This window comes from Rhizobium sp. P40RR-XXII (assembly GCF_012641405.1).
Taxonomy (GTDB): Bacteria; Pseudomonadota; Alphaproteobacteria; order Rhizobiales; family Rhizobiaceae; genus Rhizobium.
This window is the reverse complement of the sequence record NZ_JABAII010000003.1, coordinates 1-229,061: the sequence shown is the minus strand read 5'-3', so window position 1 is coordinate 229,061 and position 229,061 is coordinate 1. Positions and strand designations below refer to the sequence as shown.

Here is a 229,061-nt window from a genome sequence, read left to right as displayed (position 1 = left end):
ATCGGCCTTGGCCGAGAAATAAGCCGCGATCTCCTCGTCACCGAGAAGGCCTGACAGAAAGGGATGATCGAAGGGAGAAACGCTCATGGCCTATATATCGAGGAAAACCGTTTCTTTGTCGCCCTGCAAATGGATATCGAAGGTGTAGACGGAGCCCTCCTTTGCGGCAATCAGCGTTGCGAGGCGATCCCTGTGCTCGATACGCGCAAGCAAGGGGTCCTCGGCGTTGGCCTCGGTCTCTTCCGGAAAATACATACGCGTGTGCAGGCCGATATTGATGCCCCGCGCCACGATCCAGAAAGTAACGTGCGGCGCCATCTTGCGGCCGTCCTTGAAGGGAACGCGGCCCGGCTTGATCGTCCCGAAACGGAAAACACCGTCGGTCGAGCTGGTCGGGCAACGCCCCCAGCCGGTGAAATTCGGATCGGCCGCACCGCGCAGTTCCGACGGGCTGTTGTAAAGCCCAGCGCTATCGGCCTGCCAGATCTCGAGCACCGCATCCTTGACCGGCGCTCCTGCCCCATCGAGAACCCTGCCCGTCAGCGTGATGCGCTCGCCGAGCGTCTTGTCGTTGATCATCACGGAGCCGAGATCTGTTTCATAGACGCCGCCGATCTCGCTGTAGTTCGGCGTCAGGCCGATATGCACGTAAGGGCCTGCCGTCTGCGACGGCGTTTCCTTCAGGTAGCCGAGATCCTGTACCATCAATTGCCCTCCGGCCGGTTTTCGAACAGAGTCGAACGGCGACCGCGCAGCACGATATCGAATTTATAGGCGCGGGCATCCATCGGGATCGTGTTGCCCCAGTCGAGCGGCGCAATCAGCTGTTCGATCGCCTGTTTGTCGGGGATCGTGCCGACGATCGGACATTTCCAGATCATCGGGTCGCCCTCGAAATACATTTGCGTGATCAGCCGCTGCGCAAAGCCGTGGCCAAAGACGGAAAAGTGAATATGCGCCGGACGCCAGTCGTTGACGCCGTTCGGCCAGGGATAGGCGCCGGGACGAATAGTCCGGAAAGCGTAGTGTCCTTCATCATCCGTGATCGCGCGGCCGCAGCCGCCGAAATTCGGGTCGATGGCGGCGAGATAGGTTTCCTTCTTGTGGCGATAACGCCCGCCGGCATTGGCCTGCCAGAATTCGAGCAGCACGCTCGGTACCGGCCGGCCGCGCTCATCGAGCACGCGGCCATGGACAATGATCCGCTCGCCGATAGCGCTCTCGCCCGGCCTGGCGAAATTATGGATGAGATCGTTGTCCAGCTCGTTCAATATGGAGTGGCCAAAGACCGGCCCGGTGATCTCGGAGATCGTGCCATCGAGCGAAAGCAATGCGCGCTGCGGCGACCGCAGCACGGAGGTCTTGTATCCCGGCGCAAAGGCCGGCGGATGCCAGGCGCGGTCTCTTGCGAAAAAGGCGCCCGTCTCGGGCTTGCTGTTGCTTCTATCGGACATGTCTGCCTCGCTTCATGCCGCCTGCTCGGCGTCCATCTGTTCGAAAACCTGCTTGGCGATCTTGATCGCGTGGTTGGCGGCCGGCACGCCGGCATAGATCGCCACATGCAAAAGCGCCTCGCAAATGTCATCGCGCGTCGCGCCTGTGTTGCGCGTGGCGCGCACATGCATGGCCACCTCGTCATCCTGACCGAGCGCGGCGAGCAGGGCAATGGTCACGATGGACCGTTCGCGCAGGCTCAGCGTCGGGCGCGACCAGACATGTCCCCAGGCCGCTTCGGTGATCAGCTCCTGGAAGGGTTGATCGAACTCGGTCGACCCCTGCTGGGCGCGATCGACATGGCTATCGCCGAGCACGGCGCGGCGTGTCGCCATGCCCTGCAGATAGCGCTCGGACGGCGCGGTCAGGTCATTCATCAGGCTTGTTCTCCACGCAGGACGACGTCGATGAAGGCACGGATGACTTCGGTCAACGCCTCGGGTTGTTCGACGCAGGGGATATGGCCGGCGTCCTTGATCACTTCATAGCGCGCATTCGGAATGAGCTTTGCCGTCGAAAGCACCAGCTCCGGCGGAGTGGAGCCATCCTGATCGCCGACGATGCAGATGGTGGGCACGGCGATCTTGGCCGCAGCTTCGGTCAGGTCGGCATCGCGAAGCGCGGCACAGGTGGCAACATATCCTGCGACCGGCTGGCGGATCAGCATGTTGCAATAGCCGGCAAACGCGATGTTTTCCGGACGGCGGAAGGCGGGCGTGAACCAGCGTTCCATGATGGCATCGACGATGGATTCGATGCCGTCAGCCTCGACCTGCGCGATGCGGGTATTCCAGCTCTCGGCCGTGCCGATCTTGTGGGCGGTGTCGCAGAGGACCAGCGCCCGCACCAGATCCGGGCGACGCTGATAGAGCGACTGCGCGACCAGCCCGCCGACCGACAGGCCGCAGATAATGGCATTCTTGACCGAAAGGAAATCGAGCAGGCCGGCTAGATCGGTCGCATGATCCTCAATGGAATAGGGCATCTGGCCAAGATCGGAGAGACCATGGCCCCGCTTGTCGTAAAGTACGATGCCGAAATCGCCGGCCAGCCGCACGATCACATCACGCCAGATCCGGAAATCGGTGCCGAGCGAATTGGCAAAGACAAGCACCGGCTTGTCGGCGGGGCCGCCGATGATCTGATAGTGGATCGTAACGTCGTTGATGCGGGCAAACTGCACTGGAAATCTCCTCGGCCGCGAGATTGGATGTATAATCTGGTTAGGTAAAATGATATTTCTTTGCTCTACGATAACTCCGGGGTTATGAATGAGCATGCTCGACGCAGGCATCAAGTTCCGCCATCTGCAGACCTTTGTCGAGGTTGCACGCCAGAAAAGCGTGATCAAGGCGGCCGGACTGCTGAATATCAGCCAGCCGGCGGTGACGAAAACCATCCGCGAGCTGGAAGAGGCGCTTGGGGTCGCCGTCTTCGAGCGCGATGGGCGCGGCATCCGCATCACCCGCTACGGCGAAGTCTTTCTCCGCCATGCCGGCGCGGCACTCACAGCCCTCAGGCAGGGGCTGGATTCCGTCTCGCAGGAGCGTTCCGGGGAGGCGCCACCGATCCGTGTCGGCGCGCTGCCGACGGTTTCCACACGGATCATGCCGCGGGCGATGGACTTATTTCTCAAGGAAGAGACCTGGAGCCGCATCAAGATCGTGACCGGCGAAAACGCCGTGCTTCTGGAGCAATTGCGCATCGGCGATCTCGATCTCGTCGTCGGCCGATTGGCAAGCCCCGACAAGATGACCGGCTTTTCCTTCGAGCATCTCTATTCCGAACAGGTCGTCTTCGCCGTCCGAGCCGGCCATCCGTTGCTGTCCGACAGGCAATCACTGTTTGCCGATCTCAGCCGCTACACAATCCTGATGCCGACTCGCGGTTCGATCATTCGCCCCTTCGTCGAGAGCTTCCTGATCGCTAACGGCGCCGGCGGACTGCCCAACCAGATCGAAACCGTTTCCGATTCCTTCGGCCGCGCCTTCGTGCGATCGAGCGACGCCATCTGGATTATCTCGGCCGGCGTCGTTGCCGGCGATGTCGATGACGGGCTGTTAGCCCTGCTACCGATCGACACCAGCGAGACGAAGGGACCGGTGGGATTGACCGTTCGCACCGACGCCATTCCCACCCTCCCCTTGTCGATCCTGATGCAGACGATCCGGGAGTCAGCAAGCGAGGTCACCAAGAAGTTTTTAGGCGGCTTAGAAAACTGAAAATGCCCCTCACCCCAGCCCTCTCCCCGTTTTGACGGGCAGAGGGGGCGACAGTGCCAAACCCCTTCGCCCCGCGTGCGGGGAGAAGGTGGACTCGAACAGTTGAGCGAAGCGAACTGTGAGAGGACGGATGAGGGGCTTACCTATCCATAGGCGATTGCCCCGCTTCAGAACGGCAGGCCCACATAATTCTCAGCGAGCGCCGTCGAGGCTGCACGCGAATGGATGAGATAATCGAGCTCGGCTTCCTGGATCTTCTGGTCGAAATCGCTGGTATCGGGAAAGCGATGCATCATCGTCGTCATCCACCAGGAGAAGCGCACCGCCTTCCAGACCCGTGCGAGTGCGCGGGCGGAGTAGACTTCCAGTCCGGCGTTCGAGCGATCCTGATAATGCTCGGCAAGCCCCGAAAACAGGTAATGCACGTCGCTCGCCGCCAGATTGAGCCCCTTGGCACCGGTTGGCGGCACGATATGCGCGGCATCGCCGACGAGGAAGAGACGGCCGAAACGCATGGGTTCGGCCACGAAGGAGCGCAGCGGCGCGATCGATTTCTCGAAGGACGATGCCGTGACCAGGGCCTCTGCATGATGAGCCGGCAACCGGCGCCGCAGCTCATCCCAGAACCGATCGTCGCTCCAATCCTCGACCTTCTCGTCGAGCGGACACTGGATGTAATAGCGGCTGCGCGTCATCGATCGCATGGAGCATAGAGCGAAACCGCGGGGATGGTTGGCATAGATCAGCTCGTGATTGACCGGCACCACCTCGGCCAGAACCCCAAGCCAGCCGAAGGGATAGACCTTCTCGAAGCTGCGAACCGCCTTTTTCGGAACCGACTTGCGGCTGACGCCATGAAAGCCGTCACAACCGGCGATGAAATCGCAATCGATGCGATGCGAAATGCCGTCTTTCTCATAGGTCAAATAAGGCGTATCGCTATTGAAACCGTGAGGCTGCACATTGTTCGCGCCATATATGGTCGGAGCACCGCATTCCTCGCGGCGTTCCATCAGGTCGCGTGTCATCTCCGTCTGGCCGTAGATCACGACCCGCTTGCCGCCTGTCAGACCATGAAGATCGATACGATGATCGCGGCCGTCAAAGGCGAGCGAGAAGCCGTCATGCGGCAAGCCCTCGGCATGCAGGCGCGTACTGGATTTCGCCTCGTCCAGCAAGCGGACGGTGCCTTCCTCCAGAACGCCGGCGCGCACGCGGCCGAGAATGTAATCCTTGCCGACGCGATCGAGAATGACGTTGTCGATGCCGGCCTCCGTCAGCAGCTGGCCGAGCAGCAGCCCCGACGGCCCCGAACCGATAATGGCGACTTGAGTGCGCATCGTCTCCTCCCATGCGTATTTCTTGCTTCAAGTCTCTTCGGCGCATGGCCGATCCGCAATGGACATTTCGGTCATGAAATTGCACAAATCAAACATGGCAAGGGAGGAGAGCCGTGACGAAGACTGTGCCGACCTATGAGCTCTATGGCGAAAATACCGGCCGAAAGCCGGATTTCTGGCTGCATTGCGAGACAATTCCCTCCCGCAGCAGCCTTCATCATTGGGAGATCCGCCCGCACCGGCATGAGAACTTTTTTCAGATCTTGTACATAGATGCCGGATCCGGCGACGCAATCTTTGGCGAAATTCCCCACGCCATTACGCCGCCCGCCGTCATTACCGTGCCGCCAAAAATCAAACACGGCTTCCGGTTTTCGCGCGATATTGACGGCTTCGTTATCACCGTGCTGATCTCGCACCTCAAGGCGGCGCCGGGCGATCGCAGCCGGCTGGGTGCATGGCTTGCCGATCCGCATTTGACCTTGCTGGATACCCGTAATGAAGATGCCGCCCATATTGCCAGCACACTGAAACGCCTGGGCGAGGAGTTCGCAAGCCACCGAAACGGCCGCAACGATCTGCTCGATGCGTATCTGACCTCGGCCCTGCTGCTGACGGCGCGGATCGCCCATAAAGCCGATGAAGGATCAAGTGCGGGCGATGAGGGCGAGCGCCGGATGGAGATGCTCCAGGGCCTGATCCAGCGACACTTCCGCTCGCACAAGCCAGCCGCCTTCTATGCCGAAAGCCTCGGCATCTCGCCGGCGCATCTCAGCCGCATCGTGCGCAGCCGGACAGGGCACGGCACGCACGAATTGATCACGCGCAAGCTGTTGGACGAGGCCAAGCGCGAACTGGTCTTCACCTTCGCGACGGTGCAGGAAATCAGCTATCGCCTCGGCTTTGCCGACCCCGCCTATTTCTCCCGCTTCTTCGTCAAGCAGACGAGCCAAACACCGCGCGCCTGGCGGATCGAGGAGCGGGAGAGGCTTGGGATGTGACGGTTACGGTTACGGCAGCACCAGCCTCAGCGCCTTCTGCGTCTCCTTCAGCAATGGCAGAAAACGCTCCGCCATATCGGAAGCTGCGACATAGGCGGCCGGTGCGCCGATATTGATCGCCGCCACGGTCTGGCCGCGATCGTTTTCGACCGGCACGGCGATCGAGCAGAGGCCTATTTCCAGCTCTTGGTCGATGACGGCATAGCCCTGGTCTCTTACGCGGCGGAATTCCGCCATCAGCTCCTCCGGATCAGTCTTGGTATTCGGCGTGTTCGCCTTGAGGTCGGTTCGCCCGAGTACAGAACGTGCTTCGCCTTCCGGCAAAGCGGCGAGCAAAACGCGGCCCATCGAGGCACAGAAGGCCGGAAGGCGGCTGCCTGGTGTCAGGTTGATCGACATCACCCGACGCTGCGAGGCGCGGGCGATATAGACGACCTCGGTTCCATCCAGCACCGAAGCCGACGCATTCTGCCCGGCGCGCTCGGCAAGCTGATCGAGATGCGGCTGGATGATGATCGGCAGCGGTGTCGCGGCCAGATAGGCGTGGCCGAGCCTGAGGATCTTCGGCGTCAGCGTGAAGAATTTTCCGTCATAGACGGCATAGCCAAGCTCGGAGAGCGTCAGCAACGAACGGCGCACGGTGGCACGATCAAGCCCGGTCAGCTTCGACGCTTCGGCAATCGTCAGGCGCTGCCGCGTCTCGCCGAAGGCTTCGATGACTTTCAATCCCTTGGCAAAGCCGCTGACGAAATCCGTTTCGCGCATAGTGCCCTCCAAACTTCCTATAGTTTGTGCGATATATGAACAAAAATCAAATAACGCACAAAACAATTGCCGTCCAACCCATGCTGATCTATTCGAACGAGAAGGACGGATCGTCTTAATCCGCCGGCAATGGCAAATGGGAGAATCCGCATGGATAAGACAATTGCGAGTACGGCAGCCGCCGTCTCGGACATCGGCGATGGTGCAACCGTCATGATCGGCGGTTTTGGTGGCTCCGGCGCGCCGATCGAACTCATCCATGCGCTGATCGACAAAGGCCCAAAGAACCTGACCGTCATCAACAATAATGCCGGCAATGGACGTATCGGCATCGCTGCGATGATCGATGCCGGCATGGTCAGGAAGATGATCTGTTCTTTCCCGCGCTCATCCGATCCACGCGCTTTCACGGACCGCTATCTGGCCGGCGAAATCGAGCTGGAATTGGTGCCTCAGGGGACTCTCGCGGAACGCATCCGTGCCGGCGGTGCCGGCATTCCGGCTTTCTACACCCCAACCGCCTATGGCACCGAACTCGCCAACGGCAAAGTCATCGCAGAATTCGATGGGCGCCACTATGTTCAGGAGCGTTGGCTCAAGGCCGATTTCGCTATTGTCAAAGCTGAAGTCGGCGACGTGCAGGGCAATCTCATTTACAACAAAGCCGGCCGCAACTTTAATCCACTGATGTGCATGGCCGCGACCAGGACGATCGCGCAGGTCTCTAAAATCGTCGCCGCCGGCGAGCTCGATCCCGAGCACATCGTCACCCCCGGAATCTTCGTCAACGCCGTGGTGGAAGTCGCCGATCCACAACAGGAAGAAAATCTCATTCGAGCCGGAGTGGAATACGCATGACCGTCGACACACGCGAAGACATCAAACTCTCCAACGCCCAGATCGCCTGGCGCGCGGCTCAGGACATCCAGGATGGCGCCTATGTGAATCTCGGTATCGGCTTTCCGGAAATGGTCGCCCGGTACCAACCTCCGGGCCGTCAGGCGATCTTCCACACCGAAAACGGCATTCTGAATTTCGGCGAGCCGCCGGCGGAAGGACAGGAAGATTGGGATCTGATCAACGCAGGTAAGAAAGCAGTCACGCTGAAGCCGGGCGCGTCCTTCTTCCATCACGCCGATAGCTTCGCCATGGTGCGCGGCGGCCATCTGGATGTCGCAATCCTCGGCGCCTATCAGGTGGCGCAGAATGGCGACCTCGCCAACTGGCGCGTTGGCTCCAAGGGCGTGCCTGCGGTTGGCGGGGCCATGGACCTGGTGCATGGCGCCAAGCAGGTTTTCGTCATCACCGAACATGTAACGAAGGACGGCAAGCCGAAACTGGTGGAGGCCTGCACCTTCCCTCTGACCGGCGTCGGCTGCATTACCCGCATCTATACGAGCCATGCGGTCATCGACATTGCCAAAGAAGGCTTCGTCGTGCGTGAAAAGCTTGCCGCCATGACGATGGACGAGCTGCAGGCGATGACCGGCGCTCCACTCCATGCCGACCGTCCCGTTGCCGACCTCGTCGTGCCGACGCTCTAAAGCACGTTGCGATCTTTCAGATTCGCGCGATACGCTTTAAGCTTATAATATTTCGCATGTCGTTATCGCAAAACCGCCGCACTTTTTTGCGCGACATGCCGTAGGGAGAAGACCATGATCGACGCATTTATCTGTGACTATATCCGCACCCCGATCGGGCGTTTCGGTGGGTCGCTTTCTTCCGTCCGCGCCGACGATCTCGGCGCCGTGCCGCTGAAGGCGCTGATCGAGCGCAACGGCTCGGTCGACTGGGAAGCCATCGACGATGTGATCTACGGCTGCGCCAACCAGGCCGGCGAAGACAATCGCAACGTCGCGCGCATGGCAAGCCTGCTGGCCGGCCTGCCTGTTACAGTGCCCGGCACGACGATCAACCGGCTTTGCGGCTCGGGCATGGACGCCATCATCGCAGCCGCCCGCGCCATCCGCGCCGGCGAAGCCGATATGATGATCGCTGGCGGCGTCGAAAGCATGTCGCGCGCGCCCTTCGTCATTCCCAAGGCCGAAAGCGCCTTTTCGCGCAACGCCGAAATCTACGACACGACAATCGGCTGGCGCTTCATCAATCCTGTCATGAAGAAGCAATATGGCGTCGACTCCATGCCAGAGACCGGCGAGAACGTCGCTGAGGACTACAGGGTCAGCCGCGAGGATCAGGACGCCTTTGCCGTTCGCTCGCAGGCGAAGGCTGCGGCAGCGCAGGAGAACGGCCGGCTTGCCAAGGAAATCACCGCAGTCACGATCCCGCAGCGCAAGGGCGATCCGGTTGTTGTCGGCAAGGACGAGCATCCGCGCGCAACCTCGATCGAAGCGGTTTCCAAGCTTGGCACGCCCTTCAAGAAGGAAGGCGGCACCGTGACGGCCGGCAACGCCTCGGGCGTCAATGACGGCGCGGCCGCGCTCATCATTGCGTCTGAAGCAGCAGCTAAAAAATATGGCCTTACACCGATTGCCCGCATCCTTGGCGGGGCGGCCGCCGGTGTCCCTCCGCGTATCATGGGCATCGGCCCCGTACCGGCTTCGCGTAAGCTCATGGCCCGCCTCGGCATGCGCCAAGAGCAGTTCGACGTCATCGAACTCAACGAAGCGTTCGCCTCGCAGGGACTTGCGGTATTGCGCGAACTCGGCATTGCCGATGGCGACGCGCGCGTCAATCGCAATGGCGGCGCCATCGCGCTCGGTCATCCACTTGGCATGTCGGGTGCGCGCATCACCGGCACGGCTGCCCTGGAACTGAAGGAAACGGGCCGGCGCTATTCGCTGTCAACCATGTGCATCGGCGTCGGCCAGGGAATTGCCATCGCGCTGGAACGCGTCTGATTTCCAATCGGTTTTGGTCCGTCGCTCCAAAGGCGGCGGACCGGCTTACAACCGCAAATGCTGTGCAAACCAAGATGGCAATTACCGATGCCATCTGGAACGGCGAAGGCTCTGATGCGTTTTCCTGCTGCTCAGTGGGATCGATCCATGCCGTCACGCCAGAAATTCTCAAAATTATTTCCTTCAAGCGCCCTGACCCTTCCCATTGCCCTCATCCTGTCGCTGTCGGTTGCGCAAATCGCCTTCGCAGCCGAAGGGCAAAAGGCCAGCCACGCCTCCGAAGGGCTGTTTCTGGTGCAGATCGTTCTGCTTGTCGTCTCGGGCAGGTTGCTCGGCGAATGGATGGTGCGCATCGGCCAGCCGTCGATCATGGGCCAGATCATCGCCGGCATCATCCTTGGCCCCTCCCTTTTCGGCCTGGCTTTTCCACATGTGCAGGCAAGCCTCTTTCCTTCGGACGCAGGCCAGAAAAGCATGACCGACGCGATCGGTCAGCTCGGCATTCTCTTCCTTCTGCTGCTAGCTGGCATGGAAACCGATCTCGGCTTGGCAAAGCGCCTGCGCAAATCCGCCGCCGGTGTCTCGCTGGCGGGTATCGTTATTCCCTTCGTTGCCGGTTTCGCGCTTGGCGAGTTCATTCCGGACGCCTTGGTTCCCGATCCCGAAAAGCGGCTGGTCACATCTCTCTTTCTGGGCACCGCGCTTTCCATTTCTTCGGTGAAGATCGTCGCTTCCGTGGTGCGCGAGATGGACTTCATGCGCCGGAATATCGGTCAATTGATCGTCGCCTCCGCCATCATCGACGATACGATCGGCTGGGTAATCATCGCCATCACATTCGGCCTTGCCGAAAAGGGTACGGTCGATCTTACGACCCTGGCAACCAGCGCGATCGGCACATTGGCCTTCATGGCCGTCAGCTTCACCATCGGCAGACGGATCGTCTTCGAAATCATCCGCTGGACCAACGACAATTTTCGCAGTGACCTGCCCGTGCTCAGCGCCATCGTCGCGATCATGGGCACGATGGCGATCATCACCAATCTTATCGGCGTCCATACCGTGCTTGGCGCCTTCGTCGCGGGTGTCCTCGTCGGTGAATCGCCAATCCTTACCCGTCAGATCGACGTGCAGCTTCGCGCATTGACGACGGCGCTTTTCATGCCCGTCTTCTTCGGGCTGACCGGCCTGCAGACAGACCTCACCGTCCTCGCCGATCCCTCCATCCTGTTGCTGACCGCCGCCGTCGTCGTCATCGCCAGCATCGGCAAGTTCGGCGGAGCCTTCGCAGCCGCCAAGACCAGTGGATATTCGGTTTCGGAAGCCCTTGCGCTCGGCTGCGGCATGAATGCCAGGGGATCGACGGAGGTGATCGTCGCGACCATAGGCCTGTCCGTCGGCGTTCTGGACGAGAAGCTGTTCTCCGTCATCGTCGCCATGGCCGTCATCACGACGATGGCTATGCCGCCCACGCTTCGTTGGGCACTGGCGCGCCTGCCGCTGCGCGAAGAGGAGCGCAACCGGCTCGAGCGCGAACAGTTCGAGAGCGAAAGCTTCGTGGCCAATTTCGAACGCATCCTTCTCACCGTCGACGGCTCGCAAAGCAGCCGCCTTGCAACCTGGATCGCCGCCTTCTTCGCGGTGACGCGCAAGATGCCGGTCACCGTCCTCGACGTGCGCGAGCCGAAGGACGCCGAGAGAGAGGCGGAAATGGCGACGGCCGCAGGATCACCGTCGCAAGCCCGAGCCGTCGCCGAGGATCTGCGCCAATGCGCAACCGATCTGTTGTCGTCGGCGCCGCCTGACAAGAACATGGCCGCCGAAAGCGACATCCACGTCACGGTTCGCGAAAGGGACGGCAAGCTCGAAACCATGCTCGGCGACATCTCGAGCACCGGCCACGACCTTCTCTTCACCGGCATCGAACCGTCGATGGGAGAGGACGGTCGCTTCAGTGAAGCCCTGCAGGTCATGACGTCGGCCTTCAAGGGAGCCTCCGTCATCGTTACGGCACGGGGCGCGCTGCCGGAGCGGCCTCGGGACCTGCGAATCCTACTCCCCGTCAGCGGCACGGAGCGCTCCGTCAGGGCCGCGGAATTCGGGCTTGCCGTTGCCAAGGCGACGAACGCCCACTGTGCCCTGCTGCTGATCGTAGAGCCGCGGCAAGCCAAAGCCATTCCGCGCATCAGCGACCGCGGCCCCGATAATTGGGACGTTATAAAGACGGTTGGCGCGATTGCCGATTACTATGGCGTCAAAATCGAAAAAGTCGTTCAACAGGGACCTTCACCCGAACTTTCGATCCTGCGCCATGCCCGCAGCGGAAAATACAATCTGATCGTGCTCGGCGTGAGCAAGCGGGCGAGCGGCAGCCTTTCCTACGGCGGTGTCGCCGACACATTGCTGCAAACGGCCGATAGGTCATGCATTTTCATCGAAACCGATCTCGCAAATGCCCCGATCGGGACGAATTAGGAAAAACCGATTTCCACGCCAACCGCTTTTTCGGGTCAGGCGACTGCGCCTGGGTTCTGCATCATAGCTGGGCTGCAATGGCAGCCTTGTCGATGATCGACCAGACGGTCCGGATTCGGCCGTCCAGGAACTCATAGAAGACGTTTTCCGAAAACTGAACCCTCCTGCCGTTCACCGGCATGCCGAACAGCAGCCCCTTTGGCGTACAATCGAACAGCAGGCGGCTGGCGACATGTGGCGGCGCGCAAATCAGCAGGCGGATGTCGAAATGAAGGTCGGGGATTGCCAGAAAATTGCCCTCGAGCATGTTGCGATAGCCGGATAATCCGACGGGGGCGCCATTGTAGTGAACGTCCTTATCGACGAAGCTGCCAAGGTTCGGCCAGTCCTGCCGGTTCAGGCAGGCGATATAGTTTCGGTGGATGTCGGAGAGGTTGACGCTCATCGCGCTGCTGCCTTTGCGGTGACGCTGAGACCGGCACCGGCGCTCAGGCCGATGCCTGCCAGCGTCGATGTCCCGCATGCCTGACCGCAATCGGATGCTTGAGCGGCGGCGCGGGCCGGCCGATATGGTATCCTTGAACGGCATCGATTCCAAAGGATTTGACCAGATCGAGCTGCTCTTCATTCTCGATCCCTTCGACAAGAATGCGATGCCCGCGATTGCGCACGAGGCCGATGATATCTTCAAGAAGGATCTTGGCACCCTCGTTATTCGCGGCGTCGTGAAGAAATGATTTGTCGATCTTCACGGTTTCAAAATCCATCAGGCGAAGCCAGGACAGACCGGCAAAGCCCGTGCCGAAATCGTCCAGCCAGAATTTGATGCCGAGCCTCTTGAGATCCTGAACGCTGTCGAGCACGTCGGGGCGTATTTCCATGTCGACGCCCTCGGTGATCTCGAACGCGATCCTGTGCCCGGAAACGCCGGTTTCGGCCAGTATGGCGGCCACCTGCGCCGCAAAGCCGGGAGCGCGCAATTGGATCGGAGAGACGTTGACGCTGACCGTTTCGACGATGTCGCGGGATAGCAGTTCGCAGCACGCCCGCCTGATCGCCCAGTAGCCCAATTCGATGATGGCTCCCGTTCGCTCCGCTATCGGAATAAAGATCGCGGGGGAAGAGCTCGAACCATCGAGCAATTGCAGGCGCATCAAGGCCTCATAGGCGCCTATTTCTCCCGTATCGAGATACTGGATCGGCTGATAGACCAAAGAGACAAGGTTCTGCTGGATGGCGATCTTCAATATGGCCGCGATGGTCTCGCTCGCGTCCCCACCCGGAAGCTCGTTCGGATCGAATATCCTGGCGCAGTTGCGGCCGCTCGCCTTTGCGGAATAGAGGGCGCGGTCGGCTTCATTGATGACGTTTTCCAGCTTCGTGCCGGCCGCGTCCCGCGTCACCGTCGCCCCTACGCTGACAGTGACGTGCCTGAAGCCATCGAGCCGCTGGGCATGAACGATATCGAGCGCCTCGATCCCCTGGCAAATGGCTTCCGCCAGGGCCAGTGCGTCTGATCCGCGCTCCAGATCGAGTATGACGATGAACTCTTCGCCGCCGTATCGTCCGACGGTCGCTCCCAAGGGGGCCACAATATCCGACAGGGCATTGGCCACGGTGACGAGGCAATGGTCGCCTTCCTGGTGGCCATAATAGTCATTGAACTTCTTGAAGAAATCGACGTCGACCAACAGGACAGCAAATGCCACGCCATCCTCGCGCCAGCGCTCCCAGAACTGTTTCAGCCTTATATCGGCCGCCCGCCGGTTTTCCATTCCGGTCAGGGAGTCCGTAATGGACAGGCGCAGCAGCGCCTCCCCGCGTTCCGTCGCCTGGCGCTGCTGCAGTTCGGCTTCTCTGGCATTGAGGAAGACGTTGAAACGCTCCTTGTTCAATTTCCAGTTCACATAGGAGGTGAAAACGAAACAGCAGAGATAAAAGGTCGTAAAAGCCAGGCAATAGGCCGGGCTGTAGTGAAACTCCGCAAGCGACAGCAGAAAGATGACGAAGATCAGCCCCGACGATGCCAGCGCCAGAGCGAATTCGAGGCTGAAGAAGAGGTTGACGCCCATCATGAAAATGGCGCCGAAGGCAGCATAATAGGAAAAGGCCTCGGCATTGGCGGTCTGCAGCGTCGGCACGAGCCACACGACATATCCGAAGACCACGGCGCCGGCACATGTAGCCTCAAGCTCTCCCGCGCGACGCTGGCGCGCAAACTGGATCTCCAGAATAAGGAGCGAAGTGCCGCCGATGAAAAAACGCGCCGGAATCGTCACGTGGGAGACGTCGGGAGTGAATATCAGGTCGGTTACCAGGAAAAGAAGATAAACGGGCACCGCAAGCCACAGGCCGCTGCGAGCCAGAGCACGACGCGCCTCGTTGCCGTAGTCCTTGTAGAGCGCACGAAGCTCGCCAGGATTGCTCATCAAGCGAGCCTCTCCCCAGCCAAAACCGCTTTCTCCCCACAATCGACGCATACTCATCATCACCCGAGTTAGCCGAGACTTCATGTCCACCGCTTTTACCTTTGCGTCGCTCGACTGAACCAATCACTCGCTTCACCAAGGCGGCTAATTTGATCCGTTTGATAACGACAGCGTTGCCGCAGCGACATTAACAAAACCATAGCGCTCAATTTTTATCTGAGATATGGTTTGCGGAGTGTTCACGGACTCGTTTAAAATTGAAACAATTTCAAACTGCTCTTGATGGCTATAGCCTTGTTACCGCGCAATCTATCTCGGAACATACGAGATCATCGGGTAACGATCTTACAACCGAACAAATTAAAGAGGGCGAGGCTGAACTCGCCCTTATTCTGTCATTGACACAGCAGGGATTTGAAGCGAATGCGCCGGTTCAGGGCATCATGAAAGCCTTGACGGAGCGCTTGCAGGCGTTGAAGAACAAGACGGCGCCGCTGACTTGGGCGCATCTCGCCGCGATTGCGCAGACGCATCCAGTTTCATCCTTCCTGCTTCAGGACCCTCTGACCCGATGGTCCTTCGAAAAGCCGCGCGGCTATAGCGGCGATGCCTATCTGCTCGACTTCATTTATGAACACCCATCTGTTGCCGCACAGGTGGAAGAGGCCTCGGCGCTCGGCGCCGAAGTTTACGATTTCACCCGGCAAGCCGCCTCCGCCGTTGCCGTGCGGGAAAGGCGCGATCTTCTGGCGGCGCATGTCGATGCGGTGGCCGAGAAGAACGACGGGGCTGAAATCCTGGCGATTGCGGCTGGGCACCTTCGCGAAGCTGAGCGTTCCCAGGCTCTGCAAAGCGGCAGGCTCAAACGCTGGATCGCGCTCGATCAGGATCCCGTCAGCGTCGGCACCGTAAGTTCGGCCTTCCATGGCAGTTGCATCGAAGCCATCAACGGCTCCGTTCGCACCATCCTGGGGCGTGCGCAAAAGCTCGGCACGTTCGATTTCATCTACGCAGCCGGTCTTTACGACTATCTTGCCGAAAGCGTCGCCGTTCGCTTGACGGAGCGCTGCCTGCAGATGCTGAAGCCAGGCGGCAAGTTCCTTCTCGCGAATTTTGCGAAGGATATCGGCGTCGAAGGCTACATGGAAACTTTCATGAATTGGCCGTTGATCTGGCGAACGGACGAAGATGTCCAGTCGATCATCGACAAGGTCAAGCATCCGGTCACGGATGTTTCGGTCACGCGTGGTGAAAACGGCGGCGTCATCTATGCGGTCCTGACCGTGTAGCCCGCGAAAGCAGTGCGATCGGCTAAGCCGCGTTGCGGCTTAGCCGGCGAAGACGGAACAAAGCAAAGAGCAGAAGATAGACCAGGATGGCGGCGAAAGCGGCAGACGTCGCTGTATCCTGCGCGAAGACCTGCTTGCGCAGCATATAACCCGACGCCAGAAACGGCGCGTTCCAAACAGCTGCACCGACGAATGTCGCGATGGCAAATCCAGGTACAGGTATGGCAAGCACGCCCACAGGAAATGCCATATAGGCTCTGATCACCGGAATAAGCTGACCGACAAACGCCACCGATGTCCGATGGCGATGACAATGGCTCTTCAGTCGCCAATACCACTCATCGCTGATATCCAGCCGCCTGCCCATCCTCATCACGAAGGCATCTCCACGTTCAGCCCCCAACCATCGGCCCATTCCATACCAGACCAACGAGCCTGCCGTTGAACCTGCAGCCGTGATGATGATTGCGAAGGGCAGATCGCCGGGGCTGGTAATGCTCAGCATGCCAAGCATGATGAACATGCCGACGGATGGTATGATGGGTAGAAGTTTCTCGATCGTCGAACACAGCGCAAGGCCAAGCAACCCCCATGAGGCCAGGTCCGGCATGATACCCAACAGATCGGACAAATCACTCATCTGCCGATCACCGCGCAATGAAGCGGCTTGCGCCGGACAATCTTGTAGACCCTGGCGGGCGGGAAATTGCGCAGCACTCGGCCATGCAGCGTTGCCTTGAAACCGAACCGGTCGAGCAGCCGATACGGCACGGGACAGCGCATGCCATAGGTGAACTGGTAAAGTGCGCCGCCTTCGCGTAGCCTCGACGAGACACCGGTCAGAATGGCAATGACCGTCTTCGGCGACATGTTCAATAACGGCAACCCGCTGATCGCACAGCCGAACGGCGCCTCTTCCGGCAGGCCGTGAGCCCTGAGCCTGGCCGCATCAGCGCAGACGACGCGAGCGGTGGGAAACCGCCGTCGAAGCATGCTGGCAAAGCTGTCGGCGTACTCGACCAGCGTCAGATCCTTTTCGCATACGCCACGCGCAAGCAGAGCTTCCGTAAAGGCGCCCGTTCCCGGACCGAGCTCCAGAACGGGTCCAGCCGAAGGATCAACTTCGCTGGTCATCAGCTCGGCGAGCATGGTGCCGGAGGGCGCTATCGCACCAACCATCCGCGGATTTGTCAGCAGAGTTCGCAGAAATAAAGACATGTTCGACATGCATTCCCACCTAAAGCCCGAGAGATTCGCCTGCGCGGCAGGCTTTTCCTACGAGAAGCCAATTGCGGGAACATTGCACCGGAATGGCGCGACATCATCGATCCGCCACGGGGAAGCTCAGCCGGAAAGCCGCGCCGCCAGTCGGTCCCTCCAGGACGACAACCCGCCCACCGTGAAGTCTGGCAATTTCCTGGACGAGGTTGAGCCCGAGACCGAACCCCTTGCCGTGTCCCTGAAGACGATAAAACGGCTCGAAGATGCGGTTTCGTTCCTCCGGCGGAATGCCGCGACCTTCATCGGCAACCGTAATGCCGGTAGAACGACCGACATGGACTGTTATCCGGCCGTTGCGGCCGCCATACTGGATCGCATTCTGCACGAGGTTGGCAACCGCGCGCTCAAGCGCCGCCCGATCGCCGAGAATTTCAACCACGTCCTCATCCTTGATGAAACATGGCTCGTAGTTGGCGGCAATGGCGAGCGGCGCCAGCTCGGAAACCACGTGCTGCGCGACTTCGACGAGATTGATCGCAGCCGGCTCGAAGCGGTGATTGAGGCGCTGAAGATCGAGGAACTGTTCGGCCAAGGTCGCAAGGCGCACCGTATCTTCGAAGATCCGTTCCTTTAGCGGGCCGGACGGCAACCCATCAAGGCGCGTCTGCAGGATCGCGACAGGGGTCCGCCATTCATGCGCGAGATGAGCGAAAAGGCGCTTCTGCCGTTCATAGCCTTCATCCAACCGGCCGAGAGCATCGTTGACGGCTTCGACAAGCGGCAGGATCTCTCGCGGGACATCGTCCACCGGCAGCCGCGTGCCCTGACGATTGATGTCGATCTGCCCGGCGCGGGAAACGGCAGAGTCGAGCGAGGAAAAGGCGCGGCGAACGACCAACGGCGCAGCGACCATCGTTGCGATCGCCGTTACGATGAGAAGCGGCAGGAGAGCGCTGAAGAACACGATGCTAACGGCCGTAAGCACACGAACCGTCGATACGCTGCCGTCGACGCCCGTGAGCACCTGCACCTCGCCTGCCGGGGATCCTACCCATTGCAGACGTGCGGCAGGCGCGATACTTTCGCCGAGATTGCTGCCGAAACGGGCCTGCCCGATGCCATCAAGCGCCCCGCCGACATTCGCATAGGCCAGCGGTACGCTCCCATCTGTTATCGAGGCGCCACCGCGATCCCGCACGACGAACCAGAGCCCCGGCAAATCGACGCGGCGCGCTGCAAGGGCCGGCGTATTCTTCAGCATCAGTGTGCCGTCTTGATCCCGGGCGATCGACTGCGCAATGGCGTCGATGGTTTCGTCTTCCGGCTGAAGCGAGATGAAGCTGCCGGTCATCCAGAGAGCGGCAATGATGAGGAGCGCGAGAACAGTCAGAAAAATCGCCTGCAAGACGGACAGGCGCAAGACGAGGCGCCATCGCAAGGAAGGCTGGCTGGCGCTCATGACGTCTTTCTCATGAGATAGCCGACGCCGCGAACCGGATGAATTTCCAGGCCGGATTCCAGGGAGGCGAGCTTGCGGCGCAACCGGGAGACATGGGCGTCCAGCGTGTTGGACTGGATATCATCCGCGAAGCCATAGACGGCCTCCTCCAATGCGTGGCGCGGCACGGTGCGCCCCATGCGACGCGCAAGCGCTTCGAAGACAAGCAATTCCCGGCGGGGCAATTCGAGCCGTTCGCCGTCGATCAGCACATCATGGCAATCGAAATCATAAGATAGCCTGCCGAAACTCACCACCTCGCTTCGCACGTCACCCGGACGGCGCATGATGGCACGCAATCGCGCCAGCAGCTCCTCCACAGCAAAAGGTTTGACGAGATAGTCGTCGGCGCCGGTATCGAGACCACCGATGCGGTCTTCGAGGTCGCCTCGCGCCGTCAGCACGATCACCGGCGTCCCGACACCGGCAGCACGCAGCCTCGGAACGATCGAGAGACCGTCGCCGTCCGGAACCTGGCGGTCGAGAAGAATGACATCATAGGGGATACTTCTCGCGGCCTCCTCGGCATCGGCCAGCATCGATACATGATCGACGATGGCGTCGCGGGCTTGCAAGGCAGCACTCAGTGCCGACGCCATTTCCGGCTCGTCCTCAAGCAATAAAATCCGCAATGGCCAACCCCTGTCATCAGACAATTACATGGCATAGGCGGATTGCGAGAACATTGCGACCCAATCTTGCACGACAGCATCGCGGCTGCAGAAGTCGCACTCCGACAGCCGTCGAGCGGATCGATATGGCCGACGATCATCATTCGCGACACGGCAAGGGAGAGCATCGATTGCCCTTCCCTGCACGGAACGCGACGGAAACAGTTTCATTGGTAACCGGCGGCGCACGGAATCGCTCGATTCCGTGCGCCGATCACGCTCTCCATTCTTTGGCGCCAGCGGCCAAAGGATATTTCCGAACCAGTTTCGATCGGCGAAATACGATGAAGCGTCATGCCCATCGTTCCAACCTAACCGAAGCGGCGCAGCTGCAGCGCCAGGAAATTGGGATGACCCAGAATTTCCTCCCGCTCCGGCAGACCGATATCGCGAAGCTGGTAGTTCGACAGTTCGCATACCTGCTTACGCGTTTGCCGCTGCCTCCAGATGACAAGCAGCAGGGCGCGTGCGGTCCTCCAAGCACCGAATTTCTGGTACAGTTCATTGATCGTCGCCGTCAAACTATCGGCAACTAAAAATTGTGAATGCGTCATTGTCCTTCCTGGCGCGATTACGCAGCCAGGTCCTCTTGAAGCTTGACCGGCTTCAGGAGCAAGCGCGCAAAACATGCGCGCATTCATTCCCTCGGCAAGTCATAGTATGGTTATGGGAAAAGTGCCTAAACGGCGGTAGATAAAGCTTTTATCAGCTTTAAATAAAAGCTCGTCGTGTGGTTGGCATGGTGCATACCAATCCAGTAACGAGCACTCCGCCGGAGACGTATGTAAACATTTGTGTATGATGCATGTCACGCCTCCTCTGTTTGATTTGCGGATGAGCGTATAATACGCAAGATCGGAGAATCGGCAACCCCACAATTTCGAATTGCAGGAATCTCGATTCTGGTGTTGCGCCGGCGCAACAACAAAACAGGCTCATTTGCAACGAAGCTCTTCGCCGTAGCGTCGCTAGAACGAGTTGACGATGCCGCCGCCGCTGTGCATCTGCTGGACCATAATGTGGGCGTGATAGTGCATGGCACACTTGATCGCGTAGATTTGCAAGATGATCGGGGAGCGGCGATGCCGCAGGAGATTTAGAAGCCGTCGGCGATAGACGGCGCGCAGATCCTCCTCCTTCACGCGTCGCATCAAGCGAACGAAAATTCCGGCCGCCTCCATCGCCCATGTCGCGTTGAGTGCCAGTAAACGTAAGGGATGGCGGCGAAGATGCCGTAAGCGGGTGCTTTCCGGTTCGATGCGTGCATCGATATAGAGCGCATCCAGCCGGTCGAAATAGGCCGTCGGCTGATGCAGATCGCTGAGGACGGAGAGATATCCGTCCCGCAGCGTTTCCCGCGAGAGCTTGAGCGGAATGACGTTGGTGCCGAAGGCGGGCGGATCATCATGATCGAGCCGCCCTTCCTTGGCGAGACGCGTATAGAGCGGTGTCTTCGGAATAGCCGCGAGCATGCCGATCATCGCGTTGACGATGCGCGCATCCTTGATGAAGACACGCTGCGCATCGAAGATGGTCGCATCGTCGCTGTCGAAGCCGAGGATCATGCCGCACCAGACTTCCATCCCCGTCTGCTGGATCGTGTGGATCTTTTCCAGCATCGTGCCGCCCTTGCGCAGGTTCTGCAGCTTCTTGGTTTCGCGCAGCGCCTCCTCGTTCGGCGTTTCGATGCCGATGAAGACGACACGGATATTGGCGTCGACCATCAGCTGCATCAGCTCCGCATCGTCAGCCAGGTCGATCGACGCCTCGGTCAGAAACGTCATCGGATAATGACGTCTTTCCTGCCAAGCGACGACATCGCGCAAGACCTCCTTGATCGCCTTTTTATTGCCGATCAGATTGTCGTCGACGATGAAGGCCGTATCCATTCCCGCGGCCAGCAGCGCCTCCATCTCGGCGATGACCTGCGCGCTGGCCTTGATGCGCGGCTTGCGGCCGAAGACCACGATGATATCGCAGAAATCGCAGGTGAAGGGACAGCCGCGCGAGAACTGGATGCTGCCGACCGCATATTCATCCATCTTCAGGAGGTCGAAGCGCGGCACCGGCACCTTGCTCATATCCGTCTTGTCTGACTGTTCGTAGCGCCGCACATGGTTGCCCTGCTGCCATTCAGCCAAGAATTTCGGCCAGGTTTCTTCCGCCTCGCCGATGAAGGAGACATCGACGAGATTGCCGAAATAATCCTCCTTGACCGTAACCCAGGGTCCGCCGACGACGGTGAAACAATTGCGTCGTTTGAGCTCGGTCAGAATCTCCGTCATCCGGAAGCGCTGGACGATCATGCCCGTCAGCGCGACGATGTCGGCCCTCTCGCAAAGGTCGTAGTCTATCGGTTGGATATTTTCGTCCACGAGGGTAACGGTGTGCTCCGCGGGCGTCAGCGCCGCAAGCAGCGGCAGACAGGCGACCGGAAGATTGGCCTTCACATCGAACAGCGGCAGCGCATGCTCCATGCCCCAGTAGGAGGTTTCGAAGCGCGGATTGATGATGACGATATGAGCCATTGAATATGCCGCTCCACGACTTTGAAGATCTGGTTCGGTATTGCGCTGAGCTTGTATTTCATTCGCATCTGCCTGCGCCCGCCCTTCGGGGGCGAGGCCGGTCTTGGCATCGAGGCCGCTGTCTTAGCAGCCGTATATGAGCTCAGGATTAAATTTCGCCCGGCCCGTCGGCGGGAGGTTGGACTCCCGCATCTTCCCTGTGCCACCAAAGTACCGGAAATTTTTTCCGAGGGCGATGTCGAAATCAACGCCAGACGATCGTCTTTATTGCAGGCGCGTCGTGTGAGATGAATTCCTGGTCTTTCTCCGCGCTGATCGAGCTGGCTGAAAGGAGCTGCGAAATGATTTCGTCCTACCGTTGGGTGATCGTCGGTGCCGGTGCGCTGATGACTTGCGTCGCACTCGGCGCGATGTTTTCCTTGGCGATCTTTCAGGTGCCCATTGCCACAGAGACGGGCTGGTCGCATGCCGGTATCGCCGCCGCCATGACGCTGAACTTCCTGACGATGGGCTTGGGCGCCTTTGCCTGGGGTGCCGCAAGCGACCGTTTCGGCATCCGCATCGTGGTGATGATCGGGGCGCTGCTGCTCGGGCTTGCGCTGGTCCTGGCGAGCCGAGCCGGCTCGCTTCTGCAATTCCAGCTGACCTACGGCATTCTCGTCGGCCTTGCCGCCAGCGCCTTTTTCGCGCCGATGATCGCGGCGACAACCGCATGGTTCGACAAGGGAAGAGGCTCGGCGGTGTCGCTGGTGTCGGCCGGCATGGGCGTCGCGCCGATGACGGTATCGCCTTTCGCCCGTTACCTTATTTCCGCCTATGACTGGCGCTTCGCCATGCTTCTCATCGGTATCATGGCGTGGGTCCTTCTAATCCCGGCGGCACTGCTGGTGCGGCGCGCGCCCGTTCCGGCAGAGACCTCCAGCTGGGGTGGGCAGGCGGACGAGACGAGCCTGCCGCTCGGCCATATCTTCCGCTCGCCGCAATTCATCGTCCTTGGCGCCACCTTCTTTGCCTGCTGCGCGGCCCATTCCGGGCCGATCTTCCATATGGTCAGCTACGCCACGATCTGCGGCGTAGGCCCGATGGCTGCGGTCAGCATCTACAGCGTCGAGGGACTTGCCGGCCTCGGCGGCCGCCTGCTCTACGGCACGCTTGCCGACAGGCTCGGCGTCAAACCCGTGCTGATCGCCGGGCTGCTGGTACAGGCGGCAGCACTTGCCACCTACCTGCTGGTCAGCAAACTCAGCGAGTTCTACGCGCTGGCGGTCGTCTTCGGCAGCGCCTATGGCGGCGTCATGCCGCTTTATGCGGTGCTTGCGCGAGAATATTTCGGGCCGCGCGTCATCGGCACCGTCTTCGGCGCGGTATCGATGCTGTCGAGCATCGGCATGGCGGCCGGGCCGCTGATCGGCGGCTGGATCTTCGATAGTTTCGCCAATTACTCGTGGCTGTTCATTGGCTCTTCCATGGTCGGGCTGGGGGCTGCCGGCATCGCCCTCGCCTTTCCGCCGATGCGGCGCCGGCGACTGCAGCCGGCATGAGATAGGCCTAGAGCAGCGCAGACATGGGGCTGCGATCTCCGGCACGCGCGGCGCATTTCAAATAGGCTGACGCCAATCTTCCTGGCGCCAGCCTCCTGACATGGGTCCGCCACGATGGCGACGGCCAGCGACATATTCGTATTTCTTGATGCTTTACGCACAGTTTTCCATAAGCGACAGCGGTTGCAGGCATTGCAATTTTCAATTTTTAGCCAACACTCGCAAATGCATCAGGTGCGTGATCTCCCGGAGGAGGAAATCGGGAGAGCACCCACTGGCGCGACTTTCCGCGCCCATCGGCAGGAAAGTCCTGCGTAATGTCATCATGGGGGACATGACACCGGTCTTTTGACCATGTCCCTGGTGCAATTGGGAGGATTGATTCATGGCAACCACGTCCGCGGCCGAGACGAACGGTCGAGGCATGACCAGGGAAGAGAAGAAGGTCATCTTCGCCTCTTCGCTCGGCACAGTGTTCGAATGGTACGACTTCTATCTCTATGGGTCGCTGGCCGCTTTCATCGGCGCGGCGTTCTTCAGCGACTATCCGGAAGCGACCCGTAATATCTTCGCCTTGCTGGCCTTCGCCGCGGGCTTTCTCGTCCGGCCATTCGGCGCCCTGGTCTTCGGACGCATCGGCGACCTCGTGGGGCGCAAATATACCTTCCTCGTCACGATCCTGATCATGGGCCTTTCGACCTTCCTGGTCGGCGTTCTGCCCGGCGCGGCAAGCTGGGGTATCGCCGCACCCGTTACCCTGATCATCCTGCGCCTGTTGCAGGGCCTGGCGCTTGGCGGTGAATATGGCGGTGCCGCTACCTATGTCGCCGAGCATGCGCCCGACAACAGGCGTGGTTACTATACGTCCTGGATTCAGACGACGGCGACACTCGGCCTGTTCCTGTCGTTGATCGTCATCCTGATCGTGCAGAACGCCCTCGGCAAGGAGGCCTTTGCCGCCTGGGGCTGGCGCATTCCCTTCCTGCTGTCCTGCCTGCTGCTCGCCATCTCCGTCTGGATCCGGCTGTCGCTCAGTGAATCGCCGGCCTTCAAGAAGATGAAGGAAGAAGGCAAGGGCTCCAAGGCGCCGCTCTCCGAAGCCTTCGGCCAATGGAAGAATGCAAAGATCGCCCTTATCGCCCTGCTCGGCCTTACCGCCGGTCAGGCGGTCGTCTGGTACGCCGGCCAGTTCTACTCGCTGTTCTTCCTGCAAAACGTGCTGAAGGTCGACGGCCAATCGGTCAACATCATGATCGCCATCGCGCTGTTGATCGGCAGTGGCTTCTTCGTGTTCTTCGGCTGGCTTTCCGACAAGATCGGCCGCAAGCCGATCATCATGGCGGGTCTCGCTCTGGCGATCCTCACCTATTTCCCTCTGTTCAAGGCGTTGACCCACGCGGCAAATCCGGCGCTTGCCCAGGCGGAGCAGAGCATCCGCGCCACTGTCACGGCAGCTCCCGGCGACTGCACGTTCCAGTTCAACCCTGTGGGAACGGCGAAGTTCAACAATTCCTGCGATATCGCGACGTCGTTCCTGTCGAAATCATCCGTACCCTATACGATCGCCGAAGGTCCTGCCGGGCAGCCGGCAACCATCAAGGTCGGTGACGCAACCGTGACGTCCTATGAGGCCACGGCCGCCGGTGCGGGCGCTGCGGCCAAGAGCGCCGCCTTCACGCATGACATGAGCCTCGCCTTGCAAAAGGCAGGCTTCCCGCTCGCCCGCGATCCTGCCAAGGTTCCGGACGCCAAGCTGGATGCCTTCGTCGCCGCCAACCCGGAGCTTGGGCTGAATGCTGCAACCGTGCGCGCTGGCGACAAGACGGTGACGCCCGTTGCCGATCTCGTGAAGGCAAAACTGCTGACGGCGGATCAGGCCGGCGGCGCAACCGAGATGCCGGTCTATACCATCGCCAATGGCGGCGCCTTCAAGATGGTTGCCGATCCCTCGGCAATCAATTGGCCTTTAACCATCCTGATCCTGACGATCCTCGTCATCTATGTGACGATGGTCTATGGCCCGATTGCCGCGATCCTGGTGGAGATGTTCCCGACCCGCATCCGCTATACCGGCATGTCGCTGCCCTATCATATCGGCAACGGCTGGTTCGGCGGCCTGCTGCCGGCAACGGTCTTTGCGATGAGTGCCGCCACAGGCGATATCTATTATGGACTCTGGTACCCGATCGCGATCGCTGCGATGACGCTGGTCATCGGCCTTATCTTCGTTCGCGAAACCAAGGGTGTCGATCTCAACGCCATCAAGTAACCGCATGAGAGGCCCGTCCTGCGACCTCGCATGGCGGGCCTTTCTTCGCCTGTCTTCAGGCACCGCAAAGAGCGTGCAATAATAATAAGAAGGAAAAGAGCACCATGAGGGCGGCCAGGACGTGTTGCAGCATCGGCCAGATGCGTCGGCTTGCAGCGAGGCTCGGTCGGGTTGCAAGGGATGCAAGGTAAAGTACTGTGTCCATAAAGGCTCCTGGCGCATATAACCGAACAGGCGAAACGAATGTCGTCACGATTACGGAAATCCGCGATATCGTAGCTTTTATATTGTCTATAAAATTAGTAGACTAAAGAAAGGGTTTTTCAGCACGCTTGGCATTTCGGACAAAATTAAACTCACGCGCTGCAGGGCGACATATTGTTTGATCGACCTCATGCCAGCCAACGGAGATCACCAGTAGAGCTAAACAAAAACCGAATGAAAATTTATTCTATAGAATAAATCGACAAAGCAAGGCCGATCCTTGTGATTGAGCGGCGATGGATTAGGTCTGTCGCAGACAATCATCGAGCCTGCACGCATGACTTTGCTGGATATCCAAAATCTCTCGCTTGCCTTCGGCTCGACACAGGCCTTGGCAGGTGCGTCGCTGACCATCGACCGCGGCGAAGTCGTCGCGCTGATGGGAGCCAACGGCGCGGGAAAATCGACTTTGGTGAAGATCCTGTCGGGCATTCACCGTGCCGATTCAGGCAGGATCCTGTGGAACGGCGATGATTATCACGCCGATAGCCCCGCCGAGGCCGTAGCCCAGGGTATCGTCACTGTGCACCAATCCACTGACGTTGTCGGCGTGGCGGGCCTTTCGGTGGCGGATGCCCTTCTGCTCAATCGATTCGTCGATGGGCGCCAGCCCTTCTTCCTGTCGAAGCGCTCGGTGCGGCGAAAAGCTGAGGCCATCCTCTCGGAAGCCGGTTTCAACCTACGGCTCGATCGGGATTTCGGCGACCTCGGCACGGCGGACCGGCAGATGGTTGCCATCGCCCGCGCCCTGTCGAACAAGGCGCAGCTGCTGATCCTAGACGAGCCGACGGCAAGCCTTTCCGCACGCGAGACAGGCCGTCTCTACGACATCGTCCGTCAGCTGAAAGCGCGCGGGCTGGGTATCCTCTATATTTCGCATCGAACCGCGGATCTCGACGCACTCGCCGACCGTGTCGATATCCTGCGGGGCGGCCGCAATGTCGGTGCCCTTACACGCCCCATCGATTTTGACGCCGCCATCGAAACCATGATCGGACGATCGATGACGGCGGCCCGCCCGCATCGCCGTGAACAGTTCGACCGGACGGTGCTGGAACTTCAGCGCGTGCAGCTGCTTGCCGACAGCCCGCCGATCGATCTCAAGCTCCATGCCGGCGAAGTCGTGGCGATTACCGGCGTTCTCGGCGCAGGCAAGAGCCGGCTTCTCTCGGCCCTTTTCGGCCTCGAACGCTTCGCCGTGGGCAGCGCTCTTCTCGACGGCACCGCATTTCGGCCCGCCTCGCCGGCGGATGCAATCGCGCACGGCGTCGTCATGGCCGCCGCCGACCGGCATCGCTCCTCGCTCATGCCGCTGGACTGGCCGGGCGAAAGCATCGCCGCCACGATCAGCCTGCCGCACCTGAAGCAATGGTATCCGTCGGGCTTCCTGTTTTCCGGACGAGAGACCCGCGAAGGCGAAAAAGCCATTCGCCGCCTTGGCATCAAGGCGCCTGGCCCGGAGGCGTCCGTCTGGTCGCTGTCGGGCGGCAACCAGCAAAAGGTCGTGCTCGCGCGCTGGGAGGCGGAGCCGAGCCGCCTGCTGCTGCTCGACGAGCCCTTCCAGGGTGTCGATGTCGGCGCTCGCCAGGATATTATCGCCGCCATACGCGCCCATGCGGATCGCGCCACGCTGATCGCGACATCCGATCCGGAAGAGGCGCTCGAAGTCGCCGACCGGGTGCTGCTGATGGAGCACCATACCCTGAAGGAAATCGCTCATGCGACCGCCGGCGACCGGCAGAACGAGGAATATGCCTGATGAGTGAAGGAACCGTCCAAATCCCCGAGCAGAAGGCAGCAAGCAGCACGATGTCGCCGCAGGAGTTCGTGCGGCGGGGGGCGGTATTTTTCCTCCTCCTTGCCCTCGTCATCATCTTCAGCGTCGCCCAGCCGGCCTTCATCAACATCAACAATCTGATGAGCATCCTGCAGGCGGTTTCGGTCGTCGCCATCATCGGCGCGGGCGTTACCGTGACGCTTGCCATCGGCGGCTTCGATCTTTCCGTCGGCGCGGTCGCCACCTCGAGCGTCATGGTGGCGAGCTATGCCATGATCGTCCTCAATCTCGACGCTTATGAGACCGTGCCGCTGGTGCTCGGCTTCGGCACGATCGTCGGGCTCGTCAATGCCCTGCTGATCGTCCGGCTGAAAGTGCCGGATCTGCTCGCCACGCTCGCGACCATGTTTCTTTTGACGGGGCTGCAGCTGATCCCGACGGCGGGGCGCTCGATCTCGGTGGGCCTCATCCTCTCCGATGGCACGACAGCAACGGGCAAGGTCGATCCAGCCTTCCTGACGATCGGACGATCGAGCCTGTTCGGCACCATCCCCTTCCCCGTCATTCTCATGCTGATCGTCGCCTTCGTGCTTTACGTCCTCACCGAGCGCACGCGTCTGGGCCGCCTTCTCTATGCGACCGGCGGCAATGAAGCCGCGACCAGGCTTGCCGGTGCCAACATCGCCCGCCTGAAGACCTTTGCCTATGTGCTATCAGGCGTTCTCGCCTCGCTTGGCGGCATCATCGTCGCTGCGCGTGTCGGCCGTGGCGACGTCTCCTCCGGCGCCTCGCTGCTGATGGATTCCGTGGCCGCCTCGCTCATCGGTTTTGCCGTGCTTGGACTGCGCCGTCCCAACGTTCTCGGCACGACGATCGGTGCCGTCTTCGTCGGCGTGCTTCTGAACGGGCTGACGATGTTGAACGCACCTTATTACACGCAGGACTTCATCAAGGGTGCCGTTCTCGTCGGTGCGCTTGCACTTACCTATGGGATCAGCCGCGGCAAGTCGTGATTTACACGACGGCTCCTGCCCGGGCACTCGATCGGCCGCTCGCCTAAATGGTCGCCCGTTACGGCGGTTGCACCTCGGGCATCGTCAAGCTTCAGCTCGAATATCCGGTAGAACGCTGAGCCGGCCGGTCGCCGGCTCAGTGAAGATCGAGGCACGTCGATACGGCTCGAACCAAACCGCTCTACAGCAGCTTTTCCAAGGTGATCGGCAGGTCGCGAACGCGCTTGCCCGTGGCATGGAATACGGCATTGGCAATCGCCGGCGCTACGCCGACGATGCCGACTTCGCCGACGCCCTTGCCGCCGAGCGCCGAAGCATTGAAATCCGGCACACCGACGGAGATCACCTGGATATCCGGAATGTCGGAATTCGTCGGCACGAGATAGTCGCCGGCATTGTTGTTGACGGTGCGCCCGTTGCGCACATCAACCAGCCCTTCTTCGAGAAGCGCCTGGCCGATACCCATGATGATGCCGCCGCGCCACTGGCTTTCGACCAGCCTGGGATTGTAGAGGCGGCCGCAATCGAAGGCGGAAACCATGCGGGAGACCCGCACCGTGCCGAAGTCCTCGTCGACCCGCACTTCGGCGAAATGGGCGCACCAGCTGTGCATGGAATAATCGCCCATGGTCGGCCCCTGGACTCTAGCCATCGTCGTCCAGGCCTGGAGCTGCTCCTGGGCATTCGCGCCGTCGGGCAAGGTATTGCGCCGGACTTCGATCTCCTCGCGCTTGAGCGCGGACATCAGCTCCGCCAGCGTCAGCGAGGGTGTTTCACCGCGGGGTGCCGCGATGCGACCCCCAGCAAAATTCAGCGTATTCGCCCCCGTATCGCGGAACGGCGAATTGGCATCGCTGAGCGCAAGGCCGATGAGCTCGTCGCGCGCGGCGACCGCAGCCTTGTGGACAGCACCCATGATCGATCCGGCCAGCATCGAGCCGCCGGCGATCGCCGAACCCGGCAGACGAGAGTCGCCGAGATGCACTTCGACCTGATCCACCGGAATGCCGAAGACCTCAGCGGCACTCTGGGCAAGGATCGTATAGGTCCCCTGCCCCATGTCGATGGCGCCGCTAACGACCTCGACCCGGCCGTTCCCGAGAATACGGATCATCGCCTCGCTTGGCGCCCGGATGACGGGGAAAGTGCCGCAGCCGATGCCCCAGCCGATCAGGGTCTTGCCGTCCCGCATCGAGCGCGGCGCGTGGCTGCGCCGCGACCAGCCGAACGCTTCCGCACCCTCGGTCAGCGCTTCGCGCAGCCGGCGCGTCGACCATGGCTTGCCGGACTGATAGTCGTGATCGGCATAGTTCTTCAGCCTGAGTTCGAGCGGATCCATACCAAGCTTATAGGCAAGCTCCTCGATCGCGCATTCGATGCCGTAGGCGCTCGGGTTCTTGCCTGGGCCACGCAGGGCACCGGGCGTCACGCTGTTGACCGGCACGACGCGATGCCGCGAGGAGAAATTCTCGACCTTGTAGAGGATCGACGTTGCCGCCCCGGTCTGTTCCGGCCAATCGGCATAGATCGAGGTCTCGCTGGCGCCACGATGAACGATCGCCTGCAGAATCCCATCCTCGGTTGCGCCGAGCGCGATCTTCTGTCTGGTCCCGGCGCGGCCGCCATAACTGGTGAAATTCTGCGGCCGGGTAACCGCGAGCTTTACCGGCCGACCGAGCTTTCTTGCGGCGGCGATCGCGACGGCGCCATAGGCGAGCGGCTGGCCCTTCGATCCGAAACCGCCACCGATAAAGGGCGAGATGATCCGGACATTGTCGTAGGGCATGTCGAACCATTCGGAATACATGCGCGCCATGCCGTGCGACCACTGGCTCGGCTCCCAGATCGTCAGCTGGTCGCCGTCCCATTTCGCCGTCAGTCCATGCGGCTCCATCGCCACATGATATTCGCGCGGCGTCGAATATTCGGCCTCGATACGGACGGGGGATGCGGCAAGCGCCGCCTCGGCGTCGCCCCAGGCAACCGAGAGCGGCTCCATGAGCTTGCCTTCGCCGGCATTCGGGTCGTTGAGATCGGCGACATGCTTGCTCGCTTCATAGGTGACGCGCACCAGCCTGGCCGCTTCCGTCGCCTGTTCGCGGCTTTCGGCCACGACAGCGGCAATCGACTGGCCGTTGAACTGCACCTCGCGCGGCAGGGGATAGTAGGGTCCCTCGGCGGGCTTGTTGCCGCCCCAGTCGGCACCGAGCTTGAGACCGAGATCGTCCTCCGGCGTCAGCACCAGAAGCACGCCCGGCATGGCGACCGCTGCCGATATGTCGACATTGACGACACGTCCGGCAGGGATCGTGCTCTGGACGAGGACGGCGTAGGCAAGGTTTTCGACCGGGTATTCCAGCGCATAGGTCGCCGTGCCCGTCACCTTCATATTGCCTTCGAAGCGCGACTGACGGCCGCCGACCGTACCGTCGGAAGCATCGCCGTGCTTGCGGGGTTCCATCATGGTCATGCAAGGCCTCCCATTTTCAGAATGGCGCGGGCGACGACGCGCGGCGCAAGTTCGATCTTGTAGTGGTTGCCGCCATGCGCGACGGCGCCTTCCATGGCGAGCCGACTGGCTTTATCCACCAGTTCGGCGTCGAGTGCCTTGCCGACAAGCGCCTGCTCGACAGCCCGTGCCCGCCAAGGCCTGGTGGCGACGCCGCCGATTGCGACGCGAATATCGCGCACAGTCCTGCCATCGGCTTCAAGCTCCAGGCCAACGGCGCCGCTTGCGGCGGCGAATTCATAGGACTGCCGATCGCGGACCTTGATGTAGGTTGAGTTGCGAGCCGCGGCGGAAGCAGGAACGGTGATCGCTGTAATCATTTCGCCGCGCTGCAGGACCGTTTCCTTGTCCGGCGTATCGCTGGGCGCTAGGAAGAAATCGTCGACGGAGACCTTCCGGCCATCCGTCTCCACCACGGCATCGAACGCGACCAAAGCGACCGCCAGGTCGCCGGGATAGGAGGCGATGCACGATCCGCTCGTTCCAAGCACGGCGTGGTTGCGCGTGACGCCGCCGATTGCCGCGCAGCCGGAACCGGGATTGCGCTTGTTGCAGGCCGAAAAGGCACCGGGATCGCGGAAGTAGGGACAGCGCGTCCGTTGCAGGAGATTGCCGCCGATCGTCGCCATGTTGCGAAGCTGGGCGGAAGCGGCCAATGCCAGCGATTCCGAAACCGCCGGGAAGGCTGCACGGATATCCTTATGATCGGCCACCTCGCTCATCCTGGCGAGCGCGCCGACCCTGGCACCGGCCGCATCGACCGCGATGCCGCTCATGCCGGAAAGATGGGTGATATCGATGACCGTCTCAGGTTCGCTCACCCCGCATTTGGCGAGATCGAGCAGCGTCGTGCCGCCGGCAAGGATCATCACGCCGGCCTGTTGCGCCGCCTGACCGGCTTCGGCTGCGGATGTGGCGCGCAGATAGGAAAAGTTTCGCATCATGCCACCTCCGCTGCCTGGCGCACCGCCGCGACGATGCTGTTATAGGCCCCGCACCGACAGAGATTGCCGGACATATATTCGCGGATCTCCGCATCGGAGCCGGCATGGCCCTCGCGAATACAGGCGACTGCCGACATGATCTGGCCAGGCGTGCAATAGCCGCATTGGAAGGCGTCATGTTCGATGAAGGCGGCCTGCACGGGATGCAGATCGCCGGCTTCGCTGGTGATGCCTTCGATCGTCGTAATCTCGCGGCCCTCGACCTGCGCTGCCAGCGTCAGGCAGGAGAGCACGCGCTTGCCGTCGACGTGACAGGTGCAGGCGCCGCACTGGCCCTGATCGCAGCCCTTTTTGGTGCCCGTCAGGGAAAGATGCTCGCGCAGCGCATCGAGCAGGGTCACGCGCGGCTCGAGATCGAGTTCGCGGCGCTGGCCATTGACGTCGAGTGCGATATGGATGGTTCGTGTCATGATAAGCTCCTGCTATCGTCACGAAAATGAGACCTACGAAATCTAGTAGAGTCTATTCGTCGGTCCATCGGTTGCTGGATGATTTTATTAGGAAGACGAACCGCCCGCATTTCCTCACAGTAGCCGGCTCATCGGAATTGGAAGTGAGACACACACCGATAAACGGAGGCGCCTCCGTTTAAATTACTGCCTCGTTTGTTTTCGTCAAGCCCTGACGCTGAAATGAGAATGAGAGGCGGGATCGGCCTTCGGGAGATCGGGCCTGAATGTGCTTGGCCTGCACGACTTCGAACCGACAGGCAGCCTGTCCGCAGTCAGATGAGGCAGCTGCGGGACTGTGGCAAGTTTTTGCGACGAACGCGAGGCACGGTTTTCCCCGGCTCTTGCCATGTAGGCGACCAAACCGAAGGCGGCATTAGGCGAGGATGAAGCGAAACTGATATTGCGACCTCCGCTGCGACGATCCCGCCCGGATCTGACGCACGACAGCCGTCAAGCCGTCACATCCGCCTAATAGGCCTATGCTAAGCCCTCCGAAATCTGGAGGAATGCCGAATTGATTGAACCAGGAAAATTTCGCGCCATGATATTCTCTCACTGCGTTACGGCTCTTGCCGTGTCCTTTCTTCCCTTCCTTGCCGCCCCGGCCTTTGCGGACTCCGACGTGCTGTGGAAAATCGTGCATGACAAATGCGTCGCGCAGACCGCGCCCTGCCTTTCGGTGAACACGGCCGAGCATTATGCGATGCTGAAGGATCTGCGGGGCGTTGCGCAATTTCTCCTGATCCCGACCGACAAGATCACCGGAATCGAAAGTGCGGCACTTCTCGATCCGGCGACGCATAACTTCTTTGCCGATGCCTGGGCCGAACACGGCGATGTCGATTCTCGTCTGCCGCGCCCCGTCCCGCGCGACGGCATGAGCCTCGCCGTCAACGCGCAGCAGGCCCGCACGCAAAACCAGCTGCATATCCATGTCGACTGCTTGAGCGCCGATGCGCGGGCCGCCCTGAAGACTGATGCCGACAAGATCGGAGCGGACTGGGCACCCCTTCCCGATACCATTGCCGGCCACAAATTCGCGGCTGTCCGCGTCAAGGGCGAGACACTGGGCGATTTCAATCCGTTCCTGGCTCTCGCCAAAACATTGAAGGACCCGGCAAAGGAAATGGGCGATCACAATCTCGTGGTGACCGGCGCCAATTTCGCCGATGGCCCCGGCTTCATCGTGTTGACGGATGTGGCTTTGCCCGGCATGGGGGGGGGAAGACGTGCAGGATCATAGCTGCGCGATCATGTATTAAAAACAAAGAGATGCCGCAGATTTGGACTCGCCGTTCGGATACCGTTCTATTGGCGATCGGGGAGCCGACGGCTGATTTATGAACCCAGCCTCTAACAGCTATCACGATTCACATACTAATCTTTTAGGGGAAATGAATTCAGTGTTATAGTCCCGGGTTGTGAGCCTGAGTCATGCGTTATCCGCCTGTTGTGCATTCAGATCGTCGCACGGCGCCTGGCATTGAAGGCTCGCGATCAAAAGCCTCAGGAGGCGCCTCATGAATCTTCAGATCAATAGCCAGTCCTACCAGGTCAATTCGGACGGAGACACGCCGCTCCTTTGGATCCTCCGTGACGAGTTGGGCATGACCGGCACCAAATATGGCTGCGGGCTGGCGCAATGCGGCGCCTGTTCGGTCCTTGTCGATGGAGAGGTGGTTCGCTCGTGCGTGACGCCGCTCGATAGCGTCGCCGGCCGCCAGATCACGACGATCGAGGCGCTCGAGGCAGATCCGATCGGCAAGCGAGTGGTCGCAGCCTGGGTCAAGCATCAGGTTCCGCAATGTGGCTACTGTCAATCGGGGCAGGTCGTCGCGGCGACCGCGCTCCTTAAACAGACACCCAATCCTTCCGATGACGAGATCGCCGCGGCGATGATCAACCTCTGTCGATGCGGAACCTACAACGCGATCAAGACGGCGGTCAAAGACCTCTCCTCCAAAGAAGGAGAAACGCTATGACCGAAACCAGTCGCAATCTCGTCCCGGAAGATGCGTTCCCGACCGGATCTCCGGTCAACATCTCGCGCCGGCACTTTCTCCTGACCTCCGCCGGCGCCGCAGCGGGTGCCTTCGTGCTCGGCTTCGGCGTTCCGGTCGGCCGCGCACGCGCCCAGCAGGCCGCAACCGCCGTGCCGCCCGGCACGCGCGTTCCCGCATTTCTTGAAATCCGCCCAGATAGCACCATCCGGTTCATGAGCCCCTTCGTCGAAGGCGGACAAGGCGTCTTCACCGCGATGGCACAGATCGTCGGCGAGGAACTCGATGCCGATCCGAAAACCTTCGTCGTCGAAAATGCGCCGACGGGCAGCGACTATCTTGTTGTATACGGCAAGATGCGCATCACCGGCGGCAGCATGTCGGTGCGCACGAGCTATGAGACCATGCGCAAGCTTGGCGCCCTGGCGCGCAACATGATCCTGCAGGCCGCCGCCAAGCGTCTGGATGCACCGATTGCCGAGCTGACGACGGAGCCGGGCCGCGTGATCCATGCCGCATCGGGACGCAGCCTTGCCTATGGCGACGTCGCTGCCGAGGCACTGGACCTGCCGGTTCCCGCCCCCGAGAGCGTGGCGCTCAGGGATCCGAGCAAATTCCGCTGGATCGGCAAACCGGTCGAGCGGCTGGATATGCACGACAAGTCGACCGGCAAGGCAATTTACGCAATAGACTGCAAGGTCGACGGCATGCTGCATGCCGCCGTCCAGCATGCCCCGCGCCTCGGCCTGGCCATCGGCAAGATCCGCAACGAAGACCAGCTCAACGCGATGCCGGGCGTTCATTCCGTCCACAGCCTGCCCGGCGCCGTCGCCGTCGTCGCCGAACGCTGGTGGAATGCCAAGCGCGCGGCCGAGGCAGCCCAGGTCGATTGGCGCGAACCCGGCCCGGACGCCAATCCCGCCTTCCGTTACATGCCCGCCGATTTTTCGACCGCGGCCTTCAACGATAGGCTCGCCAGCGAGCCCGGCAACGGCAAAGAGGCGGAGAATGTCGGCGATATCGCCAAAGCGTTCGACGGTGCCAAGACCGTCGTTTCCGCCACCTACAAGAGCCAGTATCTGCATCATGCGCAGCTGGAGCCACCATCCACCCTGGCGCGATTCAATCCGGATGGCAGTCTCGAAGTCTGGATGCCCAATCAGGCACCCGAACAGTTCCAGGCCGATATCGCCAAGCTGACGGGGCTCGAACCATCGAAGGTGACGGTTCACAGCCCCATCCTCGGCGGCTTCTTCGGACGGCACTTCCTGTATCCGTCCGCCAATCCCTATCCGCAGGCCATCCAGCTTGCAAAAGAGGTCGGGCGGCCGGTGAAGCTCATCTGGAGCCGCGAGGAGGAGTTTCTGCGCGATCCGATGCGCCCGATGGCAGCCGTGCGCTTCCGCGGCGCACTCGACGCCAACGGCATGCCGGTCGCACTCGAGGCCATCAGCGCCTGCGAAGGGCCGACGGAAGGCGTCTTCGGTCATAAGGAGGACTCGCTGGACCCGACAGCCCTCGAAGGCCTGACCGGAAAATCCTACGCCATCCCGAACTACCGCATAGCCCAGATCTATGTGAAAAACCCGACGATGCTCGCCTACTGGCGATCGGTCGGCAATTCCATGAACGACTTCTTCTATGAGACATTCCTGGACGAGCTGGCCGACAAGGGCGGGCAGGATCCCTATGAGATGCGCCTCAAACTGCTGCAGAAGAACGAGCGGCTGAGCAATCTGCTGAAGGCCGCCGGCGATCTCTCCGGCGGCTGGAAGCGAGGGCCTTTCACGGCGGAAGATGGCTCGCGGCGGGCGCGAGGCGTGGCCATGGCCTCTCCCTTCGGCAGCCATACGGCGGCGATCACCGAGGTCTCCATCCGCAGCGGGCAGGTCGTCGTGCACGATGTCTGGGAAGCCATCGATCCCGGCAGCATCGTCAACCCGGCGATCATCGAAGCGCAGATCAATTCGGCGACGGCGCTCGGAATGTCGCAGGTACTGATGGAGGAAGCCGTCTACAAGAACGGCGAGCCGGTGGCGCGCAACTACGACCTCTATCCGATCCTGCCGCCGGATCGCATGGCCCGGGTCCATGTCCGTATCGTCGAAAGCGGAGCCGAGATGGGCGGCATCGGCGAGCCGGGGCTGCCGGCCATCCCGCCGGCGGTCGCCAATGCGGTTTCGACGCTGACCGGCAAGCGGATACGCAGCATGCCTCTTTCCAACTACACCTTTGAAAGCTGAGGCGCGGCAAGCCGCGCCAGGCACAATTCCGGCTCTCGGTCCATTCTGGATCGAGAGCCGGCGTGGTTGCCTTCTTCAATCGCCGAGTCCGAAATCCCGAAGCAAAGACATGAGGGCACATTCTTGAAGAGATTTCTTCTGGTTCTTCTTTTGATTGTCGTGCTTGTGGCCGGCGCTGTCGCGTGGTTCGTAACCCGCAAGCCGGCATCTCCCTTCGACAGCGTCGCCGCGGCACAAACACCTTCCGAGGAGTTGCTCCAACGTGGCGAATATGTTGCGCGTCTGGGGGACTGCGTCGCCTGTCACAGCACACCGAAGAGTGCCCCTTTTGCCGGAGGACTGGAAATGGGGACGCCGCTCGGCGCCATCTTCACAACCAACATAACGCCGGACAAGGAAAACGGCATCGGCAACTACACGCTCGCCGATTTCGACCGTGCCGTCCGCCAAGGCGTTGCACCCGATGGACGTCGCCTTTATCCGGCAATGCCCTACCCCTCCTATGTGAAAATGAGCGACGACGATATCCGCGCGCTCTACGCCTATTTCATGAACAGGGTCGAGCCCGTTCAGCAGGCAAACAAGCCCTCCGACATCAAATGGCCGATGAACATGCGCTGGCCGCTTGCGCTGTGGAACGCGGTCTATACCGAAGGCGGAACCTATCAGCCCAAAACCGCTGGCGATGATCAGTGGAACCGGGGTGCCTATCTCGTCCAGGGGCTGGGCCATTGCGGCAGCTGTCACACGCCGCGTGCAATCACCATGGCGGAAAAAGCGCTCGATGAAAACAGTCCGCTCTATCTTTCCGGCGCTCTTCTCGACGGATGGTATGCTCCGAGCCTGCGTGGCGACCCGAATACGGGCCTCGGCCGATGGACCGAAGAGGACATATACACCTTCCTCAAGAGCGGCAGGAACGGCCATGCCGTCGTCTTCGGCTCGATGGCGGATGCGTTTAACAATTCGACCCAGTTCATGAGCGATGACGATCTCAAAGCCATCAGCCATTATCTGAAGTCCCTGCCCGGCGATCCCACCCGCGACGGCACCCCCTGGCAGTATGACGAAGCTACGGCCAAGAACGTCGCCCTGCCCGCCCGTCAGCAGATACCCGGCGCGCAGACATTCGTCGCGAAATGCAGCTTCTGTCATGGCATCGATGGCCGCGGAAAGGAACAATGGATTCCGCCGCTGGCCGGCTCCGCCGCATCGCTCGCAAAGGAAAACGCGTCTCAAATCAATGTGACGCTGAACGGCTCCAGCCGTGTCGTGGCGAACGGCATTCCGGACGCCTATCGCATGCCGCCATTCAGGCAGCAGCTTTCGGACAAGCAGATCGCCGATGTCCTGACATTCGTGCGCTCATCCTGGGGAAATCACGGCGGGGCGGTCGCGCCTGTTGACGTGAAAGCCTTGCGCGAGCATACCGATCCGGCAAGCAGCAGCCCCATCATATTGCAGATGCGGTAGTTCGCCTTGCATGCCATCCGGTTGCGGCCAACTCAACCCCTTGCGGAGGCCTGTCATGGGTGAAGTATTTCCCGCGACATCAATGCCGGACCGCGACTGGTGGTCGGCACTCTGGCCCGATCCGCAGGCCATGCTTAAAGCGCTCGGCATCAAGCCGGGCATGACTGTCCTCGATCTCTGCTGCGGCGATGGATATTTTACCGCGCCGCTGGCGAAACTCGTCAAGGGAAAGGTCTATGCGCTCGATCTGGATGAAGACATGATCGAGATGGCGAGAGGGGAAACCGCGCGACAAGGGGTATCCGTGCAAAAATGGATTCACGCCGACGCGCTGGACATGGCGGAGCATCTTCCCGAAAAGGTCGATTATGTCCTCATGGCAAACACATTCCACGGCGTTCCCGATCAGCCGACCCTTGTTCGCGCCGTCCGTTCCGTTCTCGCTCCAAAGGGGTTGTTCGGCATCGTCAACTGGAAAACATTGCCGCGCGAGGAAACAATGGTGCTTGGGCAGCCACGCGGGCCGAGGAGCGAGATGCGCATGCCGCCTGCAAGGCTTGCCGCCGTCGTCGAAGCCGGCGGCTTCATATCGCAAGCCACGATCGAGCTGCCGCCCTATCACTATGGCTCCGTTTTCCGCGCCCTGTAGCTGATCCTCAATCTGACGAACCGCCCTACACGGCAACGGCTGGTCCCCACCGGAAGGTGGGGACCGTGATGCGGCTTAGTTGAACACGGAGGCATATGTCCTGCGAAGCGCGAGTGCGATCAACAGGCCAGCGATAGCGGTGACAGTCCCTGCCAAAAAGACGCTGCCATAGCCGGCTCTGTCGGCCAGCAGACCGGCCAGCGGCCCGGTCAGCCCATAAGCGAGATCCTGGAAGGCCGAGAAACCGCCGAGGGCAGTGCCACGCAGATGCGGCTCCACCAGCCGAACCACCTCCCGCCCCATGGCCGGAAAGATCATCGAACATCCGAGCCCGGTCAGGAATGCGCCAACCAGCGCAAGAACGGGATTGTTTGCATTCCAGATCAGAAATTGGCCGATCGCTTCGACGGCAAGCGACATGGCCGCGACCGGCAGGCCGCCGAGACGATCTGGCAGATGCCCAAAGAGCAGGCGCACCAGCACGAAGCCGCCGCCGAAGGCAGTCAGACCCAGCCCGGCATAGCTCCAGCCGCGATCATGGAAATAGAGCGTGAAAAAAGCACCGATCGCCGCAAAGCCTATGCCCTGCAGGCACACGATGGATCCATGCAGCCATATCCGATTGATGACGCTCCAAAGCGGCGTTCGCTTCGCCCCGGGATGTGGCGCAACGCCGGGAATACGGGAGATCGCCAGCAGGCCCAGGAAGGGAAGAGCAGCACTGATCCCCATTGCGCCGGCAAAGCCGAACCGATCGAGCAATACCAGCCCAATGGGACCGCCGACGGCAAGCGCGCCGTAGATCGCGGCACCGACCAGGGCGAGTACCCTGCCCGAACGCGCAGGCCCGACGAAGCCGATGCCCCAGGCAATCACGCCGACGGCGACCAGGCTTTCGCCCAGGCCAAGAAGCAGACGGCCGGCGAGAAGAAGCAGAAATGACGGTATCGCCGCACCGACGACAAGACCGGCGGCCAGCGATATCACCGCACCGGCCATGTAGAGAGCCAGCCCGCGGACGACCGCAACCTTGGCGCCTCGATGGTCCGAAAGACCACCGGCATAGCCGCGCGTCAGAATGGTCGCAAGAAAGGCGATGCCGACGCCGAGCCCGGCCCAGACATTGCCGAGCTTCAGCTGCTCGGTCACGTAGATCGGCACGATCGGAAATGTCATGCCGACGCAAAGATAGGAGATGAAGAGAATGGCGCTCAGCAGCAGAAGGCGACCGCGCGCCGGATCGGATGTCGATTGAAAAGCCATGATGGTCTCCAGGCTTTCCTCGATCGGCGAAGGCACAAAAAAACGCACTCCGACCATCGAGGATCGTTGAGTGCGTTGCTTGACGTCAAACGCTTACGGCCAGCGGAACCGGCTGGCTTTTCCAATATGCGCTTGTCGTAAGGGTGTCAACACAGCGTCGCCGGAGCGGGAGGCCATGCTGCCCCACCCCTCATCGAAGCTTGAGGCTTTCGAGATAGGCGCCGAACATATCCGCCATGGCGTCGCCATAGGCTTCGATCTCCTGCGCTGTTTGCGGGCTTTCCGAAAGCTGCTTTCCCGTCGCGCTGAGCGTCGTGGCGATCAGGTCGGCCGCCAGGATGCGGGCCGCGTCATCGACCTCCGGCAAGGCTTCGCGCATGAACTGCTGCAGGATACGGTCTCCGGATGACCTCGCCTCATGCGCCTCCGGTGCATCGCGATAAAGCGGCGCGGCGTCGTTGAGCGCAACACGCATGGCGGCCTCCTCGCATTCGGAGCGGATGAAGGCGTGGACGAGGCAGCGCAATCGGTCCAGCGGCGGTGTCGCGGTATCTTCAAGGATGCGGCGCAGCAGGTCCGACGTCTGCCGCCATTCGTCGCTCTGCAGGCGGAAGAGGATCGCCGCCTTGTTGGGGAAATATTGATACAAGGATCCGACGCTGACGCCGGCCTTTTCAGCGACGCGTGCCGTGGTGAAGCGCTGGGCGCCTTCCCTTGCCAAAACCTGAGCCGCGGCACCCAGGATCGCGGAAACGAGCTCGTTCGAGCGAGCCTGCTTCGGCTGCTTTCGCGAGGAAATCCGGGCTCTTGGACGATCCGTCATATCGATGCCTGCCAATGCGAATGGGAAAGCTGACGAATTAATCGTATTTTACGCCCCATGCAAACCAAAGAACATGGCGATGAAAGCAGCGGACTGGCAGCCATGCCGATCGAGGCCGACGCCCTGGCAAAGATGTTCTCGCATGTGAGCCAGGCCCTGGTGGAAGCAGCACTTGCCGGCGCGAGCGACGCCGGGCTCGTTATTCTCCTCGGCCGCACGCTGAATGCCGTCGGTCTCGCCGTTTCGACGATCGAGGTTGCCTGTGATGCCGTCGATCCGGAGAGAGCCCAGCATTTCATTCGCTGGCGGCGAGACGGCAAAGGCACCGAAGACAATATCCTCGCCGGCGAGATCTTCGTTGACATGCTGGAGGAGGATGCAACGGTTCTTCGTCTCGATGCCGGCCGCCTCGCATCCATTCCGCAGGACGGAGCAACGGACGCCATAGCCTTTGCCAACCATCTTGCCCCCGATGTCACGCTCGGTTTCTTCGACGACGTGATGAGCCTGCTCATTACCGAACGCCCCGGCGGATTTTCTGGGTTGGAGATAGAGCTGCTGCATCGCGTGATGCCGGTGTTCGCCCTTGCCCTCGGAGCCCGATTGAATGCAGCTGCCGCCCGCGTCCTGCTGCAGACCTATCTCGGCCGCAATGCCGCAACCGCCTTGCTCGATGGCCGTGTGGGCCTTGGCGAGGTTGAGCAAATTCGAGCGATCGTGATCTATTGCGACCTGTTCCAGTTCACCTCACTGACCGAGCGGCTGGATCCCCGGTCTCTCATCGATCATCTCAATCTGTTCTTCGAGACGATCACCCGGCCTGTGTCCCGCGCCGGCGGCCAGGTCTCCGGTCATGTCGGCGACGCCGTGGTCATGTTCTTCCCCGTTCCGCAGGCCGGAAGCGAAGGGCCGCTCTGTGCCGCCGCAGTGAAAGCCGCGCTGGAAGGGCTGCGGGCACTGGAGCTTATCAACACGATGCCGTCGCGAAAGATGGCACCGCCGTTGCGGGCGCGGATCGGTATCGACATCGGCGAAGTCGTTCACGGCAATATCGGTTCGCCTGGCAGGTTTTCGTTTACGATCATCGGCACGCCGGTAAACCGCTCGGCCAGATTACAGGCCCTCGCCAAGGAGCTAGACGCAATCATGCTGATGACATCTGATACCGCCAAGGCGGCCGGCGTCCAATGCAAGTCTTTCGGCAGCCACGCCCTGAAGGGCTTCGACCATCCGGTCGATATCGTCGGCTTCGGCATCTCGTGCGACCGTTGAAAATGCGAATGGCTGCGCCGAAGGGATTGCTCGGGAATGATCCAAGGCGCTATTTTTCCAGCATATTTTCAAGAACATAGGCGCATTTCGCACGCAACCTCCGTCAATGCGATTAGAAAATGCGATGAATTATTCGTATTTTCGTCGCCGGCAAAAGACCTTGGCCCTGAACGGAGAAAACATGACCACATTGACGAATACCCCACTCGCTCCATTGCTCGATCGCCTGTTTAAGGAAGCGGATGCAGCGTCGCCGGCAACAACACCATCGGTTGCCGCTTACTGGAGCGGCCTTTCCAGCGAGGAGCGCGCGCGTCTGGTGCGCAGCAAAACCGACTATCTCGATTTCTACGCCCGGCTGAAGGACATACCGCTCGCCATCTCGCGGGAGGCCGGAACCTTGCTCTATATGCTGGCGCGAAGCACCGGCGCCCGCATCATCGTCGAATTCGGAACCTCCTTCGGTATCTCCACCCTCCACCTTGCCGCCGCGCTGCGGGACAATGGCGGCGGGCACCTGATCACCACCGAATTCGAGCCCTCCAAGGTGGCGCGGGCACGGGAAAATCTAGAGGCAGCCGGCCTTATCGATCTCGTCGAGATCCGGGAAGGCGATGCCCTGCAGACGTTGAGTTCCGATCTGCCCGATACCATCGACCTGTTGCTTCTCGACGGCGCCAAGGCGCTCTATCCAGACATTCTGAAGCTGGTGGAGAGCCGTCTGAGGCCGGGTGCCCTCGTGGTTGCCGACAATGCGGACTTCTGTCCCGATTATCTGACCTGGGTGCGCTCGCCGGCGAGCGGATACATGTCCGTAGCTTTCGCGGAAGACATCGAATTGTCCATGCGGCTCGGCTGACGCCGTTCACAGCGCAAGCGCGCCCATGGCGCGCTTGCAACATCCGTCCCGCATTCGCTGCCGGATACGGGTGACGGCTTTCACACCGTGTATTTGCGTTTGCATCGCGGCCGTCATGTCGCCGTATAAACGACCTTGAACTGCGAACGCCTGTAGAAAACCAGCATTTCCCGCTCGAAACTTTCCACGGCAAGCACGACCCATGGCTCCAAGTGGCTGCTGCGAGCGCCCGCCTTTCTTCGGCTATCCATGTCGAGCATTCCACGCAATGCCCAATCTACCAACCCCATCCCATCACTCTCACCCTGCCGGGACCCCTGAACCATCAGACGCTCGACCTCCGTCGCATTCGGCGACATGGCCACCACTAAATAAGTAAACCCTGATCGATGGAAAGGTGAACAAACGTTGTATTAAGGTTTGTAACATGCGTTCGGTCAGTATCGTCTCATTCCGGCGACACTAACGCCCCCCATCCCTGCCGGACGGCAAAAGGGGCGATAAATAGCGGCCTACCCGAACATGAACCGCGTTACGAAGCGATCGATCGCCCGTGAATTCGCTTCCAGCCAACGCCAGATCAGCGCCATGCTTAACATGGTCAGAAGCCAGCCGAGCATCACATCCGACAGGAAATGGGCACCGAAAATGACGCGGTTGAACGCCACGAACAGTAGGCACGGCGTCAGAAGCAGCGCGGCAATCCATCTGCCTCCTGGAGGCACGAAAACCAGCAGTGAGAGCCCGGCGGCGGCGGCCGCAGCCTCGCCGGAAGGGAAAGAACAATTGCGCGAACAGGCGGCCGAGAACTGCCATACCGGGGTGAAATCCGCAGTGCCACCGAACTCGATGAGATCGCGGGGACGCACGCGTCCGATTGCGACTTTCAACGTCTGCACGATCAGGAGCGGCCCGGCGACGAAGCTCAGAAGCACGAACAAGGGCTTGTGCGGAGGGCAGAACCGAAGCCGCCTCGGCAGAAAGACATGGAGAACGACAATCACCGCCATGGTGCCGAGAAGGTAAGGCTGGCTCCGGCGACTGATGTCCCGTACCGCCTTCAGGAATGGGTCTTCCGCGAGCCAGAATAGCCGCTCATGGGTGAACAGGCGCGCGACGGCCAGATCGAGTTTGGGAAAGACCACGAAGACAAAACTGGTCCAGACGACCATCATGCCGATGACCGCAAACTCTCCATCCGTGGCTGCGCCGGTCTTCGATGTGCTCGGGCGCCCGGACGCAAAGTTCCAAGAATGCAACGCAAATTTCCACATGCCATATCTCCTGAGGCGGAACGGCGGCAACCTGAATCGCGATTGTCAAGAATTGACGGAGATCGCATCAACGCTGTGTTCAGAATCGATCGTCAGGCGGCCGGAAGACTGTTTGGAAATTGCGGAAGCGTGTTTTGTCCGCGATAGTGCGAATGAGGCGGCAAAGCCGCAAAAGAAACGAAATAAAATGGGGCGCTAAGGTGGACAACAGTCTCGTTCTCATCGTGGAGGATGAACCGGCTATTGCACAGATATTGGAAGGCTATCTGACGCGGGACGGCTTTCGCACGGTCCGCGCCGGCGACGGCGAAACCGCGCTCCAGCATCATGCGCTTCTGAAGCCCGACATCGTGCTCCTGGACGTACGCCTGCCGAAACTGGACGGCTTCGGGGTGCTTGGTCGCCTGCGACAGGCCGGCTCAACGCCCGTCATCATGGTGACAGCCGTTGCGGACGACATAGACCGCCTGAGCGGACTGCGCCTCGGCGCCGACGACTATGTCGTCAAACCCTTCAACCCCCAGGAAGTCGTTGCCCGCGTCAGGGCGGTTCTGCGGCGGACGCAAGGCGACCGGGCGGAAACCATCCGGCGCTTCGGCGTCATCGAGGTCGATTTCGGCAGCTATTCCGTCGTCGTCGTCAAGGACGGGCGCCGCATTCCATTGCTTCTGACGCTCAGCGAATTCCGGATTCTCGCCTATATGATCCGCCACCCCACGCAGGCTTTCTCACGCGCCGATATTCTCGATGCCTGTCTGCCCGAAAGCGAGGCCTTGACCCGCACTGTCGACACGCACATTTCCAACCTTCGGCGGAAGCTGGAGGACATGGGACAGAACGGCTTTTTTCCCGCGGTGCGCGGCATTGGCTATCGTTTTTCGGATCCAAGATGAAGATACTAAGGTTTCCTTGCATGCCGCTGGCCACGCTCACGGCCATCGTTACCGCCGTCATGTTGCTCCTCAGCGTCGGCCTGACATACCTGGAGGTCAACTGGTATACCTCCTATCTTGAAAAGACCATCACCGACGGTCTGCCGCCAAGGGCCGCAGCGGCCTACAAAATGCTGAGCGAAAACAAGGTTCCGGACGGGGATTCCCTCAGGCTCTTGTTCGAGCACCTCAATTTGCTGACCGAACCGACGGATTTCAAGGTGCAGCTTTCCGTGCTGATAGGTGGCCTGCTTTCCGCCTTGATCTGCGCCCTCATCGGTATCTATCTGGCCCGACGCCTCGCAAGCCCGCTTGAAGAGCTCACCGCGGCTGCGGAAGGCTTGAAATCGGGCGATTTCTCGGTTCGCGTTGCCGCCTCTTACCGCAGCACCCGTGAGGTTGCGAGCCTCGTTGAAACCTTCAATGCGCTGGCGACAAGCCTGGAGACGATGGAAGAGAGGCTGCGCTTCAACAACATGGCGATCGCGCATGAACTGCGAACCCCGCTGACAATCCTGCAAGGATCGCTGCAGAGCATGATCGACGGCATTTTCCCGATGGACCGCAAGATCATCTCCGACCTTCTCCTTCAGGTCGAGGGTCTGGGCAGGATTGTCGAAGACCTGCGCACCTTGTCCCTGGCCATCGGCCAGAAGCTCGTGGTCGAGCGTCGGCGCATCGATGCCTCGCAATTGGTCGAGACGGTTGTCGCCTCCGCAATGCCGATGCTGGACGCAAGCAAGCTGCGGATTGAAACAGATTTGCAGCCCGCCTGGATCTCGGCGGATTCTCCCCGTATACGACAGGCCATTCTGGCGCTTGTCGAAAATGCCTGCCGCTATGCCGCCGACGGCGGCTGGCTGCGATGCGAAACCGAGCGTTTGCCGGATGAAAGCGTCCTCATCCGCGTCCTCGATCGCGGCCCGGGATTTCCGCAGGATATGGACGCCGTCGCCGTCAACCCGTTCTGGCGGGGCGATCCTTCGCGTTCGCGTGCAAGCGGCGGCACGGGACTGGGGCTATCCGTCGTGCAGGCAATAGCAGTTGCCCATGGCGGACATCTGGAATTTTCAAACCGGCCGGAAGGCGGCGCCATGGTCGCAATCCATCTGACTGACGGCGTCGGGCAGGAAAGAGCGCACGAACCTTCGCAATAGAACACTTCCGGGAAAGTGCGGTTTCGTCCGGATTTACGCAAAAGCCAAGAGATGGAACGGTTGAATCTTCCGGCTGCGCGGCGGCACCGCCGCATGCCCCGATGATCAAAGGAAGAGCTCGCCGATGCCGTGGAACCACATTTTGCTCTGGCTGCGTCTATCGGCTCCGCAGATTTTCGAAAAGGGAACGCTGAAACCGTAGGTGCCCTCTGGTTGGGCGGACCGTTCGGCCCAGAAGGCATCGACATTCGACCGCATCATCGACTGCCGCATGCGACGGCGATACTGGATCGGATGCTTGACCTGCGAGACGGCGAGGAAGTGCTGTATGCCGCCCTCCGTCACCAGGCCTTGCAGGACGATCAGGATCGCCTCCTTCGGACGCAGGCCGGAAAGATCGCGGGTAACCTCGACGATCCGTTGCTTCGCATTGCGCGGTCCCTGCATGCTCCCGACGACGAAAGTATACCGATCCTGCGACCCCTGGCTGACAAAAGTGAATCTGACGGTACAGAGAACGGCCTTGTCCTCGATGCGCATGAGTTTGACCGCGAAGGCGCCTTCATGACGTCCGCCGCTGCGGTCGGCAAGTGCGATAAAACATGCATAGGTTTCGCTGCGGCCCTGGACGAAGCCCATTTCCAGCCACTCGCCGCACCAGAGGCGTGTCATGCTCTCCGCCGAAAGAATCCTTTCCGCGATCGAAAAATGATCGATGAGGAGCGAAAGCCGCCGGGAGCCCAGCATTCCATGGACCAGAAATTTCGACAGCGGCTTCTGCAGCAGCTCGTCATGCGGAGGCGGCAATCCCCGCTCAGCGGCGAAGGTCGCGGCAAAGCGCCACCAGCGAATGGTGAGGAGCGGATTGGCCGCGAAGCGGCCCCAGAAAAGAAGCGCCCGCTTCCAGCGCACCCGCAACCCGAAGGTCAATATCCTGCTCAGCACGACATATCGTGGTGAACGCGCTCCATCGGCGCCCTGCGGCACTGTTATGCGAGGAGAAATTCTGGAAATGACGCCGTCGGGCGTCACGGCGACCAATGTTTCGCGATTCATGCAAAAGTCCGACAGATTTGGTTTCGCCGAACCATCTGCGTCGGAATTGTCAAGGTAGCGTCAAGGCGGCGTCAGCCTTTCGCGGGGCAGGACGCGAGACGTCGGCAGCCTTATGAAGGCGGTGAGAAGGGCCGCGACAGGCGTCCGTCACGCCGACCACGCCGCGCGCTGCATAGCAATCAGAAAAGGGCGCCCACGAACAGATTCTCATCGCGGACCGGGGCCGGCCCGCTTTCGGCCACCGGGTTTACCACGCCGAAGATGCGCGCGTGGATCTCGCGCTCGGCGGCCATGGTATAGGTCCTGAAAATGCGCCCGGAAATGGCCGCCACAGGCGCTTCCAATCCGGCCGTACCGGCAAATGCACGGCGCGCCAGCCCCGCCTCGCCGGCGCAGGAAGCCAGGATTTCCCCGATTCCGGAGCGGAAATCCAGACTGGTGGCAATTTCGGCCACTTGCGACGTCATGGCCTCGCCGCATTGGCGCAGTTCCCGTACGTTCAGATCCATCGCCGCCCCGGCTTCGCCGATATGGACGAGAGCTGCATCGATGTGGCTGCCGAGACCGGAAGCATTTTCCGACTCGCCGGCCTGCCGCCAGTCCTTGAGGCCGGCGGCCTGCGTTTCAAGCTTGCCGAGACTGACCAGTATCTTCTCGGCATCCTCGTCGAGCAGCGATGCGAACGACCGCAATTCGCCGGCGACGACGTTGATTGCCCGCCCTTCCTCTCCAAGTTTGCCGCAGCGCAGATTGGTGTTGAGCGCCATATATTGAATATCGCGCCGTACCAGCTGAATGGTCTGAATGCTTGCCGTCAGCTCCTTGACCATTTCGGACGTCTTTTCGCTAAGCCGGTTTGCTCCGGCCGCGGCAACGTCAATGCGATCGACAACCGCCCGGGCTGCGGAAAGATCGCCGCGCAGCGGGCTCTTTCCATCCTGGCCGCTCTGCGACATCATCGTCCGGTAGAGGTCGAGCAGCGTGCCGATATCGCCGCTGAAGCTGCGGATACTGTCGACAATCTTGGTGGTCTCGCGGTCGAACCCCTTCGTCGTCTCGCCGAGCAGTTCAAAGATCAGCGTCATCGTCAATTGCGAGAGGCGCTGGCGGTCGGAGGCGGAGAGACCAGCCGGAGCTTCGGAAGCGAGATAGGCTTCGGTCATCATATGGGCAGCCTGGCAATGCTCGACCCTCTGCCGCGTAATATCGCCGATCTGCATGGCCGAAAGCGTGTGGGCAACCTTGCTCTGGATCTTGCGCGCCAGTCCGGCAACCGTATCCGCCAGCTCCGAAAGATTGCGGCGCTGAACCTGGATCTCCTCGGCATTCGACACGAGACGCTGTGCAATGGACGGTATGCCGTTCAGATCCTGGGCCAGCGAACCATCCTCACTGGCGGCGGCGGTTTCGATCTGCGCCTCCAGCGAGCGGATCTGCAGCGACAGCGCCTTGACTTCCTTGGTGGCGAATTCGATGCGCTCGACGATTTCGCTGGCGAAGCTCGAAAAATCCGGAATGCGCGCACCTGCTATTTTGGCGGTCGCGGCAAAGGTTCTCAGATAGCGCAGCGTTTCTTCCATCGAGAGCACGTGCTCTGCAAGCGATTGCCCGGTCTGGCTGATCGAGGCCACGCACGCATGTCGCCGCGCTTCGGCCGGTGGCAGCTTGTTCAGGAGATCCACCGTCTGGAGAAGGCGAGCCGTCGCTTCGGTCGCAGTCTCCTCCTTCAGGGAACTGCCGATGTGTTCCAGCAGGCTGACCAGCTTGGCGAGAGCTTCCGTGGCGGTGATGAGGACTGCGCCACCATCCAGGAAGCGTTGCTCGATCTGTAATCGGGCGCTTTCCAGCCGATCGACGAAGCTATCCGTCGAAGGGGTAAATTGTCGGCTTGTCGCTGCATACGCCATACTGTCTGGGACTCCGCCTAGGACCATCCCGGAAAACTAAGCCGAACAGAAAAATACGGAGTTAACGCCGAGGACGAAACAGCGGCACTTGCGCGACAGCGCCGCGGCCTGAGGGAGCCGGCTTCTTCTTGCTGCTCTCAAGCGAATGGTTCCCGAAAAGCACAAATGGCCCACCGCGCCGATCCATGACCGGCGCGGCAAGGCTGATGTCAACTGAGGAAAGCGCGGATCTCGGCCGCGATCTCGGCTGCATGCGTTTCGAGGGCGAAATGGCCGGTGTCGAGGAATTTGACGATCGCGTCAGGAATGTCCCGACGGTAGGCCTCGGCACCTGGCGGCAGGAAGAACGGATCGTGCTTGCCCCAGATAGCCAGCAAACGCGGCTTGTAGGTACGGAAATAGTCCTGAAAGGTCGGATAGAGCGCAACGTTGCTCTTGTAATCCCCGAAGAGATCGAGCTGCACTTTCTCCGCGCCCGGGCGTGCCAGATAGAAACTGTCAAGCGAATAGCCATCCGGAGAAACCCTGGCAGCATCCGGAACCCCGTGGGTGTACTGCCACATCGTCGCTTCCGGCTCCAGGAAAGCCTTCAGCGCATTGCGGTTTTCCTCCGAAGCCTCGCGCCAATAGGCCTCGATCGGGTTCCAGCCATCGCTGAGGCCTTCCTCATAGGCGTTGCCGTTCTGGGAGATGATCGCCGTGATCCGTTCCGGATGCTTCACCGCCAGCCGGAATCCGGTCGGCGCACCATAGTCGAAGACATAGACGGCATAGCGATCGAAACCGACGATTTCGGTGAAGCGATCGATCGTCTCGGCGATGCTGTCGAAGCTGTTGCTGCCTTTCGGCGCGTCGGATTGTCCGAAGCCTGGAAGGTCCGGCGCAATGATATGGTAGCGATCGGCCAAAAGCGGGATGAGGTCGCGATACATATGGCTGGAGCTCGGGAAGCCATGCAGCAGCAGGAGCTTGGGCGCGCCGGACGAACCTGCCTCGCGATAGAAGACCTTGACACCTTCGACGTTGACGGTGCGATAATGGATGTTAGTCATGACAAAGTCCTTTCATAACCTTCCTATTCGAATTTTTGGAGTTACCAATCCAGAATTCAGATGGTGATGGCAACCTTCCGAATGCGAACGATGGCGATAGCCGAAGACTCCGCCGACTAAGACGGCGATCGCCTTTCCCGGCCATATTCATCCGCTTGAGCATTATAGACAAGAGCAATATCTGCCCCTTCCGAGGACATCGGCTTCTCCTTATGTGGAAATAGTAACCTCTCAAATGAAGATAATAGGGTTACGCTTGATATGCGTAACTTGTCAAGAGGCTTTTGACAGGTTATATAGACACGATGTTTTCGAGCGGCCGCTCAGTATCCCTGCCGGCCGGAAAAAGGAGTAGCCGATGGGCAACCACTCGCCCGCCATCTTCGTTGGCGACACGCTGGGACTGGATTTCCTCAATTCGGTCGCAACGCCTGTGGATGTGCCGATCGACTGGATCGATGACGGAGAGGGCCTGCTGCGCTGGCTGGAACAGGCCGACCTCGTCTCGCGAGAGACGCTCGCTGCCATGCGCGAACAGGCCTTACCCGGCGAACTCGACAAGGTCGCCGATCAGGCAAGAAGTCTGCGTGAATGGTTCAGGGCCTTCGTGCTAGCCCGCAAGGGAAAGCCGCTGACATCGGATGTCTTGAACGAACTGGAGCCGCTGAACCGTCTGCTGGAACGCGACGAAGGCTACGCCCGGATCGTCGCAAATCCGGCGGACGAAAATGGCGAATTCAGTTTTCTGCCGATGCGGAAATGGCGCTCGCCCGAAGCGCTGCTATTGCCGATTGGCGAAGCGCTGGGGCGCTTTGTCTGCACGGAGGATTTCTCCGACGTGAAGGCCTGCGAGGGCCACGCATGCACCTTGCTTTTCGTCGACCATACGCGCGGCCACCGCAGACGCTGGTGCAGCATGGCGATGTGCGGCAATCGCGCCAAGCAGGCAGCCCATCGGCACCGGCTCAAACAGAGCTGATGCCCGCCGCGCGAAAAAATTGAAGGCTTTGTGCGACGATGAGCCGGAGCTGAATATAACTCGCTCCGGCTCAGCCACCGCTGAATCGCGCCGACAGCTATCTGTCGGCTCAGACCGGATCTTCCCTGTGCAGATCATGGATGGCGACGGCATCGTCGCTGAAGGGCGGCAGCAGCCATTCACTATGGCGTAGCGTGCGCTTGGTATCCTCCAGCCCCATGTCCCAATGCTCGCGCATCGAGGTGCCGGAGAACTCGTAATCCTTGGCATGGCCCTCGTAGTTCTTGTGCTGATAGATCAGATGCACGATGTTGACGACGCCGGCATCGGAATAATCGGCGATCAATTCTTCCTCTTCCGGGCTCAACTGATCCCTCGGAACACGTTTCAACGCACCCAGGAGCTTCATCTTCAGCCCGTGAATGCGCTTGAAATTGTCGGTGTTCTGCCGCGTGCGGCTGGAATACATGATGTCCTTGTGACGCGACAGCACGTCCGGCATGCTGCGCGGCAGCACGCCGCGGGCGCTGAACAGATCCACCTGGAACACGAGCGAGCTGCGATCTTCTTCCTGATCGAGCAGATATTGCAGCGGCGTGTTGGAGACGATGCCGCCGTCCCAATAATATTCGCCTTCGATGCGGACGGACGGCAAGGCCGGCGGCAGGGCGCCGCTTGCCATGATATGCTCGGGACCGATGCGGACTTTGTCGGTGTCGAAATAGACGAAATTGCCGGTGCGGACATTCACCGCGCCGACGCTGAAGCGCTTCTTGCCATCGTTCAGCAGGTCGAAATCGATCAGCATTTCGAGCGTCTTCTTCAGCTCCGCCGAGTCGTAGAAGCTGGTGGCACCTTCGGCTCCCGGCAATTCAAGCCAGGGATTGGGAAAGCGCGGCTTGAAAAAGCCGGGCTGGCCCATGGTCATCGTCATCCACGAGCTGGTGCGGTTGCGGATATCGCGGAAGAAATCGCCTTCCGGCGTATAGGCCCAGATCTTGCGGCCGGAGATGATCTGCCAGAACTGTTCGAGGCGCTGCAGGCGCCGGCTCGGTTCGTTGCCGGCGATGATTGCAGCATTGACCGCGCCGATCGAGACACCCGAAAGCCAGGTAGGCTCGCATCCCGCCTCGGCAAGCGCCTGATAGACACCGGCCTGATAGGCACCGAGCGCGCCGCCGCCTTGGAAGACCAGGGCAACACGGTCATATTGCGCGGCTATTTCCGGGATGGTCGGCGCTGCCGCCTTGGTATTTCGTTCGAGCACGGTCCGTCTCCACTATGGTCTTAACAACAAAGCTTTCAGTTATCTGCGCTCGGCGAGATAGTCGTGAACGACTTCGCCAAGCCCAAGCGTCAGATCGGCGGTGAAATGAACGGCCGAGACCACTTCGAGAACCGGCAGCCGCGCGACATCGGCCATGACATGCGGCCTGAGATCGAGGGCGGCGGGGGAAGTCCAGGCTTCCTTGATGGTGATATCGGTGAGGTAATAGCGTACGAGCTCGCAGATGCGCGGGGTGGCGTCGACATGCGGCACGATCTTGATCAGGAAGTTGGGCTCCGACAGAGCGGCCAGAAGCGGTCCCTGATCCACCGGCTTGTGCTTGTAGCCCATCGTTCCCGTGGCGCAGAGGACGCTGCCGTAATGCAGGGTTCCGACGATGACCTCGCCTTCGTTGACGATTTTCGGATTGGCCAGCTTCTTGGGAAAGCCCCAGATCTCGCGGCCGCCGGTGATCGGCGCATCGTCATCCAGATACATGGAATGGACATAGCCGCCCTTTTGTCCGCGATAGGTAACCGGAATGACCTGCCCGGTCTCGGTATAGTCGCCGAAGCCGGTGGAATCGGGCATGCGGATGAATTCGTATTTCACCAGCGGCTCGTAGATCTCGAGCGGCGCGGGCACGACCGCCTCCAAGGCTTCGCGCGTGGTGCGGTAGGTGATGATGATGTATTCGCGGTCGAAGAACCGGTAGGGTCCAGGTGGATAGGAAGGATTGGTCAGCGGCATCGCATAGGCATGCTTCAGAATGTCTTCGACCTTCATCTTATTGTCCGTCGTTGGAGGAAATCGCCGGGCGCCGGAGCGAAAACTTGCACGGTTGCATGACAGTGAAGTGTCAGCCGCAGAATGGTTGCGCAGGAGCGGACCTGCCACTGTTATCAAAGCGACATATCCGGCTGGCAGTGTGCGCTCATCTTGAGCATTTCCCTTTACCCAACCATGTCATAGCGATTGCGGGAGTAGCATAATGGGTTCGTTGACTTCGAAGAATGCGCTGGTCACCGGTTCGACCAGCGGTATCGGCCTTGCGATCGCGCGCGCCTTTGCCGCGGAAGGCGCGAATGTGACGATCAACGGCCTTGGCGATGCCGATGCGATCGAAAAGGAACGGGCTGCCATCGAAGCCGATTTCGGCGTGAAGTGCCGCTACTCCGGCGCCAACATGATGAATGGCGAGGAAGTGACATCAATGGTACGCGAAGCCGAAGAAGCTTTCGGCAGCCTGGATGTTCTCGTCAACAATGCCGGTATCCAGTTCGTGGCCCCGATCGAGGAATTCCCGGACGATAAGTGGGAAGCCATCATCCGCATCAATCTCCTTGCCGCCTTCTACGCCATCAAGGCCGCCATTCCCGGCATGAAAGCCCGCAAATGGGGTCGCATCATCAATACGTCTTCGGCGCACGCGCTGGTCGCCTCTCCGTTCAAATCGGCCTACGTCTCGGCAAAGCACGGCATTACCGGCCTCACCAAGACCATCGCGCTCGAAGCCGCGCGGGACGGCGTTACCGTCAATTCCATCGCGCCCGGCTATGTCTGGACGCCACTCGTCGAGAAGCAGATCCCCGAGACGATGAAGGCACGCAACATGACGGAAGAGCAGGTCAAGCACGATGTGCTGCTGGCCGCCCAGCCGACGAAGGAATTCGTCACCGTTGACGAAGTTGCTGCCATTGCGGTCTTCATGTGCAGCGAGGCCGCAAAGCAGATTACCGGTACGACGCTTTCCGTCGACGGCGGCTGGACTGCCGAATAATACCCCAGATCGTAGCCGGCGCATGTTCGAAGAACGGATCGGCTTGCTGCAGTCGAAGGCTGCAGCAGTTACATGAAAACAGAGCAGGAGGCGCATAATGACCGATGAAACACACGATCCGCTCAGCCGCATCAAGGATGAGATCGTCGATAGCTTTGACGAGGAGCTGGAGATGCAGCTCGAAGAGGACCGGCTGGACGAGTTGGTCGCAGAGGGCCTTATCGGCGAAGGCGAAGAGGCGCTCGATCGCCGCATCTATTTCCGCGAACTCTTCCGCCTTCAGCACGAGCTCGTGCGCCTGCAGGACTGGGTGCAGTACAAGAAGTTCAAGGTCGTCGTACTGTTCGAGGGCCGCGATTCCGCCGGCAAGGGCGGCGCCATCAAGCGTGTCACTCAGCGCCTCAATCCGCGCGTCTGCCGCGTCGTCGCATTGCCGGCTCCGACCGAGCGTGAGCGGCATCAGTGGTATTTCCAGCGCTATACCGCGCATCTGCCGACAGCCGGCGAAATGGTGTTGTTCGATCGCAGCTGGTACAATCGGGCCGGCGTCGAGCGCGTCATGGGCTTCTGCTCGCCCGATGAGCTGGAAGAATTCTTCCGTTCCGTACCGGATTTCGAGCGCATGCTGGTTCGCTCCGGCATCATTCTCCTGAAATACTGGTTCTCGATCACCGACGAAGAACAGGAATTCCGCTTCAACATGCGCATTCAGGATCCGCTGAAGCAGTGGAAGCTTTCGCCGATGGACCTGCAAAGCCGCGTACACTGGGAAGAATACACCAAGGCGAAGGAAGAGATGCTCGAGCGCACGCATATTCCCGAGGCGCCATGGTGGGTCGTCCATGCCGTCGACAAGAAGAGGGCGCGCCTCAACTGTATCGCGCATCTCCTGAACCAGATTCCCTACGAAAACGTACCAAAGCCGGAAATCGTCCTGCCGGAGCGCCTGCGTCATGTCGATTATCATCGCACACCGGTTCCGCCGGAAATGTACGTGCCCGAAGTCTACTGACTAGAGCAATTCCAGGAAAAGTGCTGAGCGGTTTTCCGTCCGGAATTGCTAGATAACAAAGAGTTAGAGCGGTTTAGGGGTTCTGTGAAAAACTAAAGCGCTCTAACTCCGCCACCGGCGAGCAAGGCCGGCTCAAGGTCAGACTGGGCGGTAGGCCCATCCGGATATGGCGCCCAAGCCCAGCCGCCGCAGGAGCTCATAGGCAACTCTTCGGTTGATGGGATTGTGCAGCCTGAGGACTTTCGAGCCGAGAAAATCCATCTCGGCATGCTCGAAAGGCATGAGATGTCGTGCCCTGCCAAGTGCGGCTCGATAGATTTCATGAAAATCCCGCCGGCAGACATAGGTCTTGTACTTGGTCATGCAAAAGGCGGCAAAGGTATCGCTGTTCCTGCGCAAAAAATCCGAGACGCCGATCGTCACCTCCGGCCAGGCTGGATTGAATGTATCGTCGAAAGCGATGATGCCATGATCGGCCAGCACGCTCTTCGCCAGCCGGCTGTCGGCAACGATGTGGCGAAGCAGATGTCCTCCATCGACGCTGAAAAAACGAACCTGCCCAACTTTGTCGATGATTTCCTGCGGATCGAGCCTGGTGCTATCGCCGGTTATGACGAGGTCTTCATCGACGGGAATGCCCAGTGATCTTCCGTTGTCGAGGAAGCGTTGATATTGCGCACCATCCGCTTCTACGTCGAAAAGGTCGATCGCAAGCACATTGTCATCGGGGGCGCTGATTTTGCGCAGCAAGAAATAGGACCGCCCATAATAGACCCCGATTTCGGCGAGGCCGCCGTGTAGTTTTTCCTGCCTTTGCTTTTCGATCAGCGACAGGAAGACAAGCGCATCCGGCGGGTCGATATAACCATCGATTTTCTGAAGATCGCGAAACACAAATTTTCGAACGCCCGATTTCAAATGTAAACCTCACTGGTTTTCTTCGTGCATCTCGCCGCCGAGCGCCCTCATCAAGGGGGACCAGTCGGTCGAAAAATGCACCGTTTCTGCAAGGACCGCGCACAGCGAAGCCGCAAGCTCCCGAAAACTGGGGTGGGACTGTGTCAAGACGAGCGCCGCAAACTAATATGACGACCTTTCTGTCGTATTTCGGATAGTGATGCGCGGGTTGGATAGTTCCAGCCTATATCGGCCCCCAATATCGAAACCGCGTCGCAGACAATGGCGAATAGCGAGCCGGCACATTAAGTGATGTATAATGTGAGTCTAAAATTCACATCATCGGCCGAGGAGACCGTTATGACTGCGCCGCATCCCTCGAAAACGCATATCGGCAACCACGCGCTGCATCCCGAAACCCAGATGCTGAATTATGGCTACGACCCGGAGCTGTCCGAGGGCGCGGTCAAGCCACCTGTTTTCCTGACCTCCACCTTCGTCTTCAAATCGGCCGAGGACGGGCGCGATTTCTTCAACTACATATCCGGCCGCACCGAACCGCCGGCAGGCACCGGCGTCGGGCTTGTCTATTCGCGCTTCAACCACCCCAACAGCGAAATCGTCGAGGATCGGCTTGCCGTCTATGAGCGAACGGAAAGCGGCGCGCTATTTTCCTCCGGCATGTCGGCGATCGCCACCACGCTGCTGGCCTTCGTCCGCCCCGGCGATGCGATCCTACATTCCCAGCCGCTCTATGGCGGAACGGAAACGCTTATCGCCAAGACATTCCTCAATCTCGGCGTTTCGGCAGTGGGGTTCGCAGACGGCGTCAGCGAAACTTCAGTGACGGCGCGCGCGGAGGAAGCAATGGCCAAGGGCCGAGTGTCTGTCATTCTGGTGGAGACACCCGCCAATCCGACCAATAGCCTGGTCGATATCGCCATGATCCGCCGCGTGGCCTACACGATCGGCAAGAAACAGGGCCATACGCCGATCATCGCCTGCGACAATACCTTGCTAGGCCCGGTCTTCCAGCGGCCGATCGAGCATGGCGCCGATATTTCCCTTTATTCCCTGACCAAATATGTCGGCGGTCATTCCGACCTGATCGCCGGCGCCGCCCTTGGGTCGAAAGCCGTCATCAAGCAGGTCAAGGCGCTGCGCGGCGCAATCGGCACCCAGCTCGATCCGCATTCCTGCTGGATGCTCGGCCGCTCGCTGGAAACGCTGCAAATCCGCATGGAACGGGCCGACAGCAACGCCCGGGCCGTGGCCGATTTCCTGCGGGATCATCCGAAGATCGAGCAGATACATTACCTGCCCTATACCGATCCGTCCTCGGCCACGGGCCGCACCTTTGCCACCCAGTGCAGCGGTGCAGGCTCGACCTTTTCCTTCGATATCAAGGGCGGCCAGCCGGCATCGTTTAAATTCCTGAATGCGCTGCAGATCTTCAAGCTCGCGGTCAGCCTTGGCGGCACGGAATCGCTTGCCTCCCATCCGGCGACAACAACGCATTCCGGCGTTCCGGTGGATGTGCGCCACCGCATCGGCGTGCTGGAATCGACGATCCGGTTGTCGATCGGGATCGAGCATCCAGACGATCTGATCGCCGATCTGGCGTCCGCGCTCGAAGTCGCATGATGGAGATCCTTCGATTTACGACGCGGATGAACGCTGCAACGGTCAGCTATGCCCGGTCAGAAGGTTCGCATCCCGTGCGAGGCGCCACTCGCCATCGGCCTCCTTGCGCAGAAGCGTGAGTGTGTAGCCCGACTGATTGATGGCATCGCCGCCTGGCGGTGTCGTCGTGATGTCGATGTGGTTGCGAATGAAGGCCCAGTCGCCGAGCACCCGCAATTCGACGATCTCGCTGGCGCCCTCCATCTTTACGCCGTCCTTGCCCTTGGAGGCTGCCGAGAAGGCTTGCTTGCCAAACGGCTCTCGGCCCGGCACCATGAAGACGACATCGTCCGTCATCAGCCCTAAAACGGTTGCCGTATCGCCCGCCTTGCTCGCGGCAATCCAGGTTTCCACGACTTTCCGGATTGCCTTTTCATCCTCCGTCATTCCGAAATCTCCTCCATAGGCAGCGCCGCATTGCAGCGGCGGCTGCGTTTCAATTCATGAGGCGAGAACCATTGGACGGAGAAAGTCGGCATTGCCTATGCTCAATCATCCGGCCAGGTTTCAATATCCGGATTAACGATATAGTGCGCTCCGTCACGCCGAACATAGCAGATAGCGAGCCTTCTTCGCCCCAGACGAACCGATCTATTCCGGCTCATCCTTGGGCTTGGCGGCGCGCAGGGCATCGCTAAGCTCCATTCTGGCCGTTCCGATCAGCTGCTCCATGGCAAAACGGGCGGCATCGGGACGGCGCATGCGGATCGCATCCAGAACATCCTGATGCCGGGCGATCGCATATTCGTGCGATTGGCTCGCCCTATTGGTCAGGCGGAAACTTGCAAGCAGGGCTGCCCGGATGGCGGTGGCGAATTGGCGGAAGACCCAATTGCCGCTGGCATTGATGATGGCGGTGTGAAACTCCAGGTCCGCCTGACTCCATGCCTCGTTGTCACGAGCATTGGCGGCGACCATATCCTCGAAAGCCTCGGCGATCTGCGCGAGCTGCTTTGCCGTGGCATTGGCGGCAGCCTGCGCGGCGGCGGCAGGCTCCAGCACCTGCCGCGCATCGAGCAGGGAATCGTAGAAGCTGCGGTCATTGCTGAGCGCCAGGGTGGCGTCGAGAACCAGCGGATCCAGATAGTTCCAGTTCTCGCGCGAAAGGACTGTCGTGCCGGCTCGCGTGCGCGAGCGGACCATTCCGAGCGCCGACAAATATTGCATGGCCTCGCGCAGGCTGGTGCGGCTGACGCCATAGGCCTCGGAAAGCTCGGCTTCGTTCGGCAGGATCGAGCTTTCCGCGAGAACGCCCGACACGATCTGCTCGATGAGTTTCTTCAACAGTTCCTCGCGAACGGTGCGCCTTCCCTGTTCAGGCGCAGCCCCACCCCGTGTCCGTAAAGACCCCAAACGCGTACTCATCACTTGCACTCCCTTCCGCTGGCCCGGTGGCAATCATGAGCGGCGCCACGCCCTGGCATCAATGCGCAACTGCGAGCTCGGCAATCTTCTCCCAAGGAATTTGATCGTCACAAGCGGGCGCGATGCCCTGCCGCCGATGAGCGCAGATTGTCAAGCAGAACGGCGATCAGCAGAATGCAGCCGCGCACGAGATATTGATAGAAGGCCTGGATATTCAGCAGATTCATCACGTTCTCGGCGATGCCCATGATGAGGACGCCGACGATCACGCCCGTCATCGCCGCGCGGCCACCTGCCAGCGACACGCCGCCGAGCACGCAGGCGGAGATGACGGATAGTTCGAGCCCGGTTGCCGCATTCGGCTGGCCCGACGTGATACGGGAGGCGAGCAGAATGCCGGCGATGGCGCAGACGAGACCCTGCAAGGCGAAGATCCAGATCCGCATGTTGACGACATTGACGCCGGCAAGTCTCGACGCCTCGGGATTGCCGCCGATCGCAAGGGTATTCTTGCCAAAAACGGTGCGATTGAGCATGAAGCCGAAGATGAGGAACAACAGCACCATGATCCAGATCGGCGTCGGCACGGTCAGGAAGCGCGACAGCGCCAGCTGATAGAAGGCGGGATCGTTGATGCCGACGGCGCGGCCGTCAGAAGCGATCAATGCGAGACCACGAACGATCTGCATCGTGGCGAGCGTCGTGATCAGGGCATTGATGCGGAACCTGGCGATGACGACGCCATTGACGACACCGACGAGGCCGCCGCTGATCAGCGCCGCCAGCAGGCCAAGCGGGATCGAGCCGGTCGAGTTCGACACCATGACGGCGATCATGCCCGAGAAGGCGACGGTCGAGCCGACCGACAGGTCGAAGTCGCGCGAGGCAAGGCAGAACATCATAGTGCAGGCGACGATACCGATCGTCACCACCGACTGCAGCAGACCGAGCATATTGCGCTCCGTCAGAAAGCTCGGAACGAAGAGCGACACGATCACGAAGGCGATCGCGAAGATCACCACCAGGCCCTGTTCGCCGAGAAGAAGTTTTTTCAACGAGTTCATCGTTACCATTCCTGAATTAGATTGTGCCGGCGGCATTCTTGTCGGGCAGAGCCGCGGTCAGAATGGCGCGTTCGTCGAAATCGGCGCGGGCGACGTTGGCGGCGACGCGGCCCTGGCACATGACCATGATGCGATCGGAAATACCCATGACCTCGGGAAGCTCGCTGGAGATGACTATGATCGCCATGCCGTCGGCGGCCAGCTCATAGAGGATTTCATAGATTTCCGACTTGGCGCCGACATCGATGCCGCGCGTCGGCTCGTCGATGACGAGCACCTTGACCCCTTGTTCGGAAAGCCAGCGGCCAAGGATGACCTTCTGCTGATTGCCGCCCGACAGATTGACGATATCCTGCCGGCGCGAGGGCGTGCGCACCCGGAGCTTGGCGATGAACCGATCGGCGACCGCGGCTTCCTTCTTCGGATTGAGGATGCCGAACGGCGAGAAATGCCGCCTCGAGGAGATGGCGATGTTCTCCTCGATCGACCGTCCCTGAATGATGCCGTCGAACTTGCGGTCCTCGGGGCAGAGAACCATGCCGGCACTGATCGCAGCCTTCGGATTGTTCGGCGCGACGGCAACTCCGTCTATCGAAACGCTGCCCTGGTGACGGTGATCGGCGCCATAGAGAAGGCGGGCCATCTCGCTTCTGCCGGCGCCGATAAGGCCGAAGAAGCCCAGGATTTCTCCTTTGCGGACCGAGAAGCTGACAGGATTGCGCAGCTTCGAACCGGACAATTGCTTGGCCTCCAGGCGCACCTCGCCGAGCGGCCGTTCGCGCCAGTTCCAGATATTGCTGATCTCGCGGCCGACCATTTGCGCGATGATCTGATCCCGCGTCGTATCGGCGATGCTGGGATGATGCGCCGCGAGCTTACCGTCTCGCAGCACGGTGAGGCTGTCGCAGAGCCGGAAGATTTCATCCAGGCGATGCGAGACATAAAGAATGACGGTGCCGTTAGCTCTTAGACGGTCGATCAGCGAAAACAGGATTTCGCTTTCGCGTGACGATAGCGACGAGGTCGGCTCGTCGAGCGCGATCACCCGCGCCTCGACCATGACGGCCTTGGCAATCTCCACCATCTGGCGGGCGCCGATCGACAGCGAGGAAATTTTGGCTGCGGGATCGACGTCGATGCCGATTTCCTTGAGCTTGGCGCGGACGGTCTCGACCAGCGTCTTGCCGTCGATCACACCGGCCTTGCCGGGAAAACGACCGAGCCAGAGGTTCTCGGCGACGGTCAGCTCCGGTACCAGCTGCAGCTCCTGGTGGATGACGACGACGCCGGCATGAAAGGCATCGCGGACGGAGCTGTAATGCTGCTCCACCCCATCGATGACGATACTGCCCGCATGTGCCGCCTGATCGCCGGAAAGGACCCGGATCAGCGTCGATTTGCCGGCGCCGTTTTCGCCCATCAGCCCATGCACCGCGCCCCTTTTCACATCGAAAGAGACGTCGGACAGCGCCTGAACGCCCGGATAGCCCTTGGAAATGCCCTTGAATTCAAGGAAAGCCATACTTGCTCCATCGAGAGAAGGTCCGGCGGCGGCAATGGGCCGCCGGACGGAAATCACCCTTGAGGGATGATCATTCGATGCCGAGATCCTTGCGAACCTTTTCGTAGTCACCGCGCAGCGCCAGGGAACCGGAGGTCAGCGTCAGCTTCGGCGGCTCCTTGCCGTTGGCAATCCAGTCATACATATCGAGCGCGGTCTCGTAGCCGTGGCGCTTCGGCGAGATGATGACCGTGCCGAAGAAGCCTGTCGCGGCGGGCTTCTTGAACTCGTTGATCGCCGAATCCGCACCACCGATCCCGACGCCGATCATGTTGGTGGCCGGTATGCCCACCGATTCCGAGGCGCGGACGGCGCCGAGCACGGCTTCGTCGTTAAGGCCGAAGGCGACCCAGTACTTAATATTGGCATGCTTGTTGAGAACCGTGGTCGCGGCGTTGAGTGCTGCTTCCGTGTCGGTCTTTGCCTGCGGCGCGTCATAGATATTCGCGGCCGGGAAGCCCGCGGCCTTCATGATAGAGATCGCGCCTTCGACGCGGTCGACGGCCGTCGGCAGCTGATCGTAGGAGACGCGGATCGCGCCGACATTCTTCATGTCCCAGCCGCGCTTCTTGACTTCATCGATTATCGCCTGCCCCACGGTCTCGCCGATCTTGGTGGCGGAGATGCCCATATGCGGTACATCCTCGAGCGGCTTGCCTTCGGCATTGACGAGGCGGTCGTCGACGGTCATCAGCTTCAGCTGGTTGGCGGCGGCCTTGGCGACGATGCCGGGGCCGAGCTTGACGTCGGGCGTGCAGACGATGAAGCCCTGCGCGCCCTGCGCCCCGAGATTGTCGATCGCCGACTGAACCTTCTCGCCATCCTCGGCGCCGATCTTGACGAGCGTGAAGCCCTTCTCCTTGGCGGCCTGATCGGCAAATTTCCACTCATCCTGGAACCAGGGCTCCTCCGGCTGCTTGACGATGAACCCGATCTTGACGTCTTTAGCAAGCGCCGAGCCGGCGGCCAGAACGGCAAACGCGCCCGCAAGGATGGCTGCTTTGAAAAAGCGCATGGTCTCTCTCCCTAAAATCTCGCTCTGCCACTTGTCGGCAGCAAAGTGTGAATAGGAAAAAACATCATACCGGTCAATATTTATGTATGATTATTTATTCTGTCTTGCTGACATGGGCTGAGCCTTATCCAGGAAAACGGCACGTTTCCGATGAAAACAAGATGGTTACACATGAGAAACCGGCAACATGGAAAAAATAAATCCTATATATCTGTTGACATTAAAAGGCGCGAATATAGGGTGCCCGACCATTCGGGATCGGCCTGATGGCGAGGGGATGGCAGCCGTTCAATGAGCATCATCGATTTGCAGGACGGCTTGTTTTCGGTTCGCGCATCGACTTTGGGCGGCATATTGCTCGACTATACCTGGGCCGCGGATGGCGACGAAATTGCGCTTCTCAGACCGGCGCCGGATAATGCCAGTGCACCCTCTTCCGCCTGCTATCCGCTGGCCCCCTTCGGCAACCGCATCCGGAACAACCGTTTCACATTCGAAGGACGCGACTACCAGCTTCGGCCGAACACGGCGTCGGACCCTCATTATCTGCACGGTGACGGCTGGCAGGGGGAATGGTCCATTCTCTCTCGCAGCGGCAACGAATTGAAGATCGGCTTTCGCCATCGAGGGGAAAATACGCCCTATAGTTACGATGCGAAGCAGACCATTGCGCTGTCGTCCGAAGGGCTGACGCTGCAGATGAGCGTGGAGAACACCGGCACGGTCGCGCTGCCATTCGGGCTTGGCTGGCATCCCTATTTCCCGATGACGCCGCAAACGACGCTTTTCGCGCCGGCGCAGCGATTTTGGACGGAGACCGAGGGCTTTTTGCCGGGAGAACGTACCGCTATTCCGGCGGATCTCGACTTTTCCCGGCCGTCGCCGCTTCCTCGCCGCTGGGTCAACAACGGCTTCGAGGGATGGAGTGGCGAAGCGCGGATTGACTGGCCAGAAAAGGGCGTAAGCCTGCGTCTGACTGCCGACGCATCGATCAGGCACGCCTTCATCTTCGTCCCCGACACAATTTTCAACCCGGCCTTTCGCCACGACTATTTCTGCTTCGAGCCGATGTCCCACCTTGCAAACGGTCATAACCTTCCGGATCTGGGAGATCTGAAAATCCTGCAGCCTGGAGAAAGCCTTTCGGGGTCGGTCCATCTGCAGCCACAAAAATATCCGGAATAGCCGACGACCGCTCATCGCTCAAATTTCCGGACCACGCCAAAAGAGGAACACCGAATGCCAAATCGCCTTTCCGGAAAAAGGGTCTTCATTACCGGAGCCGCACAGGGGATCGGTCTGGCAATCGCCGAAGCTTTTGTAGCCGAAGGCGCGCATATCTTTCTCATTGACCGCGATGAAGCCCTTCTCGAACAGGCCGCTGCCAAGCTGAAGGAACAAGGAGGCATCGTCGGCTATCAGGCGGCCGACATTACCGATGCCGCCGCCATGGGTGCGGCCGTCGCCAAGGCAGCGGCGGAGATCGGCAGCATCAATGCGCTGGTCAACAATGCCGGCGTCAACGTCTTTGCCGAACCGCTGCAGCTGACGGACGAGGATTGGGAGCGCTGCTTCGACATTAACCTCAAGGGCGCCTGGAATTGCTGCCGCTCCGTTCTGCCAGGGATGATCGCCTCGGGCGGTGGCGTCATCCTCAATATCGCCTCGACCCATGCCTTCACCATCATTCCGCACACCTTCCCCTACCCGCTCGCCAAGCATGCGCTCCTCGGCATGACCAAGTCACTGGGGATCGAATACGCGTCGAAGAATGTACGCGTGAATGCCCTGGCGCCCGGCTACGTTGCGACACAAAAAGTCATCGATTATTGGAACGGCTTTCCCGATCCGGAGGCGGCAAAGGCGGAGACGCTGAGGCTGCATCCAGGCGGGCGTATCGCCGCGCCGCGGGAAATAGCGCTGGCCGCCGTCTTCATGATCTCGGATGAATGCCCCTTCATGAATGCCACATGCCTGACCGTGGACGGCGGCCTGAGCGTGCTGCAGCATCAATGATGTTGGCCCCGCGTTGCCGACGCCGACCCGGCCCAATACGGCAAACACGCAATATGCTATCGCGACGTGAGCTGGGCGATCGACAGCATAAGATCCGCGCTCATGCCAACTCCGGAGCCACGGTTTAGGATGGCGGATGCAGGCGAGGCGGTATTTGCGCCGTTTGCCGCGTCATATACGGCGGCGAAGCGCTTCAGCAGGTTGCTCACCTTGCCGGCATCATGCAAATCCTTGACCGGAAAAAGCTTCTCCAGCATCTTCGCCTGGCGGCTCACATCCATGTTCGACATCGACGCCGGTAGCGAGTAGGTCGTCTTGATCACATTGTAGAGCGCCGGATCGGACATGATGTCGTAGACGGAATTGATTTGCGGCGCCTTTCGCTGAAAATAAAGCGCAAGGCGGACACCATCGTTGGAGGCACCCTGCTGGGTTTCCAGGGTCTGATGGAGAAAGAGATCGTCCGTGGCGAGGCGCGCGCCCTTGTTTTGCCCTGGTTCGATCTTGGCGGTCGTCAGGTTGCCCTTGGCGTCGAAATTGAAGACGTTCACCATGGCCTTGAACTTCTGGCCTGCCGGCGTGTTCAGGAATCCCTTGGCATCTTCGGGATCGGCGGTGAGGGCCTTCTTCAAGGTCGCCTTGTCGACCGTCTTGGGGTCGATATTATTGGCGACGAGAATGAATTCCGTCACCTTCTTATCCGCCAGGAGCTCATCGACGGTGTCGACCTTGGCAATCGACTTGCTGAATTCAGTCGCCGCGTCCTTCGCATCCTTGATCGCCTTGTCCCGCATCTCACCCGTCAGCCCGAACGTCTTCGCTTTCGAATAGGCGGAAATGAAGCTGTTGATCGAGCCCTTCGACAAGGCCGTGACCGGATCCCGGAGATTACCCTTACTGTCGAAGTTGAATGCCTTGGCAAGCTCGACATACCTCTCGTCCTTCAGGGAGCTGACATAGCTCTTGCTGTCATAAGGATTGCTTTCCAGGATCTTGCGCAATTGGTCCCGCGAGACCTCATTCTTGCCGATCCCGAAGGCACGGAGCGCCATGTCCTCGATCGTCGGCAGATCCTTGCTCTTCGTGTCATTGGCGGCGAAGAAATCCTCGATCGTCTTGATTTTGCCGACCGCCGACTTGTAGTGGTCCTCCGCATCCTTGAACAAGGCCTGCTTGGCACCCTTGGCCTGCGTCAAATATTTGATGGAGATATCGTCTATGGCTTGCGCCGATTGCGCTGATTGCCCCGCCGGCAGCGTTCCGTCGGACGCGAAATTGAAATGAGCGACCATATCCTTCATGCCGGAGACATCGGCATAGGTGGGGTTGGCGAAAGCGAGATTGAATTGGGCCGGCGTGAGTTTGGCGCTGAGACCGAAAGCCTCCTTGATATAGGAGAAAAGCCTGTTGTCGCCGGTGATGTCACTCAGCGACGTCACCTTCGTGATTGCCTGGCGATAATAGTCGTCGTTGCTGACGGCCATGGTCGGGGTCAGCAGGCTCGGGACAGTATTGTTATAGCGAGAGATCATCGCTTCCTTCTGCTGCGTCGTTTGCGCCGACGCGGCGGAAAGCGTTCCATCATCATTGAAATTGAACTGCGATGCGATCAGCTTATAGGTTGCCTGAGCCGATGCCGAAGAGAAGTTGCCTGCCTGATTGACGAAGCTGTTCGGATCGCTGACATCACTGGTCAGAACCGACGTGAGAAACGACTTCGATATATTGTCCGGATTGATGCCATGCGCCCGCAGGATGTAGTCTCTCATCCTGCTGCTGTTGACGATATCGTCGACATTCGACACCTTGTCGATCCAGCTGTCGTAGAATTTGCTCTCCTTCGCTGCCAAAGTTGTTTCATTGGCGAAGGATTGCTCATAGAGCCCGATCGTATCGCTCTTCTGGGCATCGGTCTGAGCTGCCTGATTCTTTGACTTGCCACCGAAGTTGAAAGCCGCGGCAAATTGCCGGTAGCGGCTATCGGTCAATTTGTTTGCGAAACTATTCGGATCGCTGAGGTCGCTTGTCAAAACCTTCTTCATGAAGGCCTTGGCATAGGTCATGTCTTCTAGGCCATAGGCCTTCATTGCATAGCTGTAGAGCTTATGGTCGCTGACGAACTCATCGACATTCTTGATCTTGCCGATGTGCGCATCATAATATTGCTGGTCGCTTTTGACCGTTGTCTGCTTGGCGATGCGCGCAAGCGTCGACGCCATATCCTTTGTCGCGGTCACATAGCCGAGATACGTTGAAATCATCGATCGCCCCCACAGCGCAATTCACCAGCATTCGCCCCAAAGCCGACTATCGCAACCAGACCTTGCGCGAGGCTAGATCGCAATCTGCGGGCATTGCTTTCGGAAGCCCTTCGGCCATCGTGGCGACGGCTTTCCTTCAGGCCGGCGGCTGCGCGGCCAACGGATAGCGAACATAGGCAAAGGCGCTGGAATCCGGTGACCAGGAGCTCACATTGATCGTTCCCTGGCCGCCGTTGAAAGCGTCGAGATCTCGTGCCGTGCCTCCGTCCGCCGGCATGAGACGGAGGATCACCTGCTTGTCCGCGGGATGGCCGATCGTTCCCTTTGGATAGCTCAGATAGACGAGATCGCGGCCGTTGGGCGCCGGATGCGGGAACCAGTTCACCCGATCATCATGCGTGAGCTGCTCCAGCTTGGAACCGTCCGGGCGCAGGCGGAACACCTGAGCATGCCCCGGCTGCATCGCCGCAGCCTCGGAATTGAAATAGATCCAATGCCCGTCGGGCGAGAATTCAGGCCCATCGACGGGGCAAGCACCATCGGTCAGAAACACATCCTCGCCGCCGCCGGCGGCGGGGATGGTGCAGATGCGGGTGAAAATGCCGCCGCCAACGCGGCGCTCCAATCCGACATAGGCGAGCGTCCTGCCGTCGGGGGAGATGCCATGCAGGTAGTATTTGAAATCTCGGGACGGATCGTGCTCGTTGGAAACACGCTGAGGCGCGCCACCTTCGAACGGCACCTGATAGAGATGACCGTCATTGGCGCTGACGAAGAAGGAGCGACCATCGGGTGATACGACATGGTCGTTGTTCAGGTTTTCCATCGGGGCTGTATTGATGCGGTGCGGCCCGTCCCGTCCATCGGGAGAGATGCGGAACAGGCGACCGTCGCCGTTATAGATCAGCCATTTGCCATCCGGCGACCAGTTGGGAGCCTCGATGAGTTCGCCGGTTTCGTAAATCACGCGAGCAGTCGATGAGGCGAAATCAAAGACGACGAGCTCGCTGATCTGGCCCGGCAGCAGATGCCGGGATTCCGATCCTGGGCGCATGGATGGCATGATGTCTCCTCCGCTTTCAGTCATGGTCACACATATAGCCGTACTTCAATCGTCTGCCACTGGCGGAATGAAATCCTTGCCATCGAGCCGGCGCTCGCCGATCGTACGAATGCTGAGCTGACAATACGATCCTCGCCGATGAACTCTCGGTCCAAACGTACAGTCTGCGAAGCTGAGGGCACGGCACGAATTGACGCATTGCGCTTGCGATGGGCCTGCCCTATGACTGCAACCTCATCCGCGAAATGCTGTGGTGGGGACAGGAATGCGGAAGACGATTTCGCGAACATTTCAGTGGAGCGCGCGCATCCTTTGCGCCGTGGCGCTGTTGTTTGTCGGCTTCGCCCATCAGCCGGTCGTCGCCACGGCGGATGAGATTTCCCCGCTGGAGCTTGCCCAATACCGGCTGCCGGATGGATCACTGCCCATCCTCTGCGTCACCTATAAGGATGCCGACGGCAAGGTTCATGGGAAAGCCTATGCGCCGGGATGCGAGGCATGCCGGATCGCCTCGGCTGCCCTTCTGCCGGCGCCTCCCACCGAGGTTTGCGAGCGCCTTGCCTCTCCGCGTGGAGAGACGGTCGTCGCAAGATCTGAGGCTTTCCACCGCCAGCTTTATCCGCCGAACACAGGTCCAAGAGCACCACCCATCCTCGACATCGTTGGCTGAACCGGCGTTGCGGCTTTCACCGTGACGCCTGCCGTCAACGGCTGCCGTCATGCGCGACGTCAAGTCGTGAAATCCGAGGATTGGTGTCCCTAGCTGTACTTTGCCTAACGAGGCGGCTCGATCGGTCCGGCTGGTCACGGAAAGCAAGCTCACTCCAAATGGCGAACCATCGCCCTCCTCCTCGGATCGACCGCGCGCGGCAGCCTGCCGATCTTCGGAGGATTTCATGTCTGCCTTTACCGCTGCAGAGCCTGCAGCCACAGCAACCCACAATATCTCGCTCTATCGCGCGATCTGGCGCTGGCATTTTTTCGCCGGTCTTCTCGTCATTCCATTCATGCTCAATCTGGCGATCACCGGATCGCTCTACCTATTCAAGGATCAGATTGCCGATACCTTCTACGCGCATCGCTATCTCGTCGCCGAGACCGGCACGCTGCTGCAGCCGCAGCAGATCGCAGATGCGGCGCTTGCAGCCTTCCCGGGCGCCCACGCAACCTCCTATCACGAAGCGTCGGCCCCGAACCGCTCGGCCTGGGTTACGCTGTCAAAAGACGGCCAATCGACCATCGTCTATGTCAATCCCTATGACGGCGGCATCTTGGGGTCGGTCGGCTCGAAACAGGAGTTCGGCTGGGTCGTCAAGCGCATCCACAGCCTCGAATATTTCGGCAAATGGAGCAATCGCCTCATCGAGATCGTCGCCGGCTTCGCCCTCGTTCTCGTGGTCACCGGCATCTATCTGTGGTGGCCGCGACAGCAGACCGGCGGCGTGCTCACCGTTCGCGGCAACCCGTCGCGGCGCGTCTTCTGGCGCGACCTGCATGCCGTGACGGGCGCGCTTGCCGGCACTCTCATCTTCTTCCTGGCCTTCAGCGGCATGTCCTGGTCCGGCTACTGGGGCGCCAATCTCAATGCTTGGCTGACCGCTCACAATTTCGGAACACCGGCAGCAGTCTGGGACGAAGTTCCGAAATCGACGAAGGTCATGCAGGACATCGTCAGCCAGGCCGGCTGGGTGGTCGAAAATGCCCCCGTTCCATTGTCCGACATCGCGGCGGCGCAGTCGGCAAAGCCGATCGGCCTGAACAAGGCCGTCGCCATCATGCACGGCCTCGGCATGGTCGCCGGCTCCGACCTTGCGATCCCGACGGATGAAACCGGCGTCTATACCGCCAGCCATTATTTCGGCGATCTCGGCAAGGAGAGGACTGTTCATGTCGACCAGTATTCCGGAAAGGCGCTCGTCGACATCTCCTATGATCAATATCCGGCGCTCGGTAAGGCGATCGAATGGAGCAACAATGTCCATCAAGGGCAGGAATGGGGCCTCTTCAACCAGCTTCTGATGCTGTCCGCTTGCCTGGCCATTATCCTGTGCTGCGCGACCGCCGCGACCATGTGGTGGAAGCGCAGGCCGGCAGGCCGCCTCGGCGTGCCGCCGATGCCGCCACAAAAGTCCGTCTATGTCAGGCTCTGGTTCATCACCATTGTTTTCGGCGCAGCCTTCCCGCTGACGGGAGCCGCTATCGCCGTAATGCTGCTGATCGACCAGCTCGTGGTTCGTTTCGTGCCGCCGCTCCGGCGCTTCCTTTCCTGACGAGATCGGGCGGAGCCGTCGGCTTCGTCTGCCCGCTCCCTTTTTGCATCAAGGATATCGATCGTGTTGAAACGCGCTTTTGCTCCCGCCGCCTTCGGGCTGGCATTCCTGCTTTCCTCCATGGCCTTTGCCGACGAAATCAAGATCGGCGATCTCACAATCTCCACTCCCTATATTCGCGCTATGGTGCCGGGTGCGCCTGTCGGCGGCGGCTATGTGACCATCACCAATACGGGCGATACCGACGACCGGCTGATCGCGGCAAGCTCGCCGCGTGCCGGAACGGTCCAGATCCACGAGATGAGGATGGACAAGGACATTATGGTGATGCGCGAGCTTGCCGATGGCCTGCCCATACCGGCCGGCAAGACCGTCGAGCTCAAGCCCGGCGGCTATCATGTGATGTTCATGAAGGTCGCAGAGCCCTTTCTTCAGGGCCAGACGGTAAAGACAAGGCTCACCTTCGAAAAGGCCGGCTCGGTCGAGGTGGATTTCCCGGTCGGATCGATCGCGGCGAACAAGGAGACATCCCATGTCAAATAGACAACGCTTCGCCGCAATGGTCGTCGCTCTGACGCTTATCGTCGGCGCCGGCGCTATCGGCTACGCAACGTTCCCTATGACGCCGCAGGTCCGGGCAGCCGGCAGCTTTGGTGCAGCCTTCACGCTCACGGGCGATCGCGGACAGCCCATTACCGAAAAGGCCCCGTCGGGTCATCCTTCGCTCGTCTATTTCGGCTATACGCATTGCCCCGATGTCTGCCCGACAACCCTCTATGATATGTCGGGCTGGTTCAAGACGCTTGGGCCGCAAGCCGACAAACTGAAGGCCTATTTCTTCTCCGTCGATCCGGAGCGCGATACGCCCGAGATCATGCGCAGCTACACCGGCAATTTCACCGACCGGATCACCGGCATCACGGGCGATCCCAATGAGATGCAGAAGGCCATCCAGGGCTGGCGCATCTATGCCAAGAAAGTCCCCAGTCCGGATGGCGGATATACCATGGATCACACCGCATCCGTATTGCTCGTCGATGCCGGCGGCAATCTGAGGGGCACGATCGCCTATCAGGAAAATACCGACGTCGCGCTGCAAAAGATCCGAAATCTGCTGCTGCAGGAATAGTTCCATGGCACCCGATCACCACTGAAAAACAACGATTCCGTCCGGCAGGCCTGCGGGCCATGAACATGATAAGGAAACCAGATATGCCTTCGATGAAGAAATTGCTCCTCGCCGCTGCCGCAATCAGCATCGCGCTCGCCGGCCAAGCCATGGCCCACGCCCATCTGAAATCAGCCGTTCCGGCGGCCGACGGCATAGTCAAGGCGGCGCCGTCGGAACTCGACCTCACCTTTTCCGAAGGTCTCAACCTGAAATTCAGCGGCATCAAGGTGACCGGCCCCGACAAGGCAGCCGTCAAGACCGGCGACGGCACACTGATGAACAAAGACACGACATTGATGGTACCGGTCACCGACAAGCTTGCGCCCGGAAAGTACACGGTCGAATGGCATGTACTCTCCACGGATGGGCACAAGACCAACGGCACCTATAGTTTTACCGTTGCGCCATAACGCATGCGGAAGCCGTCCGCGACCATGCGGGCGGCCTCACTTTCGGCAAATGGGATATCGTTCCGTCTGATCTTTCGGCGTCCTGCAAAGGCTCACGACGGGCTTTCAACGCAACCCTGCAGGAAGATCGCCGCGCACCCCGCCGCGCGGACCTGGATCTCTTCGTCATCCGGTGCTCGCCGCTGGCCCAGCATGACGGCCCTTTGCGGCTCCATGGTCATCATTCCCCGCAGGAAGCCGGCCGCAAGAGAGATATCGGAGATTCTAATCGCTCCCTTGTCGCGCTGGCTGCGCAGCCAGGCCTCGAAGACTACGGCCGAAGCCTTGATCGCCCGCTCATAGAAGGACGCCGCGATCTCGGGAAAGCGATCGGCCTCGGCGACGGCCAGACGATTGATTGCGATGGTTTCCGGATCCAGCGCCAGACGGCCGTAGGCGATCAGGATCTGCTCGAGTTGATGATGCAGGTCCGGGTGCTTCAACAGCCCCTGGTCCACCTCGACGTTGAAACGGGCGATGCGATCGGTAACCACCGCATTGAAGATTTCTCCCTTGCTGTCAAACAGCCGATAGACGGTCTTCGTCGAAACACCCGCGTCCTGCGCGATGTCGTTGATGCATGCCGAGGCATAGCCCGCTTCCAGAAAGCGCTTTCGCGCGGACGAGAGCACGATTGCCCGGGTATCGTCATCACAACGAACCTGCGGTCGTCCTCGCGGTCGTTTCGTGACTTTTGGATTTAGGATCATAGATATTTTCCAAAATACTGTTGACTTAGATTTTATAGCGCTTATTTTGGAAAACATCAAGTTTCCAAATTGAACTTGGCCGCTACCCCTGCCCGGCAGCGACCCCTGCCAGGAGCAAGTACATGGCAAACAATCTGCATATCGTGACATCCGAGGGCGCTTCCGGCGAAGCGCAGGAGATCGTGGAGGCGAAGGCCAAGGAAGGGGTGACAACCGAACCCCATCCGGAGGCGCCACAGGGACCTACAGGCGGCAACACCACAGCAAAGCGCAGCAAGATGCCGCGCCGCCTGGTGTATGGCGTGGGTGCGATCGTCATTATCGCCGCCGCGGGCTATTACGGACACGACTACTGGCAAAACGGCCGTTTCGAGGTATCGACCGACGACGCCTATGTCCAGGCCGACAACAGCTCGATCGCCCCGAAGATTTCAGGCTATCTGGCGGAAGTCCTGGTCAAGGACAACGAGACCGTAAAGGCCGGCCAGCCGCTCGCCCACATCGACGACCGCGATTTCCGCGCAGCGCTCGACCAGGCGAAGGCCGATGTCGCCGCAGCGCAGGCAACCATACAGGCCGAGCAGGCCTCGCTGGACATCCAGCAATCGACCATCGCCGCAGCGCGGGCGACGCTCGATGTGGACAAGGCCAACGAAACCTTCGCCGAACAGAACAACAAGCGCTATGCCAGCCTCGCCTCCAACGGCTATGCGGCCGTGCAAACGGCGCAGCAGGCCGCATCGCAGATCGCCGCGGCGCAGGCTGCCATCGTCAGGGACACCGCGACCTTGGAAGGTGCGATCAAGCAGGTCGAACTTCTGAAGGCCCAGATCGCGCAGGCGACGGCTGCCCTGCAGAAAAGCGAGGCGGTCCAGCATCAGGCCGAGCTTAATCTCTCCTATACGACCATCGTGGCGCCCGTCGACGGCACGATCGGCAACCGCACGCTGCGCATCGGCCAATATGTCCAGGCGGGAACACAGCTGATGTCGCTCGTGCCGACCGACCAGGCCTACGTCGTCGCCAACTATAAGGAAACGCAGCTGACGAATGTCCATGCCGGTCAGCCCGTCGATATCGAAGTCGACATGTTCCCCGGCAAGACATTCCACGGCCATGTCGACAGCCTTGCGCCGGCGAGCGGACAAGAATTTGCCCTGCTGCCGCCTGACAATGCGACCGGCAACTTCACCAAGGTCGTGCAGCGAATTCCAGTCAGGATAGCGCTTGACACGCAGACCATGACGAGCGGTGAGCTGCGCCCTGGAATGTCCGTCGAGCCGAGCATCAACACCAAAGCAGACGCCGCACAGCGGAATTGACGGCGGGAGCCCCACAATGTCTACGATTACAATGGATGGCCGTCCGATGCCGGCCGCAACGGCACAGCCGCGTGCATCGACAAGAGAGTGGATCGCGGTTCTGGCCGCCATGATCGGCGCGTTCATGGCGATCCTGAACATCCAGATCACCAATGCCTCACTTCTCGACATCGAGGGTGGCATCGGCACCGGTGTGGATAATGGCGCTTGGATCTCGACCTCCTATCTGATCGGCGAGATCGTCGTCATTCCGCTCACAGCCTATCTCAGCAGCGTCTTCTCATTTCGCCGATACATTCTGGTGAACTCGGTGCTGTTTCCGCTGTTTTCCCTGTCCTGCGCCTTCGCGCACGATCTTGGAACGATGATCGTCCTGCGCGGCCTGCAAGGATTTGCCGGCGGCGTACTGATCCCGATGGCCTTCACCATGGTGCTGACGAAGCTTCCGAAGCCGCAGCAGCCCTTGGGGCTGGCGATCTTTGCATTGTCCGTCACCTTTGCGCCGGCCATCGGCCCGACCATCGGCGGCTACCTGACCGAGAATTACGGCTGGCAGACGATCTTCTTCATCAATGCCGGCCCGAGCGCCATCATGGTGGCGGCGCTTGCCCTGACGCTGGACAAGCAGCCGATGCAGCTGAAACTGCTGCGCGAGGGCGACTGGCTCGGCATCGTGACGATGGCGATCGGACTGTCGGCACTGCAAACCGTGCTTGAGGAAGGCAACAAGGACGACTGGTTCTCGTCGCCCTTCATCGTGCGACTCAGCATTGTCGCGGCTGTGTTCCTCAGCCTCTTCATCATCATCGAGCTCAAGGTTTCGAAGCCGCTGGTGAAACTGCGCCTGTTGAAACAAAGGAATTTCGGTCTTGGCGTGCTCGCGAATATTCTCGTCGGCGTCGCTTTGTTCGGAACGGTCTACATCCTGCCGCAATATCTCGGCCAGGTGCAGAGGTACAATGCCGAGCAGATCGGCAACGTCCTTGCCTGGACGGGATTGCCGCAGCTGCTGCTGATCCCTCTGGTGCCGCTGATGATGAAGCGGGTGGATGTGCGTTGGCTTGCCTTCTTCGGCATCGCAGTCTTTTCCTTCAGCTGCTTCATGAACGTCACGCTTTCGGCCGATAATGCCGGAGATCAGTTCTTCATTCCGAACATCGTCCGCGCGATCGGCCAGGCCTTCGTCATCACCCCGGTGACCGCAATCACGACCGCTGGCATTGCGTCGGCGGATGCGGCCGCCGCGTCCGGCCTGACGAACATGCTGAGAAATCTCGGCGGCGCGGTGGGGACGGCGTCCCTCGGCACCATCCTGACGAAGCGCGAACAGTTTCACTCCAACATCATCGGCCAATCCGTAACCCTTGCTCGCGATGAGGTTCGCCAGCGGATTGACCAGATGACCGGCTACTTCCTGTCACACGGCGTCTCCGATCATCAAGTGGCCCAGCAGAAGGCGGTTATCGCGCTCGGCCAGGTCATCAAAAGGCAGGCGCTGATCATGGGGTTCAGCGACACCTTCGCAGTCATCGGCGTGGTCCTCGCCATCGCGGCAATCACGATGCTGTTTACCAAGCGGCCACAGGCCGGCAGTGGTGGCGGCGCTCACTGAGCCATGCGGGTTCGCGCCTACAGAGGCACGGATGTGATGTGCCACGGCGCGAACCCGCAGGAACGGCGTGCGGCTACACCATGATGATCGATCAGATATGCTTCGATGCGCAGGCGCATTCTCGGACGCACGTGTTCATTCCCGGCCCTGGCGTGCACGCGCTGGGATTCGCGGAAAGTAACGGCAAGCTGAAGAAGCAAATCGTCGCGGTGGCGAGACCTTTAGGTGCCCGAGGCACCTACCTGTTCATGTCCTCGACCACCCAGCGAAACGAAGTGACATTCGCTCAGCTCCTGCCGCCGTCACCAGGTGCACTGTCTCGCTTTCGGTAGGTCGAGGGGTTGATGCCATGGCGTTGCAGGCGAGCATAGAGGCTGCGGCGCGGCAGTTGCAGCGCCTGCGCGACTTCGGCGATATCGCCTTCGAACCGGTCAAGCGCTGCCCGCAGAACGCTGGCCTCGAACTGATCCATTTGATCAGATAGACCAAGTTCCGAAGCAGGTGTGCTCGGGGCCGACGTCAGGCCCAGAACCACCTGGGTTGCGTAATTGCGCAATTGGCGGACATTGCCCGGCCAATCGTCCGTCAGGAAACGCGTCTCCATCGCAACGTCGATTTGCGGACGCGCAACGCCATGCAGGCGCGCAGCATCCTCAAGAAAGGCACTGAACAACAGGCCGATGTCGGCCCGGCGCTCCCGCAGAGGCGGGATGCGGATCCGCACAGTCTCCAACCGGTAGAGCAGATCGGCGCGGAAACGGCCCTCGGCGACCGAACCATGCAGGTCGGTCTTGGTCGCCGCGACGAGCCGGAGATTGACGGGAGCCGGCTCGCCGGTCGACGAGGGCAGTTCGCGCTCTTCGACCACCCGCAGAAGCCGCCCCTGGAGCATGGGCGACATGCTGTCGATTTCATCGATGAAGAGCGTGCCGCGATCCGCCTCGGCGATGCGTCCGCGCCGCGTGCGATTTCCGAACAGAGTTTCGTCGGCGATCGCATCCGGCAAGGCGGCGCAATCGACCGCGACGAAGCTGCGTGCATGCCGCCTGCTCCAGCGGTGGATGAGGCGCGCCACGAGTTCCTTGCCCGTGCCCGTTTCACCTTCGACCAGAACGTCCACATCGGCGACGGCGACCTGGCGTATCGTTTCACGCAATCGCGCCATGACCGGCGTCTGGCCAAGCAGCGGCGACGTATCTTCCGCTTCCGCCGCGGCCTGCCGCAGGCGCCGGTTTTCCAGCACCAGACGCCGCGTCTCCAGTGCGCGGCGCACTGAGGCGATCATATGATCCGTGGCAAAAGGCTTGGCGATGAAATCATAGGCGCCCTGCTTCAAGGCACCGACCGCCATGGCGACGTCGCCGTGACCGGTCATCAGGATGACGGGGAGGTCAGGATCGCGCGCCTGCACCGCCTCGAGAAGGTCGTGCCCGTCGACGCGGGGCAGGCGGATGTCGGTGACGACCACGCCGGGCAGCGTCACGGCAAGGCTTGCGAGTGCCGACTGCCCGTCAGCATGCGTCTCCACCTCGAAGCCCGCTATGGCGAAGGAATCGCTGAGAGCGGCATTGAAGGGGCCGTCATCCTCCACCAGCAGCACTTTCTGTGGCGTTTGCAAGGTCATGCCCGCCTCATCGTAATTATGAAGGCCGCGCCACCGAGCGGCGACGGGCCGATTGTCAATGATCCGCCAAGATCGTTCATGATGTCCTGCGCGATCCCAAGCCCAAGGCCCAGCCCGTCGGGCTTACCTGTCATGAAGGGACGGAATATCTCCTTCGCCAGGGCCGGGTCGATGCCCGGACCATTGTCGGCAACGGTCAGCCTCACCGTGTCCTTCTCGACCGCGTCGACGAGCAAGGCGACATGCGGATCGGCGACGTCCGACACCGCATCGATGGCGTTCTGCAGCAGATTGACGAGAACCTGTTCCAGCCGCACCCGTTCGGCCAGCACCTGCGGCTGGCCCTGTGGCGGCAGATCCAGCCTTACACCCGCTTTGCGGAACCGGTTCCCGACCAGCAGCAGGGCGCCGGCAATGATGGCATCGAGCGGTTCCGGCCCGGCCGCATGCCGTCCCCGGCGCGAGAAACGCCGCATCTCCTGCGTGATCGTTCCTATGCGCGCCGTCACGTCGACCGCGGCATCCAAATTGGCCCTGACACGATCGAGGCGATTGGCGGCGAGATGGTGGCGGGCGTTCTCCGCCAGGGTGCGAATGGTGGCAACCGGCTGGTTGATTTCATGCATCAGCCCCGCCGTGATCGAGCCGACGGAGGCGAGCCGATTGGCCTGGGCAAGCTCCTCGCGGGCATCGCGATAGCGGTCCTCGGCGCGGGCACGTTCGGTCATCTCGTCGCGCAGCTCGGCCGTGCGGGTGGCGACGGCCGCCTCCAGCGCCCGCCGATCGGCCGCCGCCCGCGCGACGCGGGTCATTCGCCACCAGACCGCAGTTCCGATGACGGCCAGCCCGAGGATGGCGGGCAAGGCCAGCAGCCAGGCCTCGGCACGGGCCTCCTGCAATGCCATGCGCGTATCGAGAAGATGCAAAAGGCGCAGACGCGTGCCGGCGACGGGCTGCTCGGCTGCGACCATGATCTGATCTCGCGGTCCGCGTATGCGACCGGCATCTTCCACCCGGTAGTTCCCCGGCCCCAGTGCCGCGTCCCGATATTGGCCGCTCGCGACGATGCGGGCACGGTCTTCCGGCGAAAGCGGCGCGAGCGCCGTCAGTACCTGTGACGGGTCGGATGCCGCAAGAATGATTTGGTGTTCGTCGACGACAAGCGTTTTCCCCGGATCGTTCGCCCAGATCCGCGACACCGGCTCGAATTCGAATTTGACGACCACGACGCCGGCCGGTGCGGCGGCATCGCCAACCCTGCGCGCGATAAACAGGCCGGGCCGGCCGCTGATTGCGCCCGCGCCATAATATTCCGCCATGCCATCTTTCATCGCCTCGGAAAAATACGGACGGAAACTGAAATTCTTGCCGACGAAGCTATCCTCGGTCCCTGCATTCGATGCCGAAATGACAAGCCCGGTATGGTCGACGAGATATATGATATAGGCACCCGTCTGATGAGCGAGAAAGCCGAGCTTTTCGTCGAGCCGACGGGCGGCATCGGCGGTAGGGCTAGCAAGAGCCTCGCCAAGGTCGCGATATTCGCCAAGCACGATCGGCAGGAGCCGAAAACGCGCCAACTCGCTGTCGACCAAACGGCTATGCTGCACGGCAAGTCCGGAAGCCTCCGCTTCCAGCCGCGCCAGCGCCTCGTGACGCGATAGTGAGAGCGCCGTAAACCAAATGCCGGCCGCAGCGGCCACAACAGCCACCGCCAGAAGCAGAATCCGTCTCAATCCCAGCTCGATCATTTGTGCAGGATATTGCACAAGCCTCGAATTTACCACGCAGAATCTTGCGCAAACAATGGCGAGAACCAAGGCGAAATCGAAGAAATATGAAATATTTCAATATGGTATCATGAATGCCCGATGAACCTCGTATCCTACACTTCCACACGCAACAATGGCGTTGGGAGAGTGATCCTCGATAGGCTTGAGAAACCGGTTCTGTTCGGGCAATCGGCATTGCCGCGTCCCGTCTCGCGAGGATGCGCCGGCGGGCAAGCGCGCATGCGGCCTCTCTCAAAACCCGTCGTCCACAGCGATCAATCGCGATGGCGACGGCCGAAGCGACCAAGGGAGGAGAGGCTCAATGCTTGATACATTGCAAGACCCCATCGAAACGACGGCAGCGATGGATGCCGCCGGGAAACGCAACCGTCTCAAATCGATTATCGGCGGCTCGACGGGCAATCTGGTCGAATGGTTCGACTGGTATGTCTACGCCGCATTCGCGCTCTATTTCGCTCCGCACTTTTTCCCCGCCGGCGATCAGACGGCGCAGCTGCTGAATTCGGCGGCGGTCTTTGCGGTGGGCTTCGTCATGCGGCCGATCGGCGCCTGGATCATGGGGCTTTACGCCGACCGCAAGGGCCGAAAGGCTGGCCTTGCGCTTTCGGTGACGCTGATGTGCGCCGGTTCGCTGATCATCGCGCTGACACCGGGATATGAGGCAATCGGCGTGGCAGCACCGGCGCTTCTGGTCCTTGCCCGCCTGATGCAGGGCCTGTCGGTAGGCGGCGAGTACGGCGCCTCGGCGACCTATCTTTCCGAGATGGCCGGGCGGCAGCGCCGCGGTTTCTTCTCGTCGTTCCAGTACGTCACGCTGATCTCCGGTCAGCTCCTCGCCATCGCCGTCCTCATCATATTGCAGGCGTTCATGACGCCGGAGACGCTCAATGCCTGGGGATGGCGCATTCCCTTCTTCGTCGGAGCGGCGCTTGCGGTCGTCGTCTTCTGGCTGCGCCGCGGGCTTGCCGAAACCGAGAGCTTCAAGAACCTGCGTGCAGGCGATGCACAGAAATCCGGCTTCTGGATGCTAATCACCCGGCATCCGAAGGAGACTGCGATAGTGATGCTGCTGACGGCCGGCGGCACGCTCGCCTTCTACGCCTATTCGATCTACATGCAGAAATTCCTGGTCAACACCTCTGGATTCAGCCGGGAAACGTCGAGCGAGATCAACGCAATCACGCTGTTCATCTTCATGCTGCTGCAGCCGATTGCAGGTGGGCTCTCCGACAAGATCGGCCGCAAGCCGCTGATGATCGGCTTCGGCCTCTGCGGCGTGCTGTTCACCTATCCGATTTTCTCGACCCTCGAAACCACGAAGGACCCGCTGATCGCAGGGCTGCTCGTCATGGGCGCGCTGATCATCGTCACCGGCTATACCTCGATCAACGCAGTGGTGAAGGCGGAGCTGTTTCCGGCGCATATCCGCGCGCTCGGCGTGGCATTGCCCTATGCTCTGGCCAACACGCTATTCGGTGGCACAGCCGAATTCGTGGCGCTGAAGTTCAAGAGCAGCGGCTGGGAGCAGGGCTTCTACTGGTATGTGACCGCGATGATCGGCATCTCGCTCGTCATCTATCTCTTCATGCGGGATACGGCCAAAAACAGCGCCATTCGCGAGGATTGATCCGTCCTGCCAATGGAAAGAAGGATCCTGATCGCAGGACTAAGAGAATATGAGCCGGCGGGAACATCGATGATGAACTCGCCGGTGCGGGCCGAATACGAGATCTCAGCCGCTAGTGAAGCGAAGTGCCGCTCTTCCTGCGTCCATTCAACAGATGAATGAAGGTGATGCCCTGCTCCAGCAGAAGCTCGGCGGCCTTCAGGTCGTTCGGGCCGAGATCGGACGAACAGCCGCGAAGATTGCATGCGAGAAAGAGGGAATTGGTGGCGGCGAGCGTATCGCCATCCTCCTCCGCCTCTTCGGCGGCGGCTTGCAGCACATCGGCAACAGCCGCCATAAGCGCGGCGCGCTCCTGCAGGTTCATTTCGTCAAGGCTTTTGGTGATGCCATTCATGACGTCTCCTCCGCGCGCGAATATTTCCGACATCAGCCGGATCGGCGCGGTTTGTAACTGGACATGATAGAAATGCGATTGGTAAGCCAGATATGGCGATGAAGGCGCCAAGCGGCAAGACATGGCTTCCATGCTAAGGGCGCATGGCACTGCGGCTGGCTCACCATTCACGATGTGGCGGTAGCGGCCGCTCACGGGATTTACCTCGTGTCCTTGGGACACTCCAAAACCGTTCTATCCGGTCGTGATCCGGATGGAGCTTTTCAAGTCGCACCCGTAAGCCAACTCTTTCCAAAGCCGAAATGAACGGGCGCGGTCGATGTCATCTTATAGCCTGACCGAAAGACGATAAACTTCCTGCCGGAACGCATCGGAGACCGATCGGTCTCCGATGCGGGATATCTCTATGAATGCCGCTCAGCGCGGACGGCGGATCGCCCGCAGTTTGCCGCTGCCGCCACCACCGGCATAGAACCGGTCCTTGCCGTCGGATTCGAGGCCGGAAACGCCGGTCCCTTCGGGCATTTCGAGCCGCTCCAGCACCTCGCCCGTCGCAGGATCGACGCGACGCACATCGCTTTCGTCGCCCTCCCAGGTGCCATGCCACAGCTCTCCGTCGACCCAAGTGACGCCGGTGACGATGCGGTTGGATTCGATGGTGCGCTTGATTGCACCGGTCTCGGGGTCGATTTCGTAAATCTTGCGGCCGCGATGTTGCCCGACCCACAGGCTGCCGTCACTCCAGGCAAGACCTGAATCACCGCCGTTGCCGGGCGCGGGAATGGTGGAAACTATAGTCCCCGTCTCGGGATCGACCTTGTGAATCCGATCCTCGGCGATCTGATAGAGATAGCGCCCGTCGAAAGCGGTGCCGGCATGAGACGCGACATCGATCGTGCGCACCTCTTCGCCGCTCTCCGGGTTCAGAGCATGCAGCTTTTCGCCAGAGGCGAACCAGACGTACCGGCCGTCGAAAGTAACCCCATTCACGCGGGGTGCGTTCTCGAAGGGGCCATATTCGCGAATGATTTCCGCTTGGGACTTTTTCATGTTTCCATCCTCCGGTCGGGATCGGTTGAGTGTCGATAAGAGAGAGCTTAGTCGCTCGGCAGCGGCCCAGGGAGTAACAATGTTGTCGGGAAGCCGATCACCGGCGGCATCATCCAGCGGCGCGCCCTGCCATTGCCGACGCCTTGCACCATTCCAGCCGCTGCAAGCGCGTCGAGCGACCGCTGCACCGTGCGCGGGCTTGTCGCCAGTGCAATCGACAATGCCGAGCTCGACCAGGATTCCCCATCCGACAACAGGGCAAGCAGCGAGCCGTTCTCGACCTCGACAGGCGGCGCCAGCACCACGACATCGCGGTCCCCGCGCGGCGTCAGCGCAAAGCCGCGCGGCGTCGCGCTGATATCGGCAAGCGGCTCCAAGGCAGCGCGAAGCCTCCCGATCTCGACCCTGAGCCGCGCCCTATGGGATTCGTCAGCATGGCGAGCGCGGAACGCGCGGGTAAGCAGGGCAGCGCGCGGCACATCGGCGGGGGCGGCCTCGGCAAGCGCGCGCGCCAGGGCAAAGAGCACCGGCCGGCGCGCAAGCGGCACGATCTCGCCGCCGCCGCGCACGACATTGCGGCAGGCATCGACGACCAATGTTCCGGACGCCAGCAGGGCCTCGACCTCGTCGAGCGACAGCAATTTCTCCTCGCCCTGGGCTAGAAGACGCGCAGCCGGTGCATCGAGAGCACCTGCCGCGTCGCGCACCTCGATCACAAGGGCGGGGATCGCGGCCTTGCCGGCTGCTTCTGCGGCGCGCGCGAGGGCGGCGCGGGCCGGCTCGATCCGCAGGCGGCGGATGGCGATGCCGGCGACCGCCAGTTCATGGCTTGCCCTTGCTGCCGGCGGCAGCGGCGACGGATCGAGCTTGGCCAACAGGCGTTCGGCCTCGTCCAGATGGCCGACAAGCAGCAGACGGCGTATCTGCAGGTTGCGGGCATGGGCGGCATTGACGTGGTCGCCGTGTTTTTCGAGGGCGGCCCGCGCCGTCTCCAGCGCTTTGTCCGGCCAGCCCAGATCACGCGACACGAGGGCAATTTCGGCTTCGGCCACCGTGCACCGCGCCCGGGCGACAGCCTCGCGCGGACCAAAAGCGCGCGCGGCACTCTTCAAGAGCGTCTTGGCGCGGACAAGGTCTCCAAGCTGCGCCATGGCAATGCCGCGCAGCGCCAGCGCCGGCGCATCCTCGCGCAGCGCCACACGTTTCAGCGCCCCCAGCACATCGCCGGCAGCGAGCGCCTGAGCTGCCGCGACGATCAGCGAGTCCATTTAAATCCCGTCACACTTGTAACTCCCACCCCTTCGGCCTCCAGGGGTAAGTTATCGCATGTCGGCAAGCAAGATGCAGCGCCGACAAGAACGACCCGACAGACAAGAGGAGATGAACCATGACGATGCATAAAACAGGAACGCGCCAAGAGTGGCTTTCGGCACGGCTCTCGCTGCTGGAGCAGGAAAAGGAGTTGACGCGGCGCAGCGACGAGATTGCTGGCCACCGTCAGGAGTTGCCCTGGGTGAAGGTGGAGAAAGACTATCGGCTCGAGACCGAGAAGGGCGTCGTTCCGCTCTCGGGCCTCTTCAAGGGCCGCTCGCAGCTTCTCGTCTATCACTTCATGTTCGGACCGGACTACGCGGCCGGCTGCCCATCCTGCTCGTCGATCGCCGACGGCTTCAATGGCATCGCGGTGCATCTTGAAAATCATGACGTCGCTTTTTCCGCAATATCCAGGGCGCCGCTTGCCAAGCTGCAGGAGTTCAAGCGACGGATGGGCTGGACCTTCGATTGGGCCTCTTCGGCCAACAGCGATTTCAACCATGATTTCAACGTCTGGTTCACGCCCGAGGAACAGCGCGACGGCCGCATCGAATACAACTACCGCCGCGAGCCGCCGATGCCCGACGCTCAGGTGGGCAAGACGATGCAGCGATGGGAGCAGCGCGGCAGCGAAGGCCCGGTCGATCTGATGGCGTCAATGACGGGGACGAATGTCGCGACTTACACGCGCGACCGGCCTGGCGTCAGCGCCTTCGCGATACAGGACGGCGAGATCTATCACACCTACTCGTCCTATGCTCGCGGACTCGACGGCCTTTGGGGTATGTATCAATGGCTCGATCGCGCGCCGCTCGGCCGCAACGAGTCCGGCGTGTGGTGGAGACATCACGATCGTTACGGAGCAAACTGATGTTCCGCTCATCCGAAAGCAATCGAAGGGTCGGCGGCCGTACCGCCGCCCCTGCTCTGCCCGTCATTGCCAGCCGCCTGCTGGCTTTGGCCGCCGCGCCGAGCTTTGCCCTGATGACAGGGCTATCAGCCTATGGGGCAAGCGGCGACATGATCTGTTCCACACAGGGCAGCGCGATGCTCAGTGGGATGGTGCCGATGTATCTGCTCATGACCGTCTTCCACTGCCGCCCCTGGCTGAAGTTGCTTGCAAGAGAAGGAAATGGCGCTCATGTGCCGGGCTAGATCTCGGCGATGCTAGACCAGGTTCTTGAGATAGAGTGAAAGCAGCTGGGTCTGCGAGGAAATGCCGAGCTTGCGGTAGACGTTGCGCCGATGGACCTTCACCGTGCCTGTCGAGATATTGAGCTTCAGGCCGATCGATTCCGACGAATGCCCCTGCAAAACGAGTTCGACGATGGCGGTTTCACGGCTCGTCAGATTGAGATCCCGCCAGACGGTTTCGGCTGGCGGGACATTCCCGTTCTGGCCCTGCTTGCGCCGGCTCCGGCCGCCGGCCGCCAATTGCGCATCGAAACGGGAAGCCAGACCGGACCAATAGTGTCTCACCATGCTTGCGACGAGCGGCTCGACCTTCTTCAACGTCATGAACTCGGCGGGCGGAAAAACCCCGGTCTTCTCGCGCCGCATCAGTGACAGGACGATGGTGATGTCCTCGTCGGCATTGACGAAAAAGCCGATCTCCTCGGCAAGCCCGGTCTGGACATAATAGGTCCGGTAATATTCGCTGGAAAAGAAGCGATCCGGCGCCAGCTCCCGCATCCTGAGCACGCCTTCGCGGCGTTCGCGCGCCGTGTGATAGAAGGGGTCGAGCATATAGGGGCCGGCCTGATAGAGCGTGACGAAGACGACATGCTCCTCGCGGTCGAAGGTGCTGTAGAGATCGATCGGCCGCTCCTTGCCGCGATAGGCGAAAACGACCACGTAGTCGAACCGCACCAGCGCCGCCATCATTTGACGGAAGGTCTCTCCGAATTCGGCATCCGTCATCGCCGATCGGCCGATCGTGGCGTTGAAGGCGGCAAAAAGCCCTTCAAGGTCGGTGCTCATGTGACGGATCCCCTCTGCCGCCCTGCGCAACTGAGCGCAGCCCCTATATACACCTTCCACGAAGCATTCCGTACGAAAATACCTCTTTCGGGGTATATACCTCGCAGGAAGCCCGGGCTTACTCTTTCCTTAACGACGGTGGCAATAAGGCAGATCAAAGACTGCCGACCAACCGCAGGGAACAGACGTGGCATCCGCTTCAACGAACGATATCGAATTCCGTTCGGTCACGAAGAACTATGGCGCCGTGACCGCCGTAACGGACATCAATCTTAATGTGCCCAAGGGTGCATTCCTGGCGCTTCTCGGCCCTTCCGGCTGCGGCAAGACGACATGCCTGCGCATGATCGGCGGCTTCGAGCAGCCGAGCGAAGGCACAGTGCTGATCGACGGGCGCGAGATGAACGGCGTTCCGGCCTATCGGCGCCCCGTCAACATGGTGTTTCAGCATTATGCGCTGTTTCCGCATTTCAACGTCGCGCAGAATGTCGCCTACGGGCTGAAGCAGATGCGCCCGAGGATCAAGTCTGCCGAAATCGACCGGCGCGTCGCCGAAGCGCTCGAAATGGTTCGCCTCGGCGGCTTTGCCACACGCCGCATCCATGAAATGTCTGGCGGGCAGCAGCAGCGCGTCGCGCTGGCGCGCGCCATCGTCAACCGCCCTTCCGTGCTTCTGCTCGACGAGCCACTCGCCGCGCTCGACAAGAAGCTGCGTTCGGCCATGCAGATCGAGCTTCAGACGCTGCAACGTGAGCTCGGCATCACCTTCGTTCTCGTCACCCATGACCAGGAGGAAGCGCTGTCGATGGCGGATGTCGTCTGCGTCATGAGCGCCGGCCGCATCCGCCAGCTCGGCACGCCTCAGGAGGTCTATGACCGGCCCGCCGATCTCTTCGTCGCCGATTTCGTCGGTAAGACGAACCGCATAGAGGCGACGATGGAAGCCGATGGCGAAACGCTTCGCCTTGCGGATGGTTCAGCACTTTCGGCCGGCAAGCGGCTGATGCCTGGGGCTGCGATCGCAGCGTTGCGCCCTGAAGCGATCCGTCTGAGCCGCGACATGGCCGTAGCGGGCATGTCCTTCAAGGGCACGGTGACCCACCGCATCTTCCTGGGCTCCTCCGCGGAATACGCGGTCACCGTCCCCGGGCTCGGCGATTTCCTGATCACTTCGGATCGCCGCGGTATGAACGAAAGCGATCTCGTCGGTCCGGGCGAAGAGGTCTTCCTCGGCTTCGACCCCACCGCCTTACATGTCTTTCCAGCATCGAATGCATAAGCCAAAACAAGGGAACAGCATCATGAGCAAGGATTATAAGGACAATCTCCCGATTTCAGCCGAAGGCTTCATGGACGAGTTCATGCGCCTGAAGCGCGGCTCCGTCAGCCGTCGTCATTTCCTCAACATTACCGGCCTCGGTCTTGCGACGGTGGTCCTGTCGCGCTTCCCGGGCGCGCTGTCGACGCCGGCCTATGCCGCGGGCGAACTCGGCACGCAGATGTCGATCGCAACCTGGCCGAATTATCACGACCCCGCGACCTTCGAGAACTTCAAGGCGGCAACCGGCGTCGCCGTCGAAGTCAACGTCTTCGGCTCGAACGAGGAAATGCTGGCGAAGCTGCAGGCAGGTGCCTCCGGCTGGTCGCTCTTCGTGCCGACGAATTACACGATTTCGACCCATCACAAGCTTGGTCTCATCGAGGAACTCGACCTTTCGAAGCTCCCGAACTTCCGCCAGACGACGGAAAGCCCACGCTTTACCAAAGAAGGCCAGATCGACGGGAAAACCTATGCCGTGCCGAAAAACTGGGGCACGACCGGCTTTTCCGTCAACACGAAGAAGATCAAGACCAAGCTTTCAAGCTGGAAGGATTTCTTCGAGATCGCGCAGACGGAGGCCGACGGCCGCGCCATGGTCCATGACTATCAGCTGACGACCATCGGCAGCGCGCTCGTTTCCCTCGGCTACGACTTCAATTCGATCAAGCCGGAAGAGCTCGCCAAAGCCGAGGAATTGCTGATCAAGGTCAAGCCGCATCTCTTCGCCATCAATTCCGACTACCAGCCGTCCATGCGCTCGACAGACGCCTGGCTGACGATGTGCTGGACCAATGACGGCGCACAGCTCAATCGCGACATGCCCGAGCTTGACTATGTGCTCGGCAAGGACGGCGGCGAGATCTGGACCGACTATTATGCCATCCCGAAGGATGCGCCGAACAAGGCGGCCGGCTACGCGCTTCTCAACTATCTCATGGATCCGAAGAACGCGGTGAAGGAACATATCGCCAACGGCGCGCCGACCACCGACAGCCGCGTTATCGCGCTGCTGCCGAAGGAGATCACCTCGAACAAGATCGTCTATCCGGACGAGGCTGCACTGACGCCGCTGGAATTCGGCGCCGCCGTCACGCTTACCGATCCGAGCCGCGCCGAACTGATGGCACGTTTCAAGTCGGCCTGATCGCCCTCGCCTCACTCCGGTCCCCGCCGCTTCGGCGGCGAGGGGCCGGCCTCGCGTTTAGAACCGGCGGATAAAAACCTCTCGATGCCCCTTACCCCTGCCACCAAACGGCGCCTCGTCACCGCTGCCCTTGTCGGCCCGGCAAGCGTCTGGCTGTTCGTCTTCCTGGTGCTGCCCTTCATCGCCATCATCGTCTTTGCCTTTGGCGAACGCGCGCCGGAGGGCGGCTATCAGGCGGCCTTCACTTTTGCGCAGTTCGCCAATCTCGGCTCGCGCTCGGCTGCATTCATCAATACGCTGATCCTTGCACCGATCGGCGCGGCCGCCTGCTTGCTCGCTGCCTATCCGGTCGCCTACTATCTGGCGGTCAAGGCAAGCCCGCAGCGCCGGCTGCTACTGGTTTCGCTCGTTGTCGTTCCCTTCTGGACCAGCCTGCTCGTGCGTACCTATGCCTGGATGTATCTGCTTGGCGCACGCGGCATTCCGCATCTGCTCGAATTCCTCGGCATTGAGAACGTCAGGTTCATCAACACACCCGGTGCCGTGCTGCTCGGCATCGTCTATGGTTACCTGCCGCTGATGATCATGCCGATCTATGTCAGCCTCGAAAAGCTCGACAGGCGTCTGCTGGAGGCATCCGCCGATCTCGGCGCCAAACCCGTCTCGACCTTCTTCGGCATTACGCTGCCATTGTCCTTGCCCGGCGTTATGACCGGCGTGGCCCTGGTGACGATCCTGCTGCTCGGGGAATATCTGATCCCGCAGCTGCTTGGCGGCGGCAAGGTCTTCTTCATCGGCAATGCGCTGGTCGATCTCTTCCTGCAGTCACGCAACTGGCCGTTCGGATCGGCAATTGCCGTGACGCTCGTTGCCGTCGTCGTTATCGTGTTGCTAGTTGCCATGCGCATCGCCTGGCGCGTTGCCGGCACCCGCCAGGTGGATCTCGTCTGATGCGCGCGCTCGTCACTTTCGTCTACGTGTTCCTGTATGCACCGATCGCGCTCGTCGTCTTGTTCTCCTTCAATGCCGGCCGCAATGCGAGCGAGTTCACCGGCTTTTCGACGCAGTGGTATGGGCGGGCGCTGTCCAACACATTCCTGATGGAAGCGTTGCAGAACAGCCTTATCATCGCCTTTACCAGTGCAGCGCTCGCCGCAATCTTCGGCACGATGGCGGCGATCGGCCTGGAGCGGCTCGGTCCTCGCGTCCGCGCCGTTTTCGACGGGCTCTTTGCCGCCGCGATCGTCGTGCCGGGTGTCGTCATCGGCATTGCAACGCTGGTGGCGCTGGTCGAGGTCTTCGGTGTCATCAACCCGCTGATCGCCGCCGTCTGGCCAGGCGATCAGCCGCCGAAATTCGCGCTCGGCTACGGCTCGATCATCGCGGCGCACGGCCTTTTCACCATGGCGCTGGTGACGATGATCGTAAAGGCGCGCATTGCCAGCCTCGGCCGCGATATCGTCGAGGCATCAAGCGATCTCTATGCCACGCCTCTGACCACCTTCCGGCAGATCGTGCTGCCGCAGATCATGCCATCGATCCTGGCCGGCTTTTTGCTCGCCTTCACCTTTTCCTTCGACGATTTCATCATCGCTTTCTTCGTCGCGGGATCGAATACGACGCTGCCGATCTATGTGTTTGCCTCGATCCGCCGCGGCGTCACGCCGGAAATCAATGCGATTGCGACCATGGTGCTGATCGCATCGCTCTGCCTCATTCTCATCGCGCGTTTCCTGATGCGCGAAAAGACAACGACAAACTGACCAGGGAAAAATTATGATACTCAAGGATCGGGTCGCAATCGTCACCGGAGCCGGCTCCGGCATCGGCCGCGCCGGCGCGCAGATCATGGCGCGCGAAGGCGCGCATGTGATCGTCGCAGATATCGATTTGGCGAATGCCGAGGAGACCGTGAGCCGGATTGTAGAAGCGGGCAACAGCGCCGAAAGCCTCGTCGTCGACGTCATGGACGACCAGGCGCTCGGGGCCGGCATCGCCGCAATCGCAGCACGGCATGGCCGCATCGATATCCTGCACAATCATGCAGGCGCGCAGGTCGCAGGCAATCTGGAGGAGGTCGCAGTTTCCGGTTTCGACACGTCCTGGAGCCTGAACGTCCGGGCGCACTTTATGGCTTCGCGTTTCGTCATGCCGGTCATGAAGAAAGCGGGCAAGGGCGTCATCCTCAACACCTCGTCGTCTTCGGGCGTGCTCTATGACCGCGAGATGATCGCCTATACCACCTCCAAGCACGCGGTCATTGCCATGACCAGGCAGATGGCTGGCGATTATGCGCGGTTCGGCATCCGAGTCAACGCGCTTTGCCCCGGCTGGGTCGACACGCCGTTCAACGCACCGTTCATTGCGCAGATGGGCGGACGCGGTGCCATCGAAGACTATATTGCCGAAAAGGTACCGCTCGGACGCTGGGCCGATGTTTCGGAAATTGCCGAGCCGATCCTTTTCCTCGTCTCGGACCGATCATCCTATATGACAGGACAGATTCTTGTCGTCGACGGCGGCGAAACCGTCGTCTAGCCCGCCGTTTACCAGCTATGAGCGCTTTTTCCTGCAGCCAACCCCGCGAGCCGACTAATATCGGCGCAGGAAATTCGGCCAGAGGCTTTGCTTGGCGAGGAGGCGGTGAAGCGGCGGTATCGCATGCCTGCACGCGAATGGGACATGGACGCCGATGCGAAAATCCGCGTCGGAGTGCCTGTTTGCGTCAGAAGCGCTGCGGCGAGAATGGCGTGAGATCGATCGCCGTGGTCCGCTCCGTCAGGAGGTCGGCGACGAGGCGTGCCGTGCCTGCCGACTGTGTCAAGCCGAGATGGCCATGGCCGAAGGCATAGATCACATCCCGTGTCGCCTTGGCACGGCCGATGGCGGGCAGGCTGTCGGGCAGTGACGGCCGGAAACCCATCCATTGCATGCCACCCTCCGGCTTGAGACCGGAAAGGAAGGTGCGGGCCTTCTGCAGCATGGCTTCGGACCGGCGAAAATTCGGCGGCAGCGCCAGCCCGCCGAGCTCCACCGCACCCCCGACACGGATACCGGTCGAGAGCTTGCTGACGACGAAGCCATGGCCGCCAAAGGTTATTTGCGTGCGCAGATCGAAGGCATCGGCGGGAAGCGTGGTATTGTAACCGCGTTCGGTTTCGAGCGGGATATGCTCGCCGAGCGTTTTGGCTATGCGATGTGAGAAGGCGCCGGCGGCCAGAACGACCTTGCCGGCCTGGCGCAGCCTTCCATCCGTCGCCACCACGTCGACACCGCTCGGGATTGCACGGAGCGCCGCAATCTCCGCCGTGTCGATAACGCCGCCGCGGCTGCGAAAATGTCCGGCCAGCGCCAATGTGTAGAGCTTGGGATCCGCAATGGAATACCAACCGGGCGTGAATGTCCCGAGGATGAAGCGTGACGCAAGCCCCGGCTGGATCGCCCCTATCCCGTCGGCTTTCAGATGCTGGAATTCGATACCGTGATTGCGACGCACCTCCCAACCGGGCAAGGAAGCGCGGAATTCCGCCTCGCTTTCATAGACTTGGAGATTGCCCTCCTTGCGTAGCATCGAGAGTGTATCGGTCGCGGCAAGGAAAGGCTCGAGCTCCGCCTTGGAAAGATCCATCAGGCTTGTCTGCGCTGCCGTGGAATGGGCAACGCGCGACGGCTGGCATGCACGCCAGAACCGGAACATCCAGGGCGCAATCTGCAGCGCATAGGCAGGCGGCACCGACAGCGGCCCAAGGGGATCGAGGAGCCATTTCGGCGCCTTCCTCAAAATGCCGGGTGACGCCAACGGCAGGATATCCGTGAAGGCGAAGGCGCCGGCATTCCCGGCGGAGGCGCCTGCGGCTGGTCCCTCACGGTCCACCACGACGACGGAAAGGCCACGTGACTGGGCCGCAATCGCGGCGGAAAGGCCGACCACCCCGGCCCCGATGACGATAACATCCGGTCTCGTCATCAATGGACGCTCGCGAGAAATTTCTGCGCTCCGAAATGCTGCGGTGCGCCAAAAATCTGCTCCGGCTTGCCGATCTCGGCCATGACGCCTTGATGGAAATAGGCGGCGCGATCCAAGATATCGCGGGCAAACGCCATTTCATGCGTCACGCAGTTCACGGTCATCCCTCCTCCCGGTATGGATCAAGCGCAGATAGCACCAACATGCCCGACGGCTCGACATGGCTTGTATGTCGATTTTTTGTATTCTTTTTGTATTTATACTTTCCAAGTCTATGATGCAAGCGAGCATAACATGGGAGAACCGAAATTGACCGACGTCACCACCCTGACGCCTGATGCGCTGCAAAGCCGCGTCGTGGCAATCCTTTCGAAGGCCGGCTTCAATGCGCAGCAGGCCGGCGCGATCGCGCGGGTCATCGTCGCCGGCGAGCGCGATGCCTGCAAATCCCACGGCATCTACCGCATTGAAGGCGTGTTGCGCGCGGTGAAAGCCGGCAAGGCGCGGCCGGATGCGGTGCCGGTGCTGGAACAACACGATCACTCCGCCATCGTACGGGTGGACGCCAAGAGCGGCTTTTCCAACGCGGCCTTCGAGCTCGGCATGTCGGTGCTTGCCGATCAGGCTCGCCGCTTCGGTATTGCCGCGCTCGCCATCAACGACTGCACGCACTTCGCCGCCCTATGGCCGGAGGTGGAGGCGCTGACGGATCGAGGCCTTGCCGCCTTCGCCATGTGCCCGAGCTATTCCACGGTGGCGCCGGCCGGCGGCACCGCGCCGCTCCTCGGAACCAACCCCTTCGCCTTCGGCTGGCCACGCATCGACAATCCGCCTTATGTCTTCGACTTTGCGACTTCGGTTGCCGCGCGCGGCGAGATTGAACTGCATCGGCGCGCTGGCAAGTCTCTTCCGGAGGGCTGGGCGATCGATGCTGATGGCCAACCGACCACGGATCCGGAAGCGGCGCTGGCCGGCGCAATGCTGCCGTTCGGAGGTCACAAGGGTTCGGCGATCGGCACCATGATCGAGCTTCTGGCCGGTGTCATGATCGGCGATTTCACCAGCCGCGAAGCGCTCGACTATCTCGGTTCGACGGCCTTTGCCCCGCGGCACGGCGAACTTATTGTCGCCTTCTCGCCGGAGGCTTTCGCGGCAGGCCGGCCTGGAAATCCGCTCGTCCGCGCCGAAATGCTGTTCGAGGCGATCGCCGGCCAGGGTGCGCGTCTACCCTCGCAGCGTCGCTTCGCCGCCCGCGCCCGTGCGGAAAAGGATGGCATCCCGCTGACCACCGAGGAAATCCGCCAGCTCGACCACCTGCAGGAACTCGGCCTCGATGCCGTGGGTTGAGTGACACGTCGAGACGCGGATGAAATCCCGCATAAGATAACAAAAAGAGGCCCGCAAAGGGCCTCTCGCATTTCAAGCCTAAGCTGTGGCGGCGGCCTCAGGCCTTGTACTTTTCCACGGCGCCCGGAAGCTTGCTCCACTCCGCGTACCAGGTGTTGAACAGCGTGAACTGCGCCTCGACATATCCGCGCTGGCTGTCGTTCAAGACGTCGGTTTCGTTGAAATGCAGCTCGTATTCCTTGTCTCCCTTCAGCACCATCATGTGCTTGAAGAAGAGAACGAGATCCGGACCTTCATCGAAGGACGACAGGACGGCGAGCGCCTGCTCGAGCTCAAGCGCGCGCTGACGTGCATCGGCATCGCCGGCAGCCGCCGCCTGGGCGAGATTGCAGAGATGAATGACTTGCCTGGGCAGAACATTGCCGATGCCGGTGATGGCGCCCGTCGCGCCGCAGTTGACGAAGCCGTGGAACACGGCCGTGTCGACACCGATCATCAGCGACACGTCATCGTCGCGGCTGGTGATATTCTCGGCGGCATAGCGCATGTCGGCCGGACCGCCGAACTCCTTGAAGCCGACGAGATTGGCATGTTCGGCGCGCAGTGCGAAGAACAGGTCGGCGCGCGTGGCAAAGCCATAATAGGGGCTGTTGTAGATGACGGCCGGAAGATCGGGGGCGGCCGACAGGATGGCCTTGAAATGCGCCTTCTGGGCAGCGATCACCGAGCCGCGCGACAGCACGCGGGGGATGACCATCAACCCCTTTGCGCCGACCTTCTGGGCATGGGCGGCGTGGGCCACGGCCGATGCCGTATTGACGGCGCCGGTGCCGACGATGACTGGCACGCCCGCCTTGACCAGCCGCTCGACGCCCTCCATGCGTAGCGCGTCCGTCAGAAGCGGCCAATCGCCCATCGAGCCGCAATAGACGACCGCCGACATGCCTTCGGCGATGAGCTGCTTGCCCTTGCGCACGAGCGCATCGAAATCAGGGCTGCGATCGGGCTTGCACGGGGTCATGAGCGCCGGGATCACGCCGGAGAAAACGCTGGATTTCATCTGTCTATCCTTTTGGCTTTAGGGTGGATCGGCAACCAGCCCAGCCGCATCCGCCGCCGCGCCTTACCGTCTTTGCAGCATTGATATATCTTTGTATTTATTTTGTCGACAAGAAATATGCAACTAGAGCCGTACGTCGAGGCGATCTCCGCGCACCAGCAATTTCTGGATCTGGGCGACGATCTGTTCCGCGTGTTCGCGCGCCAGCCGCTCGGCAAGCTCGATATCGCGCGCTGCGACGGCGTCAATGATTTCATCGTGCTCCTCGACGAAGCGGCGCGGCAGGCGGTCATTGTAGGATTGATAGTAGAGGCGAAGGATGCGCCGGCCCTCGTTCAACAGACGCGAGAAAAGGCTGGTGAAATAGGAATTGCGGCCGGACTCGGCAATCGCAAGATGCAGCGCGGCGTTGGTGGAGATCATAGCGAGCGCATCCTGCGCCTCGACGGCATCGGCGAAATCAGTCTGGAGCGCGCGCACTATTTCCAGATCCTCCGGCCGATGATACTTCGCCGCAAGTTGCGTCGTGACCCGATACATGAGCACCAGCGCATCGAAATAGCTGTGCATGTTGAGAAAATCGATCTGGGACACCATGGTCGAACGATTGGGCAGCGTATCGATCAGCCCCTCGCCCGCAAGCCGCACCAGCGCTTCACGGATTGGCGTGCGCGACATGCCGAAACGTTCGGAAAGTTGCACTTCGTCGATGGGGCTGCCAGGCGGTAATTCAAGATCCAGAATCTCGTCCCGCAGGATATCATAGACCACCTTCACGCCGGAGCCGCGCTTGCGCTCGTTTCGGAGGCTTGTTTCATTATCCATGGCTAGCTGACCTCTTCTTTCAGCGTGAGAAATAAAGGGGCCTGCCAGGTAAATCAACGGCGCTTTGCCAGCCTGAAGTCAAGCCGGCGCTATCCTTTCCGCGAACCGTCGGGACCGCCCTGGTCATTTCCGCAAGCTGCCTGCGGACGATGGCCGCGTGGAAGCCCGCGCCATGGATCAGGCCCTCGTCGTCGAAATCGTAATTCGGATTGTGCAACGGCGCCGAATCCTTCCCGTTGCCGAGGAAAACGAAACATCCCGGAACGTGGCGAGATGGTCAATCTGTCGGCACCGGCCGTGCAAAGGCGCATCAAGCGCATGACGGAAGAAGCATCCGCGCGAATGTCGCGGTCATCGATCCCGCAGCGGCCGGCCAGGCGATCACCATCTTCGTCGAGGTCGAGGTCATCAGCGAGACGGCGGAGCAAATCGAAGAGGCCAAGAAGGCATTCTCCGCGGCGCCTGAAATACAGCAATGCTATTATGTGACCGGAGAAGCGGATTTCATTCTCGTCATCGTCGTGCCGTCGATGGCCGATTACGAAGCGCTGCCACGGCGCCTCTTCTTCGGCAACAACAACGTCAAGCGCTTCCGAACCTTTGTCGCCAGGGATAGGATCAAGGTCGGCCTCAGCATTCCAACCGGGGGATGAGCCGGAGGCCGCCCGCTCCATGGGCCGTGAAGACAGGCTCTATCGCCTCTTGCGCCGCGCACGCGCGTAGTTGACCCTAAGCAGCCAAATATCGAGCTGAGCAATAGCTTGAGATCATGGTTAATGCTTCATTTAATTGAAGCTATCTCGCACTTCGCTTCCGCCATTACTGCGCGCTTGACTGCAGCTCCCATGGATATCGCGGACGGATATTTCTCGCGACTGCGCTGCTATGTGTATCGCGACGATGACCCGCCGCCAAGTCGGCTATTGTCGCTATCTTCAGATTTTTCGACATTGCCCCTGCGCAGCGACGGCGCCTTGGCATAAAGCAGCTTGATCCTGCACGCGCGTCCCGCGTGACTTCATCCTTGCTTGCCTTCGGAGCCTCGACACTGCTGTAGCCGGAGAAGCCATTAGCGCCCCTACCCTACCGATCGGTGCATTGCTGCTCCATGATAGATCCAGCCCAAATAGTGGCCGCCACCGGATATTCCTTCCCAACTCAGGTCCATGGAAGACCTATCAGAACGCCTTCGAGCACGGATCGTCGGCATTCCTCAAGGACGAGCCTCTGCAGCAAGGGTGACGGCGGAAACAGCGTGATAGTCTGCGCATTGGCCGATGCCGTTTCCGAGAGATAGCATGCCTGAAAGTCGATGGAGCTGGTCGAAGATGCACTTCGCATCAAGATCGGGTGAAGCGGCGAAGAAGCCTCCAGCAGTCGATCAATCGTGACCGCCAACCGCGGTATCGGATCTTCCGTATTCCTGTCGCAGGCCAGCCGTCATATTAAAAAGGAGCGAAAGACAAGGACTGACGCGCACCCGCGCAAGCGAAGCTCGGTTCTTATGGACTGCCGATTTCAAGAGAAAGGTGCGCCGCGTACCCGGTACTTCTCGCGGCTCGACGCAAGCTATCCTCTCAATCATAAAAATCCCGTTAACCAAAACTTGCTGTGAGAGACACCACCTCATATATGGTCGGCAGGTTGGCATGAGGCGAGAAGACGCAGGCGGATTTCTTTGCCGTCTCGTCAAAATCGCTTCACAATCAATCCGTAATGGATTTGCACGCAGAGGAACGATTTCATGGAAGAACCCTGGACGACCGATCGCGAGCCGATCATTGCGACCGACCTCGATGTTAAAAAGGCGGCCGCAATCAATGCGCTCTTGCTTCGCCCCATCGATATCCTGCCCATCAAAGCCGGCGACACGATCCGTCCTTTCGCGCTCGGCCTTTGGAATGAAATCCGCCCTCTGCTGAAGCCCGACGTGCCGGTCATGTCGCTTCGTCGCGCCACCAGCGCATTTCTCCATTCGAAGCGATATTACCAGGCCTGCGCGCAGCCGGAGTCAATGCGACACGATCTCGCCGGCAATCCGGCTGAGCCACTTTCGGCCGAAGACAGGCTTGCCGCACAGCAGCGCCTGATCGCGCTTCGCCAGACACAGGCCAAGACGAGCCCCCATCATGACGAACCAAATCCGTCGTCACCGCCAGCCTTGAGCAAGGCAGAGCTAATTAGGGCATCCCTTCTCGGCGGCAGCAAGCGCTCGGATCGCGTCGCCCGTTGAGGCGCCGAGTGGTGCGCCACATCCCGGCAGTCCCATTTACGTCCCTGTGAACCTACCGCGCGCTGCCGCTTCGAATGCCATCAGCCTGGATGAGCGTCGAATAGTTGTTCACCGCGAGGGTCGATCGATGTAGTCCGCGGACTACCGATCTTTCAAGAGACCCTCCCCTCTCCTCAGTCCCAATTGCCATGCTGGCGCAATAGACCGTATGGCGTCAGTAGTCCGCGGACTACACCTTCGCCGAAGGCTGCGTAAAAGCCCCGCCCATTCCAACAAGAGCGCAAACGGCAAGAATATTAAGGGAGCAAACCTCGGCGCTCAAACTGAACGGCGCCCTGTCGATGCGCAAAAAGCCGCCAAAACCTGCCTTTTGTTTAAGCATTTGTAAAACGGACACGAATCGGAGCATATTATAACTGCGTAGTTCAGCGGCATTCCGTCACAATTGCGCAGTTAATTGGGAAAACAACTATGCAGCCGAGTCTCGTGCTCCAAGACGATCAAGAGCATCTACCAACGCTTCTGGCAACAGATGCGCAAGAGCTGTCTTACCAGCTCCAGCAACATCAGGCAAAGCTCTTTCCGCCTCAGTCACAGAAAACGATGCGGATGTTTTCGCCGGCTGAGGCCGCAGCATTTATCGGCATTGGGGAAGGTTATCTCCGCCAGATAGCAGCCGAAGGCCATGGGCCGGATCCGCTTGCCAACGGGCGGCGGCTTTACACGGCCGAAGACATGGATCGGATCCGCAGGGTTCTCGACGAACGAAACGGAACGCCGAAATATGTGCCCTGGCGCCGAGGGACCGAAAAGCTGCAGATCATCTCGGTGATGAATTTCAAGGGCGGTTCCGGCAAGACGACCACCGCGGCCCACCTCGCGCAATATCTGGCGCTGAGAGGCTACCGCGTACTTGCCATCGACCTCGATCCGCAGGCATCCCTATCCGCATTGTTCGGGCACCAGCCCGAGATCGACGTCGGTGAAAACGAAACGCTCTACGGCGCCATCCGTTATGAAGGCCCTCGCCCGATTACCGATATCGTTCGTTCGACCTATACGCCAAATCTGCATCTGATCCCCGGAAATCTCGAGCTCATGGAATTCGAGCACGAGACGCCGCGCGCAATGGCGGCGGGCAGGGCCGAGACGATGTTCTTTGCCCGCATCGGCGAAGTCCTGACCGAGATCGAAAGTTTCTACGATGTGGTGGTCATCGATTGCCCGCCGCAACTCGGCTTTCTGACCATGTCGGCGCTCTGCGCCGCGACATCGATCCTCATCACGGTGCATCCGCAGATGCTCGACGTTATGTCCATGTCGCAGTTTCTGACGATGACCAGCGAGCTCATGTCCGTTGTCGAGAAAGCAGGGGGACGCACCAGTTATGACTGGATGCGCTACCTCGTCACACGCTTCGAGCCAAACGACGGACCGCAAAGCCAGATGACCGGTTTCATGAAGGCGATCTTCGGCAACCGCATGCTCCACAACGCGATGGTCAAGTCGACGGCCGTTGCCGATGCCGGCGTCACCAAGCAGACCCTCTACGAGGTCGAGCGTGCCCAGTTCACCAGGGGCACCTACGACCGCGCTCTGGATTCGCTCAATCTCGTCAACGGCGAGATCGAGACGCATGTCCGCCTAACCTGGGGAAGGAAATAAATAGATGGCGCGCAAAAACCTTCTTGAAATCTCAGCGCCGAACACAAGCCGTCCGGAGGCGCCGGCCGCGAAGGACCATCGTCCGATCGCCGGCTTTCTGCCACAGGCAAGAGGCTCGGCTCCAGTGGGCGGCATCACCAGGACGCTCGGAAATATCACGGAGAAGATGGAGCGAGCCAGCGATCTCGAACGGCAGCTGGCGGAAGGTCAGACGGTCGTCGATATCGATCCCGAGCTTATCGATGGGTCGTTCGTTACCGATCGTCTCGAAATAGATCCGGTCGAGCTTGCTCAGCTTGTCGAGCAGATACGCGAACATGGTCAGCAAGTACCGATCCTCGTGCGTCCGCATCCCGAATCCCGCGGGCGTTTTCAGGTCGCCTACGGCCATCGTCGACTGGCGGCGACAAAAGAGCTCGGCATCAAGGTGCGCGCCGTCGTGCGTGAGCTCACCGACGATCAGCTGGTGGTCAGCCAGGGTCAGGAAAACAGTGCCCGCACGAACCTGTCCTATATCGAGCGAGCGCTGTTCGCGTTGCGCCTCGAGCAGCGGGGTTTCGGTCGCGATGTCATCATGGCGGCGCTCGGCGTGGACAAGGCTGCTCTCTCGAAGATGCTCATCGTTACCAGACAAGTGCCTCTCGCTCTCATCAGCGCGATCGGCCCTGCTCCAGAGATCGGCCGCAGGCGCTGGCTGGAGCTGGGAGACCGTCTCGAAAGCGCTGCCGCGGAATCGATCGTCACGGAGTTGTCCGCGGACAACTATCGTCGGCTCTCCAGTGACGAGCGTTTCCAGCAGGCAATGGCTCTTGCAATCGGCAAGCCCGCATCCAGCAAGGCGGCGGTTGCGCCATCATCAATAGCCGGGGTTCCGGTAACATTTAAGCGAACGCCGGCACGTGCAACCTTTGTTTTCGATAGCAAGGTCGCACCCGGTTTCGATCAATTCGTACAGGAGAGGCTGCAATCTCTCTTCAACGAGTTCCAGGAAGGAAAGGATACGTAACCCGCAAAAGAAAAAGGCCCCCAAACGACGCCGTCGTGGAAGCCCTTCTCTGATCTTAAGCAAATCGAGAATCGCATTTCCCCGAATCACAGTCAAGAGTCTTTGGCATCGTTTTGGTGAGCAGATTTCTTTTGCCACAACGTAGGTGAAAGAAAATGGAAGCCGAACATGTGACGACGCCTTTTGGGCGGCGGCCAATGACGCTTGCCATGTTGATAGCTCAAAGAAGAGCCGAACATGGAAAGTCCGTCAGGTCCGTCGACAAATGGAAGATTTATCGTGCGCTCTGCGAAGCCAAGCCCCTGTTGGGCGTGACGGATCGAGCGCTGGCCGTACTGAATGCACTCTTGAGCTTCTATCCGAAGAACGAACTCTCGGATGACGCCAACCTGATCGTGTTTCCCTCAAACGCGCAATTGTCGCTGCGCGCGCATGGCATGGCGGAACAGACAATCCGCCGTCACCTCGCCGTGCTGATCGCCGCCGGGCTGCTTATCCGCAAGGATAGCCCCAACGGCAAGCGCTATGCTCGGCGGAGCAGGGCAGGGGACCTCAATGACGTCTATGGCTTCTCCTTGGTGCCTCTCCTCTCCCGCGCCGAGGAGATCGAGCATCTTGCGGCCCAGGTCGTAGCCGAGCGATTGCACATGCAGGGTCTGCGGGAACGCATCAGCCTCCACCGGCGTGACATCGCCAAGCTCATCGAAACCGCCATCGCAGAGAACATAGAGGCTCCCTGGGAAGCGGTCCATGCAGGCTTCCGCGCGCTCATCGATGACCTTCCGCGTTCGCCAAACACCGTACAGCTGGAAACGCTGCTGGAGAAGCTCGGACGTCTGCGTGGCGAAATCGTCAACCGATTAGAAACACATGCAGAAACTGCGAAACTAAGCGCCAATCCCTATCAAAATGAGCGGCACATACAGAATTCAGACTCCGAATCCCAAATTGAATCTGAAGCCGCATCAACGGGAAACGCCACCCCACATGTCTCCATTCCGAGGACAACTCCGGCTACCGTAAACGTCTCCGTAGCCGCTAAAGCCCGGAAGCCAGTGTCCTGCATACCCGACAACAGCCGCTCCGAAACTGGCACAGGAATAGAATTGAAGTCCTTCCCGCTTGACCTCGTTCTGCGAGCATGCCCGGAAATTGCCGCCTATGGCCCAACCGGACAGATCAAGAGCTGGCGCGATCTGCTTACGGCTTCGCTCGTCGTCAAATCGATGCTCGATATCAGTCCGGGAGCCTACGGGGAGGCCTGCCTGGCGATGGGTGCAGAAAACGCCGCGACCGTCATCGCCTGCATTCTCCAACGTGGCTCCCACATCAACTCCGCCGGCGGCTATCTTCGTGATCTGACGCGGCGAACGGAGAAAGGAGAGTTTGCCATCGGTCCCATGCTCATGAGCCTTCTACGGGCGAATATGGCCCCAACCATGCGGAAGATCGCTTAGCTTGTTCTCGTTTGTATCGCGGCAAATTAACCCTGACGTTACGTATGGCTCCGGACAGCTCCCGCCTCCGCAGCGAACGATAAATTGTCCCGAATGGGATCTCTGAAGGAGAGCATACCGGAGCTATAACTATGGAGTCGGAAAGGGTGGACATTTGTCGGCAAAAAGGGCATAAAAATACAGAAGTCTGCTGGCACTAAGGGTATGTCCCTTCACGAATTCGATCGTTTTGACTGAATTTCCCCGCTCGCTAGAAGATTGATTTCATTGAAATAAATTCGTTGCCGGAAGCTATATCAGCCTTTTGTGCCGCTACGCATGTAGCCGTGCAAAGCCGCATAATGGACATATGCTGTTCGTCGACAAGCCCAATAGCCTCCAAACAGGAGGACGGGACCGGGCCATGCCTGTGGTTACCGATCCCGAGCTCTGTATTTCCGCGCCTGCGCCTATGCCGGGTTCATTGCTGATCGCAAATCGGGATCGGCCGGGACGGCGGTGCCGGATGATCGTTCTTGTATTGGACGATGATCGGCTCCAGGGTTTCCTTCGGCCAAAATTTCGGAGTACCGATTTCCTTCAGGCAGGACTCGTTCCAATACAATCCGGACTGCGCGGGAGAGCGGCCGGCTGCAACGGCCTTGGCGACTGCCTTGATGTCCGAGGATTCCGGATAGATGTAGAGCGTCGTCGGATTGTCCTTCACCATGGAGATGATCTGATTGGCATCCGATGCCGACCAGCTCGTGCAGCCGTCGCTGCGGCCGCCGGCATATTCCACCAGCTTTCCGAGCGGAACGTATCCGTCGCGATTGGCATAGGGGCTTTGCGGATCCTTCTTCATGCAGATGCCGGCAACCTTTGCAGCGGCATGGCCGCCGATCGCCCGGGCGCGTGCATTGGCGGTTTCGCCAACGCCGTCGAACTGCACGAAGGTGCGAAGGAAAGCGGCATCCTTGGTCTGGGAAACCCGATAGTAACCCTTGAAGGTCGTTTTCGTTTCTTCCGTCATATAGGAGCCGCCTGCCGTCAGGTTCGAATCCATCGCGTTGCCGAAGTTCTTGGCGCACATCCGGCCATTGCCGAAGTCGACGACGCCCTTGAGATCGCGGCCGCTGCCGTGGCCCGATGAAACCACGCGGAACGCTTGGGTCGCTTCGCAGACGATGTAGAAACGGCCCGCCGACTTGCCGTCAGCCGGATTGTTCGGGCGGGTTGCATCCATCGCGAAATAGCAAGGGTTGCTGACCTTGCCTTCGCTTGTCTTCTGCATGTAGAGCGCGCGCGCCCTTTGCAAAATCGGTCGGGCAATCTGACCGTCGCCTTCGCCGACATAGGCGTTCAGCCACGCCGGAAGATCTGACTGGCGCTCGGCGGCAAGAGATTGCGATGTTGAAGGGATGATGATGGTAAGAGAGCAAAGGCTGAGCATCTGGGCGACGCTTCGAAGGGCATATCTCAACCGCACGAAATTAAATCTCCTGTAAAAATATACCGGATCCGCATGTGCCGCTATCGGCAACGGCGATTTCGGCGGTCCGTCCGCCCCACAAGCCTGCCTGCCATGCGCTCGGATCCAGAAATCGTAATTGTGCGCTGCTTTGCTGAACGACGACCTAACGGAAACCGGAAATCTCGGCGGTAGCAGAAAGATTATTTGCCCGCCCTTAATTTCCTCATCCGCTTTGCGTCAGCATTCTTCACCGATCGCGGCGCAAATATGGCCGAGTTGTATCGGACGGCTTGCATTGAAAATCCTGGGTACGAGATTGGGTACCTCTCTGAAATCGAGCGCACGATGGCTGATGCTGACGTAGGCTTTGGCCTGTCGCCCGAGGGTCAGTTCCGGCCGACGAACGATCCGATTTTTCTGCCTCGCGAGTAACGACATCCGCCGGCAATTGCCCGATGCGGCTTCTGGCCGGTGGTCAATCGACAAATTCAACGACCACGCCCGGCTTTACCATCCTTGCCAGCTCTTCCACATCCCAGTTTGTCAGGCGGACGCATCCATGAGAGCCGACTTTGCCGATAAGTTCTGGTTCCGGCGTTCCGTGGATGCCATAAGTGGGCTCGGTCAAATCAATCCAGACCGTGCCGACAGGATTGTTCGGCCCGCTTGGCAGCTTCAGGATCCTCTTGTTGTGACCCTGCTGAAAATTGATCTTCGGATTGTAGGTGTATGGCGGCAATCGAGCGACGCCCTTGACCTTGTGCGTGCCTGAGGGGGAGGGCGTTTCCTCGCTGCCGATAGTGGCTGGGTAGACCGACAGCAACGCCCCGTCTTCCGCAAAAGCGAATATCTGGCCCAACTTTCTGTGAACCTCGATCCGCTTCACTATGCCGGTCTTTGCCTCGCCAGGGATCGCAACCATGATTGTTTCACCGGGGACGAAAGACGCGGTCGGATTGAGCGCTTTCAGAAGAGCGATGCTCATGTGGAAACGTTCGGCTAACTTCTCGGCGATGCTGGTATAACCGAGATGATCCATCTTGGCCTGCTCGGCATAGTCCCTGGGAATGCTCTTCACCAGATCCTTCCCGTCATCGGCCGTTATGGCATACGCCTGGATGACGGGAACCTGATCCTCAAGCCGCCCAAGTATCTCTGGATCGAGTTTTCCATCGACGGGAAGCCGCTGCAAAGCTTCAAATCCCGCAATTGCTTTGCTGAGGTTCTCTCCGATGTAACCGTCGATAGCGCCAGGAGAAGAACCGGCTCGATCCAGCAGGACCTGAAGCTTGACGACCGCTGCATCAGGCTTCTTTGGCTTCTCGCTCGGCGCTTCGATCTGTATAGACGCCATGGAGGCGCTATTTACATCCGCAGCAGCTATTGGAGTGGCAATAGCCGGGCCTGAGAATATAAAAGCGATAGAGATCGTAAGACAGCGCAACGTATTGATCATGTCTTGAAAATCATCATCTGTGCAAGTTGTTCCGCCGGCCTAAGACAGATCTGATTGGCTGATTGCGGCGAGAAGGTCGCCTGGCCGTCAATTCAGCCTGGCGAGCGATTTTCCGTTCTCATCGAAGAGATGACAGGTGCCCGGGTCGATCTGGAGCGATATCGGCGTGTGAGGCGGGGTGGTGTCGGCACCTTCCGCCTGCACCACGAGGGGCTGGCCCGAGGCGGTATCGACATGAAGGATCGTCAGACCCCCCAGCCGCTCTGCAAGGACGATCTGCCCCGCAAACTGGCCCTCTTGGCCGATACGGATATGTTCGGGGCGGATTCCGAGTGTCAGTTTCGAACCCACCTCTACCGGGCCGGAAGAGACCGGAACGGTCATGGTGCCTCCGCCGGGTAGCGCGACGGATATGCCGTCCGGACCGATAATCTCGGCCGCTACCGGCAGAAAATTCATCTTCGGCGAGCCGATGAAGCCGGCCACGAAGATGTTCGCGGGATGATTGTAGAGCGCAAGTGGCGAGCCGACTTGTTCGACGCGGCCACTATTCAGCACCACGATCTTGTCGGCCATCGTCATCGCCTCGATCTGATCGTGGGTGACGTAGATCATCGTTGCGGCCAGTTCGTCGTGCAGGCGCATCAATTCCAGCCGCATATTGACCCGAAGCGCAGCGTCGAGGTTGGAAAGCGGCTCGTCGAACAGAAAGATCTTCGGGTTACGCACGATCGCGCGGCCGATGGCCACGCGTTGGCGTTGACCACCGGACAGATCCTTCGGCCGACGGTCGAGCAGATGGGTCAATTCCAGTATTTGTGCTGCCTCCCCGACCTTCCGATCACGCTCGCTTACCGAGGCCCCGGCAATCCTCAGCGCAAAGCCCATATTGTCGGCGACAGTCATGTGCGGGTAGAGCGCATAGGATTGGAACACCATAGCCAGACCGCGTCGCGACGGATCGATATCGTTGGAACGGGCGCCATCGATCATCAGTTCGCCGGCAGTTATTTTTTCCAGACCGGCGATCATGCGCAGAAGCGTGGATTTTCCGCAGCCGGAAGGGCCGACGAAGACGACGAATTCACGGTCGTCCACTTCGAGATCAATGCCCTTGATCACCTCGATGGCGCCATAGGATTTGCGAACGTCGCGGAGCTCGAGATTAGCCATCGCTGGCCTCCTTTTTACCGGTGGGTATATTCGTGCTTTCCACGCCCGCAGACACAGGATCGATCCTTCCTTCGCTGCCGAAGATAAGGCTGGCAGCGCCGATCAGACCGGCATGGCGTCCGAGCTGCGCGGCGACAATCGGCACGTCGCGATAGGCGGGCATGGCACGCTCGCGAACCGTCGCCACCATTTGATCGTGGAGAAGATCGAAGCCATGCGAAATTCCACCGCCCATGACGAGCACGTCGGGGGAATAGAGGTGAAGCAGGTTGGTAAAGCCGATCCCCAGCCATCGTGCCTCGGCATTGAGCAGTTCCAGGGCCGCCGCGTCGCCTTTTCGCCCGGCTTCGACAACATGTCGCCCGGTGACCTCGGCGTCGTTCGACAGCTTCCGCAGCATCGACCCGTCGGACGGACGGGTGCGCGCGGTGGCCCGCCTGCCGAGCGCTGTTCCCGAGGCGACGGCTTCGAAGCAGCCGACTGCGCCACAAAAACAACGCTCGCCTTCACTCGTGATCGTCATGTGGCCGATCTCCGCAGCCAGACCGCGTCTGCCATGCAGGATACGGCCATCGGCGATCACGCCGCCGCCGATACCGGTCGATACCGTGACAAAGACCATCGATCTCGCACCATGACCGGCGCCGTATTGCCATTCACCAAGCGCTGCCGCGTTCGCATCGTTTTCAAGCCGTACGGGTAGCTGAAAGTGGTTTTGGAGAATGTCCGCCAGCGGAACTTCGTGCCATCCGGCCAAGGTCGGCGCGGCAATGACGACGCCGGCGTCCGGATCGAGCGGACCAGGCGCGCCGATCCCGATCCCGATCGGAGAAAGACCGGGCGTTTCCGCCAGCACCGTTTCGGCCAGCAGTTCGATCTGTCGGATGACCGCGGCAGGCCCGCCGGTCGCATCCGTCGACAGAGACGAAAACGCCAGAAGACATCCCTTGTCATCGACAAGCGCGGCGCGAAGCTCCGTTCCACCAAGATCGAATGCGAGAGCGACCTTTTTCACGAAACGCGGCTCTCCAGCCCATGCAGCCAGGCGATCCGGTCGCCGAGGTTCTTGTCGCTGAATGCCAGCGATCCGAGAACGACCGTCTGCGCTCCGGCTTGGCGCAGCAACGGCACGGTTTGTTCGCGAATGCCGCCATCGGCGGCGAGTATGACCCGATCCTCGCGGCCGGCCTTCTTCAGGAGGGAGCGCGCCTCGATCAGCCGGTCGCATGCCTTTTCGGAAAGGCTTTGTCCTTTGACGCCGATCGAGGTTCCCAGCAACGTCACGAAGGCTACATGATCGATGAAAGGCTCGATCGCCGAAACGGGCGTTTCCAGCCGCAATACCACGCCGGCTTCGGCACCCAGCTCTTTGGTAAGCGCAATTGCACGCAAGCCGGCATCGCCGTTTTCGGCATGGACGCTTATCAAATCCGCGCCCGCCTCTATGAATTGGCGCGTCTGCTCCTCGACGATTTCAGCCTCGACCATGAGATGGACATGGATCGGCTTGGCGGTCGACTTGGCGATGCGCGCGACAAAATCCGGAAAGAACAGGAAGCCCGGCGTAAAGCGCGCATCGGCGACATCGATGTGATGCAGGTCGACGTAGGCTTCGATGCGCTTGAGATCCGTCTCCATATTGGCAAGATCGGCCGACCAGAGCGAGAATTCGCCCAGAAGCCGGTTGCGGGGAAGCGCTGCGATGGCCTGCGGGCCGGAAAGGGGGCGGGACGTCATGATGGAACGAAGCTCCGGATTGTTTTGGATGCAAGAAAATGCGTGATGGCGTCTTGGACTTCGGCAAAATGCCTGTTTTTGTCGATGGCCTTGGCGGTGACTTCGACAAAGCTTGCGCCCGGAATGACATCGGCGAGCGTCCGCGCGCAGGAGAGCGGATGGATCGCGTCCTGCTGGTTGCCGATAATGAGCGTGGGTACGGCAAGGGCGTCGGCGGATGACCGCGGTACATCCGGCCCGTCTGCGGCGATGTCAGCCAGAACCGAGGCGAAGGTGAGAGCATCCGGCCGGTCGAAATAGCCGAGCAGGGAAGAGAAGTTGTCCGGCGCCTCCGAGGCAATCCGTTGTCCGGTGTCAGAGACGATAAAACGCCGTTTGGCCTCCTCAATCGGGTGCGAGCGGATCAGGGCGGCAACGGCGCGGATCGGCGCGAGATTGTCCGGCGATGCCGCGAAGGTCCACGCGGGGCGTACGAGTACGAGCCCGGCGATCCGGCGGGGGTGATGATGGGCAAGATATAGTGCGATGGCCGCGCCCATTGAAATGCCGCCGACGATGAAGCGGTCAAATCCGTATGCGGTGGCCGCGGCCAGAACGTCCTCGGCAAACATAGGAATCGAAAATGGCCGCGTATTGCCGAGCGAGGATGCGCCATGTCCACGGCACTCCAGCGTCAGCCGGCGAATATTCGCGGCGGAAACATTCTGTGCCACCTGCGCCTCATCGCCGCCAAGACCATGCTGGAAGACGACGGCAAGCCCCTGACCGTCCTCATAGACGGCAAGTTCCGTATCGCCACGTTTGAACGTTTTTTTTCCCATCAAATCAACGCCTTGAGGAAGTCGGCAACCCCGGATGCTTCGGCAGCCGAAAGGCCATGCGTGACGAGCGGTCCGTCGAAATTCACGAAGCGCAGCCGCGCGATGAAGTGGGCAAAATCCACCACGCCTTGCCCGGCGGTTGCGAAGCGGCCGTCGGCGTGACGATCCTTGGCATGCGCCAGGGCGATGTGACTGGCCGAGATTTCGATCGCCTCTTCGACGATCGCCCGCGCCTCTGCCGGTGTCGCCTGTTCGAAAAGATTGGCCGGATCAAGCACGATGCGCAACCGCTGCGATCCCATCTCGCCGATCAGCCGCCGGGCATCGCTTGCCGAGGTGACGATGTTGGCCTGTTCCGGCTCGATGCCGAGATCGACGCCATGGCGTTCGGCGAGCTCCAGAGCCTTCGACATTTCAGCCGCCATGTCGGCCCAGGCGGACGGATCGCCATTGTCGGGGTGATCGGCCCATTGGTCGTTCGGATCACGCGTTCCGGTGCAAAGCGTCACCAACGGAATAGAGAGTGCCGCCGCCGTTTCGATGACGACTGCGAGCTGGGCGAGGCCCGTCCGGCGAATGGCAATATCGGGGTGAGCCATATTGTAGGTGCCCGACAGGGCGGCAAGCGAGATACCGGTCGCCTCGACGGCCGAGCGAACCGCTGCGATCGTCGTTTCCGAAACGGCATCGGGCATGGACGGGAGACCGCAGCAGGCGAGATTGAACTGTGCGCATGCATAACCGCTATCGCGCACCGCCGAGAGAACGCCGAGCGGCTCTGTTCCGGGAAAGGTCTTGGCGAAGATCCCGATCTGCATCAGACCACTCCCGAGACCGATGCGAGTTCGACGCGTTCGCCCCGTTCCACCGATCGGGCGATCGCCACCATCGCGCGGATGGACGCCAGGCCGTCCTCGACATTGGCGCCGCGCATCGGCGCGCCGTTCAGTGCCGTATCGGCAAGTCCCTCGAGCTGCCTGCGGAAGAAATGGCCGTCCGCGCCGAGTGGCTTTCGGCTCGTCGCATCCTTCTCGTGGAAGATCTCCACTTCGCTCGAGCGGAAGTACCAGGGATTGAAGGTCTTTGCGAGAACCGAGCCGTTCTCGCCGTAAAGCTGGAACCCTTCATGCCAATCCATGCGTACGGCAACCGTCAGGTCCAGATGGCCGAGGGCACCATTGGCAAATTCGGTCTCGACGAACCAGCAATAGGCACCGGCACGTTCGAGAAGCCGGGCGCGAACCGCGACGATCTCACCGCAGAAGAAACGCGCGGTGTCGACGAGATGCGAGCCGTGTGCCAGCATGAAATATTGCCTGAGATCGGCCTTGGGATTGCCTGATGGTTTGCGCGCAAGCTTGCTGGTGACGGGCAGGGGCTGCACCGCATCCGTATTGGTATAGCGGTGTGTGGAATCGCAATACCACGCCTTCATCGCAAAAATCTGGCCTATGTCGTCGCGCACGAAATCGCGCGCCGCCTCGAGCGCCGGATCGAAGCGCTTCATGTGCCCGACCTGCAGGATTTTTCCGGATCGGTGCACCGCCTCGGCGAGCTGCTGCCCTTCTTCGACCGAAACGCCGATCGGCTTTTCGCACAGTACGTGCTTTCCGGCTTCGAGCGCCTTTATGGACATCGGCACATGATAGGCATCGGACGTCGCAACGATCACGGCTTCCAGATCGGGATCGGCAAGCATGGCATCATAATTGTCAAACATCTTCTGCGGCTCATAGGTCGCGCCCATGCGGGCGAGAAGATCGGGTGCCGCATCGCAGATCGCGTAGAGATCGGCATTCCGCGCCTTGACGCAGGATTCCAGATGCGCGAATTGCGCGATCGGCCCGCAGCCGAGTACTCCGACGCGAAGACGGCGACTTTCCTTTTCGATCATGGTTCTCTTCCTTATGCGCCGTAGCCGCGCATGGTTTGGCGATTGGCTTTGACCGCACCGGCAGGATCGGCGCCGGCCGTCTCGGATTCTTCCTCCAGCACCAGCCAGCCATTGAAGCGTGGGGCCGCGGAGATGAGGTCGATCACGGCCGGCGTATCGAGAATACCCTTGCCGAGCATCGCCCATCGGTCATGCGCGTCGACGTCCTTCAGATGCAGGTAGCGGATACGGTCCTGATAGGTACGCATCGTGTCAAGCATGTCGGCATGCCCTCGCAGGATATGGCCGGTATCCGGCACCCAGCCGACCAGGCTCGGGTCGAGCAAGGCGAAGATGCGGTCGTAGTCGGCTCGGTCGAACAGCAGCGTATTGTGATGCGAGCTTGGATGCACGGCGATCTCGACGCCGGCGACCTTGCCCAGCTCGCCGGCGCGATTGTAGAACTCGCCGGCAATAGCGAACTTGTCGTCTCGCGGGCCGTCGGAAACGACGGTTGCCGAGCCGATGGAAACAAGTGCGCCCGGAAAATGCGCGGCGTAATCGATCCAGCGCTTTGCCGTCGTCAGGTCGTCCTTCATCGCGTCGGCCACCGTGAAGCCGCTCTTCGAACCGAAGGCGAAGGAGACGAGCGTCAGGCCGCAATCCCTTAATGCATTTGCGAAGGCATGCGGGTCTGCAGCATAGCGGCCGATCATGGTGTCGGTGATTTCGATGCCGGAATAGCCGCCGGCGGAAATTGCCGACAGCAGGTCGTCTGCCGTTCCCGTCCAAGCATTGCCGAGCATTTCCCATGTAAATGTCTGGCAGCCGACTTTTATGTCCTTGCGCATTCCCGCTATTCCTTGATTCCGCCTTGGGTCAGGCCTTCGATGATGTGTCGTTGGAAGAAGAGCACCAAAATGATGAGCGGCACGGTGACCACAGCCGATGCGGCGGCGATGTCCCCCCAGGGCACATAATATTGGTTGGTGAAATTGGCGATGCCGACCGGGATGGTCTGGGTGCCGCTATCCGATGTGAATGCGAGCGCGAACAGGAATTCGTTCCAGGCGGTGATGAAGGCAAGCAGGCCTGTCGTGACCAGGCTCGGCAATGACATTGGCAGGATGATATGCCAGAGCAGGCCGACCGGGCCGACGCCGTCCATGCGGGCCGCCTCGTCGATTTCGCGCGGCAGCGTCTCGAAATAGCCGAACAACACCCAGGTCACCAGCGGCAGTCCCAGCGCAAGATACGTGATGATCAGCGCCGTATAGGTATCGAGCAGTCCGAGATCGGAGGCGATGAGATAGAGCGGCCCGACGAGCGCGATCTGCGGAAACATCGATACCGAAAGGATGACCGTCAGGATGCCGAAGCGCCCTTTCACATCGAGGCGCGACAGCGAAAAGGCGGCCAGTGAGCCGACGATCAGGCAAAGCGCGGTGGTCGCCAGCGAAACGACGAGTGAATTCAGCACATAGTGATGCAGGCCCTTTTCGACGAAGGCGTTATAGTAATGCTCCAGCGTGAACGGGTTCGGTATGAGCGAGGGCGTTCCCTCTGTCAGCGCCTTGTCGAGCTGAAGCGATGTCGAAAACTGCCAGATGAACGGGCCGGCGGACCAGATGAGGATAAACAGGGCGCCGAGGTAGATGAGGAGATTTTGGAAGATTGAGCGGCCTTCGTTCATGTCGTCCTCCTGATCTGGCGCACGAGGAAGACACAGAAGCCGATGGCAATCAGCCCTTCCGTGATGAACATGGCGGTCGTTACAGCCGAGCCGTAGCCGAACTGAAGCGTCGAAAAGAGCACCTTGTAGGACAGCGTCGAAAGCGTCTCGGTGGAATCGGCCGGCCCGCCGCCCGTCAGCACATAGACCAGGTCGAAGACGCGGAATGCATCGAGCGCTCGGAAGAGGCCTGCGATCAGCAGCGTCGGCATCAGGAGCGGCAGGCGGATATGCCAGAAGATCGTCCAGGCTCTTGCCCCATCCATGCGGGCGGCCTCGATCAGCGATTTCGGAACGGTCTGCAGCCCCGTCAGCAACAGAAGCGCCATGAATGGCGTCGTCTTCCACACATCGGCAAGGATGATCGTCGTCAGCGCCGTATCGGGCGAGCCGTACCAGTTGACGTTCTGATCGATCAGCCCTGCATGCAGAAGGATGAAATTGATGATGCCGTGCTGGCCGTCGAAGAGCCAGCCGAACATTTTCGACGTCACGACGGTCGGCATGGCCCAGGGCACTAGCATGGCGGCGCGGATCATGCCCCGGCCGGCGAAGGTTTCGCAAAGGATCAGCGCCATCGCAAGGCCGATGAACGTCTCGAGCAAAGTCGAGATCAGGGTAAACCAGATCGTGTGCCACCAGGCATTCCAGAACGGCGGATCGGCCAGCAGCTGCACATAGTTGGCGATGCCGATGAAATCATTGTCCTGGGTGATCAGCGAGCGGTTGGTGAAAGACAGATAGACGCCGTTGACGATCGGGTAGAAGGAAACCGATGCGAGCGAGAGGAACGCAGGCAACAGCAGCAGCCAGGGCCAGAGGGCGCTTGATAGCGCCCTCGACTTGCCTGGGGTTTGCTCGGAAGCGGCAACCGTCATCGTTACGGCCATTTCAGCCAACGATCTTGTTGATCTGGGCCGCTGCTGCCTGCAGCTCCGCCTTGACGTTGCCGCTGACCAGCGCCTTCGAGATGCTGGACTGCAATGCCAGTGTCACCTTGGCATATTGCGGCGTAATCGGCCGCGGCGTGGCCCCGGTGAAGACGCTCTGAAGGCTCGCCATGAACGGCTGCTCCGCCTTCAGCTTCGCATCCTGGAAGATGGCGGGACGCGAAGGCGCGAGACCGAAATTGAGCGCAAGCCGGGTCTGGGTTTCCGGCGAGGACATCCAGGTCAGGAACTCGATCGCCGCTTCCCGCTTCTTGGAGTTGGCGTTGACGCCCAGCTGGTAGCCGCCAAGGCACGCGGCGCTCTTGCCGCCGGCAAAATGCGGCAACGGCGCGACGGCGACCTTGTCGACGACATGCGAGGCCTTCGGGTCCTGCGCGATCGGGTAGACATAAGACCAGTTGCGCATGAACATGGCCTCACCGGACGTAAACGGCTGGCGAGAGGGCTCCTCGTCCCAGGAGAGCACGTTCTGAGGGCTGATCTTCGTCTTGTTGATGGTATCGTACAGGAATTGGATTGCGGCAACGGCGGCATCGTCGCCGATGACGGATGATTTTCCGTCGGCGGAAAGGATGGAACCACCGTTGGAGGCAATGATTTCCACGGCATCACAGACCAGAACCTCGGCCTGCTTGCCTTGCCAGAGATAGCCGAACTTGGCATCGCCGGCTTTCTGCGCCTCTGCCGCCATCGTCGCCATGTCGGCCCAGGTTTCCGGCACCTTGCCGCCGTGCTTTTCCACCAGGTCCTTGCGATAATAGAACATGCCGGAATCGACGAACCACGGCAGCGCGGTCAGCTTGTCGCCATAGGTGCAGGCCGCCACCGTGCCGGGGAAATAATCGGCGCGCTTGTCCTTCGGGAAATATTCGTCAAGCGGCAAGGCCCAGCCGGCAGAGGCAAAACCTGCAATCCAGATCACATCCTGGCTGAAAACGTCGGGTGTTCCGTTGCGGCGGGCGAGCTGCTGGACGAGGCCCTGATAGACCTCCGTCGACGAACTGGGCGGCGGCAGCTCGATGAACTTGACGGTGATACGGCTCTGCGACTCGTTGAAAGCCTTGACGAGATCGCCAAGCCCTTCCTTGCCGAAGAAGCTGGCGCTGGCAAAGCTGATTTCCGTCCGATCGGCGGCACGTGCCGGGCGGATGCCGAGACCTGAAGCAACGCCGAGCGTTGCCGTACCGATGGCGGCGCCGGCCGCGCCCAAAAGCAGTTGACGACGATCAAGCATTATCGATTGTCCAGCAATCTTGGAGACAGCCGGCGTCTTCTTGAAATCTGTCATGTTTCCCTCCCAGGAAGACTGGCGACCTCCATACCTCCGCGCCAGTATTCGCACATGTTTCATAAAAAATTGTCGCGCGTCAAGAAATAAGATGCTTTAACTCGATCCAGGAGGCATCGCTCGGACGCGTCGAAGCGCGGCGGGCGAATGAGGAGCATCAGGGAGGATTGGGAAATATGTCTGATAATTCAAAAGCTAAACTTGGCATCGGCGTAGTCGGCTGCGGGAATATCTCGATGACGTATCTGCGCAATGCGGCGCTGTTTGCCGGTCTCGAACTGCGCGCCTGCGCCGATATATCTCCTGACGCGGCCGCGCTGCGTGCCCGTGAATATGGCATTCGCGCCCTGAGTGTCGACCAATTGCTTGCCGATCCAGAAGTCGACCTCGTGCTCAACCTCACGGTTCCAGCCGTCCATTTCGATGTCACCATGTCGGCCCTATCGGCCGGCAAGCATGTCTTCACGGAGAAGCCGCTCGCAACATCGGCGGCGGACGGCCGCATTCTTGTGGCGGAAGCCAAGCGCCACGGGCTGCTGCTGGGTTCTGCGCCCGATACATTCCTCGGCGCGGCAGGCCGTCGGGCGCGGCGTCTGATGGAGGAGGGCGCGATCGGCCGGCCGGTCAGCGGTTCGGCCTTCATGATGGGGCGTGGCATGGAGCATTGGCACCCCAACCCGCAATTCTATTACCAGCCGGGCGGCGGCCCGGTCCTCGACATGGGTCCCTATTATCTGACGATGATGGTAAACCTGCTCGGCCCGGTCGTGCGGGTCATGGCAATGGCGACGAAGGGCCAGGAAGATCGCCTGATCACCGCCGACGGCCCGTTCAAAAATACCAGCTTCAAGGTCGGCACGCCGACCAACGTTCTGTCGCTTCTGGAATTTGCATCCGGTGCGACCGTGAATTTCGGCGCGTCCTGGGATGTCTTTCGCCATTCCAATCGCCCTATCGAGCTGCACGGTACCGAAGGCTCGTTGCGGCTGCCCGACCCGGACACGTTCGGCGGAACCGTGTCGCTGTCCGAGCGTGGCGCCGACTGGCGTGATTTCGAAAGCGACGACGAACTTTACGGCGCGAGGAACTGGCCATTCAATGCACCGGACCGGGCCAATTACCGCATGCTCGGCGTCGCAGACCTGGCGCGCGCGCTTAATGAGGGCAGGCAGCCCCGAGCCTCGGGGGAGTTGGCGCTTCATGTCCTCGAAATCATGGAGGCTATTCTCCAATCCGGCGAAAACAGGCAGTCTGTCGGCATCGGCGCGGAGCTGATACCGCCGCCGCGTCTTGGCGAGGACGAAGCACGCAGTCTTTTGGCCTGATTGCCGCAGAGGGGAGTTAATCTCATGGAACAGCTGGATGAGAGTGCCCGGCACGTTCTCGCCATGACCGATCGATCGAATGGCCGACCATTTGAAACCGGTACGGTTCAGCGGGCCCGCATTGACTACGATGCGAATTGCCCGACGCTCCAGGGTGCAAGGGAGGCGGTCGCCATGGTGGAGGATCGCCAGATCGTCGGTCCGAATGGTCCGATCACGTTGCGCGTCTATCGCGGCATCGGCGCGCCTTTGAGGAATGGTCCCGGTCTTGTTTATCTGCATGGCGGTGGCTGGGTGATCGGCAACCTCGAATCTCACGACGAAATCTGCCGATGGTTCGCCAATCTCGCCGAATGCACCGTGATTTGCCCGGACTACCGGCTGGCGCCGGAACATAAGTTTCCCGCCGGAGTGACCGATTGCGCCGCGACATTGGCATTCGTGGCCGAAACGGCTGCAGATCTCGGCATCGATCCGGGTCGAATTGCTGTCGCCGGCGACAGCGCCGGCGGCAATCTTGCCGCCGTGCTGGCGTTGATGTCGCGTGCGGGCGACGCCCCGCCAATTGCGGCGCAGCTGCTCATCTATCCCAACACCGACGCCGCGCAGATGGCCGACAGCTATCGCCGCTATGCCGAGGGCTTCGGCTTGACCGCCTCGACGATGAGATGGTTTCGCGATCACTATGTCCGCACCGCAGCCGATATTGCCGACTGGAGGGTCTCTCCGTTACGGGCCGAGACCGTCGCGGGGGTAGCTCCAGCCTTCGTGGTGACCGCCGGACACGACATTCTGGCCGACGAAGGCATCGCCTATGCCGAGCGGCTGCGGCAAGATAGGGTGCGCTCTGTGCATCGTCACCGGCAAGGACAGATCCACGGCTTCGTCTCGATGGGAAAATATGTGGCCGAGGCTCGGCAGACAATAGAAGAAGCCGTGGCGACCTGGCGTTCCTTCGAGGAACGCTCGAACTAGACGGGATCAGTGGCTCCGCTTCAAGCGGATTGTCGCATGACCAATGTCCCATCCAGGGTGATCCTGTGTGTAATCGACCGCACCGGCGCATCCATGTCCCCCAGCAGCGTCAGCAACGCTTCGACACTGCTTGCGGTCATCGCGGCGAAATCCTGTGCCATCGTCGTCAATGGCGGGCAGGTATAGCGGCTCAAGGGATGGTCGTCATGGGCAGCGACACGCAGATCGTCTCCCTTTTTTCGCCCAACTCTCAGCCGATGCGCGAAGGCTGCCGACATAACCCCGAAGGCGAGACGATCATTTGCGCACAGGATGGTTTTGCGGGGAAGAGCCTTTGCCTGGAGCAGGCTGTCCATCTGCTCATATCCGATGCGTTCGAACTCCCATGTGTAGGCGGCGTTGGTCTCGATCACCATTGGCTCGTAGCCTGCGGCTTCCATCGTGGCGATATAGCTTGCCAGCCTCTCCGGTGAGTTATGATTGACATGCGGAATGTCGAAATAGGCAGGCGTTTCTCCGGATCGGCAGAGATATTCCACGATCGTTGCCACGCTCTGGTAATTGTTGTTGCCGATGAACGGCGTGTTCCCTTCGATATAAGTATCGAAGTAAACGATAGGCAGGTTCTGCGCGAGCTTTTCAAAGGTACGCGGATCGGATTTCTGCCCCAATGGTGCGACAAGCGCCCCGGCAACCTTCAACGACAACATTGTGTTGACTGCTTCGGCTTCCAGTTCCGGCAATCCATGCGACGAGAACACGATCGGCCAATAGCCCTCGTTGCGCAGCCGCAATTCCAGACGATTGACCATTTCGGCATAAAAGGGGTCGGTGAGGGCAGGAACCAGGATGCCGATATTGCGTGTCCTTTTGCGATTGAGGTTCCGCGCATAAAGATTCGGCTGGTAATCCGACGAGCGAAGTGCCGCCTCGATCAGCGCCCGTGTCGTCGGTTTCACACTGGTCGGATCGTCAAAGTACTTGGAAAGGGTCGGCCGGGAGACGCCGCAGGACTTCGCGAAGTCCTCCATCGTCTTGTGCGTCAATTTTTCCATCAAAAGCCGATCATTTTTCAATCATCTCGATCTAGCAGAGCGGGTCGGCCTTTCACGGAACCTCTGAACCGCTCCTTTTTTGTCTCGCAATTCCGGACGGAAAACCGCTGCGCACTTTTCCTGGAATTGCTCTAGTGATCGTTATGCGTCTCCATGGAAAGAAGTACAACTGGGGACGCAAATTCCGGGCAAATTCTTTCCGCCTTCGTGTCACAATAAAAATGGCACGCGGAAATTTATTAATTAACGCGGTGAATCAGGCGGCATAAACCGCGCACGTGAGGCACCGCCCTCGACGGTGTTCGAGGCCAACAGCGCAATTCACTGGCGATGCTACTGAATGCTGAAGGGAAAATATTTGGCGTTGATCATGTCATAGGTTCCATCAGCCTTGATGGACTTCAGCGCCGCGTTCAAGCGTGCCAGCCGCTCACGATCATCCAACCGCACCGCGATTCCAGAACCGTCACCAAAGAATGTGACGTCAACCAGATCAGGTCCCCTGAACTCGCAGCAGCTTCCCGCCTTTGTGTTCGCAATCCAGTCGTAGATGGCAAGTTTATCTTCCAAGATAACGTCGACACTTCCATCCGCCAGTCCTTTGTACAATTCGGGTGAAGACCGAAAGACCGTCTTGCGCGTTTGCGGATAGAGATGGTTGGCAAAGGATTCCTGGGCGGTTGACGATGTTACCCCAAGGTTCTTGTCACCAAGGGCGGCGGGGCTCACCTCTTTGATCGGCGAATCTTTTCGCACGATGAACACCGTCGGGCTGTTGTAGTATCTTTCGGTGAAGGCAACCTTTTGGCGCCGCTCGGCGCTCATCGACATGGATGAGATGATCGCGTCGTATTTCCCGGCAACAAGATCGGGAATCATGTCATCCCACTTCTCGATGATAAATTGGCATTCGAACTTACCAATCTCGCAGACGGCGTTGGCAATATCGATGTCGAAGCCTTGAAGCTTATTATTTGCATCGAGGTAATTAAAAGGTGGAAACGCGCCTTCGACGGCAATTCGCATCGGCGTGCGCTCTTGTGCAGCCACTTGAAAAGGCAGTGTTGCGGTCAAAAGGAGACCTATGCCGCCTGCTACTAACGTTCTACGCAATATAGTCTGAACCGATGGGCGCGACATAGTAGAGGATCCTCAATAAGTGGTTGATCGCGCACATAGTACGTAGTTGCTTTTAATTCTACGTGAACGCTTCTTTGTTAGAACTGATCCAGCCGTAGTTTTGATTTGATGATGACGCCCTAGTCTAGTGGTGTTCGGGGATCTGCGCTTGCACATTATCCGTTCCTCCAACCCGAAGTCGTTTCAACAGTCCTGGATAGCTTCTGGGAGAATTCTGTTTCTGATCGCTGCCAGTGGCCTGGGAGCGATTGGACTTGTCGTGCTTTCGGCGCTGTGGGCGGGAACTGAAAGCGATGCCGCTGCTCTTGATCGACAACGGCTGCTCGTCAATGCGCGCCTGCGAGAACAGGTCGATCAGGTAGCACGCGTCATCGGGCAAGTCGGGAATGGTTATATTGCCGCAAACCGCGCTTACCCGGCCTCCGGCTCCTCGTCGGCTTCACCTGCCTTCAATACTGTTTTGACGACGGCAGCGGGAAGTGCGGTCAGCCAGACTGCGACATCCGTCTTCGGCTACGACCAGGCTTTCGTCGTGGACGAGCATGGCGAGCTGGTCATGATGGCGGATGGCGAAACGGAAAAACGCTATCGGTGGATGAAACCTCTTCTTTTGCCGCTGCTTCGAGAAGCTGGCGCTGCCCTACGCCAAGACACGACGTTCACCGCACACCTACCGGGATCACCGGGCAATCCCGCCGGAAGCACGGTGCCCGTTCATCGCGGGTTGGCCAGTTTGTTGCGCCTGGAAGGTCGACCGACGATCGTCGGCATCGCGGCCGTCAAGGAACCACACGAGAGACAAGGGCAGTCGTTGTGGCAATTCCTGATCGTCGTGCGGTTCCTCGATGGAGCTGCCCTGGACGAATTGAGCCGGGAACAAGGACTGAATGGCGCGCGCTTTGCACGAACCGCCGACGCAGACGGTGACGAAGTTGCATTTCAGATTGACGATACGACAAACGGCGAGCCGATCGGCTTTATCGTCTGGCGACCCGACCTTCCGGGATCAAGGGTGATCGGCAGGCTGATGCCTGCACTTTCGATTGCTGCCTTGATGATGGCGCTTCTTTTCACGATCCTGCTTCTCCGCCTGCGAAGCAGCCTAGGTGAATTGAAGAAAAGCGAGTTCCACGCAAGGCAACTTGCCCTCCACGATGTGCTGACGGATCTCCCCAATCGCGCCATGTTTGCGATCAGGTTCGACGAGTGCCTGGCTGAATTGGAAAACTCTTCCGAGCGATCGGCAATCGCACTTCTTGACCTCGACCGGTTCAAAACCGTGAACGACACATTCGGTCACGCCGCCGGCGACGAACTCATCAGGATGGCTGCGGGTCGGATCCGTTCGCTCCTTCGTTCACGAGATACTCTCGCCCGGCTCGGAGGGGATGAATTCGCCCTGCTTCTGCGTGACATCAAAGATCACGATCAAACGCTGCCGCGAATTTGCGAAGCGATCGTTGCGGAGCTTAGTAAGCCGTTCCCCCTGTTGAAGGGCGAGGCCGTTGCCCGGGTTGGCTGCTCGATCGGCGTGGCGATCGTGCCCGATGCCGGACGCAATGCGGATGATATCATGCGTTATGCCGATGCCGCGCTGTACGAAGCAAAGGTAAGCGGCAGGGGACGATGGCTGGTTTATTCGCCCTCCATGGACGGAGGCAGAAATGCGCGCGACATTCTTAAAAACGAATTGCGTGAGGTTTTGGCCAAACTCCGCGTCTCATCTGGCGGCAGTGAACCGGGCGAGCTGTTTTCCGACCGACCGGACTTCGGGTCGCTGGAAGTTTATTACCAACCGGTGTACCGGGCGGGCAAGGGATACTCCGTGTCGGGCGCCGAGGCCCTCGTGCGGTGGAGCCACAGCCAGCGTGGGCTGCTGACGCCGGCCAGTTTCATCCCTGCGGCGGAAGAAGGCGGCCTTATCGACGCACTTGGATTCTGGGTATTGCGCGAGGCCTGCAAAGCCGCCTGCAGCTGGCCCGAAAACACGTTTGTTGCCGTCAACGTGTCTCCTTCTCAGCTAAGGAGACCCAATTTTGTCGAAGAAGTAAGCGCTGTTCTTCAGGAGACCGGGCTATCCCCATCCCGGCTTGAGCTCGAGCTCACCGAGACCTCACTCATCGAGGATTACGCGGATATCTATGCGGTGCTGAAATCCCTTCGCAGCCAAGGCGTTCAAATTTCCCTCGATGACTTCGGAACCGGCTATTCCTGTCTCAGCCATTTGACGCGCTTTGACATCGATCGGATCAAAATCGATCGCTCGTTCGTCTCGCTCCTCGGCACAAAAGCCAATGGGGCAGCCATTGTCGGTGCCATTATCTCGCTGAGCAACAGTCTCGGTATTTCGACAACGGCGGAAGGGGTCGAAACAGAATATCAGCGCGACTTCTTGGCGGCCTTGGGCTGCACCGACCTCCAAGGCTATCTGTTCTCCAAGCCGATTCCTCTTCATGAGCTCGATTGTTTCGAGAAACCTCATAGCAATGAAAAATTACTCGCGACCAGCTGAGAAATCATCCGCTCCTCTTGTCGTTCCTAGCTTGGCTTGTAGCCATGACGCGAAAAGAAGCGGTCAAGCTCCCGCTGCTGCGGATTCTGTCCGGTATAGATCGCGATATATTCCGGAATTCGCTTCATGCGCACGGTAATGTCTTCCCTGGACTGCATCGAGATGTAGCCGATCTGGACGAGGTAGGTCGTCCGCGCGCGGACGTCGGCGGAAACGGCGTCATAGCCGAAGCGGGTGAACATTCGCGACAGCGCTTCCATGCGTGTCTGGTCAGCGCGGCGAACCTCTTCGAGAATGTCCGTCGACTGCAAGGCCCAGCTGCGCACGGCGAACTCGAACTGAGAATCGAACAAGTCCTTGTTGAGCCAGCAGTCGAAGACATTGAACATCGCCTCTACGAGCGATTCCGCATATGCCTCGGACTGCTTGACCAAATTCCCGGTATTCTTGTCCCGCCACTTGCTGACCAAGGCGCCTAGAAGTTCTTCGCGATCCTTGAAAAACCAATAGAAGCTCGTGCGCGAGAGCTTGAGTTTCTTCGCCAGCGGCTGGATCTTTACGGACTCCACTCCGGAATCGATCAGGGAGGAGTAGGCTGCTTCCAGCCAACCTTCCTGAGACCCCCGCCATCCGTTGTCGTTTCCACCCTGGTCCATGAGCCATTTCCTATCAAATTGCGACGGTCTCAACAAGTAAAATGTACATTAGTGTCTAAACAGAAGACGTATATGTTTTCTAGATTGACATATGTGTACATTTCCATTTAGCGTCATGCGATGTTTCCAATCCGGAGCACGAGGCATGTCGAGCGATCCTCTTCTTCAGCCCTTTAAACTAAAGCACCTGACGCTGCGCAACCGCATCATCGTGACGTCTCACGAACCGGCGTATCCCGAAGATGGCATGCCGAAGGAGCGCTATCGCGCCTATACGGTGGAACGGGCCAAGGGCGGTGTTGCGCTGACGATGACGGCCGGGTCGGCTGCCGTCTCGCGGGACAGTCCTCCGGTTTTCAACAACCTGCTCGCCTATAAGGACGAGATCGTTCCGTGGATCCGCGAGATGACCGACGCGGTTCACGAACACGGTTCCGCCATCATGATCCAGCTGACGCATCTCGGTCGCCGCACGCGCTGGGACAAGGGTGATTGGCTGCCCATCGTGTCGCCTTCCCACCACCGCGAAGCCGCGCACAGGGCGTTTCCAAAGAAGATCGAAGACTGGGATATCGAGCGCATCATCAAAGACTTTGCCGACGCCGCCGAGCGCATGAAGGCCGGCGGTATGGACGGTATCGAACTGGAGGCCTACGGACATCTGATCGACCAGTTCGTCTCGCCGCTGACCAACGAACTCGATGGGCCGTATGGCGGCTCGCTTGAGAACCGCCTGCGCTTCTGTCTTGACGTCTTCAAGGCGATACGGACGCGGGTTGGAGACGATTTTATTCTCGGCGTTCGATACACCGCGGACGAACGTCTTCCCGGCGGTACCGGCAAAGAGGAGGGTATAGAGATTTCGAAACGGCTGCGCGACAGCGGTCTGATCGACTATCTCAACGTCATCCGCGGCCATATCGACACCGATCCTGGTCTCACCGATGTCATTCCCATCCAGGGCATGGCGAACTCTCCGCATCTCGACTTTGCCGGCGATATCCGGGCCGCGACGAACTTTCCGACGTTCCACGCAGCCAAGATCCCGGACGTGGCGACCGCCCGCCACGCCATCGCGGCAGGCAAGGTCGACATGGTCGGTATGACGCGCGCCCACATGACGGACCCGCATATCGTCCGCAAGATCATCGAGAAGCGCGAGGACGATATCCGCCCCTGCGTCGGCGCCAACTACTGCCTCGACCGCATCTATCAGGGCGGCCTTGCCTTCTGTATTCACAACGCCGCGACCGGGCGCGAGCAGACGATGCCGCACATCGTGCAGAAGGCCGAAGTCCGCAAGAAGGTCGTCATCGTGGGCGCGGGACCGGCGGGGCTCGAGGCGGCGCGCGTGTCCGCCGAGCGCGGTCACGACGTCGTTGTCTTCGAGGCCGCGAATAATGCCGGCGGCCAGATCCGTCTGACGGCGCAGAGCGAGCGCCGCCGCGAGATGATCAGCATCATCGACTGGCGGATGAGCCAATGCGAGAAGCTTGGCGTCATCTTCCATTTCAATACCTGGGCGGAAGCCGAGGCTATTACCGCCGAAAAACCCGATGTCGTCATCATCGCGACCGGCGGTTTGCCGCATACCGATGTGCTGTCGAAGGGCAACGAACTCGTGGTTTCGTCCTGGGATATCATCTCAGGCGATGTAAAGCCGGGCACCAACGTACTCGTATTCGACGACGCCGGCGATCATGCCGGTCTGCAGGCAGCCGAATTCCTCGCGAAAGCGGGTGCAAAGGTCGAGATCATGACGCCGGACCGGTCCTTCGCTCCGGAGGTCATGGCGATGAACCTTGTTCCTTACATGCGCTCGCTACAGACATTGGATGTCACGTTCACGGTGACGTTCCGGCTGGAAGCGGCGGAAAAGAGCGGCAACCAGATCATCGCGAAGGTCGGGAGCGATTATGGCGGCGTCGCCAAGGAAAGGGTTGTTGACCAGATCGTGGTCAATCATGGCACGATCCCGCTCGACGAACTGTATTTCGAACTCAAGCCGCACTCCCGAAACCTGGGCGAGACCTCGTACGACCAGCTTCTTGCAGGTGAGCCGCAATCCGTCGTCCGCAATGAGGAAGGCCAGTTCCAGCTCTTCCGGATCGGCGACGCGGTCGCCGCGCGAAACACGCACGCCGCGATCTACGACGGCCTTAGGATCGCGAAGGATCTTTGACGTCTCGGCCGATCTTCCAGAAGGACGAGCCTTTACGTCGCGACCTGGGTTGCGAAGAGAGCGGCGCCCTGCCTGCGTAAAAAGTCGAAGCCGGCGCCATTTCGGTGGAAACCGCTCTGACGCTGCCCTAGTTCCATGGGCTGTATGTAGCGAGAAAATGGGGTGGGGCAGATGCACATAGACGGAAGATGTCATTGTGGGTTTGTTTCATACAAGGCGGATATCGACCCCGAGCAGGTGTCGATCTGCCACTGCACAGACTGCCAGCGGCTGACGGGGACGGCTTATAGGGTCACCGTGAGCGCGCTACGCAAGGCATTTGAGATCACAGGAGGAGAGCCGAAACTCTACGCAAAATTCGGCGATAACGGCCGCCGCCGGTTGCAGTACTTCTGCCCGAATTGCGGGTCGCCGATCTACACGACCGGGGAGCTTGAAGATGCTGACGAGGTGGGCATTCGTCTAGGGACGATAAACCAGCGACAAAAGCTTCGGCCCCGATCGCAGAGCTGGTGCTCGTCTCGGCTGCCCTGGATCGACACCATAGGGGATCTCCCCGGACGGCCAGGTGATTAGCACGATATTGGGGCGAGTAAGCGGACGGCGCCGAATTCTCTTCGCTGCGCGACATTCGATTGATTCTCGGCGGTCCCGTCGGTTTGGTACTTGCTGGTCAGCGATCGATGACCAGATCGCTCAGAGGTTTCGAACAGCAGGGCAGGAACATACCGGCGTCGATTTCTCGCTGCCTGATGCCACCATTATGGTTCATCTCCACCGAACCCGAGACGAGCTTGGACTTGCAGGTTCCGCACATGCCGTTGGAGCAGGATGATGGGAGCCGGATGCTGCCCTTCTTCGCCGCTGCCAGCACGGTCTGATCGACGGAGACTTCGAGCGTCCGCTTCTGCTTCGAGAACTCGACCCGGTAGATCTTCCCTGCCGGCTGTGCCTCGACATCGAGGCCCGGCTCGTCGATGACAGCTGCATCGAAGCTCTCTTCGATGTAATGGGACGCAGGGACGCCAAGCGCTGCTGTGATCGAGCGGGCCGCCGCCATGAACGGCGCCGGACCGCAACACATGACGATCCGCTCGGCGATGTCAGGAACGGCAAGCTTCAGGAACTCGGACGAGATTCGACCCGTTAAACCCGGCCAGGCGCGCTCGCCAATGACCGTTTCCGGCAGGAACTGCAGTCGCAGGCCTTTCATGCGGGCTGCAAGACAGGACAGTTCGCTGCGGAAGATGAGGTCGAGTGGCGTACGGGCTGCATGAAGGAACACGATGTCCGCCGGCTCGCAGCTATCCGCCAGGTCACGGGTGATCGACATGACGGGGGTGATGCCCGAACCGCCTGAAAGCAGCAGGAGCTTCGTTCCCGCCACTTTCGGGCGGATGAAGTGCCCGAGCGGCCCCTGACCCTTGACCGTCATGCCGGGAACCATGTTGTCATGCAGCCAGTTCGAGACCTTACCACCCGGCACGCGCTTGACCGTTACGGTGAACGCATTACCGCGATAGGGCGACGACGAGATGCTGTAACAGCGAGCCTCGCCGTCCGAGCCTGTGGGGAAATCGAACAGGAAATACTGTCCGGCATCGAAGTTGAAACGCTTGCCTTCGGGAGATGCAAACGTGAAGCTCCTCACGTCATGCGTTTCCTGATGCACGTCGACACAAACGAGGGTCTCGTCCCGTTCCGGATCCCAAATGTCGGCGTGAGCCCGCTGCATCTGTGTGAACTCAATACCCATGAGCGCGCATCCGATCGATGTACCAGGCCGCGAACTTGTCCAGGTTGGTTTCCGAGAACCGGGAATAGGGACCTGGCTGATAGGCCGGGTCGAGTGCACCGGCGTGCGAGCGGGCGACGAGATCCGCGTCCTGGTCGGTCGTTGCGATCCAGACGTCGGTCAGCTTGTCGAAATCGTAGTCCTTGCCTTCGACGGCGTCCTTGTGGACGAGCCACTTGGTTCTGACCAGCGTTTTTCCTGCCGAGAGCGGAATGACGATCGCGACGACGGCATGGTCGCCCATGAAGTGGTTCCAGCTGTTGTGACCCCAAAGATGCGTATCGCCGAGGTCCTTGCGGGTCATTTGACCGAGGAGCTTCGACGATGCCGCCGTCGCATCATGCGTCTGGGATTCGCCGGCACCGGCGATGATCAGGCGCTGGGTCCGGAAGTTCGTCGCGCAGTCGACGAGCTGCTCGACCGCGGCTGACGGAAAGCCATCGGCTTCCCAGGCCTTCGTGCGCTCGTCGTAGAGCCGAAAGTGCTCCGCTGCCTGTTCGCGATCCTCCGGGTTCAGCGTCTCCGGGTCGAAACCGAAGTCGAGATCGACGAAAGAAACACAGAGCTCCGGATGGTTGGCGGAACAGTGATAGCACTCGCGATTGTTCTCCATCGTGAGCTTCCAGTTGCCGTCCTCGATGACATCGGTCTGATGCGCCACCTTGGCGTTGCGTATGTCATATGGCGCGAGGCGCTCGATCATGGTCTGCTCGAGGTTTGCAATGTCCTCCGGAGGATTGTCGGAAAGGCAGACATAGATGAGGCCGGCGATCGACTTGAAATTCACCGGTTTCAGGCTGTGACACTGCTTGTCGAAGTCCTTGCCCATGTGGGGCGCGTAGGCCAGTTCGCCTGTCAGCTCGTAGGTCCAGGTATGATAGGGACAGACGAGTTTCGAGACGATGGTCTTTCCGGCGTCGAGCAGGCGCGACCCGCGGTGGCGACAGACGTTGTGAAGCACGCGGAGCTCGCCGTCGTCGTCGCGAAGGAGGATCAGGCTGGTCTTGCCGATGTCGGCGACGGTCGCATCGCCCGGCTCCGGAACGTCGCAGTCAAGGCCGACGCAGATCCAGTGCTTATGGAAGAAGACATCGATGTCGGCCTCGAAGACGTCCTCGCGCGTGTAAAGGCCGGCCGGCAGGGAATGACCATCGGCGCGGGCTTCAAGAAGTGCTGAGATGTCAGAGGGAAGCCTGTTTAGCATGATAACCTCTCATGGTTCGATGAGAGGCAGTTTGCTCTTGCATCTCATAGGCTTCAACGGCATTAATTTTCAGCGATCCATAACTTTATGTAATGCGAAGGATGCTTGATGAACTTTCGGCGTCGTATCCCATCCCTGACGGCATTGATGACGCTTGAAGCCGTTCTGCGGCACCGAAGCTTCACCGCAGCCGCAATCGAGCTGGGCGTCACGCAGGCAGCAGTCAGCCGCCAGATCGCGGCATTGGAGGAAGAACTGGGATTGCCGATGTTCGTGCGCAGACACCGCACCATCGAACCGACCGCGGAATGCCTCACCCTGGGAACGACGCTTGCTCAGAGCTTCGCGAATATCGCGGACACCGTCGACGCGGTCAGATCTTCGCAGCAGGACGTCGTGACGATCGGCGCGACGGTCGCCTTCTCCTCGTTCTGGCTTCTTCCCCGCCTGGCGGAGTTCCGGCGCGAGAATTCGGGCGTGCAGATCAGGGTCGTCTCGCAGGATGCCAGGATCGATCTCGACGCAGGCGGTATCGACATCGCCATTCGCTATGGAAGACCGCCGTTCGCCGATGCGACGGTTGTTGCCTCCCAGGAGGACTTTGTCGTGCCCGTATGTTCGCCCGACTATTTCCGGCGGCGTCTGTCCGGCGATCTCAGCGAAACCGACGAATTCATCGAGACAGACGTGCATGACAGATCATGGCTGTCCTGGCCACAATGGGCTGAGAAGATGGGTCGTGCCTTGCGGATAAAGCCGCATCTTCGCTTCAACCACTATACCGAGGCGATCGCGGCCGCGCGCGCCGGGCAGGGGATCGCGCTGGGCTGGCGTCTTCTCGTCCAGACCTTTCTGGACGACGGCACGCTCGTCGCCTTGGAAATGGCCGAGATGCCCACCGAGGACCGGTATCACGTTCTGCTCCCAGTCAGAACACGCCGCAAGCCTGCGGCCGAGCATGCGGCAAACTGGTTCGCGAACGCGCTCACTCGTTGAAGGCACGGAAAATCCTCTTGAAGCCTGGGATCGGCAACCAAGTGCCGCGCGTGGCCATCCGGGACCGATGAAACTCGTACCGCCGGCTGTGATAAGACTGTGATTTCAGAGGGCAGCCAGCCAGACCTTGACGCCCGCGAGGCTGTGGAAATCATCGACTGCGCGTACCTTGACTGAAGGCAGGGCGGCGGCCGCCATTTCCGCCAGCGCACGGCCAGGCCCGAGTTCGAGGATCGCGGTCATGCCACGTTCGCCCAAGGCCTCGATCACGTCTGCCCAATCGATCCTCTCGGCCACTTGCCGCGCCAGACCCTTCCGAGCGCGATGCGGATCGGCAACGAGAGTGGCGCCACTGGCGGTCATGAGACGCAGGGTCGGGCGGCTCATGACCGCCGAGGCGAGGGCATTGTCAAACGGCGCCACCGCACCCGCCAGCCGCGGCGTATGGGAGGCGACGTGCACCATCATCGGGGCGGCACGCGCCGCACCTTCTTCCAACGCAGCCGTGCAGAGCGCATCGATCGATCGTCTATCACCGCCGACGATGAACAGAAGATCCGGGTTCACAATGGCAATTGCGCAACCGAACCGGCCGGCGAGCTGTTCCACGGTCGCCCGTGGCAAACCGCGCACATAGCCGAGCCCGTCATCCGGCCCGCCCACGGCGTCCATTGCCCGTGCCCGTTGATCGACCAGCCTCAGAGTATCCATGGGCGACCAGACGCCGGCCACCCCCCAAGCTGCCATTTCCCCGACGCTGTAGCCGGCCACCATCGTCTCGCTGGGCGCGCCCACCGGGAAAAGGGCGCGGGCAATGGCAAGCGCACGCGTCACGCACAGGATCTGGCCCTCGCGGTTCGCATGCAAGGCGGTTTCGGATGCAGTCCGGCAGAAGTCCGTCGGGTGGGTCCCAAGCACGGCAGTCGCGGCCTCGAAAACGGGATGCGCAGCGGGTTCGGCCGCCAGGAGCCCGAACATCTCCCGATTCTGATGACCTTGGCCCGAACAGAGCAGCGCGAGGGTCACAATTCCATCACCTCTGTAAACAGCGCCATGGCAAGCAGATCGGCGCAACCGCCTGGGCTGAGGTTACGCGCGACGAATGCCTCGTGAATGGCTTTGGCATCCCACCGCCAATTCGCCCGTCCGACCCCACCGTCCACCAGGAAGGCGCGGGCCTTGTCACGCGCGAAGTTCAACCCTTCGGGGCCGGCACGATAAAGCAGATTGCTGTCGTCGACCACCGCGATCAGCGCCATGCAGGCATGGACCCTTGCGGCTTCCTCATCACCCATGGCCAGGCGCCGCCCTTCGTCAAGCGCTGGGCGGGCGATATCGTAGACGGACGGCATGCCGGCGGCAGCCTCGGCCCGAGCGCCTCCGACACTATAGCGTCGCGCCACCACGCTGCCGTGACTGTCATGCTCCGGCGCCGTGTTGATGATGTCACGTCCCCAACGCCATGCGACAAGGGTGCCGAGCGGTACCCGCCAATCGCACGCCGCCGCCAGGCCGGCCGCCGCCGCCAAAAGGCCCATGCCGAAGATGGCGCCGCGATGGGTGTTCACCCCGCCAGTCGCATCCCGCATTGCTTTTTCCGCTTCCATGCCGATTTGGCGCAGGCGATCCATGCCGGCGTCCATGGCGCCTGCCTCGGCAAGCGCGATGAAGAACGGCTCCAGCGTCCGGGCACTGAGGCGCAGGAGATCGGCATCCATGTCGGCGTGAGCGCCGTTGTCGATGTGGCTGACCAAGCCGGGCTTGGGCCAGGTTTCCACCTCCAGAATGAGCGCTCGTGCGGCATGCTGCCCGATCAGCGCGGGATTGCGATGCCTGATGGCGAGGGAGCGTGGTTCGGCCAGCAACGGAAACGTCATGCGAACAGCGCCTCCCGCGCAATCAAGGCCGATCCGGTATGGGATTTGATCAAGATTTCCGGATTTCCCGACAGCCATTCCCGCCACTGCACGGCAGTGCCTGAGGGCGTGATCAATTCTGCGTCGATCCGCATCGGCGCGTGTACGGCGATATCGTTCAGTAAAGCCGTCATCCGCGTCGCATCCATGCTCGAGCGACAAGCGACCAAAAGATCAAGGTCGGACGTGCCGGTCAGATAGGAAAGGCCGGTCAGGTATTGCCAAGCCAGACTTCCGAAACAACGACAGGAGGCATCTGCCTCCAAAAGCGCGCCAATGGTCGGACGCCATCGTGCCGGTGCCGCAAACAGTACATCCCTCAGCAGGGGAGGAGGCGCCGCCCGTATTACGGCGGCTGGCGGGCAGGCGAGAGCAAGCCGTTTGCGTCCCATGTCCGGCGGAAGGGGCAGCCCCAACGGTAGGGTGTCTTTTGGATCGCTGCAGGTCCGACGGCGAAAAATTGCCGGTCGCCCCAATGCCGCCCATGCCAGCAGATCGGGTTCTATTTGCGCTTCGATTTGGCTGTGCAGCAGACCCGGCCATGCTTCCGAACACACATAGGCGAGATCGTGGCGGCGGAGGGCAGCGACATCAACCATGGAGCAAAGCCAGCCGTTCTACTTCGGCCGCAATCGTGGCAGCCTTCGGCCGGCCGCCCCGATCGGCTCCCAATCTTGCACGCAGATCACTCGATACAGGCTTGGCAAGTAGTGCTACGAGTTGAGTGTTCAAAGAGGCAACTGGGTCCCAAACTTCCGCTATGGCGCCGGTGGCAAGAAGATTATCGAGGCCGGGCGCGAAGACGGGCGTTGTCCCGGCCTTTTCCTTCAGCGTCGCGAGCGGCAGCTTGGTCACTCGGGCCATGGATGGCAGGTCCATGACTTCGGGCCAGGCGGTGGGCAGGGCTACCAGCGACCCGCATGCCAGTGCGGTGGCAATGAAGGCACCGGCGGCGCTACCCCCATAGAGAAGGCCGACCGTCCGGTGCCCCGCACGCTCCGCTTGCCATAGGGCTTTCGCTAGATGCGCCAACGCCTCGCTGAGACCGAGGAGTTCGTCACGCCGGCTCATCCTTTGGCTCCCGGAGTCGACCAGGAACAACAGGGGAGAGCTATCCGGGCGCCGCGCGACCGAAAGGATATGCGCGGCCAGCGCCACCGCCTCATCGATGCCGGGATAGGTCTTGTCGGCAATGCCGATCACATCGATCCGGTTTTGCTGGTCCAACCGGCCCCAGCCGGTAACAAGCCCGTCCGCTTGGGTTATCTCATGGCCGGCGGGAAAGAGGGAGGATAGGATATCAGCGAGCTGCATCGGCGTTCTCCCGATGGATATTGGCTGTGGCGAGGAAAGTCTCGATGTCCCGCTCCGGTATTTGCCCGGGGTCCTCGATGCGCAGTCGCGCCCATATTTCGGTAGCATCATGCGCATCGCCAAAATGGCGCAAGCGATGTTCGAGCCGCGTCTGTTCCGCTTCCAGCACCGACTGGTCCAAAGTGGCCGGCCGTTGCAGCGCGGCAATCGCGCCGGTTCGGAAAGCGGCGATATCGTCTTCGACGAAGACATCAGTCCCGCCAATCAGGTAGCGATGCTTGCCGCCCATGGTTCGCCAGACCAGTGCCCGGTCGCGGGAGTCGAATTCTTCGACGCCTTTGTTCGTCTCGATAACCTCTGGCCCGGACACGGACAGGCGCCCCTGCTCGGAGATGACGAGCGTCGAACAGCAGCCGGCAATCAGGCTGCCGCCGCCATAGCAGCCCGCCCGGCCGCCAAGAAGGCCGATGACGCGCACGCCCTCGGATCGCGCCTCCAGCACGGCGCGGATGATCTCTGAGATCGCCAGCTCACCGGCATTGGCCTCCTGCAGGCGCACGCCGCCCGTATCGAAGAGAATGACGATATCCCGCTGCATCTTAGCTGCGGCATGCAGCAGGCCTGTCAGCTTGGCGCCGTGCACCTCGCCGATGGCGCCGCCCATGAAGCGCCCCTCCTGGGCAGCCACCAATAGCGGGCGGCCGTCGATGCTGCCGGAGCCGACGATGATCCCATCGTCGAACTGCCGAGGCAGATCGAAAAGCGCAAGATGAGGGCTCGTCTCCCGCCGCTCCGGGCCGAGGAATTCGGTGAAGCTGTCAGCGTCGAGCAGATGCAGCAACCGGCCGCGGGCCGACTCTTCATACCAGCTTCGGCGCAGCGTGTGAGAACTGTTCATTCTGGCTTCTCCATCAGCCGCACGCCCTGGGCCAGGCGCAGCGCCACCATATCCGGCCGTGCGCCGCCGTCATTGATCGTGATGCGCAGACCGCCGGCGGCGGAGCGCGCCGCAAAATCCTCGGTAACCGCCGCCCACAGCTCGCTGAAACCATGGGCTGGCGTTGCAATCTCGATGACGCAACGGTCGGGCGCCTCCCGCCGTTCAAGCAATATTTCGAGGTTACCCGAAGCGACGACGCCCACCAGAGCGACGGCGCGGGTTCCGCCGGTCTGCGTCGATTTCAGTTCATAGAGTAGATTTTCCATGGCGTCGGCCTTACCAATTGCGGAACCGGGAAGGCGGCCTGTACAAGCCGCCGGAGGCAAGCATCAGATCCTTGATGGAATGCGCAGCCAGCAGGCTGCGATCGGCATCCAATGGATCTATTCCAAGGTCTTCGGGACGCTGGATGACTTTGCGCTGACGTAGATGCTCCACCATCTTGCGGTCCCGGGCGCGACCGACCTCGGTGTAGCCGGCGACCCCCCGGATCGCCTGCTCCCGCTCGTGCATGTCACGGCACAGCAGCAGGTTGGCGATCCCCTCTTCCGTCACGATATGGGTCACGTCATCACCGTAAATCATGACAGGAGCCAGATCGAGCTGCAGCTTGTCGGCGAGATCCAAGGCGGCCAGGCGCTCGACGAACATCGGCACCATGCCATCGCCAAAGGTTTCGCCGATCTGGACGACCAGTTTGCGTCCGCGGCGCAGGGCAGGGGCTCCGGTGGGATCGGCTTCCCTGCCGGCACGCAGCCAGGGTTCGCTCGGATGGCGCCGGCCTCGCGCGTCCGATCCCATATTGGGGGCGCCGCCGAAACCGGCAACCCTGCTGCCGGTCACGGTCGAACTGTTGCCGGAAAGGTCGATCTGCAAGGTCGAGCCGATGAACATGTCGCAGGCATAAAGTCCCGCGGTCTGGCAAAAGGCGCGATTGGAGCGCAGCGAGCCGTCAGGCCCGGTGAAAAAAATGTCGGGGCGGGCCTGCATATAGTTTTCCATGCCCACTTCGGACCCGAAGCAATGGATTTGCTCCACCCATCCGGCTTCGATGGCGGGGATCAGGGTGGGATGAGGGTTCAGCGCCCAATGCGTGCAGACCTTGCCCTTCAATCCCAGTCGTTCGCCGTAGGTCGGCAGCAGCAGTTCGATGGCTGCTGTATTGAAGCCGATACCATTGTTCAGGCGCCGCACACCGTAGGGTACGTACAGTCCCTTGATAGCCAGCATTGCCGTCAGGATTTGCGTTTCGGTAATGGCCGCGGGGTCGCGCGTGAACAGCGGCTCCACATAGAAGGGGCGCTTGGCGTCCACCACGAAATGAACCTGATCGGCGGGAATGTCGACGCGGGGCACGCGATCGACGATCTCGCCCACCTGGGCGACGACCAGTCCCTTGCCGAAACTCGTCGCCTCGACGACCGTTGGCGTGTCTTCCGTGTTCGGTCCGGTGTAGAGGTTTCCCGCCTTGTCCGCGCTGACCGCCGCGATGAGCGCCACTTGCGGCGTCAGGTCGATAAAGTAACGGGCGAAGAGTTCCAGATAGGTGTGAACGGCGCCCAGTTCGATCTGGCCGCCGAACATCATGCGCGCGATGCGGGCCGACTGCGGGCCGGAATAGGAAAAATCGAGCCGCCGGGCGACGCCGCTTTCGAAAATATCGAGATGCTCCGGCAGGACCACGCCCGACTGCACCATATGCAGGTCGTGTATCCTGGCGACATCGACTTTGGATAGCGCCTTGGCCAGCAGGTCGGCCTGCTTCTGGTTGTCGCCCTCAAGGCAAACTCGATCGCCAGGCTTCAGGATCGCTTCCAGGAAAGCGACGAGGTGCTGCGGGTCGACAAGCTTGCCGGCGGAGAAACGCTGGCCGGCTTCGAGACGAGCCAGCCTGTCGCGACCCTTTGTGTTCCAATCTCGCATTTCAATTGCCCTTTGTATGCGCAAGAGAGCGCTTTCGAGGGTTCACTATATATACAATTGCCAGAAACGCAATAATGTGTATTTTAAATGCGCTACAAGGCATCTTTGTATTCATGGGAGGAGAACAAATGTCGATCTTGTATTTCTTCGGGCGCGCATGCGGGGAGGATCGTCCATGATGATCTCCGGTGTCGCAATGCTTGCCATTTGCACTCTCCTGGGGAGCGTCCTCGGCGATCTCTTGGGAGTGGCGCTTGGCGTGAAGGCGAATGTCGGCGGCGTCGGCATTGCCATGATCCTGCTCATCGCCACGCGGCTATGGCTGAGCAAGCGGGGCTTATTGACGCTTCCGCTCAAACTCGGCGTCGAGTTCTGGGGAGCTCTCTACATTCCGATCGTCGTCGCCATGGCGGCTCAGCAGAACGTGCTGGTGGCAGCACGCAGCGGCCCGCTGGTGCTGATTGCTGGGATCCTGACTGTTTTCGTTTGCTTCGCGACCGTCGCACTGATGAGCCGCGTCGGCAAGAGAGGCGAAACGATGGATGAAATCGAAGCGAAGGCCAGAGGCGAGCTTGCTGCCTCCGGCAACGCGGTTTGAGGAGGCTTTCATGGAGATCTTGAAACACGGCTTGACCGCCAACAGCCTGCTCACCGCGTTTGCGATCGTCGGCTTGGTCATGTGGCTGTCGAACGCGATTTCGAAATATGTCCTGTTCGGCCGCATCCACGGCTCGGCTATCGCAATCGTCCTGGGGCTCGCCGCCGCCTTTGCTGCCGGTCTGTGGACCGGAGGCGAAAAAGGGGTGGTGGATATTCCAATCCTTAGTGGCATCGGCCTGATGGGCGGAGCCATGCTGCGCGATTTCGCCATCGTCGCCACGGCCTTTGAAGTTGATGTCGCCCAGGCGCGCAAGGCTGGTGCGGTCGGCGCGCTTGCCCTGGGCCTCGGCACGGTTCTCCCGTTCATCGTCGGCTCCTTGCTAGCCGTTGCCTTCGGCTATACGGATGCCATATCCATCACCACGATCGGCGCCGGTGCCATAACTTACATCGTAGGACCTGTGACGGGCGCGGCTTTGGGCGCAAACTCGGCTGTGATCGCACTGTCCATCGCGACCGGTGTTTTCAAGGCCGTCCTTGTCATGGTCGGAACACCGATCGTGGCCAAGGCGATCGGTCTCGACAATCCCCGTAGCGCCATGGTGTTCGGCGGCCTGATGGGAACCGTCAGCGGCGTATCGGGCGGCTTGGCGGCGACCGATCGTCGTCTCGTCCCTTATGGCGCACTTACGGCGACGTTTCATACGGGGCTGGGCTGCCTTGTTGCACCTTCGATCCTTTACTTTGCCGTACGAGGGATTGCCGGGAGTTGATTATGCCGGTCGAATCGGCGCGGGAGATGTTGATCGCCGTTGGCAATTTCCCTGTGCTTACTGACCCAATCGTCGTCGACGATCTCGTCGCCAACAGGCAAATCAGCCCCGGGGGTTCATATCGATTGCTATCTATCGAATTGGATGCTGTAAAATTGAATGGTTGCCGCCAGATCGGAAGCAAGGTTTGAAATGACGGAATTTGACGAAGCTGGATCGATCGGCCAGCGCATTAAACTGGTGCTGATGGATGAGATTTCCTCCGGTGCCATAAGGCCTGGCACGAGTTTGGACGAAGCAACGCTGAGCAGCCGCTTTGGTGCTTCGCGCACCCCGGTGAGGGAGGCTCTGCGTCAGCTGGAGGCGATCGGTCTAGTTGAAATTCGCCCGCGACGCGGAGCAACCGTCCTGCCGCTGACATTGCCGCGGCTTATGGAGATGTTCGAAGTGACTGCAGAGATGGAATGCATGTGCGTCCGTCTGGCCACTCATCGCATAACGGGCATGGAACGCGCGGTTCTGGCTGAAATTCACGAACGTTCCGAACTCGCGGCGAAAGCGGACGACTTCGAACAGTATGACAAGCTCAATTTGTCCTTCCACGAAGCTTTGTATCGCAGCGCGCACAATGAGTTTCTGTTCGATGAATTGATGCGGCTTCGCGCAAGGCTCCTGCCGTTCCGCAGAACTCAGCTGCGTCAACCGCAGCGATTGGCGGCTTCATTTCGTGAACACGAGGCGATCTTGCGCGCAATGATGCGCGGCGATGCAACGCAAGCGGCTTTGATCATGCGCGAGCACATGCTGAATGCCGCCCTGGCATTGGCGCGCTACATGGAAATCGGCGAGGGAGCCGCATAAAGCGAGCATCCAACAAACGCGCAAGATGGATCAGGATATAAGCCTATAAGGGAGGCTCGGAAACTGCGGCAATTGTCGTCAATTTCGAACATGGTGAGAATGCCACGATGCGTTCGGAGATCATCGCCAATGACCTCATAAATCCGCGTGGGATTTCCGAAGGGCAGCAGCGTTCCATACGCTTCTGCTCGGTCATACGCCACGCACGCGCAATTCACGTCCGATTGACATAGCCAGCCGGCATCGCCGCAACACGATCTCAATGCGTTGCGGCGAAGCCGTATCTGTCTTCGTCAGAGCGGTCTGACGTTTTCCGCCTTCGACTTGCCGGTCTTTCGATCCTGACCGAGATCATAGGAAACGGACTGCCCTTCTTTGAGCACATCGCCATATTGCAAGGCGGAGACATGCACGAACACGTCGGCTCCTCCCGATTCCGGCTCGATGAAGCCGAAGCCCTTGTCGCTGTTGAAAAACTTAACTTTACCAGTCGGCATGCCAGTCCCCCGTATCTATACAGTTTGATTGCGACGGCAACCTAGCGGTCAGTCGGCGCCAGATCAAGCGGGTCGAACGAGGAGGTTTGATGTTGTCCATTTTCTCTTATGCTTTCGCCTTTCGCCGGCTTGGGCGGCAGCCGAATTTTCCATGATCCTTTGCGGCCGTCGCAATCCCACATCGTTGGGGGGACCGGAGCCACGAAAGGGCATTCGCCAATACGGCGAGACCTGCCGGCTCATCGGGCAGATGTGCCGGATGCAGCAAGGTTCAACCAGCCGTGAGCTGCTGACGGAAGCCGGCATGAGCGCGCTTCCTGCCGATTGAGACGATGTCGAGCGACCCAATGCCAGAACCTGTGTCTGCAATACCGGCCAAGTCGCTCAACATTGTCCGCGCGAAGTCGGGCGCAATGTGATGCGGCATGTGGCCAACATCATTCAGCAGCTTGATAGTCGGAGCGGGATGCTTTCCCCGGATCCATTCCAGATGCCAGGAGGGATCGATAATCTTATCGGCGAGCCCGAACAGGACCGATATCGGCAGGTCCGCGGGGAGTGTCGTCAGACCCTGCATATCGGTATTGAATGCTCGAAGCTCGTCCGCCATGGACTGGATCGAAGTTGGGTTGAGCAGATGATGCGCGGGCAAATTTGCAAGCGTGGCCGGGACGGGGTTCGGATACGACGAGGCTCGAAGTCCGCGCTCGACAAAGTATCCGGGCCAGCGACTGATCACCTGCTGGTAAAATACAGTGCCAATCATCGGAGCTGCGGCGGCTCTGAGCATGATGAGCGGCTTAAACGGTACCGGCCGGCAGCAGGGAGAGAGCAGCAGCAGGCCGCTCAATAGGTCCGGCCTTCGCGCGGCAAGATGGAGAGCAGGTGCGCATCCTATCGAATGCGCCACTATGATGACGTTTCTAAGGTCGAGGAACTCGAAGAGACGCTCAAGCCAGACCGATTGCCCGAAACCTCCGCGCTGGCCCTCTGGTAAGGGGGTGCTATGGCCATAACCAGGGCGGTCGACCGCAATCAGCGGGTGCGCACTGTTCTCGAAAGGGAGAAGAACTTCCTGGGCGAGACTGCCACATCCATGCAAAACGACGACGGGACGCCCCGTGACATTGCCACTTTCCAAGATGTGGACTTGAGCGGAGTTGAATTGAAGAATTTTACCGGTGCGGGCGATGACGTGCAGCGTTTTCATTTGCCTCAAACGTAACGCGTCCGAAATTGTTCCATTGCCGTCAGTTTTCGAGCGCGGTAACTTCGCCGAAATATCTGCGTGGTCCCGAGGTAAGCTTGCTGTCAAGCAAGATGGAAGATGCAACCGGCATTGAAGTTTCCGTGATGTTACTAATGGCAGAATGCATCCGGTTCGTCTGGATAAAATCCGGACAATAAATCAGTCTACGCCGTTTATACTCAGAAAGGATGATGCGACATCCGCGGGTATTCTATGGTAAAACATAGATACGCTGGAGGGTGGGATGTCGTATCTACGTCACGCCGCAACCATTGCGCTGAGCGTCATGCTGCTCGCGCCATTGTCTTCGAGAGCCGCCGAGAAGGTCGGTCAGGCAGTGCTGATCAAAACCGAAGTTACGGGCGAAGGCGGTCCGCTTACGGTCGATGATCCCGTACATCGGGACGAGCGAATTCGTACCTCCCTTTCGGGTCTTGGGCAGTTCACCTTTCGAGATGGCACGAAGCTGGCTGTCGGAGCCGGCTCCTCTGTTGTCATCGATAAATTCGTCTTCGACGACTCGGGCTCCGTCAAAAAGCTTACCGTAAATGCGGCAAAGGGCACTTTTCGTTGGATGAGCGGAAATTCGAACCACTCCGCCTATCAGATCGTCACGCCGGCCGGAACGATCGGCGTGCGCGGGACGGTATTTGATTTCTATGTCGGGGCCAATGGCACCACGGCGGTCGTTCTGTTGAGTGGCGCCGCGCAATTCTGCGGTGCCGGCGGCTGCAAGCAGTTGAAGCAGCAATGCGACTGCATCGTTGCAAAACGCAACGGCCAGGTCAGCGATCCGCGCCGGGTCAACCGCGATATCCTCAAAACCCTCGGCAACCAGCGAGCTCTGCCGTTTCTATCCGGGGATCAGCAGCTTTCGGGACGAATGGGTTTTGCCGGCGGCGGCGGATGCGGCATGTCGACGGCGATGAAAGATCGGCCCAACGGGGTCTCTCCGCGCAGCGCTCCGGCGAATAGTCCTGCTCCTGCTCCGGCGCCGCACGATACGCCGAGCGCCCCCAGCCCCCAGGCGACGCCACGTGCCGAGACGCCTGCCACACCGCACGAAACGCCCAGCACGCCGGATGTTTCAAATCCGCCAAGTACGCCCGACATACCGGGCAAACCGGATAAGCACGATGACGACGAAGGCAAGCATCACGATCACCACGAGCATCGCGACCATCATGGCAGAGGTGACCACGGATGGGGTGATCATGACGAGGGCGACCAGGACGGCCAAGGCGACGACGGCAATCATGGCAATCACGGCGGCGGGCATCACCATCGATAGCACAAGGGTTGGGGGCACTGGCTGTCAAATCAGCTAGACGTCGGCCGCCTTGTCTGCGGTTTCGTCGGCGAAGTGTCCGGCCCGGCGCGAAATCTGGCTGTAAAAACCCTGCAATAGTCCTGTTGCTACGGCTTGCGCCTTGAGTTTCGCCGCGCTGACGAGTTTGCGGCTGCTCGTCGACCGTGTTCGGAGAGCGGCTATAAGCTGCGTGTGCATGGACTGAAGTTCGGCAAATTCGGTGGATCTTGCCAGGCGCGCGTCGCCGACCACCGCAAAGAGTTTGGTTCGCATACTCTTACCCTTCAGCGTCAGCGCTCCGGCTTCGAGCAGAGCGCAATCGGGCAGCAGGCTCGCTGTCGGCTCGGATACCAGAATGTCGAAATTGACGTCCTTGCAGGCGGATTCGATGCGCGCGGCAATATTTACGGCGTCGCCGACCGCGGAGTAATTGAAACGTGTCTCGGCGCCCATATTGCCGACGCAGGCAAGCCCGGTATGTATGCCGATCCCTATCCCGACCCGCCGCTCGTCTCCGAAACCGAAAGCATCGCCTTTGTTGAGGCGGGCGAGCGTTTCCCGCATGCCGAGAGCCGCACGGATCGCCTTGCCGGCATGGTCGGAAACATCGACGGGAGCGTTCCAGAATGCCATGATAGAGTCGCCGATGAACTTGTCGAGCGTGCCGTCATTGGCGATGACATGATAGCTCAGCGCATCGAGCAGCGTGTTCAGAAACGCGACGACGGCGCTTGGGGTCATCTCCTCGCTGATCTGCGTGAAGTTTCGCACATCGACGAACATGACCGTCAGCTCGCGCTCATCGCCTCCGAGGCGCAGGGCATTGCGCGTATGCTCGATGCGATGGAGCAGCGATGGCGAGAGATAGTGGCCGAAAGCCCGCCGTACGTCGCGATGTTCCCGATCGGTTACGAGAAAACGGAATGCAGTCGCGGCGAAATGCGTGATCGATCCGGCGACGATCGGTGCCAGCGGATCGAAGAGGAAACCCCCATAAAGGAAGGCAAACCAGGAGGCCACAAGGGCAAGTAAGGTAATCTGCAGGCCGCAGGCAAGGGCTACGGCCGGATTGACGAAGGTGGTGAGGATTACCAGAAGGCTGCCCAAGACGGCGATGAACAGGATTTCCAGCCCGTCCGCCCAATCCGGCCGGGACAGGAAACGGCCCGAAAGGATCTGTTCGACGATCTGTGCATGGATGGAGACACCCGGCACGTTTTCACCAAGCGCCGTCGTGCGGACATCCTGGAGGCCGGAAGCGGATGTTCCGACGAAAACGATACTGCCTTCGATGGCGGTTCTTATATCGGCGGAGGCGTCTCCTGGCGAAAGTACCTTCGCTGCCGAAATATATCGCTCCGCGGTGTCGGGACTGACATAGAGCCAGAGCTCTCCTGCCGCCGTTACCGGCACGACGAAATTCCCGATTTTCACCCGGGTCAGTGTATTCGGCGTGTTCGGCGCTGCGTCGAGCACGTAGGTGGAGGCTCCCTGTGCGACGCGAAGCGCTTCGAGCGCGAGATTGGGGTAAAGCTGCTTGCCGTCGCTGAGGAAAAGTGGAACCGCGCGCACCACCGCCGATGATGCGCCCGGATTGAGGCTGATATGGCCGAGGCCCGCGGCATTGGCTTGCAATTGCGGCTGCAGCGGCGTCGCGGCCTTGATCGCCGGCGGTGCACCGAAAGGAGTTTCGCCGGTATAGGCAAACCCCGCCTTGACCGGCGGCAGATAGTTTCCCTCGTTAGAGAGACCGAAGCCCAGAACGACCGGTCTTCCCGATAGCGATTGGGAGAAAATCTCATCATTGTCCGGCAGCTTGCCCAATAGTGCGGGATCGATGCCGGTGACATCGCGAACCACATTGCGAGGCGACAGTCGGTCGGGCTCGGCAAAGAGGACATCGAAGGCGATGGCGGACGCGCCCATATCGGAAAGCCTGTCCACAAGGGCGGCAATCCGGTTTCGCGGCCATGGCCATTGACCGAATTCGCGCAGCGACGTTTCGTCTATGTCGATCACCCGGACGGGCTGGTTCTCGAAAGTCCGGGGCACCAGGCGCTGATACTGGTCGAATGTCAAATCGCGGGCGAGCCTCAGCAACTGGGGATCGCTTGCCCTAAGGGTCGTCAGCGCTGTGACGATCGCCAGGCCGATAACGACGCCAATTTGCTGCGCACGCGTCACCATTGCGGTGTCGGTTCCTTTGCCCGCATCCCCAGGCAATAGGAGCAATTCGGAGAAATGCTGCGCCAGGGAAGAATATGCTGCCTTGTTCTCGGGAGCGATGCAATGATCAAAGTATCGAAGAGGTACGGGGCAGTGTTTTCATGCGGTCGTATCCAGCTTCAGTCTCGCTTAGATTGAGCCGTTTCAATTTAATCCTCATCGGGAATATGAGAATCGATGGCGATCGTCTCGAGATTGTTTCGCACGCCGACGACGTCGGGTACCGACAAAACGATAGCTTCCAGGTGGCGTAGCTGCGACATTGTCTCGACGCGGCCTTCCAGCGTGACAACACCATCAACGGCACGCACGTCGATGTTGCCGATATCGACCTCGCCGATCTCTTTCAGTCGATCCGTGATCTGCGCTTCCAGTTGATCGTCGTCTATTCTATTCGCGGGCAAAGGGTTGGTTGTATCGATCCTGTCCTCGCGTCCCGACGCATCGGCGGTATCCTTTGTAAACCCGGAGCTCGGATCTTCGTCGAAATTAGCCGGCGTGTCGCCATAGCCCGTGTTGTCGGGCCTGGGCTTTATCGGATCGCCGTCGGCATCCGAATACGGCCACCCCTCACGCAAGTCCCGGTCTTCATAGTCGCGATAGTCTTCCTCGCGGGATGATGGATTTGGTTTACGGGGCTCTGTCATGTCGATCTCCTTTCCTATCGGAGTCAAACATGTCTGAAATCAATTTGTTTCATCGTCTCCGCCGCCAAAGTTTGCCGGGCTTGGATGATGGCAGGCAGAACGCGGTTTGAAATCGGAGCGGTATCTGTTGTTGTGGTTTGTCGTGGCTGCGCCCGATCACCTTCGTCGATGGCGGCGGGGCCTGTCATGGCGAGCAGATGCAGGTTCGCCACATCCGCCTAACGATAAAGGAAGAGTTGATTTTCAGGCATTCCCAACCACTCACAATATAACGCGTTACTGGTCGCTGAGAGACAGCGAGGCGACCGATCCGCGCCGGATGAGGCTTGTTTTTATGGCGGTGCGCTCCACGGGAACGCCCTTGCCGTTCAACCGTGAAATCAACCGTTCGGCCGCCTTCTTGCCCATCTCGTAGACCGGCTGGTCGATGACGGTGATCGGTGGCGTCGTAACGGTCGTCCAGTCGGCATCCAGAAAGGAAATCATCGAGATGTCGCGCGGTATGGACAGCCCCAGGGTCTGCAGAGACTTGAAAACCCTAAGGCCGACGAGGCTGTCCGAAGCGATGAGGGCGGTTGGCGGTGCCGCATCCTGTAGCAGGTTCTTGACGACGCCATCCGTCCTTGGCTGGTCGGTTGCGCCGAGCCGCACGTAATAGCGCGCCGTCTCTATGCCGGCGTCGGCTTGTTCCTTGAGCACGCCTTCCACGCGTTCGCGCACCGCCGAATTGGAAATGCCGCGGCTATCGCCAAGGAATTCGCTCTCGGCATCCATGGCGGATATATAGGCGATCCGGCGATGCCCCATGTCGAGAAGATGGCGGGTTGCCGTCGCGGCTGCGCCGAAATCATCGCCCGTCACAGCATCGACGCCGAGTTCCGGAATGCTTCGGTCAAAGAGAACGAGGGGCACGCCGACGCGATGTATGTCCTGAAGATGCTCCATTCGGTCGCAGCGCGCCGGGGTCACGATCAGCCCATCGACGCGCTTGCCGATGAGCAGGTCCACCGCCGATTTCTCAGCCTCGAGTTCCTCACCGGAATTGGCGATGATCACATTGAAGCCGGCCATGCGCGCGACGTCGCTGATGCCCCTGACCGCCAGGCTGAAGAAGGCATTCTCGATATCGCCGACCACAACGCCGATGATGCCCGATTTGCCCGTGGTCATGCTGCGGGCCAGTTCGTTCGGCCGGTATTCGAGTGCTGCGGCAGCGGCAAGCACTTGCTCGCGAACCTTGTCGCTGACGACGCCATAGCCGCCGAGCACGCGCGCGGCGGTGGCCTTCGAGACATTCGCTGCCCTGGCAACGTCGGCGACGGTCACGGAGCGTTTTGAGGTAAGGGGCTCTTCCATTCGATGACGACTACAAGAGTTGTTGACGGACGGTCAATCTCAAGTTAACAAATATCGATTGAGACCGGTCTCTTTGTATGTGAGACCGGTCTCTTGTCCAGATAATCCCTTGCTGATCTGTGGGCAGGGACGCGGACGCGCATGCATGAATGCCGATAAGAGCATCCTTTCAGAGCGGAGAACGAACATGAACATATCCAGTATATTCTCGGCCATTGCCGCGCCTCTGCGCGCCGGTGTGCTGGCCTATCTCGTCGCAGCAAGCGTCGGCCCGGCTGTCGCCGCCGACAATCCCTACCATCTGATCGATCCGGGCGTCATCAGCGTCGGCACGATGGGAGATTCCAAGCCCTACACTTTCACAACGGCCGATGGACAATTCACCGGCTTCGACATCGAACTCTTTTTGAACGTCGTCTCACGCATGGGCTTTCCCAAAGACAAGGTGACGTTTACCGGCCAGGAGTTCTCGGCCCTGCTGCCGTCCGTGGCCAACCAGCGCTTCGATGTCGCCGTGGCGGCAATCGGAACCACCGACGCACGCAAGAAGACAGTCGATTTCTCGGACGGCTATCTCGCCGGCTATCTCTCGGTTCTGACATCGGATGCCTCGATCACGGATGCAAGCGGCCTCAAGGGCAAACGCCTCGGCGTGGTGCAGGGCACGCTGCAGGAGGTCTACGCCACGAAGAACTTCACCGGCACGGATCTCGTCAAATTCCCCGACAATAATTCGGCCGTGGCGGCGCTGAACAATGGCACCGTCGATGCGCATTTCCTCGATTACGAGGCGGCCAAGCAATATGGCGAGCGCTATCCCGCGTTGAAGATTGCGGTGAACATTCCGTCTTTCGACGCACCGGCGGGCTTCGTCGTCCACAAGGGCAACGACGCCTTCCGCCTGGCGCTCAACAAGGCGCTGCACGAAGCGATGCAGGACGGCACCTGGAAGACGCTTTATGAAAAGTGGTTCCCCGGCTCGCCGATGCCCGATCAATATCTTCCCAAGAAGTAAGGCCGCGCCGCCGCCCGGCACGAGCCGGACGGCGGCATTTGCCTACCTCAAGAATTTCATGGGGAATTGAATGGATTGGCTTGAAAACCTCCGTCGCAGCTTCCTTGACTGGGATGCGATGGCAGAAGTCCTGCCGAGCATGATCACGGTCGGACTGAAGAACACCCTGATCCTTGCGGCGGCATCCACCGTGCTTGGCGTTATCATCGGCATGATCCTGGCCGTGATGGGTATCTCGCAATCCCGCTGGCTGCGCCTGCCGGCGCGCATCTATACCGATATATTTCGTGGCCTGCCGGCGATCGTGACGATCCTGATCATAGGCCAGGGCTTTGCCCGCATCGGCCGCGAACTCTTCGGACCATCGCCGTTTCCGCTCGGGATCATCGCGCTCAGCCTGATTGCAGGCGCCTATATCGGCGAGATCTTCCGATCGGGCATTCAAAGCGTCGAGCGCGGTCAGATGGAGGCCTGCCGCGCGCTCAGCATGAGCTATGGGCAGGGGATGCGGCTGATCGTCATTCCGCAAGGCGTGCGGCGCGTCCTGCCGGCCCTCGTCAACCAGTTCATCGGCAACGTCAAGGATTCGAGCCTCGTCTATTTTCTGGGGCTGCTGGCGTCCGAGCGCGAGATCTTCCGCGTCGGCCAGGACCAGGCCGTCGTCACGGGCAATCTCTCGCCCCTGCTGCTGGCCGGCGTCTTCTACCTGGTCATCACCGTTCCGTTGACGCATCTCGTCAACTATATCGACACACATCTGCGTCTTGGACGTCAGGGTCGCGGCTCCGGCGCCACGAGCGGTCTTGTCGAGGTTGGCGAACTGGAAGCCGCGTCGGGCACCCCGGCACCCCGCGATGCCGGTGCTCCGCGTTTCAAGGGTGGCGCCGTCAGGATTCGCGATCTCAGCATGTCCTATGGCGATCTCGAAGTGCTGAAAGGTATCGATCTCGATATTGCCCGGGGCACCGTGACCTGCGTCATCGGGCCATCCGGCTCGGGCAAGTCGACGCTGCTCAGGTGCCTCAACCGGCTGGTGGAACCGAAGCGCGGCGCCATCGAGCTCGATGGCGAAAGCATTCTGGCGATGAAGCCCGAAAGCCTGCGCCGGCGCGTCGGCATGGTATTCCAGCATTTCAATCTCTTTCCCGATCACACCGCGCTTGAAAACGTCATGCTGTCACTGACGAAGATCAAGAAGATGCCGAAGGGCGAGGCCCGCCGGATTGCCGAGGCCCGCCTTGCGGAAGTGGGGCTCGCCGGGCGCAAGGACCATCGCCCCGCCGGCCTTTCCGGCGGCCAGCAGCAGCGCGTCGCCATTGCCCGTGCCCTTGCCATGGACCCGGAAATCGTCCTTTTCGACGAGGTCACCAGCGCGCTCGATCCGGAACTGGTGAAAGGCGTGCTCGACCTGATGGCCAATCTCGGGCGTCAGGGCATGACTATGGCAGTCGTCACGCACGAGATGGGATTTGCCCGCAAGGTGGCCGACCAGGTCGTGTTCATGGATGAGGGCCGCATCGTTGAGGCAGGCCCGCCGGAGCAGATCTTCGACGATCCGCAAAGCGAACGGCTGAAACGGTTCCTTGCCGAGGTTCTCTGACACATAGGGCCGGCGGCGAATTCCGGCGGCTTCCTGATCACAACATCCACTAGTGACAAGGTTTTCCAACATGCATGCTCCCACTCGTCCTTCGAAAGTTATTGTCGTCGGCGGCGGTATCTTCGGGGTCTCCACTGCCGTTCATCTGGCGCGGCTCGGCATTCAAACAACTCTTATCAACGATGGCGCGCTGGCGAACGGCGCATCGGGTCGCTCGCTCGCCTGGCTCAATTCGGCCCGGCGTCGCTCGGATGCGTATCATCGGACGCGCATGGCCGGCATCGACCGCTATCGCACGCTATCAGCCAAATATCCGGGTGCGCCTTGGTTGCGCTTCGACGGCGGCCTGACCTGGGATGCGGACGATGCCGGCAACGAGATTGCCGCCGTTTTCGACTACGAGCGTGATCTTGGCTATCATGCGCAATTGCTGGCGCCGGATCGGATTGCCAAGATTACACCCGGCGTCGATGCTCGCTCTGTGACCAGACAAGGAGCGATCTTCAATCCGGGCGAGGGCTGGGTCGATCTGCCATCTTTGATCGGCGTTCTTGCCGAGGAATTCCGCGCGGTGGGTGGTGAAATCGTCACCGATGCCGGCCGGGCGACGATCGACGTGCGGGATGGCCGCGCCCGCGGCGTCATGACCGCAAACGGCGCCCATTGGCCGGCCGATGCGGTGCTGCTGGCTGCCGGCGGCGAAGTGCCCGCGATCGTTGCCGAGGCCGGCCAGTATATCGGCGATGATACGCCGATCGCACTTCTCGTCCGGACGAAGCCGGTCAAGCATCCGCTGAAGGCTGTGCTGAACACGCCGCGCGTCGCCATTCGTCCGACCCCAGACGGTGCCTTTGCCCTGGATTCGGCCTGGTCGGAAGAAGAGGTCGTCGTGAATACCGATGGCAGCTATCAGATCAAGCCATCGACCCTTGAAGGCTTGTTGTTGGAGGCCTCAAAGGTTCTGGAAGGGAACCCGAAACTCGAAATCGGCGACTATGGCGTCGGCCCCAAACCAATTCCAGGCGATGGTGAGCCTGTTTTCGGCGAATTGCAGGCGATACCAGGCTATTTCGTTGCTTTCAGCCACAGCGGCGCCACTCTCGGCCTGATCGCGGGCGAGCTGCTTGCCGACGAGATCGCCACCGGCAAACGGCATCCGCTTCTGGCTGCCTTCCGGCCGGAACGCTTTGCCAAATAGTTTGCTCGGAGACGATGCGGACCTCGCTTCGAAATGCGAGGTCCACCACTCGGTCGGTGTGACAAGATGGCTCTCTTCCCGTCCGGCTAATTGATTTCCTCGGCGATGAAACCGCCGGTCTGGCGTCTCCATAGCCGCGCAAACAGGCCCTCCTGCTGCGCCAATTCCTCCGGTCTGCCTTCTTCCACAATCCGCCCGCCATCGAGCACGACGATCCGGTCCATTCTGGCGATGGTTGAAAGGCGATGCGCAATGGCGATGACGGTTTTTCCCTCCATCACAAGGGCGAGCTTTTCCTGTATGGCGGCCTCGGATTCGCTATCGAGAGCCGAGGTCGCCTCGTCCAGCACCAGGATCGGCGCATCCTTCAATAGGACGCGCGCGATTGCGACGCGTTGGCGCTGGCCGCCTGATAGCTTGATGCCGCGGTCGCCGACGAAAGCATCGAAGCCCTTGCGGCCTTCGCTATCTGTAAGGTCGGCGATGAAGGCGTCGGCCGCTGCCATCTTCGCCACTTCTTCGACCTCCTGTTCGCTCGCCTCCGGCCGGCCATAGCGGATATTGTCACCGACCGAACGATGCAGCAGCGCCACATCCTGCGCGATGACACCAATGGCGCGCCGAAGGCTTGCCTGGCTGACGGCGCGGATATCCTGCCCGTCGATCAGGATCGCGCCCTCCCTGATATCGTAGAAGCGCAAGAGCAGGTTTGCGAGCGTGGTCTTGCCCGCACCCGAAAGGCCGACGAAGCCGACCTTTTCGCCGGGGTGGACCGTCAGCGACAGATCTTCGATGACAGGCTTGCCGGCCTTGTAGGCGAAGTGGACATTTTCGAAACGGATCTCGCCGGTCTCGACCTTGAGATCAGCGGCATCCGGGCGGTCGGTGATGGTGGGTGGGGTTGTCATGACCGGCATGGCGTCCTTGATCGTGCCGATCGCCTGGAAAATCTGCTGGCCCATCTGCAGGAATGTAAATGTGTGACCGGAGAGGCGGTTGAGAACATAGACGGCGGCCGTGAACTCGCCGATCGTGACGAAGCCGTCGACGAGCCCCGTAAAGCCGATCGACAGGATGGCCAGCCAGTGCATCATGTTGAGAACCACGACGACGACTTCAGCGGTACGGTAGATGCGCTGTTCGCTCTGCTGCGCCTTGATTGCCTTGCCGATTATGCCTCTGATAGCGCCGGCCTCGCTGTCTTCGGCGGCGAATTGCTTGACCATCTGCATGTTGGCGTAGAGATCGGTGATGGCGCCGGAAATCTGGCTGCGACGCTTGGCGGAGCGGCGTGAGCGCTCAGTGAAGACGGGCGCCAACCTGACGGCGAGAAGCACGTTGAGCGTGATCCAAATGATGGACGGAAGAGCAAGCTGCCAGGAGAGCGCGCTCAGAAGGACGACGGAGCCGACCATCTGCATGATAAAGCGCGGGATGGACTGGAAGGCCGAAATGACCTGCTGCTGCACGGCCGACGCTACCTGCTGCAGGCGCGAGGCGACCTGGCCCGCATAGAGATCGTGGAAGAAGGCGAGGTCCTGCCGCTCCACCGCCCTGTGGCCCTGCCATTGAATAGCGGCCGGCATGCCGATGCCGAGCGTGTGCGAATTCAGCGTATTGACGAGGAAAGAGCCAATCGGGATGCAGGGAAAAAGCATCAGGCCAAGGAAAATCAACAGCATCCGGTCGTTGTGCAGGAAAGCGGCAGCACCTTGCTGCGTGACGCCATCAACAATGACAGACAGGCCCCAAACGATGGTCAGGCTCATGGCCTCGATCGCCATGGTGCAGAGGGCGAGCGTGACCAGGATGCCGCGAAACATCAGGACGAAGTGAAGAAGAACGGCCAGTGGCCCCTTCGACGGCAGGGGCCGGTAGGGGATATCGAGCGGCTGGATCAGCCTTTCGAAGGGTCGGTAGATCGTATCTGAAATGGACATGCGCCGCTCGCGTGATGGAATCAAGAAGGCGAGAAAGAAGTCAGATATGCGGGGCGGCATAGGATCACCATCCAGCTGCAATCTCAACTAGAAATCCTGAAATCGCCCGGTTTTTCGAAGCGACAAAAGTCAATATAGAATTGTTTGCGATGGCGGGTGCTGCCGTGATTGAATTGAGAATGTGGAAGGGATGACGTAGCATCCGTTCACGCGTCTGCCCCTTTTCTCGGGAGAATTCTGCAATAAGTATTGTGGAGCGCAATGAGCGGGATTCGATATGGACGAAATGGGCGAACAGCTTCTGCAGCTTTGTGCGACCAGCTCGACACTCATTGCAGCCTATGACGCCGAGGACCGGTTGCGGTACGCGAACCGTGCCTTCCGCTCGGCCTATTTCATTGATGCCGATGAGACGCCGCTTTGGCCGGATCTGATGCGGCGCAACTTCGAACTTGGGCGCGGCACCGTCATTCGCGCAACCGATTTCGACGGGTGGTTACGGTCGACGCAGTCACGACGCGGCAAGATCGGCTATCGAGCCTTCGAGACCGATTTGGCCGACGGCCGTTGGCTTTGGATGACCGAGACCGTGCAGAAGAACGGCTGGATGCTGTGTATCGCGAGCGACATAACAACGTTGCGTGCCGAAGACCGGAGTGTCCGGCAAGATCGCGACCAAGCCATCAAGGCTTCACAAACCGACGAGCTGACAGGCGTCGCCAACCGCCGTTTCGTCATGGCGCGAATAGACGACATGCTGATTGGCGCCCGGGATGGTGGCATCGGATGCCTTGCCGTGTTCGATATCGACAATTTCAAATCGATCAACGATAGGCTCGGTCATCACGCCGGGGATCTCGTTTTGCGGGATTTTGCTCATCGGCTTCATCAGCACGTACGGCGCACCGATTGTTTCGGGCGGGTCGGAGGCGAGGAGTTCGTGCTCGTCATGCCGGGGACGGAGCTGCAGGATGCAATCGAGTTCATAGAACGGATGTTGACGACGATCCGGTTTTCCCGGCCGCTTACCGACTCCCCGGATTTTGGCTACACCTGTTCGGCCGGCATTGCTGTCTGTCTTGAAACCGACAGCGCTCCGGATCTTTACCGGCGCGCCGATCAGGCCCTCTATGCAGCCAAGCTTAGCGGCCGCGATCGAGTTCGCGCGGCTTGAAATATCGGCATAGGCCAGGCACATCGCATTCGACGATTAACAAGGTTGTTTTTGCACACTGCCGGAGATTGTGCCTTTGAGCATGCCATGAGATGTTCCAGGAACGGATATGGCCTCTAAAGGATGGGCATGCGCGACTATCTGAAAAGCCGAGACTTTCATCGGCATATGCATTCGCTGCTGGCTTCAAGATTTCAAGAGCTCGGCTGGAAACCGCAAGGCACCGGCAAGTGCAGCTTTAGCCGCGGCAAAAGGGTCTTTTGGCTACAGGTGTCCCAATATTCGAACAGCGTTATGGGCGGCAAATTTACGCTCAACATGACACAGGGCTCTGAGCTTGCCGGCGACACAAGAATACTTCGTCGGCTGAACGAGGCAGATCGAATAGTTGGCAAGGCTTTGGAAGAACGCATCATCGCGCGCCTTCCCAGGCCCGATCCCGACCCGGAGATCGAAGTTGTCGGAGAGAATGGCGGAACTGTATTGGTAAAGCTGGGCGATCTGGTTCGGGCAAATCCAACGCAATGGGATACTCCCGCCGACGTCTGGCTGCCATATTTCGGCAAGAGCGATCTTGACGATTGGGCTGCGTTTCTCTTGCCTCGCCTTGACCGCCTGATCGCGTCTTCCTCGTCCGAAATCACCGATCCCTTGTTGTGGGCGCAGCGATTTCGCCATCTGACGAGCATGTTTCGCTCAAAGTGACTGAGATCCGGCACACTTGCCGACACGCAGCTCCAACATGCCGTAATCCACTGCGCGTGTTCTAACGGGACGTCCTCTCGTCATTCTCGCCGCCGATCGGGTGCTATCTCAGTCCCGCGAATAAGTGCTTCCGTCGATGAGTATCTTCCGCGCTTCGTCCCAGGGGGCGGAAAGGAGGGTTTCGACATGGCCATCATCGAAACGAAGGGTAATCGCATAACCCTCGAGCGCAAAAGTGCCCCGATCGGCGCTGCCATCGTCGCTGCTCGATCGGCTGCCGGCAAAGACACTCCCATTCCCCCCACCCGCCGAGCTGCGGCTGCCTTCTCCATCCGAATAGCGGGTGGCACTGCCGCTAAAGCCGCCCGCTGCCGCCATGGATCCCGATCCGCCCCGCGTGAGGCCAATAATCTCGAACCGGCCGTCAGAGGTAAAGCGGTAGGATGTCTCGCGATACACGCCACCCAAGGCGATGCTGCCGTTGAAGCTCTTGTTGGTGAATGTGCCTGTAATTGACTGCCCATGCTTCCAGTCGGACAAGAGGAAGCCGGACTGGTCGGTCCAAGCCTTTGGGCGGCCCTCATCATCGCTCGGCTGGATCTGAAAGCCGCTCCCTTGCATGCGCCATTTGCCCCAGAGCTGGGGCTGCATGCGGCGCGACTTGGCAAGATCGAGCCGAGACGGCGCCACGCGACCTCGGTAATAGCTGCCGTCCTTGAGGAGCAGCAGCACATCCTCCACAAATTGACCGTCGCCATCACGATAGCTGTTGTAGAGGACGCCATGAATCTGCGCCGAAGCTATGCCGCCGCCAGCAACGGCCATGACCTGATCAGCGCGCGCATTGAGCCGCACCCGGCCACCATCGATTGGGAGATCGGACGGAACCAAACCCGCCGGGTCAAGGGTTTGCACCCCGTAGAGAAACACCAATGCGCCCGGCAATTCGTTCAGATGGCCCCGAACGGTAAAAATCTTGCCCTCATAGGGTGCCAGCGCGCTATCGGCAAGGCTGAGGCTCACTCGCTGCTTCGAGCGGAATATCCCGTCATTGTCCTCGAGGAAGAAAGCATCGCCATAGCGGACAAGCTTGCCCTGAATGATGAGCGGCATGGCCGCTGCCATGCTGCGCCGGGCGCGATCTAAGTCCCTGGACGGTCCCCACCAGCTTTCGAACAGCGTCTGCAATTGGGTGGGCGTATAGAAGGTCGCGCCGGGAACCCGGACATTGCCACGAATCATGGCTGCATCGGCAGTACCAGCCGCGGTGCTCGGGCTTGAGGGCGATGTTCCGGAAGCGGGCGCAAGGGCGAATTGTCCACCTTCCTTCAGCCGGGCATGATAGGCGGGAAAGGCTTTCCGCGTATCGAACGGCCCTTGGTTCAGCCAACTCGAAAGGTCGGGGCAGTGTTCGGCCGCGGCACCACGCTGCTTGATCTCGTCGACGAGCCGTGTGGCGGTCGGGCGGGTCATGTCCCTAATCCGCTTCACTTGCGCTCCGCCGATCGCCGCCATCGCCTTCTCGACTTCGGCACGTTCGCGCCAGCGTTGCCAGTCCTCCTTCAGCCGAGGTGCGGTGGCGGGCGCGGCGGTCTCGCAGTAGCTGATCATCGCCTCCCCAGCCTGATCGAGATCCAGCACCTTGAGAAGGCCTTTGACGGCCTCGTCCGCTTCCTGTGCCGATAGAGACACAGGCGCAAAAAGAGCTGCACAGATCAGAATCAGGCGGAAAGGATTCTGGTCAGTCAAGCTGCGCTTCGAACGTTTTTGCAAGCGTTTCGTAGAGCTGTGCCGATGCATCCTTGTTCTCCGCCTTGTATTTGGAACTCACAAGTCGTGCAGCTTCGATAGCGGCGCGGAAAGCATCGATCCGAATCTGAGGTTCCAATTCAGCCTGGCCGCCGATGTCGTTGCGATCGAAGGTTCCGACCCGGTATCCCTCGTTAAGGTCGACGACGCCTATATGAGGAATTCCGTCTTCCATTTGTCCAAAGAAGGCAGTGCCGGCGTGGTTGCCGTCGCGGCGTCGCAGCATACCATTGCCGGAGGCTTTGCCATCCGTACAGGCGCCTGTCCAAAACGTGGGTCCGGCTGTCAGCGAAGCAGGCGCGACGAATTTGCAGTGGCTGACGGGGTCCTCCTGCCATGTTTGCTCCGATCCGGCGTGAGCAAATCTACTCGCTGCAAGAATTCCCAATGCGGCGAAGGATAGCGCCCAACGCAACGACAAACGCTTGATCATGCTAGCGACTTTCTCCAGGCCATCTGACGCAGATACGGAACGAGATCCCTCGTCTTGGGATCGCTTGACGGTCCCGCCTCACCACCGATCGGCATCCACTTTGCAATGCCGCACAATATTTTTCCGGCCTTGAATTGCAAGCGTTCAAAGAGCAGAAAATATCCATTTCCCGCAGAACGTGCTGTCGTCCTTTCGAAAGCAAATATCAAAAATGTCGTTCCTCCGGATTATCGGGAAAGACGATCGTCAGCTTTTGTCCTGCCGCTGCCCGGCTATGGAATCAAAAAAGGCCCCGAAGGGCCTTTCTGACTGCATAGGCGGAAAAATCAGCGCTGGAGATTGACCAGGACGTCAAGCAGGTCGGAGCCCGTCTGGAAGACCTTGGAGTTGGCCGTGTAGCTCTTCTGCGCCTGGATCATGTCGGTAAGCTGGCCTGCCAGGTCGACGTTCGAGGCTTCCAGCGAGTTCGACTGGATGTAGCCAAGGCCGTTGCTGTTGGCAAAGCTCGTGACGGTCACGCCGGAATCGGCATTGGCCTGATAGACGTTGCCGCTCAGAAGCGTCAGCTTGTCGGGGCTGGCAACGGTTGCCAGCGGAATCTGGTAGATCGCCTTCGGATCGCCCTTCGCGTAGTTCGCATAGACGACGCCGTTCTTGTCGATGGTGACGCCTGTGACCGCCGCTGCCGCCTGTCCATTGGTCGAGCCGGTGGAAGCGAAATCCGAGGCTTTCTGGGTCATCTTGCTCAGATCCATCGCGATCGACCCGGCAGTCTTTGGATCGGTGATGGTGAAGGTGCCGCCGGAGGTCATATTTCCAGATGCATCGAACTTCAGCGTGCTGGTGGCAACAGGAGCGGACGAGTAGGGGAAGGATGAACCAGTACCCGTCGCCGCGTCGGCATTGCGGTAGACGGCAACCTGCCACTGATCCGTCGTCGGCGGCGTTGCGGTGATGTCAGCAGCCTGCGTTTTGGTGTAATAGATGTCATACATGACGGTGTTGCCGAGTTTGTCGTAGGCAACCACCGAGCTCTTCTGAGTGTTGGTGGTAACGGGCGGGGTACTGCCGGTACCGCCAGTCCCCGTGTAGCCGGTGCTCGGCAAGGCCACCGTCGCGCTGGCCGTAACAACCGTAGCACCCGAATTGAGGTTGCCGGTAAAGCTGCCCGAGGTCGAGGGTGAGTTGGCAAGGCCGCTCTGATTGACATTGATCGGCACCAGGCCATCAAAGCCGTTGACAACGACGGCGGGGGCTCCCGACGCGTAGGAATAACCCATCAAGGTGTAGCCGGCGGAATTCACCAGGTTGCCATTCGCATCCGGGGTAAAGTCGCCCGCGCGCGTCAGAACCGTCGAGCCATCGGCGCCCTGCACAACGAAGAAACCGGCACCGCGGATCGACAGGTCGCTGCTCGACGAGGTGGATATGGCGTCGCCCTGCTGCGAGACCGAATAGCTGACATTCGTCTCGACGCTACCGGAATTGTAATTGCCGCCGCCCGAGGGCAGGATCAACGACGAAAAGCTGGCCGTCGCCGACTTATAGGCCGTTGTATTGACGTTCGCGATGTTGTCCGACACGGTGCTAAGCTTATTTGCCTGCGCGTTCATGCCTGAAACGGCCGTTTTCATGCTACCAAAGATGCTCATTGGTTCCTCGCACGTTGCTGATGCCGGCACGATAACCAGAGTGACTTGCGTGAAACTGGCTTTTCCCCTGTGTCGCGCGGTTGAAACAACCTCTCCGCGTTATCGGCGGTTCGCTCCGCATGGCGTCTTTTCCTGGCGAGGGACGGGACGAAGCCTATTGCGAAGGCAGATGCGGAGCCGGAAAGTCGAGCACATGGCTGGTGTAGCTCTCGACCAGCGCGCTGAACGGCGTCCCGTCCGGCAGCTTCAGCACGGCATGGTGTTCAAGGAGGAATGGCGGCGGGACCAGAGATCCTGTTCCGGACGCAGGCAGCTCGGCTCCCGTTTCCCATCCTTCCGGCAGCGGAGACCAAAGCAATTTCGCGGACAGGTTCGTGCGGGTAAAGTGGAGAGCCTGAACGGCGCGGCCGAAGGCGATATCGCTCGTGTTGAGCGCCTTGTTCATCTCGGCCGTCAGTCTTGACGGCACATACCAGTTGTCTGCCTCCGACAGGATGCGGTCGCCGCAGGCCAGACGGACGCGGCGGTAGGCGATGGGTTCGTCGGGTCCGGCAGCAAGCAGCTCCCGAATGGGAGCATCGGCTGCCTTGTCCTGCCCGAGCACACGTTGAGCGACGATCTTGGAGCCCGCTGGCGCGAGCCTGTGAGCGGCGCACCAGCGGTCGAGCGTCAGCGTGGCGCTGGCATTGCTGAGGAGGTCGGCATTCAAGGTCTGGAGGATTGCAAGCGCTTCCAGACGCGCGGTCGGCGTATCGGGCCATTGAGGAACCGGCTGCGACATCTCCTGCGCCGCCGCAGCCTGTATGCCGAGCACGATGGCGGCTGAGCTGCCAAGGGCAAAAACGCCAAGCAATGACGAGGGTCGGAAAGGCATAAGAGCGAAATCCTTCAGATCGACAAATTCCAACAATCGGAGCGCGCGGCTTTACAAGTTCGCCGAGGCATAGATGGCAGGAGCATTGCGGTTGGCAAGGCCAGGCAATACGATTGTGAAGGCATGCGGCATCGCGTCTCAAGCCGGACAATCCGTCGGCACCGTCGCATTGCCGCGTCCTTACGTTTGCCCGTCTAATCGGCGGTACGGCTGATGTGAATGCTGTAGACGCTTGCCCATTCCTGAGCGACGAAATCGGTCAGCGCGGCGGGGATTTCGACAAGAGCGCTGTGCCGCGCCAGCACGTGAAATCCTCTTGGAAGGGAGGTCGCAATGCGGTCGATAATCTTTTCATAGTCGACGATCAGCATCTCCCGCCCGACCATGAGATCAAACAATACCGGATCGGTGATCACATGTTCGTTTTCGCAGAACCAGTAGGAGGAGATCGTCAGGTCGGGAAGGTAGTCGATCTGTGTCGGCAGGTTTCGTCGCTCGAACACGAAGCTTCCGGGAAGCCCGGCAGCCGACATGAGCTCTTCACCGAGCAGAAGCTGGGTTTCTGAAGCATCCAAGCCGTGAAGCTCGAGGTTGGGATTATCGGCGAGATAGGCAAAGGCAAGGCTGAAGGCACCGGAACCGCAGCCGAGATCGCATACCCTTTCATATCCGTGTATGGCAGGCCCAAGGTTGGCGAGCGCCCGCAGGCATTTCAGAGAATTTCGCATTCCGAAAGCGCGGGTGAATGCATCGGCGGAGTGGCTATAGTCGAATATCTCGATCTGCTGCCTGCTTTTGACAGCATTGAGCAAGGCAAGGGAGTCGTTGCTTGGATGATATAGATGGTTGCACCTCAGCAGAGTTTCGGCAAAACCTTCGAGATGTTGCGCCTGTACGTCCACGTATACCATGCAAGCCTGCCCTCGCTAAGGATGTAGTCTTTTGTATGATTGAAAAGAGAGCATACCTTGAAAGCAACTCCTTCACTCGTCCTCAGTTCTTGATAGGCCACTCTAGTCACAGCTTTATGGACGAACGCCCGAATGGCAACCTGGGCATTCGGGCGGGATGGTAGGTTCATCGTCATCGAGTGCCGTCGCCGTGCCAGCTCTGTGAGACAGGCACCGGAAATCCCTCAAAGGTTTTGAGCGTGTCGAGGACGATCGAGGTCTTCACATGCTGCACCGACTCGTGCGGCAACAGCACGTCGTTGACGAACCGGGAGAGGCCGGCAAGCCCGCGGGTGGCGACTTTCAGGTGATAGTCCATTTCCCCGGTCAGCGCATAGGCTTCCAATACTTCCGGCAGCCCGTTGATCAGTTGCGAAAACCGGCGGGCATTGTCCCGGTTATGCGTGGCAAGCGTCACTGAAATGACTACCAGCATGTCCAGGCCCAGCTTCTGGCGATCGAGGTTGGCCTGATAGCTGCGAATATAGCCCTCCGCCTCCAATCTCGTGCGCCTCCGCGAGCATTGCGAGGGGGAAAGCGCGATGCGCTCGCCCAGTTCGTTGTTCGTCAGCCTGCCATCTTTCTGCAGCTCCTCGAGAAGACGGAGGTCCAATTTGTCGAGCGGCTCATCCATTGCGCGAAACTTTCAAAATGCTCACGGATCGTGTATAATATTTTCATTTCACATGGAGAATGCAAGCACTTTGCGCGTGTTTTGGGCCATACTTTGCATAGTCAAAGTACCGTCTCTGAGGAGGAGAAAATGGGTCCTTTTCCGCATGATGCGCCGCCGTCCGAAATCACCGCCGACAATCCGGCCGGCACAGACGGCTTCGAATTCGTCGAATTCGCTCATCCCGAGCCGGAGAAACTGCGCGAGCTCTTCACCCGCATGGGCTATGTCGCGGTTGCCAAGCACAAGACAACAGATATCACCGTCTGGCGCCAGGGAGACATCAACTACATCCTGAACGCAGAGCCCGGCAGCCACGCCGCCCGCTTCATTGCCGATCATGGCCCGGCGGCGCCGTCCATGGCCTGGCGCGTGGTCGACGCCAAGCACGCCTTCGACCACGCTGTCTCCAAGGGGGCCGTTGCTTATGAGGGGACTGACAAGGCCCTCGATGTTCCGGCAATCGTCGGCATTGGCGGCTCGTTGCTCTATTTCGTCGAGACCTACGGCAAGAAAGGATCAGCCTACGATGCCGAATTCGATTGGATCGGCGAAGCCAATCCCAACCCCGAAGGCGTCGGCTTCTATTATCTCGACCATCTGACGCACAATGTCTTCCGCGGCAACATGGACAAATGGTGGGACTTCTATCGCGACCTGTTCAATTTCAAGCAGATCCACTTCTTCGATATCGACGGACGCATCACTGGTCTCGTGAGCCGGGCGATTACCTCGCCCTGCGGCAAGATCCGCATTCCGCTGAATGAATCGAAGGACGATACCAGCCAGATCGAGGAGTTCCTGAAGAAGTACAAGGGCGAAGGCATCCAGCATATCGCCGTCGGTACGGATGATATCTATCAGGCGACCGATACGCTCGCCGAAAACGGCCTGCGCTTCATGCCCGGCCCGCCAGCGACCTATTACGATATGTCCTATGCGCGCGTGAATGGGCACGAAGAACCCGTCGAGCGCATGAAGAAACATGGTATCCTTATTGACGGCGAAGGCGTGGTGAATGGCGGCGTGACGAAGATCCTGCTGCAGATCTTCTCCAAGACCGTCATCGGCCCGATCTTCTTCGAGTTCATCCAGCGCAAGGGTGACGAAGGCTTCGGCGAAGGCAATTTCCGCGCGCTGTTCGAATCGATCGAGGCCGACCAGATCAAGCGCGGCGTCATCGGCACGGCCGCCGAATAATTCTTTCGGGCGGCCCCGCCAAAACGTGAGGCCGCCTTCAGCTCTCGGGAGGAGTGGAGCGATGGACCAGACGATATCCAAGGCTTCCGACCGCCAGGCAACAGCGGCGGAAGCGCTGCAATATATGCCGGGCTTCGGCAACGACTTCGAAACGGAGGCACTTCCCGGCGCACTGCCACAGGGACAGAACAGTCCGCAGAAGTGCAATTATGGTCTTTATGCCGAGCAGCTTTCCGGTTCGCCCTTCACGGCGCCGCGCGGCACGAACGAGCGATCCTGGCTCTATCGCATCCGTCCGAGCGTGCGCCACACGCGGCGCTTTTCCAACGCCTCCTATCCGTTCTGGAAATCAGCACCCTGCCTGGATGACCATTCCCTTCCGCTTGGCCAGCTCCGCTGGGATCCGCTGCCGACACCGACCGAAAGGCTGACCTTTCTCGAAGGGATCCGCACGATCACGACCGGCGGCGACGTTCTGACCCAGGCCGGCATGGCCGCCCATGCCTATGTCTTCAACGAGGATATGGTCGACGATTATTTCTTCGACGCCGATGGCGAGCTGCTGGTCGTTCCCCAGGTCGGCGCCATCAGGGTCTTCACCGAAATGGGCATCATGGATGTCGCGCCCCTGGAAATATGCGTCATTCCGCGCGGCATGATGTTCAAGGTGACGCGCAAGGGCGACGAAGAGGTCTGGCGCGGCTATATTTGTGAGAATTACGGCGCGAAATTCACGCTGCCGGAGCGCGGACCGATCGGCGCCAATTGCCTTGCCAATCCGCGTGACTTCAAGACGCCGGTTGCCGCCTTCGAGGATAAGGAAACGCCTTGCCGGGTGCATGTCAAATGGTGCGGCAAGTTCTATGTCACGGAGATCGGCCACTCTCCCCTCGACGTCGTCGCCTGGCACGGCAACTACATCCCCTATAAATACGATCTGCGGACGTTCTCCCCCGTCGGTGCCATCCTCTTCGACCATCCCGATCCGTCGATCTTCACGGTGCTGACCGCCCCGACCGAAAGTGCTGGCACCGCGAATGTCGATTTCGTCATCTTCCCGCCGCGCTGGCTGGTGGCCGAACATACCTTCCGCCCACCCTGGTATCATCGCAATATCATGAGCGAGTTCATGGGCCTGATCCACGGCCAGTATGATGCGAAGGAAAAGGGCTTCGTGCCTGGAGGTATCAGCCTGCACAATATGATGCTGCCGCATGGGCCTGATGCATCCGGCTTCGAAAAGGCGTCGAATTCCGAATTGAAGCCGGTGAAGCTCGATCATACCATGGCCTTCATGTTTGAAACCCGTTTCCCGCAGCAGCTGACGAAATATGCCGCCGAGCTGGACACGCTGCAGGATGACTATCTGGAATGCTGGGACGGTCTTGAGCGCCGGTTCGACGGAACGCCCGGCATCAAGTGAAGACTGGCGACTTATTCTCTGACATCGGAGCCTAGATATGAAGCTTGCGACCTTGAAGGACTCCACCAGAGACGGCCGGCTTGTCGTCGTCTCGCGTGATCTGACCCGTTGTTCCGAGGTCGGTCACATCGCCCGCAGCCTGCAGGCGGCCCTCGACGATTGGGAGCATGTGGCACCCAGGCTCGCCCTGGTCGCGGAGGGTATCGAGACCGGTGCGCAGCCGACCATGCGATTTCACGAACATGATGCCGCATCGCCGCTGCCGCGCGCCTATCAATGGGCCGACGGCTCGGCCTACGTCAATCATGTGGAACTGGTGCGCAAGGCGCGCAATGCCGAAATGCCGGCAAGCTTCTGGGTCGATCCGCTGATGTATCAAGGCGGCTCGGACGGCTTTCTGGCGCCGCGCGATCCGATCCTTGCGGCCGATGAAGCCTATGGCATCGACATGGAGGGCGAGGTTGCCGTCGTCGTCGGTGACGTTCCCATGGGCGCCAGTCCGGACATGGCGCGGCAGGCCATCCGGCTGGTGATGCTCGTCAATGACGTGTCGCTGCGCGGCCTGATCCCGCAGGAGCTGGCAAAAGGCTTCGGCTTTTTCCAATCCAAGCCGGCATCGGCGTTCTCGCCGGTCGCCGTTACGCCGACTGAGCTTGGCGAGGCATGGGATGGCGGTAAGCTGCATCTGCCGCTGCTGGTTGCCGTGAACGGCAAGCCTTTCGGCAGGGCGAATGCCGGCGTCGACATGACATTCGATTTCGGCGCGCTGATTGCGCACGCGGCCAAGACCCGCAGCCTTGTGGCCGGCACGATCATCGGCTCGGGAACGGTATCCAACAAGCTTGACGGCGGGCCGGGCAAGCCGGTCGAGAATGGCGGCGATGGCTACTCCTGCATTGCCGAGCTCCGCATGATCGAGACGATCGAAACCGGATCGCCGAAGACACAGTTCCTGCGGTTCGGCGATCAGGTCCGCATCGAAATGCAGGACCGTACCGGGCACTCGATCTTCGGGGCGATCGAACAATCAGTCGAAAAATACCTGGGGGCCGAGCCGCGATGAGCGACGTCGTTCTCTACGATTACTGGCGCTCGTCCGCCAGCTACCGCGTCCGCATTGCGCTCAACATGCTCGGTATCGCTTATAGGCGCGTATCCATCAACCTGCTGGAAGGCGAACAGAATAGCGCCGATTATCTGGTGCTCAATCCGCAAGGCTTCGTGCCGGCGCTCATGATCGACGGAGAAATCCTGACGCAGTCGCTTTCCATCATCGAATATCTGGCCGAGCTTCGGCCCGAGAGCCGTTTGATGCCCCCGGATAGCGCCGGCCGCCAGCATGTGCGCGCACTTGCCTATGCGATCGCCATGGATATCCATCCCATTTGCAATACGTATGTTGCCGCCCATGTCATGACCATCACGGATAGAGCCGACGCCCGCGAGGAATGGATGAGGCATTTCATTGCCGCCGGCCTTCGCAAGCTCGAGATCATGTTGAGCAGGTTCGATGGTCGCTTCAGCTTTGGCGACACGCCGACCATGGCGGATATCTGCCTTGTGCCGCAGGTCTACAATGCCCGCCGCTGGGGCGTGGACCTGACCGATCTCAAGCGCATCGTCGAAATCGATGGCAGGTGCACGAATTTGCCGCCTTTTCAGGCGGCACATCCCGATCGCGCAAAGCCGTAGCGAATTACGTGTCCCCTGCGGCGATGGTCCCGGCATTCAGGCCGTTCGCGCCGTCCTTTAGATGCGGCACATACAATCAGTCTTCCTTAGCGAGTGCCCCTTTTGAATTTCCGGTTGCAGAAAGTCGACTCTTTTTTACATGATTGTCATCTGGCTTTTATAAGTGAGGAGAGGGAAGCAACCACGACGCAGGGGGTATAAAATGCGTAAACTTGTTCTCTCCATGATGTCTGCGACCGTATTGGCCGGTGCAGCACACGCAGCGACGGTCTATCCGTTGGACCGGGCGACGGTACTTGCCGGCTCGCCATTCGATTTCAAGGTGGAATTCAGCAAGGTCGTCAAGCCGGAAGACGTCAAGGTCACGGTCAACGAGGAAAGCTATGAGGCCGCTTTCGGCAAGGCCGCCGATTTTGTCGCGGAAGAAAAGGGTGCTGAAGACAAGGTTCTCGGATCGGCCCTGATCCTTCGCGGCGTCAAGCTTGCAAAGACCGGCCAGTATAAGGTCGAGGTGTCGGCCGGCGACGAGAAGAAGGCTGTCAACTGGGATGTCTACGGCACCTCGGCCACACCGAAGGCGAAGAACATCATCTTCCTGCTCGGCGACGGTCTCTCCGTCGCGCATCGCACGGGCGCCCGCATCATGTCCAAGGGCATGACCGAAGGCAAAGCCAATGGCCGTCTCGCCATGGACGACATTCCGCCCGTCGCCTTCATCGGCACGTCCTCGACGTCGGCCATCGCCACCGACAGCGCCAATACCATGTCGGCCTATATGACCGGCCACAAGTCCGCCGTGAACGCGCTCGGCGTCTATGCCGACCGCACGCCGGCCAGCCTGGACGACCCCAAGGTCGAAACGATCGGCGAGGCCCTTCGCCGCACCGGCAAGAAATCGCTCGGCATCGTGACCACGGCCGAGGTCGAGGACGCGACGCCGGCGGCGCTGGTTTCCCATACGCGCAAGCGCGCCGACAAGGCCGACATCGTCGGCATGATGTACGGCGTCAAGCCGGATGTCCTGCTCGGCGGCGGCTCGGCCTATTTCCTGGCAAAGAGCGTGCCGGGCTCGAAGCGCAAGGACGACAAGGACTATATCGCGCTCTTCAAGGACGCAGGCTATGCCGTTGCAACCGACAAGAACGAGCTGGCGACGGCGACGGGCTCCAACCAGGACAAGCTGCTCGGCCTCTTCCACACCGGCAACCTCGATGTCACGCTTGACCGCGAATTCCTCAAGAAGGGCACGGTCGACAAGTTCCCGAACCAGCCGGGCCTGGTCGACATGACCAAGGTCGCGCTCGACAAGCTGTCCAAGAATCCGGAAGGCTTCTTCCTGATGGTCGAAGGCGCATCCATCGACAAGATGAGCCATCCGCTCGACTGGGATCGCACCCTGGTCGAAACCATCGAGTTCGACAAGGCCGTTGCCGTTGCCCGCGAATTTCAGGCCAAGAACCCGGATACGCTGATCGTCGTCACCGGCGACCATACGCATGGCGTCTCGATCATCGGTACGGTAGACGACGACAAGCCGGGCACCGAAATGCGCGAGAAGGTCGGCACCTATGCGGCCGCCGGCTTCCCGAACTATGAGGATAAGGATGGCGACGGCTATCCGGACCGCGTCGACGTTTCGCGCCGCCTGTTCATGGCCGCCAATAACGGTCCGGATCACTACGAGACCTTCCGTCCGAAGCTCGACGGTCCTTTCGTTCCGGCGATCCAGAACGAGAAGAAGGAATATGTTGCCAATGAAGCCTACAAGGATGTGCCTGGCGCCGTCTTCGTGCAGGGCAATATTCCGAAGGACGAGGACAGCGGCGTCCATGCCGTCGACGACGTCGTGCTGCAGGCCGCCGGTCCGGGTGCCGAAGGCTTCCGGGGCTATATGGAACAGAGCGATGTCTACCACGTGCTGGTCGATGCCTTCGCTCTTGGCTCTGAAAAGATGTAAAATCTGTTCATATCCGTGAATTGGGACAGGCGGCTTCTGGTCGCCTGTCCCTCCATTTTTCATGAGGGTTCTCATGTCTCGGGATCAGACCGTCGTCATCAACCGCCGGACGTTGCTCACTGGCGCTGCCATGCTGCCGCTGATGGGTATTGTCACGCGCGCGAATGCTGCGGAAAAGCTCGGCTTCGGTGAGCTCTACAAGAGCTTCGGTCCGCTCGGTCTCGAATTTTCCGACAAGGTGACGCAGCTGAACGGCAAGGATGTCGCCATCAACGGCTTCATGGCGCCGCCCTTGAAGGCGGAGGCGGCTTTCTTCGTCCTCACCGAAATTCCGATGTCGCTTTGCCCGTTCTGCTCTTCCGATGCCGATTGGCCTGATAATATCGTGGTGGTCTATCTCTCGTCCAAGCAGACATTCGTGCAGTACAATGCGCCGATCATGGCACGCGGCGTCCTGGAATTCGGCTCGTGGACGGATCCGGAAACAGGTTTCATCAGCCAATTGCGTCTCCGGGACGCCTCGTTCAGGACTGTTTGATTCCTATGCTCGCCCTCGATGTCTCCAGTCTTGAAATGCAGTTTCCGGGTTTGGCCGCGCCTGTGCTCGCCATTGAGCGCTTCCATCTGCCGGCCGGCGGCAGGCTTGCGATCACCGGTGCATCCGGCTCCGGCAAAAGCACCTTCGTCAACGCCATCACCGGCCTGGAGAAGGTGACGCGCGGCAGCATTTCCTGGAGCGGCACCGAGATCACCCGGCTTTCCTCCGGCCGGCGCGATGCGTTTCGCGCGCGCAATATCGGTCTCGTAATGCAGGATTTCCATCTGTTTCCCGGTCTGTCCGCCTTCGAAAACGTCGTGCTTCCGGTCAAGCTGGCGCGGCGTCTCACGCCGGGCGAGCGGGCGCGCGCGCTTCATCTGCTGTCCGTGACCGGTATCGCCCGCCCGCAGCAGAAGATCGAAACCCTGTCGCGCGGTGAGATGCAGCGCGTTGCCGTTGCGCGCGCACTTTTATCGCGCCCGGGCGTCGTCGTCGCCGATGAGCCGACCGCCAGCCTCGACCGGCAGGCGGGCAAGGAGGTTGCGGAACTGCTGCTGCAGCTTTCAGCCGAAGAAGGAACGACGCTGGTCGTCGTGACGCATGACGCTGTTCTTGCCGAGCGTCTTGGCCGTCGCATCAACCTGGCGAGCGGCCGCATCGAGGAAGACAGCCAAGAGGTCGCCGCGCAATGATCGCTTTCATTCTTGCCGATCTGCGCCGTTTCTGGAGCGGAGCGCTCGCCGTCGTAGTCTTGATTGCCCTATCGGTCGCCTTGAGCGTGACCGTGACGCTGCAGGAGCGGGCCGTCCGGCTCGGCAGCGCCCGTGCCGCTGAGAAATTCGATCTGCTTGTGGGCGCCGCCGGCAGCGAGACCCAGCTGGCGCTTTCGGCCGTCTTCCTGCAGCCAGCGCCGCTGCCGCTGATGGAGGGCGCTGTCCTTTCCCGCCTTGCCGATGATCCGCGCGTCGCGCTGGCGGCACCCGTCGGCTTCGGTGATTCCGCCTACGGACATCCGATCGTCGGCACGACGAGCGGCTTCATTTCCTCTCTTTCGCCTTCCTTGTCGCAGGGCGCAATGTTCTCGCGCCTCGGCGAAGCGGTGGTCGGCTCCGATGTCGCCTTGTCGATAGGTGCGGAGATCAAGCCGATGCATGGCACGGCCGAAACCGGCGGCGAAACCCATACCGCGATTGCCTATAAGGTCACCGGCCGCATGGCGCCGACGGGCACTGCCTGGGATCGGGCTATCCTCGTGCCGATCCGCGCCGTCTGGCAATTGCACGGCATGCATGGCGAGGAGGACCATCACGATCATGATGATGACGCGGCCGATGCGCATGGCGCCGAGCCGCATGAACACGCCGCCGGCCACGAAGAAGGCCATGAGCATGGCCATGTCGATGCCGATGCGCCGCTGGACGAGCATTTCGACGCGCAGACGCCTGGCGTTCCGGCCGTGCTCGTCAAGCCGAAGACCATTGCCGATGCCTACCGCCTGCGGCAGGAATACCGCACTGGTACGACGCTCGGCGTCTTTCCGGCCGAGGTGCTGACCAGGCTCTACACAACGCTCGGCGATGCCCGCAGCCTTCTCTTGGCGATTGCGCTCGGCACGCAGGCGATCGTCATTGCCGCAATCGTGCTCGTCACCATCATGCATGTCGGCTCCAGGCGCCGGCAGATCGGCGCCTTGCGGGCGCTCGGCACGCCGATCCACTCGATCGTCGTGCTCGTCTGGGGCGAGCTCTTCATCCTCTTTGCCGCTGGCATCGCACTTGGCATTGCGCTCGGCTATATCGCGGCATTGGTGATCTCGGCAAGGCTTGCCGCCTCGACCGCCGTGCGTCTGCCCGTCGGCTTTTCCTTCGACGATCTATGGCTTATCGGCGGCTTTGCAGCCGTCGCGGCGATCATATCGATCGTGCCCGCATTCAGTGCCTTGCGCTCCAGCCCGGCGGCGGCGCTGGGCGCCTGACCTGGGCTTGGCCAAAATATTCCGGATGGATCCGGCCTGATATCGTCCGCAACGCCGGCGGTAAGCCGAAACCTAGTCTTCTGAAAAGCGACGATGTGTCGCCGCGCTTCTGGCCACGTGCTCGTAAATGCCGGTCATCAGGTCCAATGTGCTGGACGCTTCCTCCAAACGGCGCCCCATGTTCGGTACGCCTTGTACGGCTTTCACCAGAAGGGCCGAGCGCACCGCGGCGTATTCGTCTGTGATGTCTCGGCCCTTTTGGGTCACAGAATATGTGACTCCCGAACGGCCGCTGCCCTTTCTTTCCACCAGTCTCGCGCCGACCAGCTTTCTCAAGCTGTACTGCATGTTCGGGATGTCTTCCCGATTGGACAGGCGGGCAAGATCCTTGATGGATTTGGGTCTGTCATGCATGCGAATTATATGGAGCATGGCGTTCTCGGGGCCGCTCGCTGCCAGTCCGATGACCGAAGCCAGGCATTCGGTTTGCCAGCGACCGAACGCTTCGAACGCGCGCATGAGGGCGAATTCCAATTCGGTCAGGTCCACTTGTAGCGGCGTTTGCGCCAGGTGCCAGCTTCGATCTAAGCCACGCGGATGACTTTTCTGGTCTTCGGTTTCAGTGCTCATATGCTTCCTTTGCGGGATGTTGATGCGGCGCCAAGATAGTGAACGTTGACAAATTTGAAGTTTCAAATAGAATTTCTATTGTAAATTATATCAAAAAATAAAGGGAACGAAATGTCGGAGAACTCCATGTTCGCCGCAGGGCAATTTTTGCTTGGCACTTTCGCCAGCAATTGCTCCAGCGGCATGAGCGTCACCAAGGTCCCGGAACGCTGGGTCAATTCCTGGGACAATAATCTGAAACTGGCGCGCCAGCTCGATGAAGCGGGCATTGATTTCATGTTGCCGATCGCCCGATGGATCGGCTACGGCGGCGACACCAATTTCCACGGTAATGTGCTGGAAACGATGACGTGGGCAGCGGGTTTGCTCGCCAGCACGAACAAGATCAATGTCTTTGCCACCATTCACACGGCTGCGAACCATCCGGTCGTCGTTGCCAAGCAAATGGCGACGATCGATCAGATCAGCAAAGGCCGGATCGGCCTCAACATAGTGGCCGGTTGGAACCAGCCGGAATATAAAGCGCTGGGGCTTGATCTGCCCGCCAATCATGAAAGCCGCTATGCCTATGCGGAGGAATGGTTTGATGTCGTCAAAAGCCTATGGGAGCGAGATCAGTCCTTCGACTATGACGGACAGTTCTTTCATCTTAAGAATGTCCTTGGTGATCCCCGCCCTCGGTGTCATGCTCCTATCCTCAATGCCGCGGGTTCCGGCCAAGGCCGCGCCTTCGCCGTGCGGAATGCCGATTTTCTGTTTACGCCGGCCATAGATTTGGACCGTTCGACGACTGAAATTGCCGAATTGAAACAGCAAGGCAAAGCCGCCGGTCGCAATTTGGGCGTCCTTACCTTCGCCCATGTCGTCTGCCGACCGACAGAAGCGGAGGCACGAGACTATCTCCGGCATTTTGGAAAAGACAATGCGGACTGGGGGGCTGTCGACAATCTGGTGCGCCTGCAATTCGCGCACGCACAATCCTTCCCCCATGACTTGCTGGCCTTGATCCGGGATCGGATGGCTGCCGGACATGGCGGTTTCCCGCTCGTCGGGACGCCAGAGCAGGTCGCTGAGGGTATTCTTGCCCTTCACAAGGCTGGTTTTAGCGGAACGACTATTTCATTTGTCGATTATAATGCCGAGTTCCCGTATTTCCGTGACCGGGTGCTTCCTTTGTTGAAGCAGGCCGGCATTCGCAAGCCGGTTTCAACGCCGTGTACGGCGGCCTGAATTCGTCGAGGATCGAGGATCTAAGAGGAGGAGGCTGCACAGCAGCCTTCCGCTTCAAGCGGAGAAGCATGCTCACTGCAGACGCTGGCCGTTCGACGGATCGAACAGATGTGCCTTTGCCGGATCGATCCTGAGTTGGATCGGCTGGCCGGGTGACACCGAGGGGCGGTCCCTGACGGCTGCGACGATCGACTGAGCGCCGGCCTGCAATTGCAGATGCGTGTCCGAGCCCGTCGGCTCGATGATGACCACCTTGGCCGGAACGCCATCTGCTTCAATGGCGATATGTTCGGGGCGGATGCCGAGCTGGACGGATCGGCCGAGATGGCGGCGAGCGCTTTCCGGCAGCGGCCAGCGCAGATTTTCCGAAACTTGCAATTGCAGGGCTCCGTTTCGGTCGACGACGAGGCCGTCAATGAAGTTCATCGATGGCGATCCGATAAAGCCGGCGACGAAGCTGTTGACGGGTGCATCGTAGATTTCAAGCGGACAGCCGATCTGTTCGATGTGGCCGCCACGCATGACGACGATGCGGTCGGCCATGGTCATCGCTTCCATTTGGTCGTGTGTGACATAGACCATGGTGGTTCCGAGCCGCTGATGAAGTGTCTTGATTTCGGTGCGCATCTGCACACGAAGTTTAGCATCCAGATTAGAAAGCGGCTCGTCGAAGAGGAAGACCGCTGGATTGCGGACGATGGCACGCCCCATCGCTACGCGCTGGCGCTGGCCGCCGGACAATTGCCGGGGGTAACGATCGAGGAGGGCGGCGAGGTCGAGGATCGCGGCGGCATCGTTCACCTTCTCCTCGATCTCCTGCCGGCTGCGGCGCGCGAGCTTCAGCGAAAAGGCCATGTTGTCGCGCACGGTCATATGTGGATAGAGCGCGTAGGACTGGAACACCATGGCGATGTCGCGCTCATTGGGTTCGAGATCGTTGACGATGCGGTCGCCGATTTCGATCTCGCCGTCGCTGATGCTTTCCAGCCCGGCGATCATGCGCAGCAACGTGGATTTACCGCAGCCCGAGGGTCCCACAAGCACCACGAACTCGCCGTCTTGCGCTGCGACGGAGACGCCATGCAGCACTTCGAGTGCACCGTAGCGTTTGATGGCGTTGCGAATGGTCAGTTTTGCCATGGATCTCTCTCCCGAAAATGTCGGCCGACGCCTCAGCGCCCGCCCATGCCCGCATTGAGGGCGATGCTGTTGTAGATGAGCTTCTGCAGGATGATCGCGAGGACGATGCCTGGAAGCATGGAAAGGGTGGCGCCGGCCATCAGATAGTTCCACTGCGTGCCCTGCTGCGTCTGGAACATGGTGAGGCCGACGGGCAAAGTGGCATTGTCGGCCCCAGTCATGACGATCAGCGGCCAGAGGAAATTGTTCCACTGCCCCATGAAGGTGAAGAGCGACAGAAGTCCGATCGCCGGCATCGACAGCGGCACGATGATGCTGACGAGGATGCGCAGGCGCGAGGCGCCATCGATCCTTGCCGCTTCCTCAAGCTCCATGGGAATGGAGAGGAAGAACTGTCGCATCAGGAATGCGCCGAACGTGCCGAATGAGATCGGCAGGATCACGCCGGGGAAGGTGTTGACCAGGCCCAGCTTGTTGACGATCAGAAAAAGGGGAATGATGAGCATCAGCGGCGGCACCATCAGTGTGCCGATATAGCCGAGCAGCAGCGCTTCGCGCGCCCTGAACTTCAGGCGCGCAAAGGCGTAGCCGGACAGGCAGGAGACGACGACGGTGATCGCTGTTACGCAGATGGCGATGATGGCGCTGTTGAGGAAGAAGCGGCCGAAGGGGAGCCTGGTCCAGGCGGCGGCAAAATTGCCCCATTCGAAAACCTCCGGCAGGATGCGTACCGGGATTGCCGTCACCTCGGCGTTGGAGCGCACCGCGTTCGATACCATCCAGAAGAAGGGAAACAGGAAAGCGATCGCCACGAGCGCAAGTGCTACGTGATTGACCATATCGAGCACCAGCTTCCGGCGTGCTCTGGTTTTGGATTTAAGCGTCATAATGCACCCATTTGCGCTGGAACCAGAATTGCAGGGCTGTCAGCGCCATGATCAGCGCGAACATCACCCAGGCGATGGTCGAGGCATAGCCCATCTGGAAGTTCTGAAAGCCGCGTTGGTAGATGGCATAGCCGAGCGTAGCGGTCGACGATCCCGGCCCGCCCTTCGTCATGACGAAAATCTGGTCGAAGACCTGCAGCGACGTGATCGCCGTCATGACAGTGCCGAAGAATAGCGTCGGTGAGATCAGCGGCAGGCGGATTTTCCAGAAGCGATCCCAGGCCGTCGCACCATCGATCCGCGCAGCTTCGAGATAGGTTGCCGGCACCATGTCGAGAGCGGCGTTGAATAGGACCGTATTATAGCCGACGCCAGCCCACAGCGATGTCAGGACGACAGCCTGCATGGCGAGCGTGCGATCGTTGAGAACGCCTGCAAACGGCAGCGACAGCCCCGCCATCAGGCTGTCGAAAAGACCGCCGCTCGTAAAGATCAGCATCCAGACCATGGCGCCGGCGATGAGCGGGGTAAAGGTCGGAAGGAAGAAGATCACCCGGAACCAGCGCTGGCCGATCTTCAGGCTCGAAATCCAGGTCGCCAGCCCGAGCGAGATGACGATATTGAGCACCAGATATTCGACCGTGAAGAAAATGGTATTGCGCATGACCGTCCAGAATTGCGGGTCGGTCGTAAACAGGCGCACATAGTTGGATAGGCCGACGAAACGCGGCGTGCCGAGCAACTGCCAATTGGTGAAGCTGAGCGCGATCGAGGCAAGGATCGGTAGGACGAGGAACAGGATTATGCCGATCAGGCCCGGCAGTAGAAAGAACAAGGCCGTCCATCCCTCGCCCTTGAACCATTTGCGGGAGCGCGGCCTTGGTCTTGCGATCATGTCGGTATGTTTGCCCAGCATCATGGGCCTCTCCTTTCCGGCAAGAGGCACTACGGTCGGGTTGATAGGCCCGGCCGCAGGCAGGCCAGATACCCCCGGGGTTAGGGAAGCTGGCTCTGAATGTCGGCGAGCACGCCATCGGGTTTTGAATCTCCCGTCAGCGCAAGCGGCACATATTGCATCACCAGATTCTCGAACTGGTTCCATTTTTCGTTGATGCGGAATGGCGTCGTGTGGGCAAACATATATTGCAGCGTGTCGCGGGTGCCGCTGACATTCTTGGCCGCGCCGTCATACCAGGCGGTCTGCTGCGCAAGCCGCGCCGGTAGCGCCCGCCCGGCCGAGCCGAGGATTTCGGCGGCTTTGGGACCGGTCAGCACCTGCAACGCCTTGAAGGCGGCATCCTTGTGCTGGCTGCCGGCCGAAATGCCCCAGCCCGAGCCGGCGGTAATGAAGCGTGACGCGCCGCTTCCGCGCGGCAGCGGCGCGATGCCGATCTTGAACTTGACGTTGGCCTGCGCGGTAATCAGCGTCCACGGACCGTCGATATACATGGCGACATTGCCCGAGGCGAAGCGGCCGCTTGCCGCGGAGGCATCGGCTGCGGACGCAAAGACCGGCGAGAGTTTGTCCGTGGCGGTGAGATCGGCATATTTGCTGAAGGCATCGACAAAGCCGGCATTGGTGAGGTCGAACTCGTTATTGGAGTTGAAGTATTCCGCGCCCAGCGCGACCGGGCCGGCAATGAAATCGAAGGCTTGGGTGCCGTAGCCGTAGGTTCCGTCCTTCGTCAGCGCCTTGGCGTCGGCCTTGAAGTCGTCGAATGTCCAATCCTTGGCGGGCTCCTTCAATCCGGCGGCGGCGAACTTGTCGCGATTGTAGAAGACCATCCACGGGCCGACGTCGTATGGCAGCGCATAGAGCTTGCCGTCTTGGGAGAGCCCGGACATGATCGATGTCTCGAAATCCCCCACCTTCACGTCGCTCTTTTTCACGTAATCATCGAGCGGCGTCAGGATCGAATAGAAATTCGGCATGCGCATCGATTGCATCGAGACGATGTCGGCGACCTGTCCCGACGCCGCCAGAACCGGCATGCGTGTCCAATAGTCAGTCCAGCCCGAAAGCTGCAGCTTGACCTTGATGTCGGGATATTGCTTGTTAACGAGATCGGCCAGCTGCTGCCAGAGCTGCGCGTCGTTCGGTTCGCCCCACATCTGCCAGGTCAGGGTCACGGCGGCATCCTGCGCCTGAGCGCCGATACCGGTCAGCGAACTCGCCGCAAGGGCGGCGGCAAAGATCAATGAATATTTCATGATGGTTCCTCCTCCTGAATGACTTTGTTTGCAGTGACATTCGTCACGCTCCGGACGCTCCCCTCCGGCTTGGTCCTGCGGCTCGTTCAGACCGCGATCATGGCCTCCAGATCGGCGATCAGGCCGATCAGCTCGGTTCGCTGGCGCCGCCATGTGTCGGGATCCTGTCCCGGCTGCAGAATGGCGGTCATCCGCTGGTGGAAATCTGGCGGCAGCCGCTCGAGTTCGGCTGCCATGGGCAGGTTCCAGCCATCGCCCGGAAAATAGACCCGGTTGAAGGCGAAGACGATCTGCAGGATGGCATTGGCAAGCTTGCCCGTCAGCCCGACGAGAAAGACGAGGTCGCGGCGAACGACCTTGCTCTCATAGTGATAATCCCTGGCCCAGTAGTGCAGAATATCCATGTACTGGCTGAGGACCGAGGCCCTAAGCGCTTCCGGATAGTGCGCCAGCTGCTGCTTCCAGCCGGCCAGCAGGCCCCGCGGATCGGCGATGATCTGCTGATTGGCAAGGTCCGTCGGCAGGTGATAGCCCCAGATCGTCCATTCGAAGCTCTTCGGTACGACGATGCCGGAAAGCCACGAGTCCAGATCGCGCTGTACGCCGGCGTAACGGCGCATCCAAACGCCATCCATGCGGATGTCTTCGGCCTGCCAACTCTGCAGAGCGGCCTCGAAACGCCGCCACGCCGCGGTTTGTCGAACCTCCGGTCCGCGATAGGCATCGGCGTAGACCCGGAAATCGAAATCCGATTGCGCATCCGACCGGCCCTTGCCGCGCGATCCGGCGAGCGCGACGGCGCCATTGCCGTCTTCGGCCAGATCGGCAATCAAGGGGGTCATCGCGGCAATGAGTTCGGCTTCGCGGCTCATGATGGCACCGGGCGATTGGGCTTCGTTCTCTCTTTAATCCTTAAGGATCAGTTCGATGACCGGCGTGACGACGTCCGGCTTCAGAACCGGCAATTCCAGCGTCAGAATACCCTCGCCGACGGCAACGCCGATATTGGAATCGACCTCGGCATCCGGGTCGAGCCAATGCAGCTCGCTGGCATCATGCAGAAACTGCGCATACTTGACCTTGCGTCCCAGCCCCTCGATGTGGATGTGGCGGAATGGCCAGGTCTGGATATGAAGGTAGAGCCGGTTTCCCTTCTGAGTGAAGCGGCAACCGCTCGGCGCCTTGTGGGTGGACGGTCCGGCGCCGTAGATCGCCCGGCCGTTCAGCCGCAGCCATTCGCCATAGGTGTCGAGTGCCTTGATGGCGCGGGCGTCGAAGGTGCCGCGGCCGGTCGGGCCGACATTCATCAGAAGATTGCCGCCGAGCGACACCGTATCGACCAGCATGTTGATGAGCTGGCCGGCATCCTTCCAGCTCATCTCGTCGCGATAGTAGCCCCAGGAGCCGCTGAAGGTATGGCAGGCTTCCCAACGCACCGGCAATCCGGCAACGGTCGGAGCGACGCGCGGCGTGTATTGTTCCGGCGTAACCAGATCGGGCATATGGTCCGCATCGCGCGGCAGGTCGAGGCGGTCGCCGACGATGATGTCGGGCTGCAGCTGGCGTACCAGCTTGATGAGGTCTTCGCTTTCCCAATCGCCGCGGCCCTTGCCGGGCAGGCCCTTATACACGCGGCGGGGATAGCTGAAATCGAACCAGATCACGTCGATCTTGCCGAAATCGGTTAGAAGTTCTGTCACCTGGTCGCGCATATATTTCGCGTAGCGCTTGACGTCGCGGCCCTCGTTGAGCTTGGCGGCGTCGGGATGGTTGCGCTGCGGATGATGTCCGTCGATGGGGAAATCCGGATGATGCCAGTCGAGCAGCGAATAATAGAAGCCGACCTTGAGACCTTCGGCGTGAAGCGCTTCGACATAAGGCCTGATTAGGTCCTTGCCATAGGGCGTGTTGGTGACCTTGTAGTCGGTCACCCTGCTGTCCCACAGGCAGAAGCCTTCGTGATGCTTGGCGGTGAGAACGACATATTTCATGCCGGCCTGGCGGGCGCGACGTGCCCATTCGCGGGCGTCGTAGAGGTCGGGATCGAAGTTGTCGAAATACTTCTGATAGGCTTCGGTGGTGAATTCCTCACGGTTCTTCAGCCATTCGTGGCGCGCGCCCAGCGCATATAGTCCGAAGTGGATGAACATGCCAAAACGGTCGTGTCCAAACCATGTCTTGCCATCGGCCACATCACGGCCGCTACTGATCGCTGCGTCGCTCATATCATCCTCCCAGGTGACTTAGCTTAATCGAACCGGTTCGATTTAATCATTGATCGATACGCGCTGCCTGTCAAGCGCACTGTTGAAATCTCTTTCCGCATATTGCTTCATAGCCGACAAATGGTAGATTTGTGACAGCGATTCATTGAAGGACGTACTTTCAATCGGAAAGCAGAGGGCGATAGAAACGGTTCGAAAAATTCATGGCTACAATTCGCGACGTCGCCAAGCTCGCTGACGTATCTGTCTCGACCGTGTCGCTGGCGCTCAGCAACCCGGCGCGTGTCAGCCAGAAAACGCTGGAGAAAATTCGTCAGGCAATTGCCGCTGTCGGCTTCGTTGCCGACCCGCTTGCGCAAAGCCTGGCGCGCGGACGCAGCCGCATGATCGGCTTCGTCGTCGGCAATGTCGGCAACCCATTTTTCGGGGATATCCGGCGCGAGCTGGAAAATTATGCGCTCGATCATCAGCACTTCGTCGTCGTCACCGATTCCTCCGGCAAGACAGATCGCGAGAGGGCGCTGGTCGAGCATCTAATCGGCCTCAAGACCGCTGGCCTCGCGCTTGCGCCGTCAGGTTATGATCAGGATTATCTCGACTTCATTGCCGGGCTCAACGTGCCCGTCGTCTGCTTCGACCAGAAGGTTGTCGGCATCGAGCGCGATTTCGTCGGTTCCGACAATTATCTTGCCGGCGCAATGCTGACCGAACATCTCCTGCAGCTCGGCCACAGGCGCATCGCCGTCATTACCGGCCCGAGCCATATGCATACCGCGACGGAGCGATATCGCGGCTTTGCCGATACCATGGCCAATGCCGGCGTCGAGGTGAGCCCGAATTTCGTCGTCGATGGGCAGTTCACCCGCACCGCCGGCTACGAGGCGGCGATGCGGCTGCTGATCCAACCCGAGCGTCCCACGGCGATCCTCGGCGCCAACAACACGGTGGCGCTTTCGGCACTGCAGGCCATGCAGGAACTGGGCTTCCGCTGTCCCGAAGACATCTCGCTCGCCATGATCGACAACGTCCAATGGAGCTCGGTCATCACGCCGCGCATCACGATGGTGGTTCAGGATACGCACGCGCTCGGCGGCATCATTGCCAGGCGTCTCATGCACCGCATCACCAATCCGCAAGGCGCCGTCGAACCGCCGCAGGATTTTGTGCTGACGCCGAAATTCGTGCCGGGCAATTCCTGCCGCAGGATCTAAAGCCTGTCGCGTAAACTGCGCGGTTTTGCGATAAAATCATGCGCGAAATCAAGAATCCGAAGCACAGGGCGCGAAACTGAGAGATCGCGATGCGCTTTCGGGCGCCGGCGCGCACCACAAAACACGGCTGCACCAGCAACGTCATCCAGGCTTGAAGATCGCCTTGTATCATTTCAACCCTATCTTGTTCTGAGTGTTCACTGGCACGTTGGGAGGGGCACTTGGCATTTTTCGATGACAGCGAATTGAGCGAGCTCAAGATCGAAAGGATGATCTTCCATCTTGTCGGACCGAAAAACGGTCTGATCAAGCTGGAGGAGGTCGATCCTGGGGAATTCGAGAGCTTCTTCGTCGATCGCATCCGGTCGGTGAATGGCGGCTTGCCCTATGCTTTTTCCGATGCGTCTTCAACGCGCGAGCGTCTTGGCCGCATCGCCTCGAATGCCGGCGTTTTCCAGGAGGAAAGCGAAAAGCTGGCCGAGGATTTCCAGGCCTATCACGGCGGAACCGCGGCCGAAGGGGCGATCCTGCTGTTCGTCCTGAAGGCGAAGGCAATGCGATCGTTCGCCCTTCTGAAATATGATGACGAAACGGTCATCGCCTACGACCTGAAGGATGACGGCGGTGGCCGAAAAAAGGTCAGCCTCGAAGCGCTTCAGAAGACCTTCGTTCAGAACAAGGCGGCGCTGCAAAAGGCAGCCCTTATCAAACTGACCGAAAAGGGCGGCGAGCTGACGGTGCTCGACAGACGCAACCAGCAAAAGGTCGCGCAATATTTCGAGGCTTTTCTGGGCGCGCGGCAGACCCTGAGCGATGCCGAATTGACGAAGAAATTGGTCGATGTCACGCGCAAGGTGATCGGCGACAATCCGGACCTCGTCGACGGCGAAGTGGTGCGCGAACTCACCAAGCGGACTTACGACGCTGCGTCCGGAGGCGGTGAAATCGACAGCGAGGACCATCGCTCCTTTCTCGAGACCGTCATCGGGCACAAGCTTGCGGACGACAGCGTTCTGCTGAGCAAGTTCAATCGCAGCCTCACGACAGAGCGGATCTCCGGAGTGCCGATGACGCTCGTTCCCGATCAGGTGAAGGGACCGAAGACCCTCCATTTCAAGACCGAAAATGGCATCGAGATCCGCGTGCCGAATGAATTCCGCGCGCTGATCGAAAAGACCGAAGACGGCATGATCATCATCCACGACAAGCTGGCGGTTGAGACCGATGACCCCAACTGAGATCCTCGATCTTATTGCACGAACGCAGCCGACGAAGCCGGTCGAGGAGCATGCGGAACTGGTCATCGTCAGGGCAAAACTTGATGATGCAGCCCTTCGAACGGAATGGCTGGCATTGCGCGCCGATGTTCCAGCCTTTCTCGAGTCCGTCACGATCAGGCGCGACGGCACGGACATCGCCCTCGACGACGGCGACGTGCCGCCATCGAGCACGGTTTTTGCCATTACGCTCAACAAGGTCTCGCAGAGGGCCGTTCTTCGGCTCTTCCATGGAAAATCCCTGACCGGTCTTGCAAGAGCCTTGGATGGCAGCCTTGTTGTCTGCGTCGCCGAGCTGACCACGGATCAGGCATTCACATCCTACGGCGCCAGGTTCCAGCCTTGGACGGAGCAACCTCCCGCTCCATTCGATCGGGTGCCGGAACTTCCCAACCCAAGAAGCATATGCCATGACGCCAGCAATGCAGGGCTCGTGCCGGCAGACATACGGCCATGGCTGCTTCAGGATCACCCGCGACAGTCTTCGCAGACATTCGAAGCTTGGCGCTTACTGGCGGCTCCCAGGCTGATGGCGGCACTTTCCGATCAGGTCTACGGGGCAGCGCCGAACATCGTCTATCAGCTCTCCGGCCCGCCAAGCCGCAAGGTCGGTATTTCCCTTCCCGAACTGGTTGTCATGTTCCAGCGGCTCAATGATGGTGTGTTTTGGGTGTTTGCAGGCGGCGAACGCGACGCGGAGACCCGTCATGTCCTGCTGGCGGCGGAATGGGCGCGCAGCTATCGCCAGGGGAACCTCGCAGAATTCGGAGACGGCAGCCTCGAATCCGCGAAGGCCGCCTATGCGGCCTATGTCAAGGCCGGCAGCAAGGAGACGCTGAAGGCCCTTGCCGACTTGCGCAAGACGGTTGTGGACGAGGCGCAGAAGGCGACCCAGCGAGCCCAGGATATGACGGGCGCGTTGTGGAAGGATCTGGCTGTCGCCGCGACGCCCTTCGTGATCAAAATTCTCTCCGACGCCGCAAAGACACCCAATACATGGATCGCCGGGCTGTTCGCCATCGGCGCGGCGGTGTTTCTGATCCTGTCTTTTCGCGTCCAGACATTCATCAATGCCGGTTATTTTGCCGGTCAGGACCGCGCCCGCGCCATATGGGCCTTGCGATTGAACCAGGTGCTGAGCGCCGCCGAGATCGAGGAGTTCAGCGAAACGCCAATCCGCAACAGCGTGTCCGACTACGGTCGCGTCCGGAAGACCGTTCGCAATGTCTATGGCGCGCTCGTCGTCGTCCTCATCATCTTCGCCGGTTACCAGTTCTATACGGCGGCAACCGCGAAAGTTCCGCCGGCCAATAGCGGGGCAGCCGGCCAGCAGGGGTCGTCGCAAACCTCTCCGGTATCCAGGTCGCCGCAGCTGGGTTCCGCCGCTACCAATGGACCTGCGACCGTCATTCCCCAAAACGCGCCCCCGGCTCCCGGCACGCCGGCAACCAAGCCGCCATGACGCTTTATGAAATTTTTCTAACGCCGAAAAATGGCCATTGCGCTCGGTTGTGGAAGGATTATCGTGGATCCAATTTCAGGTAGTGATGGATCAAGACGGCAGCCAAGGGAGGGACGAATGGCGCCAGTCAGGACATTGGTCATGCGTCATGCTGAAAAGCCCGTTGATCCGGGAGATCCCAACCTGTCCGCCGCGGGGCGAGCGCGCGCGAAAGCATTGGCCGCCTGGTATCCTGAAACCTTCGGACCGCCGGATTTCATATTTGTCGCTGCTCCGTCAAACCACAGCGAAAGGCCTGTCCAGACCGTTCAGCCTTTGGCGGACGCATTGGGCATCGCGTTGCATACGTCATATGCCGACGAAGACTACAGCGCCTTGGCCGTTGCGCTGCTCTCCGAGCCCGAATTCGAAGGCAAGGCGATCCTGGTCTGCTGGCATCACCGCAATATTCCCGGACCGATGCGGGCGCTCGGCGCGCCTGAAGAAAGCTATCCCGAGCCATGGGCACCGGCCGTGTTCAATCTGGTTCTGGCTACAGATTTTCTCAGTGACGGACCGAAGGTCTCGCAGGTGTTCGAGCCATTCTAGTCCGATCTTGAATGGCCCCCCGCGGCCTTCCGCATTCCCGCATGAAAGACAAGCATCGCCTTCATCCAACGCAACGAGGGGATCGAGATGACTTTTGCCAATACAGGTAGCGCCGGCAGCCTTGCAGTGAAACTGTGGCGCGGCGAACGCATGTGCCTCATCGGGATGGATGTCACCGATCCCGAGGAGGATTTCGTAGGCTTCGCGATCGAGGTGAAGAGCCCGAGTTCGGCCGATTATGTTCCATTGAGGAACCGCTTGAATTTCGACTACAGCAGCGGCAGCAAGGGCGTGGACGGTTTCCGTAATTTCCTGTCGACCGAGGCTCCCTTCCAGAAGTTTCGCTGGATGCATTTTCCCTATGACCCGACGGACGGAACCTATCTCTATCGGGTGACGAAGATGCACGTGAATGCCGCCGGCGCCTTGCGCAGCGGCGATCAGGTTGCCGACCTGCCGATCTCGCTCGGCCGCATGACCTACAGCGATTATCTCGATATCGGCTTTACCCGCAACTTTGCTTCCTCGCAGGCCTATGCCGACAAGTTCGGCAACAATCCGGACGTCATCCCGAGCGATGCGGACCAAGGCCTGACCTTCACGAAACTGCCGGGCGATGTCTACCAGTGGCTCGGTTTCGAAGCCTATGACCTCATCTTCGGCCTCTTGGACGAGGTGGTGAACGATCCCGGTCTCACCATCGATGTCTTCGCCTATGATTTCAACGAGCGCGATATCGTCGGCAAGCTCGAAAGCTGCGGCAATCGTGTCCGCGCCATCATCGACAATTCGGGATCGCACAAACCTGCTGGTAGCGCGGAATCACAGGCAGCCGCCCGTCTTGCGGCCTCGGCTGGGTCGGGTGCCGTGAAGCGCATGCATTTCAAGACCCTGCAGCATAACAAGGTCTTCATCGTCCGGCGCGGCGGCCAGCCCCTCAAGGTGCTGTTCGGCTCGACCAACTTCAGCTATCGCGGCCTTTACATACAGGCCAACAATGCGCTCGTGTTCCATTCAAGCGATGCGGCGGGATTGTTCGGCCGTGCCTTCGATCTGGCCTTCCAGGGGCTGGATGCCTTCAAGCAGGACGGCCTCAGCAGCAAATGGAGCCTGGTGCAGGCGCCCGGCATACCGGCGACGCATTTCTGCTTCTCGCCGCACCAATCGAGTAATCTGTCGCTCAGCCCCGTGGGCGCGGCGATCGATCAGGCCTCGTCTTCGGTCTTCTATGCTATCGCCTTCCTCAATCAGATTCGCTCAGGCCCGGTGCGCCAGGCGGTCGATCGGCTGATGGGCAAGGATGTGTTCAGCTACGGCATTTCCGATAAGGAAGGAGGCCTAGAAATCCACAAGCCCGATGGCACGATCGGCCTGGTGGATTTCAGCTATCTTGCGAGCCACGCGCCGGAACCTTTCAAGACCGAGTGGAGCGGCGGCAGCGGCATTCATCAGCATGACAAGTTCGTCGTGACCGATTTCAACCTGCCGACGGCCAAGGTATTCACCGGATCCTCCAACCTGTCGCCCAGCGGCGAAACGGGCAATGGCGACAATCTCGTCATGATCGAAGACCAGCGGGTGGCGACATCCTATGCCCTCGAAGCGCTCCGGATATTCGATCATCTTCATTTCCGTTCGGCGATGCAGGGTGCGGGTGCCCCCAACAGCCTGACGCTCGCTCGGCCTCCAGCCGCCGGGCAGGACGCCTGGTTTCAGCGCTTCTACGCGACGGGTTCGCAGGCGGCAAAGGACCGTCTCCTGTTCTCGCACTGAGGAGGAGCGCGCCATGGCATGGAGATCTCCGCTGCTGGCAATGAGGCATGCCCATGAATGAGATCGATGCGATACCTCTTTCCGCCGAAAGCGAGGTCGTGGCGGCCTCCGATTTCCGGTGGGACGGCAACGGCTTCGAGGCGGGTATCGGTATCGCCGCGTCCGGCGGCGGATTTCGGGCCATGCTCTTTCATGTCGGCGCCTTCATCCGCTTGGCCGAGCTTGGGCTTCTGCAACAGGCAAAGCGCATTTCCAGCGTTTCCGGCGGTTCGATCACCACCGGCTGGCTCGCGAGCGTCTGGCCCGATCTCGTCAAGGCTGATTTTGCCAATATGAACGATGTCTTCGTCAGTCCGATGCTCGCTTTTGCCCGGGCAAGGATCGACATCATGGACGCGGTAATCGGGCTCCTGCCCGGAACGTCCGCCGTACGCCAGGTCGCGAAATCCTACGACAAGTATCTGTTTCAGGGTCGCAGCCTTCAGAATCTGCCCGAGCAGCCGCAGTTCATATTCTGCGCGACGAACCTGCAGACCGGCGTACTCTGGCGCTTTGGCAAGGCCTATGCCGGTGACTACATCGTCGGGCGGATCGACCGTCCGGATTTTCCGTTGGCGCAGGCGGTGGCCGCCTCTTCGGCCTTTCCTCCCATTCTGTCGCCGCTGGTGCTCAAGTTTTCGGACGGCAGCTTTCAGGATTGGCCGACGGCGCCGTCCAAACCGATCCCGGCAATCCGCGATTTTCGCAAGGCTGTCATTCTCACCGACGGAGGCGTCTACGACAATCATGGGATCGAGCCGCTGGTAAAGCGCTTCGCAACTCTTTTCGTCAGCGATGGCGGCGCGCCCTTTGCTCGAAATTCCGGCCTTTGCCGCAATTGGGTCAGTCAGCTGCGCCGGATTCTGGATGTCACCGACAACCAGGTAAGAGCGCTGCGCCGCCGCGATCTCATCGGCCGCTTCAAGGCGGCCGGGGCACTGAGCGATGAAGCATCGCTGGTCGTCGCCCAAGGATACGGCCGTTTCGGCTCCTATTGGGGTATCGACACCGACCCCTCCAAACTCGCGCCGGAAGGGGCACTGCCATGCTCACCGAAGAAGGTTGCGGCTCTCTCCAGCGCACCGACCCGGCTGAGCGCTCTCGGCGACGACGTATCGGAGAAGCTGGTGAATTGGGGATATGCGATCTGCGATCGAAGCGTTCGCGCAAACTATCATGGGTCACTGCGACAGATGGCTCCGGCCTGGCCCTTCCCGAAAAGACCATTGGCATGACGGGTGATCGGCATTCGAGCAAGCCCAGGAAGAGCTGAACTGCTCAAGGGTCGTGTGCGGAAGGTCGAGCCTGAAACCACTGTCTTTGCATCGATCGTCACGGCGCAAAGCGGGAAATTGCCCGACCGCACTTGACCACTCCGCACGGCGCGCCAGATAGCGCCCATTATTCATGCTCCGTGCAGGAGCGATCCACAGGCTCCCTCGATATTTTATAACCTCCCGAAGATCCTGAGTGCGCAATTCCTCGGATTGCGGTATCCGACACCACGGCATCGCTACGCATCAATTTCGAAGTTCAATTACGATAATGATCATCATCCCCGGTCCGCACTCGATCCCCTGTCCCGCCTCCAGCGACGTCCCGTCGCGCTCAGGGAGCGAGAGACTCGGTAAACCATTTTATAGAGATCGCGTGGTATCCTGCGCTGACTTAGACTATGGCCGGTGCGTACCATTGATGGGGCTCCTCGGGCAGATTGGGGATAGCCATGGGAATTGAAATGCATTTGCCTTCGCTGGTACGCGTCCTGGGGCAGGTGGCCATCATCGTCTACGCCTATTCCTGGGTCATCCGGATCGTCGATCGCGGCGTTTTGAAATCGGTTGCGGTCGGATTGCTGTTCGGCGTGGTCGGCATCCTGTCGATGGCTGATCCGATCCAGTGGATGCCGGGCGTCATCCAGGACGGCCGCTCGATCCTGCTCGTCCTGACGCCGGTCTATGGCGGCCCCCTGGGGACCATTGTCGCGGCTGTTATGATGGGCCTGTTCCGTTTCTTGGTCGGCGGCATGGGTGCCGTCGGCGGCGTTGCCGGGATCCTGATCGTCGCGCTTGCGGGCTATGTCCTCAGCCTCCTGCCGCGGCAGTGGATCGGCACGGGGTGGAGGCGATCGGCGCTGTTCGGTCTGGCGACCTGCACATCGCTCGTGGTTCTCGTCTTTCTGCCGTGGGCGGTCGCGCGCGAGCTTCTCCTCTCGGCAACGCTTCCGGTCACGATCGTCAATATAGTCGGTGTCTTTCTTCTCTCGGACCTGCTGGAGCGGGAGCAATATCGCATCGGCATCCAGCGCGCGCTCGAGAGCGAGGCAAGCCTCGATCCGCTGACGAAGCTGCCCAATCGCCGTGTCCTGCAGCGGGAAGGCGACCGTTGCAGCAAGGAGGCCGGCATCAGGCGCGTCCCGTTTTCGATCATCATGCTCGATATCGATCACTTCAAGAAGATCAACGACAGCTGGGGTCATTCCTTCGGCGATACGGTCCTGGCGCGGGTCGCGGACGTGATCCGGCAGACTGTCCGAAGGACCGACATTGCTGCGCGCTATGGCGGCGAAGAGATCGTCGTTCTGCTGCCGAACACCGATGTTAAGGCCGCCACCGCCGTTGCGGAGAAAATCCGCAAGGATATCGAGGCGACAATCCTGATGTTCGAGCAGGAGAGCATCCGCGTCACGGTCAGCATCGGTATTGCCTGCTCCCACGAGCCGACGGCCGACTTCAAGCATGTGCTGGAGGCTGCAGACAAGGCGCTTTATCGCGCCAAGGCCGGCGGGCGAAATCGCGTGGAATTGGCCGAGGCCGCTTAGCCAGCTATATGGATGCGGGCTGTGGGATTGCGCTCACTTACTTTATCGCATCCATGCGTCCTTGACGGGAAGGGGCCATCCAGCATAACTGGACGCGACGGTTCCCCAAGGAAGACTCCGAGGGGATTAATAGGGAACACGGTGAGGACGACCCAAAAGGGACCTAGACCGTGGCTGCCCCCGCAACTGTAAGCGGATTGCCGATCATCCCGGAGTGACCAACCTGCTGGTTCCCTCCGAGGGCATTGAGCCATGCCACTGCAAGCATGCTTGCGGGAAGGCAGATGATCGTCAGATATCCGCGAGCCAGGAGACCTGCCGTCGATCACGATCCAATCAGCCGGGCGGGGATGCCCGGAAGGGACAGAGAGAATGATTGACCTGAGCCTTCGACACTTTCAGACATCTATCGGTCTTGATTGGGATCCTCGCAACCGGCGGCGGTCTTTTTGAGCGCGATCGCGCTGATACCGCCCAGTTTCCCTCCTATCGAGATCGTTCATGCGCCATTTTTTGACGACCATTACATTTGCACTCGGCCTGAGCGGGTTTGCCGCTTCCGGTTTTGCCGCGACACAATATCCCCTCACCATCGATAATTGTGGCCAGAAGGTCACCTTCCAGAAGGCCCCGGCCAGGATCGTCTCGATCGGGCAGGGCATGACCGAGATCCTCTTCTCGCTCGGCCTTGCCGACAAGATCGCCGGAACGGCCGTCTGGGTCGGCCCTGTTCTGCCGCAATATGCCGAAGCCAACGGCAAGATCCCGCGGCTTGCCGATAATGATCCGAGCTTTGAGTCGGTCGTCGGCAAGGAGCCGGATCTGGTCATGGCCGAATTCGAGTGGCATTTCGGTCCGCAGGGCTCCGTCGGCAAGCGCGAGCAGTTTTCCGAACTGAGCATCAATACCTATATCGCGCCGACCGATTGCGTCGCCAAGGTCAATGCCGATGGCGGCGACGGCGTGCGCAAGGAACTGTTCACGATGGACCTGATCTATCAGGAGATCGATGAACTCGCGGACATCTTCGACGTTAAGGATCGCGGCGATGCCTTGATCGCAGACCTGAAGAAGCGCGAAGTGGATGCGGTCGCCTCGATTTCAGGCGCAGGGACCAAGGATCTTCCCATCGTGTTCTGGTTCTCCAGCAAGGAAGTCAATGGCGACGCCTTCATCGCGGGCAAGAACAGCGCGCCGGCCTATATCCTGAAGACGCTCGGCGCCAGGAATGTCGTGACGACCGAGGAAGAATGGCCGCTGGTCGGATGGGAGACGATTATGCAGGCCAATCCGGCCGTGATCGTCATCGCCACCATGGATCGCCGCCGCTATGCCGCCGACGATCCGAAGGTCAAGGTCGATTTCCTCGAGAAGGATCCGGTCACCAGCCAGCTCGATGCCGTCAAGAACAAGCATTTCGTTCTGATGGATGCCCAGTCGATGAACCCGACCGTTCGGACCATCGACGGCATCGAAATCCTGGCCAAGGGCATTAAGTCCTTCGGCCTGGCGCGGTGAAGATGCGTCTTGCTGCAGAACGACGGCCATGGTGGATGCTGCCGGCGCTTGCCCTGGCTGCCATCGTGATTCTGGCCTTCATGATCAGCCTTGCGGTGTCGATCGGCGAGATTTCCATCCCGTTGTCGACAACCGCAAAGGCGGTATCGAACCGGCTGTTCGGAACGAGCTTCGAACTGAGCCGGATTCACCAGGGCATCGTCTGGGACTATCGCCTGAGCCGGGCGCTCGTCGCCGCCAGCGCTGGCGCCTCCCTGGCATTGAGCGGCGTGATCCTGCAGGCCCTGTTGCGCAATCCGCTTGCCGAACCCTATGTGCTCGGCATTTCGGCGGGTGCCTCGACCGGTGCGGTCTGTATCATGATCCTCGGGCTCGGCTACGGCGTTCTCGGGCTTTCCGGCGGAGCGTTCCTGGGTGCGATCGTTGCTTTCCTGTTCGTCGGCCTGCTCGCGACGGGTGTCGGCGGCACGAGCGAGCGGATCATCCTGTGCGGTGTTGCCGGCTCGCAGCTTTTCAACGCGCTGACCTCCTATATCGTCACCACGTCGGCCAATGCCGAGCAGGCGAGGGGCGTGATGTTCTGGCTGCTCGGTTCGCTGAGCGGCGTGCGCTGGCCGGACGTCTATCTTTCGGGGCCGGTCGCCATTCTCGGCTTTGCCGTCTGCATGGCGCATGTCCGCGTGCTCGATGCCTTCATCTTCGGCACGGATGCGGCCGCCTCTTTGGGGATCGCGGTGCGACGCGCGCAGATCGTCCTGCTTGGCGTTACGGCCTTCATGACGGCCGCCGTCGTCAGCATCGTCGGCTCGATCGGCTTCGTCGGGCTCGTCATCCCGCATGCCGCCCGTTTCGTCGTAGGGCCAAGCCATGACCGGCTGCTGCCGGCGGCAGCCCTTGCCGGCGCCATTTTCATGGTCGGCGCCGATATCATCTCCAGGGTCATCATTCCCCAGCAGATCCTGCCGATCGGCGTGGTCACCGCCCTGTTCGGGGCTCCCGCCTTCGCCATCATTCTCTATCGCGCCCGGAGGACGGCATGAGCATCGCTGTGGACACGGTGACCTTCGCGGCCGGCAATACCTTGATCGTCAACGGCATCAGCCTGGCGGTGGAAAAGGGCAAGGTTCTCGGCCTTCTCGGGCCGAACGGCTCGGGCAAATCCAGTCTCCTGCGGCTGATCTGCCGGTTGAGGAAGGTCAAGAGCGGGGTCATCCGGCTCGGCGGTAGCGATATCGCCTCGATTTCGCGCGGCGACATCGCCCGCCGTATCGCGCTCGTCGAACAGCAGGCGACGACCGATACCCAGGTCACCGTGATGGACGTCGTTCGCCTCGGCCGTACGCCGCATCGGGGGCCCCTGTCATCCTGGAGCGCTCACGACGATGCGGCGGTTTCCGATGCGCTCGTCCGCGTCGGCATGCAAGGCCGCGCCGGGCAACTATGGCAGACACTCTCCGGCGGCGAACGTCAGCGTGTCCATATCGCGAGAGCCCTTGCGCAGACCCCGAGCGAACTGCTGCTCGACGAGCCCACAAATCACCTTGATATCCAGCATCAGCTCGACATTCTCGGCCTCGTCTCCAGGCTTGATGTGACGTCGATCGTCGCGCTGCATGATCTCAATCTGGCGGCCATGTTCTGCGACAGTCTGGCGGTACTCCAAAATGGCGAGGTCGTCGCAGCCGGTGCACCGGATGAGGTGCTGACGCCGGAATTGATCGAACGGGTTTTCGGCGTGCGCGCGCATGTCCAGAAATCCCTGGTCCATGGCCGCTGCAACATCCAATATATGACGGGTTGACCTCGTTTAAGCGGAACCATTGATCTTTCGCTCGCGTCGAGCCGTTTCGATCCGTGCGCAAAAATAGTTTAGGTTTAAACTTGTTTTTTCCGATCGATGGATCGACAGTAGCGGCCCAAGGGGAACGGGTGGAGGCGATACGTTCCGCCCGCAGAAGACCCATAAAAGAGGAACAGCATGATCAAGCCGCATCCGCTGAAAGGTCCCAGCAAGCTGAAACTCGGTGTCTTTTCCGCCAATGCCGATGGGGGCCTTGCCATCACCGACGTGCCGGAGCGCTGGCAGGCTCGCTGGAAAGACAATCTGAACGCCGTGCAGATCGCCGATCGCGGCGGGCTGGATTTCTTCCTTCCGATCGCCCGCTGGAAGGGTTTCGGCGGCAAAAATCGGGTGCGTGAATGGTCCTTCGAGACCTTCACCTGGGCGGCGGGCCTTGCCTCCGTCACGGAACGGATCGGCCTTTTCATGACCGTTCACGTGCCGCTCGTGCATCCGCTCTATGCGGCCAAGGCGCTCGCGACCGTCGATCATATCAGCGGCGGCCGCGCAGGCCTCAATATCGTCTGCGGCTGGAACCCGAAGGAGTTCGGCATGTTCGGGGTGCCGCTGGTCGAGAAAGGTTATGACCAGGCGGACGAATGGCTTGATATCATGGAGCGGGCCTATACGTCGGACGCGCCGTTCGACTATGACGGAACCTATTACAAGCTGAAGGATGTGGTGAGCCGGCCGGCCAGCCTGCAATCGCCGCGGCCGGTCACCATGAACGCGGCTTTCGGCGGGCCGGGCCGGGATTTCGCGGCGAAGAATTGCGAATATCTCTTTACCACCTTCACCGAGATTTCCGAGGCCGGCAAGCATGTCGAGGATATCAGGGGGCGGGCGGAAAAGCTTGGCCGCGATGTCGGCGCCTATACCGTCTGCCACGTCGTCTGCCGCGAAAGCCAGCAGGAGGCGGAGGACTATTACGAACGTTATGCCGTGACGCTTGCCGACCATGAGGCGGTCGATGCGCATATGGCCGGCAAGAAAGAATTCTCCCAGTCGCACGACGCGCAAGCCTATGATCGCTACCGCAAGCGGTTTGCAGGCGGCGCGGGTGGCTATCCGCTGGTCGGTACGCCGGAAAAGATCGTCGAAGATATGATCGCCATCGCCGAACAGGGCTATTGCGGGATTGCCATGTCCTTCGTCAACTACACCTATGAATTGCCCTTCTTCTGCGACCGGGTCATGCCGCTCCTGAAGAAGGCGGGGCTGCGCGTCGAATGACGGCCGACCTCGTCCACGACGTGATCGGCGCTACACGGCGGGCCTTCCCGGAATTACGCTAGTTCAACCGGTGACGGAACATCCAGGCGGCAACCGGCATCGTTGCGGCGGCGATCACGACCAGGGCCAGCATGTCGGGAAGAAGCGCGTCGAGCCCGGCACCTTCGAGATAGACGCCGCGGGTGATGCTGATCGCATATTTCAGCGGGTTGATCATCGTCGCATATTGCAGAACCTTCGGCATGTTGTCGGTCGGCGACATCAGCCCGGACAGCAGCATGAACGGCATCAGGAAGACGAAGCAGAGGATCATCGCCTGCTGCATGTTGGCGGCAATCGAGGACAGGAACAGCCCGAAGCCGATGGCCGCAGCAAGGAAAAGGCTCAGCCCGAGATAAAGCGTCAGAAACGAGCCGGCAAACGGGATGCGGAACCAGACCAAGGCCACCAGCAGGATCGTCGATGCCTGGGTGATGCCGACGATCATCGAGGGGACGGCCTTGCCGATCATGATCTCGGTCGGCGTGAAGGGCGCCACGAGCAACTGGTCGAAGGTTCCTTCCTCGCGCTCGCGGGCGACGGACATGGCCGTTAGCATCATCGTCATCAGCATGGTGATCGTGCCAATGAGCGATGGGACCATGCTCCAGCGCGTTTCCAGCTGCGGATTGTACCAGGCGCGCGTCGTCACCCGCACTGCATTGCCGGAGCTGCCCTTCTGTGCCAACCAGTCGGCGGTGAAGTCGCGGACGATCGTGTTGGCATAGCCCTGCGCAATGCCGCTCGTGTTGGAATTCCTGCCGTCCGCGATGACCTGCACCGTGCCGGTCGAGCCGGCTTCCAATTGTCTTTCGAAATCGTGCTCGATGACGATGATCAGGACGGACTGCTTGGTATCGAGCAACCTGACGGCCTGACCTGTCTGCGCCAGCGTCGCCACCCTTTCGAAGATGCCGGATCCCTCGATCTTTGCGACCAGGTTTCTCGATGCCGTCGTCCTGTCCTGGTCGACGAGTGCATAGGGGACCGTATTGAGGTCGTAGGTGGCGGCATAGCCGAAGATCAGGCACTGGAGGATGGGCGGGACGACGATGCTTGCCCGGCTTCTCGGATCCTTCAGGATAACGAGGAGTTCCTTGCGGATCAGGGTTGCGATGCGCAGAAGCGATGCGATCAACATGGCTATGCGATCCTCTTGCGGGTCATGCGCACGGCAAGCGCCAGAAGCGCCGTTGCCATGCCGGCCAGCACGGCGGCATTGGGCAGGATGACGCTCCAGATATTGCCGGCGAGAAACAGGGTTTGCAGCAGGGTGACGAAGTACCGGCCCGGAAAGATGTAGGTGATGATCTGTACCGCCCAGGGCATGCTCCGCGGATCGAACATGAAGCCCGAGAGCATCATTGCCGGCAGGAAGGTGGCGAGAACGGTAATCTGGCTTGCGATGAACTGGCTCTTCGTAACGGAGGAGATGGCAAGGCCAAGGCCGAGCGCCACCAGGAGATAGAGCATGGATACGATCGTGAGGATCAGCAGCGATCCTCGAAGCGGCACGCCGAAGAGCAGTCGGCTGCCGACGACGCAGAGCGCAAGCCCGGCAAGCCCCAGCAGAAAATAGGGGACGGTCTTGCCGAGCAGGATTTCGCTCGAGCGGACCGGCGTCACGAACAGTGCCTCGAAAGTCCCGCGTTCCCATTCCCGCGCCATGACGAGCGCGGTCAGGAGCGCCCCGATCAACGTCATGACGAGGACGAGGAGGCCCGGGACGAGGAAATAGCTGCTGTCATTGGCTTCGTTGAACCAAAGCCGGGACTGGATCGTCACGCCGCTGCCGGATGTCGCGCCTTTGCGGGACGCTTCCTTGGCGGCCCAGACGCCGACCGCCGCCTCGGCATAGCTCAGCGAGATGCGAGCGGTGTTGGCATCGCTGCCATTGACGACGACCTGCACCTCACCATTGCCCGAGGCCATTTTGCGCGCGAAATCGGAGGGAATGCGCAGGATTGCTCGCGCCTCGGATGACAGGAGCATCTTTTCGGCTTCGGCCATCGTCTTGACGGGCTTCGGCGAAAAATAGCTGGAGAGCTCGAAGGCCGAGGCGAGGCCGCGCGCCTCGACCGAATTCTCTTCCATGACGATCGCAACGGGGACGTTGTTGACGTCCAGATTGATGCCGTATCCGAACAGGATCAGCAGTGCCACCGGCATGACGATGCCGATCGCGATGCTGCTCGGATCACGCAGGAGCTGCCAGGTCTCCTTGCGGATGAGCGCGCGGATGCGGCGCAGGGCTGCGCGCAATCCGTTGCTGGGTTTGTCGACGGGGTCGTTCATGCCGCTTTCTCCGCCTGTTTATGACGTTCCTGCTCGACGATCGCGATGAAGGCCTCCTCCATCGTTGCCGCCGCTTCGCCGCGTGTCCCGGCATGGGCGCGGATTTCGACCGGCGTTCCCTCGGCCAGGTTCTTGCCGGCATCCAGGATGATGATCCGGTCGCAATATTCGGCCTCTTCCATGAAATGCGTCGTCACGATGACGGTTACGCCCTGCTCGGACAGGGCGGTGATCCGGCCCCAGAATTGCCGTCGCGCCAGGGGATCGGCGCCACTTGTGGCTTCATCGAGGAAGAGAATATCCGGCTCATGCAACAGGGCGGCGGCGAGCGCCAGCCGCTGCTTGAAGCCGCCGGGAAGCTGGCCGCTAGGCAGCTTTGAAAACTGGTCCAGCTCGAACTGGTTCTTCAAAGCGGCGATCCTGTCTTTCCGGTGTTTGCGGCGCAGCCCATAGGCGCTTGCGAAGAATTCCAGATTCTCATCGACACTCAGCTGGCCGTAGAGCGAAAACTTCTGCGCGACATAGCCCAGCCGCTGCCGTGCTTTAGCGCCTGCTCTCAACAGGTCCGAGCCGGCGACCATCAATGTGCCGCCGCTTGCGGGAAGCAGACCGCAAAGCATCCGGAATGTCGTGCTTTTTCCAGCTCCGTTCGGGCCGAGCAAACCATAGACCTCGCCCTTGCGGACGCTGAAGCTGACATGATCGACGGCGGTGAAATCCCCGAACTTGCGAACGAGGTCGTGAACCTCAACAACCGTTTCGGCGCCATTGTGATTGTTCGATGGCTGGCTGATCTGTGTTTTGCGCTCGGCATCGCCGGCAACGGCATCGAACAGCATCATGAAGGCATCTTCGAACCGCGGCGCCACGCTTTCGGCGTCGAGCTCGGTATCGTCCATTTGCAGCGGCGCGTCCTTTTGATCCGCCTTGCGCACGATCCTGACCCGGCCGGCCTCCGGCACGGCGTCGACGATACCAGGCAGGGCGAAAAGACGGGCCTGCAGGGACCTTGCCGGCATGTCTTCCGGTGTGGGAACCATGAAGCAGCAGCCGTCAGCCTTCCTAGTTATGTCGGCAGGCGGTCCCTGATCGAGGATCTTTCCCGCGTGCATGAGAACGGCGTGCTCGCAGCGCTCGGCCTCGTCGAGGTAGGAGGTTGCGACGATCACCGAGAGCCCGTCCTCCTTGACGAGCTTGAAGACGATTTCCCAGAGTTCGCGCCGGGACAGCGGGTCGACACCGACGGTGGGCTCGTCGAGCAGCAGCAGTTCCGGCGCCCGCACCAGCGTGCAGGCAAGGCCGAGCTTCTGCTTCATACCACCCGACAATTTTCCTGCCGGCCGTTCCTTGAAGCGCCCGAGCTGCGTCATCTCGAAGAGGCGCGGATAGGTTTCGTCGCGCTTCGATTGCGTCACGCCGTGCAGATCGGCGTAAAGATCGAGGTTCTCCTGAACGCTCAGATCTTCATAGAGGCCGAATTTCTGCGGCATATAGCCGATCCGGTCCTGAACATGCTGCGGCTCCGTGGCGATATCAAAGCCGTTCACTTGCAAACTGCCGCTATCCGGCGCGACGAGGCCACATGCCAGGCGCAGCAACGTTGTCTTGCCGGCACCATCCGGGCCGACGAGCGCCGTCAGCGCGCCTTTCCGCACGTCCAGCGAGACATCGGCGAGCGCCTCCACCGCTTCTCCGGTGTCCCGGCGAAACGTCTTGCGGATATTTTTTGCTATCACCGAGAGATCGCCGGCGCTCATGGCATCCTCGTTCTATTGCTGCTGCGCGGTTGGCGGAACCGCCTGTTCGCCGGCAAGCGGCCGGACGGTTGCCGGCATGCCCAGCCGCAGCATGTTGTCCGGATCGTCGACAAAGACCCTGACCTCGTAGACGAGGCTTGTGCGCAATTCCTCCGTCTGCACCGATTTCGGCGTGAACTCGGCAACGGAGGAAATGAAACCGATCCACCCCCCGATCGTCCGCCCCGGCAGCGAATCCACGGTGACGGAGGCTTTCATGCCGGGACGGAGCATTCCAAGCTGTGTTTCCGAAACATAGGCGCGTACCCATTTCGGGCTGATGGTCGCAAGCGAGAAGGCGGCTCGTGTGGGGGATGCCATTTCACCGGGCTCGATCAGCCTCGATTGCACGATCGCGTCGACGGGTGCTCTCAATTCGGCGTCGGCAAGCTGCTGGTGGAGAAGCGCGACGTTGGCCTCCGCCGCATGCAGCTGTGCTTCCGCCTCCTCGATATCCTCGATGCGCGAGCCGGCGATGAGCAGATCCAACGCCTTCTGGTTTGCGATGAGCTTGGCGTCGGCGACGGCGGCGGCCGAACGGGCTTCGTCCAGAGCCTGCTGGCTGACCGCGGCCTTGGGAGCAAGCGCGTTCTGACGTTCGAACTGGGCGCGGGCATTGACGGCCTCCGCCTTGGCGGATTCGACATTGGCGCGGGACTGGGCGATCTCCTCGGGGCGGCTGCCGTTTTTGAGGCGGGTGAGATTGGCGCGTTGGCTGGCAGCCTGCGCTTCCGCCTGGGCGACCTGCGGTCCGAGCCGGCTCGTGTCCAGCCGGGCGACGATCTGGCCTTTCTTGACTTGCGCGCCCTCTTCGACAAGGACTTCGGCCACACGTTCGCTGCCATTGAAGGCGAGGGTGAGTTGCCTAAAGTCGATATTTCCATAGAGAACGAGGTCGTTCGAGCCGTCGTCCCGATGGAGATACCACCAGGCACCGCCCGCACCGGCGATCAAAAGGACCAGGATGACGATGACGCGTTGCATGCTTTGGTTGGACTCCAAACGAGCGGTCGGCTCCAGTGAAACGAATGATGACCGAGATCGATCCGGGGCAGATTATAACACTTGTCAAATTCAAATTTCAAATTAATATTCGAATTAATGGAAGGCAGAGAAATGGCCAGAGGCAGTAGAAGACGAGTCGCGCGATCACGAGATCGGCAGGACGGAGCGGCCACGCGCTTGAGTCTGCTCGAAGCCGGCGGCGCCGTCTTCGCCGAATTCGGCTTCGACCGCGCGACCGCAAAGGAAATCGCCTTGCGCGCGGGGACGAATGCGGCCGCGGTGAACTATCACTTCGGCGGTATCGAGGCTTTGTACGAAGACGTTCTCGCCGAGGCGCATCATCGCCTGATGAGTTACGACGTGCTTGCCCGCATGATAACCGCGGACATCGATCCGAAGGAGAAGCTGCGCCGGTTTATCGGTCTGCTGGTCAGGGTCGTCAGGACAGCGAATGAGGATTCATGGCCGGCCAAGGTGATCGTCCGCGAACTGATCGCGCCCACACCTCATATCGACAAGCTTCGCCGCCAGGAGATCGAGCCCAAGAAGGCTTTGCTGTTTGGCGTCATCGCCGAGATCATCGGCGTCGCGCCGGACCATCCGCTCGTCGCTCAGGCTGCGCTTTCGACGATGGCGCCCTGTTTCATGCTTCTGGTGGCCGAGAAACGCGTCTCGGAGATCATTCCGGCGCTTGGGCGGAATACGACTAAGGATGAGGAACTGGCGGACCGGCTGGTTCGCTTTACGCTTGGCGGACTTGCCGCGCTTTCCGCATCGGAACAGGCGGCGAGATCACCGGATCGGGAGAACTGACCTTTACAAACTACGCATTATAAGGTTGCTTCAGCCTTCGAAGCCGAACCGCTCGACATCGAAGTCGTCACCGTCATAGGCGGCGCCGTCCTGAATATCGGTCATATCCTCATGCATCGGTATTGGCGCGCCGACGAGGCTCGGGAGCGTCATGTTGACTGCCATGCCCGGCGGCTGCAGCGCCCAGGCGACGATGGCCCCCGTCGACATGGTCCCGACGCCTGCCGATACGTCCTGCGTGGCCGAGCTCGGCAACTGCGCCATTGGCTGCATCTTTGCCATGGCGCTATCGGTCGTATTCTTCGTGTTGTCTGACACTACGAGTTTTCCGGCGTCGTTGCGTCCCACCACCAGACTTGCCAGCACAACAGGAGGGGCTGGTCTTTCAGGCGCGGCCGTCGGGATGACGACAATACTGCTGGTCGGCCGCCATGCCGGCAGTGGAACGGCATAGGCGGCCAGATCGGCAAAGGGCTGCTCCTTGCTTTCTTCGGCCACGCGCTTGCCAAGCTGAGCCTCCAGCCCGTTCACGGCTCGGCTCCTGGGCGTCGGCAGCATGCTGGTCATAAGGCTGCTGTCGGGGGCACCGCTACGAGAGGCAGCCGACGATCCGGCGTCATCATCCTCGTCCACGACGGCTGCGATCCTGCTGCTCACCTGGGACGGGCGCTTTCGGGATTGCGCGACCGCTACGTCATAGCCCGGCAGCGGTCTGCCATCCGTCGGCACATGCAGCGTTCGTCCATTCGGGAAAAGCCGTGCCAGTTCCTGGCGCGACATTCTCGGCCAGGCGCGAACCCTGCCGACATCCAGATGCACGAAGGGCGAGCCGGAGTTGGGATAGAAGCCCACGCCGCCGATCTGCATCTGCATGGCAATCGCGCGCAGGCTCGCGAGCTTGACGCCGGGAATATAGAAATCCATCGCCTTGCCGAGCGTGTGCTGGCTGTGTTTTGCGACGCCGGAGCTGCGCGAGCGGTTGCGCAGCATACCGTTGGTCGAGGGAGAGCGGTAGGCGGAGACGACGTGTATGGTTTCCCTGGCACCGCTGCGTTGATAGACTTCCCAGACGAGATCGAGCAGTTCCGGATCGATCCGGGTCGGCTCGTTCTTTCGCCAGTCGCGCAGAAAGCGGTTGATCTGGGCAAGGCCCCTCGGATCATATTTGCCACCGCGCTTGAAGGTGATGGTCGCCCTTTCCCCGGTATGCGTGAAGAAGAGCTTGAGTGCCCGGTCTTCGGCCGCAGCCGAGCCGGCAAAAGCACCAAGCATCAGCACCGCGATCAGCGCCACGCGGCAGGCGACGAAGGAGGAGGCCATGGCGAGAATTGTCGCGGGGATGGAAAAGATCACGTGATGCACGGATACGACTTTCGCCCTTGCTAATGGAAACAGAACTCAGAGGCGCCGCATCCGCGGCATCGTTATGCCTCCAATTATGGTCAATAAATCCCTAACGGACCGTTTATAGGCGGAAACGTCAAAATTTTGTTCTCTTAAGCTTGTCGATAGAGGGTTTCGGCCGGCTTTCGTCTCAATCGATCCCCGCTTCGAAGATCTCGCGCTTTTCGTTGCAATGGCGAGAAAAATCAACTATTGCATGTGGGCGTAGTCTTCTGAACGATAGAGATCAACCGGCTTTGCAAACGTTTTCGCGCGGGTTGCAAACTGCTTGCCAAGACAGCATCATCCGGCCCCATGAGTGGACAGAATCGATTTGCTCCGCCCTCCAGCGGGCAGCAAACCATCAGACGTAGTGACCTGTTGCGGCAGCTCCGGCGCGCCGGGCTGCGACGCCTAACGACCATTGTCGCGCCCGCCGGCTACGGCAAGACTTCGCTCGCTGTCCAGTGGTACGAGCTGCTGAAGGAAGACGGGGTCAAGCTGTGCTGGGTGTCGCTGGATGCCGAGCATACGGGCCAGGAAGCTTTCCTGCTCGCCCTGATCGATGCCCTGCAGACACTTTTGAACGAGGACGGTGCGGACGCCGGCAACCTGCCGGCCGCGGCGCTTCTTTCCGTCCTTGGCACGCGTCTGCGCAAGATCGAAGAGCCGCTCGTCATCTTCCTCGATGACTATCACTTCGCTCAGACGGATGCCACCGAAGCCCTGATGGCAAAGATCCTTGCCGATCTTTCGCTCGAGCACGTCAAACTGGTGCTGGTCAGCCGCAGTCCGCCGCGCTTTCCTCTGTCGGCACTGCGGCTGCGCGGCGAATTCAAGCAGTTCGGTGTTGCCGAACTCGGCTTTTCCGACGCCGAAGCGCGGGAGTTGTTCGAGGGTAAAGGCGCGCATCTGACCGAAGAGCAGGTCGGCTCTTTCAATCGCCGCACGGAGGGTTGGGCCGTCGCGTTGCAGATGGTGAGCCTGCTGGTCGCGGAATCCGAGGAAAGCGACACCATTCTCGCCTCCTTCGATGGCGGCGGTGCGGATATGGGCGCCTATCTCTCGGAGCAGGTATTTGAACATCTGCCCGAGGACATCCGCTTGTTTCTGGTTGAGACTGCGGCCTTGCCGGCTTTCAATCAACCGCTTCTCGATGCCGTGTTGGAAAGTGGTGGGCGCGCGGGGTTGATCGAGCGGCTGAATGAGTACGCTCTTCCGGTGACGTTGCTTGCCGGACCGGGCAACTGGATGCGGTTCCATCCGGTCTTCAACGAGTTTCTCAAAAGAACCGCCAGCCGCAGGGGTGTCGATGCCAACCGTGCCCTGAACCGCGCGGCACACTGGTTCGAGGCCCGAGGCGACATAGACCGCGCGGTCCACCATGCGCTTTTGGCGGGCGATGCCAATCTTGCGGCGCGCATTGTCGAAACCGCTGGCGGCTGGCGGCGCGTCTATGCCACTACGCGCGGCGGCGCCACGCTTTTCCAGGCCTTGAGTGGGCGTGCCTCGGAGATCGACCTGGTCCGCTTTCCGCTCGCGACGCTGGGGCTTTCGATTTTTCATGCCAAAGCGGCGCAGCTTGCCGCGGCCAATCACTACCTCGCCACGGCCGAGCGTGCCGCCGCCGGCGACCCGATCCTCGCAAAAGATCTGCGCGTCGTGCGCATCCTCCTTGCGCTTTATACGGATCATTGGGCGAGCACGGCCGATCTTTCGGCATTGGAAGACGATTTGCAGCAGCCGGACGGCATGGAGCTTATCCATCGGGCACTGGCGCTCAACATGCTGTCCTATAATTTCCTCATTCGCGGCGAGCTTGACCGGGCGCTACATTACGGTCATCTCGCCATTCGCGCTTTTCGCGACGGCGGTGCCGATTTCGGTGCCATGCACCTCTACACGCATATCGGCCAGGCCTTCTTTCTGTCGGGCGATTGCGCGAGCGCGCTTGCCGCTTACGACGAGTTGATCTGCGAAGCTCAGGCCAATATCGGACCCGGAAGCGATCTCGACGCGGTCGGCCAGGTGCTGAAAGCGGAAGTTTTGTCGATGCGGGGCGAGGTGGATGCCGCAGCCGACATGCTCGGATGGGCGCTGCCGCATCTCGAACGCCACGATACCTGGTTTGATCTTCTCGCCGCCGGCTTCATGGCCGAACAACGGGTCTTGCGCATGCGTGAGGATTTCCTGGCAGCCCACGCCGCCATGGATCGCATTCGCGCGGCGGCGCGGCGGCGCGGCTTCGATCGGCTCACCCGCCTGATCGACGGCGAGCGCGCCATGCTTCTCATGGCATCGGGTGATCTTGACCAGGCGATCCGGCACGCCGAGGCCAATGGGTTCGGCATGCAGGCCATCATTGCTGATCGCGCCAATTTACTTTCCATCCATCTGCGCGGGGCGACGCCGGCAATTTTCTGGACGCGCGCTTATCTGGCGCTCGGCGAAGTTTCCAAGGCGCGCGAGGTCTTCGACCAGTTCAGAACGCGCCAGTCCCAGCGCCTGCATGTCCCACGCGCGATCGAGCTTGCTCTCATCGAGATAGGGATTCTGGTCGCCGAGGACCGTGCCGATCTCGCCGCCGACCGCCTTTCCGATCTCGTGCTGACGATGCCGCTCGACGATTACCGGGCCTTGCTGCATCTCGACCATGCGGCCGGACTTGGAGAGCTTCGCGCGCTTGCCGATCACCCGACGGTGGCAAACGTGACCCGCAAACGTCTTCAGTCTCTGCTCGTGGTGGCCGAGACGGCGCAGGAGCCGACCATCGCCGACGGCGGATCCGCCTTCACCGGCCGTGAACGCATGGTGCTGGAGTTGCTGAGCTCGGGGCTTTCCAACAAGGAAATCGGCCGAATGCTGGCGCTTTCCGACAACACGATCAAATTCCATCTGCGCAATATCTTCGCCAAGCTCAACGTCTCGACGCGGACGGCGGCCGTCACGGCAGCGCGTCAAAAGGGTATGCTCAATCAGTAGCCCACCCGAACGGGTAGGTTTCGGCATATGCGCCCACCCATCGGGAAGGCTTTCGATGGGCGAAAAAACACCTAATCTGCACGCGTGCGAATATTATAATGCGGGGTAGATTCGTGATCGTCGTCGATCCGGTGACGCAGGAGATTATCGAGGGCAAGCTGGCGGCCACAGTCGATGAGATGGGCGTGGTCATGGCCAGAACCTCGATGAGCCCGGTCATCTATGAGGTGCTTGATTTTGCCTGCGGTCTCCTGACGCCTGAAGGCGAGCTCGTGGCGCAGATGAACGGCATCACGCTGTTCACCGGCACCTTTGGGACACAAGTCAAGTCATTGATCGCGCTCTATGGCGACGATCTGGAAGACGGCGACATTCTGCTGACGAACGATCCTTATTCCGGCGGCACGCATGCCTGCGATTTTGCCATCGTCAAGCCGATCTTCTTCGAAGGACGGATTCTGGCCTATGCCATCAATGTTGCCCATTATCTCGATGTCGGCGGCTCGGTTCCTGGCTCCCTTGCGCCCAATGCCACGTCCGTCTTTCAGGAAGGGTTGCGGTTGCCGGGCGTGAAAGTGGTGCGCAGTGATCGCTTCTCTGGAGAAGTGCTGCGCATCATCCGCGAGAATGTCCGTTTGCCTGACGTCGCGATCGGCGATCTTACCGCACAGGTGGCGACCGTTCGCGTTGCCGCCCGCCGCATGGCCGAATTGGCCCGTAAATACGGGGCCGACGTCGTAAGGGCCGCCTTCGATCACCTCCTGACCGTGAGCGAGAAGCAGGCGCGCGCCGCCATCGCCGCGTTGCCCGACGGGATCTATGAAGCGACTGACATTGTCGATGGCGACGGTGTCACCACCGACCCCATCAAGGTCAAGGTGGCGGTCACGATCGCCGGTGATCGCCTAACGGCGGATTTCACTGGCTGCCCGCCTGCGGTCGCGGGGCCGATCAATTGCGCCGCGGGTGCGCTGCAGTCGGCCGTCCGCACCATCTTCAAGGCGCTGGTGGCGCCGGAGGCGCCTTCCAACGAGGGCTGGTTCCGGCCGCTCACCGTCATCGCGCCGAAAGGCTCGGTTTTCACCGCGGAGAAGCCTTCTCCGACGGGCTGGTATTACGAAGGCTCGGTGCATGCCTCCGAACTCGTCTGGAAGGCGCTCGCCAAGCTGATGCCCGAGCGCTTCTCCGCCGGTTCCTATACGAGCCTCTGCGTCGTCTATATCGCCGGCAAGGATGCGATGGGGCAGCCGTTCATCCATATCGAGCCGCAACACGGCGGCTGGGGGGCGAGCAAGGACGGCGACGGTGCCAATGCGCTGATCGCCCTGACCGATGGCGATACCTACAATTATTCCGTTGAGGTCATCGAAGCGCGCTTTCCGTTGCTCGTGCGCCGCTATGCGCTCAACGTCGAGGGGGGATCGGGCGCCGGGCGCCGTCGCGGTGGTTTCGGCGTCATCCGCGATTATGAGATTCTTGGAGACGGCGCGTCGGCCTATTGCAGCTTCGGGCGCACGGACACGCCGCCCTGGGGCATCGAGGGCGGCAAGCCCGGCAGCATCAATCTTCTGCAGGTGGAAGAGGATGGTGGCGAGGTCCATAATTTCGGCCGCGAACCGCATATCGAGCTGCACCGCGGCGATCTCTTGCGCATCATCACCGGCGGCGGAGGCGGCTGGGGCGAGCCGCACGCCCGCGAGCCGGAGCATGTCCGCCGCGACGTCGAGAACGGCTACATCACCAGCGAGGAGGCACGCAGCCAGTACGGATATGTAGAGAGGATGGCGGGATGATCAGACTGGCGACGGATGTAGGCGGTACGTTTACCGACCTCGTCGGTTATGATGAACGCACGGGCGAGATCTTCACCGCCAAGAGCCTGACGACCGTTCACGATCAATCGGAAGGCGTTCTTGCGGCAATCGAACTTGCCGAGAAGAAGGACGGGCTTTCGACGCGCGACGTGATCTTCTTCGCCCATGGCGGAACGACCGTCATCAACGCGATCACCGAGCGCAAGGGCGTCAGGACGGCGCTGGTGACCACCGCCGGTTTTCGTGACGTATTGGAAATCGGCCGCGGCAACCGCCCCGATCTCTATAATCTCCAGTTCAAAAGCCCGGAAGCCTTCGTGCCACGCAGCCTGCGCTTCGAGGTGCGCGAGCGTATGGATGCCAAGGGCCGGGTGCTGACGCCCATCGAGCTTGGCGATATCGAGGCGATCATCCGCGAGTGCCGCGCCCGCAATGTCGAGGCGGTGGCCGTGATCTTCCTCCACAGCTACGTCAATCCCGAGCACGAAATCGCCTGCGCGAAGGCGATTGCCGAGGCGCTGCCGGATGTGACTGTTTGCGCCAGTCACGAGGTGTCGCGTCAATGGCGGGAATATGAGCGCTCCAACACGGCCGTGCTCAACGCCTATGTGCAGCCGATCATCAAGCGGTATTTCGCCCGGCTCGAAAGCGCGCTGATGGAACGCGACCTCACCTGCCCCTATTATGCGATGCAGTCCAATGGCGGCATCTCCACTTTCGATCAGGCGCAGATGAGCCCGCTGACGCTGGTCGAATCCGGTCCGGCCGGTGGCGTTGCGGGTGCGGCGCGCATTGGTGCCGTAATGGCTGAATCGGAAGTGCTGTCGCTCGATGTCGGCGGCACGACGGCGAAATGCTCCCTGATTCACGACAGCCGGCCGACGCTCGACAGTGAATACAAGCTCGAGCATACCCGTATCGCGCCCGGCTATCCGGTGCAGGTGCCGGTGGTCGACATCATCGAGATCGGCGCCGGCGGCGGCTCCATCGCCCGCATCGACGAGCGCGGCGCGCTCTGCGTCGGACCGGAAAGCGCCGGCTCGACGCCGGGTCCTGCCTGCTATGGCAGAGGCGGGGACAAACCGACCCTTTCCGACGCCTTGCTGACACTCGGCATTTTCGACCCGGCGAGCTTTGCCGGCGGGCAGATGCAGCTCGATAAATCCAAGGCGGCCGCCGCGATCGCGACGGTTGCCAAGCCGATGGGGCTGTCGGTCGAGGATGCGGCTCGTGCCATCGTCGAGATCGCCCATGCGTCGATGATCAATGCGCTGAAGCTCGTGACGGTTCAGCGCGGGCACGATCCGCGCGACGCCGCTTTCGTCATTTCCGGCGGTGCCGGTCCTGCGCTTGCCGCCGGCCTCGGGCGCGATCTTGGGGTGAAGGTGACGGTAGTGCCGCCGCATCCCGGCATCTTTTCGGCCTGGGGAATGCTGGCAGCCGAGCCGCGCGCCGATTTCCGCAGCACCTGGTTTGCGCCTCTCGCCTCGGAGGCCGTCAGCAATCTCAAGCGCCGGTTCGACGAACTGAAACGGGATGCGGTCAAGTATTTCTCCAAGGGCGACGCGGCCGAGATACGCTACGTCTGCCGCGTCGAGGCTCGGTATCGCGGCCAGGAGCACGGCGTCTTCGCCCTGTTTGAAATGGACGACGACGCCGAAAGCTTTGCCGAACGTTTCCATGCAGCGCATGAGCGGGCCTATACTTTCCGCCTGCCCGGTTCGCCGGTCGAGATCACCATGATCCATCTGGAGGCGGTGCTTCACGGTCCGGTCATCGCCATCCCGAAGCTCGATCCTGTCGGCCGTTCGCTGGACGCGGCCCTCAAGGGACATCGCAAGGTCTATTTCGGCGGCGCGGTCGGTTGGGTGTCCTGCCCCGTCTACGAACGCACGAAACTGCCCGCTTCCCAGAAGATCTCCGGCCCGCTTCTCGTCGAGGAGGCGACCGCGACGTCGCTGGTGGTTGCCGGGCAGGATCTTGAAGTGAGCAGGGAGGGGCTACTGCTCATCCGCGAAAGCGATGGGAGAAGCGTCTGATATGGCGATTGCGATCAGTCTCGACCATATCGTCAGAAGTTTCGGGCCGATGCGCGCCGTCGACGACGTGACGCTCGACATCCGGGCAGGGGAGTTCTTTACGCTGCTCGGCTCGTCCGGCTGCGGCAAGAGTTCGCTTTTGAAGCTGATAGGCGGTTTCGACAAGCCCACTTCGGGCCGCGTGCTTTTCGACGGGAAGGATATGGCCGGCGTTCCGGCCAATCGCCGGCCGGTCAATACGGTTTTCCAGTCGCTCGGGCTTTTTCCGCATATGAATGTCGCGCAGAATGTCGGCTACGGGCTGAAGTTGCGCGGGCTCACCGGTGCCGGGCTGAAGGCCAAGGTCGAGAATGCTTTGGACCTCGTCGAGCTTTCCGGCTTTGCGGATCGCGACGTCGATCTTCTTTCGGGTGGCCAGCGCCAGCGCGTGGCGCTTGCCCGCGCGCTTGTCATGGAGCCGGGCATCCTCCTGCTCGATGAACCTTTGACCGGACTTGACGAGCGGCTGCGCCAGCAGATGCGCGACGAATTCGGGCGGCTCCACAAGCGTACCGGCGCGACTTTCATTCTCGTTACCCACAATCAGGACGAGGCGCTCAGCCTTTCCGATCGCATGGCAGTCATGCACAAGGGACGCATCGAGCAAACCGATATGCCATCCCGCTTCTTCGAGGCGCCGGCCAATGCCTTCGTTGCGCGCTTTGTCGGGATCGATACGCTTCTTAAGCCTGAAAGCATTGCGATTTCCGGCGAAAAGGCCGTTGCTACGATCGCCGGCCAGCGGGTGAGCGCGACTTTTTCCGGAGCTACGCCGCCGCCCGATGCCCTGGTCGCAATCCGCCCCGACCGGATTGAGCTTGTCCTGACTGCCGCGATAGCGGCCGAAACAATTGAACTTAAGGTTGTCGAAAGCATCTATCGTGGACTCAGCCATGACGTTACGCTCGCTTTCGCCGACAGCCAGCGCGTGGTGTTGACGACCGGCGCGGACGCGACCCCACCGTTGCCGGGCGAAAGCGTGCGCGTGCGTTTGAAGCCGGGTGCTGCACTCCTGATTGATCGTTCCGGAATACCGGCCCTGGCTGGAGGCGATGAGTAGAACCCGAATAGCTGAAACAAGCGAAAAATGAGGGAAGGGAATGATACGATGAACAAAGATAGAGATTTCGCCTCCTCCGCCTTGAGGAGCAACATGCAGCGCCGTGACATGCTCAAACTGATGGGCGCGGGTGCCGCCGCGCTCTCCTTTGGTGGATTGGCAGCGACGCGGGCCATGGCCGATGACGCGACGGTGGCGTTCTGGGCTACGGCAACGCTCGATATCGGCGACAAATGGCAGGAATTTGCGCGCCAGAACGGCGTTTCACCCGAATTCACCGACAACGGCAACGATGTCGGCCCGGTCGTTGCACGCCTTGCCGCCGGCAATGCCAACGATCTTTTCGATGTCGGCGGCTTTCAGGGCGGCGCCGAAAAGGAGCTTGCCAAGCAGGGGCTGATCGCGCCCTGGGACGTTTCCAAGATCCCGAATTTCGCCGGCATCTGGCAATGGGCCAAGGATATCCCGACCTTGACCCATGAAGGCAAGCAATACGGCATCCCGACCGTCGTCAACGCCGACTCCATCATCTACCGCCCCGACAAGCTCGGCAAGGTCGACAGCTACGGCGTCATCTTCGATCCGAAGCTCAAGGGCCGTGTCGCGATGGAGGACGCCTGGATCAACAGCGCTATCTTCACCGCCATCTATCTCAAGGAAGCCGAAAACAAGCCGATCAAGGAGCCGGGCAACCTGACCGAATCCGAGCTCGGCCTCGTCATGGAATTCCTGATCAAGCACAAGAAGGACGGGCAGTTCCGGACCTTCTGGAACGGTTGGGAGCAGGGCGTTCAGCTGGTCGCGAACGAAGAAGTCGACGCCATGACCGGCTGGGAACCGATCGTCTATGAAGGCCGCAAACGCGGGCTTCAGGTGGAATATGCCGCTCCCGTCGAAGGCTACGAGGGCTGGGGCAACAATACGGTGCTGCTCAAGGGTGCCGCCGAGCGCGGCAAGGCGGGGGCCGCCCACAAATTCGTCGATGCATTGCTTGCCGGCCTCTATGGCTGCGAACTGGGCAAGGCGCGCGGCTATCTCGTGCCGACCGACAACAATCTCGCCTATGCCAAGGCCCATCCCGACGAATACAAGGCCGACGACGTCGCCAAGCTTGCCGACCATGTGAAGGCCAAGTTCTCCGGAAAGGTCTACTGGCAGAATTGCCGCCCGGACAATTTCCAACTCTACGAGGAGTGGTGGCAGAAGCTGCGCAACGCCTGACGTAACGCCATGGACCGGGGCTGGCTCATCTGTCCAAGGACAGGCCGGCCCCGATCCGACGGGATCAACGCCGACAGAAGCGGAACTAGACTATGAAGACATCAGTTCTATTGCTGGCTGCTCCGCTTGCGGCGATCCTTGCGCTCGGCCTTGCGCCGCTCGTCTTGGTGGTGGTCTGGAGCTTCTGCGCCTGGGACTCGGCGACCTATTGGATCAAGCCGGAGTTCAGCGTCGCCGCCTATAGCGCTGTGCTGGAGGCGGGTCGCTGGAGCGTATTTCTGTCGACCCTCGGCAAGGCGTTTCTGACCGCCAGCATTTGCCTCGTCATTGCCTATCCCACCGCCTACGCGATGTATTTCCTGGCCGGGCGCAGGTTATCGGTTCTGCTCGCGGCTCTCCTTACCATCCCATTTTTCACGTCCTATCTCATTCGCTCCTTTTCCTGGCGGCTGCTGCTTGGCCGCACCGGCGTCATCAATACACTGCTTCAACAGGCCGGCATTATCGACGCGCCGCTCGACTGGCTGCTGTTCAGCGATTTTGCCGTCATCGTCGGGCTTGTCGCCTCCTATCTGCCCTTCGCCACCTTCCCCGTGCTGCTCTCGATGCGCCGTGTCGATCCGATCGCGCTGGCGGCATCGCGCGATCTCGGCGCCGGCTTCTGGACGATGGCGCGCACCGTGCTGCTGCCGCTGACCTATTCCGGCGTTTTCGCCGGGTTCCTGTTCGTCTTTGTCATGGTCGCAGGCTCGTCGACCGAGGTGCAGATGCTCGGCGGTGCCGGTGCATCGATCGTGTCCGTGATGATCAACGACGTCATGCGCGTCGCCAATTTCCCGCTCGCCTTTGCGATCTCGACGCTCATGCTCGTCATCGTCTTCGGACTGGTGCTGATCGGAGACGCCATATTCGGCCTCTCCTCGCTGTTCGAGGAGCGTGGCCAATGATCGTCAGCGAGGGAACGACGCCGCGTATCGTCATCTGGACGCTGACCGTTATCGGGCTGGCCGTGATTTATGCGCCGCCGCTCTATCTGCTCGGCGTCTCGTTCAATCCGGCGCTGCAGCCGGGCTTGCCGCATTTTTCCGACATTACGCTGAAATGGTATCTCGCGCTCGGGGCGGAAAGTGCCCTCATTGCCGCGCTCGGCCAATCGATCATGATAGCGCTTGCAACGGCTGTTATCGCGACCTTGCTGTCGCTCGGCGCGGCACTTGCATATCGTGAGCTGCACCGCGGCCGCAGCCTGTGGTTCCTGACGGTGCTGCTGCCGATGTTCGTGCCGGGGGTCATCCAGGGACTGGCGCTGTCGACCGTTATCAGCCGCGCCGGCGTCAAGGCTTCGGCCCTGACTGTCATTGCCGGCCATTTGCTGTGGGCGATGCCGTTTGCCTTCATCGTCATCCTGACAAGCTTTGCCGCCGTCAAACGGACCTATCTGATGGCGGCGGACGATCTTGGTGCGAGCCGCTTCAGGCAATTCCTGGATATTACCCTGCCGCTGATCCGCCCGGGTCTCGTCAGCGCCTTCATCTTTTCGTTCCTGCTGTCCCTCAACGAGTTTACGCGCGCCTTCTATCTGGCCGGTCGCCAAAACACGTTGCCCGTGGTGCTGTTCGGCAAGATGAATGCCGGCGCTTCGCCGACGATTTACGCCATGTCCGGCGCAATCTTTCTTGTCTCCAGCGTTTGCGTGGTGGTCGTGGCACTGCGTTCGCTGCTCATGCAACGCCGAGCGGGTTGATCGATATGAAAAAGCAACTGACGGACGACACACTCCGCCGCCCCCTGATCCTCCATGAACGGGAGTATAGAGGATGAAACAAGAGTCCAAGCTGATGGCGCTGATCCGCGCTGGAAAAAGACAGGAAGCGTTTGACATGGTCGAGCGATTGAAGGCGGTCACGCAATCGCTGCCGACGTCGATCAAGGTGGATCGCACAGGTGCCGTCACCTATTATAAAGGAAACCGCCGCTTTGTAAGAAACTTGCAAGGCGGATGGGAACTGGCACCGAAGAAAAAGTAGATCGTCGCCTTACCGGTCGGAGCGCCGGCCTCGCGACGCGATCAGGCCGGCAGAAATGACGTCCATCCGTCATCGCAATTGCGGCGGATGACGCGACCAGCATTGTGGAACTGCGATATGGCGGTGGCTCTATTCTTCGCGAACGGCTTGTGGCGACTATAAAGAAAGTAATGAGAATTTTATCAAGTATCCCGTATCTTTAAAATGTAATAATATTAGAAAATATCTTATTTAGAAATATAAAATTAATACCCAAAGTCTAAGGTCTCCTGGACCGTCATCGCATAGATGACGGCCGATTGAAGGAGACAGGACCATGTATCGTGTTTCTCATTTCGGCAGGGGCAGGGATGGAGCAGCAGCGGTCGAATTCGCTTTAATCGCGCCGCTTTTTTTCCTACTGCTTCTCACATTGGTTGCCTTCGGCATCTATCTCACTGCAGCCCATTCCCTGCAGCAGCTGACCGCCGATGCGGCACGCACCGCGATCGCAGGATTGTCGGCCACCGAGCGAAGCCAGCTCGTTCAGGACTTCGTCACCCGCTCGACGGTCAACGACGCCTTCATCAACAAGGACAAGTTGACGGTTACCGTCGCGACAGACCCGGCCAATGCCAACCAGTTCACCGTGAGCGCCGCCTACGACGCATCCGATCTTCCGATCTGGAACCTCTATACTTTTGCGATGCCGGATTCCACTATCCGTCGCTATTCGACCATCCGGCTGGGAGGCCTTTGATGAAGGGGCCTTTCGAACGGATCGCCTCCTTAGCGGACAGGCGGGGAAACGTCGCAGTGACGACCGCGCTTGTCTCCCCCTTGATCCTCTATTGTCTTGGCCTCGGTATCGATTACGGCATGATGACGCTGCAGCAGCGGCGCTTGCAGCAGCTGAGCGATATTAGCGCGATCACGGCTGCCGCCGATATTGCAAATGCCCAGAGCGCGCTCCTGACCAATCTTCAGGGCAACGGCACGACGGCGGCGGTGGCGTCAGGCAGCAGCTATATGACCACCAACGGGCAGATCACCGCGGCGGCAGCTACTTCAGGCCAATATGAGACCTTGGGCAATATGGCTCTAGGGTCCTACAAGGCGGACACGTCCGTAGCACCTGAAAACCGCTTTACCTCGGGGACGTCCCCCTCCGATTCCGTAAGGGTCACGCTCACGCAGAAGGCCGTGATGCCCTTTGCCTCCGCTTTTGCCGACCCGCCGACCTTGAGCGCCACGGGTACCGCCTCCAGCGAGCGCCTGGCGGCGTTTTCCGTCGGGTCCCGGCTGGCGAGCCTCAATGGCGGCATTTTAAACCAGCTCCTGGGCTCTCTTCTCGGAACGCAGGTCTCTCTCAATCTCGTCGACTATCAGTCGCTCATCAGTGCGAACGTAAACCTCCTGAGTTTCCTCAATCTGTTGGCGACGGATCTCAAGCTGACGGGGGTAAGCTACAATCAGCTTCTGGCGACCGATGTCACCTATGACAAGATCCTCGGCGCGCTCGGCAAATCGTCCAATCTTTCACCAACGGTCGTCACCATCATCAACAATCTGGGCAAGACGCTCGGGACCACGAAGCTGACCGTCAAGCTGCAGGATATTGTGAATCTCGGCCCTCTGGGCACGGATGTCGTCGGAACCGCGCCCAACCTGACCTCCACGATCAGCGTGATGGACCTGATCTCCGCAACCGCAATGGCGGCCAACCAGCAAAAGCAGATTGCTCTCGATCTCGGGGCCACGGTGCCTGGTCTTGCAACGGCGAAGATGACGCTGGCGATCGGAGAGATCGCGCAACAAACACCGGCTGCTGCCGTGGGCGCGCCGGGCACCATCGTCCGCACGCCGCAGGTCCGTGCGGCAATCGAAGTTTCAGTCACCGGCCTGTCCCTGATTGCGGGATTGAAGATCAGGGTGCCGCTCTATATCGAAATTGCTCCGGCCGAGGCCAAGCTTGCCTCGATAAGCTGCGTTGGCGGCAGTATGCCGAACGCCGTCGTCGGGATCGACGCCGTGCCTGGCGTTGCGGAGATCGCGCTTGGAGACGTCGATACCTCGGCCTTCGTGAATTTCGGTTCCAAGCCACGGGTGACTAAGGCGACGATCATCGATTCCCTGCTTCTGAAGGTAATCGCAAGCGCGCAGGTCGACATTGCCAACATGAGCCCGACACGCGTGACCTTTCAGCCCTCGGAAATTTCCGCTGGCACCGTCAAGACTGTTTCAACCAGTACTATCCTAACCTCGGCCGTCCAATCACTCATGAAAAATGCCAACATCAGCATTCAGGTGCTCATCCTGACCCTTGGTACGCCGAGCGCGGTGCTTGGAGCCGTCGCAGATACGCTGTCCGGCGTCACTGCTCCTGTCGACCAGCTCCTCTACAATCTGCTCGGGGTTCTTGGCGTCGGTGTCGGTCAGGCCGACATAAGGGTGACGGATGCGCGCTGCATGCAGCCCGTGCTCGTCCAATAACGGCCGGCGCAGTCGATTTATGGGCTGGACCGCCTTCTGTCGGCAGAAGCATGGAAATGCGTCAGCCCTAGCCGGCCAATGCCGCCAAAGCGCACTATGATCAGGAATTGGTACCCGGCAGGCTGTAGGCCTGTTGGAAATAACGGCGGAAGGCAACCATCGGCGGGCTGAATTCGACGTTGGCGCGCCAGGCCAGTCCGACATCCATGGGCGGAACCGGATCCTGGATGTTCGCGGTCTCGATGCGCCGCCCCTCGAGCGACCAGGGACGGTGGACCATATCCGAGAGGATGGCGACGCCGAGGCCGTTCGCCACCATCGATCTGACGGCCTCAATCGAACTGGTCCTCAAGAGAACCTTCGGCTGATAGGAGCTTCGGCTCCAGTATCGCAAGGAGGAATGGGCTGCCTCATCGACCGTCAGCATGATGTAGGGCTCTTCGGCGATCTCGCGCAGGCCGATGCCGTCGCGGCGCTGCAGGTCGTGACCCGCTGGAAGCCAGAGGCGTCTGACCGAGCTCAAAAGCGTTTCGGTCGCCAGCATCGGATTGAGGATGTTCGAGGTCAGCAGCACCGAAATGTCGTAGCGATTGCTGAGCAGGCCTTCCTCGATCGATTCGCGATTGACCTCGTAGAGCTGGATTTTCAGCTTCGGATAAAGGCGGCGGATACGCTCGATGTGAAGCGGCAGGAAATAGCCGATGACGGTATAGGTCGCGGCGACGACAAGCTCTCCCTCGATATCGCTGCTGACGAGATTGAGATGGGTCGCCTCGTCGACCTTGGCCAGAATTTCATAGGCGTGAGACAGGAATTGCCGGCCGGCCGTGGTCAGTTCCATCCCTTGAGGCGTGCGATTGAACAGCGATACGCCGACCGTCAATTCGAGATCCTTGATCGCCGCGGTGACGGCGGATTGTGAGATCGACAGGTTGACGGCCGCCTGCGAGATCTGCCCGTATTCGGCCGTTGCAACGAAATAGCGAAGCTGCCGCAGGCTCAGGCTCATGATGCCTCCCATCTGTTTATCTGAAAACTGCTCCATGGAATCAGATTTTGCGGATCTAAAACGAGCGAGTTTTTGACTTAACTTTGCGCATGATATCTATCTTATTGATAATTATATATAATTAGTGACGCCATTTTGAGCGCTAATATCAATTTATCAGATAATGATGCTTTGAAAATTGTATTTTTCAAACGACGCCTTTCTCTCTAGCGTCTTCATATCGCTCCTGATTGAGCGCACATATCTGAGGGAATGCATGAAGGAAGCTGTCGACATCAACTGCGACATGGGGGAGGCCTTCGGCCGATGGCGGATCGGCGATGCGCAAGACGAAGAGCTCATTTCGCTCGTCAGTTCGGCCAATATCGCCACCGGCTTTCACGCCGGCGATCCCAATCTGATGGATGAGACCGTGCGGATGGCGGCGGCTCACGGGGTCGGCGTCGGGGCTCATCCCGGCTACAACGATCTCCAGGGCTTCGGGCGGCGCAAGATCAATGGCACCAGCCGCGAGATCGTCAACGATCTGATCTATCAGGTCGGTGCGCTGCGGGAGTTCGCCAGACGTCATGGCGTGCCCGTCCAGCACGTGAAGCCGCACGGCGCCCTCTATATGGAACTCGCAGCGAACACGGATCTTTCGCAGATATTCATTCAATATATGCGCACGGCGGCGCCGAACATGTTTGTCTTCTGCATGGACGGCTCGGCGACCTGCCTTGCCGCTGAGGAGGCCGGCCAGCCTGTCGTCCGCGAATTCTACGCCGATCGCGACTATGGCGATACGGGCTGGATCGTCTTTACCAGGGATGCGGGTCGTCCCGATCCCAAGGCAATTGCGCGCAAGGTGATCAGGGCCTGCACGGACGGTGTCGTGCGCACCGTCAATGGCGCCGATATTCCGATCGCCTTCGATTCCATCTGTTTTCATTCCGATACTTTGGGTGCGCTCGATATCGTGCGCCATATGCGCGAGGCCCTGGTTGCCGAGGGCATAAAAATTGCACCCGTTTCGCAGATTTTGAACAGCGACGCAGCGCGGAGGTCCCATGAGCAAGCTTGAGATCAGATCACCCCTTCCGGGAACCTTCTACAGGGCCTCCTCTCCGGACACGCCGCCCTTCAAGGCTGATGGCGATGCCGTCGCCGCAAGTGATACGATCGGCCTCATCGAGGTCATGAAGACCTTCCAGCAGATCCCGGCCGGGCTCGACGGCAAGAACATCACCTTCCTCGTCGACAATGAAGAGCCCGTCATGGCCGGCCAGATCATCGCGGAGGTGGAGCCATGACCATCCGTTCGGTTCTGGTTGCCAATCGCGGCGAGATCGCCGTCAGGATCATAAAGGCTGCCAAGGCGCTTGGCATTCGCACGGTGCAGGTCCATAGCGCGGCGGATTCCGAGATGCTTGCGGTGAAACTGGCCGATGAGGCGATCAATATCGGCTCGCCGGCTCCGAAGAAATCCTACCTGAATATTGAAGCCATCGTCTCGGCGGCGCGTTCGGCCGGCGTGGATGCGGTTCATCCGGGATATGGGTTTCTGTCTGAAAATGGCGATTTTGCCGATGCCGTCGAGGCCGCGGGCATGATCTTCATCGGACCGAGTGGCAAGGCTATCCGATTGCTGGGCGACAAGGTGGCGGCGCGGGCGATTGCGGCACGCGCTGGCGTACCGACGGTGCCTGGAAGCGATGGCCGCGTGGCCGATATCGGAGCTGCCGAGGTGATCGCGGAGCGCACTGGTTTTCCTGTCATGATCAAGGCAGCAGCGGGCGGCGGTGGACGTGGCATTCGCATCGTTCAGTCGCTGGCCGAGCTTAGGGAGCAATTTCCGCTCGCCTCGGCGGAGGCGACCGCCGCTTTTGGAGATGGCGGCCTTTACATGGAGAAGGTCATTACCCGCGCCCGACATATCGAGGTGCAGATCTTTGGTGACGGACAGAATTTCGTGCATTGCTTCGAGCGTGAATGCTCTTTGCAGCGCCGCCGCCAGAAGGTGTGGGAGGAAGCGCAAGCCTTCCTGCTGCCCGATGACGTCAGGCAGCGCCTCTGCGCCAGCGCCGTGGCACTTGCCGCCGAGGTCGGTTATCGCGGCGCGGGCACGGTCGAATATCTTTACGATGAGGATAACAGGCGGTTCTATTTCATCGAGGTGAATACCCGCATCCAGGTCGAACATCCGGTCACCGAGATGATTACCGGCATCGATCTGGTGCAGGAGATGTTCAAGGTCGCGGGTGGCGCTCCCCTGTCGCTGTCGCAGTCCGATATTCGGGTACGTGGTCATGCCATTGAGTGCCGGATCAATGCCGAGGACCCGGTCAAGGGCTTTCTGCCGGCGCCAGGCACCGTGACGAGACTGTCCATTCCGGAAGGCGACGGCATCCGTTTCGATACGATGCTTTGTGCCGGTTACACCGTACCGCCCTTCTATGACTCCCTGCTAGGCAAGCTGATCGTCTGGGCCGAGGATCGCAACACCTGTCTCGACAGGCTGGCCAGCGCCCTTTCCAATCTGACGATCGAGGGATTGCCGACGACGATCCCCCTGCATCTGGCGCTCGTCCGGGACCCGTCGGTGCGAAAGGGCGCATTCCATACGCGTTTTCTCGAATCCTGGCTGGAGACCGATTTTGCGGCGGTTGACGGCATATCAGTGGAGGTTGCCTGATGCCCGCTCGCTTTACGTTTGGAGGTGACGAGCATCTCTTTGTCGAATGCAGCGACGAGATGTCCCTCGAAGCCTTCTTCAAGAGCCTGTCGATGGCTAAGGGCGTGCGTGAGAGCGCCATCAGGGGCGTCACCGAAATCTGCCCCGCCAATGCTTCCTTCCAGATCAAGTTCAATCCGGATCTGATCAAGCCGGACGATCTCCTGCGCGAGGTCAGGGCAATCGAGGGAGCGGCTGAAAGGGCAGAGCCCGTCATTACGACCCGTATCGTCGAAATCCCGGTCTTCTACAACGACCCGTGGACCCATGAGACGCTGATGCGCTTCCGCGAACGGCATCAGGAGCCGTCGGGCACCGATCTCGATTATGCCGCCAGGATCAACGGCTACGGGGCGGTGAAGGATTTCATATCGGCCCATGCCGGATCGCCATGGTTCGTCTCCATGGTCGGCTTCGTCGCCGGACTGCCGTTCATGTATCAGATGGTGGAGCGGCAACGGCAGATCGAGGTGCCGAAATATCTGCGCCCGCGAACCGATACGCCGCGGCTGACTGTGGGACACGGCGGCTGCTTCGGATGCATCTATTCGGTGCGCGGGGCGGGCGGCTATCAGATGTTCGGCATCACGCCGATGCCGATCTTCGACCCCACGCAAACGACGAGCTATCTCCGTGATTTCATGGTGTTCTTCCGTCCCGGCGACATCGTGAAATTCCGGCCTATCGATCGCGACGGCTACGACCAGGCGGTCGAGGATGTCGACAAGGGACGCTTTGCTCCGCCGATCCGCGAGGTCAAATTCGATCTTAGGCAATACCAGGCCGATATTGACGGTTACAACACCAGGCTGGAGGGCGCGCTATATGGCCATTAAGGTTCTTCATCACGGCCTTTCGACCACAATTCAGGACCTCGGACGACCCGGCTATTTCCATCTCGGCATTCCGGTTGGCGGCGCCATGGATCGCTATGCCATGCGGGCGGCAAATCTTCTTGTCGGCAATGATGAGGCGGCCGCCGGGCTCGAGGCCGTCTTCATGGGGCCGAAGCTCGAATTTCTCGATGATGCGCTGATTGCGGTTGCCGGCGCCGACATGTCCGTCAGGATCGACGGTGAGCTGCAGCCGGGCTGGACGGCCCTCAAGGTCAAGGCGGGGCAGACCGCAAGCTTCGACTTCCTGAAATCCGGGGCGCGGATCTGCATCGCCGTGTCGGGGGGCATCGATGTTCCGCAAGCGCTCGGCAGCCGGTCGACCTATGCGATCGGTGCGCTCGGCGGTTTCAACGGCAGACCGATCGCCGCCGGGGACGAACTTCCCGTCGGTTCCGGCTCCCTGAATAGCGTGGGCCGATCCGTTGCCGAAGAGCTTCGCCGCAAGCCCGGCACGCCGGCGGAGCTCAGGGTCTTGCCAGGGCTCTATTGGGATCGGTTGACCGAGGAGACGAAGAGCAATTTCTTTGCCGACCAGTGGAAAGTAGCGCGGGAGGCCGATCGCATGGGGTATCGCTTCCGCGGCGGCCGAAAGCTCGAATTCGTCGAGCGCAAGCAGCCTTTCGGCGCGGGCTCGGACCCCTCCAATATCGTCGACAGCTGCTATCCCTATGGTTCGATCCAGGTGCCGGGTGGGACCGAGCCGATTATCCTGCATCGCGACGCCGTCTCCGGCGGCGGTTACTTCATGCTGGGAACAGTGATCTCGGCCGACATGGATCTGATCGCGCAATTGCAGCCGCATACGCCGACGCAGTTCGTGGAGGTTAGCATGGATCAGGCGCTGGCGGCGCGCGCGGACCGGCAGGCCTTGCTTGCGCGCCTCCGTGCGGCTCTGGCGTAAAGGGCCAAACGGATGGTCGCCTTCTCGCTCTCTCGCTTCCGGAAGAGATGGCATACGGCGAAAACCGCCTGGATCTCACTCGAGAACGCGGGTCAGGTAGGCGGCCGTCACGCCGGGACCGGGGATGATCGCGACGATCTTCATTTGCGCGATCGTTCGGTCGACGGAGGCTTCGAGATGGTTCTCCATCATCGCCGCCGCCGCCTTGACCGCACCCCGCAGCAGCAGCTCCGCGATCAGGCGGAGCTCTGTGATGATGGCGGGATCGCCGGGCAGGCCGAGGCGCCGCAGCAATCGTTCCGTCGCCGTCACCGGCAGCAGGTTGTTGCGGATGGATTCCTTCAGCCGCTCGTTCGGCGTCGCAAGGATGCAGATCTCGATGAAATCCGCCTGGATGGATTCCAGGGCCGCGAGGTGATCGGCCGGTTCGTGCCGCTCGAGATTGGTAAGGCGCAGAAACAGGTCGTTCAACCGTTCGCGGTCAACCCGGCTTGCTCCGGCAACCAGCGCCTGCGGTTCCAGCATTCCGCGCAGGCCGTAATGATCCTTGATCATCTGCGCCGTCAGCGGGCCGGCAATCCAGTGGGACGACTGGTTCTTGCGCACAAGCCCGCGTTCGCGCAGGCGGGTCAACACATCGCGCACGACGGTGCGGCTGACATTGAAGTGGTCGGCAAGCTCGATCTCGATGATACGGTACTGGCCGAAGACGACACAGCCGGCGACATCCGCCTCGACGGTATTGTAGATGCGCTCCCAGGAGGAGCGGCTCTGCAAAGCCTCGTCCGCATGGCGTGGTATAGTCAGCCCAAGCGTCTTGATGTCGATGCGGTTCGGCTCGATGCCGTGTCCGGCAGGCCCGACGAGGTAGCCGCGCCCGTTGAAGCGATGCACCAGCCCTTCGCTTTCCAGCGTCAGCAGCGCCCTCTGCACCGGGGCGCGCGAAATCTGCAGGATATCCGCGATCGGACCTTCGAGCAGCACCACGCCCGGCGGCAGCGTGCTGTCTTCGATGTTGCCGCGCAGAACATCCTCGGCGATCTCGTAGCGCTTTTGCGCATTGGGGCGCGCACGGTTTTCGGTCATCTGATCCAAAGGACTCACGTCGTTCCGATGCCTCACTCTTACGCGTTTTGTCGCACCAACATAGCGCAAAAATAAATGATTATTGAATACAAAATATATTTTCTATCTGCGATTTTGATGGTCGTTACGGCGATGTGCGCGAGCGAGTAGAGCCGCGAGACGTATTTTTGTGGAATGCTTTTCGAACGTGAGTGCCGCGAAGGTGCGCTTGTGGTAAGGTTTCTGTCGTCAAATTTGCACATGAGTTGAAATCACGCCAACCCTCTCAATCTTATCGTTAAGCGCCTCACGATCATTTGTCATTTTCAAATCGACTTCTCAAAAAAAGCCTATTGAATACAAAAATCATTTATGCAATGCTCTCATCATGAAGGCGCTCGTCAGAAGCGCCGTAGGTGGAACTCTTTGAAACGCCAAGGAACATCTCTTTGACGCGCATGTAATCATGCGCGAACGCAGACCGACGTCTGGTGTCCGGATCGATGCGATCTCGGCTGTAGCGGCGCTTTGCCTGAAGGATGGTCCTTGCCTTGAAACTGGTGGGAAATCGGTGTCGACCGTTCTTCAGCTCAGCCAAGTCACCAAGTCCTATGCGTCAGCGGCGCTGGACAGGATAGATTTCTCTCTGCCCGACAATGCCTATATCTCGCTGCTCGGGCCGAGCGGCTCCGGCAAGACGACGCTGCTGCGCGTCATTGCCGGCTTCGAGGAGCCGGATACCGGCTCGATCCTCTTTCATGGCAAGCGTCTTGACGGCGTCGAGCCGCATGATCGCGGCATCGGTTTCGTCTTTCAGAATTTCGCTCTGTTCCCACATCTTTCCGTCGCCGAAAACGTCGCCTTCGGCCTGCGCAACCGCAAGGTCGATCCCGTAACGGATGCCCGTGCCTTGGCAAAGAGGGTTCAGGACATGCTGTCGCTGGTCGGCCTCAAGGGGTTTGACGATCGTGCCGTCACGCAGATCTCGGGCGGCCAGCGGCAGCGCGTCGCCCTGGCGCGCACTCTGGTGACGGAGCCGAAGATGGTGCTGCTGGACGAGCCGCTCGGCGCGCTCGATGCCAATCTGCGTGGTCGCATGCGAAGCGAACTCAAGATCATCCGCGAGCGCTGCGGCGTGACCTTCCTGCACGTCACTGGCAGCGAGAGCGAAGCCCTGGCAATGGGAGATCTGGTGCTCGTGCTCGATCACGGCCGCATCGCGCAGGCCGCCGCCTCGGATGTCATCTATAATCGTCCCGCCACCGCGGCTGTCGCCCGCTTTCTCAATTGCTACAATCTCTTTGCCGGCAATGTCGTCGAGGATACGTTCGTCGGACAGGCAGGCCGCTTTCCCCTGAATGGGTCGCGCAGGAAGGCGCCGCAGCCGGCTTACGCGATCCGCTACGACCGTATTTCGATCCGCACCCGCGATGCGGCGCTCTCGAATGACGAGGTCCGCATCGAGGGTGATTTCATCGCCAGCGAATATTCCGGAGCGGCAGTCAATTCCTTCTTTGCGCTCGATGACGGCCACGTCTTCGAAGTCGAGTCCCATCTGAGCCATGCCCGCCCGCCGGCCTTTGTCGAAAAGGATCGCTATGCGCTCGTCTGGAAGAAGGAGGATGCCCTTGTCTTCGGTTGATGTGGGGTATTCGGCTGATGTGAGCCCTTCGAAACCTTTCCCCGGCCCCTCCAAGGAGAGCGAGAAATGACCATGGTTGCGACAAGCGAGGAAGCCGTCCAGGAAGACGCGGCCGTGCGCCGGAGATCGGCCAAGACATTCTGGCTTCTGGCGCCGGGCATGATCTGGATGGTCGCCTTCCTCGTCCTGCCGATGCTGATGATGGTCTATGTTTCCTTCTGGACGCAGACGACCTTCAAGATCGAACCGACGCTGACGTTGCAGAGTTGGATCACCTTCCTGACGAGCGCCACCTATCTCGGTGCGCTCTGGACGACGATCCGCATCTGGTTGCTGGTGCTGGTATCGACGCTTGTCGTCGGCTATCCGGCAGCACTCTTCGTCGGGCTGCTCATCAAGAACAAGACGCTGCAGACCGTGTTGCTCGTACTCTGCGTCATCCCGTTCTGGACCTCCTTCCTGATCCGCGTGCTTGCCTGGCGGCCGATGCTCGGCACCGAGGGCGCTATCAACATGATCCTGATGAATCTGGGCGTTATTCGGCAGCCGATCGAGGTACTGCTGTTTTCCGAGCTGTCCGTCATCATCGGCATGACGCAGATCTACTGCGTCTTCATGGTCGGGCCGATCGCCTTCATGATGGGCCGCATCGACGCTTCGGTCATCGAGGCGGCCCAGGATCTCGGCGCGGGCTTCTGGCGCATCTTCCGCACGATCATCCTGCCGCTTTCCATGCCGGGCGTGGTGGTCGGCGCAATCTTCGTCTCCGTCATGGTTCTTGGTGAATTCGCAACGTCTGCTGCCCTGTCCGGCCGCAAGGTCAATCTGCTCGGCAATATCATCGTCACCCAGGTCGGCTCGCTGAAATGGGCCTTTGCCGCGGTCGCCGGCGTTGTGCTCACGATCATCATGGGTGCTGTTGTCGCAGCCCTGCTCAAGGTCGTCGACCTCAGAAAGGAGCTCTGATCATGAATGCTGGTGGCATCAAGCTCGGCCTGGGTGTGTACACGACCCTCTTTCTGATCTTCCTCTACGGCCCGCTCGCGGTCCTGGCGATCCTGTCGTTCCAGACCGGTCCGGAGGGTGGTCCGCAATTCCCGATCATCGAATGGTCGACCTATTGGTATCGGCATCTCTTTGGCCTGACGCCGCCGTCGCGCATCGCGCCGCTGCCGATCGACCAGGCGCTGATCCGCTCGCTCTTTCTGGCGCTGATGACCATGATCGTCTCGACTGTGCTCGGCGTCATGTCCGCTCAGGCCTTTCGCCGCAAGTTCCGCGGTTCGGGCGTGGCCTTCTATCTGATCGTTCTCGGCATGATGGTGCCGGGCGTGCTCGTCGGTCTCGGCATGGCGCTTGTCGCCAACGCCTTCGGCATCGACCGGCACTGGTGGAGCACCGCCTTCGTCCTGCATGTCGTCTACACCTTCCCCTTCGCCTTCCTCGTCATGCTTGCCATCTTCAACAGGTTCGATCCGAGCATGGAGGAGGCCTCCTGGTCGCTCGGCGTCACGCCGGCGCGTACCTTCCGCAAGGTCACGTTCCCGCTGATCTTTCCGGGCGTGCTTTCGGCCATGCTCTTCGCTTTCACGCTCTCCTATGACGAGTTCTCACGCACCCTGTTTGCTTCCGGCCGAGAACTGACACTGCCTCTGGCCATCTATGGCACCTTCTCCGTCGAGGTGCATCCGAACGTCTTTGCCTTCGGGGTGCTGACCACGCTCTTCTCCTTCGCGCTTCTCGGCACCTACGCGATCCTGATGGGCCTGTCGGTCAGGCGCGCTAAGCGCGTCCGCATTCAGGAGGACGCATGATGGCTGAGAAGACTTCTGCCCCGATCTCCGCCATTGTCACCGGCGCCGGCTCCGGTATCGGCCGTGCCATTGCGCTGCGCCTTGCCGCCGACGGCTATGCGGTTCTGGTCAATGACCTCTCGGGTGAGCGCGCCAAGTCTGTTGCCTCGGAAATTATCAACGCGGGCCGAGCGGCGGCCGCGGTCGCCGGTGATGTGGCGCGGCCGGAGGATGTGGCGGCGATCCATGCGGCTGCCAAGGCCTCGCACGGCGACGTCGCCCTTCTCGTCAACAATGCCGGCATTGCGCATCAGGCAGCATTCGAAAACCTCGAGCTTGAGGATTTCGACCGGATGTTCGCCGTGCACGTGCGCGGCACCTTCCTGATGACCAAGGCTGTCATGCCGGCAATGCTTCAACGCGGCGAGGGCGTCGTCGTCAACGTCGCCTCCCAGCTCGGCCAGATCGGCGGCATCGAGCTGGTTCATTATTCCGGCGCCAAGGCCGCGATCATCGGCATGACCAAGGCGCTTGCCCGCGAGGTCTCAAGTCGCGGCGTGCGCGTCAATGCCGTGGCGCCGGGACCGATCAATACGCCGCTGGTGCTCGGTCTTTCCGAGGAATGGCGCGAACGCAAGAAGCGCGAATTGCCGCTTGGCCGCTTTGGCGAACCGGAAGAGGTGGCCGCGACCGTGGCGTTCCTGGCGTCGCCGGCCGCGAGCCTTTTCGTCGGCCAGACGCTCGGGCCGAATTCCGGCGATGTGATGCTCTGAGGGAGACAAGCAGATGGACAGTTTAGAAAAGCGGGTGGTCATCGTCACAGGCGCGGGCATCGGCATCGGCCAGGCGGCCGCGGAAGCTTTTGCCGCGCTCGGCGATCATGTCGTCGTCACCGACATTCTCGAAAGGGAAGGCGAGCAGACGGTTCGCGACATTCTCGCCGCCGGCGGCTCGGCAGAGTTTCACCGTTACGACGTGCGCTCGACGGAGGCCGCGAACCAGCTCGTCGCCGATGTCGAAGCGCGCTTCGGCAAGATCGACGTCATCGTCGCCAATGCCGGTATCGCCCATCGCACGCCCCTCGACAAGCTCACCGATGACAAGTGGGACCTGACCATGGATGTCGATCTGAAGGGCATCTTCAAGCTGGTGCGTGCTACCGTACCCGGGATGCGCGCCCGCAGATCCGGAAGCATTGTTGCGCTCTCCTCGATCATGGGCGTCGCCTATGGTTGGGACGAGCATGTCCATTATTCGGCGGCGAAATCCGGTGTCGTCGGACTGGTGCGCGGGCTCGCCGTCGAACTGGCGAAGGATGGCATCAGGGTCAACGGCATTGCGCCGGGCTATATCCGCACGGCCCAACTTCTTTCGGAAGAGAATTCGCTCGGCCCCGCAGGCGCGGAAAAGGCCGCCGAATTCATTCCGATGGGCCGGCTGGGTGAGCCGGAAGACATCGCCGACGTGATCGCATTCCTCGCGTCAAACGGCGCGAGATACATGACCGGCCAGGTTCTGGTCGTGGATGGTGGCCTCCTTGTGGGGCGGTACTGATCGTCATCGGCCGGCAATGGCCGGGCACAGGGCGATAAAGCAATGAAGCAGGCCCAACCAAGGGCTCAGGGAACAGCAATCAGCACTGGAGAACATAAGATGTCCAAAATGGAATTGAACAGACGCTCTTTGTTGAAGCGTTCGGCCGGCGTCATGGCGCTGGCGATCGGCGGCGGCACGCCCTTCCTGTCGTCGCGGGCGGTCTACGCTCAGGCTGCCAATCTCGCCAAGGAGCAACTGCGCACCATCGGCCTATCGGTCACCGTCCAGGAACGTATCCTCGACGAATTCCGCAAGGTGAGCGGCGTCGGGCAAACCTCCGGCACGGCGGCGACCTTTCCGGACGCGCAGACCAAGATCCTTTCCGGTTCCAAGGATTACGATTGCTGGGAGATCATCGGCGAGCGCCTGCCGTCGATCGTCATGACCAACAATGTCGAGCCGGTTCCGGCCGCTTCCCTGAAGAACTGGGCCAATATCCGCGATACCTTTACCACGCCCTCCGACAAATGGGGGCCTAAGCAGCAGATCGTCGGCCAGATCTGGGCCGATGATGCCAAGACCACGCTGAACATGGTGCCGGCCGTCTATAACTACGATTCCATTGGCTACAATCCGGACGTGCTGTCGGCCGAGGAAGCCAATACGTGGTCGGCGATTTTCGATCCCAAGTTCAAGGGCAAGTCCGGCCTCAACACCGACCCTCTGATCGCTTTCGGCCAGGCGATCATGGCGATGAACACGCTGGGGCTGTCGAACGTCAAGAATCCCGGCAATCCGAGCACGGCCGAAATCGACGAAGCGGCCAAGTTCCTGGTTTCCAAGAAGAAGGATGGGCAGTTCCGCGCGCTGTGGGGCGATTTCGGCGAACTGGTCAACTTGATGGCATCGGGCGAAATGGTCGTTTGCGATGCCTGGCAGCCGGCCGTCATGGCGGTCAAGGCCCAGGGCAAGGCGTGCAAATATGCCGTGCCGAAGGAAGGTTATCGCGGCTGGGCGATCGGCCCGTCGATGATCGCCGGCACGCCGAACAAGGAAGCCGTGATCGCCTATGCCGATTACTGGCTCTCCGGCGAGCCCGGCATCACGGTTTCCGAGCAGGGCTATTATTCGCCGTCGACAAATATCCAGAAGGTCATGGCGCCGGACAAATATGCCTTCTGGTACGAGGGCAAGCCATGGGTCGGCGCCTCTGAGCGCGGCATCAAGGAAGGGGACCTGCGCGATGGCGGCTCGCTGGCGGAGCGCGCCAAGAACGTTGCCTACTGGCACCAGTGGCCGGATGAATACGACCATCTCGTTCAGAAATGGGATGAATTCCTCAATGCCTGATCCGATGGCTGCTGCCGGCCATCCTATGCCGCGCGGGGAGGCGATGTCCGCCTCCTCGTCCACGCCCGGAGATCTCTCATGATATATGATTTGGAACTTATCGATGTCGGCAAGGTCTATGACAATGGCACGCCCGCCGTCATCGACTTCAATCTTTCGATCAGGAAGGGCGAGTTCATCGCCTTCCTTGGCCCATCGGGCTGCGGTAAAACGACGACGCTTCGCATGATCGCCGGCTTCGAAAGCATTTCCTCCGGCGACATGATGATCAAGGGCGAGCGCATGAACGACGTGCGGCCGCAGAAGCGGCCGACATCGATGATCTTCCAGAACTATGCGCTGTTTCCACATATGACCGTCCGGCGGAATGTCGGATATGGTCTTGAGGTCAAGGGCATGGCGAAGGCCGAGCGGGATGCGCGGGTCGATCGTATCCTCGCGACACTTGGGCTGGAGGACATTGCCGAGCGCAAGCCGGACAAGCTTTCCGGTGGCCAGCGTCAGCGCATAGCGCTTGCCCGCGGGCTGGTGGTCGAGCCGGATGTGCTGCTTCTGGACGAGCCGCTGGGCGCGCTCGACGCCAATCTGCGCAAGGCGATCCAGAACGAGCTCAAATTGCTGCAGAAGAAGCTCGGCGTGACCTTCGTGTTCGTTACGCATGCCCAGTCCGAGGCGCTGGCGCTGTCCGACCGCATCGTCGTCATGAACCAGGGCAGGGTGGAGCAGATCAGCCCGCCGCATCAGCTCTATACGCGCCCCAATACGCCTTTCGTGGCGCAGTTCATCGGCCGCAATACCCTCTTCGAGGGCGAGGTCGCCGGCACTGAGGCCGAGAGCATATTCGTCTCGACCGCGTTTGGCATGTTGTCGGGCCGTGCCAATGGCGGCCTTTCCAGCAAGGTCAATATCGTCATCCCTTCGGAGGCGATCGAAGTTCACGCTGCAGGCGGACCGGTGCGCGAGAATCTCGCCGGAGCCTTTGGCGGCAATGTGGTCGGCGCACGTGTCGAGCGTTTCGACGTGGTCGGCCACATCTCGCAGATCGGCATCAGCCTGCCCGACGGCCGAGGCCTGGCCCTTGAAGCGCATGTCGACAAATACCGGCCCGGCGCCTTTCCGATAGGCGCCGAGGTCATGCTTAGCTGGGATCCGGCCGACGCGACCGTCATCCCGGCTCACTGATTACAGAAAACTTAAATTGAAGGAGGTCATTCCATGGCAAAGGAAATCTTGTGCAGTTTTGGTGTCGACGTCGATGCCGTGGCCGGCTGGCTCGGCTCTTACGGCGGCGAGGATTCGCCCGATGATATCTCGAGAGGGCTCTTTGCCGGCGAAGTCGGCAGCTTGCGGCTGGTGAAGCTGTTCGAGCGTTTCGGCATCAAGACGACATGGTTCATTCCCGGCCACTCGATCGAGACCTTCCCGGAGCAGATGCAGGCCGTGGCCGATGCGGGCCATGAAATCGGCATCCACGGTTACAGCCACGAAAATCCGATCGCCATGACGCGCGAGCAGGAGACCGAGATCCTCGACAAGTGCATCGAGCTGGTGACCAAGCTCTCAGGCAAGCGTCCGACCGGCTATGTCGCGCCGTGGTGGGAATTCTCCAATGTGACCAACGAGCTGCTTTTGGAGCGCGGCATCAAGTACGATCACTCGCTGATGCATAATGACTTCACGCCCTATTATGTGCGTGTCGGCGACAGCTGGACGAAGATCGACTATTCGCGCAAGCCGTCGGACTGGATGGTGCCGCTGAAGCGCGGCCAGGAGACCGATCTGATCGAAATTCCGGCATCCTGGTATCTCGACGATCTGCCGCCGATGATGTTCATCAAGAAATCCCCGAACAGCCATGGCTTCGTCAATCCGCATCACATCGAGCAGATGTGGCGTGATCAGTTCGACTGGGTCTATCGCGAGATGGATTATGCCGTCTTCCCGATCACCATCCATCCCGATGTCGCCGGCCGCCCGCAGGTGCTGATGATGCTCGAGCGGCTCTATGCGCACATGATCAGGCATCCCGGCGTGAAGTTCGTGACGATGAACGAGATCGCCGACGATTTCGCCGCGCGCTTTCCGCGCAAGAAATAGCCGGCTAGGCTGGGGCACGAGGAGCATCAATTCGGAAGGAGATGATTGCCATGTGTTCACTGTGCGGCGTGCTCGGCGGCAATGAGCACTGGACGGATGCCGCGGCACGACCGGGCGTCTTCACACGCAACCACGCCAGCCCCGACCGGCGGCGCGAGCGTGCCGAGCGGGTGCGTGCAGCCAACGCGATGCTCTCGGGCTTCGGCCTTGTCCTGTCCGACTGGCAGGGTGCATCCTTCGTGCTGTCGACGCGAACGGGCAGGAGCGAGATCATCGAGGATCTCGGTCATCTCTGGCCGGCGGCCGAAAGGCTCGTCGGCCGGTCCTGCGATCCGCTCGACGTTACTTTCATCGCCAGGATGGAGGCACGGCATGTCGATTGAAGCGAGCGGCTTTCTGCCGATCAACCTTTTGACGGGCTTTCTCGGCTCCGGCAAGACGACGCTGCTCAAGCGCATCCTGGCGGATCCCGCCTTTGCCGATACGGCGGTGCTCATCAATGAATTCGGCGAGATCGGGCTTGACCACGATCTCGTCGAAAGCGTCGACGGCGAGATGGTGTTGCTGCGCTCCGGATGCGTTTGCTGTACGGTGCGCGGCGAACTTGCCGCCGCGCTCAAGGAACTCTATTCCCGTCGCGAGCGTGGGCTGGTGCCGCCGTTCCGGCGCGTCATCATAGAAAGCACGGGTCTTGCCGATCCTTTCCCGGTACTGTCGACCATCAAGGCCGATCCCGTGCTCCGGCATCACTTCTGCGCCGGCAACGTGATCACGACGGTCGATGCGGTAAACGGGCTGCATCAGCTCGACACCTATATCGAATCGAACAGGCAGGCCGCGGTCGCGGACCGTTTGATTGTGACCAAGACCGATCTTGAAGCAGGCTGCGAGGGACAGGCCCTTCGGGCTCGCCTTCGAACGCTCAATCCTGACGCCCCGATCCTGACAGCGGCCGACCCGGATCTCGATCTCTCCCCGCTCGTCGCCGTCCGAGACGGTTTCTCGTCAAGCGGCAGTCTGTCGCACAGCGGCTTCTACTGCGAAGAGCCGATGCAGCTCGTCTTATCGGATGGCACGCCGCATCAGGCCGCCATTTCCTCGATTTCGTTCCGCGTCGACCAGCCCGTCGACTGGACGGCTTTCGGGCTCTGGCTAACCATGCTGCTCAATCGGCATGGCGATCGCGTGCTGCGCGTGAAAGGCATACTCAATCTCAGCGGCGAAGAGCGTCCGGTCGCCGTCCATGGCGTCCAGCATCTGGTTCACACACCGGTGCATATGGACAGGTGGCCTTCGAAAGATCGTACGTCGCGTCTGGTCTTTATTCTGGATGGGCTCGATGGCGCTCTATTGAAACGGTCTTTCGAAGCCTTCACACTGGCGTGCATGCCGTCCGCTGCACCCTCTTTGACAGCCGCGGCGCAATGAGACAACCGGTCCGTATATGAACAAGCACCAATCCGTTGCAAGAAACCTATCCGCTCCCGCATTGCATCTGGCGGGACGTCCGCGCTTGCGTGTTCTCGGCACCGCGATCTCGCTGCTGGAGGAGCTGCGCCTGCGCGCGCAGGAAGATCTCGGCATCGATGTGACATTCGACAACAACGACTTCCTGACGACGCAGTACAAGGCGGCGCGCGAGCCGGAAACCTACGATATCTACGATCAATGCTTTCATAATCTCGATATCGTCTGGCATTGGCGCGCGATCCAACCGGTGGACACCCAGCGCATAGTGCTTTGGGACGAGGTCAACGATCTGACGAAGACCGGCCATATCGGCCCCAACCCCAGAATGGGGCTTGGCGACGTGCCGGCGCGCAAGCTCTTCGTTCAGCCCAACCTCGCCCTCGGCGACACGCCATCGCGCTTCATCTCCATGCTGCCGACCACACATAATTTCGACAGCTTCGCCTATCGCACCGATCTGGCACCGAATGGCGTCGGCATGCATTCCTGGGGCGCGCTTTTCGATGAACGCTGGGCGGGCAGAGTGGCGCTGGTGGACGAGCCTGCGATCGGCATCTTCGATGCTGCGCTGGGCGCACAGGCTGCCGGTCTCATGTCGTTCGACGATATCGGCAACATGTCCATTCAGGAGATCGATCAGCTGATCGATCTCCTGGAGGAACGCAAGAAGGCCGGCTTCTTCAGAGATTTCTGGAAAACCGCCGAGGATGCAGCGCGGCTGATGATCGCCGGCGAGACTAGCGTTCAGAGCATGTGGTCACCCGGCATCGGTATCCTGAATTCCAGGGGTGTGCCGGTCGAGCAGGCCGTCCCCGCGGAAGGCTACCGAGCCTGGCATGGCGGCTTGTGTCTTTCGAAACATCTAAGTGGCCGCCTCCTTGATGTCGCCTATGACTATCTGAACTGGTGGATATCAGGATGGCCGGGCGCCGTCGTCGCGCGGCAGGGCTATTACATTTCGACGCCGCAACGCTCGCGTCAGTTCATGACGCAGGCGGAATGGGATTATTGGTACGAGGGCGCCGCCGCGACCGAGGACCTGCCCGGCCCGGATGGGCAGACACGGATCAGAAACGGCTCGGCGCGTAGCGGCGGCTCCTATTGGCAGCGCGCCAATTGCATTGCCGTCTGGAATACGACAATGGATGAGCACAATTATCTGGTGCGCCGCTGGATGCAGCTTGTCGGCGGCAGGGGAGAGCAGGGTCAATGACACAGACACATCTCGGCAAGTCGATCGCGCAATTGTCGGTGCTGATCCAGTCCGGCAGCCTCGATCCGGTCGCGCTGATCGAGGAAAGCCTTGATGCGATCCGGACCCATAAGGATCAGGCGATCTTCACGCGGCTGCTGGAGGGGCGTGCGAAAGAGGAGGCGGCTGCTTCGTCGAGACGGTTGCGCGAGGGGCGTTCGCGCGGGTTGCTGGAGGGCATTCCGGTCGCCTGGAAGGATCTCTTCGCCATCGCTGGCCTGCCGACGACGGCCGGATCGGTCGTACTTAGGGATGCCGAGCCTTCGCAGGACGATGCCGATGTCGTCAAGGCGTTGAAGGCGGCGGGCATGATTGCCGTCGGCCGGGTCAATATGAGCGAATTCGCCTTTTCCGGCCTCGGCCTCAATCCGCATTACGGCACGCCGCTCAATCCGCTGGCTTCTGACGTCGAGCGCATTCCGGGCGGTTCGTCTTCCGGTTCCGCCGTCGCCGTCGCGGCGGGTCTCGCGCCGGTCTCGATCGGCACCGATACCGGTGGCTCGGTGCGCATACCCTCAGCCTTCAACGGTCTTGTCGGCTACAAGGCAAGCCGCGGCCGTTACAGCATGGCCGGCGTCTTTCCGCTGGCAAGCAGCCTCGACTCGCTTGGGCCTTTGTGCCGCAGCGTTCAGGATGCCATCTGGGTCGATGCCGCGATGCGCGGCCGTTTCGTGCCCGAGGTCGAGCCTGCCTATCCCGCCGGGCTTTCCATCGTCGTGCCGACGAACGTCGTCATGGACAATGCCGAGGATGGTGTCGTTGCGGCTTTCGAGGCGGCGCTTGCGCGCTTGAGTGCCGCCGGCGTCAGGATACGGCGGGCGGCTTTTCCTGCCTTCGAAAAGCTGTTTGACCTGATGGCTAAGAATGGGCCGCTGGCAACAGCCGAGGCTTTCGCCTTGCATCACTGCCGGCTGGCGGGACCGGAGGCGGAAATGATGGATCGGCGTGTCGTGGCGCGCACGCGCCTGGGCGAGAACATCACTTTGGTCGGTTACCTGGACACGCTCAAGGTACGCGAGCAGTTGATCAGGGAGGCCGACGCGTCGCTTGGGCCGAACGAATTCATCGCCTATCCGACGGTCGCCCATGTTGCGCCCGCGCTCGCGCCGCTGGAAGCCGATGACGAGCTGTTCGCGAAGGTCAATGGCAGGACGCTGCGCAATACCTTGATCGGCAACTTCCTTGATTGGTGCGGCGTATCCCTGCCTTGCGGCACGGGCGATGCCGGCATGCCCGTCGGCTTCCTGCTGTCGGCCCCGAAGAACCGGGATGAACGGCTGCTGGGGGTAGCGAAGGCGCTCGAAGAGATCATTGCGGGCTAGAGCGGTTCAGCTTTTCACGGAATCGCAGAGCCGCTCTATCTCTTTGTTTTCTCGCAATTCCTGACGGAAAACCGCTGCGCACTTTACCTGGAATTGCTCTAGAGCACGCTTCGATTTCTCAGAATCGCAGGTTCGCAAATCAGCTGAGATATGATTCTCTGTTCCTACCGGGAAAGGACGGTCGGCAGGGATGACCCAACCATATTCCGAAGATCTTCGCGAACGGGCGATGGCGCGCTTGAATGCCGGAGAAACGATACGATCGATCGCAGCAGCACTTGCGATCGCTCCCTCGTGTGTTTCGAAGTGGAAG

209 protein-coding genes, 2 pseudogenes and 1 riboswitch (1 of these 212 running past the window's edge) are annotated in these 229,061 nt (G+C 60.4%); of the genes and pseudogenes, 112 read left to right on the top strand and 99 right to left on the bottom strand.

Annotated elements, in window-relative coordinates; genetic code table 11:
• The 5 genes in view from HGP16_RS07470 to pcaD are tightly spaced (at most 12 nt apart) and all read right to left on the bottom strand, a layout consistent with a single transcriptional unit that may run on beyond the window.
• A protein-coding gene (locus HGP16_RS07470) for a 3-carboxy-cis,cis-muconate cycloisomerase (protein WP_168839377.1) crosses the window boundary here: on the bottom strand, nucleotides 1-87 show its 5' portion. It extends 966 nt beyond the left edge of the window; only the first 87 of its 1,053 coding nucleotides appear in the window; the start codon lies at nucleotides 85-87; its stop codon lies off the left edge, out of view.
• A 3-nt stretch (nucleotides 88-90) separates the two neighbouring features.
• Entirely contained in the window at nucleotides 91-705 is a 615-nt protein-coding gene (gene pcaG / locus HGP16_RS07465; RefSeq protein ID WP_168839376.1) for a protocatechuate 3,4-dioxygenase subunit alpha, read from the bottom strand.
• Nucleotides 705-1,454, bottom strand: a complete 750-nt coding sequence (gene pcaH, locus HGP16_RS07460; protein WP_168839375.1) for a protocatechuate 3,4-dioxygenase subunit beta — start codon at nucleotides 1,452-1,454, stop codon at nucleotides 705-707. The genes pcaG and pcaH overlap by 1 nt, the downstream gene beginning before the upstream one ends.
• 12 nt (nucleotides 1,455-1,466) lie before the next feature.
• The gene (pcaC, locus tag HGP16_RS07455) at nucleotides 1,467-1,871 is read right to left on the bottom strand and encodes a 4-carboxymuconolactone decarboxylase (protein WP_168839374.1); all 405 of its coding nucleotides are present in this window, start codon (nucleotides 1,869-1,871) and stop codon (nucleotides 1,467-1,469) included.
• Nucleotides 1,871-2,677, bottom strand: coding sequence for a 3-oxoadipate enol-lactonase (gene pcaD, locus HGP16_RS07450; protein ID WP_168839373.1), 807 nt, complete (start codon nucleotides 2,675-2,677; stop codon nucleotides 1,871-1,873). Before pcaD ends, pcaC begins: the two co-directional genes overlap by 1 nt.
• A 94-nt stretch (nucleotides 2,678-2,771) precedes the next feature.
• On the opposite strand from pcaD, the gene pcaQ reads away from it, so the two are divergent.
• Nucleotides 2,772-3,716, top strand: a complete 945-nt coding sequence (gene pcaQ, locus HGP16_RS07445) for a pca operon transcription factor PcaQ (RefSeq protein WP_168839648.1) — start codon at nucleotides 2,772-2,774, stop codon at nucleotides 3,714-3,716.
• A gap of 167 nt (nucleotides 3,717-3,883) precedes the next feature.
• On the opposite strand, the gene pobA is transcribed toward pcaQ, so the two are convergent.
• Nucleotides 3,884-5,056, bottom strand: coding sequence for a 4-hydroxybenzoate 3-monooxygenase (gene pobA, locus HGP16_RS07440; RefSeq protein WP_168839372.1), 1,173 nt, complete (start codon nucleotides 5,054-5,056; stop codon nucleotides 3,884-3,886).
• Nucleotides 5,057-5,169: 113 nt separating this feature from the next.
• On the opposite strand from pobA, the gene HGP16_RS07435 reads away from it, so the two are divergent.
• The gene (locus tag HGP16_RS07435) at nucleotides 5,170-6,057 is read left to right on the top strand and encodes a helix-turn-helix domain-containing protein (RefSeq protein WP_168839371.1); all 888 of its coding nucleotides are present in this window, start codon (nucleotides 5,170-5,172) and stop codon (nucleotides 6,055-6,057) included.
• A gap of 9 nt (nucleotides 6,058-6,066) precedes the next feature.
• Here HGP16_RS07435 and HGP16_RS07430 read toward each other — a convergent pair whose 3' ends face one another.
• Nucleotides 6,067-6,822, bottom strand: a complete 756-nt coding sequence (locus HGP16_RS07430) for an IclR family transcriptional regulator (protein WP_168839370.1) — start codon at nucleotides 6,820-6,822, stop codon at nucleotides 6,067-6,069.
• A gap of 150 nt (nucleotides 6,823-6,972) precedes the next feature.
• Here HGP16_RS07430 and HGP16_RS07425 point away from each other — a divergent pair, with 150 nt between their 5' ends.
• The 4 genes from HGP16_RS07425 (at nucleotide 6,973) to HGP16_RS07410 (ending at nucleotide 12,161) form a co-directional block, all read left to right on the top strand.
• Nucleotides 6,973-7,680, top strand: coding sequence for a 3-oxoacid CoA-transferase subunit A (locus HGP16_RS07425; protein ID WP_168839369.1), 708 nt, complete (start codon nucleotides 6,973-6,975; stop codon nucleotides 7,678-7,680).
• Entirely contained in the window at nucleotides 7,677-8,366 is a 690-nt protein-coding gene (locus tag HGP16_RS07420; protein WP_168839368.1) for a CoA transferase subunit B, read from the top strand. The genes HGP16_RS07425 and HGP16_RS07420 overlap by 4 nt, the downstream gene beginning before the upstream one ends.
• A 114-nt stretch (nucleotides 8,367-8,480) precedes the next feature.
• A complete protein-coding gene (gene pcaF / locus HGP16_RS07415; RefSeq protein ID WP_168839367.1) occupies nucleotides 8,481-9,686 on the top strand; it encodes a 3-oxoadipyl-CoA thiolase in 1,206 nt (401 codons plus the stop codon).
• A gap of 114 nt (nucleotides 9,687-9,800) precedes the next feature.
• Entirely contained in the window at nucleotides 9,801-12,161 is a 2,361-nt protein-coding gene (locus HGP16_RS07410) for a cation:proton antiporter (RefSeq protein WP_246703285.1), read from the top strand.
• A 61-nt stretch (nucleotides 12,162-12,222) separates the two neighbouring features.
• Here the strand turns inward: HGP16_RS07410 and HGP16_RS07405 are convergent, their stop codons facing one another.
• Complete coding sequence (locus HGP16_RS07405) at nucleotides 12,223-12,606, bottom strand: ester cyclase (RefSeq protein WP_168839366.1); 384 nt, start codon at nucleotides 12,604-12,606, stop codon at nucleotides 12,223-12,225.
• A gap of 43 nt (nucleotides 12,607-12,649) precedes the next feature.
• Entirely contained in the window at nucleotides 12,650-14,590 is a 1,941-nt protein-coding gene (locus HGP16_RS07400; RefSeq protein WP_246703286.1) for a putative bifunctional diguanylate cyclase/phosphodiesterase, read from the bottom strand.
• A 257-nt stretch (nucleotides 14,591-14,847) separates the two neighbouring features.
• Here HGP16_RS07400 and HGP16_RS07395 point away from each other — a divergent pair, with 257 nt between their 5' ends.
• On the top strand, nucleotides 14,848-15,879 hold the full coding sequence (locus tag HGP16_RS07395) for a class I SAM-dependent methyltransferase (RefSeq protein ID WP_168839364.1): 1,032 nt from the start codon (nucleotides 14,848-14,850) through the stop codon (nucleotides 15,877-15,879).
• Between the two features lie 22 nt (nucleotides 15,880-15,901).
• Here HGP16_RS07395 and HGP16_RS07390 read toward each other — a convergent pair whose 3' ends face one another.
• The 6 genes from HGP16_RS07390 to HGP16_RS07365 form a co-directional block, all read right to left on the bottom strand.
• Nucleotides 15,902-16,519: a DedA family protein gene (locus HGP16_RS07390; RefSeq protein ID WP_168839363.1), complete on the bottom strand. Its 618-nt coding sequence runs from the start codon at nucleotides 16,517-16,519 to the stop codon at nucleotides 15,902-15,904.
• Nucleotides 16,516-17,097, bottom strand: coding sequence for a class I SAM-dependent methyltransferase (locus HGP16_RS07385; RefSeq protein WP_246703289.1), 582 nt, complete (start codon nucleotides 17,095-17,097; stop codon nucleotides 16,516-16,518). The genes HGP16_RS07390 and HGP16_RS07385 overlap by 4 nt, the downstream gene beginning before the upstream one ends.
• A gap of 103 nt (nucleotides 17,098-17,200) precedes the next feature.
• Complete coding sequence (locus tag HGP16_RS07380; protein ID WP_168839361.1) at nucleotides 17,201-18,559, bottom strand: sensor histidine kinase; 1,359 nt, start codon at nucleotides 18,557-18,559, stop codon at nucleotides 17,201-17,203.
• Nucleotides 18,556-19,230 carry a response regulator transcription factor gene (locus HGP16_RS07375; RefSeq protein WP_168839360.1) on the bottom strand — a complete coding sequence of 225 codons (675 nt, stop codon included), beginning with the start codon at nucleotides 19,228-19,230 and terminating at the stop codon, nucleotides 18,556-18,558. Before HGP16_RS07375 ends, HGP16_RS07380 begins: the two co-directional genes overlap by 4 nt.
• A gap of 350 nt (nucleotides 19,231-19,580) precedes the next feature.
• Nucleotides 19,581-19,823: a DUF1127 domain-containing protein gene (locus tag HGP16_RS07370; protein WP_168839359.1), complete on the bottom strand. Its 243-nt coding sequence runs from the start codon at nucleotides 19,821-19,823 to the stop codon at nucleotides 19,581-19,583.
• Between the two features lie 414 nt (nucleotides 19,824-20,237).
• Nucleotides 20,238-21,797 (bottom strand): radical SAM protein, encoded by a 1,560-nt coding sequence (locus HGP16_RS07365; RefSeq protein ID WP_168839358.1) that lies wholly within the window; start codon nucleotides 21,795-21,797, stop codon nucleotides 20,238-20,240.
• Between the two features lie 341 nt (nucleotides 21,798-22,138).
• Here HGP16_RS07365 and HGP16_RS07360 point away from each other — a divergent pair, with 341 nt between their 5' ends.
• The 4 genes from HGP16_RS07360 (at nucleotide 22,139) to HGP16_RS07345 (ending at nucleotide 28,661) form a co-directional block, all read left to right on the top strand.
• Nucleotides 22,139-23,338 carry an MFS transporter gene (locus tag HGP16_RS07360; RefSeq protein ID WP_168839357.1) on the top strand — a complete coding sequence of 400 codons (1,200 nt, stop codon included), beginning with the start codon at nucleotides 22,139-22,141 and terminating at the stop codon, nucleotides 23,336-23,338.
• 385 nt (nucleotides 23,339-23,723) lie between these two features.
• Nucleotides 23,724-25,607, top strand: coding sequence for an MFS transporter (locus HGP16_RS07355; RefSeq protein WP_168839356.1), 1,884 nt, complete (start codon nucleotides 23,724-23,726; stop codon nucleotides 25,605-25,607).
• 541 nt (nucleotides 25,608-26,148) lie between these two features.
• Nucleotides 26,149-27,630, top strand: coding sequence for a sugar ABC transporter ATP-binding protein (locus HGP16_RS07350; RefSeq protein ID WP_168839355.1), 1,482 nt, complete (start codon nucleotides 26,149-26,151; stop codon nucleotides 27,628-27,630).
• 50 nt (nucleotides 27,631-27,680) lie between these two features.
• On the top strand, nucleotides 27,681-28,661 hold the full coding sequence (locus HGP16_RS07345; protein ID WP_409526823.1) for an ABC transporter permease: 981 nt from the start codon (nucleotides 27,681-27,683) through the stop codon (nucleotides 28,659-28,661).
• 181 nt (nucleotides 28,662-28,842) lie between these two features.
• Here HGP16_RS07345 and HGP16_RS07340 read toward each other — a convergent pair whose 3' ends face one another.
• Genes HGP16_RS07340 through HGP16_RS07330 form a run of 3 tightly spaced genes read right to left on the bottom strand, consistent with a single transcriptional unit; the run spans nucleotide 28,843 to nucleotide 32,584 of the window.
• Nucleotides 28,843-31,131: a xanthine dehydrogenase family protein molybdopterin-binding subunit gene (locus HGP16_RS07340; protein WP_168839353.1), complete on the bottom strand. Its 2,289-nt coding sequence runs from the start codon at nucleotides 31,129-31,131 to the stop codon at nucleotides 28,843-28,845.
• Nucleotides 31,128-32,111 (bottom strand): xanthine dehydrogenase family protein subunit M, encoded by a 984-nt coding sequence (locus tag HGP16_RS07335; RefSeq protein ID WP_168839646.1) that lies wholly within the window; start codon nucleotides 32,109-32,111, stop codon nucleotides 31,128-31,130. Before HGP16_RS07335 ends, HGP16_RS07340 begins: the two co-directional genes overlap by 4 nt.
• Nucleotides 32,111-32,584 (bottom strand): (2Fe-2S)-binding protein, encoded by a 474-nt coding sequence (locus tag HGP16_RS07330; RefSeq protein ID WP_168839352.1) that lies wholly within the window; start codon nucleotides 32,582-32,584, stop codon nucleotides 32,111-32,113. Before HGP16_RS07330 ends, HGP16_RS07335 begins: the two co-directional genes overlap by 1 nt.
• A 583-nt stretch (nucleotides 32,585-33,167) precedes the next feature.
• On the opposite strand from HGP16_RS07330, the gene HGP16_RS07325 reads away from it, so the two are divergent.
• The 5 genes from HGP16_RS07325 to HGP16_RS07305 all read left to right on the top strand — a co-directional run bounded on the left by HGP16_RS07325 (nucleotide 33,168) and on the right by HGP16_RS07305 (nucleotide 38,991).
• On the top strand, nucleotides 33,168-33,869 hold the full coding sequence (locus HGP16_RS07325; protein WP_246703290.1) for a CDP-diacylglycerol diphosphatase: 702 nt from the start codon (nucleotides 33,168-33,170) through the stop codon (nucleotides 33,867-33,869).
• Nucleotides 33,870-34,146: 277 nt separating this feature from the next.
• On the top strand, nucleotides 34,147-34,608 hold the full coding sequence (locus tag HGP16_RS07320) for a (2Fe-2S)-binding protein (RefSeq protein WP_168839351.1): 462 nt from the start codon (nucleotides 34,147-34,149) through the stop codon (nucleotides 34,606-34,608).
• Nucleotides 34,605-36,869 (top strand): xanthine dehydrogenase family protein molybdopterin-binding subunit, encoded by a 2,265-nt coding sequence (locus HGP16_RS07315; RefSeq protein WP_168839350.1) that lies wholly within the window; start codon nucleotides 34,605-34,607, stop codon nucleotides 36,867-36,869. Before HGP16_RS07320 ends, HGP16_RS07315 begins: the two co-directional genes overlap by 4 nt.
• Before the next feature lie 123 nt (nucleotides 36,870-36,992).
• The gene (locus tag HGP16_RS07310; protein ID WP_168839349.1) at nucleotides 36,993-38,342 is read left to right on the top strand and encodes a c-type cytochrome; all 1,350 of its coding nucleotides are present in this window, start codon (nucleotides 36,993-36,995) and stop codon (nucleotides 38,340-38,342) included.
• Nucleotides 38,343-38,397: 55 nt separating this feature from the next.
• Nucleotides 38,398-38,991 carry a class I SAM-dependent methyltransferase gene (locus tag HGP16_RS07305; RefSeq protein ID WP_168839348.1) on the top strand — a complete coding sequence of 198 codons (594 nt, stop codon included), beginning with the start codon at nucleotides 38,398-38,400 and terminating at the stop codon, nucleotides 38,989-38,991.
• Nucleotides 38,992-39,066: 75 nt separating this feature from the next.
• Here the strand turns inward: HGP16_RS07305 and HGP16_RS07300 are convergent, their stop codons facing one another.
• Entirely contained in the window at nucleotides 39,067-40,254 is a 1,188-nt protein-coding gene (locus HGP16_RS07300) for an arabinose transporter (protein WP_168839347.1), read from the bottom strand.
• A 190-nt stretch (nucleotides 40,255-40,444) separates the two neighbouring features.
• Nucleotides 40,445-41,077 (bottom strand): TetR family transcriptional regulator, encoded by a 633-nt coding sequence (locus tag HGP16_RS07295; protein ID WP_168839346.1) that lies wholly within the window; start codon nucleotides 41,075-41,077, stop codon nucleotides 40,445-40,447.
• 57 nt (nucleotides 41,078-41,134) lie between these two features.
• On the opposite strand from HGP16_RS07295, the gene HGP16_RS07290 reads away from it, so the two are divergent.
• Both HGP16_RS07290 and HGP16_RS07285 read left to right on the top strand, forming a co-directional pair.
• The gene (locus tag HGP16_RS07290) at nucleotides 41,135-42,349 is read left to right on the top strand and encodes an adenylate/guanylate cyclase domain-containing protein (protein ID WP_168839345.1); all 1,215 of its coding nucleotides are present in this window, start codon (nucleotides 41,135-41,137) and stop codon (nucleotides 42,347-42,349) included.
• Between the two features lie 181 nt (nucleotides 42,350-42,530).
• A complete protein-coding gene (locus tag HGP16_RS07285; protein ID WP_168839344.1) occupies nucleotides 42,531-43,208 on the top strand; it encodes an O-methyltransferase in 678 nt (225 codons plus the stop codon).
• A gap of 113 nt (nucleotides 43,209-43,321) precedes the next feature.
• Here HGP16_RS07285 and HGP16_RS07280 read toward each other — a convergent pair whose 3' ends face one another.
• Together HGP16_RS07280 and HGP16_RS07275 are read right to left on the bottom strand one after the other, a co-directional pair.
• Nucleotides 43,322-43,459, bottom strand: a complete 138-nt coding sequence (locus HGP16_RS07280; RefSeq protein WP_168839343.1) for a hypothetical protein — start codon at nucleotides 43,457-43,459, stop codon at nucleotides 43,322-43,324.
• 261 nt (nucleotides 43,460-43,720) lie between these two features.
• Nucleotides 43,721-44,482 carry a phosphatase PAP2 family protein gene (locus HGP16_RS07275; RefSeq protein ID WP_168839342.1) on the bottom strand — a complete coding sequence of 254 codons (762 nt, stop codon included), beginning with the start codon at nucleotides 44,480-44,482 and terminating at the stop codon, nucleotides 43,721-43,723.
• A 200-nt stretch (nucleotides 44,483-44,682) separates the two neighbouring features.
• Here HGP16_RS07275 and HGP16_RS07270 point away from each other — a divergent pair, with 200 nt between their 5' ends.
• The gene (locus tag HGP16_RS07270; RefSeq protein WP_168839341.1) at nucleotides 44,683-45,375 is read left to right on the top strand and encodes a response regulator; all 693 of its coding nucleotides are present in this window, start codon (nucleotides 44,683-44,685) and stop codon (nucleotides 45,373-45,375) included.
• Nucleotides 45,376-45,395: 20 nt separating this feature from the next.
• Complete coding sequence (locus tag HGP16_RS07265) at nucleotides 45,396-46,571, top strand: ATP-binding protein (protein WP_246703291.1); 1,176 nt, start codon at nucleotides 45,396-45,398, stop codon at nucleotides 46,569-46,571.
• Nucleotides 46,572-46,676: 105 nt separating this feature from the next.
• Here the strand turns inward: HGP16_RS07265 and HGP16_RS07260 are convergent, their stop codons facing one another.
• The 3 genes from HGP16_RS07260 to HGP16_RS07250 all read right to left on the bottom strand — a co-directional run bounded on the left by HGP16_RS07260 (nucleotide 46,677) and on the right by HGP16_RS07250 (nucleotide 50,586).
• Nucleotides 46,677-47,627, bottom strand: a complete 951-nt coding sequence (locus tag HGP16_RS07260) for a DUF535 family protein (protein ID WP_168839339.1) — start codon at nucleotides 47,625-47,627, stop codon at nucleotides 46,677-46,679.
• 179 nt (nucleotides 47,628-47,806) lie between these two features.
• Nucleotides 47,807-49,534 carry a hypothetical protein gene (locus HGP16_RS07255; protein WP_168839338.1) on the bottom strand — a complete coding sequence of 576 codons (1,728 nt, stop codon included), beginning with the start codon at nucleotides 49,532-49,534 and terminating at the stop codon, nucleotides 47,807-47,809.
• Between the two features lie 209 nt (nucleotides 49,535-49,743).
• A complete protein-coding gene (locus HGP16_RS07250; protein WP_168839337.1) occupies nucleotides 49,744-50,586 on the bottom strand; it encodes an alpha/beta fold hydrolase in 843 nt (280 codons plus the stop codon).
• 358 nt (nucleotides 50,587-50,944) lie between these two features.
• Between HGP16_RS07250 and HGP16_RS07245 the strand changes: the two genes are divergently transcribed.
• The gene (locus HGP16_RS07245; protein WP_168839336.1) at nucleotides 50,945-51,565 is read left to right on the top strand and encodes an ABATE domain-containing protein; all 621 of its coding nucleotides are present in this window, start codon (nucleotides 50,945-50,947) and stop codon (nucleotides 51,563-51,565) included.
• 109 nt (nucleotides 51,566-51,674) lie between these two features.
• Here HGP16_RS07245 and HGP16_RS07240 read toward each other — a convergent pair whose 3' ends face one another.
• The gene (locus HGP16_RS07240; protein WP_168839335.1) at nucleotides 51,675-52,832 is read right to left on the bottom strand and encodes a patatin-like phospholipase family protein; all 1,158 of its coding nucleotides are present in this window, start codon (nucleotides 52,830-52,832) and stop codon (nucleotides 51,675-51,677) included.
• 39 nt (nucleotides 52,833-52,871) lie between these two features.
• Nucleotides 52,872-53,618, bottom strand: coding sequence for an acetoacetate decarboxylase (locus HGP16_RS07235; RefSeq protein WP_168839334.1), 747 nt, complete (start codon nucleotides 53,616-53,618; stop codon nucleotides 52,872-52,874).
• A gap of 205 nt (nucleotides 53,619-53,823) precedes the next feature.
• Here HGP16_RS07235 and HGP16_RS07230 point away from each other — a divergent pair, with 205 nt between their 5' ends.
• Nucleotides 53,824-54,612, top strand: coding sequence for a 3-hydroxybutyrate dehydrogenase (locus HGP16_RS07230; RefSeq protein ID WP_168839333.1), 789 nt, complete (start codon nucleotides 53,824-53,826; stop codon nucleotides 54,610-54,612).
• Nucleotides 54,613-54,709: 97 nt separating this feature from the next.
• The gene (ppk2, locus tag HGP16_RS07225) at nucleotides 54,710-55,624 is read left to right on the top strand and encodes a polyphosphate kinase 2 (protein ID WP_168839332.1); all 915 of its coding nucleotides are present in this window, start codon (nucleotides 54,710-54,712) and stop codon (nucleotides 55,622-55,624) included.
• A 138-nt stretch (nucleotides 55,625-55,762) separates the two neighbouring features.
• On the opposite strand, the gene HGP16_RS07220 is transcribed toward ppk2, so the two are convergent.
• Nucleotides 55,763-56,542 carry a class I SAM-dependent methyltransferase gene (locus tag HGP16_RS07220; RefSeq protein ID WP_168839331.1) on the bottom strand — a complete coding sequence of 260 codons (780 nt, stop codon included), beginning with the start codon at nucleotides 56,540-56,542 and terminating at the stop codon, nucleotides 55,763-55,765.
• 339 nt (nucleotides 56,543-56,881) lie between these two features.
• On the opposite strand from HGP16_RS07220, the gene HGP16_RS07215 reads away from it, so the two are divergent.
• Nucleotides 56,882-58,165 (top strand): cystathionine gamma-synthase family protein, encoded by a 1,284-nt coding sequence (locus HGP16_RS07215; RefSeq protein WP_168839330.1) that lies wholly within the window; start codon nucleotides 56,882-56,884, stop codon nucleotides 58,163-58,165.
• 42 nt (nucleotides 58,166-58,207) lie between these two features.
• On the opposite strand, the gene HGP16_RS07210 is transcribed toward HGP16_RS07215, so the two are convergent.
• From HGP16_RS07210 to HGP16_RS07190, 5 genes are all read right to left on the bottom strand, one after another.
• Nucleotides 58,208-58,591 (bottom strand): SgcJ/EcaC family oxidoreductase, encoded by a 384-nt coding sequence (locus HGP16_RS07210; RefSeq protein WP_168839329.1) that lies wholly within the window; start codon nucleotides 58,589-58,591, stop codon nucleotides 58,208-58,210.
• A 204-nt stretch (nucleotides 58,592-58,795) separates the two neighbouring features.
• A complete protein-coding gene (locus HGP16_RS07205; protein ID WP_168839328.1) occupies nucleotides 58,796-59,569 on the bottom strand; it encodes a FadR/GntR family transcriptional regulator in 774 nt (257 codons plus the stop codon).
• Nucleotides 59,570-59,676: 107 nt separating this feature from the next.
• Nucleotides 59,677-60,633: an L-arabinose ABC transporter permease AraH gene (araH, locus tag HGP16_RS07200; RefSeq protein WP_168839327.1), complete on the bottom strand. Its 957-nt coding sequence runs from the start codon at nucleotides 60,631-60,633 to the stop codon at nucleotides 59,677-59,679.
• 16 nt (nucleotides 60,634-60,649) lie between these two features.
• Nucleotides 60,650-62,155, bottom strand: coding sequence for an L-arabinose ABC transporter ATP-binding protein AraG (araG, locus tag HGP16_RS07195; protein ID WP_168839326.1), 1,506 nt, complete (start codon nucleotides 62,153-62,155; stop codon nucleotides 60,650-60,652).
• Nucleotides 62,156-62,225: 70 nt separating this feature from the next.
• Nucleotides 62,226-63,209: an arabinose ABC transporter substrate-binding protein gene (locus tag HGP16_RS07190; RefSeq protein WP_168839325.1), complete on the bottom strand. Its 984-nt coding sequence runs from the start codon at nucleotides 63,207-63,209 to the stop codon at nucleotides 62,226-62,228.
• A 291-nt stretch (nucleotides 63,210-63,500) separates the two neighbouring features.
• Here HGP16_RS07190 and HGP16_RS07185 point away from each other — a divergent pair, with 291 nt between their 5' ends.
• Together HGP16_RS07185 and HGP16_RS07180 are read left to right on the top strand one after the other, a co-directional pair.
• A complete protein-coding gene (locus tag HGP16_RS07185; protein WP_168839324.1) occupies nucleotides 63,501-64,394 on the top strand; it encodes an aldose 1-epimerase in 894 nt (297 codons plus the stop codon).
• 54 nt (nucleotides 64,395-64,448) lie between these two features.
• Entirely contained in the window at nucleotides 64,449-65,225 is a 777-nt protein-coding gene (locus tag HGP16_RS07180; protein ID WP_168839323.1) for an SDR family oxidoreductase, read from the top strand.
• Nucleotides 65,226-65,281: 56 nt separating this feature from the next.
• Here the strand turns inward: HGP16_RS07180 and HGP16_RS07175 are convergent, their stop codons facing one another.
• Both HGP16_RS07175 and HGP16_RS07170 read right to left on the bottom strand, forming a co-directional pair.
• Nucleotides 65,282-67,486: a DUF1217 domain-containing protein gene (locus tag HGP16_RS07175; RefSeq protein ID WP_168839322.1), complete on the bottom strand. Its 2,205-nt coding sequence runs from the start codon at nucleotides 67,484-67,486 to the stop codon at nucleotides 65,282-65,284.
• A 136-nt stretch (nucleotides 67,487-67,622) separates the two neighbouring features.
• Nucleotides 67,623-68,549, bottom strand: coding sequence for a TolB family protein (locus HGP16_RS07170; RefSeq protein WP_246703292.1), 927 nt, complete (start codon nucleotides 68,547-68,549; stop codon nucleotides 67,623-67,625).
• Nucleotides 68,550-68,814: 265 nt separating this feature from the next.
• Between HGP16_RS07170 and HGP16_RS07165 the strand changes: the two genes are divergently transcribed.
• The 5 genes from HGP16_RS07165 (at nucleotide 68,815) to copC (ending at nucleotide 72,400) form a co-directional block, all read left to right on the top strand.
• The gene (locus HGP16_RS07165; protein ID WP_168839321.1) at nucleotides 68,815-69,219 is read left to right on the top strand and encodes a hypothetical protein; all 405 of its coding nucleotides are present in this window, start codon (nucleotides 68,815-68,817) and stop codon (nucleotides 69,217-69,219) included.
• A gap of 226 nt (nucleotides 69,220-69,445) precedes the next feature.
• Nucleotides 69,446-70,819, top strand: a complete 1,374-nt coding sequence (locus tag HGP16_RS07160; protein WP_168839320.1) for a PepSY-associated TM helix domain-containing protein — start codon at nucleotides 69,446-69,448, stop codon at nucleotides 70,817-70,819.
• A gap of 63 nt (nucleotides 70,820-70,882) precedes the next feature.
• Nucleotides 70,883-71,362 (top strand): copper chaperone PCu(A)C, encoded by a 480-nt coding sequence (locus tag HGP16_RS07155; RefSeq protein WP_168839319.1) that lies wholly within the window; start codon nucleotides 70,883-70,885, stop codon nucleotides 71,360-71,362.
• On the top strand, nucleotides 71,352-71,948 hold the full coding sequence (locus tag HGP16_RS07150) for an SCO family protein (RefSeq protein ID WP_168839318.1): 597 nt from the start codon (nucleotides 71,352-71,354) through the stop codon (nucleotides 71,946-71,948). The genes HGP16_RS07155 and HGP16_RS07150 overlap by 11 nt, the downstream gene beginning before the upstream one ends.
• An 83-nt stretch (nucleotides 71,949-72,031) precedes the next feature.
• The gene (gene copC / locus HGP16_RS07145) at nucleotides 72,032-72,400 is read left to right on the top strand and encodes a copper homeostasis periplasmic binding protein CopC (RefSeq protein ID WP_168839317.1); all 369 of its coding nucleotides are present in this window, start codon (nucleotides 72,032-72,034) and stop codon (nucleotides 72,398-72,400) included.
• 92 nt (nucleotides 72,401-72,492) lie between these two features.
• Here copC and HGP16_RS07140 read toward each other — a convergent pair whose 3' ends face one another.
• Nucleotides 72,493-73,149: a TetR/AcrR family transcriptional regulator gene (locus HGP16_RS07140; protein ID WP_168839316.1), complete on the bottom strand. Its 657-nt coding sequence runs from the start codon at nucleotides 73,147-73,149 to the stop codon at nucleotides 72,493-72,495.
• A gap of 122 nt (nucleotides 73,150-73,271) precedes the next feature.
• On the opposite strand from HGP16_RS07140, the gene HGP16_RS07135 reads away from it, so the two are divergent.
• Both HGP16_RS07135 and HGP16_RS07130 read left to right on the top strand, forming a co-directional pair.
• Nucleotides 73,272-74,471, top strand: a complete 1,200-nt coding sequence (locus tag HGP16_RS07135; protein WP_246703293.1) for an HlyD family secretion protein — start codon at nucleotides 73,272-73,274, stop codon at nucleotides 74,469-74,471.
• Between the two features lie 16 nt (nucleotides 74,472-74,487).
• Complete coding sequence (locus HGP16_RS07130; protein WP_409526818.1) at nucleotides 74,488-76,083, top strand: DHA2 family efflux MFS transporter permease subunit; 1,596 nt, start codon at nucleotides 74,488-74,490, stop codon at nucleotides 76,081-76,083.
• A 286-nt stretch (nucleotides 76,084-76,369) separates the two neighbouring features.
• On the opposite strand, the gene HGP16_RS07125 is transcribed toward HGP16_RS07130, so the two are convergent.
• Both HGP16_RS07125 and HGP16_RS07120 read right to left on the bottom strand, forming a co-directional pair.
• Nucleotides 76,370-77,707, bottom strand: a complete 1,338-nt coding sequence (locus tag HGP16_RS07125; protein WP_168839315.1) for a sigma-54-dependent transcriptional regulator — start codon at nucleotides 77,705-77,707, stop codon at nucleotides 76,370-76,372.
• Nucleotides 77,704-79,443, bottom strand: coding sequence for an ATP-binding protein (locus HGP16_RS07120; RefSeq protein ID WP_312862864.1), 1,740 nt, complete (start codon nucleotides 79,441-79,443; stop codon nucleotides 77,704-77,706). Before HGP16_RS07120 ends, HGP16_RS07125 begins: the two co-directional genes overlap by 4 nt.
• A gap of 400 nt (nucleotides 79,444-79,843) precedes the next feature.
• Here HGP16_RS07120 and HGP16_RS07115 point away from each other — a divergent pair, with 400 nt between their 5' ends.
• On the top strand, nucleotides 79,844-81,127 hold the full coding sequence (locus tag HGP16_RS07115; protein ID WP_168839641.1) for an MFS transporter: 1,284 nt from the start codon (nucleotides 79,844-79,846) through the stop codon (nucleotides 81,125-81,127).
• Between the two features lie 112 nt (nucleotides 81,128-81,239).
• Here HGP16_RS07115 and HGP16_RS07110 read toward each other — a convergent pair whose 3' ends face one another.
• From HGP16_RS07110 to HGP16_RS07100, 3 genes are all read right to left on the bottom strand, one after another.
• The gene (locus HGP16_RS07110) at nucleotides 81,240-81,521 is read right to left on the bottom strand and encodes a hypothetical protein (RefSeq protein WP_168839314.1); all 282 of its coding nucleotides are present in this window, start codon (nucleotides 81,519-81,521) and stop codon (nucleotides 81,240-81,242) included.
• Nucleotides 81,522-81,938: 417 nt separating this feature from the next.
• A complete protein-coding gene (locus HGP16_RS07105) occupies nucleotides 81,939-82,571 on the bottom strand; it encodes a PQQ-binding-like beta-propeller repeat protein (RefSeq protein ID WP_168839313.1) in 633 nt (210 codons plus the stop codon).
• Between the two features lie 47 nt (nucleotides 82,572-82,618).
• Nucleotides 82,619-83,839, bottom strand: a complete 1,221-nt coding sequence (locus HGP16_RS07100; RefSeq protein WP_168839312.1) for a M48 family metallopeptidase — start codon at nucleotides 83,837-83,839, stop codon at nucleotides 82,619-82,621.
• A gap of 119 nt (nucleotides 83,840-83,958) precedes the next feature.
• Here HGP16_RS07100 and HGP16_RS07095 point away from each other — a divergent pair, with 119 nt between their 5' ends.
• On the top strand, nucleotides 83,959-84,756 hold the full coding sequence (locus tag HGP16_RS07095) for a thioredoxin family protein (protein WP_168839311.1): 798 nt from the start codon (nucleotides 83,959-83,961) through the stop codon (nucleotides 84,754-84,756).
• Complete coding sequence (locus HGP16_RS07090) at nucleotides 84,756-85,040, top strand: hypothetical protein (protein WP_168839310.1); 285 nt, start codon at nucleotides 84,756-84,758, stop codon at nucleotides 85,038-85,040. Before HGP16_RS07095 ends, HGP16_RS07090 begins: the two co-directional genes overlap by 1 nt.
• Nucleotides 85,041-85,052: 12 nt before the next feature.
• On the opposite strand, the gene HGP16_RS07085 is transcribed toward HGP16_RS07090, so the two are convergent.
• Nucleotides 85,053-85,865 (bottom strand): helix-turn-helix transcriptional regulator, encoded by an 813-nt coding sequence (locus HGP16_RS07085; protein WP_168839309.1) that lies wholly within the window; start codon nucleotides 85,863-85,865, stop codon nucleotides 85,053-85,055.
• A gap of 187 nt (nucleotides 85,866-86,052) precedes the next feature.
• Between HGP16_RS07085 and HGP16_RS07080 the strand changes: the two genes are divergently transcribed.
• The 5 genes from HGP16_RS07080 to HGP16_RS07060 all read left to right on the top strand — a co-directional run bounded on the left by HGP16_RS07080 (nucleotide 86,053) and on the right by HGP16_RS07060 (nucleotide 90,868).
• A complete protein-coding gene (locus HGP16_RS07080) occupies nucleotides 86,053-87,144 on the top strand; it encodes an ABC transporter ATP-binding protein (protein WP_168839308.1) in 1,092 nt (363 codons plus the stop codon).
• A gap of 22 nt (nucleotides 87,145-87,166) precedes the next feature.
• Complete coding sequence (locus tag HGP16_RS07075; RefSeq protein ID WP_168839307.1) at nucleotides 87,167-88,330, top strand: spermidine/putrescine ABC transporter substrate-binding protein; 1,164 nt, start codon at nucleotides 87,167-87,169, stop codon at nucleotides 88,328-88,330.
• A gap of 84 nt (nucleotides 88,331-88,414) precedes the next feature.
• Nucleotides 88,415-89,281, top strand: a complete 867-nt coding sequence (locus HGP16_RS07070; RefSeq protein WP_168839306.1) for an ABC transporter permease — start codon at nucleotides 88,415-88,417, stop codon at nucleotides 89,279-89,281.
• Entirely contained in the window at nucleotides 89,281-90,093 is an 813-nt protein-coding gene (locus HGP16_RS07065; protein ID WP_168839305.1) for an ABC transporter permease, read from the top strand. The genes HGP16_RS07070 and HGP16_RS07065 overlap by 1 nt, the downstream gene beginning before the upstream one ends.
• A 13-nt stretch (nucleotides 90,094-90,106) precedes the next feature.
• On the top strand, nucleotides 90,107-90,868 hold the full coding sequence (locus tag HGP16_RS07060; RefSeq protein ID WP_168839304.1) for an SDR family NAD(P)-dependent oxidoreductase: 762 nt from the start codon (nucleotides 90,107-90,109) through the stop codon (nucleotides 90,866-90,868).
• Nucleotides 90,869-91,055: 187 nt separating this feature from the next.
• Here HGP16_RS07060 and HGP16_RS07055 read toward each other — a convergent pair whose 3' ends face one another.
• Together HGP16_RS07055 and glnQ are read right to left on the bottom strand one after the other, a co-directional pair.
• Nucleotides 91,056-92,297, bottom strand: a complete 1,242-nt coding sequence (locus tag HGP16_RS07055) for an FAD-binding oxidoreductase (RefSeq protein ID WP_168839303.1) — start codon at nucleotides 92,295-92,297, stop codon at nucleotides 91,056-91,058.
• Nucleotides 92,297-92,464, bottom strand: a pseudogene (gene glnQ / locus HGP16_RS07050) (glutamine ABC transporter ATP-binding protein GlnQ); the annotation flags it as partial. The gene HGP16_RS07055 and the pseudogene glnQ, both read right to left, overlap by 1 nt.
• A 142-nt stretch (nucleotides 92,465-92,606) precedes the next feature.
• Here glnQ and HGP16_RS07045 point away from each other — a divergent pair.
• A complete protein-coding gene (locus HGP16_RS07045) occupies nucleotides 92,607-93,644 on the top strand; it encodes an Ldh family oxidoreductase (protein WP_168839302.1) in 1,038 nt (345 codons plus the stop codon).
• 97 nt (nucleotides 93,645-93,741) lie between these two features.
• Here HGP16_RS07045 and HGP16_RS07040 read toward each other — a convergent pair whose 3' ends face one another.
• The 3 genes and pseudogenes from HGP16_RS07040 to HGP16_RS33895 all read right to left on the bottom strand — a co-directional run.
• Entirely contained in the window at nucleotides 93,742-94,704 is a 963-nt protein-coding gene (locus HGP16_RS07040) for a dihydrodipicolinate synthase family protein (RefSeq protein WP_168839301.1), read from the bottom strand.
• A gap of 123 nt (nucleotides 94,705-94,827) precedes the next feature.
• On the bottom strand, nucleotides 94,828-95,529 hold the full coding sequence (locus HGP16_RS07035) for a GntR family transcriptional regulator (RefSeq protein ID WP_168839300.1): 702 nt from the start codon (nucleotides 95,527-95,529) through the stop codon (nucleotides 94,828-94,830).
• Between the two features lie 133 nt (nucleotides 95,530-95,662).
• Nucleotides 95,663-95,797: pseudogene (locus HGP16_RS33895) on the bottom strand (amidohydrolase); the annotation flags it as partial.
• Here HGP16_RS33895 and HGP16_RS07030 point away from each other — a divergent pair.
• From HGP16_RS07030 to repC, 5 genes are all read left to right on the top strand, one after another.
• On the top strand, nucleotides 95,739-96,182 hold the full coding sequence (locus tag HGP16_RS07030) for an Lrp/AsnC family transcriptional regulator (RefSeq protein WP_409526817.1): 444 nt from the start codon (nucleotides 95,739-95,741) through the stop codon (nucleotides 96,180-96,182). The pseudogene HGP16_RS33895 and the gene HGP16_RS07030 sit on opposite strands and share 59 nt — an antisense overlap.
• Before the next feature lie 1,091 nt (nucleotides 96,183-97,273).
• A complete protein-coding gene (locus tag HGP16_RS07025; RefSeq protein ID WP_168839299.1) occupies nucleotides 97,274-97,762 on the top strand; it encodes a ProQ/FINO family protein in 489 nt (162 codons plus the stop codon).
• Between the two features lie 471 nt (nucleotides 97,763-98,233).
• On the top strand, nucleotides 98,234-99,427 hold the full coding sequence (repA, locus tag HGP16_RS07020) for a plasmid partitioning protein RepA (protein WP_168839298.1): 1,194 nt from the start codon (nucleotides 98,234-98,236) through the stop codon (nucleotides 99,425-99,427).
• Nucleotides 99,428-99,431: 4 nt separating this feature from the next.
• Nucleotides 99,432-100,433 carry a plasmid partitioning protein RepB gene (gene repB, locus HGP16_RS07015; RefSeq protein ID WP_168839297.1) on the top strand — a complete coding sequence of 334 codons (1,002 nt, stop codon included), beginning with the start codon at nucleotides 99,432-99,434 and terminating at the stop codon, nucleotides 100,431-100,433.
• A 155-nt stretch (nucleotides 100,434-100,588) separates the two neighbouring features.
• Nucleotides 100,589-101,890 carry a plasmid replication protein RepC gene (gene repC, locus HGP16_RS07010; protein WP_168839296.1) on the top strand — a complete coding sequence of 434 codons (1,302 nt, stop codon included), beginning with the start codon at nucleotides 100,589-100,591 and terminating at the stop codon, nucleotides 101,888-101,890.
• Between the two features lie 460 nt (nucleotides 101,891-102,350).
• Here the strand turns inward: repC and HGP16_RS07005 are convergent, their stop codons facing one another.
• Complete coding sequence (locus HGP16_RS07005) at nucleotides 102,351-103,358, bottom strand: hypothetical protein (protein ID WP_168839295.1); 1,008 nt, start codon at nucleotides 103,356-103,358, stop codon at nucleotides 102,351-102,353.
• Between the two features lie 189 nt (nucleotides 103,359-103,547).
• Here HGP16_RS07005 and HGP16_RS07000 point away from each other — a divergent pair, with 189 nt between their 5' ends.
• Nucleotides 103,548-103,775: a hypothetical protein gene (locus HGP16_RS07000; RefSeq protein ID WP_168839294.1), complete on the top strand. Its 228-nt coding sequence runs from the start codon at nucleotides 103,548-103,550 to the stop codon at nucleotides 103,773-103,775.
• Nucleotides 103,776-103,818: 43 nt separating this feature from the next.
• On the opposite strand, the gene HGP16_RS06995 is transcribed toward HGP16_RS07000, so the two are convergent.
• The 11 genes from HGP16_RS06995 to HGP16_RS06945 all read right to left on the bottom strand — a co-directional run bounded on the left by HGP16_RS06995 (nucleotide 103,819) and on the right by HGP16_RS06945 (nucleotide 114,373).
• Nucleotides 103,819-104,799: a L,D-transpeptidase gene (locus HGP16_RS06995; RefSeq protein WP_168839293.1), complete on the bottom strand. Its 981-nt coding sequence runs from the start codon at nucleotides 104,797-104,799 to the stop codon at nucleotides 103,819-103,821.
• Between the two features lie 87 nt (nucleotides 104,800-104,886).
• Nucleotides 104,887-105,972, bottom strand: a complete 1,086-nt coding sequence (locus tag HGP16_RS06990; RefSeq protein ID WP_168839292.1) for an ABC transporter ATP-binding protein — start codon at nucleotides 105,970-105,972, stop codon at nucleotides 104,887-104,889.
• A complete protein-coding gene (locus HGP16_RS06985; protein ID WP_168839291.1) occupies nucleotides 105,965-106,987 on the bottom strand; it encodes an ROK family protein in 1,023 nt (340 codons plus the stop codon). Before HGP16_RS06985 ends, HGP16_RS06990 begins: the two co-directional genes overlap by 8 nt.
• Nucleotides 106,984-107,709: a ribulose-phosphate 3-epimerase gene (locus HGP16_RS06980; protein ID WP_168839290.1), complete on the bottom strand. Its 726-nt coding sequence runs from the start codon at nucleotides 107,707-107,709 to the stop codon at nucleotides 106,984-106,986. The genes HGP16_RS06985 and HGP16_RS06980 overlap by 4 nt, the downstream gene beginning before the upstream one ends.
• Entirely contained in the window at nucleotides 107,706-108,530 is an 825-nt protein-coding gene (locus HGP16_RS06975; protein ID WP_168839289.1) for an alpha/beta fold hydrolase, read from the bottom strand. The genes HGP16_RS06980 and HGP16_RS06975 overlap by 4 nt, the downstream gene beginning before the upstream one ends.
• A complete protein-coding gene (locus tag HGP16_RS06970) occupies nucleotides 108,530-109,348 on the bottom strand; it encodes a sugar phosphate isomerase/epimerase (RefSeq protein WP_168839288.1) in 819 nt (272 codons plus the stop codon). Before HGP16_RS06970 ends, HGP16_RS06975 begins: the two co-directional genes overlap by 1 nt.
• Complete coding sequence (locus tag HGP16_RS06965) at nucleotides 109,348-110,424, bottom strand: Gfo/Idh/MocA family protein (RefSeq protein WP_168839287.1); 1,077 nt, start codon at nucleotides 110,422-110,424, stop codon at nucleotides 109,348-109,350. The genes HGP16_RS06970 and HGP16_RS06965 overlap by 1 nt, the downstream gene beginning before the upstream one ends.
• An 11-nt stretch (nucleotides 110,425-110,435) precedes the next feature.
• Complete coding sequence (locus HGP16_RS06960; RefSeq protein WP_168839286.1) at nucleotides 110,436-111,254, bottom strand: sugar phosphate isomerase/epimerase family protein; 819 nt, start codon at nucleotides 111,252-111,254, stop codon at nucleotides 110,436-110,438.
• Between the two features lie 5 nt (nucleotides 111,255-111,259).
• On the bottom strand, nucleotides 111,260-112,096 hold the full coding sequence (locus tag HGP16_RS06955; RefSeq protein ID WP_168839285.1) for a carbohydrate ABC transporter permease: 837 nt from the start codon (nucleotides 112,094-112,096) through the stop codon (nucleotides 111,260-111,262).
• On the bottom strand, nucleotides 112,093-113,025 hold the full coding sequence (locus HGP16_RS06950; RefSeq protein ID WP_168839284.1) for a carbohydrate ABC transporter permease: 933 nt from the start codon (nucleotides 113,023-113,025) through the stop codon (nucleotides 112,093-112,095). Before HGP16_RS06950 ends, HGP16_RS06955 begins: the two co-directional genes overlap by 4 nt.
• 1 nt (nucleotide 113,026) lies before the next feature.
• On the bottom strand, nucleotides 113,027-114,373 hold the full coding sequence (locus HGP16_RS06945; RefSeq protein ID WP_168839283.1) for an ABC transporter substrate-binding protein: 1,347 nt from the start codon (nucleotides 114,371-114,373) through the stop codon (nucleotides 113,027-113,029).
• A gap of 176 nt (nucleotides 114,374-114,549) precedes the next feature.
• On the opposite strand from HGP16_RS06945, the gene HGP16_RS06940 reads away from it, so the two are divergent.
• Nucleotides 114,550-115,698 carry a Gfo/Idh/MocA family protein gene (locus tag HGP16_RS06940; protein ID WP_168839282.1) on the top strand — a complete coding sequence of 383 codons (1,149 nt, stop codon included), beginning with the start codon at nucleotides 114,550-114,552 and terminating at the stop codon, nucleotides 115,696-115,698.
• 24 nt (nucleotides 115,699-115,722) lie between these two features.
• Nucleotides 115,723-116,673 (top strand): alpha/beta hydrolase, encoded by a 951-nt coding sequence (locus HGP16_RS06935; RefSeq protein WP_168839281.1) that lies wholly within the window; start codon nucleotides 115,723-115,725, stop codon nucleotides 116,671-116,673.
• A gap of 20 nt (nucleotides 116,674-116,693) precedes the next feature.
• Here the strand turns inward: HGP16_RS06935 and HGP16_RS06930 are convergent, their stop codons facing one another.
• Both HGP16_RS06930 and HGP16_RS06925 read right to left on the bottom strand, forming a co-directional pair.
• The gene (locus HGP16_RS06930) at nucleotides 116,694-117,728 is read right to left on the bottom strand and encodes a LacI family DNA-binding transcriptional regulator (protein WP_168839280.1); all 1,035 of its coding nucleotides are present in this window, start codon (nucleotides 117,726-117,728) and stop codon (nucleotides 116,694-116,696) included.
• A gap of 333 nt (nucleotides 117,729-118,061) precedes the next feature.
• Nucleotides 118,062-118,868: a transporter substrate-binding domain-containing protein gene (locus tag HGP16_RS06925; protein ID WP_168839279.1), complete on the bottom strand. Its 807-nt coding sequence runs from the start codon at nucleotides 118,866-118,868 to the stop codon at nucleotides 118,062-118,064.
• A gap of 127 nt (nucleotides 118,869-118,995) precedes the next feature.
• Between HGP16_RS06925 and HGP16_RS06920 the strand changes: the two genes are divergently transcribed.
• Entirely contained in the window at nucleotides 118,996-121,380 is a 2,385-nt protein-coding gene (locus HGP16_RS06920) for a putative bifunctional diguanylate cyclase/phosphodiesterase (protein ID WP_168839278.1), read from the top strand.
• A 26-nt stretch (nucleotides 121,381-121,406) separates the two neighbouring features.
• Here HGP16_RS06920 and HGP16_RS06915 read toward each other — a convergent pair whose 3' ends face one another.
• Nucleotides 121,407-122,036 (bottom strand): TetR/AcrR family transcriptional regulator, encoded by a 630-nt coding sequence (locus tag HGP16_RS06915; protein ID WP_168839277.1) that lies wholly within the window; start codon nucleotides 122,034-122,036, stop codon nucleotides 121,407-121,409.
• Between the two features lie 145 nt (nucleotides 122,037-122,181).
• On the opposite strand from HGP16_RS06915, the gene HGP16_RS06910 reads away from it, so the two are divergent.
• Together HGP16_RS06910 and HGP16_RS06905 are read left to right on the top strand one after the other, a co-directional pair.
• Nucleotides 122,182-124,218: an NADH:flavin oxidoreductase gene (locus HGP16_RS06910; RefSeq protein WP_168839276.1), complete on the top strand. Its 2,037-nt coding sequence runs from the start codon at nucleotides 122,182-122,184 to the stop codon at nucleotides 124,216-124,218.
• A 171-nt stretch (nucleotides 124,219-124,389) separates the two neighbouring features.
• Complete coding sequence (locus HGP16_RS06905; protein WP_168839275.1) at nucleotides 124,390-124,794, top strand: GFA family protein; 405 nt, start codon at nucleotides 124,390-124,392, stop codon at nucleotides 124,792-124,794.
• A gap of 97 nt (nucleotides 124,795-124,891) precedes the next feature.
• Here the strand turns inward: HGP16_RS06905 and HGP16_RS06900 are convergent, their stop codons facing one another.
• Entirely contained in the window at nucleotides 124,892-125,974 is a 1,083-nt protein-coding gene (locus tag HGP16_RS06900) for an FAD-binding oxidoreductase (protein ID WP_168839274.1), read from the bottom strand.
• On the bottom strand, nucleotides 125,964-127,217 hold the full coding sequence (locus HGP16_RS06895) for an aromatic ring-hydroxylating oxygenase subunit alpha (protein ID WP_168839273.1): 1,254 nt from the start codon (nucleotides 127,215-127,217) through the stop codon (nucleotides 125,964-125,966). The genes HGP16_RS06900 and HGP16_RS06895 overlap by 11 nt, the downstream gene beginning before the upstream one ends.
• Nucleotides 127,218-127,325: 108 nt before the next feature.
• On the opposite strand from HGP16_RS06895, the gene HGP16_RS06890 reads away from it, so the two are divergent.
• A complete protein-coding gene (locus HGP16_RS06890; protein ID WP_168839272.1) occupies nucleotides 127,326-128,213 on the top strand; it encodes a LysR substrate-binding domain-containing protein in 888 nt (295 codons plus the stop codon).
• A 105-nt stretch (nucleotides 128,214-128,318) separates the two neighbouring features.
• Here the strand turns inward: HGP16_RS06890 and HGP16_RS06885 are convergent, their stop codons facing one another.
• From HGP16_RS06885 to mdcA, 7 genes are read right to left on the bottom strand one after another with little or no spacing between them, the layout of a single operon-like run.
• Complete coding sequence (locus HGP16_RS06885; protein ID WP_168839271.1) at nucleotides 128,319-129,239, bottom strand: acyltransferase domain-containing protein; 921 nt, start codon at nucleotides 129,237-129,239, stop codon at nucleotides 128,319-128,321.
• The gene (gene mdcB, locus HGP16_RS06880) at nucleotides 129,236-130,090 is read right to left on the bottom strand and encodes a triphosphoribosyl-dephospho-CoA synthase MdcB (RefSeq protein WP_205926380.1); all 855 of its coding nucleotides are present in this window, start codon (nucleotides 130,088-130,090) and stop codon (nucleotides 129,236-129,238) included. Before mdcB ends, HGP16_RS06885 begins: the two co-directional genes overlap by 4 nt.
• Nucleotides 130,087-130,728, bottom strand: a complete 642-nt coding sequence (mdcG, locus tag HGP16_RS06875; RefSeq protein ID WP_168839269.1) for a malonate decarboxylase holo-[acyl-carrier-protein] synthase — start codon at nucleotides 130,726-130,728, stop codon at nucleotides 130,087-130,089. Before mdcG ends, mdcB begins: the two co-directional genes overlap by 4 nt.
• Nucleotides 130,721-131,443: a biotin-independent malonate decarboxylase subunit gamma gene (locus HGP16_RS06870; protein WP_168839268.1), complete on the bottom strand. Its 723-nt coding sequence runs from the start codon at nucleotides 131,441-131,443 to the stop codon at nucleotides 130,721-130,723. The genes mdcG and HGP16_RS06870 overlap by 8 nt, the downstream gene beginning before the upstream one ends.
• Entirely contained in the window at nucleotides 131,430-132,341 is a 912-nt protein-coding gene (locus HGP16_RS06865) for a biotin-independent malonate decarboxylase subunit beta (protein WP_168839267.1), read from the bottom strand. Before HGP16_RS06865 ends, HGP16_RS06870 begins: the two co-directional genes overlap by 14 nt.
• Nucleotides 132,338-132,649, bottom strand: a complete 312-nt coding sequence (gene mdcC, locus HGP16_RS06860) for a malonate decarboxylase acyl carrier protein (RefSeq protein WP_120668747.1) — start codon at nucleotides 132,647-132,649, stop codon at nucleotides 132,338-132,340. Before mdcC ends, HGP16_RS06865 begins: the two co-directional genes overlap by 4 nt.
• Nucleotides 132,650-132,659: 10 nt before the next feature.
• Nucleotides 132,660-134,306: a malonate decarboxylase subunit alpha gene (gene mdcA / locus HGP16_RS06855; protein ID WP_168839266.1), complete on the bottom strand. Its 1,647-nt coding sequence runs from the start codon at nucleotides 134,304-134,306 to the stop codon at nucleotides 132,660-132,662.
• 175 nt (nucleotides 134,307-134,481) lie between these two features.
• Here mdcA and madL point away from each other — a divergent pair, with 175 nt between their 5' ends.
• From madL to HGP16_RS06840, 3 genes are all read left to right on the top strand, one after another.
• Nucleotides 134,482-134,904, top strand: a complete 423-nt coding sequence (gene madL / locus HGP16_RS06850) for a malonate transporter subunit MadL (protein ID WP_168839265.1) — start codon at nucleotides 134,482-134,484, stop codon at nucleotides 134,902-134,904.
• 10 nt (nucleotides 134,905-134,914) lie between these two features.
• Nucleotides 134,915-135,679 carry a malonate transporter subunit MadM gene (madM, locus tag HGP16_RS06845; RefSeq protein WP_168839264.1) on the top strand — a complete coding sequence of 255 codons (765 nt, stop codon included), beginning with the start codon at nucleotides 134,915-134,917 and terminating at the stop codon, nucleotides 135,677-135,679.
• 159 nt (nucleotides 135,680-135,838) lie between these two features.
• Nucleotides 135,839-136,540, top strand: coding sequence for a GntR family transcriptional regulator (locus tag HGP16_RS06840; protein WP_246705500.1), 702 nt, complete (start codon nucleotides 135,839-135,841; stop codon nucleotides 136,538-136,540).
• A 293-nt stretch (nucleotides 136,541-136,833) separates the two neighbouring features.
• On the opposite strand, the gene HGP16_RS06835 is transcribed toward HGP16_RS06840, so the two are convergent.
• A complete protein-coding gene (locus tag HGP16_RS06835) occupies nucleotides 136,834-137,037 on the bottom strand; it encodes a cold-shock protein (RefSeq protein WP_168839263.1) in 204 nt (67 codons plus the stop codon).
• A 271-nt stretch (nucleotides 137,038-137,308) separates the two neighbouring features.
• The gene (locus HGP16_RS06830; RefSeq protein ID WP_168839262.1) at nucleotides 137,309-138,247 is read right to left on the bottom strand and encodes an alpha/beta fold hydrolase; all 939 of its coding nucleotides are present in this window, start codon (nucleotides 138,245-138,247) and stop codon (nucleotides 137,309-137,311) included.
• Nucleotides 138,248-138,530: 283 nt separating this feature from the next.
• Here HGP16_RS06830 and HGP16_RS06825 point away from each other — a divergent pair, with 283 nt between their 5' ends.
• Entirely contained in the window at nucleotides 138,531-139,577 is a 1,047-nt protein-coding gene (locus tag HGP16_RS06825; protein ID WP_168839261.1) for a FecR domain-containing protein, read from the top strand.
• Between the two features lie 33 nt (nucleotides 139,578-139,610).
• On the opposite strand, the gene HGP16_RS06820 is transcribed toward HGP16_RS06825, so the two are convergent.
• The 4 genes from HGP16_RS06820 to HGP16_RS06805 form a co-directional block, all read right to left on the bottom strand.
• Entirely contained in the window at nucleotides 139,611-141,782 is a 2,172-nt protein-coding gene (locus tag HGP16_RS06820; protein ID WP_168839260.1) for a CHASE2 domain-containing protein, read from the bottom strand.
• A gap of 188 nt (nucleotides 141,783-141,970) precedes the next feature.
• On the bottom strand, nucleotides 141,971-142,468 hold the full coding sequence (locus HGP16_RS06815) for a BON domain-containing protein (RefSeq protein WP_168839259.1): 498 nt from the start codon (nucleotides 142,466-142,468) through the stop codon (nucleotides 141,971-141,973).
• Between the two features lie 23 nt (nucleotides 142,469-142,491).
• Nucleotides 142,492-142,680 (bottom strand): hypothetical protein, encoded by a 189-nt coding sequence (locus HGP16_RS06810; protein WP_168839258.1) that lies wholly within the window; start codon nucleotides 142,678-142,680, stop codon nucleotides 142,492-142,494.
• A gap of 64 nt (nucleotides 142,681-142,744) precedes the next feature.
• Entirely contained in the window at nucleotides 142,745-143,824 is a 1,080-nt protein-coding gene (locus HGP16_RS06805; RefSeq protein WP_168839257.1) for a LacI family DNA-binding transcriptional regulator, read from the bottom strand.
• A 187-nt stretch (nucleotides 143,825-144,011) separates the two neighbouring features.
• Between HGP16_RS06805 and HGP16_RS06800 the strand changes: the two genes are divergently transcribed.
• The 3 genes from HGP16_RS06800 to HGP16_RS06790 all read left to right on the top strand — a co-directional run bounded on the left by HGP16_RS06800 (nucleotide 144,012) and on the right by HGP16_RS06790 (nucleotide 147,637).
• Nucleotides 144,012-144,839, top strand: coding sequence for an ABC transporter substrate-binding protein (locus HGP16_RS06800; protein WP_168839256.1), 828 nt, complete (start codon nucleotides 144,012-144,014; stop codon nucleotides 144,837-144,839).
• Nucleotides 144,840-144,909: 70 nt separating this feature from the next.
• Nucleotides 144,910-146,439, top strand: a complete 1,530-nt coding sequence (locus tag HGP16_RS34370; RefSeq protein ID WP_168839255.1) for an amino acid ABC transporter permease/ATP-binding protein — start codon at nucleotides 144,910-144,912, stop codon at nucleotides 146,437-146,439.
• 70 nt (nucleotides 146,440-146,509) lie between these two features.
• Nucleotides 146,510-147,637 (top strand): FAD-binding oxidoreductase, encoded by a 1,128-nt coding sequence (locus tag HGP16_RS06790; RefSeq protein ID WP_168839254.1) that lies wholly within the window; start codon nucleotides 146,510-146,512, stop codon nucleotides 147,635-147,637.
• Between the two features lie 86 nt (nucleotides 147,638-147,723).
• Here the strand turns inward: HGP16_RS06790 and HGP16_RS06785 are convergent, their stop codons facing one another.
• Entirely contained in the window at nucleotides 147,724-149,577 is a 1,854-nt protein-coding gene (locus HGP16_RS06785) for an ABC transporter ATP-binding protein (RefSeq protein WP_168839253.1), read from the bottom strand.
• Nucleotides 149,578-149,854: 277 nt separating this feature from the next.
• On the opposite strand from HGP16_RS06785, the gene HGP16_RS06780 reads away from it, so the two are divergent.
• Together HGP16_RS06780 and HGP16_RS06775 are read left to right on the top strand one after the other, a co-directional pair.
• Nucleotides 149,855-150,751, top strand: a complete 897-nt coding sequence (locus HGP16_RS06780) for a GGDEF domain-containing protein (RefSeq protein WP_168839252.1) — start codon at nucleotides 149,855-149,857, stop codon at nucleotides 150,749-150,751.
• Nucleotides 150,752-150,880: 129 nt separating this feature from the next.
• Nucleotides 150,881-151,456 (top strand): hypothetical protein, encoded by a 576-nt coding sequence (locus HGP16_RS06775; RefSeq protein ID WP_168839251.1) that lies wholly within the window; start codon nucleotides 150,881-150,883, stop codon nucleotides 151,454-151,456.
• A gap of 108 nt (nucleotides 151,457-151,564) precedes the next feature.
• On the opposite strand, the gene HGP16_RS06770 is transcribed toward HGP16_RS06775, so the two are convergent.
• Together HGP16_RS06770 and HGP16_RS06765 are read right to left on the bottom strand one after the other, a co-directional pair.
• A complete protein-coding gene (locus HGP16_RS06770; RefSeq protein ID WP_168839250.1) occupies nucleotides 151,565-153,205 on the bottom strand; it encodes a hypothetical protein in 1,641 nt (546 codons plus the stop codon).
• Complete coding sequence (locus tag HGP16_RS06765; RefSeq protein ID WP_168839249.1) at nucleotides 153,198-153,698, bottom strand: hypothetical protein; 501 nt, start codon at nucleotides 153,696-153,698, stop codon at nucleotides 153,198-153,200. Before HGP16_RS06765 ends, HGP16_RS06770 begins: the two co-directional genes overlap by 8 nt.
• Nucleotides 153,699-153,752: 54 nt before the next feature.
• Between HGP16_RS06765 and HGP16_RS06760 the strand changes: the two genes are divergently transcribed.
• Nucleotides 153,753-154,007, top strand: coding sequence for a hypothetical protein (locus tag HGP16_RS06760; RefSeq protein WP_168839248.1), 255 nt, complete (start codon nucleotides 153,753-153,755; stop codon nucleotides 154,005-154,007).
• Between the two features lie 17 nt (nucleotides 154,008-154,024).
• On the opposite strand, the gene HGP16_RS06755 is transcribed toward HGP16_RS06760, so the two are convergent.
• From HGP16_RS06755 to HGP16_RS06740, 4 genes are all read right to left on the bottom strand, one after another.
• On the bottom strand, nucleotides 154,025-155,350 hold the full coding sequence (locus HGP16_RS06755; protein ID WP_168839247.1) for a flagellar hook protein FlgE: 1,326 nt from the start codon (nucleotides 155,348-155,350) through the stop codon (nucleotides 154,025-154,027).
• A 154-nt stretch (nucleotides 155,351-155,504) separates the two neighbouring features.
• The gene (locus tag HGP16_RS06750; protein WP_168839246.1) at nucleotides 155,505-156,224 is read right to left on the bottom strand and encodes a hypothetical protein; all 720 of its coding nucleotides are present in this window, start codon (nucleotides 156,222-156,224) and stop codon (nucleotides 155,505-155,507) included.
• A gap of 194 nt (nucleotides 156,225-156,418) precedes the next feature.
• A complete protein-coding gene (locus tag HGP16_RS06745) occupies nucleotides 156,419-157,135 on the bottom strand; it encodes a methyltransferase domain-containing protein (RefSeq protein WP_168839245.1) in 717 nt (238 codons plus the stop codon).
• Nucleotides 157,136-157,307: 172 nt separating this feature from the next.
• Nucleotides 157,308-157,808, bottom strand: coding sequence for an Lrp/AsnC family transcriptional regulator (locus tag HGP16_RS06740; RefSeq protein ID WP_168839244.1), 501 nt, complete (start codon nucleotides 157,806-157,808; stop codon nucleotides 157,308-157,310).
• Nucleotides 157,809-157,937: 129 nt separating this feature from the next.
• Between HGP16_RS06740 and hppD the strand changes: the two genes are divergently transcribed.
• The 8 genes from hppD (at nucleotide 157,938) to HGP16_RS06700 (ending at nucleotide 166,632) form a co-directional block, all read left to right on the top strand.
• The gene (hppD, locus tag HGP16_RS06735) at nucleotides 157,938-159,047 is read left to right on the top strand and encodes a 4-hydroxyphenylpyruvate dioxygenase (protein WP_168839243.1); all 1,110 of its coding nucleotides are present in this window, start codon (nucleotides 157,938-157,940) and stop codon (nucleotides 159,045-159,047) included.
• A gap of 61 nt (nucleotides 159,048-159,108) precedes the next feature.
• On the top strand, nucleotides 159,109-160,470 hold the full coding sequence (hmgA, locus tag HGP16_RS06730; protein WP_168839242.1) for a homogentisate 1,2-dioxygenase: 1,362 nt from the start codon (nucleotides 159,109-159,111) through the stop codon (nucleotides 160,468-160,470).
• A gap of 37 nt (nucleotides 160,471-160,507) precedes the next feature.
• A complete protein-coding gene (locus HGP16_RS06725; RefSeq protein ID WP_168839241.1) occupies nucleotides 160,508-161,533 on the top strand; it encodes a fumarylacetoacetate hydrolase family protein in 1,026 nt (341 codons plus the stop codon).
• Nucleotides 161,530-162,162 (top strand): maleylacetoacetate isomerase, encoded by a 633-nt coding sequence (gene maiA, locus HGP16_RS06720; RefSeq protein WP_168839240.1) that lies wholly within the window; start codon nucleotides 161,530-161,532, stop codon nucleotides 162,160-162,162. Before HGP16_RS06725 ends, maiA begins: the two co-directional genes overlap by 4 nt.
• A 202-nt stretch (nucleotides 162,163-162,364) precedes the next feature.
• Nucleotides 162,365-164,119 (top strand): alkaline phosphatase, encoded by a 1,755-nt coding sequence (locus HGP16_RS06715; RefSeq protein WP_168839239.1) that lies wholly within the window; start codon nucleotides 162,365-162,367, stop codon nucleotides 164,117-164,119.
• A gap of 73 nt (nucleotides 164,120-164,192) precedes the next feature.
• On the top strand, nucleotides 164,193-164,657 hold the full coding sequence (locus HGP16_RS06710) for a hypothetical protein (protein WP_168839238.1): 465 nt from the start codon (nucleotides 164,193-164,195) through the stop codon (nucleotides 164,655-164,657).
• Nucleotides 164,658-164,662: 5 nt separating this feature from the next.
• The gene (locus tag HGP16_RS06705; protein WP_168839237.1) at nucleotides 164,663-165,349 is read left to right on the top strand and encodes an ABC transporter ATP-binding protein; all 687 of its coding nucleotides are present in this window, start codon (nucleotides 164,663-164,665) and stop codon (nucleotides 165,347-165,349) included.
• The gene (locus tag HGP16_RS06700) at nucleotides 165,346-166,632 is read left to right on the top strand and encodes an ABC transporter permease (RefSeq protein WP_168839236.1); all 1,287 of its coding nucleotides are present in this window, start codon (nucleotides 165,346-165,348) and stop codon (nucleotides 166,630-166,632) included. Before HGP16_RS06705 ends, HGP16_RS06700 begins: the two co-directional genes overlap by 4 nt.
• A gap of 72 nt (nucleotides 166,633-166,704) precedes the next feature.
• Here the strand turns inward: HGP16_RS06700 and HGP16_RS06695 are convergent, their stop codons facing one another.
• Complete coding sequence (locus HGP16_RS06695; RefSeq protein ID WP_168839235.1) at nucleotides 166,705-167,262, bottom strand: winged helix DNA-binding protein; 558 nt, start codon at nucleotides 167,260-167,262, stop codon at nucleotides 166,705-166,707.
• Nucleotides 167,263-167,388: 126 nt separating this feature from the next.
• Here HGP16_RS06695 and HGP16_RS06690 point away from each other — a divergent pair, with 126 nt between their 5' ends.
• Nucleotides 167,389-168,492 (top strand): LLM class flavin-dependent oxidoreductase, encoded by a 1,104-nt coding sequence (locus HGP16_RS06690; RefSeq protein ID WP_246705499.1) that lies wholly within the window; start codon nucleotides 167,389-167,391, stop codon nucleotides 168,490-168,492.
• A 72-nt stretch (nucleotides 168,493-168,564) separates the two neighbouring features.
• On the opposite strand, the gene HGP16_RS06685 is transcribed toward HGP16_RS06690, so the two are convergent.
• The 6 genes from HGP16_RS06685 to HGP16_RS06660 all read right to left on the bottom strand — a co-directional run bounded on the left by HGP16_RS06685 (nucleotide 168,565) and on the right by HGP16_RS06660 (nucleotide 174,955).
• Entirely contained in the window at nucleotides 168,565-169,632 is a 1,068-nt protein-coding gene (locus HGP16_RS06685; RefSeq protein ID WP_168839233.1) for an ABC transporter ATP-binding protein, read from the bottom strand.
• A gap of 32 nt (nucleotides 169,633-169,664) precedes the next feature.
• The gene (locus HGP16_RS06680; RefSeq protein ID WP_168839232.1) at nucleotides 169,665-170,519 is read right to left on the bottom strand and encodes a carbohydrate ABC transporter permease; all 855 of its coding nucleotides are present in this window, start codon (nucleotides 170,517-170,519) and stop codon (nucleotides 169,665-169,667) included.
• A complete protein-coding gene (locus HGP16_RS06675) occupies nucleotides 170,509-171,435 on the bottom strand; it encodes a carbohydrate ABC transporter permease (protein WP_168839639.1) in 927 nt (308 codons plus the stop codon). Before HGP16_RS06675 ends, HGP16_RS06680 begins: the two co-directional genes overlap by 11 nt.
• Before the next feature lie 80 nt (nucleotides 171,436-171,515).
• Nucleotides 171,516-172,730 carry an ABC transporter substrate-binding protein gene (locus HGP16_RS06670; RefSeq protein WP_168839231.1) on the bottom strand — a complete coding sequence of 405 codons (1,215 nt, stop codon included), beginning with the start codon at nucleotides 172,728-172,730 and terminating at the stop codon, nucleotides 171,516-171,518.
• Between the two features lie 86 nt (nucleotides 172,731-172,816).
• The gene (locus tag HGP16_RS06665) at nucleotides 172,817-173,602 is read right to left on the bottom strand and encodes a DUF4037 domain-containing protein (RefSeq protein ID WP_168839230.1); all 786 of its coding nucleotides are present in this window, start codon (nucleotides 173,600-173,602) and stop codon (nucleotides 172,817-172,819) included.
• A gap of 33 nt (nucleotides 173,603-173,635) precedes the next feature.
• Nucleotides 173,636-174,955, bottom strand: a complete 1,320-nt coding sequence (locus HGP16_RS06660; protein WP_168839229.1) for an alpha-L-fucosidase — start codon at nucleotides 174,953-174,955, stop codon at nucleotides 173,636-173,638.
• Between the two features lie 203 nt (nucleotides 174,956-175,158).
• Between HGP16_RS06660 and HGP16_RS06655 the strand changes: the two genes are divergently transcribed.
• From HGP16_RS06655 to HGP16_RS06605, 11 genes are all read left to right on the top strand, one after another.
• Nucleotides 175,159-176,166: a LacI family DNA-binding transcriptional regulator gene (locus tag HGP16_RS06655; RefSeq protein WP_168839228.1), complete on the top strand. Its 1,008-nt coding sequence runs from the start codon at nucleotides 175,159-175,161 to the stop codon at nucleotides 176,164-176,166.
• Nucleotides 176,167-176,387: 221 nt separating this feature from the next.
• The gene (locus HGP16_RS06650) at nucleotides 176,388-177,404 is read left to right on the top strand and encodes a nucleoid-associated protein (RefSeq protein WP_168839227.1); all 1,017 of its coding nucleotides are present in this window, start codon (nucleotides 176,388-176,390) and stop codon (nucleotides 177,402-177,404) included.
• The gene (locus tag HGP16_RS06645; RefSeq protein WP_168839226.1) at nucleotides 177,391-178,905 is read left to right on the top strand and encodes a hypothetical protein; all 1,515 of its coding nucleotides are present in this window, start codon (nucleotides 177,391-177,393) and stop codon (nucleotides 178,903-178,905) included. The genes HGP16_RS06650 and HGP16_RS06645 overlap by 14 nt, the downstream gene beginning before the upstream one ends.
• 117 nt (nucleotides 178,906-179,022) lie before the next feature.
• Nucleotides 179,023-179,493 carry a histidine phosphatase family protein gene (locus HGP16_RS06640; protein WP_168839225.1) on the top strand — a complete coding sequence of 157 codons (471 nt, stop codon included), beginning with the start codon at nucleotides 179,023-179,025 and terminating at the stop codon, nucleotides 179,491-179,493.
• Nucleotides 179,494-179,580: 87 nt separating this feature from the next.
• A complete protein-coding gene (locus HGP16_RS06635; protein ID WP_168839224.1) occupies nucleotides 179,581-181,266 on the top strand; it encodes a phospholipase D-like domain-containing protein in 1,686 nt (561 codons plus the stop codon).
• Between the two features lie 53 nt (nucleotides 181,267-181,319).
• Entirely contained in the window at nucleotides 181,320-182,540 is a 1,221-nt protein-coding gene (locus tag HGP16_RS06630) for a patatin-like phospholipase family protein (protein ID WP_168839223.1), read from the top strand.
• A 491-nt stretch (nucleotides 182,541-183,031) separates the two neighbouring features.
• On the top strand, nucleotides 183,032-184,126 hold the full coding sequence (locus tag HGP16_RS06625) for a GGDEF domain-containing protein (protein ID WP_168839222.1): 1,095 nt from the start codon (nucleotides 183,032-183,034) through the stop codon (nucleotides 184,124-184,126).
• A gap of 81 nt (nucleotides 184,127-184,207) precedes the next feature.
• A riboswitch (cobalamin riboswitch) is annotated at nucleotides 184,208-184,464 on the top strand.
• 163 nt (nucleotides 184,465-184,627) lie between these two features.
• Nucleotides 184,628-185,644 (top strand): ABC transporter substrate-binding protein, encoded by a 1,017-nt coding sequence (locus tag HGP16_RS06620; RefSeq protein ID WP_168839221.1) that lies wholly within the window; start codon nucleotides 184,628-184,630, stop codon nucleotides 185,642-185,644.
• Between the two features lie 2 nt (nucleotides 185,645-185,646).
• A complete protein-coding gene (locus tag HGP16_RS06615) occupies nucleotides 185,647-186,684 on the top strand; it encodes a FecCD family ABC transporter permease (RefSeq protein ID WP_168839220.1) in 1,038 nt (345 codons plus the stop codon).
• Nucleotides 186,681-187,445 carry an ABC transporter ATP-binding protein gene (locus HGP16_RS06610; protein ID WP_168839219.1) on the top strand — a complete coding sequence of 255 codons (765 nt, stop codon included), beginning with the start codon at nucleotides 186,681-186,683 and terminating at the stop codon, nucleotides 187,443-187,445. The genes HGP16_RS06615 and HGP16_RS06610 overlap by 4 nt, the downstream gene beginning before the upstream one ends.
• Before the next feature lie 177 nt (nucleotides 187,446-187,622).
• Nucleotides 187,623-188,717, top strand: a complete 1,095-nt coding sequence (locus tag HGP16_RS06605) for an LLM class flavin-dependent oxidoreductase (protein WP_168839218.1) — start codon at nucleotides 187,623-187,625, stop codon at nucleotides 188,715-188,717.
• Nucleotides 188,718-188,775: 58 nt separating this feature from the next.
• Here the strand turns inward: HGP16_RS06605 and HGP16_RS06600 are convergent, their stop codons facing one another.
• The 4 genes from HGP16_RS06600 to HGP16_RS06585 are packed head-to-tail and all read right to left on the bottom strand — an operon-like array spanning nucleotide 188,776 to nucleotide 193,831.
• On the bottom strand, nucleotides 188,776-189,897 hold the full coding sequence (locus tag HGP16_RS06600; protein ID WP_205926381.1) for an ABC transporter permease: 1,122 nt from the start codon (nucleotides 189,895-189,897) through the stop codon (nucleotides 188,776-188,778).
• A gap of 2 nt (nucleotides 189,898-189,899) precedes the next feature.
• The gene (locus tag HGP16_RS06595) at nucleotides 189,900-191,051 is read right to left on the bottom strand and encodes an ABC transporter permease (protein ID WP_168839217.1); all 1,152 of its coding nucleotides are present in this window, start codon (nucleotides 191,049-191,051) and stop codon (nucleotides 189,900-189,902) included.
• The gene (locus HGP16_RS06590) at nucleotides 191,048-192,808 is read right to left on the bottom strand and encodes an ATP-binding cassette domain-containing protein (protein ID WP_168839216.1); all 1,761 of its coding nucleotides are present in this window, start codon (nucleotides 192,806-192,808) and stop codon (nucleotides 191,048-191,050) included. Before HGP16_RS06590 ends, HGP16_RS06595 begins: the two co-directional genes overlap by 4 nt.
• Before the next feature lie 12 nt (nucleotides 192,809-192,820).
• On the bottom strand, nucleotides 192,821-193,831 hold the full coding sequence (locus HGP16_RS06585; RefSeq protein WP_168839215.1) for an efflux RND transporter periplasmic adaptor subunit: 1,011 nt from the start codon (nucleotides 193,829-193,831) through the stop codon (nucleotides 192,821-192,823).
• 198 nt (nucleotides 193,832-194,029) lie between these two features.
• Between HGP16_RS06585 and HGP16_RS06580 the strand changes: the two genes are divergently transcribed.
• Entirely contained in the window at nucleotides 194,030-194,665 is a 636-nt protein-coding gene (locus HGP16_RS06580) for a CerR family C-terminal domain-containing protein (protein WP_168839214.1), read from the top strand.
• 30 nt (nucleotides 194,666-194,695) lie between these two features.
• Here HGP16_RS06580 and HGP16_RS06575 read toward each other — a convergent pair whose 3' ends face one another.
• Nucleotides 194,696-195,985: a DUF882 domain-containing protein gene (locus HGP16_RS06575; protein WP_168839637.1), complete on the bottom strand. Its 1,290-nt coding sequence runs from the start codon at nucleotides 195,983-195,985 to the stop codon at nucleotides 194,696-194,698.
• 378 nt (nucleotides 195,986-196,363) lie between these two features.
• Between HGP16_RS06575 and HGP16_RS06570 the strand changes: the two genes are divergently transcribed.
• From HGP16_RS06570 to HGP16_RS06525, 10 genes are all read left to right on the top strand, one after another.
• On the top strand, nucleotides 196,364-199,030 hold the full coding sequence (locus HGP16_RS06570; protein WP_168839213.1) for a LuxR C-terminal-related transcriptional regulator: 2,667 nt from the start codon (nucleotides 196,364-196,366) through the stop codon (nucleotides 199,028-199,030).
• Nucleotides 199,031-199,128: 98 nt separating this feature from the next.
• Nucleotides 199,129-200,823 carry a hydantoinase B/oxoprolinase family protein gene (locus tag HGP16_RS06565; RefSeq protein ID WP_168839212.1) on the top strand — a complete coding sequence of 565 codons (1,695 nt, stop codon included), beginning with the start codon at nucleotides 199,129-199,131 and terminating at the stop codon, nucleotides 200,821-200,823.
• Nucleotides 200,820-202,883 (top strand): hydantoinase/oxoprolinase family protein, encoded by a 2,064-nt coding sequence (locus HGP16_RS06560; protein WP_168839211.1) that lies wholly within the window; start codon nucleotides 200,820-200,822, stop codon nucleotides 202,881-202,883. The genes HGP16_RS06565 and HGP16_RS06560 overlap by 4 nt, the downstream gene beginning before the upstream one ends.
• Before the next feature lies 1 nt (nucleotide 202,884).
• Entirely contained in the window at nucleotides 202,885-203,982 is a 1,098-nt protein-coding gene (locus HGP16_RS06555) for an ABC transporter ATP-binding protein (RefSeq protein ID WP_168839210.1), read from the top strand.
• 48 nt (nucleotides 203,983-204,030) lie between these two features.
• Entirely contained in the window at nucleotides 204,031-205,203 is a 1,173-nt protein-coding gene (locus HGP16_RS06550; RefSeq protein WP_168839209.1) for a PotD/PotF family extracellular solute-binding protein, read from the top strand.
• Between the two features lie 92 nt (nucleotides 205,204-205,295).
• The gene (locus HGP16_RS06545) at nucleotides 205,296-206,150 is read left to right on the top strand and encodes an ABC transporter permease (protein ID WP_168839208.1); all 855 of its coding nucleotides are present in this window, start codon (nucleotides 205,296-205,298) and stop codon (nucleotides 206,148-206,150) included.
• Nucleotides 206,147-206,947 (top strand): ABC transporter permease, encoded by an 801-nt coding sequence (locus HGP16_RS06540; protein ID WP_168839207.1) that lies wholly within the window; start codon nucleotides 206,147-206,149, stop codon nucleotides 206,945-206,947. The genes HGP16_RS06545 and HGP16_RS06540 overlap by 4 nt, the downstream gene beginning before the upstream one ends.
• A gap of 73 nt (nucleotides 206,948-207,020) precedes the next feature.
• Nucleotides 207,021-207,230 carry a hypothetical protein gene (locus HGP16_RS06535; protein WP_112344522.1) on the top strand — a complete coding sequence of 70 codons (210 nt, stop codon included), beginning with the start codon at nucleotides 207,021-207,023 and terminating at the stop codon, nucleotides 207,228-207,230.
• 316 nt (nucleotides 207,231-207,546) lie between these two features.
• Nucleotides 207,547-207,969, top strand: coding sequence for a TadE/TadG family type IV pilus assembly protein (locus HGP16_RS06530; protein WP_168839206.1), 423 nt, complete (start codon nucleotides 207,547-207,549; stop codon nucleotides 207,967-207,969).
• Entirely contained in the window at nucleotides 207,969-209,702 is a 1,734-nt protein-coding gene (locus HGP16_RS06525) for a pilus assembly protein TadG-related protein (RefSeq protein ID WP_168839205.1), read from the top strand. The genes HGP16_RS06530 and HGP16_RS06525 overlap by 1 nt, the downstream gene beginning before the upstream one ends.
• A 100-nt stretch (nucleotides 209,703-209,802) precedes the next feature.
• On the opposite strand, the gene HGP16_RS06520 is transcribed toward HGP16_RS06525, so the two are convergent.
• Nucleotides 209,803-210,711: a LysR family transcriptional regulator gene (locus HGP16_RS06520; protein ID WP_168839204.1), complete on the bottom strand. Its 909-nt coding sequence runs from the start codon at nucleotides 210,709-210,711 to the stop codon at nucleotides 209,803-209,805.
• A gap of 256 nt (nucleotides 210,712-210,967) precedes the next feature.
• On the opposite strand from HGP16_RS06520, the gene HGP16_RS06515 reads away from it, so the two are divergent.
• From HGP16_RS06515 to HGP16_RS06495, 5 genes are read left to right on the top strand one after another with little or no spacing between them, the layout of a single operon-like run.
• Nucleotides 210,968-211,774 carry a 5-oxoprolinase subunit PxpA gene (locus HGP16_RS06515; RefSeq protein ID WP_168839203.1) on the top strand — a complete coding sequence of 269 codons (807 nt, stop codon included), beginning with the start codon at nucleotides 210,968-210,970 and terminating at the stop codon, nucleotides 211,772-211,774.
• Complete coding sequence (locus HGP16_RS06510; RefSeq protein ID WP_168839202.1) at nucleotides 211,761-212,003, top strand: acetyl-CoA carboxylase; 243 nt, start codon at nucleotides 211,761-211,763, stop codon at nucleotides 212,001-212,003. The genes HGP16_RS06515 and HGP16_RS06510 overlap by 14 nt, the downstream gene beginning before the upstream one ends.
• Nucleotides 212,000-213,385, top strand: a complete 1,386-nt coding sequence (locus HGP16_RS06505) for an acetyl-CoA carboxylase biotin carboxylase subunit (RefSeq protein WP_168839201.1) — start codon at nucleotides 212,000-212,002, stop codon at nucleotides 213,383-213,385. Before HGP16_RS06510 ends, HGP16_RS06505 begins: the two co-directional genes overlap by 4 nt.
• Nucleotides 213,385-214,260, top strand: coding sequence for a 5-oxoprolinase subunit B family protein (locus tag HGP16_RS06500; protein WP_168839200.1), 876 nt, complete (start codon nucleotides 213,385-213,387; stop codon nucleotides 214,258-214,260). Before HGP16_RS06505 ends, HGP16_RS06500 begins: the two co-directional genes overlap by 1 nt.
• On the top strand, nucleotides 214,250-215,221 hold the full coding sequence (locus HGP16_RS06495; protein ID WP_168839199.1) for a biotin-dependent carboxyltransferase family protein: 972 nt from the start codon (nucleotides 214,250-214,252) through the stop codon (nucleotides 215,219-215,221). The genes HGP16_RS06500 and HGP16_RS06495 overlap by 11 nt, the downstream gene beginning before the upstream one ends.
• A 75-nt stretch (nucleotides 215,222-215,296) precedes the next feature.
• Here the strand turns inward: HGP16_RS06495 and HGP16_RS06490 are convergent, their stop codons facing one another.
• A complete protein-coding gene (locus HGP16_RS06490; protein ID WP_168839198.1) occupies nucleotides 215,297-216,307 on the bottom strand; it encodes a GntR family transcriptional regulator in 1,011 nt (336 codons plus the stop codon).
• Between the two features lie 550 nt (nucleotides 216,308-216,857).
• Between HGP16_RS06490 and HGP16_RS06485 the strand changes: the two genes are divergently transcribed.
• The 12 genes from HGP16_RS06485 (at nucleotide 216,858) to HGP16_RS06430 (ending at nucleotide 228,748) form a co-directional block, all read left to right on the top strand.
• The gene (locus HGP16_RS06485; protein WP_168839636.1) at nucleotides 216,858-217,928 is read left to right on the top strand and encodes an ABC transporter ATP-binding protein; all 1,071 of its coding nucleotides are present in this window, start codon (nucleotides 216,858-216,860) and stop codon (nucleotides 217,926-217,928) included.
• 66 nt (nucleotides 217,929-217,994) lie between these two features.
• Nucleotides 217,995-218,894 carry an ABC transporter permease gene (locus HGP16_RS06480; protein WP_168839197.1) on the top strand — a complete coding sequence of 300 codons (900 nt, stop codon included), beginning with the start codon at nucleotides 217,995-217,997 and terminating at the stop codon, nucleotides 218,892-218,894.
• 2 nt (nucleotides 218,895-218,896) lie between these two features.
• Nucleotides 218,897-219,742 (top strand): ABC transporter permease, encoded by an 846-nt coding sequence (locus HGP16_RS06475; protein WP_113350768.1) that lies wholly within the window; start codon nucleotides 218,897-218,899, stop codon nucleotides 219,740-219,742.
• Nucleotides 219,742-220,494: an SDR family NAD(P)-dependent oxidoreductase gene (locus HGP16_RS06470; protein WP_168839196.1), complete on the top strand. Its 753-nt coding sequence runs from the start codon at nucleotides 219,742-219,744 to the stop codon at nucleotides 220,492-220,494. The genes HGP16_RS06475 and HGP16_RS06470 overlap by 1 nt, the downstream gene beginning before the upstream one ends.
• 13 nt (nucleotides 220,495-220,507) lie before the next feature.
• Entirely contained in the window at nucleotides 220,508-221,275 is a 768-nt protein-coding gene (locus HGP16_RS06465) for an SDR family NAD(P)-dependent oxidoreductase (protein ID WP_168839195.1), read from the top strand.
• A 99-nt stretch (nucleotides 221,276-221,374) separates the two neighbouring features.
• Nucleotides 221,375-222,607, top strand: coding sequence for a PotD/PotF family extracellular solute-binding protein (locus HGP16_RS06460; protein WP_168839194.1), 1,233 nt, complete (start codon nucleotides 221,375-221,377; stop codon nucleotides 222,605-222,607).
• Nucleotides 222,608-222,685: 78 nt separating this feature from the next.
• Nucleotides 222,686-223,789 carry an ABC transporter ATP-binding protein gene (locus HGP16_RS06455; protein WP_168839193.1) on the top strand — a complete coding sequence of 368 codons (1,104 nt, stop codon included), beginning with the start codon at nucleotides 222,686-222,688 and terminating at the stop codon, nucleotides 223,787-223,789.
• A gap of 33 nt (nucleotides 223,790-223,822) precedes the next feature.
• Entirely contained in the window at nucleotides 223,823-224,704 is an 882-nt protein-coding gene (locus tag HGP16_RS06450; RefSeq protein WP_168839192.1) for a polysaccharide deacetylase family protein, read from the top strand.
• Nucleotides 224,705-224,754: 50 nt separating this feature from the next.
• Nucleotides 224,755-225,087, top strand: coding sequence for a hypothetical protein (locus tag HGP16_RS06445; protein ID WP_168839191.1), 333 nt, complete (start codon nucleotides 224,755-224,757; stop codon nucleotides 225,085-225,087).
• A complete protein-coding gene (locus HGP16_RS06440; RefSeq protein ID WP_168839190.1) occupies nucleotides 225,077-226,132 on the top strand; it encodes a GTP-binding protein in 1,056 nt (351 codons plus the stop codon). Before HGP16_RS06445 ends, HGP16_RS06440 begins: the two co-directional genes overlap by 11 nt.
• A gap of 16 nt (nucleotides 226,133-226,148) precedes the next feature.
• Nucleotides 226,149-227,387: a PotD/PotF family extracellular solute-binding protein gene (locus HGP16_RS06435; RefSeq protein ID WP_168839189.1), complete on the top strand. Its 1,239-nt coding sequence runs from the start codon at nucleotides 226,149-226,151 to the stop codon at nucleotides 227,385-227,387.
• Complete coding sequence (locus HGP16_RS06430) at nucleotides 227,384-228,748, top strand: amidase (protein ID WP_168839188.1); 1,365 nt, start codon at nucleotides 227,384-227,386, stop codon at nucleotides 228,746-228,748. Before HGP16_RS06435 ends, HGP16_RS06430 begins: the two co-directional genes overlap by 4 nt.
• 6 nt (nucleotides 228,749-228,754) lie before the next feature.
• Here HGP16_RS06430 and HGP16_RS33750 read toward each other — a convergent pair.
• A partial coding sequence (locus tag HGP16_RS33750; protein ID WP_246705498.1) for a hypothetical protein occupies nucleotides 228,755-229,061 on the bottom strand: 307 nt, incomplete at its 5' end.

Coding starts and splice junctions, on each gene's coding strand:
- HGP16_RS06800 (WP_168839256.1), top strand. CDS start 144,012: ATGAACATATCCAGTATATTCTCGGCCATTGCCGCGCCTCTGCGCGCC.
- HGP16_RS07170 (WP_246703292.1), bottom strand. CDS start 68,549: ATGCCATCCATGCGCCCAGGATCGGAATCCCGGCATCTGCTGCCGGGC.
- HGP16_RS06700 (WP_168839236.1), top strand. CDS start 165,346: ATGATCGCTTTCATTCTTGCCGATCTGCGCCGTTTCTGGAGCGGAGCG.
- madL (WP_168839265.1), top strand. CDS start 134,482: ATGATGATCTCCGGTGTCGCAATGCTTGCCATTTGCACTCTCCTGGGG.
- HGP16_RS06430 (WP_168839188.1), top strand. CDS start 227,384: ATGACACAGACACATCTCGGCAAGTCGATCGCGCAATTGTCGGTGCTG.
- HGP16_RS06685 (WP_168839233.1), bottom strand. CDS start 169,632: ATGGCAAAACTGACCATTCGCAACGCCATCAAACGCTACGGTGCACTC.
- HGP16_RS06915 (WP_168839277.1), bottom strand. CDS start 122,036: ATGGACCAGGGTGGAAACGACAACGGATGGCGGGGGTCTCAGGAAGGT.
- HGP16_RS07390 (WP_168839363.1), bottom strand. CDS start 16,519: ATGAGTGATTTGTCCGATCTGTTGGGTATCATGCCGGACCTGGCCTCA.
- HGP16_RS07265 (WP_246703291.1), top strand. CDS start 45,396: ATGCCGCTGGCCACGCTCACGGCCATCGTTACCGCCGTCATGTTGCTC.
- HGP16_RS07280 (WP_168839343.1), bottom strand. CDS start 43,459: ATGGATAGCCGAAGAAAGGCGGGCGCTCGCAGCAGCCACTTGGAGCCA.
- HGP16_RS06470 (WP_168839196.1), top strand. CDS start 219,742: ATGGCTGAGAAGACTTCTGCCCCGATCTCCGCCATTGTCACCGGCGCC.
- HGP16_RS07350 (WP_168839355.1), top strand. CDS start 26,149: ATGACTTTGCTGGATATCCAAAATCTCTCGCTTGCCTTCGGCTCGACA.
- HGP16_RS06790 (WP_168839254.1), top strand. CDS start 146,510: ATGCATGCTCCCACTCGTCCTTCGAAAGTTATTGTCGTCGGCGGCGGT.
- pcaF (WP_168839367.1), top strand. CDS start 8,481: ATGATCGACGCATTTATCTGTGACTATATCCGCACCCCGATCGGGCGT.
- pcaC (WP_168839374.1), bottom strand. CDS start 1,871: ATGAATGACCTGACCGCGCCGTCCGAGCGCTATCTGCAGGGCATGGCG.
- araH (WP_168839327.1), bottom strand. CDS start 60,633: ATGAACTCGTTGAAAAAACTTCTTCTCGGCGAACAGGGCCTGGTGGTG.
- HGP16_RS07150 (WP_168839318.1), top strand. CDS start 71,352: ATGTCAAATAGACAACGCTTCGCCGCAATGGTCGTCGCTCTGACGCTT.
- HGP16_RS06465 (WP_168839195.1), top strand. CDS start 220,508: ATGGACAGTTTAGAAAAGCGGGTGGTCATCGTCACAGGCGCGGGCATC.
- HGP16_RS06545 (WP_168839208.1), top strand. CDS start 205,296: ATGAAGACATCAGTTCTATTGCTGGCTGCTCCGCTTGCGGCGATCCTT.
- HGP16_RS07405 (WP_168839366.1), bottom strand. CDS start 12,606: ATGAGCGTCAACCTCTCCGACATCCACCGAAACTATATCGCCTGCCTG.
- HGP16_RS06805 (WP_168839257.1), bottom strand. CDS start 143,824: ATGGAAGAGCCCCTTACCTCAAAACGCTCCGTGACCGTCGCCGACGTT.
- HGP16_RS06550 (WP_168839209.1), top strand. CDS start 204,031: ATGAACAAAGATAGAGATTTCGCCTCCTCCGCCTTGAGGAGCAACATG.
- HGP16_RS07055 (WP_168839303.1), bottom strand. CDS start 92,297: ATGACGAGACCGGATGTTATCGTCATCGGGGCCGGGGTGGTCGGCCTT.
- HGP16_RS06840 (WP_246705500.1), top strand. CDS start 135,839: ATGGTTGCCGCCAGATCGGAAGCAAGGTTTGAAATGACGGAATTTGAC.
- HGP16_RS07140 (WP_168839316.1), bottom strand. CDS start 73,149: ATGATCCTAAATCCAAAAGTCACGAAACGACCGCGAGGACGACCGCAG.
- HGP16_RS06500 (WP_168839200.1), top strand. CDS start 213,385: ATGCCCGCTCGCTTTACGTTTGGAGGTGACGAGCATCTCTTTGTCGAA.
- HGP16_RS06830 (WP_168839262.1), bottom strand. CDS start 138,247: ATGAAAACGCTGCACGTCATCGCCCGCACCGGTAAAATTCTTCAATTC.
- HGP16_RS06660 (WP_168839229.1), bottom strand. CDS start 174,955: ATGAGCGACGCAGCGATCAGTAGCGGCCGTGATGTGGCCGATGGCAAG.
- HGP16_RS07305 (WP_168839348.1), top strand. CDS start 38,398: ATGGGTGAAGTATTTCCCGCGACATCAATGCCGGACCGCGACTGGTGG.
- HGP16_RS06645 (WP_168839226.1), top strand. CDS start 177,391: ATGACCCCAACTGAGATCCTCGATCTTATTGCACGAACGCAGCCGACG.
- pobA (WP_168839372.1), bottom strand. CDS start 5,056: ATGCGCACTCAAGTCGCCATTATCGGTTCGGGGCCGTCGGGGCTGCTG.
- HGP16_RS06590 (WP_168839216.1), bottom strand. CDS start 192,808: ATGAGCGCCGGCGATCTCTCGGTGATAGCAAAAAATATCCGCAAGACG.
- HGP16_RS07290 (WP_168839345.1), top strand. CDS start 41,135: ATGCAAACCAAAGAACATGGCGATGAAAGCAGCGGACTGGCAGCCATG.
- HGP16_RS06495 (WP_168839199.1), top strand. CDS start 214,250: ATGGCCATTAAGGTTCTTCATCACGGCCTTTCGACCACAATTCAGGAC.
- HGP16_RS06765 (WP_168839249.1), bottom strand. CDS start 153,698: ATGATCAAGCGTTTGTCGTTGCGTTGGGCGCTATCCTTCGCCGCATTG.
- HGP16_RS06435 (WP_168839189.1), top strand. CDS start 226,149: ATGAACAAGCACCAATCCGTTGCAAGAAACCTATCCGCTCCCGCATTG.
- HGP16_RS06740 (WP_168839244.1), bottom strand. CDS start 157,808: ATGGATGAGCCGCTCGACAAATTGGACCTCCGTCTTCTCGAGGAGCTG.
- HGP16_RS06600 (WP_205926381.1), bottom strand. CDS start 189,897: ATGTTGATCGCATCGCTTCTGCGCATCGCAACCCTGATCCGCAAGGAA.
- HGP16_RS06750 (WP_168839246.1), bottom strand. CDS start 156,224: ATGCCTTTCCGACCCTCGTCATTGCTTGGCGTTTTTGCCCTTGGCAGC.
- HGP16_RS06565 (WP_168839212.1), top strand. CDS start 199,129: ATGCGGGGTAGATTCGTGATCGTCGTCGATCCGGTGACGCAGGAGATT.
- HGP16_RS06595 (WP_168839217.1), bottom strand. CDS start 191,051: ATGAACGACCCCGTCGACAAACCCAGCAACGGATTGCGCGCAGCCCTG.
- HGP16_RS07185 (WP_168839324.1), top strand. CDS start 63,501: ATGAGCATCATCGATTTGCAGGACGGCTTGTTTTCGGTTCGCGCATCG.
- HGP16_RS06675 (WP_168839639.1), bottom strand. CDS start 171,435: ATGCTGGGCAAACATACCGACATGATCGCAAGACCAAGGCCGCGCTCC.
- HGP16_RS07025 (WP_168839299.1), top strand. CDS start 97,274: ATGGAAGAACCCTGGACGACCGATCGCGAGCCGATCATTGCGACCGAC.
- HGP16_RS07115 (WP_168839641.1), top strand. CDS start 79,844: ATGGATGCCGCCGGGAAACGCAACCGTCTCAAATCGATTATCGGCGGC.
- HGP16_RS07300 (WP_168839347.1), bottom strand. CDS start 40,254: ATGGCTTTTCAATCGACATCCGATCCGGCGCGCGGTCGCCTTCTGCTG.
- HGP16_RS06460 (WP_168839194.1), top strand. CDS start 221,375: ATGTCCAAAATGGAATTGAACAGACGCTCTTTGTTGAAGCGTTCGGCC.
- HGP16_RS07175 (WP_168839322.1), bottom strand. CDS start 67,486: ATGATTTCAACGTATCTCGGCTATGTGACCGCGACAAAGGATATGGCG.
- HGP16_RS07085 (WP_168839309.1), bottom strand. CDS start 85,865: ATGAGCACCGACCTTGAAGGGCTTTTTGCCGCCTTCAACGCCACGATC.
- HGP16_RS06905 (WP_168839275.1), top strand. CDS start 124,390: ATGCACATAGACGGAAGATGTCATTGTGGGTTTGTTTCATACAAGGCG.
- HGP16_RS07135 (WP_246703293.1), top strand. CDS start 73,272: ATGGCAAACAATCTGCATATCGTGACATCCGAGGGCGCTTCCGGCGAA.
- HGP16_RS07210 (WP_168839329.1), bottom strand. CDS start 58,591: ATGACGGAGGATGAAAAGGCAATCCGGAAAGTCGTGGAAACCTGGATT.
- HGP16_RS06610 (WP_168839219.1), top strand. CDS start 186,681: ATGAGCATCGCTGTGGACACGGTGACCTTCGCGGCCGGCAATACCTTG.
- mdcC (WP_120668747.1), bottom strand. CDS start 132,649: ATGGAAAATCTACTCTATGAACTGAAATCGACGCAGACCGGCGGAACC.
- HGP16_RS07190 (WP_168839325.1), bottom strand. CDS start 63,209: ATGCGCTTTTTCAAAGCAGCCATCCTTGCGGGCGCGTTTGCCGTTCTG.
- pcaG (WP_168839376.1), bottom strand. CDS start 705: ATGGTACAGGATCTCGGCTACCTGAAGGAAACGCCGTCGCAGACGGCA.
- HGP16_RS06560 (WP_168839211.1), top strand. CDS start 200,820: ATGATCAGACTGGCGACGGATGTAGGCGGTACGTTTACCGACCTCGTC.
- HGP16_RS06835 (WP_168839263.1), bottom strand. CDS start 137,037: ATGCCGACTGGTAAAGTTAAGTTTTTCAACAGCGACAAGGGCTTCGGC.
- ppk2 (WP_168839332.1), top strand. CDS start 54,710: ATGACCGATGAAACACACGATCCGCTCAGCCGCATCAAGGATGAGATC.
- araG (WP_168839326.1), bottom strand. CDS start 62,155: ATGGCTTTCCTTGAATTCAAGGGCATTTCCAAGGGCTATCCGGGCGTT.
- HGP16_RS06815 (WP_168839259.1), bottom strand. CDS start 142,468: ATGACAGAGCCCCGTAAACCAAATCCATCATCCCGCGAGGAAGACTAT.
- HGP16_RS06665 (WP_168839230.1), bottom strand. CDS start 173,602: ATGAGCCGCGAAGCCGAACTCATTGCCGCGATGACCCCCTTGATTGCC.
- HGP16_RS07105 (WP_168839313.1), bottom strand. CDS start 82,571: ATGAAAAAGTCCCAAGCGGAAATCATTCGCGAATATGGCCCCTTCGAG.
- HGP16_RS06450 (WP_168839192.1), top strand. CDS start 223,823: ATGGCAAAGGAAATCTTGTGCAGTTTTGGTGTCGACGTCGATGCCGTG.
- HGP16_RS07215 (WP_168839330.1), top strand. CDS start 56,882: ATGACTGCGCCGCATCCCTCGAAAACGCATATCGGCAACCACGCGCTG.
- HGP16_RS06625 (WP_168839222.1), top strand. CDS start 183,032: ATGGGAATTGAAATGCATTTGCCTTCGCTGGTACGCGTCCTGGGGCAG.
- hmgA (WP_168839242.1), top strand. CDS start 159,109: ATGGACCAGACGATATCCAAGGCTTCCGACCGCCAGGCAACAGCGGCG.
- HGP16_RS07165 (WP_168839321.1), top strand. CDS start 68,815: ATGCGGAAGACGATTTCGCGAACATTTCAGTGGAGCGCGCGCATCCTT.
- HGP16_RS06510 (WP_168839202.1), top strand. CDS start 211,761: ATGAGCAAGCTTGAGATCAGATCACCCCTTCCGGGAACCTTCTACAGG.
- HGP16_RS06955 (WP_168839285.1), bottom strand. CDS start 112,096: ATGAACGAAGGCCGCTCAATCTTCCAAAATCTCCTCATCTACCTCGGC.
- HGP16_RS06970 (WP_168839288.1), bottom strand. CDS start 109,348: ATGCAGATCGGGATCTTCGCCAAGACCTTTCCCGGAACAGAGCCGCTC.
- HGP16_RS07370 (WP_168839359.1), bottom strand. CDS start 19,823: ATGACGCATTCACAATTTTTAGTTGCCGATAGTTTGACGGCGACGATC.
- HGP16_RS06780 (WP_168839252.1), top strand. CDS start 149,855: ATGGACGAAATGGGCGAACAGCTTCTGCAGCTTTGTGCGACCAGCTCG.
- pcaH (WP_168839375.1), bottom strand. CDS start 1,454: ATGTCCGATAGAAGCAACAGCAAGCCCGAGACGGGCGCCTTTTTCGCA.
- HGP16_RS07035 (WP_168839300.1), bottom strand. CDS start 95,529: ATGGATAATGAAACAAGCCTCCGAAACGAGCGCAAGCGCGGCTCCGGC.
- HGP16_RS07410 (WP_246703285.1), top strand. CDS start 9,801: ATGCGTTTTCCTGCTGCTCAGTGGGATCGATCCATGCCGTCACGCCAG.
- madM (WP_168839264.1), top strand. CDS start 134,915: ATGGAGATCTTGAAACACGGCTTGACCGCCAACAGCCTGCTCACCGCG.
- HGP16_RS07400 (WP_246703286.1), bottom strand. CDS start 14,590: ATGAGCAATCCTGGCGAGCTTCGTGCGCTCTACAAGGACTACGGCAAC.
- HGP16_RS06715 (WP_168839239.1), top strand. CDS start 162,365: ATGCGTAAACTTGTTCTCTCCATGATGTCTGCGACCGTATTGGCCGGT.
- HGP16_RS07180 (WP_168839323.1), top strand. CDS start 64,449: ATGCCAAATCGCCTTTCCGGAAAAAGGGTCTTCATTACCGGAGCCGCA.
- mdcG (WP_168839269.1), bottom strand. CDS start 130,728: ATGGTTGATGTCGCTGCCCTCCGCCGCCACGATCTCGCCTATGTGTGT.
- HGP16_RS06535 (WP_112344522.1), top strand. CDS start 207,021: ATGAAACAAGAGTCCAAGCTGATGGCGCTGATCCGCGCTGGAAAAAGA.
- HGP16_RS07275 (WP_168839342.1), bottom strand. CDS start 44,482: ATGTGGAAATTTGCGTTGCATTCTTGGAACTTTGCGTCCGGGCGCCCG.
- hppD (WP_168839243.1), top strand. CDS start 157,938: ATGGGTCCTTTTCCGCATGATGCGCCGCCGTCCGAAATCACCGCCGAC.
- HGP16_RS06725 (WP_168839241.1), top strand. CDS start 160,508: ATGAAGCTTGCGACCTTGAAGGACTCCACCAGAGACGGCCGGCTTGTC.
- HGP16_RS07430 (WP_168839370.1), bottom strand. CDS start 6,822: ATGCGCGAAACGGATTTCGTCAGCGGCTTTGCCAAGGGATTGAAAGTC.
- HGP16_RS07325 (WP_246703290.1), top strand. CDS start 33,168: ATGATATTCTCTCACTGCGTTACGGCTCTTGCCGTGTCCTTTCTTCCC.
- HGP16_RS06640 (WP_168839225.1), top strand. CDS start 179,023: ATGGCGCCAGTCAGGACATTGGTCATGCGTCATGCTGAAAAGCCCGTT.
- HGP16_RS06555 (WP_168839210.1), top strand. CDS start 202,885: ATGGCGATTGCGATCAGTCTCGACCATATCGTCAGAAGTTTCGGGCCG.
- HGP16_RS06695 (WP_168839235.1), bottom strand. CDS start 167,262: ATGAGCACTGAAACCGAAGACCAGAAAAGTCATCCGCGTGGCTTAGAT.
- HGP16_RS06530 (WP_168839206.1), top strand. CDS start 207,547: ATGTATCGTGTTTCTCATTTCGGCAGGGGCAGGGATGGAGCAGCAGCG.
- mdcA (WP_168839266.1), bottom strand. CDS start 134,306: ATGCGAGATTGGAACACAAAGGGTCGCGACAGGCTGGCTCGTCTCGAA.
- HGP16_RS07205 (WP_168839328.1), bottom strand. CDS start 59,569: ATGAGTACGCGTTTGGGGTCTTTACGGACACGGGGTGGGGCTGCGCCT.
- HGP16_RS07425 (WP_168839369.1), top strand. CDS start 6,973: ATGGATAAGACAATTGCGAGTACGGCAGCCGCCGTCTCGGACATCGGC.
- HGP16_RS06940 (WP_168839282.1), top strand. CDS start 114,550: ATGTCTGATAATTCAAAAGCTAAACTTGGCATCGGCGTAGTCGGCTGC.
- HGP16_RS06925 (WP_168839279.1), bottom strand. CDS start 118,868: ATGTCGCGCCCATCGGTTCAGACTATATTGCGTAGAACGTTAGTAGCA.
- HGP16_RS06455 (WP_168839193.1), top strand. CDS start 222,686: ATGATATATGATTTGGAACTTATCGATGTCGGCAAGGTCTATGACAAT.
- HGP16_RS07360 (WP_168839357.1), top strand. CDS start 22,139: ATGATTTCGTCCTACCGTTGGGTGATCGTCGGTGCCGGTGCGCTGATG.
- HGP16_RS06630 (WP_168839223.1), top strand. CDS start 181,320: ATGAATGAGATCGATGCGATACCTCTTTCCGCCGAAAGCGAGGTCGTG.
- HGP16_RS07070 (WP_168839306.1), top strand. CDS start 88,415: ATGCCCCTTACCCCTGCCACCAAACGGCGCCTCGTCACCGCTGCCCTT.
- HGP16_RS06710 (WP_168839238.1), top strand. CDS start 164,193: ATGTCTCGGGATCAGACCGTCGTCATCAACCGCCGGACGTTGCTCACT.
- HGP16_RS06950 (WP_168839284.1), bottom strand. CDS start 113,025: ATGGCCGTAACGATGACGGTTGCCGCTTCCGAGCAAACCCCAGGCAAG.
- HGP16_RS06440 (WP_168839190.1), top strand. CDS start 225,077: ATGTCGATTGAAGCGAGCGGCTTTCTGCCGATCAACCTTTTGACGGGC.
- HGP16_RS06745 (WP_168839245.1), bottom strand. CDS start 157,135: ATGGTATACGTGGACGTACAGGCGCAACATCTCGAAGGTTTTGCCGAA.
- HGP16_RS06935 (WP_168839281.1), top strand. CDS start 115,723: ATGGAACAGCTGGATGAGAGTGCCCGGCACGTTCTCGCCATGACCGAT.
- HGP16_RS06655 (WP_168839228.1), top strand. CDS start 175,159: ATGGCTACAATTCGCGACGTCGCCAAGCTCGCTGACGTATCTGTCTCG.
- HGP16_RS07160 (WP_168839320.1), top strand. CDS start 69,446: ATGTCTGCCTTTACCGCTGCAGAGCCTGCAGCCACAGCAACCCACAAT.
- HGP16_RS07090 (WP_168839310.1), top strand. CDS start 84,756: ATGTTCCGCTCATCCGAAAGCAATCGAAGGGTCGGCGGCCGTACCGCC.
- HGP16_RS07130 (WP_409526818.1), top strand. CDS start 74,488: ATGTCTACGATTACAATGGATGGCCGTCCGATGCCGGCCGCAACGGCA.
- HGP16_RS06525 (WP_168839205.1), top strand. CDS start 207,969: ATGAAGGGGCCTTTCGAACGGATCGCCTCCTTAGCGGACAGGCGGGGA.
- HGP16_RS07315 (WP_168839350.1), top strand. CDS start 34,605: ATGACCGAAACCAGTCGCAATCTCGTCCCGGAAGATGCGTTCCCGACC.
- HGP16_RS07040 (WP_168839301.1), bottom strand. CDS start 94,704: ATGAAATCCAGCGTTTTCTCCGGCGTGATCCCGGCGCTCATGACCCCG.
- HGP16_RS07420 (WP_168839368.1), top strand. CDS start 7,677: ATGACCGTCGACACACGCGAAGACATCAAACTCTCCAACGCCCAGATC.
- HGP16_RS06900 (WP_168839274.1), bottom strand. CDS start 125,974: ATGGGTATTGAGTTCACACAGATGCAGCGGGCTCACGCCGACATTTGG.
- repC (WP_168839296.1), top strand. CDS start 100,589: ATGGAAGCCGAACATGTGACGACGCCTTTTGGGCGGCGGCCAATGACG.
- HGP16_RS07335 (WP_168839646.1), bottom strand. CDS start 32,111: ATGCGAAACTTTTCCTATCTGCGCGCCACATCCGCAGCCGAAGCCGGT.
- HGP16_RS06515 (WP_168839203.1), top strand. CDS start 210,968: ATGAAGGAAGCTGTCGACATCAACTGCGACATGGGGGAGGCCTTCGGC.
- HGP16_RS07345 (WP_409526823.1), top strand. CDS start 27,681: ATGTCGCCGCAGGAGTTCGTGCGGCGGGGGGCGGTATTTTTCCTCCTC.
- HGP16_RS07065 (WP_168839305.1), top strand. CDS start 89,281: ATGCGCGCGCTCGTCACTTTCGTCTACGTGTTCCTGTATGCACCGATC.
- maiA (WP_168839240.1), top strand. CDS start 161,530: ATGAGCGACGTCGTTCTCTACGATTACTGGCGCTCGTCCGCCAGCTAC.
- HGP16_RS06895 (WP_168839273.1), bottom strand. CDS start 127,217: ATGCTAAACAGGCTTCCCTCTGACATCTCAGCACTTCTTGAAGCCCGC.
- HGP16_RS07125 (WP_168839315.1), bottom strand. CDS start 77,707: ATGACCTTGCAAACGCCACAGAAAGTGCTGCTGGTGGAGGATGACGGC.
- HGP16_RS07320 (WP_168839351.1), top strand. CDS start 34,147: ATGAATCTTCAGATCAATAGCCAGTCCTACCAGGTCAATTCGGACGGA.
- HGP16_RS06945 (WP_168839283.1), bottom strand. CDS start 114,373: ATGACAGATTTCAAGAAGACGCCGGCTGTCTCCAAGATTGCTGGACAA.
- HGP16_RS06475 (WP_113350768.1), top strand. CDS start 218,897: ATGAATGCTGGTGGCATCAAGCTCGGCCTGGGTGTGTACACGACCCTC.
- HGP16_RS07100 (WP_168839312.1), bottom strand. CDS start 83,839: ATGGACTCGCTGATCGTCGCGGCAGCTCAGGCGCTCGCTGCCGGCGAT.
- HGP16_RS07230 (WP_168839333.1), top strand. CDS start 53,824: ATGGGTTCGTTGACTTCGAAGAATGCGCTGGTCACCGGTTCGACCAGC.
- HGP16_RS07340 (WP_168839353.1), bottom strand. CDS start 31,131: ATGACCATGATGGAACCCCGCAAGCACGGCGATGCTTCCGACGGTACG.
- HGP16_RS06670 (WP_168839231.1), bottom strand. CDS start 172,730: ATGAAATATTCATTGATCTTTGCCGCCGCCCTTGCGGCGAGTTCGCTG.
- HGP16_RS06490 (WP_168839198.1), bottom strand. CDS start 216,307: ATGACCGAAAACCGTGCGCGCCCCAATGCGCAAAAGCGCTACGAGATC.
- HGP16_RS06785 (WP_168839253.1), bottom strand. CDS start 149,577: ATGTCCATTTCAGATACGATCTACCGACCCTTCGAAAGGCTGATCCAG.
- HGP16_RS06995 (WP_168839293.1), bottom strand. CDS start 104,799: ATGATCAATACGTTGCGCTGTCTTACGATCTCTATCGCTTTTATATTC.
- HGP16_RS06505 (WP_168839201.1), top strand. CDS start 212,000: ATGACCATCCGTTCGGTTCTGGTTGCCAATCGCGGCGAGATCGCCGTC.
- mdcB (WP_205926380.1), bottom strand. CDS start 130,090: ATGACGTTTCCGTTGCTGGCCGAACCACGCTCCCTCGCCATCAGGCAT.
- repA (WP_168839298.1), top strand. CDS start 98,234: ATGCAGCCGAGTCTCGTGCTCCAAGACGATCAAGAGCATCTACCAACG.
- HGP16_RS07095 (WP_168839311.1), top strand. CDS start 83,959: ATGACGATGCATAAAACAGGAACGCGCCAAGAGTGGCTTTCGGCACGG.
- HGP16_RS06755 (WP_168839247.1), bottom strand. CDS start 155,350: ATGAGCATCTTTGGTAGCATGAAAACGGCCGTTTCAGGCATGAACGCG.
- HGP16_RS07385 (WP_246703289.1), bottom strand. CDS start 17,097: ATGTCTTTATTTCTGCGAACTCTGCTGACAAATCCGCGGATGGTTGGT.
- HGP16_RS06620 (WP_168839221.1), top strand. CDS start 184,628: ATGCGCCATTTTTTGACGACCATTACATTTGCACTCGGCCTGAGCGGG.
- HGP16_RS06615 (WP_168839220.1), top strand. CDS start 185,647: ATGCGTCTTGCTGCAGAACGACGGCCATGGTGGATGCTGCCGGCGCTT.
- HGP16_RS07295 (WP_168839346.1), bottom strand. CDS start 41,077: ATGACGGATCGTCCAAGAGCCCGGATTTCCTCGCGAAAGCAGCCGAAG.
- HGP16_RS06965 (WP_168839287.1), bottom strand. CDS start 110,424: ATGATCGAAAAGGAAAGTCGCCGTCTTCGCGTCGGAGTACTCGGCTGC.
- HGP16_RS06910 (WP_168839276.1), top strand. CDS start 122,182: ATGTCGAGCGATCCTCTTCTTCAGCCCTTTAAACTAAAGCACCTGACG.
- HGP16_RS07260 (WP_168839339.1), bottom strand. CDS start 47,627: ATGAATCGCGAAACATTGGTCGCCGTGACGCCCGACGGCGTCATTTCC.
- HGP16_RS07235 (WP_168839334.1), bottom strand. CDS start 53,618: ATGAAGGTCGAAGACATTCTGAAGCATGCCTATGCGATGCCGCTGACC.
- HGP16_RS06540 (WP_168839207.1), top strand. CDS start 206,147: ATGATCGTCAGCGAGGGAACGACGCCGCGTATCGTCATCTGGACGCTG.
- HGP16_RS06890 (WP_168839272.1), top strand. CDS start 127,326: ATGAACTTTCGGCGTCGTATCCCATCCCTGACGGCATTGATGACGCTT.
- HGP16_RS06690 (WP_246705499.1), top strand. CDS start 167,389: ATGTTCGCCGCAGGGCAATTTTTGCTTGGCACTTTCGCCAGCAATTGC.
- HGP16_RS06820 (WP_168839260.1), bottom strand. CDS start 141,782: ATGGTGACGCGTGCGCAGCAAATTGGCGTCGTTATCGGCCTGGCGATC.
- repB (WP_168839297.1), top strand. CDS start 99,432: ATGGCGCGCAAAAACCTTCTTGAAATCTCAGCGCCGAACACAAGCCGT.
- HGP16_RS06975 (WP_168839289.1), bottom strand. CDS start 108,530: ATGGGAAAAAAAACGTTCAAACGTGGCGATACGGAACTTGCCGTCTAT.
- HGP16_RS07380 (WP_168839361.1), bottom strand. CDS start 18,559: ATGAGCGCCAGCCAGCCTTCCTTGCGATGGCGCCTCGTCTTGCGCCTG.
- HGP16_RS07250 (WP_168839337.1), bottom strand. CDS start 50,586: ATGACTAACATCCATTATCGCACCGTCAACGTCGAAGGTGTCAAGGTC.
- HGP16_RS06825 (WP_168839261.1), top strand. CDS start 138,531: ATGTCGTATCTACGTCACGCCGCAACCATTGCGCTGAGCGTCATGCTG.
- HGP16_RS07110 (WP_168839314.1), bottom strand. CDS start 81,521: ATGAATGGCATCACCAAAAGCCTTGACGAAATGAACCTGCAGGAGCGC.
- copC (WP_168839317.1), top strand. CDS start 72,032: ATGCCTTCGATGAAGAAATTGCTCCTCGCCGCTGCCGCAATCAGCATC.
- HGP16_RS07365 (WP_168839358.1), bottom strand. CDS start 21,797: ATGGCTCATATCGTCATCATCAATCCGCGCTTCGAAACCTCCTACTGG.
- HGP16_RS07285 (WP_168839344.1), top strand. CDS start 42,531: ATGACCACATTGACGAATACCCCACTCGCTCCATTGCTCGATCGCCTG.
- HGP16_RS07075 (WP_168839307.1), top strand. CDS start 87,167: ATGAGCAAGGATTATAAGGACAATCTCCCGATTTCAGCCGAAGGCTTC.
- HGP16_RS06930 (WP_168839280.1), bottom strand. CDS start 117,728: ATGGAAAAATTGACGCACAAGACGATGGAGGACTTCGCGAAGTCCTGC.
- HGP16_RS06520 (WP_168839204.1), bottom strand. CDS start 210,711: ATGAGCCTGAGCCTGCGGCAGCTTCGCTATTTCGTTGCAACGGCCGAA.
- HGP16_RS06570 (WP_168839213.1), top strand. CDS start 196,364: ATGAGTGGACAGAATCGATTTGCTCCGCCCTCCAGCGGGCAGCAAACC.
- HGP16_RS06990 (WP_168839292.1), bottom strand. CDS start 105,972: ATGGCTAATCTCGAGCTCCGCGACGTTCGCAAATCCTATGGCGCCATC.
- HGP16_RS06980 (WP_168839290.1), bottom strand. CDS start 107,709: ATGACGTCCCGCCCCCTTTCCGGCCCGCAGGCCATCGCAGCGCTTCCC.
- HGP16_RS07330 (WP_168839352.1), bottom strand. CDS start 32,584: ATGACACGAACCATCCATATCGCACTCGACGTCAATGGCCAGCGCCGC.
- HGP16_RS06705 (WP_168839237.1), top strand. CDS start 164,663: ATGCTCGCCCTCGATGTCTCCAGTCTTGAAATGCAGTTTCCGGGTTTG.
- pcaQ (WP_168839648.1), top strand. CDS start 2,772: ATGCTCGACGCAGGCATCAAGTTCCGCCATCTGCAGACCTTTGTCGAG.
- HGP16_RS06585 (WP_168839215.1), bottom strand. CDS start 193,831: ATGCAACGCGTCATCGTCATCCTGGTCCTTTTGATCGCCGGTGCGGGC.
- HGP16_RS06680 (WP_168839232.1), bottom strand. CDS start 170,519: ATGACGCTTAAATCCAAAACCAGAGCACGCCGGAAGCTGGTGCTCGAT.
- HGP16_RS06865 (WP_168839267.1), bottom strand. CDS start 132,341: ATGAACAGTTCTCACACGCTGCGCCGAAGCTGGTATGAAGAGTCGGCC.
- HGP16_RS06605 (WP_168839218.1), top strand. CDS start 187,623: ATGATCAAGCCGCATCCGCTGAAAGGTCCCAGCAAGCTGAAACTCGGT.
- HGP16_RS06480 (WP_168839197.1), top strand. CDS start 217,995: ATGACCATGGTTGCGACAAGCGAGGAAGCCGTCCAGGAAGACGCGGCC.
- HGP16_RS07060 (WP_168839304.1), top strand. CDS start 90,107: ATGATACTCAAGGATCGGGTCGCAATCGTCACCGGAGCCGGCTCCGGC.
- HGP16_RS06635 (WP_168839224.1), top strand. CDS start 179,581: ATGACTTTTGCCAATACAGGTAGCGCCGGCAGCCTTGCAGTGAAACTG.
- HGP16_RS06870 (WP_168839268.1), bottom strand. CDS start 131,443: ATGCAGCTCGCTGATATCCTATCCTCCCTCTTTCCCGCCGGCCATGAG.
- HGP16_RS06775 (WP_168839251.1), top strand. CDS start 150,881: ATGCGCGACTATCTGAAAAGCCGAGACTTTCATCGGCATATGCATTCG.
- HGP16_RS06445 (WP_168839191.1), top strand. CDS start 224,755: ATGTGTTCACTGTGCGGCGTGCTCGGCGGCAATGAGCACTGGACGGAT.
- HGP16_RS07245 (WP_168839336.1), top strand. CDS start 50,945: ATGGGCAACCACTCGCCCGCCATCTTCGTTGGCGACACGCTGGGACTG.
- HGP16_RS06575 (WP_168839637.1), bottom strand. CDS start 195,985: ATGGCCTCCTCCTTCGTCGCCTGCCGCGTGGCGCTGATCGCGGTGCTG.
- HGP16_RS07255 (WP_168839338.1), bottom strand. CDS start 49,534: ATGGCGTATGCAGCGACAAGCCGACAATTTACCCCTTCGACGGATAGC.
- HGP16_RS07355 (WP_168839356.1), top strand. CDS start 23,724: ATGGCAACCACGTCCGCGGCCGAGACGAACGGTCGAGGCATGACCAGG.
- HGP16_RS34370 (WP_168839255.1), top strand. CDS start 144,910: ATGGATTGGCTTGAAAACCTCCGTCGCAGCTTCCTTGACTGGGATGCG.
- HGP16_RS06960 (WP_168839286.1), bottom strand. CDS start 111,254: ATGCGCAAGGACATAAAAGTCGGCTGCCAGACATTTACATGGGAAATG.